This is a genomic window from Alistipes sp., assembly GCF_048465635.1.
Classification (GTDB): domain Bacteria; phylum Bacteroidota; class Bacteroidia; order Bacteroidales; family Rikenellaceae; genus Alistipes.
The window spans coordinates 1-165104 of the sequence record NZ_DBFWLF010000019.1; the positions used below are offsets into that span (position 1 = coordinate 1).

Sequence of the window (165104 nt, forward strand, 5' to 3'; positions counted from 1 at the left end):
GGGAGGACCCCGACCCCGAGCGGGGCGCCTTGCGGGCGATCTACGAAGCTGCGGGCGGCGGAGGCTGGACACACAACGAGAATTGGTGTACGGACAAGCCGCTTGGCGAGTGGTATGGCGTCGAGACCGACGACGAAGGGCATGTGGTGGCACTCAGCCTGTCGCACAACAACCTCTCGGGCACGATCTCGGAGCGGATCGCCCGACTGACCCGCCTGCAACACCTCGATCTGAGCTGGAACGCACTGGAAGACGACGTAGAGCGCATGGATATGCTCAGCGACTTCGTGCCGGAATTGGTGTCGATCGATCTTTCGCACAACAAGCTGTTCGGGGAGATGCCGATGTACTGGTACAAACTGGGCAACCTCACACGTGTGGATTTATCCTCCAATCTGCTTCATGGTGCCGCTATCCCTATTCAGTGGAAACCAATGTTCGTGAACGGCCGAACGGTAGAACTGAACCTGAACGACAACTACCTGCATGGAGATATAACCGTCGTTGTGCAGGATTACCCCGACTGGGACCGCCTTGCGCTCGGGGTGATCCGTCAGAGCCGGGATAACCAGCCAGGCATCGAATACGACAAGGATATCCACCTGCCCGACTTTACGTTCACCGACCTAAGGGATAACTCGCAGCGGAGTATCCGCGAAGTAACTGCGGCCAACAAGCTCACCATGCTCCTCTCGTGGGACCCTACGCAGCCCAAGAGCACGGAGTTTATGCAGACCACCGTGCGGAGGTTCCATACGCTGTTCAAGGCGCAGGGCTTCGCTGTGGTGGCGATTACGCCCGAGGGGGAGCAGTATGCCGAGGCGGCACGAAGCTACCTGGCCGGGCATCCGCTGGCGTGGCCCGTGGTAACGGACTATGCCGACGCGCAGGGCCGCCGGACCATCCTGCCCGCATATCCCTACCCCAGCTACCTGCTGGTGGATGGGGACGGCAAGTTGCTGGAAGATATCTTCACGGGTCAGTACTGCTCCATGCTGAACCTGCCGGAGGAAGGGTATCTGTTCGATCTGGTCGCACGGCCGTTTCAGCATAGCGACTTTCTGGATCGTTTTTTCCAAAATACATTTGGCTGGAGCACCTACCGGAGCACCGACTACTCGAAGGATAAGCAGTACGAAACGCTCCAGACCGCTACGCGCGGCAAGGGGATCGATATCGTGCTGGTCGGCGATGCGTTTACCGACGTGGATATCGAAACGGGCTACTACCGGCAGGTGATGGAGTTTGCCATGGAGTCGTTCTTCGCGCTCGAACCCACGAAATCCTACCGGGAGTATTTCAATATGTATATGGTTTATGCCGTGTCCCGGGATGCTTTTATCGGCAACCGCTACGACAGCGAAACGGCATTAGGATCGTATCTTGCTGATGGAAGAATCAACAATCCGCTGAATACCGTCAAGAATTACAGGAAGCCTAACCCTGACACTCCGGTAATAGCAGCAATTGTCAATGGATTAAGGGGAGGATCGACCTACGTTTACCAAACGGGCACGAATTACGCATTTATCGGTGGTTGGTACGGTTGCCGACCAATTTGGGGTAATACACTTGTACACGAAGCGGTAGGACATGGATTCGGAACACTGGATGATGAATACATAATGCCCGATCCTGGATACAATAGTACAATCCCAGAAGCTGAAAAAAGCAAATTAAGAGAGTATCAAAGTAGAGGACGATTCCTGAATGTTTCAATTACGAATAATCCCACGGAAGTATTTTGGTCGCATCTGATCGGACATCCGCGTTTTCCATATGTAGGAGTACACGAAGGAGGGCATGGATACAGTCACGGAATATGGCACTCGGAGTATTATAGTATGATGCTTTCATCTCAGAAATACTTCAATGCGATCAGCCGCGAATTGATCGTCAAACGCATTCTCGAACTTTCGGGAGAGGGTTTTACTTTCGAAAAATTCCTCGAAAAGGATAGCGACGTCGGTCGGCCTACTTCTGCCGCTACCGTTGACCGATTTACGCACCCAGACAAAATTCCCTACAAACACCATCCGCCTATATTGGTCGATTAACCACCGAACTACCTTATAAGTAGTAAATAACCCATCATTAACCTAAATTAAACCGTTATGAAGAAGCTATTTCTTTTCAGTGCGATGCTGTGCCTCTTCGCTGCTTGCAGCAAGGACGAACCACCCGTTTGTTGAGTTTGTTTCTGCGGATGTAAAACAGCAGGCTAAATGATGATCTTTCCATAAGTACACCGAATAAGGGTTACAAAGTTATTTTCCCAAGCGTCTTACGGTCGAGTGTCAAACGATGTAAAATGGTGACAAATAAAGGATTGCAGCAAATTCGGTGTACTTTTCCGGCTTCCGATCAGGTACACCGAATAAGTAACTACCAACACGCTCCGAACCTCTTTTTCCTGCTGCTGCCTATAAACACAAAACCCGCAAATTGTTGGTTTGCAGGGTTTTAATGTTTGGTTCGTTGTGCTTTTGCGGAGAGAGAGGGATTCGAACCCCCGGTACAGTTACCCGTACACCGCATTTCGAGTGCGGCCCGATCGACCACTCCGGCATCTCTCCCGATGTTCGGCCTTCCATGCTGCTGCATCGTGCGCAGGCAATCTCTTGCCCCCCCCCTCTTGCAGCGTCCGGTAGGCCCGGTCTTCCTTTCGCAACCGTGGAAACGGTTGTTTTGGGACTGCAAATATAGACATAATTTTTATTTTCCCGCATTTTCGGGAGGAAAAAATCGCTTCCGACGGCAAAAACTATTTTCGGCGGGCGTCTTGCGCCTTATCGGAATATTCGTACCTTTGTCGATGAGGGTTCCTCCCTTTGTCGGTAAGGGGGCTGCCGGTGCGGAAGCACTCTTTCCCTGCGCCCGCATGCAGTAATATCCGGGCTGGCCCGTTTATTGGGTAAACGATAATAAACACGGTACGATTTTCGTTTTATAACCAAGGGAACTAACGCAAACATCCTATATGCTATGAAAAAGTCAGGGATAATTTGGGGTGTCGTCCTGCTCGCAGCGGCCTCTTCGGGCTGTTCGTCGGCGTACTATTCGTCGGCGGGGTATGCGGGCGACGATTTATATGCCTTGCACGACAAGGCGCAGATCGCACGCAAACAGCAGGCGGAAGCCGAGGCCAAGAAGGCCGAGGCCGACTCACGCCGTGCCCAGTGGGAGGCGATGGTAGCCGAGGCGAGGGCCAATGCCGCGCAGAACGGTTCGGTCGATTTCGAGGGGACGGATTCCTACGGGGGCGTACTGGCCGACACCTACGAGAGCGCCTATGCACGCCGGCTCCGCGGGTTCGAGTCGCCGACGTACAAGATGCCGTCGAGCTACTTCAATTTCCGCTACGGCAACGCATTCAATTATGTTTCGGCCTACGATCCCGCATTCTACAACATCGTTATTTCGGGCGACGAGGTGTGGGTGGAACCCAAATACATCACCTCCATGTTCGGCACGTGGGGCGGTACGGTCTACCCGGGCGGCTGGAACTTCGGCTGGAGCGTCGGACCCTCCTACTGGTGGGGTTACCCGCGCTACGGCTGGGGCGGCTGGAACTGGGGCATCGGTTACAATCCCTGGTACGGCGGCTGGTACGACCCGTGGTACTACAATCCGTGGTGGAACCACGGTTGGGCCTACCGTCGTCCGCACAACTATCGGTTGGACAGCTACAACAGCGGCGGTTACCGGGGCAACAGCTACCGCGGAGGCAGCTACCGGGGCGGAAGCAGTTACAACAGCGGCCGGGGCAGCAGCTATAATAGCGGCCGCGGAACCGGCTACAACAGCCGGGGAGGCAGTTACAACAACCGGGGCGGCAGCTATAACAGCGGTCGCGGGAGCAGTTACAACAGCGGCCGGGGCAACAGTTACAACAGCAACCGGAACAACTTCAACGGCAACCGCAACGACAGTTACAACCGCAATGACAGCTACAACAGCAACCGCAACGACAGTTACAACAGCGGGCGCAGCGAGAGTTACAACAGCGGCCGCGGCAGCAGCTATAACAGCGGCGGCGGCTTCAGCGGAGGCAGCGGTTACAGCGGCGGCAGTCGTGGTGGAGGTGGCGGCAGCTACAACCGGGGACGTTAGTCGAACTTAAAAGCAAAAAAGCATGAAACGGATAGCGATCATTCTGTCTGCGGCCTGTCTGGCGGCGCTGCCCGCCGGCGCGCAGCAGGCCAATCCGGCCGACCTGCGGTTCGGCGGCCTGGCGCTGAACCACGATGCGATGCTGGCGTGGGATTTTTCGGAGCTTGCGCGGCCCCAGAACTTCGGTACGGCGCGCGCCATGGGCATGGGCGGGGCGTTCGTGTCGCTGGGCGCGGACATGACCTCCATGTCGCTCAACCCCGCCGGGCTGGGCATGTACCGCCGCAGCGAATTTTCCGTCACGCCGCTCGTGTCGCTCTCCCGGGCCGAAACGCCGGGGACGGGCGCGTGGGCAGACAACTCCAAGAACCGCTTTGCGCTCTCCAACGTGGGTGCGGCGCTGAACGTCTACCAGAGCGCCACGGGCTCGCTGACGAGCGTGACGATCGGCCTCGGGCTGAACCGCATGGCCGACTTCAACACGCGTTACTCCTACTCCTCCGAGACGCGCTACGACCCGCAGTCGGGGCGTGCCGTGCCGAGCATCGGCGATGTATATATCGGCATGTTCGAGCGCGGGCAGAACGGGGGACCGATCTTCCCCGATCGCAATGAGGATGGGGGGCCGAACGGACCGCTGGCTTTCCGCGATCCCTACTTCTGGCCCGCCGTGCTGGGGTATAAGACGGCGATGATCCATGTCGCCGAGCGGGACAACGATCCTGCGACCCGCATGTGGGAGCGCGACGCCATCGGGCACAACGCCTCGATCCTGCGTTCGGTCGACGTCATCAACTCGGGATCGATCAACGAGTTCGATCTCTCGTTCGGAGCCAATATCAACAATATCGTCTACGTGGGTGCGTCGCTCGGTATTCAGAGCGTGCACAAACGCTCGGATTTCGTCTACGGCGAGGATTACGGCTATTTCGACAATCCGAACGGCATCGCTACCGACAAGGAGGGCGCGATGCGTCCGGCGCAGCTGGAATATTCCGACCTCTGGCAGCGCGTGGTGGTCGACGGCAGCGGCGTGAACTTCAAGCTGGGCGTGATCGTGCGTCCCGTCGACGGCCTGCGGCTGGGCGTGGCGTTCCATACGCCGACCTTCTACTCGCTCGACCGCTCCTACCGGGCGGGGATGGACTACCTGCTCCTCTCCAACGAGGGGGATGCTCCGCTGGAGGACCGCTGGGAGTCGCCCACGCAGTACGACGAAGGCTCCGACGGCTGGGAGTTCGTCTCGCCCTCGCGGCTGATGTTCGGTGCGTCGTACACCTTCGGCAATTTCGCCATCGTTTCGCTCGATTACGAACGCGACTGGTACAACGGCATCCGCGTGAAGAATACCCCTGCGGGGCTGGACCTGACCAAGAACGACTACAAGGCCGACTTCAAGCAGAACTTCTGCGGCACGAACGCCGTGAGGGTCGGCGTCGAGGTCAAACCCCTGCCGATCTTCGCCCTGCGGCTGGGCGGCGGCTACACCTCGTCGATGCTGCGCGACGAATCGCTGGCCTACGAGTTCCCGCAGACGACGACCAGCTACTACGTCACCGCCGGCGCGGGCGTCAGCCTGTCGCGCAGCGTGTCGCTCGACGTGGCCTACCAATATCTCAGCGAGAGCCAGAGCCAGTACCGGCTGTTTTACAGTTTCGACCGCGCGACGGAGACGTTCACCGCCGCCAGCGACCTTTACCAAACCTCGCTCACGCGTCACTTCATCACCATGACGCTCGGGTTCCACTTCTGACGCCGGTTCAATATGAATATAAGGTCCGTTTTGCGACGGACCTTTGTTTTTTTTATTATATTTGCAGTCCGAAACGAAAGCATAAAACCAAACGATACATGGCAAAGGAACTTAAAGACCTCACCAAGTCGGACGAGAACTACTCGCAGTGGTACAACGACCTAGTCGTGAAGGCCGGGCTGGCGGAAAACTCGGCCGTCCGCGGCTGTATGGTCATCAAACCCTACGGCTACGCCATCTGGGAGAAGATGCAGGCCGCACTTGACAAAATGTTCAAGGATACGGGCCACCAGAACGCTTACTTCCCGCTGTTCATCCCCAAGTCGTTCTTCTCGAAGGAGGCCCACCATGTGGAGGGCTTCGCCAAGGAGTGCGCCGTGGTGACGCACTACCGTCTGAAGAACGACCCCGAGGGCAAGGGGGTGGTCGTGGACCCCGATGCCAAGCTGGAGGAGGAGCTGATCGTGCGCCCCACTTCGGAGACGATCATCTGGAACACCTATAAAAACTGGATCCAGTCGTACCGCGACCTGCCGATCCTTTGCAACCAGTGGGCCAACGTGGTGCGGTGGGAGATGCGTACGCGTCTGTTCCTGCGCACGGCCGAGTTCCTCTGGCAGGAGGGCCACACGGCTCACGCCACGCGCGAGGAGGCCATCGAGGAGGCCGAGCGGATGATCCGCGTCTACCAGCAGTTCGCCGAGCAGTGGATGTCCGTGCCGGTGATCGTGGGGCACAAGTCGCCCAACGAGCGCTTCGCCGGAGCCGAGGACACGCTGACCATCGAGGCGCTGATGCAGGACGGCAAGGCATTGCAGAGCGGGACGTCGCACTTCCTGGGACAGAATTTCGCCAAGGCGTTCGACGTGCAGTACGTCAACAAGGAGGGTAAGCTGGAATACGTCTGGGCTACCTCGTGGGGCGTTTCGACCCGCCTGATGGGCGCGCTGATCATGGCTCACTCGGACAACAACGGCCTGGTGCTGCCGCCGAAACTGGCCCCGATCCAGGTGGTGATGATCCCCATCTACAAGGGCGAGGAGCAGCTTGCCGAGATTCGCACCCGCTTCGAGGCGATTGCCGCCGGGCTGCGCGAAAAGGGCATCTCCGTCAAGATCGACGACCGCGACAACGTTCGCTCGGGCTTCAAGTTCGCCGAATATGAGTTGAAGGGCGTTCCGGTGCGGCTGGCGATGGGTCCCCGCGATCTGGAGAACGGCACGATCGAACTGGTCCGCCGCGACACGCTCGAGAAACAGAGCGTCCCGCAGGAGGGGCTGGTCGGGCGGATCGAGTCGCTGATGACCGAAATCCAGGAAAATATCTTCCGCAAGGCGCTCGCTTTCCGCGACTCGATGATTACGCGGGTCGATACGTGGGACGAGTTCCGCCGCGTGCTCGACGAGAAGGGCGGCTTCGTGCTGGCGCACTGGGACGGCACGGTCGAGACCGAGGTGGCCATTAAGGACGCCACCAAGGCGACCATCCGCTGCATCCCGTTCGATGCGCCCGACGAGGAGGGGACGTGCGTCTTCTCCGGCAAGCCGTCGCATCGCCGGGTGCTCTTCGCCCGAAGCTATTAAGTTTGCAACGGACGGCTCGCCCAAAGGCGGGCCGTTCGCAGCTTAGCGGGAGCGGGGAAGCGGCGGTTTGCCGAAAAGCGGTCGGCTCGCAACCCGGAACGGTGAGATAAGGACCGGCTGGTCCGTGCCGCGGCAGATTACTTTCCCGTGGAACGGGAGGGCTGCTGCCTGCGGAGTGCACGCGCTTTGCAGCCCCTATTTGTAGGTTTGTTCGGGCGGCGGCCTGCGGGTGAATGTTTCCCGCGGACGCAACCTGCGGAGGGACGTGCGAATGTGGGGCTATTCTTGGGAGATGTTTCCGTCCTGATTCAGGCAGCAGCCTGCGGAGAGCAAGCGGTACGCGGGCCTCCGCGCCGGGAGGCTGCGGCCCGCGCGGCTCTTTGAGCCGGACGTTCTTGCCCTTTCTTTGAAAGAAAGGGCGAAAGAGAGGCGCACGCAGAAAACGGCGGGCGTCCTCCTTCTCGCTGAACGGGCACGAAAGCTAACGCATATCGCACGCCTGTTGCGGGCGCTCGGCGTCGGCCAACCGCAAGTCCCGCCGTTTCCAGAAGTGCGCGATGAAAGTGCAAGCTTGTCGCTTTGCTTATTAATAAATTAAGGCGTGTTGCCAGGGACCTCGATTTTGAGACGCAGCCTGCGGAGGACTGCATGTGCGGGCCTCCGCCAGCCGAGGCTGCGGCCCGCCGACCTAAAGGTCGAAAACAAGGATGGTGGTCAGTACGGCTTGACAGCCGGAAACAGGATAATCCGCGCGGCTTCGAGAACCGCAAAGCCGGACAGGAGAAAATTTACAAATCTGGCTGCGGCCCGCTGGTTTCAGAGGTGAAAGTTATGGTTATTGAAATATAATGTAACCTTCGTCAGCACCCTTTCCGCCGCAGGCGGGAGGTAAGTCCCCTCCGAGGAGGGGATTTAGGGGAGGGTCAGATTTGTAAACGCGGCGGTACGCCGCGAGGATTAGGCGGTCGGAATCGGGTAAACGGAGTTCCTCCCACTTCCGACCGGAGTTAAATAACCTTTTCGTATGGACGCACATCGGCTGAAAGCCATCTACCGGGTTACGTTCGTCGGGTTCGCCGTTAACCTCGTGCTGGCGGCGGGAAAACTCGCCGCGGGCCTTGCGGGCCGAAGCGGCGCGATGGTCGCCGACGCGGTGCACTCGTTCTCCGATCTGGCGACCGACGTGGTGGTGGCCGCCTTCGCCAAGCTCTCGGCCAAACCCAAGGACGAGGGGCACGACTACGGCCACGGGAAATACGAGACGCTGGCCACGATTCTGGTGAGCCTGGCGCTGGCGGCGGTCGGCGCGGGCATCCTTGTGAGCAGCATCCGTGGCATCCGCACGGTGGTCGACGGCGGCATACTGCCGCGGCCCGGAGCCGTCGCGCTCGCGGCCGCCGTGGTCTCGATCGTCGCCAAGGAGCTGCTTTACCGCTATACGGTGCGCGAGGGGCGGCGGATCGGCAGCCCGAGCGTGGTGGCCAACGCCTGGCATCACCGCAGCGACGCGCTCTCTTCGCTGGGAACGCTGGTCGGTATCGGCTGTGCCTATTTCCTGGGCGAGAAGTGGCGCATCGCGGACCCCATTGCGGCGCTGGTGGTTGCCGTCTTCATCTTCAAGATCGCCTTCGACCTGATCCGGACGGGACTCGACGAGCTGATGGAGCGTTCGCTGCCGCCCGATCTGGAGCGGGAGATACTCCGGCTCGTCGCGCTCGATCCCGAGGTGCACGACCCCCATAACCTGCGTACGCGCCGCATCGGCGCTTCGATCGCCGTCGAGGTGCATGTGCGCATGGATGGGGCGATGAGCGTCGCCCGTTCGCACGAAATCACCGAGCAGATGGAACGCCGCCTGCGCGACCGCTTCGGCGACGGGACGATGATCGCCATCCATGTCGAACCGCTCCGCGCGCAGTGATCCGGGCCGCGGCCTTTCCAAAATGACGCTTCCTGCGCCGCTTGCGCCGCAGCGGTCGGACGATTCACCCGCCGATCCGGGCGTTTCACCGGTCAGAAGGTTGGTGTCTTCGGCCCCGGAACCGTCGCGCAACCCTTTCTGCGGTACGATTTTTGCATGGTTGCGACCGGAAATAAACAGCCCGGCGCACACCGGAGGAGTAGAAAGAAATTTGGAAATTCCGAAAAAAGTATTTATCTTGCCCACGTAATATCTGCCGGAATTGCGGTCGGAACGGCCAGCCGGAGGAGCATTTTTGAAAACCTTTTTAACGGATTGCCTATCGGGAAAAAATTCTACTCTTAAACTAACAGACTAAGAGTATGAACGTACAGTTAAGTGACCAGGTATTGCTTAATCATTACCTCTCAGGTGACCGGAATGCGATATCCAAGCTCATAGAACGTCACAGTCGCCGCGTGCGCGACTATATCAATATGATGGTCAAGGACCGCGACCTGGCGGAGGACATCTTTCAGGAGACCTTCATCAAGGCCGTTCGGGTGATCGACGAGGGGCGTTACACCGATAACGGAAAATTCCTTTCGTGGGTGCTGCGCATCGCGCACAACCAGGTGATCGACCACTTCCGCGCCCAGCGCCAGAACAAGGCGGTCACCGAGGCCGAGGCGGGCTACGACGTGCTGGGTTCGCTGCGTTTTGCGGAGAGGACCGTCGAGGACGCGATGGTCTGCGACCAGATCGAACGCGACGTGCGCGGGCTGGTCGACCTGCTGCCCGACGAGCAGCGCGAAGTGGTGATGATGCGTTATTTCTCGGGGCTGAGCTTCAAGGATATCGCCGAGCAGACCGATGTGAGCATCAATACGGCGTTGGGGCGCATGCGTTACGCGCTGATCAACCTAAGGAAGATGATCAAGGAAAAAAATATGGTGCTGAGCTGATTTTTTGCGCAATATTCCCCGGAGCGGTGCGTTATCTTTCCAGATGAACAACTAAAAACCGCGCCTATGGAGGATATGGACAAAAACGAAGTTTCGGACAACGGCATCTCCGAGGACGAAGACTTACTGATGCGGGAGGTGATACAAGAAGATGCGGATCTGTTTTACCTGCATCATTACCTCTCGGAGGTCTTCCGAAAAGGGGATAATTTTTAAGGGTTAATTTTTGATGGGGAAGGGAGCCTGGGGAGGCTCCCTTCATTTTTTTGTGCGTATCGGAGAGCGACGGCCCGGACGTCTCTTCCGCTCCGCCCGTCCGTTCCCGGTCCGTTTTTTGTCCCCTGCGGAGGAAAAGGCTTCCATGACGCAAATTCGCATCAAGCGGGTTTACGAACCCGCCTCGCCGGACGACGGCTGCCGCATCCTGGTCGACCGGCTCTGGCCGCGCGGCTTACGTAAGGACACGCTCCGCTACGACATTTGGGCGAAAGAGATCACCCCTTCCGACGATTTGCGCCGCTGGTTCCATGCCGATCCCGAAGCGCGCTGGGAGGAGTTTCGCCGCCGCTATCTGGCGCAGCTCCGGGCGTCGGACGCCGTCGGACGGTTCGTGGAGGATATCTCCCGGGAAAGGACCGTGACATTGCTCTATGCGTCGAAACAGACGACGCGAAATCACGCCCTGGTCTTGCAGGAGTACCTGCAAAAGGCGCTCGGTCAGCTTACTGCGGCCCGATCCGAGTGATTCCCCGGTCGGTTTGCACGGTTGATTCCGGCGATCTGCCGGGCGGTCGATGCGGGCCGGTCGGAGTGTCCCTCCCTCGGCGGTTTGCAGCGGCTCGATCCGGAGGACGGCTTACAATGGCTCGATCCGATGATCTGCCGGAGGATTGATGCGGTGCGGTTCGGGTGCCCCCCCCCTCGGCGGTTTGCAGCGGCTCGATCCGGAGGACGGCTTACAACGGCTCGATGGCGGTGATCCGCGCCTCGCCCTGTCCGGGCAGCGGCTGATAGACGGTGACGGCCACCTGCCGCGCCGCATCCGTTCCGACGGTCGTTTCGCGGCAGACGAACCGGTAGTTGGTTCCCGCCACGACCTGTGTCGCAACGCTTTCGGGGGTGTAGCGCACGCTGTCCTGGATGGCAGTCACTGTGCGCAGAAGCGCCTTTTCCTGCTCGGTCGGGGTACGCTGATCGGTGTAGCCACCACACATTTCCGCTCTTTCTGCGTTATTTTCGGCCCGTTTGGCGGGACCGCCGCAGGCGGTGAACGTAACCGCCAGGAAAGCGATCAGTAACAGTTTAATCATGAATCCGGTGTTTTTGACCACGAAAGGTAGGTTTTTTTGACCAATCGGCAAAATGTCCCCTCCCGCAGGGGTGTCCGACCGAGGAAAGATGCCCGCTTCGGCGTTCGTTCAGCCAACTGGCGTGTAATATATGATACTCTCTTTTTGCCGTTTTGTGGCGATTTTTGTCGCAAAAATTGTCCGTACTGTCGATTAAAATTCCGCTTTGTCTTGTCCGGACGCGTTGTGCAAACGATTGTTATCATGAACAGAAAATTCTTTCTGACGCTTCTTGCCGCTCTTTGCAGCTGGTGGGGCGTTTCCGCGCAGCAGGTGGCCGTAAAAACCAATCTGCTCTACTGGGCGACCACCACGCCCAACATCGGGGTCGAGGTGGCGCTGAGCGACCACTACACGGTGAGTGTCTCTGCCAATTACAATCCCTGGACGGTGAACGATCACGCCATGATCCAGCACTGGTTCGTCCAGCCGGAGATCCGTTACTGGTTCACCGGCAAGTTCACGCGCAGCTTCCTCGGCGCGCACATGATCGCGGGGCAGTATAAGCTCGGGGGCTTCAAACTCCCGTTCAACCTCTTCTCCTCTTTCCGGAGCCACCACTACAAGGGGTGGGCCGTCGGCCTGGGTCTCACCTACGGCTACCAGTTCTACATCAGCCCCCACTGGAATCTGGAGGCTTCGCTAGGCGTCGGGTATGCCCGCACGAAGTACGACTGCTACGATCTGAACGGGAACTACACCTCCACCCGTTCGCGCAACTATTTAGGTCCCACGCATGTAGGGCTTTCGTTCATCTACCTTTTCAATGCCAAAAAATAATCCGGTCGACCTATGAAAAAATATTGCTTACTTCTTATTTTCCTTTTTGCGGCGGTTTCGCTCCGCGCGCAGATCGTAGGCGACGTGGACGTGACGCGCAAGGTGCTGCGCGAACGCGGCGGCATGCTGGAGCTGGAGCTGGAAATCCGCGTGGGCCGCAGGGCCGTGACCCGCTCGCAGAGCTGGACGATCATCCCCGAACTGAGCACGGCCGACCGCCGTTCGGTCAAACTCTTTCCGCACGTGCTGATCAATGGCCGCTATCAGAAGCATATGATGGAGCGCCGCCGCCTGCTCTCGGGCGATTTCTGGGCGGAGCGTCAGCCTTATGCGGTGGTCGACGCGGGCAAGAAGGTCGAACAGACGATCCGCTACCGGATGTCGGTTCCCTACGAGCCGTGGATGGCCGATGCGACCCTCGTGCTGCGGCAGATACAGACCTCGCCGGGTGACGAGCGGCGTGTTTTTACGGTGGATGTGAACGGAGCGGTCGATACCGGTCGTAAATAAAACCGGGGCCCAGCGATGAAACAACGATGGATACTATACGCTGCGACGGGACTTGTCGCGGCAAGTCTCGCGGGCGGGTGCAGCCATCTGCGCAAGCTCACGAAGAGCGAACCCGAGGTGGGGCTTTACCAGCCGGCCCATGCCGGTTCGGGTTATCAGCCTCCCCAGGCGCCCGATACGGCCCGCTCGATGAAGATCATCACCTACCGCAAACAGGACGGCACGGAGCTGACCCTCACGCCGGTCGACGTCGACTCGGTGACGGGCGAGAAGATCATGTCGGTGGCCATCGACGAGGTGGTCATCTCGGCATCGAACCGCCGCAACCTGGTCGAGCGCAACGGCAAGATCAACGTGGAGTTCGTGGTGACGGTTCCCGAGACGTTCCAGCGCCGCAACTGGCAGCTGGTGCTCGACCCGCTGCTGCAGAAGGGGGCGGATACGATGCAGCTCGATCCGCTGGTTTACAGCGGCGACCGTTTCCGTGACATGCAGCAGCGCGAATATGCGCGTTACGGCCGTTACCGCAGCCGCATCGTCGACAGCGCCGACTACTTCAGCCGCTTCGGCAACCGGCGCGCCTACCTGCGTTACATGCGCTATGTCGAGGACAAGCGCGGTGAATACGGCATCATCTGCGACCGGCTGGAGAACCTGCCGCCCCGCGAGGTGATGTATGACGAACAGGCCGGCTGGGTCAAGCCGCGCGTGCAGCGCCGGCAGAACGCCCTGATGCGCAGCTATGTCCGCTCTACGGACCGGAAAGTGGCGCGTTGGGTGACCTATACGCCCCGGGAGGGCGATCGGTTCGACCACCTGAACGACTATTTTACGCCCCGCTACCGTTATGAAGGCGTCGAGGTGCTCCCCGGCGGCGATGTTTACACGCGCGTCGACGGAGAGTACCCGCTGCCCTCCGACCAGCAGCGCGAGGACTACCTCCACGCGCTGGCCTCCAACCGCAGTTCGGTGCGCCGCGAAGTTTCGTCGGCCGGCAGCGAGGATTTGCGCCGCATGGCCGCCGAGCGCGCCGCCTATACCGGCCGCAACCGGAAGATGGTCGACGGACTGCTCCGGGCGACGGGGGACAGCGCTGTGCTGGCCAATTACCGCATCCAGAAGGAGATAGCAGCCGAACGCCTGGCTTATTACAACTCGCTCGACACCGCAGCTATGCGCGGGCAGATGCTCCGCTGGGGCAAGGTCTACCGCAACCGCAAGCTGGACGAGAACAGCAGCCGCGCCTTTGCCCGGCTGGTTCCCCATCCCTATTTCGCCGATGCGCGGCTCGATACGGTGCTCCGCCGTCCCGACGGGAAGATCGACTACCACTACACCGAGCAGATTCAGGCCGACGAGAACACCTCCCGCCTCTACCTCTACCTGGCGGGTGCGGTCACCGACCGCAACGACCGCCGCTACCTGCTCGGGAAGTCGGATACGCTGATTTACAGCGTTGCCTCGATGACCAACTTCATCGACGACGAGCCCCGCTACATGCAGCGCATCGTGCTGCGTGACGCCGAGGCCAACGCCCGCTTCTATTTCACGTTCCCCGCCGGAAAGTCGGAACTGGTCGATACGCTGACCGAGAACCGCAACCAGCTGTACGCCGTGCGGGAGCTGACGCGCTCGCTGATGACCGACCCGGTTTATATCATCGACAGCATCACTCTTCGCGCCACCGCATCGCCCGAGGGAACCTGGAAGGTCAACGAACGGTTGGCTCAGGAGCGTGCCGAGGCGCTGCGCCGCGTGCTGGTGTCGCAGTTCCGGGTGATGTACGATTCGCTGCGGGTGGCTGCGAGCGTGACGCTCGACGATGAGGGGCACGAGGTGCTCATCAAGGGCAACGACGAAACGCTCCCCAACCTCCCGAACCTGCTGCGCACGAAGCACCTGGCCGAGGACTGGGGCGAGCTGCGCCGACTGGTCGAGGCCGATCAGCAGATGCCCGACAAAGAGGAGGTACTGGCCATGATGTCGTGGGACGGCGATCCTGACACGCGGGAGTGGCGGATTCGCGCCAAGTATCCGAAGGCCTACGATCATATGCGCCGCGTGCTCTATCCGCAGATGCGCGCTGTCGACTTCCGCTTCAACCTCCACCGTCGCGGCATGCAGCAGGATACGGTCTACACCACGGAGATCGACTCTTCGTACATGCACGCCGTCGACCTGCTCAAGAAGCGGCGTTACGAGGAGGCGCTGACCATCCTGCGCCCCTATGAGGACCGCAACACGGCGCTGGCCTACATGTCGCTGGGGTACGATGCGGCCGCCTACCGCATCCTCAAGGAACAGCCTAATGCCGACGCGACGGCCGACATCCAGTACATGCTGGCGATTCTGGCCTCCCGCCTGGGCGACGAGGAGCAGGCCGTGCACTACTTCCTGCGCTCGACCGAGCTGCGCGAAAACCTCAAGTTCCGCGGCAATCTCGATCCCGAGATTTCGCGTCTGATCCGCAAGTACGGATTGTTCCGCGAGGACTTCATGTAGGGGGCGGGGATACCTTTGGCCACGAGAAACGGGACGCTTCGAAAGCGTCCCGTTTCTTTTTGCGGCCTTGCGCGAAGGGCGGTCTTTACCCGCGGCGGAAGCCTACTTGTTGTCCAGGCAGTGGTGCGCCTGTCGCAGCTGCATGGCCAGCGAGCAGGCCGCGATTCCCGCGAAGAGCAGCGAGATGCCGACCCAGACCACCACGGCCGCCGTGCCGAATACCAGCGGCTGGAACAAAATCCACAGGGCGCACAGCAGCAGAAGAATGCCCGCGAAGATGGTCCATCCCGAACCGGGAATGTCCATGGCGTTCATGTCGCCGCCAAGTCCGATGGCGCTGAACCCGCGCAGCATCAGCCAGAATCCCAAAAAGATGGGGAGCGTGGCCGCCGAAAGCGCGACGTTGAAGATCAGGATGATGCCCAGGACGATCTCGATGATGCCTCCGGCGAGCATCCAGCCGCGGCCCGTGATGAAGTGCTTGTTGACCGAGGAAAGCACGACCTCCAGCACGCCCGCGAAGAGCATCACCCAGCCGAACAGCACGGCCATTCCGAGGTAGCTCTGCATGGGGAAGATGAAGATCAGGATGCCCACGGCCAGCAGTACGATGCCGACGATCAGCAGCAGCCACCAGTAGCGCACGGCCTGTTTCGAGTTTTCGATCAGCGAAGAGAAACGGTTCATAGTTCTTGCGTTTTCGCACTCGATCGACAATTTGCGTACCAGACCCATGTGCAGCCGCATCCCGCGACTGTTTTCGCGCCGATAATTCTCGGCTGTGTCTTTTACAACGTTTATTGCACGGACTGATTCAAATGATTCGGCCGCTATCATCAGAAAGAAAGCGGCCGATAGTCAACAGGACGTCCCTTATGTCTTGCTTTTTAATACTGTCTATTCGCTGGATGGAGCTATTATTGCAGTGTTCTCAACGACTTATTGTTCAATCTCATCAGGCGCCTTATTATCTTCGTTTTCACACTGTTCGGATGCCTTTCGCAAATCCTCCAGAATATTCCCTTTGTACGAGAAATATTTAGCTCCTTGATAAGCTCCCGATGTATTGCGTCGCTCTTCAGGCATGAAAGTCCCGACGAATGGAGACAGTTTATAAATACGTCCCTCATATTCGACGGTATCGTCGCTGGCGACCTTAACGCTGATATTCCTCGGTGTGAACGTTACGTACTCACCGATATTGATTCCTACCATGCTGAATTTGAAGCGACCACGTCTGGCACATTGCGCGCTTGGCCTGGGAAGTCTATCCGCTTTGTTAGTCGGCAGGTTATTCTCGAACACGGTAACGATCGCATCGTCGATCGTTCTTGCTATATCCTTAAATATGTCCAATGCGACTTGAGGCGGGACGTTGAAAAATTCCCGATTCTGCCGAATGCGCAGGTCGGTCAAGCGGTCGATGGTTTTGTGAACCAACTTTTCAACCTCATTGAACTTCGCCGTCTGCATCGTGGCAAAAATTTCGAAAGGAAGAGGTACGGCCGTATTGTCCAACTCTTTAGATCGAACATCGACGGGACGCGAACTCTTCCCAATTTTCACCCAATCTTCACGGAAACTCGGATTGGTGAGAATGTACACTAAACCAGTATTTGTATTTTCCATAATTAGTAAATTTTATTCCAATCTTATGTTTCGATGATTGCGTAAAGTTTACCGTTAAACCGCTTGGGGATGTTGCGGCGCTCTTTCAGACCGAATTTTGGGTTGTCATGGCAATCGGTGATCGAATATAATATACAAAGATAGAAATTTTATCCGTAATGATGTCCCTTGCGGTTTTTTTAGGAGTGATCACTCTCCTTTTCGCCGAAATGGGCAACAAAAAGGGAGCCTTCCGAAAGGCTCCCAATGTGCGGATAAAGGGACTCGAACCCCCACGCCGTAAGGCATCAGATCCTAAGTCTGACGTGGCTACCAATTACACCATATCCGCTCGTTACGCGCAAAGGTAAGCAAAAAAACACAAATCCCGTTCCCGTCCGCGCCATAATCCGGCATTTTTACGTATTTTTGTCGACGTATAACCACCGATCATGCCGCAGATTATCACCCTCACGCTCACGCCCAGGCAGGCTGCCGATGCGAAACTCTACACGTCGCTGGCCGCCCGGCGGCTCGGTGTCAGGGAGGAAGATGTCGCGCTGATCCGGGTGGTGAAGCGGTCGGTCGATGCGCGGCAGCGGCAGCCGAAGGTCAACCTTTCGCTGGAGGTCTATGCCGACCGGGAGCCGCAGCCGCAGCCCGTCGTTTTCGACTATCCCGACGTGGCGGGCCGCACGGAGGTGCTCATCGTCGGCTCGGGTCCGGCGGGACTTTTCGCGGCATTGCGGCTCATCGAGCTTGGGCTGCGCCCCGTCGTGCTGGAGCGGGGCCGCGACGTGGCGGTCCGCAAGGTCGACATCGCGCGCATCAACCGCAACGGAGCGGTCGATCCCGATTCCAACTATGCGTTCGGTGAGGGAGGTGCGGGCACGTTTTCCGACGGCAAGCTCTTCACGCGCAGCAAGAAGCGCGGCGATTACCACAAGGCGCTGCAAACGCTCGTGTTCCACGGCGCAACGCCCGAAATCCTATACGAGGCCCATCCCCATATCGGGACCGACAAGCTGCCCTACATCATCTCCCGCATCCGCCGGACCATCTGCGACGCGGGCGGGACGTTCCTGTTCGAGAAAAAGGTCACGGATCTGGTCCTGCGCGGCGACCGGCTGGTCGGCGTGTGGTGCGGCGAAGAGGTGATCGAAGGGGCCGCCGTGGTGCTGGCGACGGGCCACTCGGCCCGCGACATCTATGAACTGCTCCACCGGCGGGGCGTGCGCGTCGAAGCCAAACCGTTCGCCATGGGGGTGAGGATCGAGCACCCGCAGGCGCTGATCGATTCGATCCAGTACCATTGCGCCGAGCGGGGCGAATACCTTCCGGCCGCCTCCTATTCGCTCGTGAGCCAGGAGAACGGCCGCGGGGTCTACTCGTTCTGCATGTGTCCGGGCGGCTTCATCGTCCCGGCCATGACCGATGCCGCGCAATCGGTGGTCAACGGCATGTCGCCCAGCGGCCGCACCTCTCCCTGGGCCAATTCGGGCCTGGTGACCGAGGTGCGCCTCTCCGATTTCGAACACCTGCGCGGAGCATGCGGCGAGCTGGCCGGACTGGAGTTCCAGCGGCGGTTCGAGGAGCTGGCCCGCGAGCGGGGCGGAGAGCATCAGATCGCCCCCGCGCAGCGCGTCTCGGACTTCGTGGCCGGGCGGGCGAGCGGAACCCTCCCGGCGACCTCCTACATCCCGGGAATCGTCCCGTCGCGGCTCGATCGGTGGATGCCGCAGTTCATCGCCGACTCCCTGCGGCGGGGCCTTGCGACCTTCGGGCGGAGGATGCGGGGATTCGTCACCGACGAGGCCGTATTGGTGGGCGTCGAATCGCGCACGTCGACCCCCGTGCGCATTCCGCGCGATGCCCAAACGCTCATGCACCCCGAAACGCGGGGGCTTTTCCCCGCGGGCGAAGGGGCCGGCTATGCCGGAGGCATCATTTCCGCTGCGCTCGACGGCCAGCGCGTCGCCGAGGCGGCCCAACGTTACATCCAGCAAGGAACCCGCCCATGAACCCCGTCAAAGTCATCATCCCGATCTATAAGGAGCGGCTCTCCGCCAACGAGGCTCTGTCACTGAGGCACAACATGAAGGTGCTCGGCAACCATCCCCTCGTGCTGCTCGTGCCCGCGAGCTTCTCGATGGAGCGTTTCCTGCAGGCAACCCCCCCCCTCGATGCCTCATACGAAGTGATGCGGGTTCCGGACGAGTGGCTCGGAACGAAGTGCGGCATCGCCGGATACAACCGCATGATGCTCTCGGAGAAGTTCTACGCCCGTTTCTCCGACTGCGAATACATTCTTATCTGCCACGTCGACGCGTGGGTCTTCCGCGACGAGCTGGCGGCGTGGTGCGCGAAGGGGTACGACTGCGTAGGCGGAATCTGGTGGCGCCGGGGCATCTGGGCCTTGCCGATTATCGGCCGCCTCTTTCCGCCCAACCGGCGGTTGTACCACCGTATCGGCAACGGCGGCTTCTCGCTGCGCCGCGTCGCCGCGTTCCGCGACTATTGCGTGCAGGCCCGCGAACGAATCGAGTACTACCTGCGACACGACCACCACATCTACAACGAGGACGTCTTCTGGGCCGTCGAGCCGGCCCATTTCCGCTATCCCTCGCGGGAGGAGGCCAACGCCTTCTCGTTCGACAACCACCCCGACCGCTGCATGACGCTTGCGGGCGGACGGCTGCCCTTCGCCTGCCACGGCTGGCTGAAGGCGGCCCGGATCGGTTTCTGGCGTGCGTACATCCCCCAAAACTAACCCGAATATGAAACAGCGTTACCTTTTTCTGGTCTCTCTGGCCTACGCTTTTCCTATCCTGCGTCCGTTGCAGGAGGCGATCCGCCGACGGGGCGGCGAAGCGGCGTGGTTCTTCGACAACGACGCCGTCCGCGGTCTGCTCCGCGATGACGAGCGGGAGCTGCGCACGGTGCGCGAGGTGCTGGAGTACGATCCCGTGGCGGTGTTCACCTGCGGCAACTCCATGTACGACTTCTTCCCCGGAATCAAGGTGCAGCTTTTCCACGGCTACGCCAACAACAAGCGGGCTGACAAGATCGACGACCACTTCACCATCCGCGGCTGGTTCGACATCTACTGCACGCAGGGACCCAGCAGTACGGGCATGTTCCGCGAACTGGCCCGCAAGCGGGGTTATTTCCGCATCTATGAGACGGGGTGGCCCAAGGCGGACACCTATTTCTCCCCCGAGATGCAAACCCTGCCGAAGAACGAACGTCCTGTGATCCTCTATTCGACCACTTTCACGCGCGGAATCACCTCCACGCCGATCCTCGCGGAGGAGATCGAGCGGCTGGTCGCCTCGCGCGACTGGGAGTGGATCTTCATGTTCCACCCCAAACTCACCGATCCGGAGATTCTGGGGCGCTACGAGGGGATCGCCGCCCGGCACGACAATGCCACCTTCCTGGGCAATACGTTCGATCTGGAGGCCATGCGGCGCGCCGACGTGATGCTATGCGACAGCTCGACGGTCATCATCGAGTTCATGTTCCTCGACAAGCCCGTGGTTACGTTCCGCAATACGCAGCCGGGACCTTTCCTGCTGGATATTCAGCGGACCGAGGAGTTGGAGGGGGCGCTCGAACGGGCGATTTCGCGCCCGGCCGATCTGATGGAAGAGGTGCGCGCCTACACGCTTTTCCACGAGCCGCACCGCGACTGCCGCTGCTCGGAACGGGTGCTGGACGCCGTGGACGACTTCCTCGCCCGCGGCCGCGAGGGGTTGAAGCGCAAGCCGCTCAATCTGGTCCGCAAGTGGAAGGTGCGACGCAAACTGCACTACTACCCGCTGCTCGAACGCTTCCGGCGCTGAGGCAAAAACGCCCGCATCCGAAAAGGATGCGGGCGTTTGTCGTATCGGGCTTCGGTTAGAGATGCAGCCCCTTGATGACCAACTTGGCCCAGAAGCGTGAATTGGGCGCGCAGGCCAGCCAGCCGATGCAGAGCACTTTCATGTCGTAAAACCCGCGCCGGAAACGCGCCTGCGAGTATTGGCGGTAGTACTTCCAGTTGTCCAGAATCCCCTGAGCCAGCGTGTTCGCAATCTCGGTGTTCCACCCCTTGTGGCTGCGCAGCTCGCGCCGCACGCGCGAGAAGAGCGTGCGCACGGTGATGTAGAGCACCTCGTCGTAGTAGCCCAAATCGGCGTACTGACGGCGGATGTACTGCCAGTTCTGCAGGATGGTCAGCGGGTCTTTGGGTTTGTGCAGCAGACTGTTCTGCACGTAGCGGTAGTGGTAGGTGGCGTGGCTGTTGCAGACGATCCGCCTTACGTAGGTGCAGTAGCGCGCCGTGAAGATCTCGTCCTCGGCGTAGTGGATGTTCGGATCGAAGCGCAGCGAGTAACGCTCGATCGTTCGGCGGGAGAACATTTTGTTCCAGCTCCAGCCGAAACAGCGGGCGCGCAGCAGCTGGGCGATCGCCTTCATGCAGTTTTCGTGGTTGTTCTCCACGTCGAAGTCGGGCATGGGCGCGGGACGCCCCTCGCGGCCGTCGGGCCGCTCGCGGAAGAAGTTCGAGAAGACGATGCCCTCTTCGCCGATGCCGCTTCGGAGGAACTGTTCCAGGTGGTCTTCATCCAGCCAGTCGTCGGCGTCGACGAAGACCACGAAGTCGCCCCGGGCTTCGTCCAGGCCGAGGTTGCGGGCCGTGCTCACGCCGCCGTTGGGGCGGTGGAAGACCCGGATGCGATCGTCACGCGCGGCATAGCGGTCGCACAGCGTACCCGACGAATCGGTCGACCCGTCGTCGATGAGCAGCAACTCGAAATCGGATACGGTTTGGCCGAGTACGCTTTCGATACATTCCGAAAGGTACTTTTCGGCGTTGTAAACGGGGATAATGACGGATACGGTCATTTTGATGGGTGGGGGAAACGTTGTTTTTGGGTGGGTTAATGATGCAAATGTAGCGTTTTTCTTATTTATATAAATGTCCGTTTTGGGAAATACTGCGTCGCACAGCCCTGATTTTGTCGTTTTCGGGCCTGGACGTCCCTTGCGGACGGATAAGTGTTCCGTGCGGTTCGGCTATTGCCTGCAAATGAGGAGTATATTAAATATTCTCAAGAAATTTGCAAAATATTTTAATAAAAACTTGCACGGAACAGATTTTCGCCTTATCTTTGCAGTGAAGTTTTAGGTTCATTTAGGTTAGTAGTTTTAGGTTGGTGAGGAAACTGAGGAAGACGGACGATAAGTCCCGATTCCGGTTTCCTTTTTTCATGCTTTTTTCGGGCGTTGCCTCCCGCCCGATCTGTCCTCCCGCACGAGCCTTTGTCCATCCTCCAGTCCGATCCGCCACCTCTCTTCCCTCAATCTCTCTGGCCTGCCTTACCGTTTGACCCGTTCGATCCGCCACCCGTCCGGGCCTCTGTCCACTTGTCCGTTCTGTCCGACCCATCCACTGCGTCCGATCATCTGCCGCCCGTTGCTACCCGTCTGCCTGCCGTCCGGGCCTCTCTTCAGTCCGATCCGACACCTGTCCGCCCGTCTGCTGTTCGGCCGCCACTCTCCCTGCCCTCTCCCTTCCCATGCTGCCCGTCCGGTCCATGCGACCGCTCCGGTCGAACCATTCTTGCATGCATGTGCCTGGCCGGTTTTTTGGCTCAGTTCCTCGTTATCAGGGGTTTTGAGGAGCGGGTCGAATGCGCAACGTTACCAAATTGTTAAATATATTTAATATATTCATAAAATATTTGCATAAATCAAAAACGGCGCTTATCTTTGCAGTGAAGTTTTAAGGTTCATTTAGGTTAGTAGTTTTAGGTTGGTTGAGGAAATCGGCAGGTTGTAACGCAATTTGCGTTACTAAGACTTCGGGGAGCGGTGCTCGCTCCGCCGGGTCGAATACCTCCGATTTAACCTCGTTTTTGGAGGGGGTGGTTCCCCGCCAAAAAAGAAGGTCTTAGTCGTGACGACTCAGACCTTTTTCTTTTTGCTGCCTGCCGCTAAGATTCCCCGTCAGGGTTTGCCAAGTTCGTCCAGCTCCTCTTTCGTCAGCGTCACTTCGACCAGCCCCAGGGCATAGCAGCCGATTTCGTAGGGATTGTAGATAAAGGTGACGCCCTCAGGCGTTACGCAGAAATTGTCCGTTACGGCGATATTCTCCGGAAAGAATCCCTTTCCGGTCAGCTCCTCGTCGTTGGCGGCTTCGTACTGCTCGTAGAGCCGGGCGCGGATTCGCTCGCCCACGCGCGGCAGCCGCTCCGCGCCCAGCAGGTCGGCCGCCGTCAGTTCGTAGCCGCTCTCCAGCGAGTAGGTGTGGCATTCGATCCCGTAGATGCCGTGCGCACCGCCCGTGTAGCTTGCGCGCGTGATCGTATAGGTGATCAGCGTGTCGGTGACACCGCCTTCCGCCTCTACCGAAATTTCATAGTCCGCTCCGACGGAGCCGGCCGGAATGCCCTCGGCGAATTCGGCGGCAATCTCCCGCAGCGTCGCTTCGGCAGCCTCCCGGGCCGTACCGGTGAATCCTTCCAGCTCGAAGAAGTAACCGATATTGGCCTCTTCGACGGCCTGCAGCGCGGGAGATGCGGATGCGTTGAGGATCGGTGCGTAGCGGTAGCCGACCCGGCACATGACCCCGCCCGGTGAGGCGATCAGCGTATCGATGTCGCTCGCCCCGAATTGGGGCTGGATGGGTTTGCGCGAACAGGCGGCGACGGCAAAGGCCGCAAAGGCAAACAGCAGGGCGTATTTCAGGGTTTTCATGCGTGGAAAAGGAGGTTTAGCGTACGGTAAAGATAGTCAAAAAGCCTTTTCAGGCGTAAAGCGGAGAAAAAATTTCAGATATTTTACCGGAAAATTTTGGAGATTCGAAAGAAGGCGTTATCTTTGCACCACAAAACTCAACGGTGGATTCATCTAAGGGTTAGGATACGTGCCTCTCACGCACGACATAGGGGTTCGAATCCCCTATCCACTACGAAAGCAACGGCTGTACATAAGTGCGGCCGTTTTTTGTCGTTTCCGGGGGATGAGAACCCTGAGTTCGGACAAACCGAGCAGCGAGGGCAGAGTCCGCTTGCGGGATTTGCCGAGTCGCAAGGTTTGAAGACAAGCGCAGCGCAGTCAATCTCCTATCCACTACGAAAACAACGCAGCTCACAAGTGCGGCCGTTTTTTGTCGTTTCCGGTGGGATTAAGCACTCACCCGAACGTCAGGTGCAATGCCATCGGCATTGCCGCGTTGTCCGGCTCGCGCCGGATGGCGCGACCCCGCAGCCGGACAACGCGAGTTTCCGCCTTCCGGGTACGCGCGGAAGCTCCCAACAGGAAAGGACGCCACCCCGGAAAGGGCGGCGTCCTTATACTCTTTAAAAGGGCCGGCGCTTCGTCCGCACCCCGAAAGAGCGCTATTCGTCGTAGATCAGTTCGAAATCATCGACCCACATTTCGCTCTTGGTGCTGCCGGTGAAGTAGTCGCCCCAGCGCGAGGCCGTGCAGACGATCATCATGTGCGTCGGCGCGACGTTCTTCACCCGGTAGTCGAGCTTGATGTCCATCATCACCCAGCCGTCCTGGTGGCTGTTCGGGAACGCCTTATCCGTGTCGGTGTCGAAGACGTATTCGCCGTAGGCGATCACGTCCTTACTGTCGTGCTTGAAGAAGGTCGCCACGTCGCGCGTATCGACGCAGATGGGCGAGTCGTCCGTCCCGACCAGGTTGCCCTTGCTGTCACGGCCGTATTCGGCCGCCGTCCACGTGCCCAGCGCAATGTAGATATGTCCGTTGTCTGGGTCGCCCAGCTTGATGTCCGAACCCACAGGAACCGATTTGAGCTTGTCGATGATCCCTTGGTGATATTTCGCCCAGATGCGCAGCCGGGTAGGCCGCAGGGCGAACGGGCGACCGAAGGTCAGCACGCCGTTGGTCCCTTCGTTGCGCACGTAGTGGCCCAGGAAGAGGTTGCCGGCCGCGAACTTGCCCAGTCCGACCAAATTGGCGAACTGCGACTTGAGGTAGGCCCCGTACCGGCCCGACGAACCCGGCCGCGGGTCGCACTTGTCCGTGAGTGTCGCGTTGGCGATCTTCGCGCCCAGATTACCCGTGCTCCAGTAGGGAGCGGCTCCCTCCAGATAGGGATAGACCACGTCGTTGTTCGTGCTCCACTCCTCGAAACTGCCGTTGGCGAGCGCCTGCACGGGGTCGGTCGTGACGCTGACCGGTTCGGTCTCGTCGCTGCCGCAGTAGGCTATGATCGTGTATTGCGTCTCCGGTTCCGCCGCGAGGTGCGCCGTGAAGCTGCCCCCGTCGCTGGTCACGTTTTCCACCTCGTGCCACTCGCTCTGTTCGCCTGCCCGGTAACGGAAACCGGACGTTACGCCCTGAATGCCCGAGCCGTAGAGCCAGATGACCTTGCTCCACGCATAGACACCCTCCAGCTGCACGCTCTTGTCGGTATGCTTCACGTAGAGCATCCACCGCTCCGTGCGATTGTGACAGGTCACGTCGACGAAGCGCACCGTTTGGAAGCTCGTGCCCGAAAGTTCTTCCAGCGTGGGCGAATAGTCGGTGATTCCCGAAGGGCCGAGCTTGAGCGAGGAGACGACGACCTCACTCAGGTCGGCGTCCTTGGCCACATAGGCCGTCACGGTCCGCGTCTCGGGGTCGATCTCGGTTGCGCCGACCTGTCCGTCGACCGCGAAGATCCGCTCGATCTGCTGCCGGGCGCTGATCGTCCAGTCGTAATCCTGATAGAGCGACAGGGTGGTGTAGAGCGGCGTGCGCAGGTCGAACACCCCGGTCAGCGGCTGCGAGGTGCGCACCTGCGGGATAAGCTCCTCAGCCGTGAGGCTCGTGGCGTGGGGCGTGACGCCCAGCGCCGCGTCGATGATCTTGACATGCTGGATGTCGGTCGCCTCGTCGAGGGTCAGCACCACCGTGCGCGTCGAAGCGTCGCTGGCGGCCGTGAAGCCTTCGCCCGTCATCGTATTGATAAAGATTTCGACCTCGGGGTAGGGGATGTCGTTCTCGATGCACGAGACGCCCGCGATCGCCGCGGCCGCGCAAAGTATACGGATCAGGTGTTTCATCGTCATTTCTTTTTCTTGTCCCACATATGGATGGTCATGCCGATGTTGATGGCCGCGATGTTGAGCTTGAACTTCATGTTGGAAGCCTTGCGCGTACCGATCTTGTTTCCGTCGGCGTCCTTCTGCGTGACGGAGGTGTACTGAATACCGCCCAGTCCGAACGAGAGCGTCGCGCAGACGTTGGGGAAGATGTAGACCGCCGCTCCGGGATTAAACGCCAGTTTCACCTGCATATTGTCGCTGTAAACCTCTTTTATCACGTCGCCCGATTCGTAGAGGAACTCCGTCGAGCCGGTCGATACCGACAGCTCGAACTCGGCGAACAGACCGAAGCGCCCCTTGGGATCGAGTCCCGCATAGGAGCGGTGGAAGATGCCGAAGGAGTAGTTGTCGCTCTTCAGGTCGAGGTAGGGAACGTCGAAATTCAGGTCGTTCTCCTCGCCCAGGTCGACATCCAGGTTGTCCACCTTGCCGCCCAGATGGCGGTAGCCGAAGCGCACGCCCAGACAGTTGTTGTCGCGGTAGAAGTAGCCGATGAACGGTTTGACGGTGGCGACGGTTCCCGAGGCATTGATGTTGTCGAGGATGAGCATGATGTCCGAGTCGTCGCTCGACAGCGTGCCGTAGGAGGCTGTCAGACCCATCATCACCTCGCCCTTGTAGGCGAATTTGAGCTTGTCGATCTCGCGGTCAATGCGGCGGCGCGTGGGCAGGAAGCGCTGCCTGCGGCGCAGCTGCACGGCCTGCTCCTCGGCCTTGAGCCGGCTGAGGTGCTCGTGGGCACGGACCATTGTGTCCGCGGGCTGGGAGGGGACGGGCATGACGCGGAAATCCACGGTCCCGTCGGGAGCGAGGGGCGTTTCGGCCACGGCTGCGAGCACGATGCCTGTCGAGAGTATGGAGAGTAGGATTCGTTTCATCTGCGTGCCGTTTTAGAGATAGAAAGCCATGCCGAGGCCGATCGAGAAGATGTTGACCTTGAAGTTCATCATGCTCGACGAGCGCCGCCCCTCTGTCACCTGGTTGTGAACCTGCTTGGTGCTGTTGTAGGTGATGCCCATCACGCCGACGTTCACCTCCACGGCCATGTTGTTCGTGGCGAAGGCAATGATGCCGGGGCTGATGCCGAGCGAGAAGTTGAAGCCCCGCTCGAAGGTCCCCTTTACGGGGGAGTCGTTGGCGAAACGGCCCTGCGTGGCTCCCAGCCCCAGCGACATCTCGTTGAAGAGCGCGAAGCGCTTGTTGCGCCCCAGCGGGATGTACTGCCGCCAGATGATGGCCGCGGTGTAGCTGTGTACGAGCTTGTAGAAGTCCTTCACGACGATGTTCGTCCCCGACTCGTCGTCGCCCAGCTGCATGTCCGCGTCGTCGATGCGCATCAGCGAACGGCCGTAGATGAAGCGCGCGCCGAGGGCCATGTTGTCGCGGAAGGCGTAGGCGATCATCGGGCTGACCTTGACGTTGTAGCCTTTCGAGTTGATGCCCTCGATGACCAGGAATTGGTAACCTTCGTTGGAGTGGGTCGAGTAGGAGGCCGTCCCGCCGAAGATCCACTGTCCTTTGGGAACGAACAGGTTGTGCGTGTCCGTCAGGCCGCGCTGCCGGCGTTTTTCGTTGATCGTCAGCGGGCGTTCCGGCACGGCGGGCGCTTCGTCCGAAACCTCGGCGGCTGCCGGAGCCGAATCGGCCGCCGGAGCGACCCCGGCCGGGATCGCCGTGCCGGATGCGGCGGTCGCGCTCCCTTCGGCGCTTTGGGCGCGCAGCCCCTGCGCAGTGCCGATAAGGCACAGCGCGAGGCATGCGGGAAGTAGTGTGGTGCGTATCACTTGCGGTTATTCTTCGTTAATATACCCATTCGAAATCCTCGACGCAGAGCTGGTTGTTGACACTCCCCGCCACGTAGTCGCCGTAGGCGCTCGACACGCAGGAGATCACCAGCGAGTAGTTGCCCGCGGCAGGCGCTCCCTGCGTATCGTACCAGTTGATCGGCAGCGTAAGGGTGTCCCAGTCGAACGATTCGGTGAAGGTCAGCGACCCATAGCCCAGAATCGGACCCTCGTTGAGCGACGTGCTCTTCACCGGGTCCCAGAACGTGTTCGGGTCGGAACTTGCGCCCGACTTGACGGCGTGGCGCGCGCTCCAGTCGATCACGCAGACGTAGACGCGGGCCGGGTCCATGTCATCGGTGGTAAGTTTGCCTCCGTTACCCTCATGAGTAACCTTGGCGATGGTCGCTTTGACATGCAGGCGAAGCGCTTTCGGACGCGCCGAGAACGCATATTTGACGCCGAACCGTGCGAAGCCGAACGTGTCGAACGCTCCCGTGCCGCAGTCGAAGGTTCCGGTAAAGAGATTGCCCGCGGCGAAGACGCCGAAAACAGCCGCGGGCTGCAACACGGCGCATTTGCCGTTGCTGCCTGCGATCTGGTCGCTTCCCGTGCAGAGCGAATTGGTCTGCTTGTTGTTGCCGCCGACCCAGAACTCCACGCTGCTGCTTTCGTTGGGGTAGGGAACCGTTCCGCCCGTTAATCCACTTCCCGTGACGGTGTAGGTCGACCACAGCTCCATGCCCGCGTTGTAGATCGCATCGCCTTGCGGGGTTGTGAATGTAGCCGCAGTCTGCTCGCCGCCGATCTCGGCCCGGTATTCATAGGTTTTGCCCGCGAAGACGCCCGTGCCCGCAACGGGGGTGCTGACGGTCAGCCCGGCTTCGTTCTGCGACTGCTGCCATTCGACCCGGAACGCGGCCGTGTAAAGGGCGTCTTCGCCCGCCGCGGCGTCCGCTTCCTGCCACGTGCCGTTCGCCTCGCGCAGCGCCAGCCGGACCGCGCCCGCATCGGGATCGAGCACCATAGCCCGCAGCGTAACGGTGTTGTTCCAGAGGTCGTAATCGGCCTCGGTGACGGGCAGAAGCCCCTGCAAGCGGTACTCCGCCCGCTTCTCCAGCGTACCGCCCGCCGTGTCCGTAACGCGGAACGAGAGCGTCTGCGAACCTCCTGCCCGGTCGGCGAAGAACGCGTCGGAGAGCGTTACCCGCAGATTCTTCTCACCCGTCCGTTCCACTTCGATGCCGTCCGTGGCAGCGCGCGACGCGAGCGCCAACAGGTCGTAACGCTCCTCACCCAGCGTAAGCTCCGCCGACTGCATCGGCGACATGGTGCTGATCTTATAGCTCTTCGCCGCGCTCTTGCCCGGGATGAAATCCTGCACCGAGCCGATGTTGAAGCCGTCGCCCTCGACAGTCGGGTCGGGGCTGAAGATGATCGTGTCGTCCTTGTCGTCGGTCGAGGTGTCGACCTTGACGGCGAAGCACTCGATGTAGCCGGGCAGGTCCTTCGAGTAGCGGAACGTCAGCGAGTACCTGCCGCCGGCGACCACCGCCTGTGTACCCTCCTTGACGACGCTCCCGCGCGAAGCGTGCTCGCCCGCAAACCGCCAGGCCAGCGTCGTCGCACCCTCGGGCAGCGTGAAGTAACCCTTGCCGTCGGCCGTGAAGCGCAGCGCCGGAACGGCTCCCGCAGCGGCCTGCTCCTCGTCGACGCTTTCGGCGATGACGGTCCAGGCGTAGAAACTCTCCCCGAAATTCTCCCCGATCGTAGGGTCGAACTTGACCTCGGCAACGGTGTTTTGCAGGCGGCAGGTCACCTCGGCCGTGGTCACGCCGCCCGGCGTGATGGTGAACGTCTCCTCGCCCTTGTAATAGCAGACGCTCTCGGAGGCCGGGACCGCCTCGCCCAGTTCGACCGCCACGCGGTAGTCGCCTGCGAGCAGTTCCAGCCGGTTGTCGTCGGGCAGGTCGTCCTGCGACGTGTATTTGCGAAGCAGGCCCCCGTCGGCGTTGTAGATGCGCACGGTCATATGCTCGGCGGGATCGTAGCCGGTCTGGGTCTCGGTTCCGGTGCGCGAAGCGAGTATGCGCATCTGCAGGACGCCCGTTCCGTTGCCGTCCGCCGCGGCATCGTCTTTCGAGCACCCGGCGCAAAGGGCCGTCAGCAGCGCCCAGACGATATAGATCGTTTTTTTCATTGCACTATCGGGTTACGTGGATTTTGACGCTCTTGGTGATCGTCGTGCCTGCGTTATCCGTCAGGTCGAGCTTGAATTCATGCACGCCCTCGAAAATGGTCAGCAGCTCGACGAACGGCGTGATGCAGAAGGGCACGAGGGTCTGATTCTTCACCTGATCGTTGATCGGGAATCCGAAGCCGTCGGGTGCGCCGAGCGTCTTGGCCAGGTCCGGGTCCTGAATGTCCGCCAAATCGAACGACTGGGGAAGCCCCACATCGGTCACGTCGAGTGTCTCGGAGATGATCGTCACCACCAGCGAGCGGATGCCGGCCGGCGCGGTGAACTCGATGTCGATCTGCATGTCGGGGTCCAACTCGTAAGGCTCTTCGCGGTCGATGTCGTAATCCGTGCCGTCGACATACTGCCCTTTCCAGACGATGTTCGGGGCACCCGATTCGCTGCCGCGGTTCACCACGAGCACCAGCGAAGCCTCGACGGTCTGTCCCTCCGCGTCGGTGATGCGGAAGCCGAAAGTGTGCGTCCCGTCGAATCCCGGACGCTTATAGAGCAGCGGCATGGCTCCCCCGATGTCGAAATTCTTTTCGGTGGCGTTGCGCAGCGCATCGCCCAGCGGGAATCCGAAGGCCGACAGCAGCGTAAAGGCCGGGTGCGTGGGGGCGATCTGACAGAGGTCGAACGTTTCGGGAACATTCGCAAGGCCCAGCGACTCGATGAAGTCGGGGTTGGTCGAGGTGATGTCGACCACGAACGAGGCGACCTTGCCCGGCGCGGTAAGCTCGAAGTCGAAAGGTTCGGTGCACTTGTCGTCCGCATCGAACATCGAGGCTTTGAGCTGGAACGGTTTCGTGAGGTCATGGTCTTTCCAGACGATCGTCGGCGGATCGATGAGCGGGTCTTCCTGATAAATCTCCTCCCACGATCCTTGCGTGCCGTCGACCACCACGGTCTCGTCCTGCACGAAGCTGTCGACCTGTATGTCGAGCCGGATGCCGCCCTTGTCGGCATAGGCGATCACCAGCGTGATCTTGCGCCACTGTCCGGCCTTGACGTTGGCGATGGTCTTGCTGAATGTCACGCTCTCGTCCGGCGTATCGGCGAAGCTGCCCGCCAGCACGAAATCGAGCGTGTTGGTCGGCGCCAGCGGCATGAAGTAACCCGCCTTGCCGCCCACGATGGGGAAGACGAGGCTGTTCGGACCCAGCGACACGGTGGCCTCGGAGTTCTCGGTGAGCTTGCCCGCCAGGTCGACCGAGAGTTTGACCGTGACCTTGATGTTCTGCAGCGTGCAGACCACTTCGCCGATCTGCACGGGATTTTCTTTCGTGTCCGCCTTGGTCACCTGGATGGTTTTCGTGCAGCCGTAGACGGGGTGCTCCCACTCCGCGGCGGGGCTGTCGGCCTCCGAGCGGACGTTGAGCGTGTAGCTGCCCACTTCGAGCGCCATCGGCTCGGCGAGGACGGTTTTCAGCTCGCCGTAGGTGGTCTGGAGCACCGCTTCGCCCCGGGCGTTGAGCAGCTCGATCAGGTAGGCGTCGGTGTCGATCCCGTCGTCTGCCGCGCGGGAGGCGGGACGCTGGGTGTCGCCGCCCGTGTCGTCGTCGCCCGTTTCGGTCTCGGTGTCGAGGATCACCCGCATCGAGAGGTTCGTGGCCGCGAGGTAGCCGTGGCCGTCGGCCGGGACGGGCTTCTCCTTTTCGTCCAGATAAGCCGGGTCTTCGTCCACGCAGCCTGCGGCGAAGAACGCCGCGGCGGCGAGAAGGGTGAGAAATTTGGAGTGGATTTTCATATCGCGTGTGTTTTATTTCGTCTCTTCAATCGCTGCGTCGTTCATTTCCAGGTCGAGCACGATCGTCTCGACGGGTTGGTCATCCAGTTTGATGATCAGAATCGCGCTGCCCGCGTCGGGCGCGTCGAATTGGAAGTTGTAGCGCGTCCGCGGTGCGGTCGCGGCGACGGTCTGCTCGCTGAACTTCACTTCGGGGCCGTCGTCTTTTCCGTCGGGGCTCTGCTTGCGTGCCGTGCCCTCGACCTTGAGCGAGGTCCCGGCCCTGACGTAGACCGGCTCATCGGGCACGGACGCGGCGGGATTGAACCCGAAGACGCTGCCTGCGCCGGTCGTGACGCTGATCTGCGGGTCGTGGAAGTAGCGGAGGAACTGCTCCGTGACCGTTACGGTCACCTCCGAATTGGCGATGCGCGCCTCGATGGTCACCTGCGTCGTGCGTCGCGCGACGATCTGCACCGCGGCTTTCCCTTCGTAGTAGGGCTTGTCGATCCCCTCCGCCTGGGGATCGCCCCAGGTGACGGTGGCGGTGTAGGGGCCCTCCTTGAAGATGGTGTCCTGCCCGGCGAACCGGGCTACCGTGGCCCACTCGCCGTGATAACCCTCCCCGTCGAGGACGAACGCGAACTCCTCGCCCGCGGGGACGCTCGCTGCGCGGCTTGCGAGCGAGAGGTCCGCGCCGCAGCGCACGCTCAGCCGCCCGTAGCCGGGCGTTCCCTCGTCCGCCTTTTCGGAGCACGCAGCCAGCGCAAGGGCCGATGCCAACAGAAATATAAGGTGTTTTTTCATGGCTTCTTTGCGTTTAACGGACGATCGAGACTTGGATGTTGTCGAGGTAAACATCGTCGTAGTTGAACATTGTTCCGTTCTTGCCGGAAGTTTTCCAAGCGATGCTTTGCGTTCCGGTAAAGTTGTCCACCGTTACCGAACGCCGGGTGGGAATATTAGTCGACGAGGCGTTTCCGTTGTCGCTCATCGAAATGGTCGTAGCGTTGTCGATGCTCGAATTGAGGTTGTGTCCCGAGGTGCGTCCCACGATTAGCCCCATCGACGAACTCTTGTTCTTCTTCCAGTCTGCATTGAAGTCGATCCGGACGCTTACCGTTTTACCCGATTTGAGACCGGATAGGGGACAACTGTCCAGTCGGGAGTGGTAGGGACCGCCTATATGGCTGTAGCTTCTCAGCCGGACACTTATTCCGGCCGATCCTTCGGCGCGCGCTCCGGCATACCAGCCCGGTAAACCAGAGCCGGACAATTCGGTTCCGGCAACGCTGCTGCTCGTCTTTTCGGGCCCGCTGAAGCTGCCGCATTCGCTGAAATCCTCCGCCAGCAGGTAGGGAACCGCGAATCCGTCGATCGTATTGCGATCGTCCGCCGTAAGCGGCGGCATGGTGAATCCCTGCGAGAGAAGTGCGTTTTCCGAATCGAACGTGACGGTGAACGGCTGGCCCGAGAGGTTGTCCGTAAACTCTCCTTCGTAGAAAATTTCGTAAAGATTGTCCTCGTTGACCGTAAAGGTGCGCGTGTTCGAACCGTTGCCCAGGTCGACCCCTTCGGGTCCGGTCAGCGTGAAGGCGTTGACCCTCTCGCCCAGCGTCGAGCAGCCGTAGCCGCCCGCAAGGTCTTCCGCAAGGTCGGTCTTGCCGTCGCGGCCCGCCAGCGAGAAGAAGATGCGCGTGACGCGGTACATTTCGGGGATGGTCAGCCGGATCGGCGTGGTGTGGCCCGCCAGGTAGTCCTTGCCGTGCATGATGGCCGGAAACGACTCCTTGCTGTCGGTATAGGCCTTGATCTCGATTTGATCCGCTGCCGTGAGCGCCGTCGGGGCGATCATGGCGTAAACCGTGTCGCCCGCATCTTTCGGGGTGGCGAACGAGAGGGTCACGACGTTGTCGCCCTCGGTCAGCGTCGGCGCAGCCGCCGGATCGGCGGCGTCGATGCTCAAAAGCCCCGTCACCTCCACGGGGAAGGTGAGCGTCAGCCGCGTGATCGGAAGGTTCATCTTGTTGACAGGAATCTCGATCTTCAGCAGGTGAACCTTGTGCGAGAAGGCGAGGGTCACCGCCTCGCTGTTGTCGCCCGGCAGCAGGGCGCCGCCCGCCACGGGCGAGGCGACCATAATGTCGTGCGCTCCGTCGAACGTGCCGTCCTGCACGGCGGGAATCTCAAACGTCGCGTGCGTCCCCGCCACGGCGTCGGGTACGGGCGAGACGGCGTAATAGGTGTAGTTTCCCTCGGGCATCTCGGGGATGTCGGCCGTGAATTTGGCGTCGTTATAGAAATCGTTGTAATGCCAGAGGACGAACGGGTGGGCCGCAAGCCGCGCCGTCCCGGTCTCGTCGACGGCCCAGAGGGCGATCCGGTCGCCCGCGGCCCAGCGGATCGTTTTACCGTCGTCGTCCAGCGCCGTGCGCGAGGCGATATCGAGCCGCGGACCCGTGCCCACCGTGACGCGGATGGTCTTCTCGTCGAGTCGCACGGACTCCTCCGCCCCGGAGCACGAGGCGAGCAGTAGCGGCAGCGCGACGAATGTCCAGCATGTTGTTCGCATAGGGATATGATCTTTTATCGGATGTGTGCAAAAGTACGCATCGGTTACCTATATGGAAAATAAATTCAACGAACGCCCCGATTTTCATCACGAACAGGCCGCTTTTCCCCGCCCGTTTCCGGGCCGTACGACGGAAAAGACCCGCCTTGCGGGCGGGTCTTCCGGCGACTGCGCCGGACGCAATCGTTTGGTGGTCGGACGAATTTATTGCTTTACATAGCGGTCGAGCCAGCCGAAGAATTCGCGGTTCCAAACCAGCGAGTTCTGCGGTTTGAAGACCTGGTGCGCCTCGTCCGGAAATTCGACCAGCCGGGCCGGTATTCCCTGCACGCGCGCGGCGGTGAACGCTTCGAGCGACTGGGTGTAAGGGATGCGGTAGTCCTTTTCGCCCGTGAAAATCAGGATCGGGGTGTCCCACTTGGCGGCCGACTTGTGCGGCGAATTGGCGTAGGAGCGCTGCGCCGTGGCGTTCTTCGCGTCCCAGTAGGCGCCTCCGTAGTCGTTGTTGACAAACCACAGCTCCTCGGTCTCGCCGTACATCGAGTCGAAGTCGAAGATGCCGCAGTGGGCGATAAACGCCTTGAAGCGCCCCTCGTGGCAGCCGGCCAGGTAGTAGACCGAATAGCCGCCGTAGGAGGCTCCCACGCAGCCCATGCGGTCACGGTCGGCCCACGGCTCGCGCGCCACGTCGTCGATGGCCGCGAGGTAGTCGCGGATGTTCTGTCCCGAGTAGTCGCCCGAAATCTGGTCGAGCCACTCCTGTCCGAACGAGGGGAGGCCGCGGCGGTTGGGGGCGACCACCACGTAGCCCTGCGCCGCCATCAGCTGGAAGTTCCAGCGGTAGCTCCAGAACTGCGATACAACGCTCTGCGGGCCGCCCTGGCAGTAGAGCAGCACGGGGTATTTCTTCGCCGGGTCGAAGTCGGGCGGCAGGATCACCCATGTGAGCATCTGTTTGCCGTCGGTGGTCCGCACCCAGCGTTTCTGCACCTCGCCCATCTTCACGGCGTCGTAGACGGGTTTGTTGATGGCCGAAATCTGCGTCAGCTTCCCGTCCGCGGGGTTCACGTCGAAAAATTCGTCGGCCATCGAGATCGTGCACATCTGTGCCACGATCCGGCCGCCGGCCAGCGTGAAGGCGTTGATGTCGTGGTCGCCCGCGGTGAGCACCTCCACCTCGCCCTCCGAGGGTGCGATGCGGCAGATCTGGTGCGTAGCCTCGATCGGGGCGATGAAACAGATCCGATCGTTGCCGTCCCAGACGACGTTCGTGGCGTTGTAGTCGAAGTCTGCCGTCAGATCGGTCATTTCGGCCGTGCGGCAGTCGTAGAGCAGGAGCCGCTCCTTGTCCGACTCGTTGCCCGGACGGCGCATCGAGCGGAAGGCGATGTGCAGGTCGTCGGGCGACCAGACGGGGTATTTGTCGTAGCCGACCATCTCGGCCAGGTCGACCACCGCCTCGCCGGGCCGTGCCGGCTTGCCGGTCAGCGGCTTGCAGATGTTCTGCGTCGCCCCGTTCTCGACGTTCCAGACGAAGATGTCCGAGTCGGTCGAGACGGCGTATTCGGTTCCCGTGAGCGGCTTGCAGGTGTAGGCGAGCATCGTTCCGGCGTGGTTCCACGCGATCTCGGCCATGTCGAAATAGGGGGCCAGCGGAGCGTCCCACTCGGCGTCCGCGCCGATGATGTCCACGCCGGGCTTCATGCCCTCCGCGGTGATGTCGCCCACGAAGATATGGCGGTATTCGCCCTCGTCCCAATAGTTCCAGTGGCGGACCATCAGATCGTCGTAAATGCGCGCATTGGAGCGGGGCATGTCCTTGTGGTAGTCTTTCGAGAGGCGGTCGGCGACCTTCACGGTCTGCACGTACCATGCCTTGTCGCCGCGCGGACTGATGCCGAAGCCCTCCACGTCGCGGTCGAAGGCCGAGAGCTGGCGGGCGCCGCTTCCGTCGGCAGCCATCTCCCAGACCTGCATCAAACCGCTGCGGTCGGAGAGGAAGTGGATCTTCGATCCGTCGGCGCTCCAGCGGGGGTCGGCGTTGTTGGATGCCGTGTCGGTCAGCCGCCGGAGGGTCCCGGAGGCGAGGTCCTGCACCCAGATGGTCGTCACGCCGCGGTTTTCGGCCATGTTGTAGTCGGTCTGCTGGTAGAGGAGCGTCGCCCCGTCGGGCGAGAGCGCGGGTGCGCCCGCACGGCTCATCTTCCACATCACCTCGGGCGTCAACCGCCCGGCGGCGATCTCTTCCGCGGTCAGCGCATTGTCGATCGTAAGCGGTTCGGGGCGTTTGTCGCAGGCTCCGATCCCGATAGCTGCCATAGCCATAAACAGGAGAATTTTTTTCATTTGCGGTCGGGTTTTCTCATTTATTCGTATTTTTGCTCCAAAATTCCGGAACATGGATCGTACTGTCTATTTCGCCGACAAGTCCGTCGTTTTCACCACGGAACTCCCTGCCGGGGAGTGTGTGGCCGTCGCGTCCGCCGACGCGGAGGCCATTACGAGGGCCAAGATACTCAAAATTCTCGAAACGAGCAACTGCGTGGCCGTCCTTTCCGCCGATCCCGATGCGGCCTTCGCCGCCTTCGCGGCCGAGTTCACCCCGGTCGAGGCGGCGGGCGGGGTGGTGGTCAACGAGCGGGGCGAGTGGCTGATGATCTACCGCAGCGGCCGCTGGGACCTGCCCAAGGGGCATGTCGAGCCGGGCGAGGGGTGCGACGCCTGCGCCGTACGCGAGATCGCCGAGGAGACGGGCGTCCGGGCTGCAGTCGTGCGCCCGTTGTGTGACACGCTGCATGCCTATTATTTCAGCCGGACGGCCCGCTGGGAGCTGAAACGCACGCACTGGTTCCTGCTGCGTACGTCGGCTTTCGACAGGCTCCGGCCCCAGCGCGAGGAGGGAATCCAACGCGTGGCGTGGTGCACGCCCGCGGAGGTGGCCCGCAACCTGCACGGGGCGTTCCCCACGATCCGCTGCGTCGCCGCGGCGATGGAGTAGCCGAAAGACCCTATGGAAAGACCGGGACCCGCTCACAGGGTCCCGGCCTTTCTCGTTTCAGGCGTCGGTTCCCGCCAGCCGCTTCTGCACCTCCATCGCCTCGCGGATCAGCTCGGGCGGATAGTCGTACAACTCCAGAATGCGGATGGCGTTGCGCGTGGTCAGCGGACCCGTATGGAGCCGGTAGTCGAAGACGAGTTCGCCGTCGGTCACCTCCTCGCGGAAGTGGTGCAGCTCGTAGCGGTCGTCGTGCAAAAGGAAGGCCAGTTCGACATCGTGCGTCGAGCAGAGCACCACGTGCGGTCCCCGGTTCAAACGCGCCAGCACGGCCTTTCCGGCGGCGATCCGCTCGGTGGTGTTGGTTCCCTTGAACAGTTCGTCGAGGGCGAACAGGCAGGGCGCGGTCTCTTCGGCCGCATCGAGGAACCGCTTGACGATCAGGACCTCCTGGAGGTAGTAGCTCGTCCCCTCCGAAAGATCGTCCGTCACACGGATCGAGGTGAAGAGCTTCATATAGGGCGCCGTGTACGCCTCGGCGAAGCAGGTGTCGATCGTCTCGGCCAGCAGCGCGTTAAGCAAAAGCGTTCGGATGAAGGTCGTCTTGCCCGACATGTTCGATCCGGTCAGCAGCAGCCCCGAGCCGTCGAGCGTCAGCGTGTTGGCCACGCAGCCGTCGATGAGCGGATGGACGGCCTGCGTGACGGCGAGGTACTTGCCCTCGACGAAGCGGGGCCGGCACGTTCCGCCCTCGCTGCGCAGACGCATGACCGCGATCGCCGCGTCGGTGCGGCCGATGAAGCGGAACAGCCCGTGGATGGCTTCGCGGTGATGGACGATGCTGCCGATGAAGCGGTGGAAGAGGATCACCTCGATATTGAAAGCGATCTTGAGAAACTCGACGGCGAGCCACGCAACGGCGAGCAGTTCGTTGCCGCCGTCGCCCTGCGCGGCGACGATGCGGCTGCGCCGTTCTACCGTGGAGGTCAGGCGGATGCTCTCGGCGGCCTCCTCCGTACCGGGAACCTCCTCGGCGGCGAGCCTGCGGGCCGTGCGCAGCGCCTCGGCGAGCTGTTTGACCGCGGCGGCGTAGAGCGTGATGTTGAGCTTGTTGTCGTAGTGGATGTAGAGGTTCGCGGCGAACGTCGCGGCGAAGAGCAGCAGGAAGAGCGGGTGGAAGAAACTGGCCGCGAGCGACGCGACGGCCAGCGCGCTGAACAGGTAGGCCGCCCGGATGCCGCGCACGCGGGCCGGGGTGTCGAAGATCAGGTTTTGCAGGTCGTAGGCCCGCTCGTCGGAGAGCCGTTTCAGATGCGCCGAGCAGCGCGCGGCGAGCGCGGGATCGCCGGCGAACCGCTCCGCATCGCGCCCGAAAGCGGCGGTCTCCTCCTCGCCCCGCAGCGTGCGCAGCCGGGCATAGAGGTATTGCTGTCCCACGCGCGAAGTCGTGCGGTCGATCCGCTCGAAGACGGCGTTGAGGTCCAGATCGGACGTCGTCTCGGCATCGACCGTCTGCAGGCACGCCGTCTCGGGGGCGCTGTTGTAGAAGTAGCTGCCGATCCGCCCGAAATCGTATGCGTTCCGCTCGGCCGGAGGCGTTCCTTTCGGCAGCAGGAGGGCGGCGAACGGATCGGAGATTTTCACGGTGCGCTGTTTTAGCAGGCGGGAGCCTGGTTCATCGCCCGGGCGATCCCCTCGGCGATCTGGTCGAGCGCCCCCTGCAGCTTGCCGCCGATCATCATCTTCATCATCATGTTCAGCTCGATGTGCAGCACCAGCCTCAGCCGGGTGTCCGTCTCGGAGACTTTATGCAGCTGGATCCAGAAGGCGAAGTCCACCGGCACGCCGCCCTCGTCGCCGACGATCTTGACGTGGCGCGGAGCCTCGCGCTCCTCCATGCGGAGGCGGACGGTGAATCCCTTGGCCTTGAACGAACAGGTGTCCTCGGTGGCCTGCCACTCCTCGACCTTGTCCCCGACTGCGGGCGTAAGGTTGTCGAAACGGCTGATGACGGCATAGATCTGCTCGGCGGGGCGCAGCACCTGCTGCTGTTTGGAGATGTATTCCTGCATGGTTACCGGTCGTTTATTGCTTTTGCAGTCCGTTGGCGGGCGCTGCCCAGAAACGGTGGGCGTCCGTGGTCGGGATTTCGTTTCGATTGAAGCTGAAACCACCGTATCCCGCGGGCAGCAGGGCGACGGTGCGGCCCTCGAAGCCGACCTCCTTATCGAAGCCGGTTTGCTCCCAGCACTCGAACCAGTAGAGGTTCTTGGCCCAGTAGGCGCGGTAGTCCCCGAAATCCTCCTCCTCGCCGAGTAGCGCGTGGTATTCGATGGGTTCCCCCGCGATGTAGCGCGAGCGCATTTCCGCCAGCGAAAGCGGCACGCCGTCGGGGGTGGCGGCATAGGCCTGCTGGTCGGAGTCGATCATGGCCCACTTTTCCCGTTCGGGCAGCCAGACGATGTTCACCACGTGGCAGTCCGAATCGAGCGAGTCGGCCGGCAGACACGTCACGAAGCGGTTCACGATGTCCGAGGCGAGCAGCAGCTCATGCAGCAGGATCGCGTGCAAACGGCAGTTGAAGGCGGGTTCGGTGTGGAGGTGGTATTCCCAGAGCGCCGTTGAGTTGCGGGTTTGGGGCTGAACCTGCTGGTTGGCATGGGGGATGTTGCGCGCGACGAACCGAGCCAGCGCGAGGGTGTTTTCCCACGTGGGGGCCGAGGGGTCGAGCAGCGTGTCGAGGCGGAAGTAGGTGCGAATTTCGCGGGCACGGAGCGTATCCTGCGTGTAGGTGAAGCATAGATCGGTGCTGTCGGCACCGTACGATCCTGCCGAGCGCAGCAGCTCGACGCGCTTTTGAAGCGGCGCATTGCTCCGGCCCTCCTCGATACGGGCGCGGAACACCACGCGCACGAGCACGAACAACAGGAGGATGCCCACTACGATCCATCCTGCGATCACAACCGTTTTTTTCATCTTCTTCGGGTTTTGTTTCCCGGCAAAGATAGTGATTTTTGCCGAAAGCCGCTGCTTCCCGGACGCAAATAAGGCACGCTCCCGAAAGCCGTGCCCCGATGGGTGCGCGCTATTCGATTTCGAACGTGCGGGCCGTGTCGCTGTCGACCCGGATGCGCACGGTCACGACGTTCTCCGGGAGCAGCTGTTCGATCTTCTCGGGCCACTCCACCAGGCAGATGTCGCCCGAGTAGAAATACTCCTCATAGCCGAAGTCGTAAGCCTCTCGCACGTCGTTGATGCGGTAGAAGTCGAAGTGGCAGATGCGTCGGTTGCCCGTTCCCTTGTATTGGTTGACGATGGCGAACGTGGGGCTGGTCACCGTGTCGGTGGCCCCTAACTGGGCGACGATCTCGCGGATGAGCGTGGTCTTGCCCGCGCCCATCTCGCCGCGGAAGGCGACCACCGTGCGGCGGCCGATGGCTTCGATCACCGCCCGCGCCACGTCGGGCAGCTCCTCCTGCGAAGTGATATGGATGGTTCTCATGCGATCAGTTTTTCGGTTTGAGTACGATATACGGAACGATCATCTCCTCCATCGAGATACCGCCGTGCTGGAACGTATTGCGGTAGTAGCGGATATGACGGTTGGCGTCGTTGTTGTAGACCAGAAAGTCGGAGTTGTAGGCGAAGATGTAGCTGGACGTGAGGTTGCTCGACGGCAGCTGAATGTCCTCGGGCCGGAGCACCTCGTACACCTCGCGCGGGTTGTATGCCAGGTTGCGGCCCGTCTTGTAGCGCAGGTTGGCCGAGGTTTCGCGGTCGCCGGTCACCTTGACGGGGTTGTCGACGCGGATGGTTCCGTGGTCGGAGGTGATGACCACCGTGTGCCCCCGCTCGGAGAGCATGCGCAGGATGGTCAGCAGGTCCGAATGTTCGAACCATGAGCGCGTGAGCGAGCGGAAAGCCGATTCGTCCTCCGTCAGCTCGCGGATGATGTCCGTCTCGGTGCGGGCGTGGGAGAGGATGTCGAGGAAGTTGTAGATGATCACCGAGAAGTCGGCGTCGTAGACCTTCTGGATGTTGTCCAGCAGGCGGCGGCCCTGCTCGGGGCGCACCAGTTTGTCGAACGAGAATTTCCACGTCTTGCCGTTCTGCGCCATCAGGCGGCGCAGGAACTCCTCCTCGTACTGGTTCTTGCCGCCGTCCTCGTTGTCGTTGAGCCACTTGTTGGGCATCAGCTTGTCGATCGAGAGCGGCATCAGCCCGGCGAAGACCGCGTTGCGGGCGTACTGGGTCGCCGTGGGGAGGATGGCGCAGTAGAAGTCGTCCTGCACCACGTCGTAATATCCGCGCAGCAGCGACGAGATCGCCCGCCACTGGTCGTAACGGAAGTTGTCGATCAACAGCAGCGTGGTCTTCGGATTCTCGTCTGCGACGGGGAAGATATTTGTCCGCATGAGCGTGTGCGACATGACGGGCGTATCGTTCGAGCGGCGGTTGATCCAGTCGTAGTAGTTGCGCCGCACGAACTTGCAGAACTCCTGGTTGGCCTCGGTCTTCTGGTAGGAGAGCACCTCCTTGATGCTCTGGTCGGTCGAGCCTTCCAGCTCGATCTCCCAGCCGGTCAGCCGACGATAGATCGAGCACCAGTCCTGGAAGGTGTCGGCCATCTGCAGCGAGGCCGAGATGCGCCCGAACTCCGAGCGGTAGTCGGCCGTGGTCTGCTCGGTGACCAGCTGCCGCGAATGGACGTTCTTCTTGATGGAGAGCAGCACCTGGTTGGGGTTTACGGGCTTGATGAGGTAGTCGGCGATCTTCGACCCGACGGCCTTGTCCATGATGTTCTCCTCCTCGCTCTTGGTGACCATGATTACGGGCGTGGTGGGCCGCACCTCCTTGATCTTGGGCAGCGTTTCCAGCCCGGTCATGCCGGGCATCATTTCATCGAGGATAATCAGGTCGTAGGACCCTTCGGAAGCCATGTCGATGGCGTCGTAGCCGTTGTTGCAGGTATCCACTTCGTAGCCCTTCCCCTGCAGGAAGAGCACATGCGGCTTGAGAAGTTCCACTTCGTCGTCGACCCAGAGTATTTTGACCATGCGGTTTCGGAAATTAAGATGACAAAATTAACCAATTTATTATCAAACGCAAAAAACCCGCGGTTTATTGGATCGGCGGCCGGGTTTTCTCCCGGACGGTCGGCGGCTGCCGGCGAAGCCGGAATTTTTTCGAATGATGGCCGATCCGCGGTTTTTGCCGGTTATGAATGTAAATTACAGATTAACAACTGATTAACGTCATCTGTCGTTTCTTCGCCTCGCAGGAAATAAATGCCTGATGCAGAATATTTTAATTTTCCATCGACTTTTGCCCGATATTTGTTATCCCCCTCACAGCGTGCAACGTAGAACGTTCACGGAAAAAACGGCGAAAAAAATAAGGGGTTTGTTGTCGGAAATGCAAATAAAACGTATATTTGCAGTCCGAAGTCCGAGCAAATTAGTAATTTTAATACATTATAGACATGACAAAGGCAGATATCGTAAGCGAAATCGCAAAGAGCACCGGCATTGAGAAGGTGCAGGTGCAGGTAATCGTCGAGGCGTTCATGGACAGCATCAAGACGTCGCTCACCAACAAGAACAACGTCTATCTTCGCGGTTTCGGCAGCTTCATCGTCAAGAAGCGCGCCCAGAAGGTCGCCCGCAATATCTCGAAGAATACGACCATCACCATTCCCGAACACGACATTCCTGCATTCAAGCCCGCCAAGAGCTTCGCAGCGAAGGTGAAATAACACGCGATAAACAAAGAACCTCAAAAAAATCAAAACTATGCCAAACGGAAAGAAGCATAAGCGTCACAAGATGGCTACCCACAAGCGCAAAAAACGTCTTCGCAAGAATCGTCACAAGAAAAAGTAGGGTAGCACCTTTGTGCTAAACGATAGGTAAAGCTAAAGGAGCCCGTGGCTCTTTTAGCTTTACCTGTTTTCGGGTTTTTCGCCCGGAAACGCCGTTTTTCGCCGGACGCGACGTCCGGACCGGCCCTGTGCGCATGCCGCACGAATGCCGGTTACGACCTTGGAGTTCGCCGCCACTTCACGCCAACAGGCGGTCCAATACTAATTTCAGCATACCGCGCCTCCCTTTCCGGAGCGCGACACACGATAGATGAACAAAGAATTAATCGTAAACGTCAACCCGACCGAGATATCCATCGCCCTGTGCGAGGACAAGGTCCTCGTCGAGCTTAACAAGGAGCAGTGCCAGACGGGGTTCGCCGTGGGGGATATCTACCTGGGAAAGGTGCGTAAGATCATGCCGGGGCTCAATGCGGCCTTCGTCAACATCGGGCATGAGAAGGACGCCTTCATCCACTACCTCGATCTGGGGAGCCAGTTCCCCTCGCTGCAGAAGCTGGTCGAGTCGCAGCAGCCCAACAAACGCGGCCTGCGCGTCGAGAGCATGAAACTCGAGGAGCCCGTCGAGAAGACGGGCAAGATCGGTAACTACCTGCAGGTGGGACAGACCGTCATGGTGCAGGTGGCCAAGGAGGCCATCTCGACCAAAGGTCCGCGCCTGACGGCCGACATCTCGCTGGCGGGCCGCAACGTGGTGCTGGTCCCCTTCTCCTCGAAGGTCTTCCTCTCGCAGAAAATCCGCTCGACGGACGAGAAAAAGCGCTTGCGCCGCATCGCCGCCGGGGTGCTGCCCAAGAATTTCGGGGTCATCATCCGCACGGCCGCCATGGAGGCCAAGGACGAGGACATCGAGCACGACATCCAGACGCAGATCGACCGCTGGCGCAAGACTGTGCTGGCCATCCGCAAGAACACCGCCCCCGCCCAGCTGATGAGCGAGATGAACCGGGCGAACACGATCATCCGCGACTCGCTCAACGGCGACTTCTCCCAGATCGCCGTCGACGACGAGGCCATGTTCAACGAGATCCGCAACTACATCCGCCAGATCGACCCCTCGAAGGAGAAGATCGTCAAGCTGTACCGCGGCAATGTGCCCATCTTCGACAACTTCGACATTTCGAAGCAGATCAAGTCGCTCTTCGCCAAGTACGTCTCGCTGCGGCGCGGCGCCTACCTGATCATCGAGCGTACCGAGGCGATGAACGTCATCGACGTCAACTCGGGCAACCGCACCAAGGCTGAGGACAACCAGGAGCAGACCGCCATGGACGTGAACCTCGCCGCCGCGAAGGAGATCGCCCGCCAGCTGCGTCTGCGCGATCTGGGGGGCATCGTCATCATCGACTTCATCGACCTGCACAAGGCGCAGAACAAACAGGCTCTCTTCGACGAGATGGTCCGTCTGATGGCCGACGACAAGGCCAAGCACACGGTGCTGCCCCTCACCAAGTTCGGCCTGATGCAGATCACCCGCCAGCGGGTGCGCCCCGTGGCCGTGGAGAACGTTTCGGACGTCTGCCCCACCTGCAACGGTTCGGGCAAGATCGAGCCGACGGTCCTGCTCGACAAGAAGATCGAGAACCAGATTTCGTTCCTCACGCAGGACCGCGGGCACAAGTTTATCAAACTGGTGGTCAGCCCCTACGTGGCCTCCTACCTGCGCAAGGGCTTCTGGTCGCTGCGCCGCCGCTGGGAGTGGAAATACAAGGTGCGCCTGCAGGTGGCCGAGGATCAGAGCGTCGGGATTGTGGAGGTACACTACCACGACAAGAAGGACAGCGACCTGATCAATAAATAATCCGGTTCGCCGGGGCTTTCTGCGCCCGGAGCCGAACGGCGCTATTTGCGGCGTTTCCCGGCGGACGACACAGCGGACACGGGCTGGCGCCGCGGGTTTCGAACGAGGGAGTTCGTACGGTCGCTTGCGGAGGGCGGCTTTGAAGCGGGGTGCTACGGAAATAGTTTCGGACGCAGTTTGCGGAGGGTGGCTTTAAAGCAGGAGTGCCCCGGACATTGTTTCGGGCGGCAGCCTGCGGAGGGACGCGATAAGGGGGCCTCCGCGCCCGAAGGCTGCGGCCCGCCGACCTAAAGGTCGAAAACGAAGACCGGAGGTCCGGCAATCCGACAGTTGAATACAAAGCTGCGGCCCGCCGACCTGACAGCTGAAAACAAGATCGGAGGACCGGCAACTTGACGGTCGAAAACGAATGGCCGAAAACAAGTTGCCGTCATTTCAGGCCGCCGGTTCCGACAGCCGCAACCGTCCGGATCGTATGTCGCGGCGGTACGCCGCGGGATTCGGCGGTCGGAGCCGGCAGCGCGGAACACGTCCCGAAACCGACCGATTCGACAAAACAAGATAAACATTTCATGACTGCCCGAGAGCAGATGGCGCAGTTCGCTGCCGGGTCGAAAGCCCTGCCGAAGCTGTGCCGGGAATACCGGAACGAACGTGCCACCGTCCATCTGAAAGAGTTGGTCGGCGGGGCGCTTTCGTTCTATGCGGCGGCGGCCGTCGCAAAGGTCGGGGGCGTGCATGTCTTCGTGGCCGAGGACCGCGATGCCGCGGCCTACCTGATGAACGACTTCTACAACCTGCTGGACGAGGGACAGGTCAGCTTCTTCCCCTCGGCGTTCAAACGTTCGGCGGCCTACGGAACGGAGGACGCGCAGGGGGTCGTGCAGCGCACGGCGACGATGAACGCCCTGCGGAGTTTTGCGGGCAAGGGCTACCGGGTGGTCTGCACCTATCCCGAGGCGCTTGCCGAGCGGATCGCCGACGCCGAGACCATGCGGCGCGATACGATCGCCGTCGGGGTCGGCGACCGCATCTCGATCGAAGTGCTCGAACAGGCGCTCGTGGCGGCGGCGTTCACGCGCGTCGATTTCGTCTACGAGCCGGGCCAGTACTCCGTGCGCGGCGGCATCGTCGACGTCTTTTCCTACGCCGAAAGCAAACCCTACCGCATCGACTTTTTCGGCGACGAGGTCGATTCGATCCGCCGCTTCAACATCTCCAGCCAGCTCTCCGACGACAAGCTTCCCCGCGTGGAGATCATCCCCGACCTGCACACCGCCGGGGCGAAGGTGTCGCTGGCACATTTTGCGGGGGCGCAGGCCGCGTGGTGGTTCTACGATGCGGATTTCGTGCTGCGCCGCGTGAACGACGTGCGCCGCCGCACGCTCGCCGACATGGAGCATCCCGATGCGGTCGATGCGCTGCTGACCAGCCGCAACGCCCTGCTGGCCGACCTGGCGGACAGCCGCTTGTTCCTGCTGCGAGACAACCTTCCGGAGCGTCCGGCAACCGCCTCCGTCCTCTTCTCGACCGCGCCCCAGCCCAAGTTCAACAAGAATTTCGAACTGCTGGCCGACGATATGATCCGCAACGCGCTGCGCGGGTACGAGACCTACATCCTCTCCGAGAACAAGGTCCAGGTGGAGCGTCTGGAGAACATCTTCCACCAGATCGGTCGCGGACAGGCCGTCGTGCGCCCGCTGTCGCTGACCCAGCACGAGGGGTTCGTGGACAACGACCTGAAACTCTGCCTCTACACCGACCACCAGATCTTCGACCGCTACCAGCGCTACCGCATCAACGGCGAGATCCGCCGCGACGAACAGATGACCGTGGCCGAACTGAACCAGCTGCGCCCGGGCGACTATGTCGTGCACATCGATCACGGCGTGGGCCGCTTCGACGGACTGGTCAAGATCGCCGCGGGCGACGGCCGCATGCAGGAGGCCATCAAGCTGGTTTACAAGGACAACGACGTGCTTTTTGTCAACGTCCACTCGCTCCACCGCATCGCCCGCTACAAGTCGGGCGAGGGCGAGCCGCCGAAGGTCTACAAGCTGGGAAGCGGCGCCTGGCAGAAGCTCAAGAACGCGACCAAAAAGGCCGTCAAGGACATCTCGCGCGAGCTGATCGCCCTCTACGCCCGGCGCAAGGCGTCGAAGGGTTACGCCTTCTCGCCCGACAGCTACCTTCAGCACGAACTGGAGGCGTCGTTCCGCTGGGAGGACACCCCCGACCAGCAGGCAGCCACCGCAGCCGTCAAGAAGGACATGGAGTCGGATCAGCCGATGGACCGCCTCGTCTGCGGCGACGTGGGCTTCGGCAAGACCGAGGTAGCCATCCGCGCCGCGTTCAAGGCTGCCGTCGACGGCAAGCAGGTCGCCGTGCTGGTCCCCACGACCATCCTCGCCCTGCAGCACTACCGCTCTTTCACGGAGCGTCTGCGCGACTTCCCCGTGCGCATCGAGTACCTCAACCGCTCCAAATCGGCCAAAGAGGTGCGGCAGATCGCCGAGGACCTCTCCGCGGGGAAGATCGACATCCTGATCGGCACGCACAAGATGCTCGGCAGGCAGATCGTCTTCCGCGACTTGGGGCTGCTGGTGATCGACGAGGAGCAGAAATTCGGCGTCGCGGCCAAGGAGAAACTCACGCAGATGAGCGTCTCGGTCGACACGCTGACCCTTACGGCGACGCCCATCCCGCGCACGCTGCAATTCTCGCTGATGGGCTCGCGCGACCTGTCGGTCATCTCGACCCCGCCGCCCAACCGGCAGCCCATCGTCACCGAGTCGCACGTCTTTTCGGAGGAGATCATCCGCGACGCCGTCGAGACGGAGCTGGCCCGCGGCGGGCAGGTCTACTTCGTCCACAACCGCGTCGAGGACCTGCAAACCCTCCAGGGACTGATTACTCGCCTATGTCCGAAGGCCCGCGTGGCGGTGGGCCACGGCAAGATGCCCGCCGACAAGCTCGAAAAACTCATCATGGACTTCATTTACGGAGAGTTCGACGTGCTGGTTTCGACGACCATCGTCGAGAACGGCATCGACATTCCCAATGCCAATACGATCATCGTCAACGACGCCCAGCATTTCGGGCTGAGCGACCTGCATCAGCTGCGCGGACGCGTGGGCCGCTCGAACCAGAAGGCCTACTGCTACCTGCTCTCGCCGCCCGACGAACTGCTCTCCCCCGACGCACGCCGCCGCCTGAGAGCCATCGAGGAGTTCTCCGACCTGGGTTCGGGTTTCAACATCGCCATGCAGGACCTCGACATCCGCGGTGCGGGCAACCTGCTGGGCGCGGAGCAGAGCGGCTTCATCGCCGACATCGGCTTCGAAACCTACCAGAAGATCATGAACGAGGCCGTCGCAGAACTGCGGGCCGAGGGGCTGGAGGTGGCCGGGCTGAGTCCCGACGAGCAGCAGGTCGTGGGGCAGATGCGTTATTTGGACGACGCGCATATCGAGATCGAGGTCGAAGCCTCGCTGCCCGACAGCTACGTGGCCCAGCAGGCCGAGCGCCTCAAACTCTACCGCGAGCTGGACGCCACGCAGGACGAGGCGGCCCTGCAGGCTTTCGAAAGCCGTCTGGCGGACCGCTTCGGACCCCTGCCGCGCGCCGCGAAGGAGCTGCTGAACGTCGTGCGTCTGCGCTGGGAGGCGATCCGTCTGGGTATGGAGCGCGTCAAGGTCAAGAACTCGCTGATGATCGTCCACTTCGTCGGCGAGGAAAATTCGCCCTTCTACAAGAGCGACACCTTCATGGAGCTGCTGCGCCGCGTGACGCGCCATCCCGACCGTTTCGTCCTCAAGCAGCACAATAATCGGCTGGCGATGACCGTTAGACAGGTCAAAGACGTGGAAGACGCCTACAAAACCCTGCAACAGCTTTGAACCTGATCGTGGACATAGGCAACACGCTGGTCAAGCTCGCCCTGTTCGACGGCGGGCGGCCGGTGGCCGAGCGCAGCGTCGAGCGGCTGCTGCCCGCGGTGCTGGACGACCTGCTGGCGGGCCGCAGGGCCGAGGGGGCCATCGTGGCCTCGACGCGCGGCGAAGCGGACGAGGTCGTGGAGATGCTCCGTACGCGGGCGCGCCGCGTCGTGGAGTTCACCTCGCAGACCCCCGTGCCGATCGCCAACGCCTACCTCACGCCCGAGACGCTGGGCCGCGACCGGCTGGCCGCCGCCGTCGGCGTGGCTGCGCTCTATCCGGGCCGCAACGTGCTGATCGTCGATTTCGGTACGGCGGTGACCATCGACCTGGTGACGGCCGACAACACCTTCCGCGGCGGCTGCATCTCGCCCGGACTGGGCATGCGCCTGCGTGCGCTGCACGACTATACGGCCCGCCTGCCCCTGTGCGCCCCGACCGAGAAGGAGGAGCTTACGGGCCTTACCACCGAAGAGGCCGTCCGGCACGGGGTGATGAATTCGCTGACGTTCGAGATCGAGGGATATATCGACCGCATGCGGGGGCGAATTGACGATTTATGCGTTATTTTTACCGGCGGAGATGCGAAATTCTTTGTTAAACGGATTAAAAATACGATATTTGCATGTTGTAATCCGGTCTTTTGCGGATTGGATCGAATTTTAGCTTATAATGCACGTGAAGAACACCTTGATTAAACTCCTTGTCGCGCTTGCGGCGCTGCTACCCCTCGCCGCCGGGGCGCAGACAAGCAGTATAAATGCATTCTCCCCCTATACGATGTACGGCATCGGCGAGCTGAACACGCCCGGAACGCTGCCGATGCGGTCGATGGGCGGCGCGGGCGTGGCCATGCGCGGCACGGGCGTTATGAACCTTTTGAATCCCGCTTCGTACAGCTCCGCCCCGCAGAAGAGTTTCCTGTTCAACTTCGGGCTGGAGGGGCAGAACTACTACAACGAGCAGACCGTCGAGGGGCAGTCGAAGCGCTCGGCCTACAACACGTTCAACTTCCACGACGTGGCCTTCCAACTGCCGCTGGCCAAGAAGCTGGGGCTGGGTTTCAGCCTTACGCCCTACAGCTCGGTGGGCTACCGCATGAACTACGACCATCCGTTCGATCCGAACGACCCCGTCTGGGGCAACATCGGACGCGTACAATATAATTACAAGGGCGAGGGCGACGTGACGGAGGTCAAGCTGGGCCTGGGCTGGGAGGTCTTCAAGAACTTCTCGGTGGGGCTGGCCGCCCAGTACTACTGGGGCAACATCGACCGCGACTTCCAGATGAACGTGACGGCGATCCTGCCCGACGGCAACTCGACGTTCGCCTCCACGCTGGGCAACGAGAATTACAGCATTTCGAGCTTCAAGGGGCAGGTGGGCGTGCAGTGGCTCGCCCTGCTGACGGCCAAGCGCGTGCTGACGCTCGGCGCGGCGTTCGACTTCGGCGGCAACCTGAACCCGAAGGTGAAGACCACCATCTACGACAACAACATGAACGGCACGGAGGTGAAGGCCGATTCGACCAACCTGGCGCTTGTGCTGCCCCGGCAGCTCACCGTCGGCGCCTACTACCAGACGGCCAAGTGGGCCTTCGCGCTGGATTACGTCTACCAGAACTGGGGCGGCCGCAACCGCTCCTCCGTGTTCACGGGCGTGAGCGGTGCGGACAAATCCTCCTACGAGGTCTCCTACACCAATACGAGCACCGTCAAATTCGGCGTCGAGTACACCCCCTCCCGTTATGACGTGCGTCACATGCTCAAGCGCTGGTCCTACCGCGCGGGCTTCCGCTACGGCTCGTTCAACCAGACCTACGACGGACACCGGCTGGGCGAATACGCCGTCACGGCCGGCATCGGCATCCCCGTGAAGTTTTTGGCCATATCGGCCGTCGACATCGGTTTCGAGTACGGCCGCCGCGGCTTCAACGTGGCCGAACACCTCGGGCTGGTCCGCCAGCAGTACTTCAAGTTCGCCATCGGCTTCACGCTCTTCGCGGGCAGCGAGAACGGCGAGTACTGGTTCCTGCGTCCCAAGTACGATTAAACGAACGGCAAACAACATTAAAAATTAATCTCATATCCATGAAAAACGTTAAATTCCTGCTCTCTGCGGCTTGCGCACTCTTCGCAGTGGCGACGATGGCCCAGGACTTCAGCGATCCCAAGTACGCGATCTGGGGCGATACGCCCGAAGCGCGCAAGGAAAACATCCTCAACAGCAACTTCCTCAAGGAGTCGCTCGACAACAAGGACTACGATGCCGCCGCGCACTACCTCAAGGAGTTGCTCGACAAGCGTCCGCAGGCGTCTGAGAACACGTTCGTCCGCGGCACGCAGCTCTACAAGAACAAGATCAACCGCGCCAAGAGCCTGGCCGAGAAGAAGATGTTCACCGACTCGCTGCTGCTGATCTACGACCTGCGGCTGGAATACTTCGGCGACCACCCCAAGCGCGGCCGCGCCTATATCCTCGACCGCAAGGCCCGTGAGGTGCTGACCTACCTGCCCAACGACCGTGCGGCCATCCGCAAGGCGTTCCGCGAGGCGATCGCCGAGGCGGGCGACAACGCCGATCCGGAGAGCGTGGTGGCCTACTTCTCGAACCTTTGCGACGACTACAAGAATACCGACGAGGTGATGCCCGACGAACTGTTGGCCGAATACGACCGCCTCACGCCGTTCTTCGAGAAGAATCCCGATGCCGCAGAGTACAAGAAGCAGTTCGACGCCGCATTCGGGCTGAGCGGGGCCGCCAGCTGCGAGAATCTGGAGAACCTCTTCGCCCCGCGCATCGCCGCCGCTCCCGACGACGAGGAGCTGCTCGGACAGGCCTTCATGCTCATGTCGCGCGCCAACTGCGACAGCGATTTCTATTTCACGCTGGCCGAGAAGTATTACGAGATGAAACCCACGTCGGAAAATGCCATGTTCCTGGCACAGTCTTTCCAGAATAAGGGCGACTACAACCGCGCTTCGAAGTATCTCAACGAGGCGCTGGCCGTGGAGCAGGACCCCGCCGAGCGTCAGAAACTCTACGCCCGCATCGGGCTGCTGGAGTTCGTTTCGAACGACATTCAGGGCGCTGCCGCCGCTGCGCGCCAGGCCCGCGATCTGAATCCCGAGGACGGTCTTCCCTACTTCATTCTGGCGCAGTGCTATGCCTCTTCGGCTGCTGCCTGCGGCGGATTCGCCGGGCAGGCTGCGTTTTGGGCCGCCTACGACACGATGGCCAAGGCCGTCGAGCTGTTGAAGGAAGAGAACTATATCCAGACCGCCAAGACTTCGCTGGCCGCTTACCGCAGCCGGTTCCCGACCTCGGAGGAGTGCTTCTTCAACGAGGTGAAGGAGGGGGCGAGCTATAAGGTCACCTGCGGCACGGCCGCCGGCATCGTGACCACGGTACGTCCCCGCTAAAGCCACGAGCCTCTGTTCCGCATGCTGAACAAAGCGGCAAGATACGCACTGGTAGCACTCTCCCTGGCGGGGAGTGCTATCTTGCTATACTCCTGCGCGGAACCCGAAGCGGAGGAAAGTCCCGCCGCCCTGGAGACCCTGCAAACGGAGTACAGCGAGAACCTCTCGATCGTCGAATCGCTCAACGGACGCCGCTCCTACCACTTCGAGACCCCGCTGCTCGAGGGCTACACGCTGGCGCGCGAGCCTTACCGCGAATTCCGCAAGGGCATCAAGATAACCACCTACCAGGACGACTCGCTCTCGACGGTCGACGCCGTGCTCACGGCCAATTACGCCATCAACTACGAGAAGCGCAAGCTGTGGGAGGCCAAGGGCAACGTGGTGGTGGTCAAGTCCGATGGCAAAACGCTCTATACGCAGCAGCTGTTCTGGAACGCGCTGACCAAGAAGATCTACTCGAACGTCGATTCGAAAATCGTGCAGAACGACGGCCGCGACGTCTTCATCGGCGAGGGCTTCGAGTCGGACGAGGAGTTCAAGGACTGGCGGTTCCGCCGCATGAAGGGGCGCATGGAGGTCAACGTCACCCCCACCGAAGGGAGCGATTCCGTCGCAGGGGCGCGCCCGGCTGCGGCCGGAGCTTCCGGGGCAGCCCGGAAGCCCGAGACCCCCGCTCCGAAGCGGGCTGCACCCGCCCGGCCGCCGCAATCGGCCCTGCCTGTGGGCACACCTCCGGCAAACGCCGCTTTGGACGACGCTGCCCTGCTTGCCGTGCCCGATGTGCAGCGGCCGGCCGTACCGATGCGCTCCGACGCGCTGCCCGAAGAGACTGTCCGCCGTGCCGTGCCGGCCCAATCGGTCCGCGACGAACAGCCCGCCCTCAAAACGGACAGGGCGGTCGCCGAACCTGCCCGCGGGACCGGACAAAAGGACGGCGCCGTTACGAAGCCGGACCGAAAAGCCGGACCGAAAAGCGACGCCGTAGCCAAGCCCGCCCGCGAGGCCGTACAAATGGACCGAACTGTTGCGGAACCCGCCCGCGAGGTGCGGCGCGATGCGCTGCGCCCGGAAGAGTCCCTCGCCGAGCCGCGCGGAGCCGTGCGCTCGGACGAAGCCTCGAAATGATAAAGCGTCTGAAGCCATGCTCACCTCGATTGTGCTGATCCTTGCGATGCTGCTCCTCTCGGCCTTCTTCTCCGGGATGGAGATCGCCTTCACGAGCAAGAACCGCCTCAAGCTGGAGATCGACCGCAAGCAGAGCCGGATGTTCGACTTCATCGCCGACATCTTCGCCCGTCACCCGGGGCAGTACATCACCACGATTCTGGTCGGCAACAACATCGCGCTGGTCATCTACTCGCTCTACATGTCGCTGCTGCTGCGCGGCCTGTTCTACGCCGCGGGGTGGGAGAGTGCGGCCCGTGAGGGTTCGGTGGCCGTCGAAACGGCCGTCTCGACGCTCATCATCATCTTCGCCGCCGAGTTCCTGCCCAAGTCGATCTTCCGCAACAACCCCAACTTCTACTACCGGGCTTTCGCTCCGGTGATCTACTTCTTCTATATCGTGCTCTACCCCGTGGCGCGCTTCACGACGATCATCTCCCACGGCATCCTGCGGCTGGTGGGGCGGCGCGTCGAGGCGAAGGATACTGCGCCGGTCTTCAACCGCGAGGACCTGGCGGCGCTGCTGGAGACGAACAGCGCGGAGGCGCACCCCGAGCCGGACAACGAACTGAAGCTCTTTCAGAACGCGCTCGATTTCGCCGATCTGCGCGTGCGCGACTGCATGGTTCCGCGCGTGGACATCGAGGCGGTGGACATCGACGACACCACGATCGAGCAGCTTACCGACCGCTTCGTCGATTCGAAGTATTCGCGCATCTTCGTCTGGCGCAAGTCGATCGACAACATCGTGGGTTATGTCAACTCCAAGAGCCTCTTCCGGCGGCCTGCCACGGTCGCGGAAGCGGTCATGGAGGTCAACTTCGTGCCCGAGACCATGCCCTTGCAGCTGGTGTTGCAGAACTTCATCAAGCACCGCACGAACATCGCCGTGGTGATCGACGAATTCGGCGGCACGGCGGGCGTCATCTCGCTCGAGGACGTGCTGGAGCAGATTTTCGGCGAAATCGAGGACGAGCACGACGTGCCCGACCTGACGGAGAAGCAGGTCGGTCCCGGCGAGTGGGTGCTCTCGTGCCGGCTGGAGGTGAAATACCTCAACGAGAAGTACGGCTTGGGCATCGAGGAGAGCCGCGAATACGACACGCTGGCCGGTTTCATCATCTACCACTACGAGGGAATCCCCTCGGCCGGAGAGACGGTTTTCGTGGGCAGTTTGCAGCTGCGCATCCTGCGTACGACGCGTTCGCGCATCGAGTTGGCCCGCGTGAAAAAATTGTGATTCCGGACCGCTTTTTCCGAATTAATTACTACCTTTGGCTGTTTAAAAGAAACAATACGAACAATTAACAATTCATATGGCAAGTCTCAACACTTTACGAACCAAGTTCGGCATCGTGCTTTCGATCATCATCGCACTGGCCCTCTTGGCATTCATCCTCTCTCTGAAGACCGAAATGGGCTTCTCGGGCAACGACCCCAAGGTGGGCGTGATCGACGGCGAAAAGATCAGCTATTCGGAGTATTACGAGCAGTACGAGCGGATCCGCGAGCAGAACAACGTGCAGGAGAGCGACGAACAGCAGTCGGCCATGCTGGCTAACGCCGCCTGGCAGTCGCTCATCGCCAACCGCGTGATGGCCCCCGGTTTCGAACGGATGGGACTTCGCGTCACCGAGCCGGAGCGGCTGGCCATGATCAGCGGACAGCACCCCTCGCAGACGCTCTACAACGCTTTCGCCGATCCCCGCACGGGCGAGTACAACGTGGCTGCCGTGAGCGAGTTCCTGGCCCAGGCCGAGACCAATCCGCAGGCGCAGCAGGCGTGGGCGCAGCTCAACGAGCAGATCCGCATGGAGCGTGAGGTGCAGAAGTACCTGGGCCTGCTCCGGGGCGGCACGTACGTCAATGCACTCGAGGTCGCCAACGGCGTGGCCGCAGCCAACGACACCTTCTCCGGCAAGTGGGCCGGCAAGAAGTATTCGGCCGTTCCCGACTCGCTCTTCCAGGTTTCGGCGTCCGATCTGAAAGCCTACTACAAGAGCCATAAGAACAGTTTCCGGCAGATTCCCAACCGCACGCTCTCCTACGTAGTATTCGAGGTGAACCCCACGGACGACGACCTGCTCGCGCTGGAGAAGAGCGTGGAGGAGGTGGGCGCTCAGTTCGCCGCTACCGACGAACTGAAGAGCTTCGTGCGCGCCAACCGCAACGGTACGGTCTCCGACCGCTACGTCTCCGCGGCCCAGCTTTCGGCCGATGAAGCCGAGGCGCTGATGGCCGGCAAGACCTACGGTCCCGTGCTGAAGAACAACGAGTGGACGATGTCCCGCGTGGTCGATGCCAAGCTGGTTTCCGACACGCTCGGCATCCGTCATATCGTCCTGCCCTACACTGAGGACCGGCTGGCCGACAGCCTGCTGGGCGTGCTGCGCAAGGGCGGCGACTTCCGCCAGCTGGCCGCACAATACTCGGTTTACGACGCGACGGCCGCCAACGGAGGCGAGGTGGGAGTGATGCCCTTCTCGGCCTTCACGGGCGAGTTCGCCGAGGCGCTGGCCGGGGCGAAGCAGGGCGACGTGGTGAAGATCGCTTCGGGCGACGCCATCCAGCTCATGCAGGTTTACCGCGCCGACAAACCCACCAAGCACGTGCAGGTGGCTTCGATCACCTATCCCGTCGAGGCTTCGGAGGCTACGCGCCGCGAGGCCCACAACCAGGCGGGCGTCTTCTCGGTCAATGCCAAGGGTTCGGTCGAGGCGTTCAACGACGCCGCATCGACGGCTGCCGTGACGCCGCGCATGGCAACCCTCTCGCAGGGCGAACGCACGCTGCGCGGACTGGACGACTCGCGCGAGGTGGCCCGCTGGGCGTTCGGCGCCAAAGAGGGCGACGTATCGGAGATTTTCAACGTCGGCAAGGACTATGTGATCGCCATCCTTACGGGGATCGACGACGAGGAGTACGCTTCGCTGGACAAGGTTTCGGCGCAGGTGCGTGCACAGGTGCTCCGCGATAAGAAATACGATCATATCGTGGCCGGACTCAGCGGTTCGACCCTCGAGGAGCAGGCCGCCAGCCTCGGTTCTGAGGTCGCCGATTTCGATAATGTGACCTATGCTTCGTACTACGTCAACGGACTGGGCGTCGAGCCTCGCGTCGTGGGCGCGATCACCGCTTCGGAGCAGGGCGCCGTCTCGGCTCCCGTCAAGGGCGGTTCGGGCGTCTACGTCTTCCGGGTGGACGAGATCGCCAAGGAGGAGAAGCAGACCCCCGAGGGCGAGAAGGTCCGCGCTCAGGCGATGGCCGAGAACATGGTTCAGCAGTTCGCCATGCCGGCCATCCAGCAGATGGCCAAAATCCAAGACCTCCGCGGCCGCTACTTCTAAGTCGCGCTGCGGATGCGAGAAATCAGGAACGCCGGGCATGTCCCGGCGTTCTTTTTGTTATCTTTGTCTATCCAAACTCTTTTGCCATGAATAATTTCATCTATCACAATCCGACCGAACTCGTCTTCGGCAAGGGACAGATCGCCCGGCTCTCCGAACTTATCCCCGCCGGAAAACGCATAATGATCACCTTCGGCGGCGGCAGCGTGCGCCGCAACGGCGTTTACGATCAGGTCGTGCATGCACTTGAGGGGCGCGAGTGGGTCGAGTTCTGGGGCATCGAACCCAACCCCTCGGTCGAAACCGTCCGCGAGGCGGTCGCCCTGGGACGCGAGCACGGGGTCGACTTCCTGCTGGCCGTGGGCGGCGGTTCGGTGATCGACGGGACGAAGCTGGTGGCCGCTGGACTGCTCTACGACGGCGATCCGTGGGACATCGTACTGCGCGGCAAGGCCGATCGTTCCGTGCCGCTGGCTACGGTGCTCACCATGTCGGCCACGGGTTCCGAGATGAACAACGGCGCGGTGATCTCGCGGCGGGAGACGCGCGAGAAGCTCGCTTTCTACGGGCAGTATCCCGTCTTTTCGATCCTCGACCCCGAAACGACCTTTTCGCTGCCCGCGCGGCAGATCGCCTGCGGGCTGGCCGATACGTTCGTGCATGTGCTCGAGCAGTATATGACCACTCCGAACCAGTCGCGCCTGATGGATCGCTGGGCCGAAGGCATCCTTTTGACCGTCAAGGAGATCGCGCCTCTGATCCGGGCCGACCAGCGTAATTATGACGCCATGTCGGAATATATGCTCGCGGCAACCCTCGCGCTGAACGACATGATCCGCATGGGCGTGACGCAGGACTGGGCCACGCACCGCATCGGCCACGAACTGACCGCGCTGCACGGCCTGACGCACGGCGCGACGCTGGCCATCGTCATCAACGGCACGCTGCGCGTGCTGCGCAAGCAGAAGCGCGGCAAACTGTTGCAATTCGGCGAACGCATCTGGGGCATTGCCGAGGGTTCGGAAGAGGAGCGCATCGACCACACAATCGCGGCCAATGAGGCGTTCTTCCGCTCGCTGGGTCTTTCGACGCGCCTCTCGGAGGAGGGTATCGGCGAAGAGACCATCGCCGAGGTCGAGCGCCGCTTCAACGCCAACGGCTATGCGTTCGGCGAGGCGCAGAACGTCGACGGCGCGATGGCCCGCCGGATTCTCGAGGCGTGCCGGTAAAGAGGTGCGGTCCGGTCGGGATCGGATCAGCGACGGTAGCGGGCCGCAGCCTGAGGAGCGTTTTCCGAGCAAGGTCAGCGCTTCAAGACGGTACTATCCCGGTTTTCGGTCGCGGCCTAAGGTGGACTTTCGTAGTCCAAATGAAAAGCCTTAAATGAGTGAGGATCCGGAAGCGGTTTGCGGAGGGATGCGATAGATGGGTCTCTGCCGCTCAGCGAACATGGTTCGTAATCTCCCTGGGCAGCAGACTGGGGCGTTTCCTACGTGTCTGCACGGCCAGGACTTTTCGGACGCAGCCTGCGGAGGACGCGATGAGCGGGCCTCCGCCGCCGGAGGCTGCGGCCCGCGGTTCTTCGAACCAAACGTTCTTGCCCTTTCTTTAGAAGAAAGGGCGAAAGAACCGCGTACGCAGAAAACAGCGGGCGTCTGTCCTCCGCCTCGCTGAACGGGCACGAAAGCTAAAGCATATCGTACACCCGTTCCGGGCGCTCGGCGTCGGACAACCGCAATTCCCGCCGTTTCCATAAGTGCGCGATGGGGGTGCAAAGCTATCGCTTTGCTTGGATATAATTGAGGCGCGTTGCCGTGGTCCTAGGCTTAGGGACGCAGTCTGTGCCCCGCCGGCCTAACGGCCGATAACAAGGCAACCGGATTGCGGTTTGCGTGTCTTTTCGATCCGTGCCTACAATAAAACACCGCCGCGTATTTCTACGCGGCGGTGTTTTGAAAAGGTCTTTGCAGGTTACTCGGCGAGCAGGATTTCGAGAATCTTGATCGCCGCCGTAGCGATGGGCGTGCCGGGGCCGAAGATGGCGGCGGCGCCGTCCTTGTAGAGCTGGTCGTAGTCCTGGTGGGGGATTACGCCGCCGACGATGACGATGATGTCCTCGCGGCCCAGTTTCTTCAGTTCGCCGATGATCTGCGGCACGAGCGTGAGGTGGCCGGCGGCCAGCGACGAAACGCCCACTACATGCACGTCGTTCTCAACGGCCTGCCGGGCAGCCTCCTCGGGGGTCTGGAACAGCGGGCCCATGTCGACGTCGAAGCCGATGTCGGCGTAACCCGTGGCCACGACCTTCGCGCCGCGGTCGTGTCCGTCCTGACCCAGTTTGGCGATCATCACGCGCGGCTGACGGCCCTCCTTGCGGGCAAATTCGGCGCACAGCTCCTTGGCGTGCTCGAAGGATTTGTCGTTTTTCACTTCTGAACTGTAAACTCCTGAGATGGAACGAATGACTGCCTTGTAACGGCCTACGACAACCTCGCAGGCGTCCGAAATCTCGCCCAGCGTGGCGCGGACCCGGGCGGCCTCGACGGCCAGCTCCAGCAGGTTGCCCTGCTTGGTCTTCACGCACTCGGTGATGGCGGCCAGCGCCTTCTTCACGGCGGCCTCGTCGCGCGCAGCGCGCAGCTCCTTCAAACGCTTGATCTGGCTCTCGCGTACGGCGGTGTTGTCCACGGCGAGAATGTCGATCGGGGCTTCTTTCTCCAGACGGTATTCGTTCAGTCCGATGATCTTCTCCTCGCCCGAATCGATGCGGGCCTGCTTGCGGGCCGACGCCTCCTCGATGCGCATTTTCGGAATGCCGGTCTCGATGGCCTTGGCCATGCCGCCCAGCTTCTCCACCTCCTCGATATGCTCCCAGGCCTTGTGGGCGATTTCGTTGGTGAGCGTCTCGACGTAGTAGGAACCGGCCCACGGATCGACCTCGCGGCAGACGTTGGTCTCCTCCTGAATGTAAATCTGCGTGTTACGGGCAATACGCGCCGAGAAGTCGGTCGGCAGGGCGATCGCCTCGTCCAGCGCGTTGGTGTGCAGCGACTGGGTGTGTCCCAGCGCCGCGCCCATGGCCTCGATGGCCGTGCGGGCCACGTTGTTGAACGGGTCCTGCTCGGTGAGCGACCAGCCGGAGGTCTGCGAGTGGGTACGCAGGGCCAGCGACTTGGGATTCTTGGGATCGAACTGCTTGACGATCTTGGCCCAGAGCATACGTGCCGCGCGCATCTTGGCGATCTCCATGAAGTGATTCATGCCGATGGCCCAGAAGAACGACAGACGCGGTGCGAAGGCGTCGATGGACATGCCGGCGTTGATACCCGCGCGCAGGTACTCCAGACCGTCGGCCAGCGTGTACGCCAGCTCGATGTCGGCCGTGGCGCCCGCCTCCTGCATGTGGTAGCCGGAGATCGAGATCGAGTTGAACTTGGGCATGTTCTTCGAGGTGTACTCGAAGATGTCGGCGATGATACGCATCGAGAACTCGGGCGGATAAATATAGGTGTTGCGCACCATGAACTCCTTGAGGATGTCGTTCTGAATCGTACCCGAAAGCTGGTCGAGCGTGCAGCCCTGCTCCAGTCCGGTGACGATGTAGAACGCCAGGATCGGCAGCACCGCGCCGTTCATGGTCATCGACACCGACATGCGGTCGAGGGGAATGCCGTTGAAGAGCACCTTCATGTCCTCCACCGAGCAGATCGACACGCCGGCCTTGCCCACGTCGCCCACCACGCGCGGGTGGTCGGCGTCGTAGCCGCGGTGCGTCGCCAGGTCGAAAGCCACCGACAGACCCTTCTGTCCGGCGGCCAGGTTGCGGCGGTAGAAGGCGTTCGACTCCTCGGCGGTCGAGAAACCGGCGTACTGACGGATGGTCCACGGACGCATCACGTACATCGTCGAGTAGGGACCGCGCAGGAACGGGGCGATGCCCGCCGCGTAGTTGAGGTGCTCCATGCCCTCGAGGTCTTCGGCCGTATAGGCGCCCTTGACGGGAATGCGTTCGGCCGTCAGCCACGGTTCGACCTTTCCGCAGCCTTTCTTGGCGCAGCAGCTCTGCTGCCCGTCGCCTTCGTATCGGATTTCGTTGAATTTCGCTCTCATGATCAGATTCCCATCTCTTTAAGGTAGAACTTCAGTGTTTCCAGGACGTTCGACTTCACGTTGATGAAGTTCGAGATGCCCTGTGCCTCCAGCTCGGGAGCGCACGCCGGAGCACCGGCAACCACGAGGATCGCACGGCCTGCCAGCAGCTCCTTGACCTTCGGAGCGGCCTCTGCGTAGTCGTCGTCCGAAGCGCAGACCACGACGATCTCGGCTTTCGCCTCCAGCGCGGCCTGGACACCCTCCTCGATTGACTGGAAGAACGTGTTGTCGATCACGCGGATGCCGGCGCAGCCGAAGAAGTTGCACGAGAACTGGGCGCGGGCGCGGGCCATGCCCAGGCTGCCGCAGGTGAGCATGAACGCCTTGGGCTGACGGCCCGAGCGGTCGACGCGCAGGCGCATCTCTTCGAACGCCATCGCACCGCGGTAGGGCACGAGTACGTTGCCCTCGGCTTTCGTGCGGGTCACGGCCTCGGCGGTAATCTCCTTCGGGGCCACCTCCGAGAAGTTGGGGTACTGGTTGGCGCCGAGCAGCGTCTGCCGGCGCGTGGCGATCATCTTGTCCTTAGCGGCGGCCGAAGCATCGACGCGCTCCTTGATGAAGCCCGCCTTGTAAGCCTCGGCGTAGCCGCCCTTCTCTTCGATCTCGAGGAAGAGCTTCCACGCCTCGGCGGCGATCGACTGCGTGAGGTTCTCGATGTAGTACGAACCGCCTGCCGGGTCTACGACCTGGTCGAAGTGGGCTTCGTGCTTGAGCAGCAGCTCGACGTTGCGGGCGATGCGCTTCGAGAACTCGGTCGGGGTCTCGAACGAGCGGTCGAACGGGGTCACCTCCAGCGAGTAGACGCCGCCGATGGCCGCCGACATGGCTTCGGTCGTACCGCGCAACATGTTGACGTAGGGGTCGTAGACGGTCTGGTTCCAGCGCGAGGTCTCGGCGTGGATCTGCATCTTGCTCGGGCAGTTCTTTTCGGGAACGTACCCCTTGACGATGTTGGCCCAAAGCATGCGCGCGGCGCGCAGCTTGGCGATCTCCATGAAGTAGTTCGAGGTGACCGAGAACGAGAAGCGCAGCTTGCGCGCCGCCTGCTCGGCCTCGACGCCCGCGTCGGTCAGGCGCGAGAGGTAGTCGTTACCGGCCGAAAGGGCGAATGCCAGCTCCTCGACGATGGTCGAACCGGCGTTGCCGAAAGTCTGGGCCGATACGGTTACCACGCGGATATGCTTGTACTCGCGCGTCTTCTCGATCAGCGCCGCGATGCGGGCGAAGCACTTCTGCCCGTCGGGCGAGCAGAAGTCGCCGCGTTGGGCAAGTCCCTTGACCAGCGGATCGATCGCAAAGGCGATGCGCACCTCTTCGTTGGCGATGCCCTCCTTTTCGATCTTGGCCAGCACCAGTTCGGCCACGTCGGCGGTGTGCTTGCCGCAGAAGACGATCGCTGCGGCCGGGATCGAGATGCCTGCGAGCAGCACGTCCAGGTCGGCTGCCGTAAACTCCTCCTTCTGGATGCAGAGGCCCAGCGAATCGACGCCGCGGTTGAGGATGTCCAGCGCCTCGGCGTTGGCCGCTGCGGGATCGGAGACCTCGACGGTCTGGTGGATGCGCCAGCGGTTATGCGCGCGCGTACCCCGTACGAAGGGAAACTCGCCTGCCTGCGAGCCCAGGAATCGGATGCCCTCGAGGTTCTCGGCGCGGTAGTAGGGACGGACGTTGAACCCTTCGCCCGTACGCCAGACCAGTTTGCGCTCGTAGTCAGCACCTTTCAGGTCGGCTGTAATCACCTCTTCCCACTTCTCGGTCGGAACCGGCGGGAACTCGGTGAACAGCTTTTCACGTTTGGTATTTGCCATAACTGTTTAGAGATTAGTATGAGTGTTGTTTCTCTTGTTTTCAAATTGCACGTAAAGGTACAAAATAAATATCTAACTGTAACCAAAAATTGTTACCAAAATAACAGTAGCGGCTGCTTTTTGGCGCGCAGCCTGCAAAGGCATTTTCGGACGGACTGCGGCTGAAAAACGGGCGATCGGTTGAATATTGTTCGAAAAATCCGCAATTTTTGGTGGAATTGCAAAATTACGGAAAATCGAAGAAGCGCCCGAAAAACCATCTGTTATCCTAATAACAGCATAAAATTTCACCGATTCCCAAAAAAATAGGGGCTGATTCCCGGAAAAGGCTGAAAAAAACGGGCGATTTCGGAAAAAACAGGAATTGTGAAAAACAACGGCAGGCGAAAAGAATTACCTTTGCCCCCGAAAACGATTTTTCGAAGAAACCCAATCATACAGCTTATGTCCCTGCTCCGTTTCAAAATGGTCGATGCGGCGATCAACCACTCGGCCGTCGAGGTGAAAGCCCCCGAAGGGCGCCCGTCGGATTACTTCGCCGAGAAGGTTTTCAACCGCGCCGCCATGCGCAAGTATCTGGATAAAAAAACTTACTCCATCCTGCTGGAGACGATGGAGAAGCGTGCGCCGCTGCCGTTCGAGGTGGCCGACAGCGTAGCCGCCGGCATGCGGCAGTGGGCGCTCGAGCACGGTGCGGACCACTACACCCACTGGTTCCAGCCCCTGACGGGCGGCACGGCCGAGAAGCACGACGCCTTCGCCGAACCCGACGGCTCGGGCGGCGTGCTGGAGGAGTTCTCGGGCAAGCTGCTCGTGCAGCAGGAGCCGGACGCCTCGTCGTTCCCCAACGGCGGCATCCGCAACACGTTCGAGGCGCGCGGCTACTCGGCATGGGACCCCACCTCGCCGGCGTTCATCGTCGACACGACGCTCTGCATCCCCACCGTCTTCATCGCTTACACGGGTGAGGCGCTCGACTACAAGGTCCCCCTGCTGCGGTCGCTGACGGCCGTCGGACGGGCGGCGACGGAGGTGTGCCACTACTTCGACAAGAATGTGCAGCGCGTGGTCTCCTACCTGGGGTGGGAGCAGGAGTACTTTCTGGTGGACGAGAGCCTGTGGGCCGTGCGCCCCGACCTGATGCTTACGGGCCGCACGCTGATGGGCCATGAGTCGGCCAAGAACCAGCAGCTGGAGGACCACTATTTCGGAGCGATTCCCACGCGCGTCATGTCGTTCATGCGGGACCTCGAATACGAGTGTCTCAAGTTGGGCATTCCCGTCAAAACCCGCCATAACGAGGTGGCGCCCAACCAGTTCGAACTGGCTCCCGTCTACGAGGAGGCCAATCTGGCCAACGATCACAACCAGCTGTTGATGACCATCATGGACAAGATCGCGCGCCGCCACCAGTTCCGCGTGCTGCTGCACGAGAAGCCCTTCAAGGGGATCAACGGCTCGGGCAAGCACAACAACTGGTCGCTGGGGACCGACACGGGCGTCAACCTGCTGGGACCCGGCAAAACGGCGTCGGAGAACCTCCAGTTCATCACCTTTCTGGTGAACGTCATTTCGGCCGTCTGGAAGTACAACGGTCTGATGAAGGCGGCGATCATGAGCGCCACGAACGCCCACCGGCTGGGGGCCAACGAGGCGCCCCCGGCCATCATTTCGGCATTCCTCGGCTCGCAGGTCTCGGCCGTGCTCGACAAACTGGCCGCCAGCCGCGGGGACGGCGATATCCGCTTCGACGCCAAAAACGTCTTCAAGATGAGCGGCATTTCGCACATCCCGACCCTGCTGCTCGACAATACGGACCGCAACCGCACCTCGCCGTTCGCCTTCACGGGTAACCGCTTCGAGTTCCGCGCCGTAGGGTCGTCGGACAACTGCGCCGAGGCGATGATCGTGCTCAATTCGATCGTCGCCGACGAGCTGGTGGCGTTTAAAAAGGCGGTCGATGCCAAAATCGAGGGGGGCATGAAGAAGGAGAAGGCCCTCTACGAGGAGCTGAAGCGGATGATCCACGCATGCAGCGCGATCCGCTTCGACGGCAACGGCTACTCCGACGAGTGGCGGACGGAGGCGGCCCGGCGCGGGCTGGACTGCGAAACCTCGACGCCGCTCATGACCGACCGCTACCTCGACAAAGAGACCGTCGACATGTTCTCGCGCATGGGCGTCTTCACGCGCGTCGAGCTGGAGGCGCGCGCCGAGGTCAAGTGGGAGACCTACACGAAGAAGATCCAGATCGAGGGGCGCGTGCTGGGCGATCTAACGATGAACCACATCGTCCCCATCGCCTCGAAGTACGAAGCGATGCTGCTGGACAAGGTGTATAAAATGTCGCAGATTCCGGGGCTGAACGCTTCGGCGGACATTGCGCTCATCAAGAAGATTCAGGACCATACGGCCTCCATCCAGAAGCTCTCCGACGAGCTGATCGAGGCGCGCAAAAAGGCCAACCGCATCGAGGACCAGCGCGAGAAAGCGATCGCCTACCACGACACCGTGGCGGTCTTCTTCGACGAAATCCGCTACCACATCGACAAGCTCGAAGAGATCGTCGACGACCAGATCTGGCCGCTGCCGAAGTACCGCGAACTGCTCTTCCTGCGCTAAGCAGCGGGGGATTCAACCAAACAGGGACCGTCCTTTCGAAAGGACGGTCCCTGTTTTTTTCGGTCCGGCTCGCTATCGGCCGAAGGGGATGCGCTCTTCGCGCCCGTCGATCGTGACGGTTACGGACTCCATCGGCCGGCTTTCGCAGAACGGATTGGCGACGGTCGTCTTGCCCGCGGCCCGGTCGTGGATCAGCAGACAGGGCTGGTCGACCGTGATCGTTCCCGCGCCCTCGGCCGTGATGCTGCCCGGCTCGTAGAAGGCGGCCATCGTCTTGCCCGAGGCGAGGTCCGCCACGGCCTGCACCTGCGGCGTGTTGCTGAGGATGCGGTAGTCGTCGCCGCGCTTCAGGAACGCCTCCTCGCGGATCGCCGGGTAGACGGCGTAGGCGTAGACGGCCTGCTGCGGGGCGGTCCCGTGGTCGAAGCCGATCCAGAGAATGTCGCCCTTTTTGCCCTTGTACTCCGCGGGATAGGTCCCCTTATAAGTTTCCGCGGTCGGCGTTCCCGTATCGAAGCGGTAGCCCACGTCGTAGTGCCAGAGCCGGTCGAACGGCGCGGTGTTCTTCCCGCCGAGCGCCGCCATCGCGCCGCCGCTGCCGGCGGTCGCCTTGCCCGAGAGCTGGGTCTGGTTGACCGTGGTCACGGCCGGAGCGTCCCTGCGGTCGCTGCGGATACCCGCGCCGAGGGCCACGAAGTAGTCGTCGAAATAGAACCACGCCTTGTGGGCCGTGAGGCTGTCCTTGGCGTAGATGAAGGCGCAGACGCCGTTACGGCCGTCCGAAGCGCCCGAGGCGTACTCGCTGCCGCCCTGACCGCCCTCGCCCCACATCGGAGCGGGCATCGCACGCCGGTCGGCCATGACGGTCGTCCCGGGGATGCGCTTCCAGTTCCACCCGGCGTAGATCGGGTTGTATTCGTCGCCGTGGACCTTGATGTAGTTGGCTCCGTCGCCCGTGTGGTAGTTGTCCATGCCCTCGGCGTTGCCCGCCTCGTTGCCGACCGTACGCACGGAGGTCATGCGCGTGGAGATCATCGCGCCCGCAGGGCGGTGGATCATGTAGTCGGTACGGGGGAACATGCGGTTGCCGTTAAGCTCGCCCGAACCCTTCATCAGCGCGATCATCTTTTTCAGCTCGTCGGCGCGCGGCGTGCCGAACGCGGCCAGCTGCTGCGCCATGTCGAGGAACGAGGGTGCGGTGCTGTTGCGCAGCAGGCCGCGGCCGTACTGGTTGACGTCGATCTCCCCGGCATACCAGGTCCAGACAAGCCCGTCGAGGAACAACCGCTCGAAAATGTCCACCTTTTCGGGGGCGAGCCAGAAGTCGGTCCCGTTGACGAAGTTCAGGAAGAAGAGGATGCCGTTCACGTAGTCGCGGCCGTAGGTGGCCAGGTAGAGCTGCCGCCCGCTGCCGTTGTGCTGCGTGTAGGAGAAGTCGGGCTGGATGCCCTCCTCGCGGTCGCCCTCGGCGATCTTGACGAGCGAATTGACCTTCTCCATCACCTCGCCCAGCAGTTCGCCGTTCTCCGACGAGACCGCCGCGGTGAAGGTCACCTGGCAGATGTCCGTGCCGTTGGCGCCGTCCTGCGCCCGCTGTTCGGGGATCGACCAGGAGTGGGTCATGTAGTCGATGAATTTGGCATACAACTCTTTGTCGTAACGCTTCATGTCGTCGCCCATCAGCACGAGCGTGGGGATCAGATTCTTCGGCCAGCCGATGATGCGATGCCACCAGTTCTGGTCCTCCAGGTTCAGGTCGATCCAGTAGGCGAGCGAACGGGTGATCGCGTCGTAGAGGTCGCGGTCCTTGTAATACGTGCCCGGGGTGGTGGCGTAGGCGCGCGCCAGCTTGCCTAGGTCTACCAGGTGGGGCGTTTTCCGCCCGCCGGTGTTGAACGTTTGGTCGGCGTAGTCGATGTTGGAGAAGGAGCCGTCGGCCTCCATGCGGCCGAGAATCTCCTCGACGGCGGTGTCGCTGGGCTTGCCGCCCTCGTAGTAGCGCAGCATGCGCAGCTTGATCTTCTTGATCTGGCCCGTGCTGCTCTTGGCGGGTTTGGCGGGTTTGGCCGCCGTTGCCGCCGCCGGCAGGAGCAGCGCTCCCGCCAGCAGCGTCAGCAGCGACAGGGTGATGAGTCGTTTCATGGCGATTCGGTTGATTCGGTTCATAACCTGCTAACGGATCATTTCCACTTTCTGTTGCCTCCCCAGCCCTCATTTTGTTCCGACTGCGGGATCAGGCCGTTGCGGCTGATCTCGTCCTGCGGAATGGGCATGATGTAGTGCACTTCGGGGTTGAAGTTGTTGAACGCGCCCATCTTGTCGCGCACCCAGCCCTGCGAGGTCGCGGCCAGCTCGCCGTTGTAGGCCTGCCGGTAGAGCGGTTCGATCTCGGCGAGCTTCTTCTCGTAGAGGCCCCAGCGCACCAGGTCGAAGCGGCGTTTGCCCTCGAAGCAAAGCTCGCGGGCGCGCTCGTCGACCACCAGTTCGAAGACCTTCTCCTGCGAGGGCACGCCCTGCACCTCGGTGGCCTTGGCGCGCCGGCGCACGATGTTGATCTGCTCGACGGCGCCCTGCTGGTCATCCAGCGCATTGAGCGCCTCGGCCAGCATCAGGTGCACCTCGGCGATGCGGTACATCGGCAGGCGTGCCCCGCTGTAACTGCGCGATGCGCATTCGGCGGCCGTGTTGGCGTAGATGGTGCGGTACTTGCCCGGGTAGAACTGGAAAACGTTGACCGGACTGGTCGTCACGGCGGTCGTGTCGGGGGCGTTGTGCTTGGTCTCTTTGGTCATTTTGAACACCGTGCAGTTCCACGTCGCGCGCTGGTCCTTGCCGTCTTTCCAGGTGTCTGCGATGGACTCCGGATCGTAAGACGAAACGTCCTTCTCCGAAATCTTGGCGTAGAGGGGGCGCAGCCCGGCTGATTGGTAGATCCATGCGTCGGCGGCGTATTCCTTGGTGTTCGCGCCGCCGATGCCGTTGTACTTGCCCAGACGGCTGTCGGTGTTGTAGCCGTTGGTGCCACGCAGGTACATGGTCTGCAACTCCCAGATCTGCTCGTTGAGGTTGGGAATCTGCCGCACGGAGTTCATGAATACGGTGATATAGTCGGTCTTGGTGATGTCGTGAACCGGATTCTCCAGCACCTTGCGGCTCCAGTGCGCCGCGCGGCGGTACATGAGATTGTTCTGCATCGAGTCGGCCGGCAGGCGGTCTTTCATCAGGTAGCCCGTCAGGTTGAGGTAGACGTCGGCCAGCGCGGTCTGTGCCGCCGTGTTGGCCACGTGGCCGTACTCCACCTGGTCGGGATTGGGCATCAGGGCCTGAATCTCGTTCAGCTCCTGCACGATGAAGTGATAGATTTCGACGGCCGAGGTGCGGGCGATATCCAGATCGTTCAGGTCCGTGGTGGGTTCGGTGCGGAACGGCACGTCGCCGAACATGCGCACCAGCGTGAAGTAGTAGAAGGCGCGCAGGAAGCGGGCTTCGCAGATCTGCTGGAGGCGCACGGCGGTCTCTTCGGCGGTTTCGTCGTCGGGAATGTAGGTGTCGGCCAGCCGGATGAACTCGTTGGCCGCGTTGATGCCCGCGTATAGCACGCGCCAGGGGTCGTTGAGCGTCGTTGCGGTGTGGGAATTGTTGGCCACTTCGCCCGCCGTGGTCGAACGCGAGATGGCCACGTCGGTGGCGGCTTCCATGCGGATGGAGATGAATGCGCCCCAGGTGGCTTCGTTGTAGAGGTAGGCGTAGACGCCTGCCAGCACCTGTTCGCGGATACTCGGGTTCTTGTAGGCCTTCTCCTTGTCGTTCATCTCGCCGCGGGGTGCGATGTCCAGCTTGCTGCACGAGGCGGCCAACAGCACGGCCATCAATACGGGTATGAGGTATTTTTTCATGTTCGTGTACGTTTAGCGATTAGAATTTGAGGTCCAGACCGAACGTGTAGGTGCGCGAACGCGGATAGGAACAGTAGTCCAGCCCGCGCATCAGGGCCGAGGAGTTGGTGTTCACCTCGGGGTCGTAGCCGGTGTAGTCGGTCCATACGAAGAGGTTGTCGGCCGAGAAGTAAACCCTGAGGGCCGAGAGACCGATCTTGCGCAGGAAGGGGACCTTCTTGGCGTTGAGGTTGTAGCCCAGCGTGATGTTTTGCAGGCGCAGATAGCTGCCGTCCTCCACCGAGCGCGAGGTCACCCAACGCTCGATCTGGCTCTCGGCGCTCGGGATCGCCGGCATGTCGTTGGTCGGGTTGGTCGGGCTCCAGAAGCCGGTGGTCTTCGTGAGGTAGTTGTTGCGCGAGCTGTCGAAGCTGGTCAGCAGCGTCTCGTTGGCGTTGAGGATGTCGTTGCCCGCCACCCACGTGAAGAATACCGACAGGTCGAAATTGTACCACTCGAAGCTGTTGGTGAAGCCGCCGAAGTGCTTCGGATTGGGGTTGCCGATCACGGTTCGGTCGTTGGCGTCGATCTTGCCGTCGCCGTTGATGTCGCGGTACTTCGTGTGGCCGGGTTTGATGTTCGTGAGCGAGCCGATCTGGCCGGGAACGCCCGGTTTGACCACATACTTGCCGTCGGCGTAGTAGAAGTCCTCGTTCTGGTAAACGCCGTCGTAGACGTAGCCGTAGATCATCGACGCAGGCTCCCCGATGCGGGCGATGTACTGGTCCTCGTCGTAGTTCTGATACCAGTTGGGCTTGCTGAGCATGTACGCCTGGCCGCTGTTGAGCGCAAGCACCTTGTTGCGGTTGAACGAGATGTTGAACGAGGTGTACCAGCGGAAGTGCTTGTGGTCGATGTTGGTGGTGTTCAGGGCGAACTCCCAGCCCTGGTTCTGCACCGAACCGATGTTGAGGTAGGCGCTCTGGTAGCCCGACGAGGTGGCCAGGTCGGAGTAGAGCAGCAGGTCCTTCGTCTTCTTGTGATACCAGTCGACCGTGAGGTTGATGCGGTTGCTGAACACGGCGAAGTCGATGCCCACGTCGGCCTGACGCGTGGTCTCCCACTTCAGGTCGCGGTTCTCGACGCGCGAGGGCTGGTAGCCGTAGACCAGACTGCCGTTGAACAGGTAGCCCGTGTTGGCGCTGTTGTAGAGGGCGGCGTAGGCGCTCGAACCGCCGATGCGGTTGTTGCCCGTCAGACCCCACGAGGCGCGCAGCTTGAGGTTCGACAGCCAGGGCACGTCGCGCAGGAAGTTCTCCTGCGACACGCGCCAGGCGAAGGCTCCCGAGGGAAAGTAGCCGAACTGGTTGTCGCCCAGGAATTTCGACGAGCCGTCGGCACGGAACGAAGCCGTGAAGATATACTTGTCGTTGTAGACGTAGTTCACGCGGCCGAGGAACGACATGGTGAAAAACTCCTCGATGGCGGTGACGGCCGGCTGCGCCGTACCCTGGCTGAGGTTGTCCATGCCCAGCACGTCGGTCGGGAACTTGATATAGGTGTTGGCGACGCTCTTGTTCAGGTAGCCCTCCATCGTGTAGCCGCCCATCACGTCGAAGCGGTGGCGGCCCCACGTTTTGGCGTAGGTGAGCGTGTACTCGTTGAACCACGTGTCGCGCACGACCTGCGACTTGTAGGCGTTGATGCCGTTGGTCTGCAGAATCGGGTGGCCGTAGCGGCTGTCGGCGTTGTTATACGAATCCTGCACGGTGGTGTAGTGCGTATATCCGCCGCGGATCATCAGCTTGAGCGGCTTGGCGATCTGGTAGTGGAGCGTTCCGTTGATGGTCAGCTGGTCGATGTAGATTTCGCGGTAGGCGTTGTTCAGGTTGCGGATCGGGTGGTAGGTGAGGTTGCCTGTGTCGGTGTCGACGTCCGCCGGGACGCCCTCCACGCCCAGGTCGCCGTATTTCATCGGGTTGACGGGCTGATACTGGAGAATGTCGCGGATGATCGAGTTGCGGTTGCCCTCGGAGCTTTGCAGACCGTGGCGGCGCGTGGCGTTGTAGTTCACCAGCCCCACGAAGCGGAACTTCTTGCTGATCTGCTGGTCGAGGCTGGCGCGGAAGTTATACTTGTCGATGCCCGTATTGAGCAGCAGGCCGTCCTGCAGGAACACGTCGGTCGAAACGTTGTACTTGGTCGACTTGTTGCCGCCGTTGATGGCCACGCGGTGAGAGTGGGTGATGGCGTTCTTGAACGCCTCGTCCTGCCAGTCGTGCATCGTCCACGGCAGGTCGGCATAGTCCTCGATCGTGAGTTTCTCCCAGTCGGCGGCCTTGGCGTAGGTCAGCTCGATGCGGTTGCCCGAGGCGTCGAGCGTGTAGGGTCCGCCCGGGGAGTCGCGCTTGAAGAGGTCGTTCACCAGATAGCGGTCGGCGAAGGTGGCGAAACCCGTCGAGGAGTAGTTGTCCGCCACGGCCTTGGCCATGTAGAGGTAGTCCAGCCCCTGCAGCATGCGCATCTTGCGCTCCGAGGGGAGGGTGCTCACGGAGAATTTGCCGTTGTACTCCACGTTGACCTGACCGTTGTCCGTACCCTTCTTGGTCTCGATGATGATGACGCCGTTGGCGCCGCGCGCACCGTAGATGGCCGTTGCCGAGGCGTCCTTGAGCACCTGCATCTGCTCGATGTCCTTCGAGTCGATGGAGAAGGTGTTGGGATTCTCTATGGGGAAGCCGTCGATGACCCACAGCGGAGCGTTGCTTCCGGTGAGCGAGTTGCCGCCGCGGATGGTGATGTCGACGCCCGCGCCGGGACCGCCCTCCGAGCTGGTCACCTGCACGCCGGCCATGCGGCCCGCCAGCGCGTCGGAGAAGTTGGCCGAGACCACGCCTTTCTCCAGGTCCGAAGCCTTGACCGTGGAGACCGCGCCCGAAATGTCCTTCTTGGCCATCTGGCCGTAGCCGACCGAGACGACCACCTCTTCGATGGCGTTGGCCGTGGCCTCCATGCGTACCGAGAGGTCGGTCATGTTCTGCGTGACGGGCATCACCTTGTCCGTGTAGCCGATGAAGGAGAAGACGATCTTCTGCCCCTTCTCGGCCGAGAGGTTGAAGTGCCCCTTCGTGTCGGAGGTGGTTCCGCGCGGCGTGCCCTGGATGATGATGGACGTGCCGGGCAGGGGCTGGTTGTTCTCGTCGTAGACCGTACCCGAAACGGGGACCGTCTGGGCATATAGCGACGCCGCACCGATGAGCAGCAGCAGCGTGAAGCCTGTTTTGAGGATATGTTTCATGATTCTTCGATTCTAAGGTTTTACTTGGGCTGTCTGCGGGATCAGTCGGCGAGCGAATCTTCCACGCGGAGCGACTCGATCCGGTAGGTGCGGCTGTTGTTGTTGTTCGCGGTCGGGTTCCAGTAGCGCAGCGCGAAGCGTATCTTCTTGCCCTTCCAGGCCGAAATGTCGAAGCTGCGGGGAGCCGGCGGGAAGTTCTGCAGGTTCTTGCCGCTCTGCACCAGGTTGTACTCGATCTTGGCGGGGATGGCCGCATTGTTCTGGTCGGTGGTGGCCAGCGGCGTCCATTGCAGGCTGCCCGGCACGGCGTCGAGGCCCTTGTCGTCCTGCGCCTCGTCGCCCTTTACATAGATGTTCTGAGCGTCGATCTGGGCGATCCAGACCTCGAGGATGTTCTGCGCGTCGGTTCCGTACTGGTGCAGGAAGTTGAAGCTGATGGCGGGGTTGAAGCTGCCGGCCGGAATCTCGATCTCGGAGGAGACCACCCAGTCGTTGTTCATGTTCGTATTGCCCGCCTCGGTGTTGGCGTTGTTGACGCCCGTGGCGTCGATGCAGGTGATGCCGTTGGCCGAATTGGCCGAAGCCTTGCCCCAGCCGTTCTTCACGGCGATGGTCGTGGCCGTCGACTGGTCGGTCTTGTTGTAGTTGGTCTCCAGCTTGCCCGAGAACGAATAGCGATCCATATTGGCGATGCCGCTGTTGGTCAGCGAATTGTCCTTCGAGTTGGTGACAAAGGCGATCTGCCAGAGCACGGGATCGATGCTGAAATCGCCCAGATAGGTCCGGAACGGGGTCTCCATGCCCTGATTCGTAACCAGCACGGTGAGTTTGTTGTCCTGCGTGAGGAAGGGCATGCGGTGGCCTTGGGCCAGCGTGACGATACCGCTCTTGCGGTCGATGGAAACCCCTTCGGGGGCATTTTCGAGCGACCATTCGATGCCGACCGTCGAGCCGGTGACCGACGGACGCTGCGAGGTCCACGCTTCGCCCGGCCGCAGCGCGACGGGGAACGCGTCGGGGTAGTTGACTTTCGTCACGGGTTCGGCCTTCTTGTCGGGATCGACCGTGACGGTATAAGCCCTCGGGAACGAGGTCGTCCCCTTGGCATTGGTCACGCGCACCTGCAGTTCGAACGTCTTGGCCGACTGGGTTACCAGCGGCGTGTCCTCCGGGAGGGTGATCACGCCGGTCGCAGCGTCGATCGTGAAGACCCCGAAGTCGTCGAGCAGCGCATAGCTCACCTGCGTGCCCTCGGCGGCCGCTGCGGCCCGGACGGTGGGCCGGGGCGAGGTGTGTCCCTCGAGCGGAATGAGCGCGATGGCGTCGGGTTCGTACTTCAGGTCGTAGGGTTTGCTCTCCACCGTCACGGTGAGGACGTCCGCAAAGACGAATCCGTCGGGATTGGTGCGGTTTACCACGCGGATCGAGAGCGGATAGACCCCCGCTTCGGCAGCGGCCGAGACGGTCACGGCGCAGGTCGACTTGTCGACCGAGAAATGCGTGTAGTCGGGGTTGTGGTCGGGCATTACGAGCGTGTAGACCGTACCCGTCTCCTGAACCAGGTAGGCGTGCTGGACCGGGACGGTCAGCTCCTCGCCGCGGGTGGCGGTCACCTCCGGATGCTCGAAGACGATGCCCCGGACCACGACTTTCAGCACGTCGGGATACTCCTCCGCGTAGTCGCCGTCGACCAGACGGATCGAGACGAACCACTCGCCCACGGCCGACGGGTCGCTCGGCGGGGTGAGGTTGATGACGCCGGTGGTCGCGTTGACATCGGCCAGCGACAGGTCGGCCGCCGCGCCGTTGTGCCTGACGGCCGTGACGACGAACTGCGGCGCGGAGGTTGTGCGGAGGGTGGGCGCGGCCGAGGTATAGGTCCCCTCGCCCAGCGTCATTTCGCCTGCCGGATAGCTCAGCGACGTGTTGGCGGCAGGAATGTCGTAATCCTGACACCCTGTCAGGCTCGCAATCAGCATCGCCGATAGCAGGACTGACAACAGATTCTTGCAGGTTTTCATAGGTTGGTGGTTAAAATTGATTCATTCGGTTCGGTTTGTATGGTTCGATTCACGGGTGCTAATTTAGGCCATTCGGCATTCATCGGGGTGGCGGTATCGTCCGTCCGGTTTGCCATATCGTCCATATTTTGGGGGTAGGGCGCTCCGTGACGCTTCCCAATCCGGACGCGGACTGCGGACGCCCGTCCTCCGAGCGGTCAGGCTCCTTTTTCCCGAAACTCCGTTTGCGTCGCATCCTGCCATTCCTATCCCCGAAAATCTGTCTGCGGCGCTCCTTCATGATGTTGCCCCCCCCCGGCCCTTTTTCCGGGTTCCCTTTTGCATCGGCTTTTTTCGGCGCTCCCTTTTCCGGGAGCCGTCCTAACCGTCGGTTCCCGTCGCAGACTCCTGCCCGAGGTTGCGGCGGTAGGAGAGCGGGCTGAGCTTGAACTGCGCCTTGAAGCACTTGCTGAAGTAGTGTGCCGAGCTGAATCCCGTGCGGTCGGCGATGTCCGAGACGTTCAGATCGGGGTTTTCGGCCAGCAGGGCGGCGGCCCGCTTGAGACGGATGGTCGAGATGAACTCGTTGGGCGTGCTGCCCGTGATGGCCTTCAGCTTGGCGAAGAGGTTGGTGCGGGCCATGCCCATCTCCCGCGAGAAGACCCCGACGCTGAACTCGGGATCGTCCAGGTGGCGTTCGATGATGGCCGTCGCCCGTTCGATCAGCTGCTGGTCCTTGGGGTTGGTGGCCAGCATGCGCGCCGAACGCCCGGGCTGGCGGCTGAACTTTTCGCGCAGGACGATGCGGCTGTTGACCAGGTTGTTGCAGCGCGAGAGCAGCAGCGCCGTATTGAAGGGCTTAATGATGTAGTCGTCCGCACCCGTGCGCAGCCCTTCGAGCGTGTGTTCGGGGGCGGTGCGGGCCGTGAGCAGCACGACGGGGATGTGGCAGGTGTTGATGTCGTCCTTGATGCGGCGGCAAAGCTCCGTGCCCGAGAGGCGCGGCATCACCACGTCCGAAAGTACGATCTGCGGCTCCTCGCGCAAGATCTTCTCCCACGCCTCTTCGCCGTCGGCGGCGGTCGAAACCTCGTAGTAAGGCTCGCACAGACGTACGAGCATTTCGCGCAGCGCTTCGTTGTCCTCCACGATGAGCATGCGCGCGCCCCGGATGCGGCGGAAAACCCCCTCGTCCATCTCCTGCTTCTCGCGTGCGAAGGCGCTCTCCGGCAGCGCGGTCTCCCCCGCCTGCGCCGCCTCCTCGGCGGCGTCCCGCACGGCGATCTGCTCTTGCGTGAACGCCTCGCGTCCCAGCGGCAGCGCGACGGTGAAGGTGCTGCCAGCACCGGGCCGGCTTCGGACGGTCAGCGTGCCGTGATGCAGTTCGACGATGCCCTTCGAGAGAGCCAGTCCGATCCCGGTCCCCTGCGCCGCGGCCTGCTCCGTGTCGGGAACCTGGTAGAAACGGTCGAAGATGCGGGCGAGGTCCTCCGCGGCGATTCCCTGCCCCGTGTCGGTCACGCCGAAGAGGGCCTTTCCTGCCTCCCGCCGCACCCAGAGGGTAATGCTTCCGTCGGCGGGAGTATGTTTGAGGGCGTTGGAAAGCAGGTTGTTGACCACCTTCTGCAGCTGCGCGCGGTCGAACCAGACGGGAAGCGTCGGCTCGGCATGGTCGAAAGTCAGCCGCACGCGGCGGTAGTCGGCGTATTCGCGGAAAAGGAGGTAGTTTTCGCAGAGGAACGCCACGAGGTCCTGCTCCCAGACGCGGATTTTCATGTGCCCCTGCTCCTGCTTGCGGAAGTCGAGCAGTTCGCCGATCAGCTCTTTGAGCTGCTGAGCGTTCTTATAGATGCGCAGCACCTTGTTGTAGATGGTCGGGGTGAACGACTGCACCTGCAGCAGCATCTCGACCTGCCCCAAGATAAGGGTCAGCGGCGTGCGAAATTCGTGGGAGATGTTGGTGAAGAAGCGCAGCTTCGATTGGTTGAGCGCCTCCACGTCGCGGATGTGCTGCTGCTCGTAGCGCAGCGACTCCTGCAGGCGGATACGGCTGCGGTAAGCGCGCACCAGCGCCCAGAGGATGCCTCCGGCGGTCAGCAGGTAGAGCAGCCACGCCCAGGTCGAGCGGTAGAAAGGCGGCAGCACCTCGATCTCGAGCCGGGCTTCGGGCGTATCGGGACCTGCCGCGCGGGCGCTGCGGACCACGAGCGTGTAGCGGCCCGGGTTGAGGTTGGTGTAGGTGATCTCGGTCTGCCCGCGCGTCGGGGTCCATGCGTCGGAGAACCCCTCCAGTCGGTAGACCAGCTCTTCCCGGTTCGCGGGGATGAAATTCGAGGTGGCGAACTCCACCGTAAAGACCGAATAGCGCGCCCGCAGCCGGATGCGGGCGGTGTGGCAGAGGGCGTTGCCGAGGATGCCCGTACGGTCGCCCACGGCGACCGTCTCGCCGTTGACGATCAGCCGGCTCGGCACGATGCGGTAGGGCTTGGGCGCGAAGTCGACCGCCTCGGGGTCGAATGAGACCATCCCCTGCGTGCCGCCCAGGAAAAGCCGTCCGTCGTGCGTGTAGCAGATGGCGTTTTCGTTGATGGCCGTCAGCGGGAAGCCGTTCGAAAGGGTGTGGTTGTCGAAGCGGTGGGTGGCGTAGTCGAAGCGTGAGAAACCCTCGTTGGTGATAATTAGCAACTTGCCCGTACCCGAATCGCGGATGTCGTAGATGCAGTCGCTCGAAAGACCGTTGTGCGCGGCGTCGAAGTTCTCGAAATCGTCCGTTTCGTAGCGGTAGCGGTCAAGCCCCGTGCCTGAGGTGGCGATCCACAGGTTGCCCGCACGGTCCTGCACGATGCTGTTGACGTTGTTGCCGCTCAGGCTCGCCGGATCGTCCGGATCATGCCGGTAGCGGGTCAGCGTGCCCGTGTCGAAGCGGTAGGCGTAAAGTCCCTCGCCCGTGGCGGCGACCCAAAGCGTACCCCGGCTGTCGAAGAGCAGCGAGGCCACGGCCTTGATGCGCCGCCCCTGAGCCGTATCACGGAAGAGCTGCCGCGCGCGGCCCGTCGCCGGGTCGAAGACGCAGACGCCCTCCTGCGTGGCCACGACGAGGCTGTCGCCGTAGAGCACCACGTCGCGCACGATGTCCGAGGGGAGGGTGGTTGCATCTCCCGCCTTGGCGCGGTAGTGCGTGAAGCGCTGCGTAGGAAGGTCGAGGCGGTTCAAGCCGCCCAGGTGGGTTCCGATCCACATCGCATGGCGCTTGGGGTCGTAGCGGATCGCCTTCACGTTGTCGTGCGAGATGCTGTTGGCCCCGGGCGTGTGGCGATACCAGCGGAAACGGCCCGTCCTGCGGTCGAGCACGTTGACGCCGCTGCCCTCCGTGCAGATCCAGAGGTTGTGCTCCCTATCCTCGATCATCTTGCCCACGATGGGCGACGAAAGCCCCCGGCCGGGCTTTTCCGCGGCTTTATAGCGGGTGTATATCTCGTATTCGGGGTTGAAGTAGTTGACTCCGCCGAAGTAGGTCCCGGCCCAGATCGTACCCTGATGGTCCTTCATCAGACACCAGATCGAGGAGTGGGTCAGTCCCTCCGCGCTTCCGTCCGCCACATAGGCGCTCATCCGTCCGCTCTTCGGGTCGAGCCGGTTCAGGCCGAGGAAAGTCCCGATCCAGAGGTCGCCCCGGTCATCCTCGACGAAGCAGCGTACGAAGTCGGAGAGCAGTTCGCCGGGCGCGCTGCGGCGGTTGATCCACGTGCCCCCCCCCGCAGGACGGTGGTAGTAACCCTCCTCCCACGTGCCCGCCCAGAGGCCGCGGGCCGAATCCTCGTAGATGCTCGTCACGTTCGAGCGGCCGAACGGGTGCTCCAGCGTCCCGTCCGGGCGCAGGCCGTAGAGACCGCTGCGGTCGGTTCCGATCCAGAGGATTCCCGCCGCGTCGCGCAGCAGGCAGGTGATCTCGCCCGTGATGTCGGCCGGGAGGGCGTAAAAGGGGGCCAGCTCGCCGTTTTCGGTGTTGCAGCGGAAAATTTGCGTGCCGCGGGCGACGTAGAATCCGTCGTCGTAATAGATGGCCGACGCCGTGCCGTTGAGCAGCGTGCGGAACTCGTCGCGGCGGATGTCGAAGCGGGCCACGCCCTCGCTGCAGAGCAGGAAGAGCGAGCCGTCGCCGTCGCCCGTGATGCGCAGCACGGTGTTGCAGAAGAGGCTTGCCGGATCGCCCTTGCGCTGCTTGAACGTCTTGATTCCGTTGCTGTTGTAACGGTTGAGGCCCTCGCGCGTGCCGATCCAGACGAACCCCCGTTCGTCGCGGTAGAGCGCGTTGACAGAGAACTGCGACAGTCCGTTGTCGGTGGTCAGGTGGCTGAACGCGACGTGCTGCGCCGCCGCGGGCACTTCGGAAAGGAGCGCGGCCAGCAGGAGAATCAGCGTGCGTGCGATATGTCGGAAAATCGAAGTCACTGCGGACAGGTTTTCCAACAAATATAATAAATCTTTCCGGTATCGGAAAATAAAATCGGGCGGCAAATCGGCTGCGGATAAATTCTCCGTGCGGACTTTTTCGGGCTGCCCGCTGACTTTCATCGGGGTAGGTGTTCGGGGCGGACCGGCCGGATGGTAGCGGAACGGGGTAATAATCCGGCGGTCGTCGGAGAGGATGCGATTAGGGTTGCGGCCGAGGGGCGATGGAGCCGGTGGAGTTGCGACCGAGGGGCGATGGAGAGGATGCGACGGAGGAGCTTTGGACAGGGATGCGATTGAAAGGGCAATGGAGGGCTGCGGCAGAGGGCGCCGTAGGAAATGTTTCCGAGTGAGTGCGGCATCCGTGCGGGCTTTCACGGACTGCCCGCTGACTTTCATCGGGGTAGGGATTCGGGGCGGACCGGCCGGACGGTAGCGGAACGGGGGTAATAATCCAACGGGCGCCGGAGAGGATGCGACGGCGGGGTGTTTCCGGGTGAATGCGGCATCCGGGCGGGCTTTCTCGGACTGCAGTCGGTAGCCTGCGGCTCCGACACGAGAATGCGAAACGGGCAGGCAACCCGAAAGTTGTCTGCCCGCTGGTCTTGTAAACGCCGACGTTTAGTCCTCGTCGCGGTACATGTGCTCCACGTAAACGGCGTGCTGCATGGCCTCGCGCTTGGCGATCGACGGCTTGGTGAAGTACTGGCGGCGGCGAAGCTCCTTCAGTACGCCCGTGCGCTCGTATTTACGTTTGAATTTCTTCAGGGCGCGTTCGATGTTTTCGCCCTCCTTAACCGGCATGATAATCATGATATACTTGCTTTTTGTTTGTTTTATTCTTTTCGATTTGTTTGTTGGGGGCATCGTGCGGATGCCGCCCGGAAAGGGTTCGTTACTCGTTGTGGGGTTCGCCTTCGGAGCCGAAATGCAGATAGGGAGCCAGTCGTGCTGTCTCCTCGCGGGTCAATATGTCATCTGCAATCAATTCCTCGGTGCTGCTCCAACCTCCTTTCAGCTGTCTTGCTTTCAACAGTTTCCTCAGCGAGCGGGGGGCCAGGTATGGATGGCGCGCCAACTCGTTCGGGGTTGCAAAGTTAACATCAATTTTTCGAATTTTGCAACTGTCGCAGTAAATTTGTTTCAAAATTCTTTCGTAATTGCGCTCCGTAACGCCCGGAACCTCGGCCAGCTGCTCCGCACGGACGAATCCGCCGAGCCGTTCGCGGTAGCGGAGGATCGCTCCGACGGTCTTTTCGCCGATCCCCACCACGGCCCGCAGCTGCATCGAATCGGCCGAGTTCAGCTCCAGGGCGACATCCGCCGGGTGCAGGATCGGATCGGGAAAAATAATGTACGGCTCCAGCGCTGCGGCCACCGAGTCGCTCACCACGTAGCAAGCCCTCAGCTCCTCCATGTCGCGGATGCCGCTCAGGTCGCGCCAGCGGATGAACGCCTCGGCCTGCCGTTTCGACAAGGCTCCGATGGCGCGCAGGTAGCGGGCGCTCACCGTGTCGATGCGAAAGGGCGACGGCGGCAGCGGATCGGCGATCAAGCGCCCGGTGCGGTACTGCTCGGGCGCGATCATGTAGCGCCGTCCGATGCGGATGTAGGGGGCGATGCGGCGGTAGAGCGAGTCGCCGATGCCGTAGCAGAGCGTCACGTCCTCGGGGATGCGGAAGATCTTGCCCGCCGCCCGGAATTTGAGCAGGCTGACCGCTTCGTGCTTCGAAAAACCGAGGGCGAGCAGTTCGTCGAAAGTCACCGTGTTGGGGTCGAACGGTTGCAGTCGGGGTTCGGCCGTGCGCGCCTCCATCTGCTGCTCGGCACGCCGGGCTGCGGCGGTGTCGGCCAGGGGCCGGACGAGTGCGACGGCCAGAATCGCCAGCGCTGCCAGCGGCAGGAAGATCGCCACGGCGCGGATCTCCCGTTCGGAAAAGAGCTTTGCCATATTTCTTGGTGTTCTTATTATTTTTTCGGGTTCACCGGCGGTTCTTTGCCGACCGGCTTTTCGTCGCGCAGCGTGTCCAGCGCCCGCTTGACCGATCCGCACCGCAAGAGCAGCGCGCGCGCCTCGTCGTTCGGAAGCCCCGTTTCGCGGACGATCATGCCGACGCCGCGCGCGACGAGCTTGTCGTTGGTGAGCTGCATGTGGACCATGCGGTTGCCCTCGACCTTGCCCAGGCGGATCATCACGGCGGTAGAGAGCATGTTGAGCATCAGTTTCTGTGCCGTTCCCGCTTTCATGCGCGTCGAACCCGTCACGAATTCGGGACCGACTACCGCTTCGAGCGCATATTCCGCCTCGGCGGCGGCAGGCGAAGAGGGGTTGCAGGTGATGACGGCGGTCAGAAGCCCTTCCCGCCGGGCGCTGCGCACTCCGCCCACCACGTAGGGGGTGGTTCCCGAGGCGGCGATACCTATTAATATGTCTCCGGCCGTCGGGCGGTAGGGCGCCATATCGCGCCAGGCCCCCTCGGGGTCGTCCTCGGCATGCTCCACCGAGCGGCGCAGGGCACGGTCGCCTCCGGCGATCAGACCGATCACGCGGTCGTCGGCCACCCCGTAGGTCGGAGGCAGCTCCGAGGCGTCGGTCACCCCCAGCCGGCCGCTCGTCCCGGCTCCGATGTAGAACATGCGTCCGCCCCGTTGCATGCGTTCGGCGACGCGTTCGACGAGCCGTTCCATGACGGGGATGGTCTGCCGCACGGCTTCGTGTACGCGGGCGTCCTCGCGGTTGATGCCCGTGAGCAGGTCGTGCACCGACATGCGCTGCAGGTCGTCGTAGGGGGAGGGTTGTTCGGTGATTCTATGTTCCATGGTGGTAGCGGATAAGCCCTTCGGCGGGCGATTCTTCGATGCGGCAGAGGGTGAACCCCTCCGCGGCGAGCGCTTCGCGCAGTATCTCCGCGAAGTGGGCCGCTACGCCGCCGATGCAGGCCACGGGAAGTCCGGCGGGGTAGCGCGTGAGGTTGCGGCGGGCGAAGTCGCGGAAACTCTCCGTGACCAGCTGCCGAACCCCGGGCATGGCGAGGTGTGCGTGTACGAACGGAGCCAGCGAGGCGAGAAAGCGGTTGGCGGCGGGCTCGCGGTAGACGCGGCGGATAATCCCCTCGTAATCGAGCCCCGTAGCGGCGAACAGCTCGTCGCGCAGGGGAATATGCCCCTTGAGGACGGCGTTGAGCAGGTTGCGGCCCAGTACCGCGCCGCTCCCCTCGTCGCCCAGCACGTAACCCAGCGGCGGGATGTTTCCGACGATCCCGCCTCCGCGGCAGTGACAGGAGTTGGAACCCGTGCCGAGGATGCAGGCGATGCCTTCGCCGCGTCCGAACAGCGCGCGGGCCGCTGCGAGCAGGTCGGAGTGGACTTCGATGCGGGGCGTACGGAAATGCCTGCGTAGCGCTGCGGTCATCCGTTCGCTCGCTTCCGGAAACTGAGGGCCGCACCCCGCGCCGTAAAACACCACGGAGAGGTCGGCTCCCTCGGTCGGAACACTCCCTGTTGCGGCCTGTATGGGGGCGCAGAAGCCGGTCGGAAGCTCCGCGAGCACGGCGGCGATCCGTTCGACGCTCTGCTGCACGGCGTTGATGCCCCGCGTGCGAACGGTTGCGTGCCGTTCGCCGTCCGTAGCGATCCAGGTGCATTGGGTCGATCCGCTGTCTGCAAGAAGTAACATTATAGTAAGTTACAAAAATATCGATCGGCCGGGCTGTGTCGGCTCATCCGGATTTGCGGCTCCAGGAGCCGTCCGGTTTGTCCTGTTTTGGCTGTAAACCGGAGGATGCAGCCTCGCGGCCCATGGCCGCGTTTGTAAATCTGACCCCACCCCGACCCTCCCTCAGGGAGGGAGAAGAGCCTCAGGTATAAATTTCTTTGGCTCAATTTGCGGCTTCTCGGAGCCGCGCGGGTGTTCGGTTTGTTCTGTCTTCGACCTTTAGGTCGGCGGGCCGCAGCCTCCGGCAGCGGAGGCCCGCTTGTCGCGTGCACTCCGCAGGCTGCTGCCCGATATCTTTCCGCCAGCGCATCCCTTCGCAGACAGCCGCACGAATCAACCACTGCGGCGCATCGCGCCGCACCAGCCCGCGCACTTCTGGAAACGGCGGGAATTACGGTTGTCCGACGCCGAGCGCCCGGAACGGGCGTGCGATATGCTTTAGCTTTCGTGCCCGTTCAGCGAGGAGGAGGGCGGATGGCCGCCGTTTTCTGCGTGCGCCTCTCTTTCGCCCTTTCTTTTGAAGAAAGGGCAAGGAAACCTTCGCAGCAGAGGCCCGCATACCGCGTTCCTCCGCAGGCTGCCGCCCGAAAACTTTTCTCCGATAAGCCCCCTCCGCCCGGATTCCAGACCTTGTCGCCGATCCGTTTTTCAAAAGTAATCATTTCGCCGAAAAACCCGAAATTTCCGATAAACTAATTTTATTAGTTAAAAAACTATGGAAAATAGTTGTGGGTGAAATTTTTTTAGTTACCTTTGTCGAAGAGAACTCCGGATGGGTCCGGCGGCGTCGGAGAGCATCCGGTTAGATTCCCGGCAGCTCACAACCTCTCCGGCCTGCTCGGGATGTCGGACAACAGACAGAGAACGATGAAAAAATGGGTGATTTTACTGGGACTGGCTCTGGCGGCCGGTCATGCGTGCGCTCAGCAGGGCGGGGACGGATGGATCCGGGCGGCCAGCCTGATCGACGGGCACTTCTTCACCGAGCAGCCCGAACCGTATCCCACGGTTCCTATCCGGGCGGGGTTGATCAAGGATTCGCTGGGCGGCAGGGTGGCGGTGACGATCTATCCCAAGGGGACGCACCTTTCGGCCGAGGCCGCTGAGCTGGCCATCCCGGTCGAGCGGGTCTTCTGCGGAAAGGAGCTTCTGGAAGCGGCGCAGCAGACGCGGCTGTTCACCATTACGATGGGGGCGCCCGAACCGCTCCGCCACGGGGTCGGCCAGACGATGCCGCCTTTCACGGAGGTCGACGATGCGGGACGTACCTGGACCGAACGCGATGCGAAGGGCCGTCCGGTGGTGCTCAATTTCTGGTATACCGGCTGCCGGCCCTGCATCCGCGAGATGCCGGAGCTTAATACCTGGATCGAGGCGTGTCCCGATGCGTTATGCCTGGCCGTAACCTGGAACTCGGCCGAGGAGATTCGCCCGATCGTCGAGCGGCAGGGGTTCGCCTTTCACCGGATCGTCGATGCCCGGAAGTTGTGGGACGAATTTGGTGTCGAACAGACCCCCACGACAGTGATCGTCGATCGCAAGGGTGTCATCCGCTGCGTCGAGATCGGATCGAGCACGCTGCAGCGACGCCGTTTGTTGGAGTGTCTCGAAGAGTTGGAAACCGAAAAATAAGGATATGAAAGAGATTCCCGAAAAACTCACGCGCCGCGAAGAGGAGCTGATGCGCTGCTTCTGGGAGCGGGGAGCGCTGTTCGTGCGCGAGCTGGTGGCGCTTTCGCCCGACCCCAAACCCCACTTCAACACCCTCTCGACGATGGTCCGGGCGCTGGAGGCGAAGGGCTACCTGTCGCACGAGGCGTTCGGCAGCACCTACCGCTACTACCCGGTGGTGAGCGAGGAGGAGTTCTCGCGCCGCACGCTGGGCAGCGTCATCAACCGTTATTTCGAAAATTCCTACCTCGGGGCCGTCTCGGCGCTGGTCGAGGAGGAGAAAATCTCGGTCGACGAGCTGCGCGGGCTGATCGACCGGATCGAAAACGCCCATAACCGATAGCCATGTGGTACGATCTGATGCTGTACAGCGCCAAGGCGGGCGTCTGCCTGGCCGTCTTCTACCTCTTTTTCAAATTGTTGCTGAGCCGCGAGACGTTCCACCGCTTCAACCGTATCGTCGTGCTGGCGGCCGTTGCGCTCTCGTTCGTGCTGCCGCTGTGCGTCATTACGGTGGTGCGCGAACTGCCTGCGCTGCCGGAGTTGCCGACGGAAACGGCGGCGGTGCTCCCGGCCGAACCGCAGCCCGAACCCTTTCCGTGGGAGAGGCTGGCGACAGCCGTTTTCCTGATCGGGGCCGCGGTGACGTTGGGCCGGATGCTTCGGTCGATCGGCGGCGTGGTGCGCCTCATTCGCCGGGGTCGCCGCGAGCGGCTCGACGACGGGGCGGTGCTCGTGCGGCTGGACGAGGCGGTAATGCCGTTCAGTTGGGGTCGCTACATCGTCCTCTCCGAGCGGGATTACGCCGAGAGCGGACCGGAGATTCTGATCCATGAACGGGCCCACCTGCGGCTGCGCCACTCGTGGGATCTGCTGCTGACCGATCTGGCCGGATGCCTGCAATGGTTCAATCCGGCCATGTGGCTGCTGCGGCGCGAGCTGCGGGCCATCCACGAATACGAGGCCGACGAGGTGGTGCTCGACAGCGGCGTCGACGCGCGCCACTATCAACTGATGCTCATAAAGAAAGCTGCCGGCGGGAGGTGGTACTCGATAGCCAACAGCTTCAATCACAGTAAACTTAAAAACCGTATTACCATGATGTTACAGAAAAAATCGTCGCGGTGGGCCGCAGCCAAAGCGCTCTTCCTGCTGCCGCTGACCGGGCTTGCGCTGGGAGCTTTCGCCCGAACCGCCTATGTCGCTCCGCAGGACAAAGTTACCAAAGAATCGGTTACCGTCCAAATAACCGATGGAAAAACTGCCGTCGCAGGCATCGACGGCAAGCCGCTCGTGCTGGTCGACGGCAAGCAAGCAGCTTCGACGGACGGGCTGCCTTCGGACCGGATCGCCCAGGTCAAGGTGTATAAAGGTGCGGCAGCCACGGACCGCTACGGCGAAAAGGGGAAAGACGGGGTTATCGAGGTGACGCTTCGCAAGGAGGGGGATGCCGCCGAAGCCGGAGCGGACCTGCCGGAAGAGAAGGTTGTCGTGATCGGTGCGGGCCTGCCGGAAGAGGAGGTCGTCGTGCTCGGTTCGGGCGAGAAGCCGGGGCCGGAGCTTACGGGTGAGGTCGTGCGGGTGAAGTCGGTTGGTGATAACAAGACTTACGTTATCCGGGGCCGGGGTGAGGATGCCGTGCAAGACGATCCATCGGTCTTCATCATCGACGGAAAGATGGTGAACGACCGGAGCAAAGTCGACCTCAAGCCGGAAGATATTCTCCATATGCGGGTGGATAAATCGGGTTCCGAGAGCCTGATCTTCATCACGACCAAGAAAGGAACGGCACAGCGCGCGCAGGAGGGTGTAAAGGCCGCCCGCGAGGGGGTCGTCGCCGCGCGTGAAGGAATAAAAGCCGGCCAGGAGGGGATCGAAGCGGCGCGTGCCGCGCTGGAGAGCAACCGCAAGCAGATGAATAAAAAGGAGTGGAAAGCCGCACTCCGGCAGTTGGACGATGCGAAGAAGCAGATCGAACAGGCGCGCGAGCAGATTCGGGCCGCCGAGCAGGAGATTGCAGATGCGAAGCAGCCGTATATCGGCAAAACTTCCGGACAGGCCGATGTGACCGTGCATACGAGTATCACCACCAACGCCGACGGAGAGAAGGAGAACTCCGTCACATTGAGTGCGGACAAGCTGTCCTACAATACGATCAGCAACGGCATAAAGGGCAATCCGCTCATTATAATTGACGGAAAGAAGGCCGACAAGGCTGCATTGGAGAAGATCGGCTCCGGCCGGATCCATCGGATGAATATCTACAAAGGCGACGTGGCCGTGAAGAAGTACGGCGAGGAGGCCCGGGACGGGGCGATTGAAATCAGCACCCAAAAATAACCATAGGTGACCAATAAAAAGTTCGCAACCCGGAACGGCGTCAGGCTGTTCCGGGTTATTTGTCTATACAAGGGAAGGGAATAAGGAGAAGATGGGGTATACTTGGGAAGAATAGGAATAGGCCCCTCCTCTCTCCGCGGAACTATTCGAACCCGACGATCTCGGGCCGCGCGGGCCGGTAGCGGTACTCCTCGAGCCGCGTGCCGTTCGACATGCGGAAATAGTCGCTTGCGACCAGTCCGTGTTTGCCGAAGGCGATGCCCAGCCGGATCTGCACCCGGCTGAATATCAGACGCTCGTTCTTGATGCGCACGCCGATTCCGAACGAGGTGAAGAAGTCGTTTTTGAACGTGTTGGGCGAGTAGCCGATCAGTCCGAAGTCGGCGAATCCGAAAAAGGCGAACCGGAATCCGAGCGGCTGGAACGGGGCGAAGATGACGGTTTCGGTGTTGAGCACCATGCGGTTGGTTCCCGTGATGTACTCGTCGAGCGCCTGCAGGCCGTTGCGGTCGGTGAAGCGGATGCTTTCGTTGTTGCCCACCTCGCGGTTCCACCCCTGCGTGTAGTTGAACGAGAGAAACTGGCGGATGCGGTTGCGGCGGAAGATGAAGAGGTTCGAAAACCAGCGCAGGTCGATGTCCACGGCGCTGCGGCTCCACATGCCGCTCGTGTGGTCGATGTAACTGCCGAGCGTGAAGCCGCCCATGATGTAGCCGATCGAACGGAAACCGCCCGTCTTGTACCCCATGCCCAGGTAGAGCGCGTCGCTGAACTCGCCCCACGAATAGCCGGTCACCAGCTCGGCCTTGTAACCCGTGGCCAGATACTCCTTGGTTCCGAAGCCGTATACCATATTGGCCGTCAGGAACTTCTCGCGGTAGAGACCCACGCCGGTCAGCAGCGCGTCGCGGTCGTGCAGCGCGGGGTTGTAACCGTACCACACCGCGGGGCGTTCGCTGAAACGGGCGTAGTTGTAGCGGGCCGTGATGAAGAAGCTCGACCGCAGCGGTCGGATGTAGCGCGAGCGGCCCGCCCAGAGGTCGAGGTTGCGGACCTTGACGATCTCGGAGGTGTCCTGCTCGACCATGTAGTGCTTCGACCGCAGATCGTTGTAGGTCACGCCCACTTCGTAGTCCGTGGGTTTGAGAAACTCTTTCTTCAGCCCCAGAGCGAGTGTCTCCTCGTAGAAGCTGCGCCCGGCCTCGATCTTCACGCCGTAGAACGAACCGAACAGGTTGGGAATCTCGTATTGAAACAGGTTTCCGCCGTAAGAGAAGTCGTGACGGCTGAAATTGGTCATGACCTTGAGCCGGTTTCCCGTGCCGAAGATGTTGTCGTCGGAGAGGCCCACCATCGTGCGCCCCTCGGAGCGAAGCCCGGCGTCGACGCTGATGGTCCAGCTGTCGCGCGTGCGCAGGACGAGGTCGACGCGCGTGGTGTCCGTCGAGTCGGGGACTACGGTCACGTCGGCGTCGGAGATGTACGAACGCGAGCGGAGCAGCTGTTCGCTGCGCACGATCTGGTCCGGGTCGAAGCGGTCACCCGTCTTGAACAGCAGGTCGCGGCGGATGACGCGTTCGTGCGTGAGCCAGTGCAGTTTGTTGCCCGCGCGCTCCAGCCAGTTGCCGCCCGGATCGAAGACCTGCTCTCGTTCGATGCGGATCTCTCCGATGGTCTTGCCCGTGTAGGGGGCCAGGAGGCGGGTTTCGTCGAGGACACGTCCGCTGGCCGTGGTGTCGAGGCGGGGCTTGACGAAGAACATCTTGTAGAGCAGGCGCGGCACGGCGCGGCGGCTGGTTTTCGACTCGATGCTGTCGTAGAGCCGCTGGTTGCGCTCCGTGACGCGCGTGTCGAGCGTATCGACGTAGTCGGGAGCGCGCAGACCCGCATCCGGGGCGTGCAGCGCCTCGTTGGGGGTGTGCATGTCGGGACCTGCGACGCGGGCGAACGCCGTCACGGCCGCGAGCAAGGTCAGGAAGAGTATGCAAACCCGGGAGTACATCGTGTCAAAGATAACGCATTTTTGCGGGAAAACGTATGGAGAGGGGGCTGTCTATGCTCCCGGGACACGAAAAAAGGTTCACCCTTGCGGGGAACCTTTCTATCGGTGAATCGCTGCCGCAGCGTTTGCAGCGTGGGGAGCATCGGATCGCGGACGGAGCATCGCCAGCCGGCCCTGCCCGGGTTCGTCTGCGGATATTTCCGGTTCCGGCCTTTCCGGATTCTGCCGGGGATACGGCATTTCGCCGCCTTTTCCGAACCGACGATCCCAAGCATTATGCTCCGCTTGTCAGACCCTTGCGACTACTCGGGGACCGTCGCCTGCCAGAGAGATTGCCTCCCCTTGGGTATTACTGTCTCTCCCGGGACTGTCGCCTGCTTCCAGGTATATCGCTCCCCCCCCCGAATTATCGCCGGCCCTCTTTGGCCTCGATGCACTCCGTGGCGTGGGGAACCTTCATCAGCCGCTCCTTGGGGATGAGCTTGCCGGTGGTCTTGCAGATGCCGTAGGTCTTGTTCTCGATGCGCACGAGCGCCATTTCGAGGTTGCGGATGAACTTCATCTGGTGGGCGGCCAGCCGTCCGCTCTCCTCCTTGGAGAGGGTAGCCGCGCCCTCTTCGAGCACCTTGAACGTGGGGGAGGTGTCCTCCGTGTCGTTGTCGGCCGTGTGGGTTATGGTGGCGCGCAGCAGCTCGTAGTCCGCGCGTGCGTTTTCCAGCTTTTTCAGGATAAGCTGCTTGAACTCCTCGAGTTCGGCATCGCTGTATCTGGTTCGTTCGTCTGCCATGGTCTTGCTCTGCTTTTGGTTTTACGTAAAATTAAAAAAAGATTCCGACAAAACCAAATTTTGCGGTAAAATCGGAACCTATATCCGCGTCACGGCGATGCGCACCGGAGCGTCGTCCACGTCGGAGTCGACGATGACAGCGCCCTGCGGCTCGGCTGCGGAGAGCACCTCGACGGCCAACGTCTGCGAGGCGATGTAGGGGGCGAACTGCGCGACGGCAGCCGTCACCGGCTCCTGCCGTTCGATCTCCACCCGAATCTTGTCGGTCACCTCGAATCCCGCCTCCTTGCGGATATTTTGGATGCGGTTTATCAACTCGCGTGCCACGCCTTCGGCCCGCAGGGCGTCCGTCAGGGTGATGTCGAGCGCCACGGTCAGTTTCCCCTCGGTGGCCACCAGCCAGCCGGGCATATCCTCCGAGGTGATCTCGAAGTCGGCCGGGGTGACGGCGATCCGCTCGCCGCCCACCTCGAGCAGCGTCTCGGGCGCTTGTTCGATGCGGGCGATCTCCTCCTGCGAGAACGAGGCCGTGAGGGCCGCGATCTGCTTCATGTACTTGCCGTATCGGGGCCCGAGCGTCTTGAAGTTGGGCTTGATGCGCTTGGTGATGACGCCCGCGGTCTGGGCGATCAGCTCTACCTGCTTGACATTCACCTCGTTCATCACCAGCCCCTTGATCGCCTCGATGTGGCGTGCCGTCGCGGGGTCGAGCACCGGAATGAGAATCTTCTGCAGCGGCTGGCGCACCTTGATCGAGACCTTGCGGCGCAGGGCGAGCACCATCGACGAGAGCTGCTGGGCCAGCGACATGGTCTGCTCCAGATCGATGTCGATGCGTTTTTCGTCCGCCGTGGGGAACGTGGACAGGTGCACCGACGTCTCGGCGTGGCGGCCGCTCATGGCGTTCAGATCGGTGAAGATGCGGTCCGCGATGAAGGGTGCGAAGGGCGCCGCGAGCATCGCCACGGTCTCCAGACAGGTGTAGAGCGTCTGATAGGCCGCCAGCTTGTCCTCGGTCATGCCGCCGCCCCAGAAGCGCTTGCGGTTCAGGCGCACGTACCAGTTGGAGAGGTTCTCGCACACGAACTCCTGGATGGCGCGGGCTGCGGGCGTGGGGTCGTAATTCTCGAGCGAGTCGATCACGGTGCGGGTCAGGGAGTTCAGCAGCGAGATGATCCAGCGGTCGATTTCGGGGCGCCGCTCGATCGGCACTTCCGCCTCGCGCCCGGTGAAGCCGTCGACATTGGCGTAGAGTGCGAAGAACGAATAGGTGTTGTAGAGCGTGCCGAAGAACTTGCGGCGCACCTCGTCGACCCCCTCGCGGTCGAACTTGAGGTTGTCCCACGGCTGCGAATTGGTAATCATGTACCAGCGCGTGGCGTCGGGTCCGTAGGTGTCCAGCACCTCGAACGGATCGACGGCATTGCCTAACCGTTTCGACATCTTGTTGCCGTTCTTGTCGAGCACCAATCCGTTGGAAATGATGTTCTTGAAAGCCACCGAGTCGAAGAGCATCGAAGCGATGGCGTGCAGCGTGAAGAACCAGCCGCGCGTCTGGTCGACGCCCTCGGCGATGAAGTCCGCGGGGTAGACCGTCCGGAAATAGTCGCCGCCGTGCTCGAACGGGTAGTGGAGCTGGGCGTAGGGCATCGCGCCCGAGTCGAACCAGACGTCGATCAGGTCGGGTTCGCGGCGCATCGTGCGGCCGTCGGACGAGACGAGCACGATCGAATCGACATAGGGTCGGTGCAGGTCGATCCGCTCGGTGGAGTAGTTCTCCTTGGACATGTCACCCACCTTGAACGCCTTGTAGGGGTTCTCCTGCATCACCCCTGCGGCGATGGCGCGGTCGATCTCGGCCATCAGCTCCTCGACGGAGCCGATGCACTTCAGCTCCGAACGGTCCTCCGTGGCCCAGATCGGCAGCGGGGTTCCCCAGAAGCGCGAACGGGAGAGGTTCCAGTCGTTCAGATTTTCGAGCCACTTGCCGAAGCGGCCCGTGCCGGTCGATTCGGGCTTCCAGCGGATGGTCTTGTTCAGCGCAATCATGCGCTCCTTGCAGGCGGTCGTGCGGATGAACCACGAGTCGAGCGGGTAGTACAACACGGGTTTGTCCGTGCGCCAGCAGTGGGGGTAGTTGTGGACGTGCTTCTCGATCCGGAACGCCTTGCCCGCCTCCTTGAGCCGGATGCTCAGGTAGACGTCGAGCGACTCGGCGGCTGCGGCGGCCTCTGCGTCGTAGCGGCCGTCGACCGTGAACTGCGGATCGTAGGCGTTCTTCACCCAGCGGCCCGCATACTCGGCGTAGGCCGGCGATACGCACGCGGCGACGAAACGTTCGTCCAGCTCCTCCACGCGGTAGAATTTACCCGTCAGATCGACCATCGGACGCATTTCGCCCCGCCGGGTGACCATCATCAGTGCCGGGACGCCCGCCGCGCGCGCCACGAAGGCGTCGTCGGCACCGAACGTCGGGGCGATATGGACGATGCCCGTACCGTCCTCGGTGGTCACGTAGTCGCCCGCAATGACGCGGAAAGCCTTGTCCGAAGCGTCGTGCCAGTTGCCCGCGGCGTCGGTTTCGATGGGTTTCACCCACGGCAACAGCTGCTCGTAACGCATGCCGACCAGCTCGGGTCCTTTCAGCACGCCCGGCAGCACCTCGTACTGCCCCTCCATCTTCTTGGTGAAGTAGGCCGGAACGAGTTCCTTGGCCAGGATGACCGTCTGGGGCCGGTCGGTATAGGGGTTGCGGCATTTGACGCGCACGTAGTCGATCTTCGGGCCCACGCAGAGCGCCGTATTCGAGGGCAGGGTCCAGGGGGTGGTGGTCCAGGCCAGGAAGCAGAGTTCGCCGTCGATGCCGTTGAACAGCGGTTCGCTGCGCGCGTCGCGCACCACGCGGAACTGCGCCGTGCAGGTGGTGTCCTTCACGTCGCGGTAACAGCCCGGCTGGTTCAACTCGTGGGTCGAGAGACCCGTACCCGCAGCGGGCGAGTAGGGCTGGATAGTGTAACCCTTGTAGAGCATTCCTTTGTCGAAAAGCTGCTTCAGGAGCCACCACAGCGACTCGATGTATTTGTTGTCGTAGGTGATGTACGGGTCGTCCATGTTGACCCAGTAGCCCATCTTGCGCGTAAGCTCTTCCCACATGCCCGTGAACTCCATCACCGCCTCGCGGCACGCGCGGTTGTACTCTTCGATCGAAATTTTTTTGCCGATGTCCTCCTTGGTGATGCCGAGCTTCTTCTCCACGCCCAGTTCGACGGGCAGTCCGTGCGTGTCCCAGCCCGCCTTGCGGTGCACGCGGAAACCCTGCTGCGTCTTGTAGCGGCAGAAGATGTCCTTGATGGTGCGGGCCATGACGTGGTGGATGCCCGGCATGCCGTTGGCCGACGGGGGACCCTCGTAGAAGACGAACGTGGGGTGGCCTTCCCGGGTGGAGATGCTCTTGTGGAAGGTGTCGTCGGCATCCCATCGCTTCAGCACCTCGGCGGCCAGTCCGGCCAGATCAAGGCCTTTGTACTCGTTGAATTTCATATCGCGCGGTTACTTGTTATCCATGAAACACGCAAAGATAGCGAAAAAGATTGAAAATAGTGCAAATTTCGGTTTTCCCCTTTCGGTGGCGGTGCCAGGAGACTGGACGAAGGGGTGCGACTGCGGTATGGCGGCTCGGATGGGTTGCTGGCTGTATGCTTGGGCCGACCGGGGACGCAGGTGATCGGCAGTGCACCAGCCTGCGGAGACCGATTCGGGACGCAGTCTGCGGAGGACTGCTCCTGCGGGCCTCCGCGCCCGGAGGCTGCGGCCCGCCGACCTAAAGGTCGAGAAGAGATCGGTATGAATTGGGTGCGCAAAATATAAAGGAGCCGCAACCGACCGGATCGTACGCCATCTCCCTCCCTGAGGGAGGGCCGGGGTGGGGTCAGATTTGCATACGCGGCCAATGGCCGCGAGGAATCAACGCTCGGAAGCGTGGTTACGGTGCTTGGAACCGAGACCATCCGAATTGCCAATCTTCCGGGCCTCCGCTGCCCGGAGGCTGCGGCCCGCCGTTTCCAGAAGTGCGCGTGCAGATGCGGCGCGCTGCGCCGCTATGGTTGATTACTGAGTGAATCGAAAAGCCTGCCGGGGACACGCTTGCGGGAAGTTTTCGGGCGCAGCCTGCGGAGGGACGCAGTACGCGGGCCTCCGCTGCCGGAGGCTGCGGCCCGCCGACCTGGCGGTCGAAAATCAGGACCCGCAGCCCGCATGGCTAAAAGCCGCAACCGTTCGGATCACTTACGCTTTTCCTTGCAACAGCCGCTTGACCCGCACGTCCCTTACACCCGGCAGACCCTTACATTCCCACCTACCTTACCCCTCCGCTTCGCCCTTGGGCGAGAGCCTGCGCAGGATGCGGGCCGGGTTGCCGGCGACGACGGTATCGGACGGCACGTCGCGCGTGACGACGGCTCCGGCCCCGACGATCGCGCGGTCGCCGATCGCAACGCCCGGGCAGACGATCGCTCCGCCGCCCAGCCAGCAGCCGTCGCCGATCCGGATCGGCCTGCCCGCTTCGCGCCCCGAGGCGCGCTCGGCCGCGTCGAGCGGATGGTGAGCGGTGAGCAGCTGCACCTTGGGACCGATCAGCGTGTTGCATCCGACGGTGATCGGGGCCAGGTCGAGGAATACGCAGTCGAAGTTGACGAACGATCCTTCGCCGATATGGATGTTGAAACCGTAGTCGCAGTAGAACGGGGCGCGGATGAATCCCCCGATGCCGGGGCACAATTCGCGCAGCGTGGCCTCGTACTCCCCGCCGCGCAGAGGCAGGGAGCTGTTGAGCCGCTGCATCAGCCGGGCGGCACGGTCGCGGGCCGCGGTGAGTTCGGCGTCTTCGGGGTCGAACCACTCGCCCCGGGCCATCTTTTCGCGTTCGGTCATGGCTTGGTGGTTTTAAGAAGTGTTGCAAGGCGGAGCGCTCCGGGCCACTCCCTGTCAGGCGAAGGGTCAGTCGAACGACTGCATTTCGATCAGTTTGGCGTAGATGCCGTTGCGGGCCATCAGCTCGGCGTGCGTACCCTGCTCGGCAACGCGGCCGTGGTCGATGACGATGATCTTGTCGGCGTTGTGGATGGTCGACAGGCGGTGGGCGATGACCACCGACGTGCGGCCCCCTTCTAACAGCCGGTTCAGGGCATCCTGCACGAGCTTCTCGCTCTCGGTGTCGAGCGCCGAGGTGGCCTCGTCGAGGATCAGGATGTCGGGGTTTTTCAGCACGGCGCGGGCGATCGAGAGACGCTGCCGCTGACCGCCGGAGAGTTTCACGCCGCGGTCGCCGATATTCGTGTTGTAGCCCTCGGTGCATTCGCGGATAAATTCGTCGGCGTTGGCGATGCGGGCCGCTTCGACCACCTCTTCGTGCGTGGCTCCCTGCTTGCCCATGGCGATATTGCCCTCGATGGTGTCGTTGAACAGCACGGTGTCCTGCGACACGACGCTCATATGGGCGCGGATGCTGTCCTGCTTGTAGTCGCGCAGCGAAATGCCGTCGATCAGAATGTCGCCCGCCGTGGTGTCGTAGAAGCGGGGCAGCAGCTCGCTCAGCGTCGACTTGCCGCCGCCCGAGGGACCCACCAGCGCCACGGTCTCGCCGCGCCGGATTTCGAACGAAATGCCGTCGATCACCTCGCGCTGGCCGTCGTAGGAGAAGTGCACGTCGCGCAGTTCGATCTTCTCTTTCAGTCCGGTAAGCTCCACGGCATCGGGCCGGTCCTGGACCTCGCTCTGGGTGTCGATAATCGAGAAGATGCGCTCCCCGGCGGCGATACCCTGGTTGATGTTGGCGAACTGGTCGATGAATGTGCGCACGGGGCGCGTAATCTGCGAGAACATGGCGATGAAGGCGATGAAGCCTCCCGGATCGAGCGAACCCTTCATCACCAGCGCGCCGCCGAAGACGAGGATCACGCCCACGGCCGTAATGCCCAGAAATTCGCTCATCGGCGAGGCCAACTGCTGCCGGCGGGCCATCGAGAGGGTCAGGCGCGCCAGGTCGGCGTTGATCTCGTAGTATTTCTTTTTGATGTACTGCGTGGCGTTGTAGCTCTTGATGACCTTGATGCCCGAGAGTGATTCGTCGAGCGTCGAGACCATCTCGCCTAACCGCTTCTGGCTGGTGCGGGCCGGGTGGCGCAGGCGCTTGACGATCGAACCGATAAGCAGCGCCACCACGGGCAGGAACAGGACGGAGAAGAGCGCCAGCTCCCACGAGATGGCCACCATCATCACCAGGTAGCCCACGATCAGGAACGGCTCGCGGAAGGCGACCTGCAGCGTGTTGGTGATGCAGAACTGCACCACGCCCACGTCGGAGGTGATCTTCGAAATGATGTCGCCCTTGCGCTGGTCGCTGAAGTAGCCCACGTGCATGTCCACCACGCGGGAGAACATTTCGTTGCGCATGCGCTGGAGCGTCCGCGTGCGCATGTTCTCCACGGTCCACGAACCCAGGTAGCGGAACAGGTTGCTCAAGAGGCTGATCGTGATGGTCACCAGCGCCAGCAGAATCAACACGTTGCGTGGGTCGTACTGGTTGAACAGGTGGGAGTAGGCGTAGTTGAACAGCACGGCCATGTACTCCTTGTTCATTTCCAGCGGGGGCAGCTTCTCGACGTACTCGAACGTGTAGTTCGCATCGAACATCGTGTTGAGGATCGGGATGATCAGCAGGAACGTGAGCGAGTTGAACAGCGCGTAGAGGAGCGAGTAGATGAAGTAGGGAACGGCGTATTTTCCGACGGGCCGGGCGAAGCCCATCAGCCGCATGTATGTCTTAAACATTCCGGAACGGGGTCAGGTTAGGGTTATGCGAATAATCGGCCCAAAGATACGCATTTAAAGCGAGAAAAGAAAATCCGCAGCGGATATTGGCCGGATCGGCGATTTTGTAGTACCTTTACGACACGAAAAAAACAGTTTCGGTATGAAAAATTTTCGGGAAACAGATCCTGCGCGCATCGATGACAACTTCATCCGCGCGATCGGACAGGAGTGGATGCTCCTAACGGCGGGCGACGCCGAACGGTGCAATACGATGACCGCCAGCTGGGGCTTCGTCGGCGAGATGTGGGGCCGTCCTGCGGCGATGGTCGTGCTGCGGCCCTCGCGTTATACGAAGGAGTTCGTCGACCGTAAAGAGCGGCTGACGCTCTCGTTCTTCGAGGAGAAATACCGCAAGGCGCTTCAATACTGCGGCACGCATTCGGGCCGCGACGGCGACAAGATCGCCGAGGCGGGGCTGACCCGCTGCCTGACCGACGGCGGCACGCCCGCTTTGGCGGAAGCGCGGCTGATTCTGGAGTGCCGTAAAATGTATGTCGATGAGCTGCGTGCGGAACGGTTCCTCGAACCGGAACTGGCCGAAAAGTGGTATCCCAAGCGGGATTTCCACACGTTTTACGTGCTGGAGATCGAGCGGGCCTACGTGCGGCAGGAGTAAGGCGCATCCCGGTCCGGCTGCGGGCAGGGGGTGTGCTTATAAATCAGCCGTTGCGGTGTAGCCCGTGTCCTCGATCAGATGGGCGCTGTCGTTGGCCGCGGCCACGGCCAGAGAGTCGCAGCGGTTGTTCTCCGCGGTCTGGGCATGCCCCTTGACCCACACGAAACGGACCCGGTGGCGGCGGTAGGCCCTTAGAAAGCGCATCCAGAGGTCGGGATTCTTCTTCCCGGCAAACCCCTTTTTCTCCCAGCCGAAGACCCAGCCTTTGGTCACCGCATCGACTACGTACCGCGAATCGGAGTAGATCACCGCCTCCGACCCCTCGAAGCGCAGCGCCTCCAGCGCCACGCAGACCGCCATCAACTCCATGCGGTTGTTGGTCGTCCGGCGGAATCCCTGCGACAGCTCCTTGCGGTGGTGTCCCGCAAGGAGCACAACGCCGTAGCCGCCGGGCCCGGGATTTCCGAGGGCCGAGCCGTCGGTGAAGATGGTGATTGTACTCAATGGAGGTTGTTGTTTCCGTGAAATTACTCAGTTATTGAGGATGCGTTTCTTACTGCTTGGTTTGCGGTTTGGGGAGCACTTGTCCGGCAATTCGTCGTTTCGTTCTGGTTCGACCTTCAGGTCGGCGGGCCGCAGCCTCGGGGTGCGGAGGCCCGCATTCTGCGCCCCTCCGCAGGCTGCGTCCTTTTTCTCAACGTAAGCCGTTTTGCGCTACATATTGTTCGGTTCGAAGAGCCGGCGGCCGCAGCCTCGGGGCGCGGAGGCCCGCTTTCCGCGTGTCCTCGCAGGCTGCGTCCCCGCCCGGGCGAACCTCCGCAGGCTGGCGCTTTGCGAGTGCAAGCGTCAGAATCAACGCACGGCGCCGAAACCTCTTGCCGCCCGCGCCACTCCTCCCGACCAGATAGCCCTACGACAGCGCCTTGAGCTGCGCCTTGAGCGCCGCGATCTTCGCTTCGGCGTCGGCCTGCTTGGCCCGTTCGTTGGCTACGACCTTCTCGGGGGCGGACGAGACGAACCGTTCGTTCGACAGCTTCTTCATCACCGAGGCGAGGAACCCTTCGCAGTAGGCCAGCTCGTCGGCGAGCTTCCGGCGCTCGGCCTCGGCGTCGATCTTCCCGGCCATCGGGACGAAATACTGCGTGGTCTTGACGAGGAACGCAGCGGCCGCCGGGTCCTTCTCCGCCACGGTCTCGATCCCGGTCAGGTTGGCCATCTTCCGCATTACGGGGGCGTACTCGGCGGGGTAGTTCTCGTCCGCTATTACGTGCAGCGTCAGCGCCTCCTTCTGCGGCAGGTTCTTCTGGTTGCGGATGTTGCGCACCGCGGAGACGACCTCCCGCGCCAGCTCGAAGCGGGCCAGCAGCTCGGTGTCCTCCGGCGCGGGTTCGGGCATCGGGGCGACGCAGATCGACTCGCCCTCGGCGCGGGGCGCGAGGTCCTGCCAGATCTCCTCCGTGAGGAACGGCATGAAAGGGTGCAGCAGGCGCATCAGGGCGTCGAAGAAGCGGCGCGTCGCGGCCATCGTGGCCGGGTCGGTGGGTGCGCCGTAAGCGGGTTTGACCATCTCGAGGTACTGGCCGCTGAACTCGTCCCAGAAGAGTTTGTAGACCTTCATGCACGCCTCCGAGATGCGGTAGGCGCGGAAATCCTCGGCGATCAGCCGCAGCGCACGGCCCAGCGCCTGTTCGAACCACGCGACCGCCAGCGCGTCGTTCCCGCTTTGTGCAGCCCCGTCGTCCACCGTCCAGCCGTTCACGAGGCGGTAGGCGTTCCATATCTTGTTGCCGAAGTTGCGGCCCTGCTCGCAGAGCGCCTCGTCGAACATCACGTCGTTGCCCGCCGACGAGGACATGAGCATCGCCATGCGCACGCCGTCGGCCCCGTAGCGGTCGATCAGGTCGAGCGGATCGGGCGAGTTGCCCAGCTGCTTGGACATCTTGCGGCCGATCTTGTCGCGCACGATACCCGTGAAATAGACGTTGGCGAAAGGCTTCTCTCCGCGGTACTCGTACCCGGCCATGATCATGCGGGCCACCCAGAAGAAGATGATGTCGGGACCCGTCACCAAATCATGGGTGGGGTAGTAGTAGCTGATCTGCTCGTTGTCGGGACGGCGGATGCCGTCGAAGACCGAGATAGGCCACAGCCACGACGAGAACCACGTGTCCAGCACGTCCTCGTCCTGCCGCAGATCCGTCAGTTGCAATGTTGCATCGCCGCTTTTCGCGCGGGCCTTCTCGAGCGCCTCTTCGGCGGTCAGAGCCACCACGAAGCCGCCCTTGGGCAGGTAGTAGGCCGGAATGCGCTGCCCCCACCATAGCTGGCGCGAGATGCACCAGTCCTTGATGTTCTCCATCCAGTGGCGGTAGGTGTTCTTGTATTTTTCGGGTACGAAACGGATTTCGTCCTCCATCACCGCGCGCAGCGCCGGGGCGGCCAGCTCCTGCATCGAGAGGAACCACTGCATCGAGAGCTTCGGTTCGATGGCGACGCCCGTGCGCTCGGAGTAGCCCACGTTGTTGGTGTAATCCTCGGTCTTTTCGAGCAGACCCGCAGCCGCCAAGTCTTTTTCGATCTGCCGGCGCACGTCGAAACGGTCCTGACCCGCGTAGAGGCCCACCTTGTCGTTGATCGTGCCGTCGTCGTTGAAGATGTCGATGGTCTCCAGCCCGTACTTCTCGCCGAGCATGTAGTCGTTCACGTCGTGCGCCGGAGTGACTTTCAATGCGCCCGTGCCGAACTCGATATCCACGTAGCCGTCGCGGATTACGGGGATCGAACGGCCCACCAGCGGCACGATGACGCGCGCGTCGGCCGGCAGCCAGCCGTAACGTTCGTCGGCGGGGTTGACGCAGAGCGCCGTATCGCCCAGAATCGTCTCGGGACGGGTCGTGGCGACGATGACCGAGCGGTCCGTGCCTTCGACCCGGTAGCGCAGGTAGTAGAGCTTGCCGTGCGACTCCCGGAAGACGACCTCCTCGTCCGAGAGGGCCGTTTTGGCCGCGGGGTCCCAGTTGACCATCCTTACGCCGCGGTAGATTTTGCCCTTTTCGTAGAGGTCGCAGAAGACCCGCAGCACGCTCTCGGTGCGCGCCTCGTCCATCGTGAAGCACGTGCGGTCCCAGTCGCACGAGGCGCCCAGCCGGCGCAGCTGTTTGAGGATCACACCGCCGTACTTCTCCTTCCACTCCCAGGCGTAGCGCAGGAACTCCTCGCGCGTGAGCGACTGTTTCTCGATCCCTTTTTCGCGGAGCATGGCCACCACCTTGGCCTCCGTGGCGATCGAGGCGTGGTCCATGCCGGGAACCCAGCAGGCGTTGCGCCCCGACATGCGGGCGCGGCGCACCAGCACGTCCTGCAGCGTGTTGTTGAGCATGTGCCCCATGTGGAGCATGCCCGTCACGTTGGGCGGCGGGATGACGATCGTGTAGGGTTCTCGCTGGTCGGGTTCGGAGTGGAAGATGGCGTGCCGCATCCAGTAGTCGTACCATTTCGGTTCGATCTGGGCGGGCGAATATTTGTCTGCGATTTGCATGGCGCGTCGGTTTTGCTTTGACGTTAGGAGCCGCAAAGTTATTAACATTCTGTCAAAGATGAAATAAAAATAGGCGAAAAATCGTTACCTTTGCACCAATATTCAAGTATTCTATGAGCAAAAAAGATAAGATTGCATCCCTCGATCCGGAAGAGATCAGCCTGCTTCCCGAGATGCTCGACGGCAACCACCGCGTCATCCCCATCGTCACGGGCGGGGATGAGCTGACGGAGGAGGTCGAGATCCCGGAGATCATCCCGATTCTCACGCTGCGCTCGTCGGTATTGTTCCCGGGCGCGATCACGCCCATCACCGTCGGCCGCGACAAGAGCATCTCGCTCGTGCGCGCCGTCAATGCCGAAGGCGGCATCCTGGGGGCGGTGCTCCAGCGCGAGAGCGATGTCGAGGACCCTGCGCCCGAAGATATGTACAAGGTGGGCACGGCGGCCCGCATCATCAAGATTCTCGAGATGCCCAACGGCAACCTCACGGTGATTCTGAACGGGTTGGAGAAGATCGAGATCAACCAGTACGTAGCCACCGAGCCTTACTTCAAGGCCCGCGTGACCGCCTTGCGCGATACGACGCCCGATATGAAGAGCATCGAGTTCGAGGCGTTGGTCGACTCGATCCGCGACGTGGCGCTGGGCATCATCAACGTCTCGCCCTCGATGCCCAAGGAGGCCGCGTTTGCCATCAAGAACATCGACTCCAAGCGCGGCATCATCAACTTCATCTGCTCCAACCTCGAACTTTCGGACGAGGACCGGCAGTCGCTGCTGGAGGCGCCCGGCCTGTTGGCCCGTTCGCGCAAGCTGCTCGAAATCCTCATCCGAGAGCAGCAGCTGGTCGAACTGAAGAACCAGATTCAGGAGCGCGTCAAGCAGGAGATCGACAAGCAGCAGCGCGACTATTACCTCCAGCAGCAGATGCGCACCATCCAGGACGAGCTGGGCGATGGCGCCGATGCCGAGCTGGAGAAGCTGCGCGAGCAGGCCGCGAAGAAGAACTGGCCCAAGGAGGTGGCCGAGACCTTCGAGAAGGAGGTGCAGAAGGTCGAGCGGCTGAACCCCGCCGTGGCCGAATACTCGGTGCAGATGACCTACCTCCAGCTATTGCTGGAGCTTCCGTGGAACGAGGTCACGCAGGACAACCTCGACCTTACGTGCGCCCGCGAACAGCTCGACCGCGACCACTTCGGGCTGGACGAGGTGAAGGACCGCCTGCTGGAACACCTGGCCGTGCTGAAGCTCAAGGGCGACCTCAAATCACCCATCCTCTGCCTCTACGGCCCTCCGGGCGTGGGCAAGACCTCGCTGGGCAAGTCGGTGGCCGCAGCGCTGGGCCGCAAGTTCGGCCGCATCTCGCTGGGCGGTCTGCACGACGAGTCGGAGATCCGCGGACACCGTCGCACCTACATCGGAGCCATGCCGGGCCGTATCATCCAGACCATCAAGCGGTGCGGTTCGTCGAACCCGGTCATCATCCTCGACGAGGTGGACAAGGTGACCGTCTCGAACCACGGCGATCCGTCGAGCGCCCTGCTGGAGGTGCTGGACCCCGAGCAGAATACCACTTTCCACGACAACTATATCGACATGGAGTACGACCTGTCGAAGGTGCTCTTCATCGCCACGGCCAACAACGTGGGCAATATCGCCCCGGCACTGCGCGACCGCATGGAGATGATCAACATCCCCGGCTACCTGCTGGAGGAGAAGGTTCGCATCGCGCTGGACCATCTGCTGCCCAAGCAGCGCGAGGCTCACGGGATCAAGGAGCAGGAGCTGACGATGACCCCCGCAATCGTGGAGCAGATCATCGCCGGTTACACCCGCGAGGCGGGCGTCCGTTCGCTGGACAAGCATCTGGCCAAGATCGCCCGCGCCCGCGCCAAGCAGATCGCTTTCGACGAGGTGTTCGCGCCCGAACTGACCCCCAAGGAGGTGGAGAAGATTCTCGGCATGCCCAAGTACCTCCGCGAGGAGTACGAGGTGGGCGGCCTGACGGGCGTGGTGACGGGCCTGGCGTGGACCGAGGTCGGCGGCGACATCCTCTACATCGAATCGGTGCTGACGCCCGGCAAGGGCAAGGTGAGCCTGACGGGCAACCTGGGCGACGTGATGAAGGAGTCGGCCACCATCGCCCACGAGTGGGTGATGGCGCACCATGCGGAGCTGGGTATCGACCCAGCCCTGTTCGAGAAGAACGATATCAACATCCACGTCCCCGAGGGGGCGATCCCCAAGGACGGCCCCTCGGCCGGTATCACGATGGTCACCTCGATCGTCTCGACCTATACGGGGCGCAAGGTGAAGGAGCGCATCGCCATGACGGGCGAAACCACGCTCCGGGGCCGCGTGATGCCCGTGGGCGGCGTGAAGGAGAAGATTCTGGCCGCCAAGCGCGCGGGAATCACCGAACTGATCCTCTCGGAGGAGAACCGCAAGGACATCGCCGAGATCAAACCCGAGTATGTCGAGGGGCTGACGTTCCACTACGTCCGCACCAACGAGGAGGTGCTGAAACTGGCGCTCGAATAAGGTTTGTAACATGGATATCGAAACATTCCGGGCCGACTGCCTCGCTTTGCCGGGGGTGCACGACGACTTTCCGTTCGGCAAGGCGACCTCGGAGTACGACCGCAATATTCTGGTGTTCTACGTCGGCGACAAGTGGTTTTGCTTCGTGAATGCCGTGGAGTTCGATTTTTGCAACCTGCGCTGCGAACCGGAGGCGATCCCCCTGTTGCAGGAGCGCTACGAGGCGGTCGGTCCCGGCTGGCACATGAACAAGAAGCATTGGATCAGCGTGCGTTTTCAAAGCGACGTTTCCGATGCGATGCTGCGGGAGCTGGTGCGGAAATCGTACGACCTGGCGGTGGCGCGGCTGACCCTCAGGCAGCGGGAGGCGCTCGCGGAGCAGGATTAAAAAGGTCCGGCTAAGGCCCTGAGGGCGCAGCCTGCGCAGGGACGCGCTTTCGGAAAGGTCTCTCGGGCAGCGGCCTGCGGAGGGACGCGCAAAGCGGGCCTCCGCGACCGGAGGCTGCGGCCCGCCGGTTCTTCGAACCGAAATTTAATAAGTGCCGCAGAGCGCCGCTAAAAATCCGAATTGATGCCGCAGGCGTTAAACGCAGGACGGACTAAAAGCGCAAGCGGAGGGGACGGTTTGCCTACAAACCTGCGAATAGTCGCCCGGAGCCAGCGTTAGACCGCCCGGAGTAGTCGAGGCATCCGTCGGAGAGTTTTTGGTGCTTTTTGCGGTCAATAAGCACAAAGAGGTTGCAACGCTATGTGTTGTAATAGAAGGTCGCAGCCTGGGGGGCACGCGATTAAGCGGGCCTCCGCTGCCGGAGGCTGCGCCCGCCGACCTAAAGGTCGAAAACAGGACGAAACGAATTGGGCCTACCGGCTTGACAGCCGAAAACAGGACAATCCGGACGGCCCGCACGGCTCCGAGCCGCAAACGAAATAGTTTTGAAAACGGATTTCGCCATGAAATTTCTTGCGATCATTCCCGCGCGTTACGCATCGACGCGCTTTCCGGGCAAGCCGCTGGCGCTGCTGGGCGGCAAACCCGTCATTCGGCGCGTCTACGAGCAGGTCGCGGGCGTTCTGGACGATGTGCTGGTCGCCACCGATGACGAACGTATCTTCGATGCCGTGCGCGCTTTCGGAGGCAGGGTCGTCATGACCTCCCCGGACCACCGCAGCGGCACGGACCGCTGCCGGGAGGCTTACGAGAAGCAGGGCGGGCAGTTCGACGTCGTGGTCAACGTGCAGGGCGACGAACCCTTTATCCGGTCCGAACAGCTGGAACTGCTTAAAAGTTGTTTCGACGATCCGGACACCGACATCGCCACGCTGGTCAAGCCTTTCACCCCGGCCGACGGACTGGCCGCGCTGGAGAATCCCAACTCGCCGAAGGTGGTGCTCGACAGCAGGAAGCGGGCGATCTACTTCTCGCGTTCGGTGATTCCCTACCTGCGGGGCGTAGAACGGGAAGCGTGGCTGGCGCATCATACGTTCTACAAGCATATCGGCCTCTACGCGTTCCGCACGGAGGCGCTGCTGGCCGTGACGTCGCTGCCGCCCTCGCCGCTCGAAAAGGCCGAGTCGCTCGAGCAGCTGCGCTGGCTGGAGAACGGCTGCAGGATCGGCGTGGGCATCACCGATGCCGAGACCGTGGGGATCGACACGCCGGAAGATCTGGTGAAGGCCGAGGTTTTCCTGCGGGAAAATTCCCGATAAACCCGGGCACTGTTCCATGACCGGACAGCTGCCTGCGGAGCACGTCCCAGACGGTTTTCGCGCCCGGAGACAGCGACCCATTCGCCGATGCAGGCGGATTTACGTATAAGATTGCCAAAAATAAGGATATGGAACTGAAATTCATTGCCGGACCCTGCGTCATCGAATCCGCCGAATTGCTCGACGCGGTGGCCGAACGGCTTGTGACCATCAACCGCAAGCTGGGGACGGAGATCATCTTCAAGGCGTCGTTCGACAAGGCCAATCGCACTTCGATCTCTTCGTTCCGCGGTCCGGGACTTGAAAAGGGGTTGCAGATGCTCGCCGACGTGCGGTCGAAGTGGGGCCTGAAGCTCCTGACCGACATTCACGAATCGTGGCAGGCCGCGCCTGCGGGCGAGGTGGTCGACGTGCTGCAGATTCCGGCGTTCCTCTGCCGCCAGACCGATCTGGTGGTCGCCGCGGCCAGAACGGGCAAGACGGTCAACATCAAAAAGGCGCAGTTCCTTTCGGGAGCGGACATGCAATACCCCTACGAAAAGGCGTGCGAGGCCGGGGCGCGCGAGGTGTGGCTCACCGAGCGGGGCAACTCGTTCGGCTACAACAATCTGGTGGTCGATTTCCGCAACATCCCGGACATGCTGCGTATCGCCCGGACGGTGGTGATGGACTGCACGCACTCCGTGCAGCGTCCCGGGGCGGCGGGGGGCAAGACGGGCGGCAACCGCGAGTTCGTGCCCGCCATGGCGCTGGCGGCCCGCGCTTTCGGGGCCAACGGCTTCTTCTTCGAGGTACACCCCTCCCCGGACACGGCGCTCAGCGACGGCCCCAACATGCTGCCGCTTGAGGCGCTGGAGGAGGTGATCCGACGCCTTTTGCAGATGCCCGAACCGCCGCTCGTCCGATAGGAGGGGAGGCTTCGAACAAGTACAACCAAACTTCAAGCAATGACCGATATCACCAAAGAGAGGATCGTCGAGGTGGCCCGCCGGGCCATCCACACCGAAATGCTCGCGCTGCGGCATATGGAAGAGACCTTGGGCGACGACTTCGCCGCCGCCGTCGAACTGATTCTCGCGGGACAGGGAAAATGTATCGTCACGGGGATGGGTAAGTCGGGGCTGGTGGGGCGCAAGATCGCCGCGACGCTCGCCTCGACCGGAACCCCCAGCTTCTTTCTCCACCCCGGCGAAGCGTTCCACGGCGACCTGGGCATGATCTCCAAGGAGGACGTCGTGCTGGCGCTCTCCTATTCGGGCGAGACGGACGAGATTCTCAAGATCGTGCCGTTCATCCACTCCAACGGCAACAGGCTCATTTCGATGACCGGCAACGCCGAATCGGCGCTGGCCAAGAATTCCGACGTGCACCTCGACGTGGGGGTGAAGGAGGAGGCGTGTATTCTGCACCTGGCTCCGACCACCTCGACCACCGCGCAGATCGCCATGGGCGATGCGCTGGCCGTGTCGCTCATGCAGCTGCGCGGCTTCACGAGCGTCGATTTCGCGCGCCTCCACCCGGGCGGCAGTCTGGGCCGCCGGTTGCTGATGACCGTCGGCAACGTGATGCGTTCGAAGGACCTGCCCGTCGTATCGCCCGACTGTCCGGCCGCGGAGATGATCCACGCCATTTCGAAGGGCGGGCTGGGACTGATCATCATCTGTGACGGCGACCGCATCGAGGGGATCGTCACCGACGGCGACGTGCGACGCGCCATGGAGCGCCGCCGTGCGGAGTTCTTCACTATCCGGGCTGCGGACATCGCCACGCCCAACCCCAAGACCATCTCCCCGGACGAGAAGCTGATCGAGGCCGAGAAGATGATGACCCGCAACAAGGTTACCTCCCTCTTGGTCACCGATCCGGCGGGGAAATTGCAGGGCGTGATCCAGATTTACGACATCAAGTTATAGCCTGTCTGGAACTCCGGACCTCGGCAGAGGCTCGAATACTGCCGGCTGCGGAAGCATCATGGCGTGCCGCCGGGTTCTCAAGTCGGACCCACCTCCAAACCCCCGCCTCGGCGGGGGCTTGTTTTATCAAATGTTCGAAGTCTGAAAGCGTGCTGATTGTCTGGGCGTTGCCTGCTGCGAAGTCCTCACGGCGTTCCGCCGTGTTTACAAGTTTGACCCACCCCCCCAAAACCCCCGCCTCGGCGGGGGCTTTGTTTGTGACGAGTGTCGGGAGCCTGAAACGCGGCAGGACTTCAAAACCGGGAGGTGTTCAAAACACCTCCCGGTTCTTTCCTTATTCGCCCTCTTCGAGCTGGAAAACAGCCTCTACGGGTTTTCGGAACTGCCGGGCGATCTTGAGCGCCAGCAGGGTCGAGGGGACGAAGCGGCCGCTCTCGATGGCGTTCACCGTCTGTCGGCTGACGCCGATGGCGTCGGCCAGCTGCTGTTGCGTCATGCGGGCCTCGGCGCGCTCGACACGGATTCTATTCTTCATCGCGCACCTCCTTTCGCAGCCGCCACAGCCGGCCGCGGAACACGGCCAGAAACAGCAGCGGCAGGGTGAACAGGTTGTAGACCATCACGTCGATGAAATCGAGGTCATAGACCAGCAGCGCCGCGAGAATGACGATGGCGAAATTCACGTAGAGCGCCAGCAGCAGCGCGTTGAGGCGTATACGGCCGATCATTTCGTCCTCGATCCGTTCGCGGGAACAGGCGACGAACAGGCTTCCGGCGATGATACCGACGATCAGCACGTTGTTGAGCCACGGCACGACCCCGTTTACGATCCGGGATACGTTTTCCGCGGGAGAGGTCGCGCCTCCGGCGAGCACGCGTCCGATCTTTTCGACCAATTCGGAGGTGTCCCCTCCTTGCAGCAGGACGACAAGCCCTACGAGCAGCGTCGGGACGAGCAGAATCCAGCCGATCTTCTGAAAGGCGTGCGGAAGCAACAGGTTGTTTTTCATAGCGGGTAAGTTTTTGCGGTTTTGGCCGACTGTCGGAGGTGCGCACGGCTCCCGTCGGCACTACAAATGTAAAGTATAATTTACATTTATGCAAGTAAACGCGACAAAAAAAATCGCCGTCCGGCAGAAATTCCGCGATATTCAATAAAATTTCCCCGTCCCGCAGCGGCGGGAACGGTAATTTTGCCGACGTAAAACCAACCCGGAAACGCGTATGAAACGAATGAAACTTTGGATGATTCCCCTTGCCGCGGCACTCTTTGCGGCTTGCAGCAGCAGCGACTCGGACGATCCCGCCCCGCAGCCGAATCCGACGCCGACCCCCAACCCCAATCCATCCGTCGAAAGCTCCTATACCGCCTTGCCCACGGGTGCGGGCGCTTACCGGGACGCCTGCCTGACGCTCGAATTCAAGAGCGCTGCGCCTTCGCTCGGCACGTCGGGAAAGATCCGCATCTACACCGCAGCCGGGAAGCAGGTCGATGAGATCGACCTTAAGGACGTGGCTGCCGAGCGTACGCAGCTGGTGAACACTTCGCTCTACACTACGGCGATGGACGCCATCGGTTCGCGCAAGCTGGGCGCCTACCGCATCGTCAACTACGATCCGGTGCGCATCGAGGGCCGCCGTGTGACGATCAAGCCGCACTATGCCGTGCTGGACTACAACGCCTCCTATTACGTGACCGTCGACAAGGAGGCGATCGTGGCCGAAGCGTTCGACGGCATCGCCGCTTCGGAGTGGACCTTTACGACCAAGGCGGCTCCGTCGGGCACGTCGGTGACGGTGGGCGAGCGCGGCGCGGACTTCCGCACCGTGCAGGCCGCACTCGACTATGCCTACGACTGCGGCCGCGATGCGGCGGTGACCGTCACGGTGAAGAACGGCATCTACGAAGAGCAGCTCTTCATGCGCTATAACAACAACGTCACGCTGCGCGGCGAGAGCCGCACGGGAACCGTCATCCGCTACGACAACTGCGAGGCGCTCGCCACGGGCGTGGGCAGCAGCGTATCAAGCCTGCCCGCGCTCGGGCAGCCGATCCAGAAGTCGGGCGGCCGCGGGGTGATGCTGGTCGAGAACTGCGACCTGCTGCGCATCGAGAACCTCACCCTCGAGAACACGCACGGCTCCGGCTCACAGGCCGAGGCGCTCTACTTCAACGACAATACGGGCACGGGACGCCTCGTCTTCGTCGGCTGCGACATTCTCAGCGCGCAGGATACGTTCAACCTGAAAGGCTACTGCTGGTTCTGCGACTGCCTCGTTGCGGGCGATGTCGACTTCATCTGGGGCGGCGTGGATACGGCGCTGTTCGAAAAGTGCGAGATTCGCTCCGTCAACGGCGGCTATATCGTGCAGGCCCGCTGCGCCGCGGGCAAGAGGGGATTCGTCTTTATCGACTGCTCGCTGACCAAAGCCGCCGGGGCCAATTCGAAGGAGGTCTACCTCGCCCGCACGGGCGGCACGGCCACCTCGGATAATGTGACCTATGTCAACTGCCGGATGGGGACGCACGTCGCCGCCGCAGGCTGGCTCGCGCCCATGTCGCCCGCAGCGGCCGACGCCGTGAACGGCTGGAAGGAGTACGGCTCGACGGATGCCGCAGGGGCGTCGCTCGATCTGTCGAAACGCCTGGCGGGCAGCTATCGCCTGACGCAGGCGGAGTACGAGGCCGGATTCCGGGACCGCGCGACGGTCTTCGCCGCCTGCTCGAAAGGCACGGAGTGGCTGCGCGAATAGCTTCCCGGAGCGGATGAAGAAAGCGGGGACGGAACCGACCGGGTTCCGTCCCCGCTGTTTGTCGGTCGGGCGTCAGCTGCGCACGTAGTGCGGCAGCTGGTCGGGCAGCTCCAGCGAAAATTCGACCAGCCCGCGGATCGTGCCGTCTGCGCGCCACACAGTTTGGTAGATCAGTTTCTTCACGCCCCGCTTTTCGATGGTGTAGACATTCTTTCCGCCCTCCTCCGCGAGGCGGCGGATGATCGCGCGCGAACGCTCGTTGTGGCAGGGAAGCAGCGATCGGCCCTGCACGTCGCCGTTCACTTCGCGCGAGCGGTCGTTCTGATAGAGCACCACGCCCTCGGTGTCGCACACCGTAACGGCGCAGTCGAGTTCATCGGCCCAGGGGAAGGGATTGTCTAAGGTCATATTTGGGAGTAAGATTCGTTGTCCGAAGGATCAGCCCCTCCCGAGGGAGGGGTTGGGGTGGGGTCAGATTTACGGCGCGTCGCTAACGCGACAACCGCGCGCTGTGACTGCTGTGGCGGCTCGGCAATTCGCAAGCGATTGCACTCGCCTGTTGCCCGCAGTTGTAAACGCGGCCAAAGGCCGCGGCCGAAACCGTAGAAAGCGCAGCGACTTTCCGGGTAGGGGAATCCATGGAGCAATTGGTTAAAATCCAACAATCATTGTTGTATTTTTACCAACTGCTCCCGGTACGCATTCAGTATGCGCGACTTGGAGATAAATCCCAGGTAGTGCCCCTGCTTGTCCACCACGGGCAGCATCCACGTATGCTTGTCCTCGAACTTCTCCATCACGCTCTGGATCGACTCGTGTTCGAGAATTTTGTCGGGCGGCGGAATCATGTACTGCGAGATCGGCGTGCCGTACTTTTCGTGCTTGAACATGTCCTCGCGCAGGTCGTCCAGCTGCACCACGCCCAGCAGACGGCCGAAGTTGTCGATCACGGGGAAGATGTTGCGGCGCGCCGTGGAGATGATGTGCACGATGTCGCCCAGCGTCATGTTCTCCTTGATGCGCAGAAAGTCGGTCTCCATCAGGTTCTCCAGCTGCAGAAAGACGAACACCGACTGGTCCTTGTCGTGGGTCAGCAGTTCGCCCCGGCGGCGGAGCTGCTTGGTGTAGATCGAGTCGGGATCGAGGTAGTAGTCCACGGCGAACGCGATGCAGGCCGTGATCATCAGCGGGATGAAAAGTCCGTAGCCGTTCGAGAGTTCGGCGATCAGGAAGATCGACGTGAGGGGGGCGTTCATCACCCCCGACATGACCCCGGCCATGCCCACCAACGTGAACGAGACGATCGACACGTCCCAGTCGAACAGGGCGTTGCAGATCAGCGCCAGGGTCGCTCCGGTGAATGCCCCGACGAACAGCGAGGGGGCGAACGTTCCGCCCACGCCGCCCGCGGCGTTGGTCGAAGCCATGGCGATCACCTTGAAGAACATGGTGGCGATGACGAAGAGGATGACCACCCAGTCGATGTCGCGGAAACGGTAGAAGAGCGAGTTGTCGAACAGCTTTTCGGCCTGTCCGTGCATGAGGGTCATGAACCCCTCGTAACCCTCGCCGTAGAGGGGCGGGAAGATGAAGATCAGAATGCCCAGCACCGCGCCGCCCAGCAGCCACTTGCGGTACTGGCTGTCGACCCGCTTGAAGAGCGCCCCGATGCGCTGGTTCATCGAGGTGAAGTACCACGCCATCAGCCCGCACAGGCAGCCCAAGAGGATGAACAGCGGAATCTGCCACAATTCGAACGCATCCGCCGGCGCCAGCGTGACGGCCAGAATCGGATCGAAGCCGCGCAGCATGAAGGCGATCGTGGTAGCGGTGATTGAGGCGATCAGCAGCGGAATGACCGATCCGGCGGTGATGTCGAGCATCAGAATCTCCAGCACGAAGACCACGCCCGTGATCGGGGCCTTGAAGATGGCCGCCAGCGCGGCGCCGGCGCCGCAGCAGAGCAGCAGGGTGGTGTGCTTGTAGTTGAGCCGCGCCAGCCGTCCGACGTTCGAGCCGATGGCCGCTCCCGTGAGCACGATCGGGGCCTCGGGACCGACCGATCCGCCGAATCCGATGGTCGTCGCGCCGCCCACGATCGAGGTCCAGCAGTTGTGGCGCGCGATGCGCGAATCGCGCCGCGACATAGCGTAAAGCACGCGCGTGACCCCTTCGGAGATGTTGTCGCGCACGATGTATTTGACGAAAAGCGTCGCCAGGATGATACCCACCGCCGGGTAGATCAGGAAGAGGAAGTGGGCGCTGTCGACGGGGAACCAGCTGATCAGCCCCTGCTTGATGAAGTGGAGCAGAATTTCGAACAGCCACGTCCCCAGCCCGGCCAGCACCCCGACCACCACGGCCAGGAGCATCAGCATCTGGCTGTTGCTCATGCGGCGCGTCAGGCGCAGGAACACGCGGTAGATGCGGTCGGTGCGCAGCATGCGGGGTATGGAGTCGGCGGGGAACACGCGGATGCTACTGTTTGGCGGCGTAGGCGCGGGCCTGCTCCTCGATGAGCGCCTCGTCGGTGAAGTAGTTGATCTTCATGGCAGCACGCACCTCGTCGAGCGTTCCGGCGGCGGTTTTGCGGGCCTCTTCCGAGCCGCGGCGCAGAATGTCGTACACCTCGCGGATGCGGCCTTCGTAGTGCTTGCGGCGGGCGCGGATCGGATCGAGCGTCTCGTTCAGCACGGCGATCAGCAGCCGCTTGACCTTCACGTCGCCCAGTCCCCCGCGGCGGTAGTGGGCCTTCAGCTCATCGAGGGAGGCATATTCGGGCAGGTAGGCCGCGAAGTGCTCCGGCCGGCAGAAGGCGTCGAGGTAGGTGAAGACCGTGTTGCCCTCGACCTTGCCCGGGTCCTCGACCCTAAGGTGGTCGGGATCGGTGTACATGCCCATCACCTTCTTCTTCACCTCGTCGGCCGTGTCTGAAAGGTAGATGCAGTTGCCCAGCGACTTGGACATTTTGGCCTTGCCGTCGGTTCCCGGCAGACGCAGGCAGGCCGCGTTGTCGGGAAGCAGGATCTCCGGCTCGACCAGCACCGGGCCGTAGACGGTGTTGAACTTGTGGACGATCTCGCGCGTCTGTTCGATCATCGGCTCCTGATCCTCGCCCGCCGGAACGGTCGTCGCCTTGAACGCCGTGATGTCCGACGCCTGGCTGACAGGGTAGGTGAAGAAGCCGACCGGAATGCCCTGCCGCTGCTGCGTGTCGCCCTCGACGGCACTCTCCGCAAAGCCGCGCAGCGTGATCTCGGCCTTGACCGTCGGGTTGCGCTGGAGGCGCTGAACGGTCACCAGATTCATGTAATAGAAAGCCAGCTCGCACAGCTCGGGAACCTGCGACTGGATGAAGAGCGTCGATTTTTCGGGGTCCAGCCCAGCCGAGAGATAGTCCAGCGCCACCTCGATGATGTTCTGCCGCACCTTCTCGGGGTTGTCGGCGTTGTCGGTGAGCGCCTGCGCATCGGCGATCATGATGAATATGCGTTCGAATGCGCCCGACTCCTGCAATTCGACGCGGCGGCGCAGCGAACCCACGTAGTGGCCCAGATGGAGCCGGCCCGTGGGACGGTCGCCGGTGAGGATGATTTTTCCCATTTCGCGTGTCTGTGGTTTGGTGCGGAGAGCGCGAAGCACCCGCGCGGCGCCGAAGCCGTGCGGCCGAATCCCGCTGAAATCCCCGTAGTTTCGGCAAACATACGAAAATCTGCGACAGCGACCTAAAAAAGTTGCCGGATATAGATTTTTTTTATATTTTTGTTTTGTGAAATAATCCGCTGCTATGACTATAATCCAACTCGAATACCTTCTGTCGGTGGCCAACTGCGGCAGCTTCTCGCTGGCCGCCGAACACTGTTTCGTGACGCAGCCCTCGCTGAGTATGCAGGTCAAGGCGCTCGAAGAGGAGCTGGGAGTGGTGCTGCTCGACCGCTCGAAGAAACCCGTCATCCCCACCGAGGCGGGCGAAGTGGTGTTGGAGCAGGCCCGCGAGACGATCAAGGCGTACAACTACATCAAGGAGGCGGTGGCCGAACTGAAGGGCGAAACCGCGGGCAAGCTGCGGCTGGGGGTCATACCGACCATCGCGCCCTACCTGCTCCACAAGTTCATCCCCTCGTTCGTGCGCGACTTCCCGAAGGTCGAGCTGGAGATTTCGGAGATGATCACCTCCGACATCGTCGAGGCGCTGAAGAAGGACCGCATCGACGCGGCGCTGGTGGCCAGCGGAACGTGCGGCGACGGCATTCTGGAGCAGGAGCTGTTCAACGACCGCTTCTTCGCCTACGTCTCGCCCGAAAATCCGTTGTACGAGCGGCAGAACATCCGCATCGAGGAGATCGACCTGAAGGACCTGGTGATCCTCAGCCCGGGCAACTGCATGCGCGACCAGATCATCGAACTGTGCCAGGCGCGGCGCGGCATGCCGTCGCACTACTCCTTCGAGTCGGGTTCGCTCGACACGCTGATGCGCATCGTCGACTGCACGCAATGCCTGACGATCATCCCCGAGATGGCCGTGGAATATATCCCGCAGGACCGCCGCGACCGCGTAAAGACGCTGGCCAAGGGGGCCACCTCGCGCAAGATCGCCGTGGCCGTGCGCCGCACCTACGTCAAGAATTCGATCATCCGCGCCCTGACCGACACCATCCTCGCCAGTCTGGACGCGGTGAAGCATTGACCTGTAACCGTTAACGGGGTGGTACGGCGGGAGTTCCGCCGGGCCATTGCCGTTTCTTGCTGTTTCCGTCTGGCCGGAGTTGCCGCCCGAGCTTTCCGCCGTGCCGTAATCCTTCCTGTTTTTCTGCCGTCCGTGCCGCTCTCTGCCTCCCGCCCGGCCGCTGCGCAGGCCGCCGACGCCTTTTGCTCCCGTCGGACCGTTGCCGCATCTGCCGTCCGTGCCGTTCTCTGCCTCCCGACCGGCCGCTGCGCGGCCGCTGTCGCATCACCCGATTTTCTCGGGCGGGAGTTACCGCCGGAAATCCGCCGGAGCGCGTGCCGTGCTCCGATTTCGCCTAAAATCTTAAGGCTTAATTTTCAAATCTCATTCTCTTTTCGTACCTTTGCAAGGTTATAGACACGCATTGAAATTTATGGACAAACTGATCGAAACGATCGTCAGCGCGATTGAAGATAAAAAAGGTAAGGATATTGTATCGTTGGACCTCTCGGGATTCGACGGGGCGATCTGCTCGCGGTTCGTGGTGTGCAACGCCGATTCCACCACGCAGGTGGCGGCCATCGCCGCGTCTGTCGAGGAGAAGGTGCTCGAAACGCTGGGCGAGAAGGTGTGGCGCATCGAGGGGCAGCAGAATGCGCTCTGGATCGCCATGGACTACGTCGAGGTGGTGGTGCACATCTTCCAGACCGACCTGCGCGGCTTCTACAAACTGGAGGAGCTGTGGGCCGACGCCCCGATGACGCGTTACGAATACGAAGAATAATATGGCACAGCAAGGCAACAGAAAGAATAACGGTCGGATGAACATGAACATGCCGCGTCCCTCGCTCATGTGGGTGTGGGGGCTGATCGGTGCGATCATCCTGGGCTGGTATATTTTCGGCGATGTCAACGAAGCGCCCGTTCCCAGCGACTGGAACACGGTCGAACGGATGGTCCAGGAGGGCGACGTGGAGAAGATACAGGTGATCCTGCCCAACCAGGCGCAGGTCTTCCTGACGAAGCAGGCCAGCGAGAAGTACCGGCGCGATTCGCTCGAAAAACGGTTCCGCCGCATGCCCGAGACGGGCGTGCAGCTGACGTTCACCATCGGTTCGGTCGACTCGTTCCGCGAGGACCTGCGTGCCGCCGAAGAGCAGTCGGGCCACGACGTTCCGGTAATCTACGAGAACCGGGAGAACGGCTGGGTCAACTGGGTCGGAACGTTGATTCCGTGGGTCCTGCTGCTGGGCGTCTGGTTCTTCGTGATGCGCTCCATGTCGCGCGGCAGCGGCGGCGCGGGCGGCGGCATCATGAACGTGGGCAAGGCCAAGGCGCAGGTATTCGACAAGGACAACGCCAAGCGGATCACCTTCAAGGACGTGGCCGGACTGGAGGAGGCCAAGGTCGAGATCATGGAGATCGTCGACTTCCTCAAAAAGTCGGACAAATACAAGGAACTGGGTGCGAAGATTCCGAAAGGAGCGCTGCTGGTAGGCCCTCCGGGAACGGGTAAGACGCTGCTGGCGAAGGCCGTGGCGGGCGAGGCCAACGTGCCGTTCCTCTCCATTTCGGGTTCCGATTTCGTCGAGATGTTCGTCGGCGTGGGCGCTTCGCGCGTCAGGGACCTCTTCGAGCAGGCCAAGCAGAAGGCGCCCTGCATCGTCTTCATCGACGAGATCGACGCCATCGGCCGCGCCCGCGGCAAGAACGCCGGATTCTCGGGCAACGACGAGCGGGAAAACACGCTCAACCAGCTGCTTACCGAGATGGACGGCTTCCAGACCAATACGGGCGTCATCGTGCTGGCAGCCACCAACCGGGCCGACATCTTGGACAAGGCGCTCATGCGCGCCGGCCGTTTCGACCGGCAGATCGAGGTCGGACTGCCCGACGTGAAGGAGCGCGAGGAGATTTTCGATGTCCATCTGCGGCCGCTGAAGCTCGATCCCCAGCTCGACCGCTCGTTCCTGGCGCGTCAAACCCCCGGATTCTCGGGAGCCGACATCGCCAATGTCTGCAACGAGGCGGCGCTGATCGCAGCGCGCCACAACAAGAAATTCGTTTCGAAGGAGGACTTCCTTTCGGCCATCGACCGCATCATCGGCGGTCTGGAGCGCAAGAACAAGATCATCACCGACGAGGAGAAGCGCGTGATCGCCTTCCACGAGGCGGGGCACGCCACCGTGAGCTGGATTCTGGAGAACGCCAGCCCGCTGATCAAGGTGACGATCATTCCCCGCGGCAAGGCGCTCGGTGCGGCGTGGTATCTGCCCGAGGAGCGCCAGATTACCACGCGCGAGCAGATGATGGACGAGCTGGCCGCTACACTCGGCGGCCGCGTCTCGGAGCAGCTCACGTTCGGACACGTCTCCACCGGGGCGCTCAACGACCTGGAACGGGTCACCAAGCAGGCTTATGCGATGGTGGCCTACTACGGTATGAGCGAAGAGGTGGGTAACCTGAGTTTCTACGACTCGACCGGACAGAGCGACATGGCGCTGACCAAGCCCTATTCGGAGCTGACCGCGCAGCAGATCGATGCCGAGGCCAAGAAGGTCGTCGAGCGGGCCTATGCGATGGCCGAAGAGGTGCTGCGCACGCACGCCGACGGGCTGAAAGAGCTGGCCGAACTGCTGCTCGAACGCGAGGTGGTCTTCACGGAGGATGTCGAGCGTATCTTCGGCAAACGGCAGAAAGACATCGAACGCGAACGCCGCGAGGCCGAAGCGAAGGCCAGAGCCGACGCCGGGGCGGACGTTGCCGCGGACGCCAAACACTCCGCCCAGGAGGCGGAGCATTCCCGCAGCCGGCGGCGCAAATCCGCGGCCGGAAGCGCGAAGAGCGAAAGCGCCGCGCAGTCCGGGGATGACGCTCCCTCCCCGGCGCCGGATGAGAAGAGCGCCGCGGACCGGAACGAACCGGAGGAGAGGGAGGAGAAGCCCGTCGCGGCGGCCTCCGCACCCGAGAAATAGACCTGATGCTTACTAACCCGACTTTGAAAAGTGATGAATGATAAAATGAACAACCTCGCGGTGCGTACCCTGAGCGGCGCGGTGCTCGCGGCGGTGATGCTGGGAGCCATCGCCTGGTCGCAGTGGAGTTTCGGCGTGCTGCTCGCAGCGCTGACCGTGGGCGGCATGCTCGAATTTTACGCGCTGGCCGCGAAGCGGGGCAACGCCCCTCAGCGGGTGATCGGCCTGGTGGCCGGCCTGGTGCTCTTCGCACTGAACTTCGCCTTTATCTCCGACGACATCGAGATACTGGGCGGCGCACGCGGCATCTTCGCCGCCGGGATGGCGTTCCTGCTACTGCTCTTCCCCGTCATGTTCGTCTGCGAACTGTGGCGCAGGCGGGAGAACCCTGCGGCCGACATCGGCGTGACGCTCATGGGCGTCTTCTACGTGGCTTTGCCTTTCTCTTTGATGGCCTATTTTCCCATCATCGCCACCGAGCAGTGGGAGCCGCGGGTCATGTTCGGCTACGTCTTCATCATCTGGGCCAACGACGTTTTCGCCTACCTGGTGGGCATGAGCCTCGGGCGGCACCGCCTCTTCGAGCGCCTCTCGCCCAAGAAGTCGTGGGAGGGATTCTTCGGCGGGCTGGCCGGAGCCGTGGGCATGGGCCTGTTGGCCGGACACCTGCTGGGCGCGAGCCTCTGGGCCTGGGCCGGACTGGCGCTGGTGGCCTCCGTCGCGGGCGTGGCGGGCGATCTGGCGGAATCGATGTTCAAGCGGGCCGCCGGGGTCAAGGACTCCGGGGCGCTGATCCCCGGCCACGGGGGTGTGCTGGACCGTTTCGACGCCATGCTGCTCTCCGCACCGTTCGTCTTCGTCTATATGCTTTTCGTGATGTAACTGCAAACCTAACCGTGTTATGAGAATAAATAAGGAAGGCTACAAGATCATCGGCATCACGGGCGCCGTCTGCCTCTTGATCTGGTGGCTGATCTATCACCTGCTGGTCAGCCATTCGAGCATTTCCCTGATGTGGGTGAGCGCCCTGCTGCTGGTGCTCTTCTGGTTCTTCATCGTGGCGTTCTTCCGCGAGCCGCGCCGCGTGCGCATCCACGACGCCGATCTGGTCTTTTCGCCCTGCGACGGGCGGGTTGTGGTGACCGAGGTGGTTCCCGAAAAGGAGTACCTCGAGGAGGAGATGCTGCAGATTTCGATCTTCATGTCGGTGACCAACGTCCATATGAACTGGGTTCCGGTCGGAGGCGTGGTGGAATACTTCAAGTACCACCCGGGCCGCTTCCTGGTGGCGTGGCATCCCAAATCGTCGACCGAGAACGAACGCACGACCACCGTGGTGAAACTGCCTACGGGGCGCCGGGTGCTCTTCCGGCAGATCGCGGGGCTGATCGCCCGCCGCATCGTGTCGTACATGAAGGTCGGGGAACCCGTCGAGCAGAACAGCGTCTGCGGATTCATCAAGTTCGGGTCGCGCGTCGACGTGCTCGTGCCGAAGGGCAGCGAATTGCTGGTCGAGATCGGCGATCCGGTCGTCGGCTCGCAGACGCCCATCGCCCGGCTTAGGAAATAAGGGGCCTAAGCCATGACGACGACCCCTCAAACCTTTCTCAAATTCATCGCGGGAGCGGCGGTGGCCGCCGCCGTCCTCTTCGTGGTCTGGTACTTCTCGTCGATCGTCGTCTACATACTCGTCTCGGCCGTCTTGGCCGTGGTGGGCAATCCGCTGGTGCGGCGGCTTTCCAAGGTGCATATCCGGGGCTGGCGCGTGCCCCGCTCGCTGGCCGCGCTGGTGACGCTGGCGGCGATCTGGGTGGTCGCCGCCACGCTGTGTTCGCTCTTTGTGCCTTTGGTATTCAACAAGGTCTACCAGCTCTCGACGCTCGACCTGCAGTCGGTCGTCGCTTCGATCGAGCAGCCCGTCGCCCGGGTGCAGGCCTACCTCTACGAGTTTTTCTCCATTCCCGAGAGCGATTATTCGCTCTCCGAATCGCTGGCGGCGGCGCTCCGGCAGCTGATCGACGCCGAGGCGGTCAACAAGGTCTTTTCCTCGATCGTCGGGGTGGTGCTCTCCTCGGTGATCGCCATCCTCTCCATTTCGTTCATCACCTTCTTCTTCCTGCGCGACGAGGGGTTGTTCTATGCGATGGTCGCGGCCATGTTCCCCGACCGCTACCACGACAACATCACCCGTGCGCTCGACTCGATCACGGTGCTGCTGTCGCGCTATTTCTCGGGCATTCTGACCGAGAGCCTGCTGCTGATGATCGCCGTGCTGCTGACGATGATGGCCTTCGGCATGAAGGCGTCGGACGCCTGCTTCATCGGGCTGGTTATGGGCGTGATGAACGTCGTGCCCTACGCCGGGCCCTTTATCGGGGGAGTGATTGCGGTCTTTATGGGCATCGTAACCCCGATCGAGGGGATGACCGTGGGGCATACGGCTTTCGTGATCGCCGGCTCGCTGCTGATCCTCAAGGGGCTGGACGACTTCGTGCTGCAACCGACGCTCTACTCGGAGCGGGTCAAGGCCCATCCGCTCGAAATCTTCCTGGTGATCCTCATCGCCGGGTCGCTGGCGGGCATTCTGGGCATGCTGCTGGCCATCCCCTCCTACACCGTGCTGCGCGTCTTTGCCAAAGAGTTCTTCTCGCAGTTCCGGCTGGTGCGCAAACTCACCGAAAAGATATGACCGCGCCGAGGACGATCGAGGGCGTTGTGGAGCACGGACGCCGGCTGGGCCGCGAACTGGGCTTCCCGACGGCCAACCTGCCCGTGCCGGACGACATGTGCGCCGAGGACGGCGTATACCGCTCGCGGGCCGTGGTGGACGGCGCTGTTTACGAGGGGATGTCCAACCTGGGGCGCAACCCCTCGGTGGGCGGCACGCAGCGGCGGCTGGAGACCCACCTGTTCGGCTTCGAGGGTTCGCTGTACGGGCGCAGGCTAAGGGTCGAACTGCTCGAACGGATCCGCAGCGAGCGCACCTTCCCCTCCGTCGAGGCGCTGCGCGAGCAGATCGCCCGGGACAAGGAACAGATTCTTAAAATGAAATAACCCATGTATTTAGACACAACCATTCCCTACAAGGTCGCCGACATGTCGCTGGCCGAGTGGGGACGCCGGGAGATCGAGGTCTCCGAACATGAAATGCCGGGCCTGATGGCCGTCCGCCGTCAGTACGGCCCGAAGAAACCGCTGCGCGGCGTGCGAGTGATGGGCTCGCTGCACATGACCATCCAGACGGCCGTGCTCATCGAGACGCTCGTCGAGCTGGGCGCGGACGTGCGCTGGTGCTCGTGCAACATCTTCTCCACGCAGGACCACGCCGCCGCGGCCATCGCCGCTGCCGGGGTTCCCGTCTTCGCCTGGAAGGGCGAGACGCTGCCCGAATACTGGTGGTGCACCGCCATGGCGCTCTCGTTTCCCGGCGGCAGGGGCCCGCAGCTGATTGTGGACGACGGCGGCGACGCCACGCTGCTGATCCACAAAGGATTCAAGGCCGAGAACGACGCTTCGGCGCTCGATTACGCCCCCTCGTCCTACGAGGAGGAGGTGATTCTCGACACCTTGAAGCGGATTCTGGCCGAGGACCCCGAAAAGTGGCATCGCACGGTGGCCGAGTGGCGCGGCGTGAGCGAGGAGACCACTACGGGCGTACACCGCCTCTACCAGATGCAGGAGGCGGGCGAACTGCTCGTCCCGGCCATCAACGTCAACGACTCGTGCACCAAGTCGAAGTTCGACAACCTCTACGGCTGCCGCGAGTCGCTGGCCGACGGCATCAAGCGCGCCACCGACGTGATGATCGCCGGCAAGGTGGTGGTCGTCTGCGGCTACGGCGACGTGGGCAAGGGGTGCGCACGCTCCATGCGTTCGTACGGGGCGCGGGTGATCGTCACCGAGATCGACCCCATCTGCGCCCTGCAGGCCGCGATGGAGGGCTTCGAGGTCAAGACCGTCGAGAGCGCCCTTGCCGAGGGCAACATCTACGTGACGTGCACGGGTAACTGCGACATCATCACGCTGGAGCACATGGAGCGGATGCGCGACCAGGCGATCGTCTGCAACATCGGCCACTTCGACAACGAGATTCAGATGGCGCGCCTCGAAAAGTCGGGCGCCGTGAAGACCACCATCAAACCCCAGGTCGACAAATATACCTTCGCCGACGGGCACGCGATCTTCGTGCTGGCCGAGGGGCGTCTGGTCAACCTCGGCTGCGCCACGGGCCATCCGTCGTTCGTCATGTCCAACTCGTTCACCAACCAGTGCCTCGCCCAGCTGGAGCTGTGGCAGAAGAAGCACGCCGTGGGCGTCTACCGCCTGCCGAAGCACCTCGACGAGGAGGTCGCCCGCCTGCACCTCGGAAGCCTCGGCGTGGAACTTACGCAGCTCTCGAAGAAGCAGGCCGACTACATCGGCGTGCCGCAGGAGGGACCCTACAAGGCGGAGCACTACCGCTATTGACCCGTGCGTCCGGACGCGAGACGAAAAAGAGGACCCTTCCGCGGAAGGGTCCTCTTTTTCGTTTGCACGCGTGAAGGGTCAGCGGCGGCGGGGTGCGATCCCCCGTTCGCGGGCGATCCGGTTGGCAGCCGCCACGGCGGCGCGGTAGGCGGCCGGATCGGACGTCTGCGTGATGGCGGGCAGCTCTGCAGGCAGGGTTACCGTATAACAACCCGGAGCGCCGGGGATGATGTCTGTGTCGTAGGCGAGGAAGAGCAGTTCGAACGTTTCGCCGGCCATCGTGGTGTCCCAGAACGTGGCGTCGTAATAATAACCTTCGGTTCCGCCGTCCAGCTCCATGCTGCTCTTCCAGCCGGAGTAGTAGCCGTCGTAACCCTCGCCGTAGGCGTTGGCGATCGACGAGAAGTAGTCGACCCAGTACGACGCTTCCTTTTTGGCGAAGTCGCCCTCGTAGTAACCGTCTTCGTAGCGGAACGAAGCCGCGCCGTCGACCACCTCGAACCGGTAGACGGTCGCGAAGCAGTCGGCGGGGGCGCCTTCGAGCTCCGCGGAGTTGATTACCACATGCTGGATGCGCAGCGTGGCCTGGCTCTGTGTGTCGGGATTTCCGCCTTCGAACTCGCTTTTGGTCGGAATCCGGATCTTCGTCCAGCTGAGCTTTCCGGGATTGCCTTCGGCGTCTACGCCGATTATTGCGATGATGCACTCTCTGCCCCAATAGTTTTGTTCTCTGATTTTATTGTCGGCCACGGGAGCCTGTGCGAGCAGATAGGCTTTTAAATCCTCTTCGGTGTTCGGCTCGAAATCGGGATCGCTCGGATCGTCGTCGAAATAGGTCCCGTTCATCACAGTTGCATAATACTTGTCGGTCAGATCGTTGGCCTTGAACGTGACGTTGATGTAGCAATAGGTGGACATGTAATTGTGTTTCTGGTAGCTTATCTCGTCGATCGTCACCCATGGTCCCGAGAGGTAGGACGGAGCGGAGGTGGTCACGGCGTATTCCCTCCATTCCGCGTCGAGCGTCGTTTTGCCGTCGCCGAGCGCCTTGATGCGGAAGGTGTACTCGGTCGCGGCCTTCAGATCGTTGAAGGAGACGGTGAGCTTTTCGGTCGCGGTCTCCGCAACGATGGGCGTGACGGCGCCGTGCGCATTCCTGTGCTGCAAGGTATAGACATAGGAGGCGGCGCCCTCGACCGCTTCCCACGACACCGTGAACGAGGTTTCGGTGATCTGGGAGGAGATGCAGACGGGCTGCGCCACGGGAACGGGCTGCGCTTCGGGGGTGGGATCGGGATCGGCTGCGGGGTCGTCGTCCGAACAGGAGTAACCGCCCCCGGCTACTGCGAAGAGAAGCAGTAAGGAGAAGATTTTTTTCATGAATTTTGGGTTAAGTGGATATTCGGTCCGGAAAAAGGCTGCATGCGCGCTTCTTCCCGGTCGATAAAGTTAGAATATTTCCGGATGCTTTCCAAATCCGTTCCTATCACCCGAAATGCCTTTTGAAAACAGATTATAAGCTGAAAATGTTATTTTCTGCGCTTTTTTCGCCAAAACCCTCGTGTAGCGTCCGTCTCTCGATCTGAAGCGTATTTGCCGGTTACGGATCGTTTTTTCCATATTTTTTGAAAGGCGGTTCATGACCTGACCCCGCAACGGAACGCGACTGCCTCCCGAGGGATGGCAGTCGCGTTTGCTGACGGATTGTGTGCGGCCTAATAGCCGAACATCTCCTCCTGCGAGATGGTCCGGATCGGGCCGAGCGTCTTGAGGTAGTTGAGGTCGATGTCGTTGATATCGCCCAGGATGCCGTAGACGTATTTGCGATCCTTGACCCACTGCTGCTGGGTGGCCACCACGTCGTCGAGCGTCATCGTCTGCACGGCGTCGAAGACCTGCTTGTTGCGGTCGGTGTCAAGCCCAAGGTCGCGCAGGCTGAGGTAGCTCCACAGCACGCCGTCCTTGGTCGTGCGCTCGGTGCGCAGCCGCGAGAGGATGCCCTCCTTGGCGATGTTGAACGCGGCCTCCGAACGGGGCATGTCGTTGATGATCTCGTCGAACGCCTCGACCGCTTTCTGCAGCTTGTCGTTCTGCGTGGCGATGAAGGCGTAGTAGATATAGCTGCCGTCGGCGTATGCGGGGTCCGAGAGAAGGGTCCACGCCGTGTAGGCCAGCCCGCGCGCCTCGCGCATCTCCTGGAAAACCACCGAATTCATGCCGCCGCCGAAATACTCGTTGTACATCGTCAGCGCCGGGTCGTTCTTCACGTCGAACTTCTCGCCCCGGTTCGAATACTGAACGTAGTAGAGCTGCTTGGCGTCGTACTGAGCCAGAACCACTTCGTTCTTATCGGTAGGCTGCATGACGTTGAACTTCTTCTCCAGCGGCTGGAGGTCGCCGCCGACCTTGTGATGGTCGGCAAGCGCGGTCTTGAGCTGCTGTTCGCTCATCGGACCGTAATAGAGCACCTCGTGCTGCTTCTCCATCAGACCTTTGACCTTCGTGAGCAGCTGCTCGGAGGTCAGCGCCTCCAGCGCGGGGTTCGTGAGCGTGGTGCGCGCGATGAAATCCTGGCCGTAGAAGAGGTAGCGGCGCAGCGCGCCGAAGCACTGCTGCTGGTTGAGCTTGGCGTTGGCGCGGCTCTTGATCAGGTCGGCCTTGACGTTCGCAAGAATCGCCTCGTCGGGCTTTGCGTTCAGAATCAGCGCATCGAGCATGTCGATGGCCTTGCCCATATTCTCGTTAAGACCCGTCAGGGTGACCGAGCACTGGTTGCTGCCGGCGCGCATCGAGAACGAGCAGGCGATGCCGTACATCTCGGAGGCGATCTGCTCGGCGGTCATGGCGTCGGTCCCGAGGTAACCCAGGTAGTCGAACGCCAGGTTGAGCGCCGGATCGTTCTCCGTGCCGGTGTTGAAGACGTAGATGAGCGTGAAGAGGTCGTTGTTCTCGTTTTTCTTGTAGAGTACATTCACCCCCGGCTGCGCCTCGAACTGCGCCATCTCCTTTCGGTAATCCACGAAGACGGGTTCGATGGGCTTCACTGCGCTCTGCTTCACCTCCGCCAGGAACGCGCTCTGGTTGTCGCGGTTGGTGACGATCGGGGTGATCTTCGGGGCGGCGATCTTCTGTTCGTCGGGGTCTTTGCCCTGGCGCTTGTAGATCACGGCGTAGTTCTGCGGACCGAGGTACTTGTTGGCCCAGTCCACCACGTCCTGCTTGGTGATCCGCTCCATGCGTTCGATCTCCGCGACGTCGTCGGCCCAGTCAGCGCCGTTGATGAAGGAGGAGACGTACATGTCGGCCCGGCTGCTGTTCTCCTCGAGCGCGCGCATCAGGTACATCTTCCAGTTGTTGACCGAGGCCTCGACCAGCCGTTCGTCGAAATCGCCCGCACGCAGTTTGGCCACTTCAGCGAGGATCAGTTCGCGCACTTCTTCGAGCGACTGTCCCTGCTTGGCGCGCGCTCCGATGAAGAATGTCCCGTAGTCGGGCTGCGGCGAGGAGTAGGCGTAGCACGAAAGCACCTTCTGCTGCTGGTTCAGGTCGAGGTCGATCAGGCCGGCCTGTTCGTTAAAGAGCACCGAACCGGCGATCTCGGCCACCTCGTGCGGCTGGTTGGCAGCGCCCGGAAGCCGCCAGCCCAGCGTGATGTTCTCGGCTTCGAGACCCCACACCTCCTTGACGACCGGCTCGGTGATCGGCTGCTCCGGCTCGAATTCGAGCTTCGGAAGGTTCGGGTTGGGCTCCATGTCGCCGAAGTACTTCTCGATCGTGGCGACCATCTCGTCCGGGTCGAAGTCGCCCGAGAGGCAGACGGCCATGTTGTTGGGCACGTAGTAGGTCTTGTGGTAGTTCTTGACGTTGGTGATCGAGGGGTTCTTCAGGTGCTCCTGCGTACCCAGCACGGTCTGCGTTCCGTAGGGGTGGTGGGGGAACAGCGCGGCGTCGAGGGCTTCGTACACCTTGCTCGCATCGCGGGTGAGCGACATGTTCTTCTCCTCGTAGATGGTCTCCAGCTCGGTATGGAAGCCGCGGATGACGGGGTGCTTGAAGCGGTCGGCCTGAATCTTCGCCCAGTTGTCGATCTGATTCGAGGGGATGTCCTCCACGTAGACGGTCATGTCCTGCGAGGTGTAGGCGTTGGTCCCGTTGGCCCCGATGGCGGCCATCAGCTTGTCGTACTCGTTGGGGATGGCGATCTTCGACGCTTCGTAGCTCACCGAATCGATGCGGTGGTAGATCGCTGCGCGCTCCTGCGGGTCGGTGGTCTTGCGGTAGACCTCGAAGAGCTGTTCGATCTCATCGAGCATCGGCTTCTCGGCCGCATAGTCCGACGTGCCGAACTGCTGCGTGCCCTTGAACATGAGGTGTTCGAAGTAGTGGGCCAGGCCGGTGGTCTCCGCGGGGTCGTTCTTGCCGCCGACCTTCACGGCGATGTAGGTCTGGATGCGGGGCGTCTCCTTGTTGACGCTCATGTAGACCTTCAGCCCGTTGTCGAGCGTATAGATTCGGGTCTTGAGCGGGTCGTTGGGGACGGTTTCGTACTTGTACTTGCTACAAGCTGCGGTCAGCATCGTTGCGACGATCACCGCCAAAAACAGAAGTCTCTTCATACGCTATCGAGTTTAGAAAACAGTTGCGAACCACTCCCGTACGGCGGGGTAGGTGTCGGCGGCCACGTGGACGATGATGCCCAGCGACACGATGAGTTTGAGTCCCGTGCCGACGATGAAGGCCATGAAGGAGCCGAAACCGACGCGCAGGGCCTTGTCCACGTCCTGCTTGTCGTGGACCAGCTCGCCCAGAACGGCTCCGGCGAAGGGACCCAGGATGATGCCCAGCGGCGGAAAGAGGAAGAATCCGGCGAAGACGCCCACCGTCGCGCCGATCGCCCCGGCCCGCGAGCCGCCGAAGCGGCGTGTCATCCAGGCCGGCAGGAAGTAGTCGGCGGCGCTGACCGCCACGACGATCCCCAGCCACAGCCACAGCGAGCCGGCGCTCATCGTCGAGTAGGAGGTGAAGTAGGCGCACAGAAGCCCGGCGTAGCTCAGCACGACGCCCGGCAGGGCGGGAACGATGCTGCCGACGATCCCGAGGATCGCAAGCAGAAAGGCCGCTATCGAAAGGACAATATCCATCGCAGAGGGATTGTATAGGACAAATATACGAAATATCACCAAAAAATCTCCCTTTTCGGGGAGATTTTATCGGATTGCGTTATGTTCGGGTCGGATTATTCGACGAGCCGGTTGGTCGCCGTGTCGGGGAAGATGACCCACGGCCGGAACCGCTTCGCATCCTCGAAATCCATCAGCGCGTAGGAGGCGATGATAACGATGTCGCCCACCTGCACTTTGCGCGCGGCGGCTCCGTTCAGGCAGATGCAGCCGCTGCCGCGTTCGCCCTTGATGATGTAGGTTTCGAAACGCTCGCCGTTGTCGATGTCCATGATCTGGACCTTCTCGCCCTCGATCATGTTGGCGGCCTCCATCAACGCTTCGTCGATGGTGATGCTCCCCACATAGTTGAGGTTCGCCTGGGTGACCGTCACCCGGTGAATCTTCGATTTGATGACTTCGATCTGGAATTTCATTATCGGATGCGGATGTTATCGATTAAACGGATCTCTCCGGCCTGCACGGCGATGCAGCCCTGAATGTGCGGGGCGTCGCTCCATGCGGCGACCTCCTGCATCGTGCGGGCATGGACCGGCTGGAAGTAGATGACCCGCAGCAGCCCGCCGCGCTCGATCTCGGAGCGAACCCATGCCTTCAACTCGGCGGGCGGGAGCGTGTGCGAGCGTTCGGCGGCGGCTTTCAGCGTGGCGTAGATGCGCGGGGCAGCGGCGCGGTGCTCCTTGTCGAGCAGCGTATTGCGCGAGGAGAGCGCCAGTCCGTCCTCGCCGCGGACGATCGGGCAGTCGACGATCTCGACGGGCAGCGCCAGCTGGCGCACCATCTCGCGGATGACGGCGATCTGCTGGAAGTCCTTTTCGCCGAAGTAGGCGCGCGCCGGACGCACGATGTCGAACAGGCGGCTGACCACCTGCGCCACACCGTTGAAGTGACCGGGACGCGTGGCTCCCTCCATCACCTTGTCGATCGGACCAAAGTCGAAGACGCGGGTGTCCTCCGCGGGGTATATCTCCTCGACCGAAGGCATCAGCACGAAGTCCGCACCTGCCTCTTCGAGCAGCCGTGCGTCGGCTTCCGGGGTGCGGGGGTAGTGCCTCAGATCGTTCTTGTCGTTGAACTGGGTGGGGTTCACGAAGACGCTGACCACGACGGTGGCGTTCTCGCGGCGTGCCCGCTCGACCAGCGACCGGTGGCCCGCATGCAAAGCCCCCATGGTCGGTACGAACCCGATTCCCGGCTGCTCCACCTGGTCCAGTTCGGCGCGAAGCTCCTTGACGCTTGTAAATAGTTTCATCTCTTATCGAACGAATTGCGGGGCAAAGGTAGAAATTCCCCCAGACATAACGAAGGAAAAAAGCAAAAAAAGCGTCCGTTCCGTTCGCTTCCGCAAAAAGCGTCCGGCTGCCGCGGCGGACCCGGAGCGAACGGCTTAACGTCCTGCGCGGTCCCATGGGTCCGCCGCCGGATTCGGTGCTGAAATTCCGCCGGTTCGTTGAAAAGGGGTGCAAATGGTTGGATCGGCAGCGGAAAATATTTATATTTATCCGACGATTAGCCCGGAAATACCCGGAAACGGCCGCGTGCCGCAGGAAGGAGGCTCCGTATTTCCGTCCGACGAATCCGCTCCGCGGAGCCGGGAGCGATCTAAAACAAATGCTATGAAAAAGCTCTTACTTCTGATCGGCCTTGCTGCATTCGGAATGAACGCCTCGGCGCAGAACGAATCCGCGTGGAACGTGCATGTCGGATGGAACCTCGCGAGCGAAAACATCAAGGGCGGCGGAGTGAATCTTTCGACCGATTCGCATTCGCAGTTCCAGGTGGGTTTCTCCTATTCGCTTCCTCTTTCGCAGAACATGCCGCTCTACCTGAGCGCCGGACTCGACTTTACGGGACGCGGCGGTCAGACCAAGGTCGATGGCGTCAAGGCGTCGGACAACCTCTACTACCTGCAGCTGCCCGTCACGGTCGGCTGGCATTTCGACCTGAGCGAGTGGGTGTCGATCCGTCCCGAAGTGGGAGTATGGTATGCGGCCGGCCTGTTCAGCAATTCGAAGGTGGGCGGCGAAGCCATCAAGGACGAATCGGGTGACAACTACGATTTTTTCTCCGAATATACCGATGGGGATGGAAAAATGAAAGCGCTTAAAACTTCCGATTTCGGCCTGCGCTTCGGGGTGGACGTCGCCCTGAAGGAGCATTACAGCATCGGCCTGGGGTACGATCTGGGGCTGATGAACATAAACAAAGATATGTTCGATAGCAGCGTCAAGGTCCGCAACGGCGTATTCTATATCCGTGCGGGTTATAATTTCTGATTCCCTCGGGATCGTCTGCCAAGCGTGCATCCATGAAGGATGCACGCTTTTTTCATGGCGACCTGTTTGTTGAAGAGAGAGGCAAATTTAGCCTCGGCGTAACTGAATTGCTGCTTCTGTTGCTGCAGGCTGCGTCTTACCGGCTCTCCGAGCGCTAAAACACAGGGTTTACATTTTTTTTAATGTTTGATAATAAAGGCACTCTGCCCCTTTCTTGGACGCAGCCTGAGTGCATGCGACAAGCGGACCTCCGCAGGGGGAGGCTGCGGCCCGCTGACCTGAAGGTCAAAAACATGACGCTCTCCGGCTCGACCGTTGAAGAGAAAATCCATTCGCGCACAGCCCTGCCAATACACGCCTTTCAGCATACTTTCCTTCCTCCTTTTGCGTTTTGCGGAAAAATATGTACTTTTGTAAGATTTACAACCGAATCCGGAAACAACAACAAACACTATGGATATAGTTGCCAGTATCATCAAAGCCGTCTTCGGCTCCAAAGCCGACAAGGACCGCAAGCAGATCGAACCCTATCTGGAGAAGATCAAAGCCGTATACCCCTCGATCGAGGCACTCTCGAACGACGAGCTGCGCGCCCGCAGCGAATCGCTCAAACAGCAGATTGCCGACTTCATCGCCGGGGACGAGGCGCGTATCGTCGAGCTGAAAGCCACGCTCGAAAAGCCCGAAACCACCCTCGAGGAGAAGGAGAAGATTTCGAAAGAGATCGACGAGATCACCAAGCGTATCGACGAGAAGATCGAGGAGAAGCTCGACGAACTGCTGCCCGAGGCGTTCGCCATCATGAAGGACACGGCGCGCCGCTTCGCGCAGAACGAAGAGATCGTCGTGACGGCCAACGATTTCGACCGCGATCTGGCGGCTTCGAAGGATTTCGTGCGCATCGAGGGCGACAAGGCTATCTACGCGAACCACTGGATGGCGGGCGGCAACGATGTGAAGTGGGACATGGTCCACTACGACGTGCAGCTCTTCGGCGGCGTGGTTCTGCACAAGGGCAAGATCGCCGAGATGGCCACGGGTGAGGGAAAGACCCTCGTGGCGACGCTCCCGGTGTTCCTCAACGCCCTGGCTAAGAAGGGCGTGCACCTGGTGACGGTCAACAACTACCTGGCCAAGCGCGACTCGGAGTGGATGGGTCCGATGTACGAATTCCACGGACTTTCGGTGGCCTGCATCGACGACACGCAGCCCAACTCCGACGCCCGCCGCAAGGCTTACATGGCCGACATCACGTTCGGTACGAACAACGAGTACGGCTTCGACTACCTGCGCGACAACATGGCTTCGTCGCCCAAGGACCTCGTCCAGCGCAAGCACCACTTCGCCATCGTCGATGAGGTCGACTCCGTGTTGATCGACGACGCCCGGACGCCGCTCATCATTTCAGGTCCCGTGCCCAAGGGCGACGACCAGCTCTTCGAGCAGTACCGCCCGGCCATCGAGCACCTTTACAACCTGCAAAAGAACCTGGTCACCTCGCTGCTCTCCGAGGCGCGCCAGCTGATCGCGGCGGGCAAGAACGACGAGGGCGGCGTGAAGCTCTACCGCACGCACAAGGGCCTTCCCAAGTACAAGCCGCTGATCAAGTTCCTCTCCGAGCAGGGCGTCAAGGCGCTGATGCAGAAGACCGAGAACACCTACATGCAGGACAACAACCGCCGCATGCCGGAGATCACGGACGACCTCTATTTCGTCATCGACGAGAAGCTCAATTCGGTGGAGCTGACCGACAAGGGGCACGAGGTACTGTCGAAATATTTCAACGAGGACGGTTTCTTCGTACTGCCCGACATCGGGGCCGAGGTCGCCGAGCTGGAGAAGAGCAGCCTGTCGGCCGAGGAGCGCGCGCAGAAGCGCGACGAGGTGATCAACGACTACTCGATCAAGTCGGAGCGCGTGCACACGGTGATCCAGCTGCTGAAAGCCTACGCCATGTTCGAAAAGGACATTGAGTACGTGGTGATGGACAACAAGGTGAAGATCGTCGACGAGCAGACGGGCCGTATCCTCGAAGGCCGCCGCTATTCGGACGGCCTGCACCAGGCCATCGAGGCCAAGGAGCACGTGAAGGTCGAGGCCGCGACGCAGACGTTCGCCACCATCACCCTGCAGAACTACTTCCGCATGTACCACAAGCTGGCCGGTATGACCGGTACGGCCGAGACGGAGGCTTCGGAGTTCTGGAGCATCTACAAGTTGGACGTGGTGGTCATCCCGACCAATCGTCCCGTCGTGCGCGACGACCGGCAGGATTTGATCTATAAGACCAAGCGCGAAAAGTACAACGCCGTCATCGACGAGATCGTCAAGCTGGTCGGCGAAGGCCGTCCGGTGCTGGTGGGTACGACGTCGGTCGAGATTTCGGAGCTGCTGAGCCGCATGCTCAAGTTGCGCGGCATCAAGCATAACGTGCTGAACGCCAAACAGCATCAGCTGGAGGCTCAGGTCGTGGCCGAAGCCGGCCGCTCGGGACAGGTGACCATCGCCACCAACATGGCCGGCCGAGGAACCGACATCAAACTCACGCCCGAGGTCAAGACTGCGGGCGGTCTGGCGATCATCGGCACGGAGCGCCACGAAAGCCGCCGCGTCGACCGCCAGCTGCGCGGCCGCGCCGGACGACAGGGCGACCCCGGATCGTCGCAGTTCTTCGTCTCGCTCGAGGACGACCTGATGCGTCTGTTCGGCTCGGGCCGCATCGCCTCGATGATGGACCGCATGGGGCTGAAGGAGGGCGAGGTGATCCAGGCCGGAATGATGACGCGCGCCATCGAACGCGCCCAGAAGAAGGTCGAAGAGAACAACTTCGGAATCCGCAAGCGTCTGTTGGAGTACGACGACGTGATGAACTCGCAGCGCGAGGTGATCTACACGCGCCGCCGCCACGCCCTCTACGGCGAGCGGATCGAGATCGACCTGAACAACATCATGTACGACTTCGCCGAGAACTTCGTCGAGACCAACCGCGGCATCGAGTTCGAGGATTTCCGTTTCGAGCTGATCCGCGAGGTGGCCGTCGAGCCGTCGTTCGACGCCGCGGCCTACGCCGACGCCAAACCCGCCGAGCTGGTCGAGTGGATCGTCAAGGACCTCAAGGACACCTACGCGCGCCGCGCCAAGGCGGTGGCCGACACGGTGCGTCCGGTCATGCAGCGCATCTACGAGGACAAGAAGGAGCAGCTGGATTCGAACATCTACTTCCCGATCACCGACGGCCACCTCGGCTACAACGTGCCGGTCAACCTGCTCAAATGCAAGGAGACGGACGGGGCGGAGATTTACAAGGTCTTCTCCAAGGTGGTCATGTTCACCTCGATCGACGACGCCTGGCGCGAGCATCTGCGCGAGATGGACGACCTGCGCCAGAGCGTGCAGAACGCCACCTACGAGCAGAAAGACCCGCTGCTGATCTACAAGTTCGAATCGTTCGGGCTGTTCTCCAAGATGCTCGTCAAGGTCAACCGCGACGTGCTGGCCATCCTCAACAAAGCCTATATTCCGGTGCGGGATCAGAACGCCGAGGCGGTGCAGCGGCAGCAGCAGCGCGAACGGGCCAAGGTCGACGTCAACAAACTGCAGGCTTCGCGCATGCAGGCCGCGGCGCAGGCCGGGCAGCAGGAGCGCCAGCGGACGATGCCCATCCAGGCTGAGAAGAAGATCGGCCGCAACGACCCCTGCCCCTGCGGCTCGGGCAAGAAGTACAAGAACTGCCACGGGCAGGGGCTTTAAGCCCTTGTCCGGAGCGGGCGATTGTAGCAGGTCGGAAGATTCGCTGGATTCCGCTTCTGCCCGGCATAACGCATCGGAAAGGGCGCAGCCGGTTAGTTTTTTGCGGCTCCCTGAGCCGCGCGGGCCGCAGCCTCCGGCAGCGGAGGCCCGCATTTCGCGTCCCTCCGCAGGCTGCAGCCTTGCCACCACCGCTGACCCGACAGCAGACGCTTGAAAATCAGTTTTGCCAAACCGCGTTAAATAAATATCACACTTCGGACATGACCTACCAGGAAGAAAAGCAACGCCAGCTGGACATGCGCTACATCCGCATGGCACGCATCTGGGCCGAGAACTCCTACTGCGTGCGGCGCAAGGTCGGCGCGCTGATCGTCAAGGACAAGATGATCATCTCCGACGGCTACAACGGCACGCCGTCGGGCTTCGAGAACGTCTGCGAGGACGAACAGGGACGTACCAAAGCCTATGTGCTCCACGCCGAGGCCAACGCCATCACCAAGGTCGCCAAGTCGGCCAACAACTGCGACGGCTCGACGCTCTATATCACCTCCGCCCCCTGCATCGAGTGCTCGAAGCTGATTATCCAGGCCGGCATCCGGCGGGTGGTCTACTGTGACGAGTACCGCTCCGAGGAGGGGTTGGACCTCCTGCGGCGGGTGGGCATCGCGTGCGTGCGCTGCGAACCCGACGAACCGGCGGCAAAATAACAAACCCCTCCACCCGACATTTGCCCTGCCGCGCATCGCTGCCGACCGGCGGATCGAAGCCTCACGCCGCCGCGCTCGCGCCCGCCCGACGCGAAGCCAGAAAAAGGGGATCGAATAACCGGAAAGAGCCTATCAACAGGCTCTTTTCCGTTATCCGGACCCTTGCTTATCCGGGCCGCGGTTCGTATCTTGAGCAGGTAAAAATTTCGCTATGAAACGTATCGTCATCGTCGGAGCCACTTCCGGGCTGGGGCTCGAACTGGCCCGCCAATGTATCCGCAAAGGGTGGTCGGTGGGAGCCGCCGGACGCCGCGCCGAAGCACTCACCGCCTTGCAGGCCGAAGCGCCCGGGCAGGTGGCGATCCAGCCGCTCGACGTCACGCACGACGACGCCCCGCAGCGGTTGGACGCGCTCATCGAACGGCTCGGCGGCATGGACGTCTATTTCCACGCTGCGGGTATCGGCAGCCGCAACACGGAGCTTCGGCCCGACATCGAACTCGCTACATTAAGAACCAACGGCGAGGGATTCGTCCGCCTGGTCACCTCGGCGTTCGGCTACTTCCGTGCGCACGGAGGCGGGCGGATCGCCGCCATCAGCTCCATCGCCGGAACCCGCGGTCTGGGTCCCGCCCCGGCCTACTCGGCGACCAAGCGCATGCAGAGCACCTACCTCGACGCCCTCTCCCAGCTGGCCCGCACCCAACGGCTCGGCATCCGCTTCACGGACATCCGCCCCGGATTCGTCGACACCCCCATGCTGCACGGCGACTACCCCATGCGGATGCGTCCGGAAAAGGTTGCACGCGCCATATTGCAGGCCTTGGAAAGCGGGCGGCGGCGCATCGTCATCGACGACCGCTACGCCGCGCTGGTCTTCCTCTGGCGGCTCATACCCGCCGCCTTGTGGGAGCGGATCCGTCTGCAACCGAAAGCGTAAAACGAACAGCCGCCCCTCGAAAGGTGCGGCTGTATCTTCGATCCGACAAGCCGATCATGCCGCTGCATGCGCAAGCAGCCTGACCAGATAAGGCCGATCCTGCAACCGGCCCTCCAGCGTCAGAACGGCAGGTCGTCGGGGTCTTCGGCCGGAGTGGCCGGAGCCGCTGCGGCGGCAGGCTGCGGGGGTGCGGCGGCGGGACGCGGAGCCGCGGCCTGCGGCGTCCCGTAAGCCGACGCCGGAGCCGACGCTCCGTCCGAGGCGGGATTGTTCGCACGGCGGCCCAGCAGGTTCATCACGTCGGCCAGAATCTCGGTCGTGTACCGCTTGTTGTTGTCCTTGTCCATCCACTCGCGCGTGCGCAGGCGGCCTTCGACGTAGATCTGCGTCCCCTTGCGGACGTAGCGGTCCACCACGTCGGCCAGACCGCGCCACAGCGTGATCGTATGCCATTCGGTGTGTTCCTTGGTCTCGTTGGCCTGCCGGTCGAACAGCCGTTCGGTGGTGGCCAGGCGGATGCGGGCGACCTTCACGCCGCCCTCGGTGGTGCGCACTTCGGGGTCGATGCCCACGTTGCCCACCAGAATCACTTTGTTTACCATATCGCTAAAGTTCTTTGATCATTTCGCGGAAGAGCACCTCCATGCGCGCTCCGGCCCTGCGGCCCTGCAGCTGCACGTCCTCGTGGTCGCCCGCCTCGTCCGACAGGCCGCAGTTGGTGATGACCGACACGCCGAAGACGGGGATCGACATGTGGCGCGCCACGATCACCTCCGGCACCGTCGACATGCCTGCGGCGTCGCCTCCGATCGCCTTGAAATAGCGGTACTCGGCCTGTGTCTCGAAGGTGGGACCCGTGCCGCCGACGTAGACGCCGTACTGGAGCTTGATCCCCTCCCGCTCGGCGATCGCGGTCGCGCGGGCGATCAGCGCCTTGTCGTAGCAGTTGTGCATGTCGGGGAAGCGGGGGCCCAGCTCCTCGATGTTGGGACCGATCAGCGGGTTGGGCATCAGGTTGATGTGGTCGGTGATAATCATCAGGTCGCCCACGCGGAACGAGGTGTTGATGCCGCCCGAGGCGTTCGAGACGAACAGGCAGCGGATGCCCAGCTGCGCCATCACGCGCACGGGCAGCGTCACCTGCGTCATGGCATAGCCTTCGTAGTAGTGGAAGCGGCCCTGCATAGCCACCACGCGGCGTCCTTCGACCTTTCCGAAGATCATGCGGCCGGCATGGCCCTGCACGGTGGAGCGCGGGAAGCCCGGAATATCCTTGTATTCGATTACCTTTTCGGCCTCGATCTTGTCGGCGAAGCCGCCCAGCCCCGTACCGAGGATGATGCCCACTTCGGGTTCGAAATCGCCGATCCTTTGCCGGATGAAGGCGGCAGTGTTTTTAATTTGCTCTAACATCTTCTTCGAGTCTTTGCAGAAAATCCGTTGCCGAATCCTCTATGAATGAAATATTGATCGGTAAATAATACAGTTTGATGCGGATTTGCTCCGGGATTTTGTCCCGGTTGGTCAGTTTTACGGCGTCCTTCTCAGTGGTCACCACCACCGCGTCGGGGTGCTTGGCCAGCAGCGCGCCGATGCGGCTGAGGTCGCGGACGCGGTAGACGTGGTGATCGTCGAGGGTCATTTCGGCCACCAGATCGTACCGCGTGCGGAGCGTGTCGAGGAACGGACGCGGATTTCCGATGCCCGAGAGGGCGATGACCTGCTGCGCGGCGGCCAGCGGCTCGCGCGACGCCTCTTCGGGATAGAGCGGCTGGGGCATGAAACTCTCGAAGCGGGTGAAATAGACCTTTTGATAGGCGACCTGGATCAGCACCTTGCGCAGGATGCGGCGGTCGATGGGGGCCATCCGCTCGGGACACTTGGTGACGATAAAGTAGTGGGCGCGGTGCAGCTCTTCGGGCAGGTCGCGCAGCGTTCCGGCCGGAAGCATGCGGTCGTGCTGGATGGGGCGCGTGGCGTCGATCATCACGATATTGACCTTCGGCTCGACATAGCGGTGCTGAAATCCGTCGTCCAAGACGATCAGATCGACCTCCGGGTGCTCGGCGCAGATGCGGCGGATGCCCTCCGCGCGCTTCTCGCACACGGCCACCACCGTATCGGGGAATTTGAGCTTGATTTGCAGCGGCTCGTCGCCCACGTCGCGGTAGTGCGACGTCTCAATCACCTCGCGGTAACCCTTCGTGCGGCGGCCGTAGCCGCGCGAGAGCAGCGCCACGTTGTGCATCTGCGACATGTAGGCGATCACCATCTCGGCCATCGGGGTCTTGCCCGTGCCGCCGACGGTGATGTTGCCGATGCAGACGACCGGAATGTCGAAACGCTCGCTCTTGAGCACGCCCCAGTCGAACAGGCGGTGACGGAACGTCACCCCCGCCTTATACAGAAATGCTGCCGGCGCGAGCAGGAATCTCAACATCTGGTTGCGGTTTGGTCACACGGATTTTCAAAATTAACGATAAATATCGGTACGACAAAACAAAACCCGACAAATCTCGGGCCGGGCGCACAAAGTGCGGGGAAAATTCCCGTTTTCCGCAATTTTTTCCTATTTTTGCTTCCATCTATGAAAAACCCGAAATTAGCGATTTACGCCTGCCTGCTGCTGGCCGCGACGGCATGCGGAGGCAGCCGCGAGCAGGCCGAGGAGCCTGCGGAGGAGCCGCACGACATACTCTACGGCATCGTTGCCGACGACTACCGCACCGAGACGGGCGAAGTGGCTCCGGGCGAGACGATGGGCGGGATTCTGGGCCGCTACGGCGTTTCGGCCGCGGCGGTCGACCGGCTGGACCGCGCCGCCAGGGAGGTGTTCCCGCTGCGCAACATCCGCGCGGGACACAAGTACACGGCATTCATCCACGAAGATTCGCTCTATGCGCCCCACCTCGACCACCTGGTCTACGAGAGCAGTCTGACCGACTACGTGGTGTTCAGTCTCTGCGACGACTCGGTGGCCGTGCGCCGCGACACGAAGCCCTACACGCTGCGCCGCACGAAGAAGAGCGCCACGATCAACTCCTCGCTCTGGGGCGCGATCATGGAAGAGGAGCTTCCCTATGCGCTGGCGGCCGAACTGGAGGACATCTACCAGTGGACGGTCGACTTCTTCGGCATCCAGAAGGGCGACCGTTTCACGGTGATCTACGACGAGCGCTTCATCGACGACACCGTTTCGGCGGGCATCGGCCGCGTCTGGGGCGCCCGCTTCACGCAGGGGGGCCGGGATTATTATGCCATCCCCTTCCGGCAGGGCGGCAAGGTCCGCTACTGGGAGGCCGACGGGGCGAGCCTCAGAAAACAGATGCTCAAGGCTCCGCTGAAGTATTCGCGCATCAGTTCGCGCTTCACCTATGCCCGCAAACACCCGATCTACAAGGTTTACCGCCCGCATACAGGCGTCGACTACGCCGCACCGAAAGGCACGCCCGTACACGCCGTTGCCGACGGCGTAGTGACCTTCAAGGGGTGGGCCGGAGGCGGCGGCAACACGCTCAAGATCAAGCATGCGGGCAACCTGATGACGGGTTACATGCACATGAGCGGTTACGCCAAGGGAATCGCTAAAGGCTCGCGCGTGTCGCAGGGCCAGCTGATCGGCTACGTCGGCTCGACGGGCGCTTCGACGGGTCCCCACCTCGACTACCGCGTCTGGAAGAACGGCAAGCCGATCGACCCGCTGAAGATTCCGCAGGAACCCGCCGAACCGATCGCCGCGGAGAACCGCGAGCTGTTCGAATTTGTCCGCGGCCGCATCCTGGCCGAACTGAACGGCGAGGTGAAGGAGGAGGAGCGCATCACGCAGCTCGACTCACTGGTATTGCCCGCAACGGTCGCTCAGAACGCAGCCGCAGAATAAATTGCTTATGGAATGGCAGACGGCGGTTATCATCGTGGCGGGAGGCAGCGGACGGCGCTGCGGCGGGGGGCTTCCCAAGCAGTTCCGGCTGCTCGCGGGACAGCCCGTACTGGCGCGCACGATCAACCTTTTCGCCGCGGCGCTGCCCGGCGCGGAGATCGTCGTCGTGCTGCCGGAGCGCTATACCGAATTTTGGAAGAACTTCGCGGCCCGCTTCGACGTGGCTCCGCATGCGATCGCCGCGGGCGGTGCACAACGGTTCCATTCGGTGCGCAGCGGGCTGGCGGCCCTGCGGTCGGAACCGGAGCTGATCGCCGTGCAGGACGGGGTGCGACCGCTGGCATCATCCGAGCTGATCCGCCGCGTGGTGGAGGCCGCCGCCGAGCAGGGGGCGGTCGTCCCGGCGGTGGAACCCGCCGATTCGTTCCGCATGACGGAGGGCGACGGAACGCGGATCGTCGACCGCAGCCGTTTGCGCGCCGTGCAGACCCCGCAGGCGTTCCGCGCCGACTGGCTGCTGAGCGCCTACCGGGCCGAATACGACGAAGCGTTTACCGACGATGCCTCCCTGGTGGAGCGGGCCGGGCACAGGATTTGCCTCGTGGAGGGTGAGCGCACGAACATCAAGCTGACCACCGAGGAGGATTTCATCGTGGCGGAGGCGCTGCTGGCCGCCCGCTGCGCGGAAGAGCTGCTCGAAGAAACGCACGCAGGGATGTCCGAAGCTACCCACGAACAGACGCTCGGAATTATGCCTGAATAGGCGCCCGAAGCTACCCCGGAACAGACGACACCCAAAGAAACAAACGCAAAGCCCCCGAATGGACACCCGGAATTGAGCCGAACAGACAACCTAACCCCTCCGAGAGAAGCCCCGCGATGACGAGCATCTACAAATATCATTTCGACCGCCACACGATCTACTGGACGCTGATCTATCTGGTGATTTTCGTGCTGCTGGGTGTAGGGCTTTACTTCCTCTATGAAGGGGGTTACCTCTCAGCGTGGTTCACCTCGTTCATCGTGGCACTTATCGCCCTCGCGGCGCTGTCGATCCCCCGCCGGATCGTGGTCACGGACGAGAGGGTGGAGATTCGCTGCCTGCTGGATATCACCGAGATTCGCCGCGACGAGATCGCCTCGGTCCGCCGCGTGGAGCCGCGCCGCATGAAGTGGTTCCTGCCCGTGTTCAGCGTCTGCGGATTCTTCGGCTACTACGGCCACTTCCTCGACCTGAAACGGTTCGAGCGGGTCAGGCTCTACGCTTCGGAGTGGAAGAATTTCGTCGAGATCACCGACATCTACGAGGAGCGTCTCTACGTCTCGTGCACCGAAGCCGACCGCCTGGTGGCCGAGCTTACCCCGCCCGGCGGGAACCGGCCCCCGGAGGACGAGGACGAAGAGGAACCCGAAAGCGAAGAGGATCAGCGCCGGGAGACCCAAAGCGAGTGAATCGCAGCACGAAAGCAAGCAAGTATCATCCTATAAAAAAGCAAAACCATGAAAAAGTACCGTTGTACCGTTTGCGGCTGGATCTACGATCCGGCAACCGGCGATCCCGACGGAGGCATCGCCCCCGGAACGCAGTTCGAAGAGATTCCCGACGACTGGACCTGCCCGCTCTGCGGCGTCGGCAAGGAGGACTTCGAGGAGGTCGAGGAGTAGGCCCTGATTGGGAGGGCGATTCGTGAGTTCGCGCCCAGAAGCGGCGGGCAATTCGCAGGACGTCCCGGCTCCGAAGAGCGGGTCAGAAATCCGAAAGCAATTCGGGGCTGCGGAGCAACCGGCACTCGGAACAGACCGACTGTGAGGCCCAATCGTTCGTCTGCAGCCGTCTTATTTCGGACCGGAACCCGTCTCCTCGAACTGACATTTATTGCCTTGGACCGAAACCCGTCTCCCGGGGCCGAAACCGTCTCCCCGAGCTGAAACCTATTTCCTTGGACCGGAACCCGTCTCCTGGGATCAAACCTGTCTCTTCGGACTGAAACTCGTCTCCCCGGATTGACCATCTACCGGACCGGAGCCTGTTTCCCGGGATTGAAAACAAAAAGAGCACCCCGCTACCGGGATGCTCTTTTTTCATGCCTTGCGCCGCGCGTCAGTTGACGTTGGGCAGGTAGGAGTAATTCTTCGAGTAGTTCAGCATCTGCTCGACGTAGTTGGCCGGGTAAGTGATCTTCACATCGACGACCTTGCCGTCCCGCTCCACCAGTTCGAATTCGGGATTGACGAAACCGCCGTAAGGCTCGATCCCCAGCGCATAGTAGCGGTCGCGCACCTCGGCGTGCAGCTCGGGGTCGACCGTAACGGCATACTGTTCCACCAATGCCTTGCCGGCCTCGTAGTCGCCCTCCGACTTGATGCGCTGCACCTCGTGCAGCAGCTCACCGAACAGCCCCCGCAGCTTGTCGAAGTCGTTGACCACCACGTAGGTCTTGCCGTTTTCGGTCACCCACTCGATCACGTTGTCGGCCTTGCCGTGCTCGTAGCACCACTCGCAGATCAGTTTGCGGTTGCGCATGTGCGACTCCTCGACGTTCTTGCCCGGCTCGATGCGCGCCAGCTGGGTCATCATGCCATTGAGAATGTATTTGGCGTAACCGGCCTTCGCCACGTCGAGTGACGGGATCAGGCCCAGCTCCACCAGCTTTTCGTCGCCCAGGTAGTAAAGTCCGAACAGGTCGGCGCGCGCCTCTTCGAGCGTCGAACCGTAGCTCTTCAGCTCGCCGCCCTTCACGCCCGGAGCCAACTGGCCCGAACCGTGGCCCAGACACTCGTGCAGGTCGGTATGCAGGTCGTCGGCCAGCTTGCCGTATCGATCCATCCGCTCGCGGTCCTCGGCGCGCAGCACGAACTCCTCATTGAAGCCGTTGCCGTGGGCCGCCATATCGTAGGCATAGGTGATGTTGTCGATGGTCACCGACTTCGAACCGTACTCCTTGCGGATCCAGTCGGCATTCGGCAGGTTGATGCCGATCGGGGTTGCCGGGTAGCAGTCGCCCCCGAGCATGGCCACCGTGATGACCTTGGCCGAGACGCCCCGCACCTGCTTCTTGCGGTATTCGGGCGCCACGGGCGAGTGGTCCTCGAACCACTGTGCGTTGTCCGAGATCACCTCGGTTCGATGGCACGCCTCCGTGTCCATGAAATTGACGTTGGACTCCCACGACGCCTTGCGGCCCAGCGGATCGCCGTAGTCCTCGATGAAACCGTTTACGAAATCGACGTACGAAACGGTATCCTTCACCCAAAGAATATTGTAGCGGTCGAACTCCTTCAGATCGCCCGTTTTATAGTAGTTCACCAGTGCGGCGATGGTCGAGCGCTGCGGCTCTTCGGCCACAGCCTGCGCCTTTTCCAGCCAATAGACGATGCGCTCGATGGCCGGGGAATACATGCCGCCCACCTTCCATACGCGCTCCTTCAACACGCCGTTCTCCTTGACCAGCTGCGAGTTCAGCCCGTAGGAGATCGGTTCGGGATTGTGCGCATCCGCGGCGGCCATCGCCCCGTAGAACTGCTCGGCTTCGGCCTGCGTAACCCCCTCGTAATAGTTGCTCGACGAGGTGGCGATCAGGTCGTCGCCCGCCCTTTGGTTCAGCCGCGTGCGGTAGAGCGCAGGGTCGAAGATCGCCTTGCACACCTCGCCGCGCAGGGCGTTCAGCTCGCCGAAACGCTCCTCGGGGATGGTCTCGATCACGTCGAGCAGATAGCCCTCCGAAAACTCGGGCACGAACTTGTCGTTGGAGTAGTGGTGGTGGATGCCGTTGGCGAACCAAACCTTCTTGAGGTACTTCTCCAACGCCTGCCACTCGGGCGCGGTGCGGTCGCCCGCATAGTTTTCATAGACGGTCTCCAGCGTGCGGCGGATGGCCAAATTATACTTGAAATTCTGGTCGAAGAGAATGTCGCGGCCGCATTTGGCGGCTTCGGCGAGGTAGTAGATCAGCTCTTTCTGCTCGAGCGGCAGGGCCTCGAAGCCCGGCACTTCGTAGCGAATCACCTTGATGTCGTCGAAACGGTCGACAACCCAGGGCGCTTCGGTTTGCTGCGAGCCGCAACAGGAAGTCATGGCGGTAGTGATCAGACACATGGAAATAGCAATGCTTGTTTTCATAGGTTTGGGTGTTATCTTAGGACAAAGATAGTGCAAGCCGAGCGCAAAATCAAGCGAATGCTTGAATTTTGCCGAGGCGCAGCCTGTCTAAGCGGAACGCAAAGTAGTGCAAGACGAGCGCAAAATCAAGCGAATGCTTGAATTTTGTCGAGGCGCAGCCTGTCTAAGCGGAACGCAAAGTAGTGCAAGGCGAGCGCAAAAATCAAGCGAATGCTTGAATTTTGTCGAGGCGCAGCCTGTCTAAGCGGAACGCAAAGTAGTGTTCGGTCAGAGACCAAACCGCGTTGTTTTGTATTCGACCTTTAGGTCGGTCGAAATGCGCGTTGTCCTTTCTCGACCTTTGGGTCGGCGGGCCGCAGCTTCGGCAGCTGAGGCCCGCTCGATCGCGTGCCCCGCAGGCTGCGCCCCACCTAACCATAATAAAAGAAAAAGCGGAAAGAAAACTCTTTCCGCATGGAATCGCCGGATTACTCTTTCGGGGGATAATTCATTGGAGCAAAAAATTCATCGAGGGTAATTCCGTAAAATTTACAGATGATTGAAATAGTGGTTAGATTTGGAAAATTCGCCCCCGTTTCGAGATTGGCAATATCAATTTCCGTTCCTGCGTTCAAATCTTCCTGAGAGTGGTGGTGCAATTCACGCAATCCTTTAACTCGCAGAATTACATTTCGCAATAAAATTTCATCCCGCCTTTGCTTTTTTCTTGCTTTGCTCATATAACAAAGAAAAGGAGAGGTGAAAAAAAATATAATTGAACATGTTCAAGTATTCGGAAAAATATTATATCTTTGAGCAAGATTAAATGAAAAGTAAAAATTATGCTACCTTTGCATTTGTATAATTCGGCATAGCCGAAAGACATTTAGAGCAAGCAACTCTTTATACCGCACCAGAAAAATTAGGAACTTTTCTTATCAGAGGTATAAATGTTGCCAGCCCTTGTTTTGTTCCGTTCGGAAACGGACGGAACTTGCAAGGGCGCGGTACATTTTCTGATGGGGTCTCCTAATACCTTCTGGTCAATGTTATCCGCGTCCCTTGCTTTTTTTATGCCTTGACGGGACGCTATCCATCACCCCAATCATTCCCGTTATGACCGCAGAACAAAGTATCGACAGGGTTGCCTTAAAAGCCTTTCTGGCAGAAGCCGAGCGGCTCGCGCACCCGATTTACACCCTCCTGTCCGGCCTTCCGAAAGCGAATTTTCACCTGCTTCGTTTCTACGAGGGGGACCGTGCTCCGAAGATTTGGGAGTATGACGAAGAGCGGAACCGATTTACCGTGGCGGAGTTCCTGACGCACTACGACGATTTCCACCCGCACGATTCGTTCGGCATCTGCTTCGCGGTACATCTGGACCGGATCGACAGCAACCGGGCCGACGACTACGCGGATTGTCTCTGCATCGACATGCAGGAGGGAGCGACCGTGCGGATGCTGGAGGAGTATCTGGACCGTTTTCTGGAGAATTATTGCGAGAGGTGCATGCGCGATAACCGTCCGTTCGAACTGACGGAGCAGACAATCGCCGCGTATGGTTTCACAGCGGAGGATGTGGCGATGCTGCAACCGCGGGTAGAGCGGTTCAACGAAGTTCTAAGGCGACGGATTCGGGCCGAGTACGAAGCGCTCGCACAGCTGGATTTTATCCGCGCGGAAACTGCTGTTTGATCCGGGGCGTCCGCCGCGGACGCGGATGTCAGCGCCCGCCCTTCGCCGCTTCGTGCAGGATACGCCGCCCCACGGGGCATTCGTCGCAGCGTCGGCGGGCGCAGTACTCGGTGGAGAGCTGCAAGAGTGCCTGCGACTCGAAGGCATTGACCGGAGCGAGGCCCGACGCATTGTGCCAGGCGCGCATGTAGCGGTTCTGCTCGGGGGCGAGCCGTTCGAGGAGCGTCAGGGCACTGTCGCGCAGCCGCTCGTTGCCCGTATAGCCGCCGTAGGCGAACTGGAGGACGGCGACGAGGTTGATGCCGATCATGTCGGCTTTGAAATTGCCGATCCGCTTGGGTCGCTCGTCGCCCTCGGCGCCCGGGATATAATGCGTATGCCAGTAGCCGGGCGCTTCGATGCGGAAGAGCTGCCGGATGTCTCCCTCCGTGCGGCAGTTCATGGCACGATCCATCACGAACTCGTCCTGCGCGAAGAACTCCGCGGCCTGCGCCAGCCGCAGCACGGGGTGGTTGGCCGGACGGATATTGACCAGATCCCACGCCTCGGCCTCCATCGGTTCGAGGGTGTATTTGGCCGCGAGGTGCTCGAACGCACGCCGCAGATCGAGCGTATAGACGTCGTGCCGGTAGAGCTCCAGCAGCCCCGACGCACCCAGCAGCATCGCCTCGACGGCGTGGGGCGCGAGCCGCTCGCGCAGCACGTGCTTGTAGGGTACGCGGCGGGCGAGCGTGAGGAACGCCTCCTGGTTGCGGCTGTCGCCCAAGGTGCGGAAATAGAGCAGGTAAAAGGTCTGATTCCAGTTGCCGGCGGCCTCCTCATAGAGCGTTTCGACCATGCGCATCTTGCGGCTGAGGCGGTCGAACGCGAGCGCCGTGAAGAGTTCGCTGCGCCGGAGCGGATCCAGCCCGCCGAGGAAGCCCCCGCAGGCGCACTCCCCGGCTCCGGCCCGCAGCCGGTCGAGCATCCGCTTCGACAGCGCGTCGTCCATCTCAGAAGAGGTTGAGTTCCAGCAGCGCCTCTTCGGACATCATGCTCTTGTCCCATACGGGGTCGAACGTCAGAATGACGTTCACCGACTTCACCCCCTTGACCTTGCCGACCTGCTGGTTGACGTCCTCGACGAGCATATCGGCCATCGGGCAGTTGGGCGCCGTAAGGGTCATGCGGATGGTGGCCACGCCGTCGGGCGTATAGTCGATCTCGTAAATGAGGCCCAGGTCGTAGATGTTGACCGGAATTTCCGGATCGTATATGTTTTTGAGCGTCAGGACGATCTCTTTTTCGACCTGCAAAATCTCTTCGGGTGTCATGCTATTGCTTGCTTTTATCCGTGTTGGCGAAGGCCAGCGCATAGAGCCGCATCTGCTTGATCATTGCCAGCAGCCCGTTGGCCCGCGTGGGGGAGAGGTTGGCTCCCAAGCCGATGGCGTCAATGAAGTAAAGCTCCGTATCGAGTATCTCCTGCGGCGTGCGGCCGTTCAGTACGCGTATCAATAACGCGATGATGCCCTTGGTTATTATGGCGTCGCTGTCGGCCGTGTAGTAGACCTTGCCCGCGTCGAGCCGCGCGTCGACCCAGACGCGCGACTGGCAGCCCTGGATCAGGTACTGCTCGGTGCGGTGTGCGGCGTCGATGGGCGGCAGCGTTTCGGCCAGCCCGATCAGGTAGTCGTACTTGTCGAGCCAGTCGTCGAATACGGAGAACTCTTCGATAATCTCCTCTTGTATCTTGTCCATAACGATAGTGTGTTTACAGATCGACGATTTCGGGCAGCGTCTCGCCGTCCGAGGCGGCGGGTTCCGTCACGCCCGCGGCCCGTGCGAGGGTCGGGGCTACCGCGGTCATGTCCACGCGCCGCCCGATGCGCTGCGGACCCACGCCCGTGCCGTAGAAGACGAGGGGAACCTGCGTGTCGTAGCCGTACATCGAACCCGATGCGGAGACGCAGCGGTCGCGCTCCTCGATCCAGCCGGGCATCAGGTTGATCACCACGTCGCCCGAACGGCGGGGATAGAAGCTGTTCTGCATGCGCCGGGCGTAGCCGCTGCCGAAGTAGCTCGTGCGCATGGCCGTGGCCGCCAGCGCGTGCGACACGCCCGTGAACTGCATGGCGAAGATGGCCACCTCGTTCTGCACGTCCGAGAGGTCGAGTCCCCGTTCGTAGATCAGGTTGTGGTTGAGCCACACGCATTTGTCCGCGTAGCCCAGCACCCACTTGCCCACGCCGTAGCGCACGTTGAGAAAGCCGTTGACGATCACCTCGAACTGGCGGCCGTTGAACCGGTCGGCCTCCTGCGGACCGCTGTCGAAAGAGGGGCTGGTCCCGTGGTCGGAGGTGAAGACCACCAGCACTTCGCCGTTGCGCACCTGCGCGAATACGAACGTGAGGAAGTCCGCCAGGTCGCGGTCAAGGCGGTAGAGCGCATCCTCAGCCTCGACCGATTCCGGCCCATACGCCTCGGCGATGCGGCGCGAGGCGTCGAGGCAGACATTCAGCAGGTCCGGTGTGGCATCGTCGCCCAGCCGGTACTGCGCGATCGCCTGCTTGGCGAAGCCCAGCACAGCGGTGTTGCCCGCCGGAGTGTAGAGCATCCGTTCGTAGTCGGAGGCGGGTTTCAGACGGCCTGCGCCCGTCAAGTCTTTTTCCTTGCGGTTCTTGCCCGCCAGAGCGATGTCCCAGTGGCGGGTGTTGCGGTAGCGGTCCCGCTCGAGCAGCGTGCGCCACTCGGCGGCCACGTACGAGAGGTTGTAGCGCTCGCGGTTGCTGCGCGCCACCCATTCGGGCACGTCGGCGGCATACGCCGGCGAGGTGGTCCAGCCGCACCGCTCGTCGAGCCAAAAGCACGCCCCGCCGCGTCCCGCCGTCACGATGGCCGAGACGGACTCGGCGGCGATGGTCACGGCGCGGCTGCCGGGGGCGTGCTGGAGGAGAGTTTCGGCCAGCGTCGGCGCGATCAAATTTGTCGGGGAGGGATTGTCGCCCTCGATCAGTTCGACCGTCCGGTTGGAGGTGTAGTCCATCCAGCGGGAACCGACCACGCCGTGCGTCGAGGGCATGGCCCCCGTCGAGAGGGTCGCCAGCGAGACGGGGGTGGTGGTCTGCTGGTAGTCGTAACGGCTGTCGGTGTAGACCGTGCCGCCCTCCGTGAGGCGGCGCAAACCCCCTTCGCCGAAGTTGTCGGCGTAGCGCGTGAGGTCTTCGGCGCGCATCGAACCGACGACGATCTGCACGATCAGGCGGGGTTCGGCGGCATGGGTTGCAAGGGCCGCCAGAGCGGCTATGGCGAACAGGAGCAGTTTGCGTTTCATGTTGCGAAAAAGCGTAGACCGCAAATTTACGAATTTATTTCGAGACATCGGCGGAAATAGGCGGTTTCGGCCACAAAATCGATGCCCCGCAGGGCGGCGATCCGCTCCAGCTGCCGCCGGCAGAACACCCGGTGGGCCTCGCTCAGCGGGTTGCGGGGGCGGTGTGCGGCGGCCGCCACGATCGCCTCCACCTCGCCCAGCACGGCTCGGGTCTCGTCGGAGAGGAGTGCGTCGGCGAACTTCTCCCAGATGTAGGCGACGGCCTGCGGCGAGGGGTGGACCAGATCGTCGGCATAAAAACGGTAGTCGCGCAGATCGTCGTTGACGATCTCAAAGGCCGGAAAGTAGTGAATGTTCGCGTGCGTTTCTGCCAGCTCCTCGGCTGCGAGCCGCAGCACGGCTTTCGACAGGGCGTTGCCCTCCAGACCGTCGCCCAGGTGGCGGACGGGGCTGACCGAAAGGATGATCTGCTTGTCGGCAAGCGGCCCTGCGAGCAGCGCGGCGAAGGTGTCGACGATCTCCCCGACGCCCAGCCTGCGCCGCCGGAACTCCACCGCGGGCTGCTTATGGCAGTTAGCCACCACCGCACCCTGCCGCTCGAAGGCCCATGCCGTGCCGAAAGTCACCAGAACGCGGTCCGCGGCGGACAGGACATCGGCTCCGGCCTGCCGGGCGGCGTTCATGCGGCGGAGCGCTTCGTCCGGGGTCAGGGCGGAGAAATCGCCGTGGAAGCCGTAGTGGAACCACACCTCCCCGTCCGTGTGCAGTTCATCGCGCCGGACCGGAACGCGCGCGGCGTAGTTGCCGAGCGCTTCGGCGATGGAGAGCGGGTTGAAGAGAATGCCGGTGGGATTCGTTGCGATGCGGAAGCGGGCTGCGGACAGCCGTCCGGCGATATGCTCGGCGAAACACGAGCCGAGCGCCAGCAGGCGGTTCCCGTAACCGATGCGGACATCGAAGGGGGCGATCTGAATTTCGGTGCGGAATTTCATGCCCCAAAAATAGCAAATTCTTCCGGAAGATGGTCGACAAAACAGTATCGGGCGTCGGTTATATTTTTGAAATTCCGCCGGATGGTCGTAATGGACGGTTCGTATCTCTTAAAACCACACGAGCGAAATTCGTATCGCGCTGTTTTCGACCGTTTAGGTCGGCGGACCGAAATTTACGTTGTTCCGTTTCCGGCCGTCATGTCGGAGGCTGAAATCGCGTCGTCCTGTTTTCGACCGTTTAGGTCGGCGGGCCGCAGCCTCTCGGCGGCGGGGGGCCGCTTGGTTGCGTTCCTCTCCAGGCTGCGTCCTCAAGAGGATGGTTACATTCGCGTTCTGCGCAGGCTGCACCCCTTACTCGAATGTTGAACCTACCGGCTGTCCTGCCGGTCGAGCGCCATCACGCGCGGGATGAAGAATCCGGCCAGTCCGAGCAGCACGATCACCGATCCGGAGAGGATGAACGACGTGGTAAGTCCTACCTGCTCGGCCAGAAAGCCCGTCCCCAGCAGACCGATGGCCGAGGGAAGCAGTCCGACGCTGAAGTAGATCGAGAGCACGCGCCCGAGCACCGCCGGGGCGATGCGGGTTTGCACGACCGATAGGAACGAGGCGTTGAAGATTCCGCCTGCGACCCCCTCGGCAGCCGTCAGAACGGTGAACCAGCCGAATGCCGCCGGGGAGAGCAGTCCCGAGAGGGCGAACGAGAGGCCGACGGCGACGTTCATCAGGCAGATCAGTGCGACGCGGTTGACCCGGTAACGGCGCAGGCTCATCACCGCGCCGCCCACCAGCGAACCGCCGCCCCAGACGATCTCAATCAGGCTCATCTCGAACGTGCCGCCCCCGAAGTGCTGCAAGGTCATCAGCGGGAACATCACCCCCACGGGCATGAGGAAGAAGAGCACGAGGATCGAGAGCGTGAACAACCACGCCAGTCCGGGTACGGACCCGATGGCCGACAGCCCTTCGCGGAATTCGCGCCACAGGTCGGGCTTCAGCCCGCTCGGGGCGGGGCGGGGGATATGGACGAAAGCCAGCGTGGTACAGGCGATGGCCGCTCCGGCCACGTCGAGCAGCAGGATGTTGCCGATGGAGGTCCATGCCAGAAGCAGCGCTCCGAGCGCCGGACCGGCGATGTTCGAAAGTGAGGCGATCATCTGGTTGACCCCCGCGATGCGCGTAAGCTGCTCTTCGGGTGCGAGCAGCGGCACGGAGGCCTGCATGGCGGGCATGTGGAACGCCGAGCCCGCCGAGCGGCAGGCCAGCAGGGCATAGATGTGCCACAGTTCCGCCACGCCCAATCGGAACAGGACGGCCAGTAGCAGGGTGCACAGAGCGATAAATGTGTCGGCCAGAATCATGGTCCGCTTGCGGTCCCAGCGGTCGATGTAGACGCCCACGACAAGTCCCAGAAGCGACTGCGGCAGCATGCCCGCGATGGCGGCCACGGCTAGCACCTCGGCCGATCCGGTCTCGATGCTCATCCAGAAGATCACGGCATAGCCGACCACCGAACTGCTCAGGATCGAGGCCAGCTGTCCGCTCCAGATGACGGCAAAGGTATGTTTCCAGCTTTTCATGCGATAGGGGGACGGTGCAACAACGGGACCGCGCGTGCGCCCGAATCGCGCGGATACGGCGGGGCGCAAAGATAGTGAAATTTTGCCGATATTCCAACGCAGGCCCGGGGACCGCTTTTTGGAGCGTATCTCGGGCTTCTTCCTCTCTCCCGGCACGTGCGGCGCAAGCTCCGGGCGGGTCGCATGGTATGTTTTTTGACGTTCCGGAAAGGATGCCGAGCGGCGGTGAAAAGAAGTAAGAGATGGACGGGAAAACGGTGAATATGGATACGATGCCCCTGCGATGGGGCCACTACCGGGTGCTGATCGTCGCTTCGCTGGGGCAGGTGGCCGGCGCGGCGCTGGCGACGCTGGTCGGGGTGATCCTGCCTATGCTGCAAATCGTGCTCCACCCCGAACTTTCGTCGTTGGAGCAGGGATTGATCGCCTGTACGAGCCTGGTCGGCATCATGGTCGGTTCGCTCCTGTTCGGCGCGTGGAGCGACCGGCGGGGTTACCTGCTGTTGTTCCGGCTCTGCCCGCTGCTGGTGCTCGCCGCGGCGCTCTTCGCTTTTCTGACCGATAGCCTTTGGGGGCTTGTCATCGGGCTTTTCGCCATGGGGCTGGGCATCGGCGGCGAATACAGCCTCGATTCGGACTACATCTCCGAGATCATGCCCCGCCGCTGGAAGCTGCTGATGGTGGGCGTGGCCAAAGCCGCCTCCTCGGTGGGGAATATTGCGGCGGCGGCCCTCTGCTTCTTTCTGCTCCGGGCGTGGCACGATCCGCACCGCTGGAACTACCTGCTGCTGATCGTCGCGGCGCTCGCGTTGTTGATGTTCCTGCTGCGCATCCGTTTCGCCCAAAGCCCCGGATGGCTCCTGGCCCACGAAAAGGATAAGGAGGCCGAGCAGGCCGTGCGTCGTTTGCTTGGACCGGACGTTGAGGTGGGCGAAATCCGCAACCGTCCCCGCAAAAAGCAGATGCAGACCGTCGGCTGGCGCGACCTGTTCCGGGGCGAAAATGTCAAACGGGTGCTGTTCAGCGGGATTCCGTGGGCCTGCGAGGGGCTGGGCGTCTATGGCATCGGGGTGTTTCTGCCCGTGCTGGTGCTGGCGCTTGGCCTGGAAACGGCCTCGGAGGGGGCGTTCGAGCGGATCATCGGTTCGGTGGAGACGACCACTTATATCAATCTTTTTATCCTGCCCGGTTTCGTGCTGGGCCTGCTGCTGGTCAACCGCTGGTGGCATGTGCGCACGCAGACTTTGGGGTTCGCCCTCTGTGCCGTCGGGCTGGCGCTGCTGCTGGCAGCCTACCGGCTTCACTGGCCCGTATGGATCGCCGTGGCCGGGTTCATGCTCTTCGAACTGTTCCTAAACGCTGGACCGCACCTGATGACCTTCATCATTCCGCCGCAAATCTACTCCGTGGCCGAGCGCGGCGCGGGCGCGGGGCTGGCCGCGTCGTTCGGCAAACTGGGCGCCGTGCTGGGGGTGCTGTTCGTGCCGATGCTCCTTGCGTGGGGCGGCGCGACGCTCGTGCTGGCGGTGACCATCGCCGTTCACCTGCTGGGTGCGCTCGTCACGGCCGTCGTGGGCCGCGAGGTGCTGCCCGACCGCCGCAAATACGGCAATCCCGAGATTCGCCGCGACTGATCTTATCCCGTCCTCATCCGGCAGGGCTGCTCCAGCCCGCACGCTTCCAGCAGTTCGCGGTCGCGGAACAGGCGCTCGGTGAGTCCGTCGGCGACGATCTCGCCCTCTTTCATAATCAGCATGCGCGGGCATAGCTCCGCCGCCAGCTCCATATCGTGCGTGGCGATCAGGGTCGTGTGGGTGAAGCGACGGATGAGGTCGATCGTCTGCCGCCGGGCGCGGGGGTCGAGGTTGGAGGTGGGTTCGTCCATCACCAGCACCGACGGCTGCATGGCGAGCACCGTGGCGATCGAAACGCTCTTCTTCTGTCCGCCCGAGAGCTGGTAGGGGGCGCATTTGCGCAGGTGCAGCGCGCCGACCGCCCGGAGCGCTTCGGCGACCCGCTCTTCGATCTCCCCGGAGGTAAGGCCCATGTTGGCGGGTCCGAAAGCGACGTCCTCCTCGACCGTGGGCATGAAGAGCTGGTTGTCGGGGTCCTGGAAGACCAGGCCGACGGCCTGCCGGACTATCGGCAGCGTTCGGCGCGTGAGCGTGATGCCGCCCATCACCACCCGTCCGTCGGTCGGCAGGAGCAGTCCGTTGGTGTGGAGCAGGAGGGTCGATTTGCCCGCGCCGTTCATCCCCACCAGCGCGGCCTTCTCGCCGTGGGTCAGCTCGAACGAGATGCCCCGCAGCGCCTCGTACCCGCCGGGGTAGCGGTAACGGACCTGCTCGAAACGGAGGAAATGGTGGCTCATAGGCGGGGTGCGATCAGCGATGCGAGCGATTCGACGGGGTGGTAAAGACGCAGCAGCAGCAATGCCGTGCTGCCCGCCGCAAGGAATGCCGTGTCGCGTGTCCGCCACGCCGTCTGCATGCCCAGCCCCTCGGGAATACGGCCCGTGAAGCCGCGGGCGAGCATCGCCCGGCCGATCAGCTCGGCCCGGTTGAAGGTGCGGACGAGCAGCTGCCCGACGAGCGTCCCCCACGTGCGGAGCGGGTAGGCCCTGCGGCCGAAGCTGCGCGCATCGCGTGCCCGCGTGAGCTGGAGCGCTTCGCGGATCAGCACGTAGGTGTAGCGGTAGACGAATAGCAGCTGCGTGGTGAAGACCGACGGCACGCCGAGGCGCTGCATGCTGCGGCAGAGGCGGTAGTAACCCGTCGTGGCGATCAGCAGCAGGAGCGCCTGTACCGACAGAAGTCCGCGCACGACGATCGAAAGAAAGGTGATCCACCCGCGCGTGAGCACCAGCGGACCGATCCCCAGGGCGGGTTCCCGGTCGTAGAGAAGGTTGAACACCCCGATGAAGGCGACCAGCGGCAGCACGATCAGCGAGCGGCGGAAGAGCGGCCCGTAGCGCAGCCCGCCCGCGGCGCCCCCGACGATGGGAAAAAGGAAGTAGAGCAGCAGCTCGGAGAGGCGGGTGAGCGGCACGGAGAGCATCGTCGTGAGGAAACCCACGGTCAGCAGGAGTTTCGCCCGCGCGTCGATCCGGTGGAGCGGACTTTGCGCCTCGGCGCTCCGTTCGAGGGCGTCCAGCTCCGCGAGCACGTATGCCAGCTTCCCGCTCATGGTTTCTGCCCGGCCCGGAAGAGGCAGGCGGCTCCGAAGACGACAGCCAGGATCGCCCCGCTGCCGATCACCCCTGCCAGGGTGGTGTTGTAGTCGGGCATCAGCGCCGTCCGCTCCTGAAGGGCGGCCGCCATGCGGTGCGCACCGTCCGGCCCCGCTTCCAGTTCGGCCGTTCCTGCGGTTTTGCCGACCGACCATTCCAGCCCGTCGGGGTCCGACGAGGCGAGCCACGTGAACGATGCACCCAGCAGCAGGGCCGCCGCGGCGATCACCGCCAGCGCACGACCCGGCCGGCGGCGGACGGGTTTCGTTTGTTGGCGGACGGCGACGAGCAGCTCGGGCTTGTAGCGACGCACGACGTTGATGACCGCCGCCGTGGCCAGCCCCTCGCCGATGCCGATGAAGAGGTGGATCGGGAGCATGAATCCCAGAAAACGCCCGAGGGGCAGCGCCGTGATGCCCGACGCCTCGGTTTCGAGCGTGACGGCCACGGCTCCCAGCTCCAGCGCCGCGACGCTCGCCAGCAGCGAAGCCGCCGCAATGCGGCCGGGCGTCGCACCCGGCCGCATCAGCGGTCGGAAGATCAGCGGATAGGCCACCAGCGTGGAGAGCACCGCCATGTTGAGGATGTTGCAGCCGAGCGCCATGAAGCCCCCATCGGCGAAGAGCAGGCATTGGATGACCAGCACCGAGGTGAGCGTCAGCAGCGCCGCCCACGGACCCAGCATGGCCGCGAGCAGGATGCCGCCGACCAGGTGGCCGCTCGATCCGGTTCCCGGAATGGCGAAATTGATCATCTGGGCCGCGAAGACGAAAGCGCCCATCACCCCCATCAGGGGGACCAGGTGTTCGTCGGGACCTGCCGGAACGTCATCGACCGTACCCGAGCCTGCCGAGCCGGGTACTCGTTGTCCGCGGCGGAGCTTGCGGACCGCCGTGCCCAGCAGAACGAGCGAGACGGCTCCTGCGGCGAGCGCCACCGGCGGGGAGACCAAAGCGTCGGACATGTGCATGGCGGCGGGTATCAGCGGTTTTTATCCGTAGGCGTTCGCTTCTCCTCGCGCTCGGAGGAGCGGTCGCCCGTTACCGGAATCTCCTGCGCGGGTGCTCCCTTGCCGGAGCGGTCGGCCTTGTCGGCGTGCGGCTTCTGCGTGTCCGACTGCACGAGGGTCGTATCGGGACGGGCCATCGTGGTATCGACCGGCGCGGAGGCGCTCTTTTCGCTTGTGCTCTTTTCGCTTGCCGGCTTGGAGGCGGCGGGACCGTCGCCTGGTTTATCGCTCGGGGAGGGCAGGTCGTCGGGCTGCGGCAGGTGCGTCTTGTTGGCCGGGTCCCAGTTGGAGTGGTCGGGCTTCGGCTCGTCGTCGAAGCGGATCAGCGGCAGCAGGAACAGCCACGTGGTGATGCAGAACGGTCCGGTCAGGGTCGCCAGCCCCACGGGCGCGAGCAGTACGTTCATGCCGGCCTGAATGAAGACCGTCACCGCGATGCCCAGCAAGGCCCATACGGCCGAGCGCTTGTTGGGCTTGTAGAAGACCGTGGCCAGCGCGATGGCCGTCAGCACGGGGCTGAAGCCGTAGAGACCGTTGGCGATGTCGTAACCCGAAGCCCTGAAAATCAGGGCGAGGAACAGCGCCAGCGCCGAGCCGATGGCAGCCCACAATGCCGCCCAGCGGTTGCAGAGGGCCAGTCCGATCAGAAAGAGCAGCCCCGTAACCCACGAATCGATCAGAAACACCTGAGCGATACCCTTGAACCAGTAAACGATCAGATGGCCGAAATGGATGTTCTCGGCCGAGGAGAAGAACTCCGGCAGCGCGGGTGCGGCCATGTGCGTCGGCGGCATGCCGTGCATGGCGCGGGCGGCCAGCAGGAACATCCACGTGCAGAAGACGAACGGGAAGGTGAACGAATTGACCTTCCAGGGGGCCATCACGTTGTTGAAGCCGGTGCGCACCCACGTCGTGAGTGCCGCGCAAAGGATCAGCGCCAGCCACATCCAGACGGTGTTGCCCATAAACGTGGGGAAGGCGCAGCCGACCAGCACGCCGTTGAAGCCCCAAAGCCCCTGCGCGCCGTCGCGGTCGGGGAAGCGGAGCAGATAGCCCGTCAGCGTGGAGACCGCCACACCGACCAGCGCGCCCCACGCCACGATGCCCATGTGCTCGGCGTAGGCGCCCCAGAAGATGCCGATGATGAACAGCAGCCCCGTCCAGGCGCTGTTTTGGAACATCACCTGCCCTGTACCGCGGAGCAGGATTTTGAGGAAGTCGAGCGAGAAGAAGTTCGGCCGCTCGGATGTTGCGAGTGTGTTTGTCATGGTTGCAAAGTTTTTATGATACGTTTTTTCAGCGCCAGGGAAACTCGTCGGGCAGGGGCCGCTGCTTGACCGCGAGGCGCACCGAGGAGCAGAAGCGGCGGACGAGCCGCTTCACCGGCTCCGTCTCTTCGCCCAGCACCTTATAGAGCAGTCCGCAGCCGTTGGGCAGGCGGGTGATGCCCGCCGCCAGCCGTTGTTCAGGGTTGATGAATGCCTCGGTGGCGGCGTAGATGCGCTCGGCGTGCTGCGCAGGGGTCAGGACGATGACGTTGGCGAAAACGTCGTAGCCGTTCATCGCCCCGAGCGTGTCGGGGGTGACCTGGCCGGGTCGGATGATGAACTTTTCGCGGAAAAGCTCCTCACCGTCCGGGCGTTCGGCATGGGTCGAGACCGAGAGAATGTCGTAGCGGAACCGCTCGCCGCAGTCGAAATACTTGCGGCCGCTCATGTAGATCTCCGCATAGAAGAGCGTCGCCGTGGGGTCGATGCGGATGCACGTGTCGCAGATGAATCGCGTGTGGCGGCAGGGGATCGTCGGCTCGGGCAGGAACTCCAGATAGGCGTCGCGCCCCAGGGAGAAGGTCTGCGTGAGGCCCGAGAAGTTGTGGCGCATCTCGGCGAGTTTGGTGGCCGCGCCCGTCGAAAGGTGGGCGTAGGCGTTGTCGCGGACGACGAAGTGCTGCTCGTAGCGGTCACCGTCGACGTTGGGACCGCCCGAAGAGAGGATGTAGACGCACGGCATCTCGGGCATCGCCTCGTCGAAGTAAAGCTCCTGCTGGACGATCAGCGGTACACGCCGCTCCCAGTCGCGCATGATCGACTTGCCGTCGGGGTCGAGTTCGAACCCCAGAAAGAGGTAACCGACCTTGCCGGGACTGCCTACGGGCATGGCCGGCGGTTGGGCCAGATAGGGAGCCATCTCCCGGGCTGCGGAAAAATTCGTCATCGGGCGGCTTGCTGAGCGGTTTGTTTCGTTTCGTCGAGGTCGAAGAGGGCCATGCGGCGGATCAGCGTCACCAGCTCTTCGATGCCCTCGCCGGTCATGCAGTTGGTGAAGACGAACGGTTTGCCCGGCCGCATCACCTCCGAGTCGCAGCGCATGACCTCCAGATCGGCGTGCACGTAGGGGGCCAGGTCGGTCTTGTTGATGACCAGTATGTCCGACTGCGAGATGCCGGGACCGTCCTTGCGCGGAATCTTGTCGCCCGCGGCCACGTCGATCACATAGATGAAGAAGTCGACCAGCGCGGGGCTGAAAGTGAGCGTCAGGTTGTCGCCGCCCGACTCGATCAGCACGATCTCTCCGTCGGGAAAGCGCGCCTCCATCTCCTCGACGGCGGCGATGTTCATCGAGGGGTCCTCGCGCACGGCGGTGTGGGGGCAGGCGCCCGTCTCCACGCCGATGATGCGCTCCTCGACCAGCACGCCCCGCAGCATCTTGCGGACGTGCTTGGCGTCTTCGGTGGTCACCACGTCGTTGGTGATGATCAGCACTTTGTACCCCATCTCCAACAGGCGCGGGGTGATCGCCTCGATCAGGGCGGTTTTGCCGGAGCCGACGGGGCCTCCGATTCCGATTCTACAGGTATTGCTCATGGTTTTGTTCGGTGGTTTGTCTGTTTTCAGGCGCTGCGGACGCCTGCCGGGGCGTCGCGCGCCTCGACGGTCAGTTCATAAAAAGGCGTTTCGACCCCTTCTCGTGCAGCGAGGCGAGGATGTCGGCCTGCGGGGTGAAGGTGTACATCTCCTGAGGAGTCATCTCCCGGGCCTCGCGGTAGAGCGCCTCCACGCTCCCCGCCGCGCGGAAAAGGATGCGCTGCGTGTCGAAGTGGGAGACGCGCACGCACCGCAGCGCGGCGCTGAGGATCATGTTGACCACGCCGTACTGGTGCGAGCAGAAAAGCTCCTCCTCCCCGATGCCGCAGGCGGCGAAGACGATGCCCTGCGCCACGGGGTAGCAGCCGGGCGTTAGGTCGGCGTCGATCTCTTCGAGCCACCGCGCGACGGTTTCGTCCGCGAAGATGTGTTTCGAAAGCTCGGCCAGCTTCTTGCCCATGCGGCGGGTCATCAGCCGCGCCTCGTCGTTCATCTTGCTGCGGAGCAGCTGCCGGTCGGTCTCGCGGACGGCCGGGTAGTCTTCGCGGCGGTAGCTGCGCCAGGCGTTGAGCGCCGCCACGCCGTCGGTGAAGGCGGCCTGTCGGGCGATGTCCTGCGTGTAGGCCTCCAGCGTGGCCGCATCGTGCACCAGCCCCTGTTCGGCAGCGGTTTCGAGGCCGTTGGAGAAGGAGAAGGTCCCGACCGGAAAGGCCGAGTCGGTGAACTCCAGCAGCCGCATCAGCGTGATTGCGTTCCGGGTCATGGGCTAACGGTTGGATGCGTAACGGGGTTCCTGCGCCGGGCGTTCGGGTGAGGACGGGTGCGCGCGCTCCGCTTCGGCGGCGCGCTCCTGATCGTGGCGGTGGTCGCGGTCGTGGACGTGCTCGTGCCCGTCGGAAAGATCGTTTTCGTGGGGGTGCTCGTGTCCGTCGGAAAGATCGTTTTCGTGGGAGTGCTCGTGCTGCCCTGTCGGATGGTCGTGCGTCTGCGGATGATGGTGGTGCACGTCGCTGTCGGGACCCGTGCCGCCGAACAGGCGCCGGATTTCATGGGGCGCGAGGTAGGGGATGATTTGGGAGCCGGGCTGGAACGAGCAGTCGATCTCTTCGAAGCGGTGGGTGCGCATGACGCTCTCCATCACCTTTCGGTCCACTGTGAGCGGTACGTAGACCTTCGTTCCCTTCACTACGGCGGGCCAGTGCTGGTTGCCGATGGCGTGGCCCAGCTCCACCGCCGTGCGAACGATCGTCTCCGGGTCGTGCCGGACGAGCGACCGCAGGTCGATGACCAGCACGTCGTTGAGCCGGATGCGGATAGCCACGATCGTGTTGCGGTCGGGGTCGTTCTCGAGCACGTCGCCGTCGAGCAGCTGCGCATGGCGTTTGAGCGCCACGGCGTATTCGTTGTCGCGGTCGCTGCGCGTTACGAAACGGCTTTTCTGGGCCGTCCACTGGTCGAGATCGAGGTACTCCACGCGGGCCGTCTCGGCCCGCTGCCGCCACTCGGGCGTGCGCAGATTGCCGATGATTTCGGTGTAGATTTTCATTCGTTCGGTATTTTCTACATGCGTTTTCAATACCGGGGGCAGGCCCTTGCGGACATGCCCCCGGATGGAAATGAGGGTTCTCAGCTGAACCAGTAGAGCTGGCTGAGCGGAAATTCCTGGGCGGGCTTGACGTAGGCGCGAACGCCGTCCACCAGCACGTCGAACGTCTCGGGGTTGACCTCGATCTGCGGCAGGCCGCAGTTGCGGACCATGTCGTACTTGGTCAGCTGGCGCGTACGGCGGACGGGAGCGACCATGCGCTGAAGCCCCAGCCGCTCGCGGATACCGCTTTCGTAGGCGGCGTTGGAGACGAACGAAAGGCACGTCTCGGGCAGCGCGCGGCCGAAAGCACCGAACATCGGACGGTAGTAGCAGGGCTGCGGCGTCGGCAGCGAAGCGTTGGGATCGCCCATGTTCGACCAGTTGATCAGACCGCCCTTGATGACCATCTTGGGCTTGGCGCCGAAGAACTGCGGCTCCCAGAGCACCAGGTCGGCGACCTTGCCCTTCTGGATCGAACCGAGGTAGTCCGAAACGCCGTAGGTGACAGCCGGGTTGATCGTGATCTTGGCCAGATAGCGCAGCACGCGGAAGTTGTCGTTGCCTTCGGCGTCCTCTGCCAGCTTGCCCACGGCGTTCTTCATGTAGGAGGCCATCTGGAACGAGCGCATGAACGATTCGCCGATGCGGCCCATGGCCTGCGAGTCGGACGAAACCATCGACAGCACGCCCAGGTCGTGCAGCACGTTCTCGGCAGCCTGCGTTTCGGGACGCACGCGGCTCTCGGCGAACGCCACGTCCGAGGGAATCTTCGGATTGAGGTTGTGGCACACCATGATCATGTCGAACAGCTCGGCCTGCGAGTTGATGCCGAACGGCAGGGTGGGGTTGGTCGACGAGGGGAGCACGTAGGGCATCGACGCCACCTTCAGCAGGTCGGGTGCGTGGCCGCCGCCCGCACCCTCGGTGTGGTAGGTGTGGATGGTGCGTCCGTCCATCGCGGCGATTGTGTCCTCGACATAGCCGCTCTCGTTGAGCGTGTCGGTGTGGATGGCCACCTGCACGTCGTAGCGGTCGGCGACGCCCAGTGCGGCGCGGATCGCGGCCGGGGTCGAGCCCCAGTCCTCGTGGATCTTCAGACCGCAGGCTCCCGCCTCGATCTGCTCCTCGAGCGGCTGGTTGACCGAGCAGTTGCCCTTGCCCAGCAGGCCGACGTTGACGGGAAGCCCCTCCAGCGACTGGAGGATGTGTTCGATGTTCCAGCGCCCCGAAGTGATGGTCGTGCCGTTGCTGCCGTCGGTCGGACCCACGCCGCCGCCGAACAGGGTGGTGATGCCGTTGCTAAGGCAGGCGTAGGCCTGCTGCGGGGAGATCATGTGCACGTGCCCGTCGATGCCGGCGGCCGTCAGAATGAGGTGCTCGCCCGAGATGGCGTCGGTCGCCGTGCTGGTGACCAGATCGGGGTGAACGCCCTTCATGATGTTGGGGTTGCCCGCCTTGCCGATGCCGGCGATCTTGCCGTCCTTGACGCCTACGTCGGCCTTGACCACACCCAGGATGGGGTCGAGGACCGTGACGTTGGTGATGACCAGATCGAGCGAACCCTCCTTCGAGGTCATCGTGTTGGCCAGCCCCATGCCGTCGCGGATGGTCTTGCCGCCGCCGTAGACGACTTCGTCGCCCAGTTCGCGCAGGTCTTTCTCGATTTCGACATAGAGGTCGGTGTTGCCCAGGCGGATCTTGTCGCCCGTGGTGGGACCGAAGAGGTTGTTGTATTCCTGACGTGAAATAGTTGCCATAATTCGCTATTTTTTCGTGTTTTCACTCTGTTTCATAGCGGCCTCGGCATCTTTTTCCGAAATGACCCTGAAGCCTGCGTGCCGGACCTTGCGCAGCGCGCGCAGACGGGCGGGGAAATAGGTCGGAGCATCCTCGTCGCCGGTGTAGCCCATCACCAGCCCGTTGAAGCCGATCACGCGGCGCTTGCCCGAATAGGTCACCAGTTCGACCTGCTTCTGATCGCCCGGCTCGAAGCGTACGGCCGTCGTGGCGGGGATGTTCAGGTGGCAGCCGAAAGCGGCGTCGCGGTCGAATTCGAGGTAGCGGTTCACCTCGAAGAAATGGAAGTGCGAACCCACCTGGATGGGGCGGTCGCCCGTGTTGCGGACCGCAAGGCGGACGGTGCGGCGGCCTTTGTTGTATTCGATCGGATCGCTGCAAAGGATCTCGCCGCCCACGGCAACGCCCTGCTGCGGCGCGAATCCGGGTTTGTTCGGATAAAGACCGGCCCCTTGCTGCTGCGACGGCTGCTGTTGTTGCTGCTGCTGTTGTTGCGACTGCTCGGACGGCTGCTGCGGCTGGTGCTGCTGCGGCTGCCCGGCAGGGGCGGAATTGGTTGTGCTCATAGTGATTGCGTTTTAATGGTTACTTGATGGGATGGTGGATGCTCACCAGGCGCGACCCGTCGGTGAATACGGCTTCGACCTGCAGCAGGTCGATCATGTCGGCCACGCCCTCCATGACGTCGCTCTTCGTGAGCACGCTGGCCGCGCCCTTCATCACCTCCTCCACGGTTTTTCCTTCCCGCGCTCCCTCCAGAGCCGTGGAGGTGATGTAGGCCACGGCTTCGGGATAATTGAGTTTCAGTCCCTTCTTCATGCGACGTTCGGCGATCAGGCCGAGGGAAAGCAACATCAACTTGTCGATCTCTTTCGGTGTCAAATGCATAGTGTGATTGTTTTGATTGGTTACGAGACGGTCGCCGTTTGCGGAAGATGGTCCCGAAGCGCTTCCGTAAACGACCGCTTCTCGCTTCCATAGCGGCAAAGAATATGCCACGGAAGCGAAACGCACGGGTCGATCCATAGCGGATGCGGGTGGCATCATATTTGGAAAAATCCTTTTCCGTTCCAAAACCTTAAATTCGGATAGCTTATGTTCAAAGCGATGATCATTGCGGGCCTCGGCGGCTTCATCGGCACGTGCCTGCGCTTCCTCACGGGGAAGTTCGCCCACTTCGTATGCGCTTCGGCCTTTCCCTGGGGGACCTTTGCGGTCAACGTCATCGGCAGTTTCGTGATCGGCATCTTCTTCGGCATGGCCGAGAAGACCCACCTGATCTCACCCTCGATGAACGTCTTTCTGATCACGGGATTCTGCGGCGGTTTCACCACCTTCTCCTCCTTCGCCGACGACATGTACCTGCTCCTGCAGCAGAAACACTGGCTCTACTTCGGCCTCTACGTGGGGCTGAGCTTCGTGCTGGGGCTGCTGCTCGTCTGGCTGGGACGCTCGCTGGTCAAGACGGCCTGACCGCGCTCCGCAAGGGGTACAAAAAGAACAGGCGGGGTTCTTCTGTTGAAGAACCCCGCCTGGAGTGCGGTCGCAGCTGCCGGTTTCCCGGGCGTCACGACCTGACGGCCGCCGGAGCGGCCGCCGGCTATTTAACTGCGTTGACGATTGCCTCGAATGCCTTCGGCTCGTTCATCGCCAGGTCGGCCAGAACCTTGCGGTTCAGGGCGATACCCTTCGAATTGAGCTTGCCGATGAATTGCGAATAGGTCATTCCCTGCGCGCGGACGGCGGCATTGATACGCGTGATCCAAAGCGAACGGAACGTCCTCTTCTTGAGCTGGCGGTGTGCATAGGCGTAGCACAGGCCCTTTTCGACCGTATTTTTCGCAACGGTCCAAACGTTTCCCCTTGAACCAAAGTTACCTTTGGCAAGTTTCAAAACTTTCTTCCTTCTTGCGCGTGACGCAACAGCATTGACTGAACGTGGCATAATGGTAAGTTTTTGAGCGCGCAGCGACGCGGTTCTCCCGCGTTCTTCGGGGCTGCTCTGCCCTGATTAATGATTTTCCGCGGGTCGGCTATTTGACCAGCAGGTTCTTGATTTTGGCCTCATCGGCCGCCGAAACGGTTCCCGAATAGCAGAGGTTGCGTTTCTGTTTAGTCGTCTTTTTGGTCAGGATGTGACTGTGATAAGCGTGTTTGCGCTTGATCTTTCCTGTGCCGGTGAAGGTAAAACGCTTCTTCGCAGCGGCATTGGTTTTCATTTTCGGCATTGTCGTAAACAGTTAATTAGTTAAACATAGCCCGCAAAGATATGAAAAATTCCGGACAGTGCAATCGTTCGGGGCATATTTTGTGTTATCTTTACCTTCGGAAAACAAAACGGACGAGATGGAGTGGAACCTGATCCTGCGATTGTGCGTGGCCGGACTGTGCGGAACGGTCATCGGGCTGGACCGCGAGTACCGCGTCAAGGACGCCGGATTCCGCACGCACTTTCTGGTGGCGCTGGGCAGCGCCCTGATTATGACCGTATCGCAGTACGGTTTCGCCGACATTCTGACGCACCCCGGCGTGGGGCTGGACCCCAGCCGTATTGCCGCGCAGGTGGTGAGCGGCATCGGCTTCATCGGAGCCGGTACGATCATCATCCACCGGCAGCTGGTGCGGGGCCTGACCACCGCCGCGAGCTTGTGGGCCACGGCGGGCATCGGTCTGGCCGCGGGGGCGCACATGTTCATCGTGGCGGGAGCCGCGACGCTGCTGACGCTCTTCGGGCTGGAGGCGCTTTCGCTCGTCTTCGGCAAGCTGGGACGGCGCCGCACGCTGATTGTCTTCTCGGCCCCCAACAAGAAGCTGATCGACCGCATGTTCAGCAGTCTGCAAACCAAGGATTACTCGGTGCTCTCCTACGAGGTCGAGACCCAGCGCGGAGCCGGAGGCGTGCTCTACCGCGCCACGCTGGTCATCAGCGCCCGGGGATCGGCCGACGTGGAGGCTTACGTCGCCCTGCTGCGCGAGGAGCCGGACATCACCGTCGAGCGCATCGTCTAAAACCAGCGGCCGACCTCTTCGAGGCACGCCTCGCACGCCATATCGTTGGGGTTGGTCCCCGGCACGTCCTGCGGGACGGGTTCGCCCAGCCTTTCGAACAGCTCCGTCCAGTAGGCCGGCATCGTACCGTCCGCAGCGCGGAAATTCATCGGACGCGCGGTAAAACGGGGCGAACCGTCCGGTGCGAGGTAATTCGCGTGGACCAGTTCGCTGCAATAGTACTTCCCGTTGTCGGGACGGAAGGAGTAGTCGTAGGGCAGCCCCACGCAGCGGCGCGCCCGCTCGACGGCCGCAGCGACGCCCGCGGTGTCCCGCAGCCGCATCGCCACCACGGCCGGACGCCCGCCGATCCGCTCCGCGCTCGCCAGAAATTGCTCCAGCGCACATAGCCGCACGCCGCCCTGCGCGGTGGCCTCCAGCACCGAATCAGCGCCCCGGCCGGCAATTGCGATGGCGACGTGCGTATAATTCAACGCCCCTTGCTCACCGGTGGCTGCCGCAATCGCCCCGGCCATCTCCGACCTGCCGCCCGCCTCGAAGAGCAGATCGCCCGTCCTCAGACGGGGCGTATTCCGGCCGCAGGAGAGGACCGAAAAGAGAATACCTATATATAATAAAGCGCGCATCGTTTCGTTAATTACCCGACGCTGCAAAGATAGTCCATGCCCCACGCCGATGCAAGCGTTGGAAGGGATAAGAGATTTTAAAATTTTTTCACAACTAAGTCGCTGACTGCGAACGGGGTGCGAAAAGCGGGTCGGAAACGGCAAAAAAAAGTCCGGAAAATATTTGGAAATATCGCGCCGTTGCCCTTATCTTTGCATCCGCTTCGAGAGAGAAACACGCCTCGAAACACAATAAAAACGGTTCTGAAAAAGTTTTGAAAAAAGTTCTCTGAATCTTTTGGAGATTCCGAAATTTGACTTACCTTTGCACCCGCTTCGAATGGGAAATACGGTTCGAAACGGTAACAAAATAGGTTCTGAAAAATTTTTGAAAAGATTCTTTCGAAAAGATTTGGTGGTTCGAAAAATTTGTTTTACCTTTGCACCACTTTCCGCTGAAAAACAGCGGGATAGAACCGGGGGAAGGCCGCAGGCCCGATCCGCAGAAATTAAGAAAGTGTTCTTTATAGCAATATAACTGAACAGCGTTCTTTGAAGTATTTGAGCAGCTAAAGTTTTTTATCCACTCTCGCAAGAGGGTGATTTCAAACAATACCTTTGAGATTTGAGCGAAAGATTTATAACAAAACATTTTATACAATGGAGAGTTTGATCCTGGCTCAGGATGAACGCTAGCGGCAGGCTTAACACATGCAAGTCGAGGGGCAGCACGAAGTAGCAATACTTTGGTGGCGACCGGCGCACGGGT

General features: G+C 61.9%; 128 protein-coding genes, 3 tRNA genes, 1 rRNA gene and 1 pseudogene. 59 read left to right on the plus strand and 74 right to left on the minus strand.

Annotation, left to right across the window (positions count from 1 at the left end):
- A partial coding sequence (locus tag ACMO9O_RS07440) for a M64 family metallopeptidase (protein WP_418983220.1) occupies positions 1 to 2057 on the plus strand: 2057 nt, incomplete at its 5' end.
- Between the two features lie 432 nt (positions 2058 to 2489).
- Here the strand turns inward: ACMO9O_RS07440 and ACMO9O_RS07445 are convergent.
- Positions 2490 to 2576 (minus strand) — tRNA-Ser (locus ACMO9O_RS07445).
- Between the two features lie 409 nt (positions 2577 to 2985).
- Here ACMO9O_RS07445 and ACMO9O_RS07450 point away from each other — a divergent pair.
- From ACMO9O_RS07450 to ACMO9O_RS07480, 7 genes are all read left to right on the plus strand, one after another.
- Positions 2986 to 4113 (plus strand): hypothetical protein, encoded by a 1128-nt coding sequence (locus tag ACMO9O_RS07450; RefSeq protein ID WP_418983221.1) that lies wholly within the window; start codon positions 2986 to 2988, stop codon positions 4111 to 4113.
- A gap of 22 nt (positions 4114 to 4135) precedes the next feature.
- Positions 4136 to 5866, plus strand: coding sequence for an OmpP1/FadL family transporter (locus ACMO9O_RS07455; RefSeq protein ID WP_418983222.1), 1731 nt, complete (start codon positions 4136 to 4138; stop codon positions 5864 to 5866).
- Between the two features lie 98 nt (positions 5867 to 5964).
- Positions 5965 to 7449: a proline--tRNA ligase gene (proS, locus tag ACMO9O_RS07460; RefSeq protein ID WP_418983223.1), complete on the plus strand. Its 1485-nt coding sequence runs from the start codon at positions 5965 to 5967 to the stop codon at positions 7447 to 7449.
- Positions 7450 to 8473: 1024 nt separating this feature from the next.
- Positions 8474 to 9370, plus strand: coding sequence for a cation diffusion facilitator family transporter (locus tag ACMO9O_RS07465; RefSeq protein WP_418983224.1), 897 nt, complete (start codon positions 8474 to 8476; stop codon positions 9368 to 9370).
- A 362-nt stretch (positions 9371 to 9732) separates the two neighbouring features.
- Complete coding sequence (locus tag ACMO9O_RS07470; RefSeq protein ID WP_418983226.1) at positions 9733 to 10314, plus strand: RNA polymerase sigma factor; 582 nt, start codon at positions 9733 to 9735, stop codon at positions 10312 to 10314.
- Between the two features lie 66 nt (positions 10315 to 10380).
- The gene (locus tag ACMO9O_RS07475) at positions 10381 to 10530 is read left to right on the plus strand and encodes a hypothetical protein (protein ID WP_418983228.1); all 150 of its coding nucleotides are present in this window, start codon (positions 10381 to 10383) and stop codon (positions 10528 to 10530) included.
- Between the two features lie 145 nt (positions 10531 to 10675).
- Positions 10676 to 11059, plus strand: a complete 384-nt coding sequence (locus ACMO9O_RS07480; protein WP_418983229.1) for a DUF488 domain-containing protein — start codon at positions 10676 to 10678, stop codon at positions 11057 to 11059.
- A gap of 211 nt (positions 11060 to 11270) precedes the next feature.
- On the opposite strand, the gene ACMO9O_RS07485 is transcribed toward ACMO9O_RS07480, so the two are convergent.
- On the minus strand, positions 11271 to 11624 hold the full coding sequence (locus tag ACMO9O_RS07485) for a hypothetical protein (protein ID WP_418983230.1): 354 nt from the start codon (positions 11622 to 11624) through the stop codon (positions 11271 to 11273).
- Between the two features lie 243 nt (positions 11625 to 11867).
- On the opposite strand from ACMO9O_RS07485, the gene ACMO9O_RS07490 reads away from it, so the two are divergent.
- From ACMO9O_RS07490 to ACMO9O_RS07500, 3 genes are read left to right on the plus strand one after another with little or no spacing between them, the layout of a single operon-like run.
- Positions 11868 to 12443 (plus strand): DUF3575 domain-containing protein, encoded by a 576-nt coding sequence (locus ACMO9O_RS07490; RefSeq protein WP_418983232.1) that lies wholly within the window; start codon positions 11868 to 11870, stop codon positions 12441 to 12443.
- Between the two features lie 12 nt (positions 12444 to 12455).
- Positions 12456 to 12953, plus strand: coding sequence for a DUF3868 domain-containing protein (locus ACMO9O_RS07495; RefSeq protein WP_418983233.1), 498 nt, complete (start codon positions 12456 to 12458; stop codon positions 12951 to 12953).
- Between the two features lie 15 nt (positions 12954 to 12968).
- The gene (locus ACMO9O_RS07500) at positions 12969 to 15455 is read left to right on the plus strand and encodes a tetratricopeptide repeat protein (RefSeq protein ID WP_418983235.1); all 2487 of its coding nucleotides are present in this window, start codon (positions 12969 to 12971) and stop codon (positions 15453 to 15455) included.
- Between the two features lie 102 nt (positions 15456 to 15557).
- Here ACMO9O_RS07500 and ACMO9O_RS07505 read toward each other — a convergent pair whose 3' ends face one another.
- The 3 genes from ACMO9O_RS07505 to ACMO9O_RS07515 form a co-directional block, all read right to left on the minus strand.
- Entirely contained in the window at positions 15558 to 16142 is a 585-nt protein-coding gene (locus tag ACMO9O_RS07505; RefSeq protein WP_418983236.1) for an HdeD family acid-resistance protein, read from the minus strand.
- A 252-nt stretch (positions 16143 to 16394) separates the two neighbouring features.
- On the minus strand, positions 16395 to 17084 hold the full coding sequence (locus ACMO9O_RS07510) for a GIY-YIG nuclease family protein (protein ID WP_418983237.1): 690 nt from the start codon (positions 17082 to 17084) through the stop codon (positions 16395 to 16397).
- A 249-nt stretch (positions 17085 to 17333) separates the two neighbouring features.
- Positions 17334 to 17415, minus strand: a tRNA-Leu gene (locus ACMO9O_RS07515).
- Positions 17416 to 17515: 100 nt separating this feature from the next.
- Here ACMO9O_RS07515 and ACMO9O_RS07520 point away from each other — a divergent pair.
- From ACMO9O_RS07520 to ACMO9O_RS07530, 3 genes are read left to right on the plus strand one after another with little or no spacing between them, the layout of a single operon-like run.
- The gene (locus tag ACMO9O_RS07520; protein ID WP_418983239.1) at positions 17516 to 19084 is read left to right on the plus strand and encodes an NAD(P)/FAD-dependent oxidoreductase; all 1569 of its coding nucleotides are present in this window, start codon (positions 17516 to 17518) and stop codon (positions 19082 to 19084) included.
- Entirely contained in the window at positions 19081 to 19833 is a 753-nt protein-coding gene (locus ACMO9O_RS07525; protein ID WP_418983240.1) for a DUF5672 family protein, read from the plus strand. Before ACMO9O_RS07520 ends, ACMO9O_RS07525 begins: the two co-directional genes overlap by 4 nt.
- A gap of 7 nt (positions 19834 to 19840) precedes the next feature.
- On the plus strand, positions 19841 to 20908 hold the full coding sequence (locus tag ACMO9O_RS07530; protein WP_418983241.1) for a CDP-glycerol glycerophosphotransferase family protein: 1068 nt from the start codon (positions 19841 to 19843) through the stop codon (positions 20906 to 20908).
- A 55-nt stretch (positions 20909 to 20963) separates the two neighbouring features.
- Here ACMO9O_RS07530 and ACMO9O_RS07535 read toward each other — a convergent pair whose 3' ends face one another.
- Both ACMO9O_RS07535 and ACMO9O_RS07540 read right to left on the minus strand, forming a co-directional pair.
- On the minus strand, positions 20964 to 21953 hold the full coding sequence (locus ACMO9O_RS07535) for a glycosyltransferase family 2 protein (protein ID WP_418983243.1): 990 nt from the start codon (positions 21951 to 21953) through the stop codon (positions 20964 to 20966).
- Positions 21954 to 23057: 1104 nt separating this feature from the next.
- Positions 23058 to 23807, minus strand: a complete 750-nt coding sequence (locus tag ACMO9O_RS07540) for an RsiV family protein (RefSeq protein ID WP_418983245.1) — start codon at positions 23805 to 23807, stop codon at positions 23058 to 23060.
- 142 nt (positions 23808 to 23949) lie between these two features.
- On the opposite strand from ACMO9O_RS07540, the gene ACMO9O_RS07545 reads away from it, so the two are divergent.
- Positions 23950 to 24021 (plus strand) — tRNA-Glu (locus ACMO9O_RS07545).
- 430 nt (positions 24022 to 24451) lie between these two features.
- On the opposite strand, the gene ACMO9O_RS07550 is transcribed toward ACMO9O_RS07545, so the two are convergent.
- From ACMO9O_RS07550 to ACMO9O_RS07585, 8 genes are all read right to left on the minus strand, one after another.
- Positions 24452 to 26131 carry a PCMD domain-containing protein gene (locus ACMO9O_RS07550; protein ID WP_418983246.1) on the minus strand — a complete coding sequence of 560 codons (1680 nt, stop codon included), beginning with the start codon at positions 26129 to 26131 and terminating at the stop codon, positions 24452 to 24454.
- 2 nt (positions 26132 to 26133) lie between these two features.
- Entirely contained in the window at positions 26134 to 27051 is a 918-nt protein-coding gene (locus ACMO9O_RS07555) for a hypothetical protein (RefSeq protein WP_418983247.1), read from the minus strand.
- 12 nt (positions 27052 to 27063) lie between these two features.
- Positions 27064 to 27957: a hypothetical protein gene (locus ACMO9O_RS07560; RefSeq protein WP_418983248.1), complete on the minus strand. Its 894-nt coding sequence runs from the start codon at positions 27955 to 27957 to the stop codon at positions 27064 to 27066.
- 16 nt (positions 27958 to 27973) lie between these two features.
- Positions 27974 to 30157 carry a DUF4493 domain-containing protein gene (locus ACMO9O_RS07565; RefSeq protein WP_418983249.1) on the minus strand — a complete coding sequence of 728 codons (2184 nt, stop codon included), beginning with the start codon at positions 30155 to 30157 and terminating at the stop codon, positions 27974 to 27976.
- 4 nt (positions 30158 to 30161) lie between these two features.
- Positions 30162 to 31946: a DUF4493 domain-containing protein gene (locus ACMO9O_RS07570; RefSeq protein ID WP_418983251.1), complete on the minus strand. Its 1785-nt coding sequence runs from the start codon at positions 31944 to 31946 to the stop codon at positions 30162 to 30164.
- A 12-nt stretch (positions 31947 to 31958) separates the two neighbouring features.
- Positions 31959 to 32732 carry a DUF4493 domain-containing protein gene (locus tag ACMO9O_RS07575; RefSeq protein ID WP_418983253.1) on the minus strand — a complete coding sequence of 258 codons (774 nt, stop codon included), beginning with the start codon at positions 32730 to 32732 and terminating at the stop codon, positions 31959 to 31961.
- Between the two features lie 13 nt (positions 32733 to 32745).
- Positions 32746 to 34497: a fimbrillin family protein gene (locus ACMO9O_RS07580; RefSeq protein ID WP_418983254.1), complete on the minus strand. Its 1752-nt coding sequence runs from the start codon at positions 34495 to 34497 to the stop codon at positions 32746 to 32748.
- A gap of 204 nt (positions 34498 to 34701) precedes the next feature.
- The gene (locus tag ACMO9O_RS07585; RefSeq protein WP_418983256.1) at positions 34702 to 36822 is read right to left on the minus strand and encodes a S9 family peptidase; all 2121 of its coding nucleotides are present in this window, start codon (positions 36820 to 36822) and stop codon (positions 34702 to 34704) included.
- Positions 36823 to 36895: 73 nt separating this feature from the next.
- Between ACMO9O_RS07585 and ACMO9O_RS07590 the strand changes: the two genes are divergently transcribed.
- Positions 36896 to 37495, plus strand: a complete 600-nt coding sequence (locus tag ACMO9O_RS07590; RefSeq protein WP_418983258.1) for an NUDIX hydrolase — start codon at positions 36896 to 36898, stop codon at positions 37493 to 37495.
- A gap of 57 nt (positions 37496 to 37552) precedes the next feature.
- Here the strand turns inward: ACMO9O_RS07590 and ACMO9O_RS07595 are convergent, their stop codons facing one another.
- The 5 genes from ACMO9O_RS07595 to ACMO9O_RS07615 form a co-directional block, all read right to left on the minus strand.
- Complete coding sequence (locus tag ACMO9O_RS07595; RefSeq protein WP_418983259.1) at positions 37553 to 39136, minus strand: MutS-related protein; 1584 nt, start codon at positions 39134 to 39136, stop codon at positions 37553 to 37555.
- Between the two features lie 11 nt (positions 39137 to 39147).
- Entirely contained in the window at positions 39148 to 39564 is a 417-nt protein-coding gene (locus ACMO9O_RS07600; protein ID WP_418983261.1) for an SRPBCC domain-containing protein, read from the minus strand.
- A gap of 13 nt (positions 39565 to 39577) precedes the next feature.
- Entirely contained in the window at positions 39578 to 40468 is an 891-nt protein-coding gene (locus ACMO9O_RS07605; RefSeq protein ID WP_418983263.1) for a transglutaminase domain-containing protein, read from the minus strand.
- 109 nt (positions 40469 to 40577) lie between these two features.
- Positions 40578 to 40994 carry a tRNA (adenosine(37)-N6)-threonylcarbamoyltransferase complex ATPase subunit type 1 TsaE gene (gene tsaE / locus ACMO9O_RS07610; protein WP_418983264.1) on the minus strand — a complete coding sequence of 139 codons (417 nt, stop codon included), beginning with the start codon at positions 40992 to 40994 and terminating at the stop codon, positions 40578 to 40580.
- 4 nt (positions 40995 to 40998) lie between these two features.
- Positions 40999 to 42549, minus strand: coding sequence for a response regulator (locus ACMO9O_RS07615; RefSeq protein ID WP_418983265.1), 1551 nt, complete (start codon positions 42547 to 42549; stop codon positions 40999 to 41001).
- 425 nt (positions 42550 to 42974) lie between these two features.
- Between ACMO9O_RS07615 and ACMO9O_RS07620 the strand changes: the two genes are divergently transcribed.
- The 10 genes from ACMO9O_RS07620 to ACMO9O_RS07665 all read left to right on the plus strand — a co-directional run bounded on the left by ACMO9O_RS07620 (position 42975) and on the right by ACMO9O_RS07665 (position 58277).
- Positions 42975 to 43247, plus strand: a complete 273-nt coding sequence (locus ACMO9O_RS07620) for an HU family DNA-binding protein (RefSeq protein WP_418983267.1) — start codon at positions 42975 to 42977, stop codon at positions 43245 to 43247.
- Between the two features lie 376 nt (positions 43248 to 43623).
- A complete protein-coding gene (locus ACMO9O_RS07625) occupies positions 43624 to 45174 on the plus strand; it encodes an Rne/Rng family ribonuclease (RefSeq protein WP_418983268.1) in 1551 nt (516 codons plus the stop codon).
- Positions 45175 to 45746: 572 nt separating this feature from the next.
- Positions 45747 to 49073 (plus strand): transcription-repair coupling factor, encoded by a 3327-nt coding sequence (gene mfd / locus ACMO9O_RS07630; RefSeq protein ID WP_418983269.1) that lies wholly within the window; start codon positions 45747 to 45749, stop codon positions 49071 to 49073.
- Positions 49070 to 49810, plus strand: coding sequence for a type III pantothenate kinase (locus ACMO9O_RS07635; RefSeq protein ID WP_418983270.1), 741 nt, complete (start codon positions 49070 to 49072; stop codon positions 49808 to 49810). The genes mfd and ACMO9O_RS07635 overlap by 4 nt, the downstream gene beginning before the upstream one ends.
- Entirely contained in the window at positions 49785 to 51164 is a 1380-nt protein-coding gene (locus tag ACMO9O_RS07640) for an OmpP1/FadL family transporter (protein WP_418983271.1), read from the plus strand. The genes ACMO9O_RS07635 and ACMO9O_RS07640 overlap by 26 nt, the downstream gene beginning before the upstream one ends.
- Before the next feature lie 38 nt (positions 51165 to 51202).
- Complete coding sequence (locus ACMO9O_RS07645; RefSeq protein WP_418983272.1) at positions 51203 to 52534, plus strand: enzyme of heme biosynthesis; 1332 nt, start codon at positions 51203 to 51205, stop codon at positions 52532 to 52534.
- Between the two features lie 21 nt (positions 52535 to 52555).
- Positions 52556 to 53662, plus strand: a complete 1107-nt coding sequence (locus ACMO9O_RS07650) for a hypothetical protein (RefSeq protein WP_418983273.1) — start codon at positions 52556 to 52558, stop codon at positions 53660 to 53662.
- Between the two features lie 16 nt (positions 53663 to 53678).
- Positions 53679 to 54941 carry a hemolysin family protein gene (locus ACMO9O_RS07655; protein ID WP_418983274.1) on the plus strand — a complete coding sequence of 421 codons (1263 nt, stop codon included), beginning with the start codon at positions 53679 to 53681 and terminating at the stop codon, positions 54939 to 54941.
- Between the two features lie 76 nt (positions 54942 to 55017).
- Positions 55018 to 57048 carry a peptidylprolyl isomerase gene (locus ACMO9O_RS07660; protein WP_418983276.1) on the plus strand — a complete coding sequence of 677 codons (2031 nt, stop codon included), beginning with the start codon at positions 55018 to 55020 and terminating at the stop codon, positions 57046 to 57048.
- Positions 57049 to 57134: 86 nt separating this feature from the next.
- Positions 57135 to 58277, plus strand: a complete 1143-nt coding sequence (locus ACMO9O_RS07665; RefSeq protein ID WP_418983278.1) for an iron-containing alcohol dehydrogenase — start codon at positions 57135 to 57137, stop codon at positions 58275 to 58277.
- Positions 58278 to 59019: 742 nt separating this feature from the next.
- Here the strand turns inward: ACMO9O_RS07665 and scpA are convergent.
- The 3 genes from scpA to ACMO9O_RS07680 form a co-directional block, all read right to left on the minus strand.
- Positions 59020 to 61158, minus strand: a complete 2139-nt coding sequence (gene scpA, locus ACMO9O_RS07670) for a methylmalonyl-CoA mutase (protein WP_418983280.1) — start codon at positions 61156 to 61158, stop codon at positions 59020 to 59022.
- 2 nt (positions 61159 to 61160) lie between these two features.
- Positions 61161 to 63011, minus strand: a complete 1851-nt coding sequence (locus ACMO9O_RS07675) for a methylmalonyl-CoA mutase family protein (RefSeq protein WP_418983281.1) — start codon at positions 63009 to 63011, stop codon at positions 61161 to 61163.
- A 72-nt stretch (positions 63012 to 63083) separates the two neighbouring features.
- Positions 63084 to 63302 carry a hypothetical protein gene (locus tag ACMO9O_RS07680; RefSeq protein ID WP_418983282.1) on the minus strand — a complete coding sequence of 73 codons (219 nt, stop codon included), beginning with the start codon at positions 63300 to 63302 and terminating at the stop codon, positions 63084 to 63086.
- 153 nt (positions 63303 to 63455) lie between these two features.
- Here ACMO9O_RS07680 and ACMO9O_RS07685 point away from each other — a divergent pair, with 153 nt between their 5' ends.
- Entirely contained in the window at positions 63456 to 65633 is a 2178-nt protein-coding gene (locus ACMO9O_RS07685) for a glutamine synthetase III (protein WP_418983283.1), read from the plus strand.
- A 72-nt stretch (positions 65634 to 65705) separates the two neighbouring features.
- Here ACMO9O_RS07685 and ACMO9O_RS07690 read toward each other — a convergent pair whose 3' ends face one another.
- The 9 genes from ACMO9O_RS07690 to ACMO9O_RS07730 form a co-directional block, all read right to left on the minus strand.
- A complete protein-coding gene (locus ACMO9O_RS07690; RefSeq protein WP_418983284.1) occupies positions 65706 to 67775 on the minus strand; it encodes a polysaccharide lyase family 8 super-sandwich domain-containing protein in 2070 nt (689 codons plus the stop codon).
- A gap of 38 nt (positions 67776 to 67813) precedes the next feature.
- A complete protein-coding gene (locus ACMO9O_RS07695) occupies positions 67814 to 69529 on the minus strand; it encodes a RagB/SusD family nutrient uptake outer membrane protein (protein WP_418983285.1) in 1716 nt (571 codons plus the stop codon).
- Between the two features lie 19 nt (positions 69530 to 69548).
- Complete coding sequence (locus tag ACMO9O_RS07700) at positions 69549 to 72806, minus strand: SusC/RagA family TonB-linked outer membrane protein (RefSeq protein WP_418983286.1); 3258 nt, start codon at positions 72804 to 72806, stop codon at positions 69549 to 69551.
- A 41-nt stretch (positions 72807 to 72847) separates the two neighbouring features.
- Entirely contained in the window at positions 72848 to 74827 is a 1980-nt protein-coding gene (locus tag ACMO9O_RS07705) for a surface glycan-binding family protein (protein ID WP_418983287.1), read from the minus strand.
- Positions 74828 to 75187: 360 nt separating this feature from the next.
- A complete protein-coding gene (locus ACMO9O_RS07710) occupies positions 75188 to 79249 on the minus strand; it encodes a two-component regulator propeller domain-containing protein (protein ID WP_418983358.1) in 4062 nt (1353 codons plus the stop codon).
- A gap of 630 nt (positions 79250 to 79879) precedes the next feature.
- Positions 79880 to 80071 (minus strand): 30S ribosomal protein S21, encoded by a 192-nt coding sequence (gene rpsU, locus ACMO9O_RS07715; protein ID WP_018695187.1) that lies wholly within the window; start codon positions 80069 to 80071, stop codon positions 79880 to 79882.
- An 82-nt stretch (positions 80072 to 80153) separates the two neighbouring features.
- Positions 80154 to 81209 carry a helix-hairpin-helix domain-containing protein gene (locus ACMO9O_RS07720; protein WP_418983288.1) on the minus strand — a complete coding sequence of 352 codons (1056 nt, stop codon included), beginning with the start codon at positions 81207 to 81209 and terminating at the stop codon, positions 80154 to 80156.
- Positions 81210 to 81226: 17 nt separating this feature from the next.
- Positions 81227 to 82078 carry an N-acetylmuramic acid 6-phosphate etherase gene (locus ACMO9O_RS07725; protein WP_418983289.1) on the minus strand — a complete coding sequence of 284 codons (852 nt, stop codon included), beginning with the start codon at positions 82076 to 82078 and terminating at the stop codon, positions 81227 to 81229.
- Positions 82068 to 82934: an ATPase gene (locus ACMO9O_RS07730; protein WP_418983290.1), complete on the minus strand. Its 867-nt coding sequence runs from the start codon at positions 82932 to 82934 to the stop codon at positions 82068 to 82070. Before ACMO9O_RS07730 ends, ACMO9O_RS07725 begins: the two co-directional genes overlap by 11 nt.
- A 906-nt stretch (positions 82935 to 83840) precedes the next feature.
- On the opposite strand from ACMO9O_RS07730, the gene ACMO9O_RS07735 reads away from it, so the two are divergent.
- From ACMO9O_RS07735 to ACMO9O_RS07745, 3 genes are read left to right on the plus strand one after another with little or no spacing between them, the layout of a single operon-like run.
- Entirely contained in the window at positions 83841 to 84605 is a 765-nt protein-coding gene (locus ACMO9O_RS07735; RefSeq protein ID WP_418983291.1) for a TlpA family protein disulfide reductase, read from the plus strand.
- 4 nt (positions 84606 to 84609) lie between these two features.
- The gene (locus ACMO9O_RS07740) at positions 84610 to 84987 is read left to right on the plus strand and encodes a BlaI/MecI/CopY family transcriptional regulator (RefSeq protein ID WP_418983292.1); all 378 of its coding nucleotides are present in this window, start codon (positions 84610 to 84612) and stop codon (positions 84985 to 84987) included.
- A gap of 2 nt (positions 84988 to 84989) precedes the next feature.
- Entirely contained in the window at positions 84990 to 86984 is a 1995-nt protein-coding gene (locus ACMO9O_RS07745) for a M56 family metallopeptidase (protein WP_418983293.1), read from the plus strand.
- A 142-nt stretch (positions 86985 to 87126) separates the two neighbouring features.
- Here ACMO9O_RS07745 and ACMO9O_RS07750 read toward each other — a convergent pair whose 3' ends face one another.
- From ACMO9O_RS07750 to ACMO9O_RS07770, 5 genes are all read right to left on the minus strand, one after another.
- The gene (locus ACMO9O_RS07750; protein ID WP_418983294.1) at positions 87127 to 88986 is read right to left on the minus strand and encodes a POTRA domain-containing protein; all 1860 of its coding nucleotides are present in this window, start codon (positions 88984 to 88986) and stop codon (positions 87127 to 87129) included.
- A gap of 406 nt (positions 88987 to 89392) precedes the next feature.
- The gene (locus tag ACMO9O_RS07755) at positions 89393 to 89773 is read right to left on the minus strand and encodes a TraR/DksA family transcriptional regulator (protein WP_009598700.1); all 381 of its coding nucleotides are present in this window, start codon (positions 89771 to 89773) and stop codon (positions 89393 to 89395) included.
- A gap of 78 nt (positions 89774 to 89851) precedes the next feature.
- On the minus strand, positions 89852 to 93313 hold the full coding sequence (gene ileS, locus ACMO9O_RS07760) for an isoleucine--tRNA ligase (protein WP_418983295.1): 3462 nt from the start codon (positions 93311 to 93313) through the stop codon (positions 89852 to 89854).
- Between the two features lie 819 nt (positions 93314 to 94132).
- The gene (locus tag ACMO9O_RS07765; RefSeq protein ID WP_418983296.1) at positions 94133 to 94702 is read right to left on the minus strand and encodes a sugar O-acetyltransferase; all 570 of its coding nucleotides are present in this window, start codon (positions 94700 to 94702) and stop codon (positions 94133 to 94135) included.
- Between the two features lie 66 nt (positions 94703 to 94768).
- Entirely contained in the window at positions 94769 to 96601 is a 1833-nt protein-coding gene (locus ACMO9O_RS07770; RefSeq protein ID WP_418983297.1) for an ABC transporter ATP-binding protein, read from the minus strand.
- 142 nt (positions 96602 to 96743) lie between these two features.
- Here ACMO9O_RS07770 and ACMO9O_RS07775 point away from each other — a divergent pair, with 142 nt between their 5' ends.
- Positions 96744 to 97259, plus strand: coding sequence for a flavin reductase family protein (locus ACMO9O_RS07775; RefSeq protein ID WP_418983298.1), 516 nt, complete (start codon positions 96744 to 96746; stop codon positions 97257 to 97259).
- 36 nt (positions 97260 to 97295) lie between these two features.
- Here ACMO9O_RS07775 and rnhA read toward each other — a convergent pair whose 3' ends face one another.
- Positions 97296 to 97763, minus strand: a complete 468-nt coding sequence (gene rnhA, locus ACMO9O_RS07780; protein WP_418983299.1) for a ribonuclease HI — start codon at positions 97761 to 97763, stop codon at positions 97296 to 97298.
- A gap of 406 nt (positions 97764 to 98169) precedes the next feature.
- Positions 98170 to 100797 carry a valine--tRNA ligase gene (locus ACMO9O_RS07785; protein ID WP_418983300.1) on the minus strand — a complete coding sequence of 876 codons (2628 nt, stop codon included), beginning with the start codon at positions 100795 to 100797 and terminating at the stop codon, positions 98170 to 98172.
- Between the two features lie 113 nt (positions 100798 to 100910).
- On the opposite strand from ACMO9O_RS07785, the gene lon reads away from it, so the two are divergent.
- The 5 genes from lon (at position 100911) to ACMO9O_RS07810 (ending at position 106960) form a co-directional block, all read left to right on the plus strand.
- Entirely contained in the window at positions 100911 to 103340 is a 2430-nt protein-coding gene (gene lon, locus ACMO9O_RS07790; RefSeq protein ID WP_418983301.1) for an endopeptidase La, read from the plus strand.
- A gap of 10 nt (positions 103341 to 103350) precedes the next feature.
- On the plus strand, positions 103351 to 103728 hold the full coding sequence (locus ACMO9O_RS07795) for an MmcQ/YjbR family DNA-binding protein (protein WP_418983302.1): 378 nt from the start codon (positions 103351 to 103353) through the stop codon (positions 103726 to 103728).
- Between the two features lie 563 nt (positions 103729 to 104291).
- Positions 104292 to 105047, plus strand: coding sequence for a 3-deoxy-manno-octulosonate cytidylyltransferase (gene kdsB, locus ACMO9O_RS07800; RefSeq protein WP_418983303.1), 756 nt, complete (start codon positions 104292 to 104294; stop codon positions 105045 to 105047).
- Positions 105048 to 105157: 110 nt separating this feature from the next.
- Positions 105158 to 105955 (plus strand): 3-deoxy-8-phosphooctulonate synthase, encoded by a 798-nt coding sequence (gene kdsA, locus ACMO9O_RS07805; RefSeq protein ID WP_418983359.1) that lies wholly within the window; start codon positions 105158 to 105160, stop codon positions 105953 to 105955.
- Between the two features lie 39 nt (positions 105956 to 105994).
- A complete protein-coding gene (locus tag ACMO9O_RS07810) occupies positions 105995 to 106960 on the plus strand; it encodes a KpsF/GutQ family sugar-phosphate isomerase (protein ID WP_418983304.1) in 966 nt (321 codons plus the stop codon).
- A gap of 334 nt (positions 106961 to 107294) precedes the next feature.
- On the opposite strand, the gene ACMO9O_RS07815 is transcribed toward ACMO9O_RS07810, so the two are convergent.
- Positions 107295 to 107495 (minus strand): helix-turn-helix transcriptional regulator, encoded by a 201-nt coding sequence (locus ACMO9O_RS07815; protein WP_418983305.1) that lies wholly within the window; start codon positions 107493 to 107495, stop codon positions 107295 to 107297.
- Positions 107485 to 107970, minus strand: coding sequence for a hypothetical protein (locus ACMO9O_RS07820; protein WP_418983306.1), 486 nt, complete (start codon positions 107968 to 107970; stop codon positions 107485 to 107487). The genes ACMO9O_RS07815 and ACMO9O_RS07820 overlap by 11 nt, the downstream gene beginning before the upstream one ends.
- A 214-nt stretch (positions 107971 to 108184) precedes the next feature.
- Here ACMO9O_RS07820 and ACMO9O_RS07825 point away from each other — a divergent pair, with 214 nt between their 5' ends.
- Positions 108185 to 109714: a pectinesterase family protein gene (locus tag ACMO9O_RS07825; protein ID WP_418983307.1), complete on the plus strand. Its 1530-nt coding sequence runs from the start codon at positions 108185 to 108187 to the stop codon at positions 109712 to 109714.
- 72 nt (positions 109715 to 109786) lie between these two features.
- On the opposite strand, the gene ACMO9O_RS07830 is transcribed toward ACMO9O_RS07825, so the two are convergent.
- From ACMO9O_RS07830 to trpS, 3 genes are all read right to left on the minus strand, one after another.
- On the minus strand, positions 109787 to 110122 hold the full coding sequence (locus tag ACMO9O_RS07830) for a PAS sensor protein (RefSeq protein ID WP_418983308.1): 336 nt from the start codon (positions 110120 to 110122) through the stop codon (positions 109787 to 109789).
- Between the two features lie 257 nt (positions 110123 to 110379).
- Positions 110380 to 112158, minus strand: a complete 1779-nt coding sequence (locus tag ACMO9O_RS07835; RefSeq protein WP_418983360.1) for a chloride channel protein — start codon at positions 112156 to 112158, stop codon at positions 110380 to 110382.
- 34 nt (positions 112159 to 112192) lie between these two features.
- Entirely contained in the window at positions 112193 to 113317 is a 1125-nt protein-coding gene (gene trpS / locus ACMO9O_RS07840; RefSeq protein ID WP_418983309.1) for a tryptophan--tRNA ligase, read from the minus strand.
- Between the two features lie 184 nt (positions 113318 to 113501).
- On the opposite strand from trpS, the gene ACMO9O_RS07845 reads away from it, so the two are divergent.
- The 8 genes from ACMO9O_RS07845 (at position 113502) to ahcY (ending at position 121822) form a co-directional block, all read left to right on the plus strand.
- Positions 113502 to 114401 carry a hydrogen peroxide-inducible genes activator gene (locus tag ACMO9O_RS07845; RefSeq protein ID WP_418983310.1) on the plus strand — a complete coding sequence of 300 codons (900 nt, stop codon included), beginning with the start codon at positions 113502 to 113504 and terminating at the stop codon, positions 114399 to 114401.
- 412 nt (positions 114402 to 114813) lie between these two features.
- Positions 114814 to 115164 carry a ribosome silencing factor gene (gene rsfS / locus ACMO9O_RS07850; protein ID WP_418983311.1) on the plus strand — a complete coding sequence of 117 codons (351 nt, stop codon included), beginning with the start codon at positions 114814 to 114816 and terminating at the stop codon, positions 115162 to 115164.
- Between the two features lies 1 nt (position 115165).
- Positions 115166 to 117355, plus strand: coding sequence for an ATP-dependent zinc metalloprotease FtsH (ftsH, locus tag ACMO9O_RS07855; RefSeq protein WP_418983312.1), 2190 nt, complete (start codon positions 115166 to 115168; stop codon positions 117353 to 117355).
- A gap of 33 nt (positions 117356 to 117388) precedes the next feature.
- Positions 117389 to 118237, plus strand: a complete 849-nt coding sequence (locus ACMO9O_RS07860; protein WP_418983361.1) for a phosphatidate cytidylyltransferase — start codon at positions 117389 to 117391, stop codon at positions 118235 to 118237.
- A 19-nt stretch (positions 118238 to 118256) separates the two neighbouring features.
- Entirely contained in the window at positions 118257 to 118925 is a 669-nt protein-coding gene (locus tag ACMO9O_RS07865) for a phosphatidylserine decarboxylase family protein (RefSeq protein WP_418983313.1), read from the plus strand.
- A gap of 12 nt (positions 118926 to 118937) precedes the next feature.
- Positions 118938 to 120044, plus strand: coding sequence for an AI-2E family transporter (locus ACMO9O_RS07870; RefSeq protein WP_418983314.1), 1107 nt, complete (start codon positions 118938 to 118940; stop codon positions 120042 to 120044).
- Positions 120041 to 120409 carry a riboflavin kinase gene (locus ACMO9O_RS07875; RefSeq protein ID WP_418983315.1) on the plus strand — a complete coding sequence of 123 codons (369 nt, stop codon included), beginning with the start codon at positions 120041 to 120043 and terminating at the stop codon, positions 120407 to 120409. Before ACMO9O_RS07870 ends, ACMO9O_RS07875 begins: the two co-directional genes overlap by 4 nt.
- Before the next feature lie 3 nt (positions 120410 to 120412).
- Positions 120413 to 121822, plus strand: coding sequence for an adenosylhomocysteinase (ahcY, locus tag ACMO9O_RS07880; RefSeq protein ID WP_418983316.1), 1410 nt, complete (start codon positions 120413 to 120415; stop codon positions 121820 to 121822).
- 78 nt (positions 121823 to 121900) lie between these two features.
- Here ahcY and ACMO9O_RS07885 read toward each other — a convergent pair whose 3' ends face one another.
- From ACMO9O_RS07885 to panC, 5 genes are all read right to left on the minus strand, one after another.
- Positions 121901 to 123202, minus strand: coding sequence for a fibronectin type III domain-containing protein (locus tag ACMO9O_RS07885; protein ID WP_418983317.1), 1302 nt, complete (start codon positions 123200 to 123202; stop codon positions 121901 to 121903).
- Between the two features lie 335 nt (positions 123203 to 123537).
- Positions 123538 to 126438 (minus strand): M16 family metallopeptidase, encoded by a 2901-nt coding sequence (locus ACMO9O_RS07890; RefSeq protein ID WP_418983318.1) that lies wholly within the window; start codon positions 126436 to 126438, stop codon positions 123538 to 123540.
- A 12-nt stretch (positions 126439 to 126450) separates the two neighbouring features.
- Entirely contained in the window at positions 126451 to 126963 is a 513-nt protein-coding gene (locus ACMO9O_RS07895; RefSeq protein ID WP_418983319.1) for a DUF456 domain-containing protein, read from the minus strand.
- Positions 126964 to 127058: 95 nt separating this feature from the next.
- A complete protein-coding gene (panD, locus tag ACMO9O_RS07900) occupies positions 127059 to 127418 on the minus strand; it encodes an aspartate 1-decarboxylase (RefSeq protein ID WP_418983320.1) in 360 nt (119 codons plus the stop codon).
- Positions 127418 to 128254, minus strand: coding sequence for a pantoate--beta-alanine ligase (gene panC / locus ACMO9O_RS07905; protein WP_418983321.1), 837 nt, complete (start codon positions 128252 to 128254; stop codon positions 127418 to 127420). Before panC ends, panD begins: the two co-directional genes overlap by 1 nt.
- A gap of 364 nt (positions 128255 to 128618) precedes the next feature.
- Here panC and ACMO9O_RS07910 point away from each other — a divergent pair, with 364 nt between their 5' ends.
- The 5 genes from ACMO9O_RS07910 (at position 128619) to ACMO9O_RS07930 (ending at position 134675) form a co-directional block, all read left to right on the plus strand.
- Positions 128619 to 129278: an outer membrane beta-barrel protein gene (locus tag ACMO9O_RS07910; protein WP_418983322.1), complete on the plus strand. Its 660-nt coding sequence runs from the start codon at positions 128619 to 128621 to the stop codon at positions 129276 to 129278.
- A 32-nt stretch (positions 129279 to 129310) separates the two neighbouring features.
- Entirely contained in the window at positions 129311 to 129436 is a 126-nt protein-coding gene (locus ACMO9O_RS07915) for a hypothetical protein (protein ID WP_418983323.1), read from the plus strand.
- A 295-nt stretch (positions 129437 to 129731) separates the two neighbouring features.
- Positions 129732 to 133028 (plus strand): preprotein translocase subunit SecA, encoded by a 3297-nt coding sequence (gene secA / locus ACMO9O_RS07920; RefSeq protein WP_418983324.1) that lies wholly within the window; start codon positions 129732 to 129734, stop codon positions 133026 to 133028.
- Positions 133029 to 133288: 260 nt separating this feature from the next.
- Positions 133289 to 133735, plus strand: coding sequence for a deoxycytidylate deaminase (locus ACMO9O_RS07925; protein ID WP_418983325.1), 447 nt, complete (start codon positions 133289 to 133291; stop codon positions 133733 to 133735).
- Between the two features lie 211 nt (positions 133736 to 133946).
- Positions 133947 to 134675, plus strand: a complete 729-nt coding sequence (locus ACMO9O_RS07930) for an SDR family NAD(P)-dependent oxidoreductase (RefSeq protein WP_418983326.1) — start codon at positions 133947 to 133949, stop codon at positions 134673 to 134675.
- 119 nt (positions 134676 to 134794) lie between these two features.
- On the opposite strand, the gene ACMO9O_RS07935 is transcribed toward ACMO9O_RS07930, so the two are convergent.
- From ACMO9O_RS07935 to lpxK, 3 genes are read right to left on the minus strand one after another with little or no spacing between them, the layout of a single operon-like run.
- On the minus strand, positions 134795 to 135277 hold the full coding sequence (locus ACMO9O_RS07935; RefSeq protein ID WP_418983327.1) for a single-stranded DNA-binding protein: 483 nt from the start codon (positions 135275 to 135277) through the stop codon (positions 134795 to 134797).
- A gap of 4 nt (positions 135278 to 135281) precedes the next feature.
- A complete protein-coding gene (locus tag ACMO9O_RS07940) occupies positions 135282 to 136088 on the minus strand; it encodes a purine-nucleoside phosphorylase (RefSeq protein WP_418983328.1) in 807 nt (268 codons plus the stop codon).
- Complete coding sequence (gene lpxK / locus ACMO9O_RS07945) at positions 136072 to 137115, minus strand: tetraacyldisaccharide 4'-kinase (RefSeq protein WP_418983329.1); 1044 nt, start codon at positions 137113 to 137115, stop codon at positions 136072 to 136074. Before lpxK ends, ACMO9O_RS07940 begins: the two co-directional genes overlap by 17 nt.
- Before the next feature lie 147 nt (positions 137116 to 137262).
- Here lpxK and ACMO9O_RS07950 point away from each other — a divergent pair, with 147 nt between their 5' ends.
- The 4 genes from ACMO9O_RS07950 to rd all read left to right on the plus strand — a co-directional run bounded on the left by ACMO9O_RS07950 (position 137263) and on the right by rd (position 140220).
- Complete coding sequence (locus tag ACMO9O_RS07950; RefSeq protein ID WP_418983330.1) at positions 137263 to 138555, plus strand: M23 family metallopeptidase; 1293 nt, start codon at positions 137263 to 137265, stop codon at positions 138553 to 138555.
- Between the two features lie 7 nt (positions 138556 to 138562).
- Complete coding sequence (gene ispD, locus ACMO9O_RS07955) at positions 138563 to 139318, plus strand: 2-C-methyl-D-erythritol 4-phosphate cytidylyltransferase (protein WP_418983331.1); 756 nt, start codon at positions 138563 to 138565, stop codon at positions 139316 to 139318.
- A gap of 116 nt (positions 139319 to 139434) precedes the next feature.
- Positions 139435 to 140007: a PH domain-containing protein gene (locus tag ACMO9O_RS07960; protein ID WP_418983332.1), complete on the plus strand. Its 573-nt coding sequence runs from the start codon at positions 139435 to 139437 to the stop codon at positions 140005 to 140007.
- A gap of 48 nt (positions 140008 to 140055) precedes the next feature.
- A complete protein-coding gene (gene rd / locus ACMO9O_RS07965; protein ID WP_418983333.1) occupies positions 140056 to 140220 on the plus strand; it encodes a rubredoxin in 165 nt (54 codons plus the stop codon).
- 436 nt (positions 140221 to 140656) lie between these two features.
- Here the strand turns inward: rd and ACMO9O_RS07970 are convergent, their stop codons facing one another.
- Positions 140657 to 142675 (minus strand): dipeptidyl-peptidase 3 family protein, encoded by a 2019-nt coding sequence (locus ACMO9O_RS07970; protein ID WP_418983334.1) that lies wholly within the window; start codon positions 142673 to 142675, stop codon positions 140657 to 140659.
- Between the two features lie 467 nt (positions 142676 to 143142).
- The gene (locus tag ACMO9O_RS07975; protein ID WP_418983335.1) at positions 143143 to 143394 is read right to left on the minus strand and encodes a helix-turn-helix transcriptional regulator; all 252 of its coding nucleotides are present in this window, start codon (positions 143392 to 143394) and stop codon (positions 143143 to 143145) included.
- A 376-nt stretch (positions 143395 to 143770) separates the two neighbouring features.
- Between ACMO9O_RS07975 and ACMO9O_RS07980 the strand changes: the two genes are divergently transcribed.
- Positions 143771 to 144349, plus strand: coding sequence for a hypothetical protein (locus ACMO9O_RS07980; protein WP_418983336.1), 579 nt, complete (start codon positions 143771 to 143773; stop codon positions 144347 to 144349).
- Positions 144350 to 144377: 28 nt separating this feature from the next.
- Here ACMO9O_RS07980 and ACMO9O_RS07985 read toward each other — a convergent pair whose 3' ends face one another.
- From ACMO9O_RS07985 to ACMO9O_RS08010, 6 genes are all read right to left on the minus strand, one after another.
- The gene (locus ACMO9O_RS07985) at positions 144378 to 145340 is read right to left on the minus strand and encodes a DUF2851 family protein (RefSeq protein ID WP_418983337.1); all 963 of its coding nucleotides are present in this window, start codon (positions 145338 to 145340) and stop codon (positions 144378 to 144380) included.
- Between the two features lies 1 nt (position 145341).
- Positions 145342 to 145662 (minus strand): metal-sulfur cluster assembly factor, encoded by a 321-nt coding sequence (locus ACMO9O_RS07990; protein WP_418983338.1) that lies wholly within the window; start codon positions 145660 to 145662, stop codon positions 145342 to 145344.
- Between the two features lies 1 nt (position 145663).
- Positions 145664 to 146089 (minus strand): SufE family protein, encoded by a 426-nt coding sequence (locus tag ACMO9O_RS07995; RefSeq protein ID WP_418983339.1) that lies wholly within the window; start codon positions 146087 to 146089, stop codon positions 145664 to 145666.
- Positions 146090 to 146102: 13 nt separating this feature from the next.
- Positions 146103 to 147662, minus strand: a complete 1560-nt coding sequence (locus tag ACMO9O_RS08000; protein ID WP_418983340.1) for an alkaline phosphatase family protein — start codon at positions 147660 to 147662, stop codon at positions 146103 to 146105.
- A gap of 26 nt (positions 147663 to 147688) precedes the next feature.
- On the minus strand, positions 147689 to 148654 hold the full coding sequence (locus ACMO9O_RS08005) for a GSCFA domain-containing protein (protein WP_418983341.1): 966 nt from the start codon (positions 148652 to 148654) through the stop codon (positions 147689 to 147691).
- Between the two features lie 368 nt (positions 148655 to 149022).
- On the minus strand, positions 149023 to 150234 hold the full coding sequence (locus ACMO9O_RS08010; RefSeq protein ID WP_418983342.1) for an MFS transporter: 1212 nt from the start codon (positions 150232 to 150234) through the stop codon (positions 149023 to 149025).
- A gap of 242 nt (positions 150235 to 150476) precedes the next feature.
- Here ACMO9O_RS08010 and ACMO9O_RS08015 point away from each other — a divergent pair, with 242 nt between their 5' ends.
- Positions 150477 to 151868: an MFS transporter gene (locus tag ACMO9O_RS08015; RefSeq protein WP_418983343.1), complete on the plus strand. Its 1392-nt coding sequence runs from the start codon at positions 150477 to 150479 to the stop codon at positions 151866 to 151868.
- Between the two features lie 2 nt (positions 151869 to 151870).
- Here ACMO9O_RS08015 and ACMO9O_RS08020 read toward each other — a convergent pair whose 3' ends face one another.
- The 11 genes and pseudogenes from ACMO9O_RS08020 to ACMO9O_RS08070 form a co-directional block, all read right to left on the minus strand.
- On the minus strand, positions 151871 to 152605 hold the full coding sequence (locus ACMO9O_RS08020) for an energy-coupling factor ABC transporter ATP-binding protein (protein WP_418983344.1): 735 nt from the start codon (positions 152603 to 152605) through the stop codon (positions 151871 to 151873).
- Entirely contained in the window at positions 152602 to 153420 is an 819-nt protein-coding gene (gene cbiQ, locus ACMO9O_RS08025; protein ID WP_418983345.1) for a cobalt ECF transporter T component CbiQ, read from the minus strand. The genes ACMO9O_RS08020 and cbiQ overlap by 4 nt, the downstream gene beginning before the upstream one ends.
- Complete coding sequence (locus ACMO9O_RS08030) at positions 153417 to 154427, minus strand: energy-coupling factor ABC transporter permease (RefSeq protein WP_418983346.1); 1011 nt, start codon at positions 154425 to 154427, stop codon at positions 153417 to 153419. Before ACMO9O_RS08030 ends, cbiQ begins: the two co-directional genes overlap by 4 nt.
- Before the next feature lie 17 nt (positions 154428 to 154444).
- Positions 154445 to 155740: an urea transporter gene (gene yut / locus ACMO9O_RS08035; RefSeq protein ID WP_418983347.1), complete on the minus strand. Its 1296-nt coding sequence runs from the start codon at positions 155738 to 155740 to the stop codon at positions 154445 to 154447.
- A gap of 28 nt (positions 155741 to 155768) precedes the next feature.
- Positions 155769 to 156686 (minus strand): urease accessory protein UreD, encoded by a 918-nt coding sequence (locus ACMO9O_RS08040; RefSeq protein ID WP_418983348.1) that lies wholly within the window; start codon positions 156684 to 156686, stop codon positions 155769 to 155771.
- Positions 156683 to 157336 (minus strand): urease accessory protein UreG, encoded by a 654-nt coding sequence (ureG, locus tag ACMO9O_RS08045; RefSeq protein WP_418983349.1) that lies wholly within the window; start codon positions 157334 to 157336, stop codon positions 156683 to 156685. The genes ACMO9O_RS08040 and ureG overlap by 4 nt, the downstream gene beginning before the upstream one ends.
- Before the next feature lie 70 nt (positions 157337 to 157406).
- On the minus strand, positions 157407 to 158099 hold the full coding sequence (locus ACMO9O_RS08050) for an urease accessory protein UreF (RefSeq protein WP_418983350.1): 693 nt from the start codon (positions 158097 to 158099) through the stop codon (positions 157407 to 157409).
- A 3-nt stretch (positions 158100 to 158102) separates the two neighbouring features.
- The gene (gene ureE, locus ACMO9O_RS08055; RefSeq protein ID WP_418983351.1) at positions 158103 to 158882 is read right to left on the minus strand and encodes an urease accessory protein UreE; all 780 of its coding nucleotides are present in this window, start codon (positions 158880 to 158882) and stop codon (positions 158103 to 158105) included.
- A gap of 80 nt (positions 158883 to 158962) precedes the next feature.
- Positions 158963 to 160681: an urease subunit alpha gene (locus ACMO9O_RS08060; protein ID WP_418983352.1), complete on the minus strand. Its 1719-nt coding sequence runs from the start codon at positions 160679 to 160681 to the stop codon at positions 158963 to 158965.
- Between the two features lie 147 nt (positions 160682 to 160828).
- Positions 160829 to 161119 (minus strand): annotated as a pseudogene (locus tag ACMO9O_RS08065) (urease subunit beta); the annotation flags it as partial.
- A 187-nt stretch (positions 161120 to 161306) separates the two neighbouring features.
- Positions 161307 to 161609, minus strand: coding sequence for an urease subunit gamma (locus ACMO9O_RS08070; protein ID WP_418983353.1), 303 nt, complete (start codon positions 161607 to 161609; stop codon positions 161307 to 161309).
- A 207-nt stretch (positions 161610 to 161816) separates the two neighbouring features.
- Here ACMO9O_RS08070 and crcB point away from each other — a divergent pair, with 207 nt between their 5' ends.
- Positions 161817 to 162194 carry a fluoride efflux transporter CrcB gene (gene crcB / locus ACMO9O_RS08075; protein WP_418983354.1) on the plus strand — a complete coding sequence of 126 codons (378 nt, stop codon included), beginning with the start codon at positions 161817 to 161819 and terminating at the stop codon, positions 162192 to 162194.
- 127 nt (positions 162195 to 162321) lie between these two features.
- On the opposite strand, the gene rplT is transcribed toward crcB, so the two are convergent.
- Both rplT and rpmI read right to left on the minus strand, forming a co-directional pair.
- Positions 162322 to 162666, minus strand: a complete 345-nt coding sequence (rplT, locus tag ACMO9O_RS08080; protein WP_418983355.1) for a 50S ribosomal protein L20 — start codon at positions 162664 to 162666, stop codon at positions 162322 to 162324.
- A gap of 88 nt (positions 162667 to 162754) precedes the next feature.
- Positions 162755 to 162949 carry a 50S ribosomal protein L35 gene (gene rpmI, locus ACMO9O_RS08085; RefSeq protein ID WP_009598828.1) on the minus strand — a complete coding sequence of 65 codons (195 nt, stop codon included), beginning with the start codon at positions 162947 to 162949 and terminating at the stop codon, positions 162755 to 162757.
- A gap of 118 nt (positions 162950 to 163067) precedes the next feature.
- Here rpmI and ACMO9O_RS08090 point away from each other — a divergent pair, with 118 nt between their 5' ends.
- The gene (locus ACMO9O_RS08090; protein WP_418983356.1) at positions 163068 to 163730 is read left to right on the plus strand and encodes an MgtC/SapB family protein; all 663 of its coding nucleotides are present in this window, start codon (positions 163068 to 163070) and stop codon (positions 163728 to 163730) included.
- Here the strand turns inward: ACMO9O_RS08090 and ACMO9O_RS08095 are convergent.
- Entirely contained in the window at positions 163727 to 164356 is a 630-nt protein-coding gene (locus tag ACMO9O_RS08095; RefSeq protein WP_418983357.1) for a YiiX/YebB-like N1pC/P60 family cysteine hydrolase, read from the minus strand. The genes ACMO9O_RS08090 and ACMO9O_RS08095 overlap by 4 nt on opposite strands.
- Positions 164357 to 164992: 636 nt before the next feature.
- On the opposite strand from ACMO9O_RS08095, the gene ACMO9O_RS08100 reads away from it, so the two are divergent.
- Positions 164993 to 165104: ribosomal RNA gene (locus tag ACMO9O_RS08100) — 16S ribosomal RNA — on the plus strand; the annotation flags it as partial.

Coding starts and splice junctions, on each gene's coding strand:
- panD (WP_418983320.1), bottom strand. CDS start 127,418: ATGAAATTCCAGATCGAAGTCATCAAATCGAAGATTCACCGGGTGACG.
- ACMO9O_RS07755 (WP_009598700.1), bottom strand. CDS start 89,773: ATGGCAGACGAACGAACCAGATACAGCGATGCCGAACTCGAGGAGTTC.
- rd (WP_418983333.1), top strand. CDS start 140,056: ATGAAAAAGTACCGTTGTACCGTTTGCGGCTGGATCTACGATCCGGCA.
- ACMO9O_RS07835 (WP_418983360.1), bottom strand. CDS start 112,158: ATGCTGCGCACCGACCGCATCTACCGCGTGTTCCTGCGCCTGACGCGC.
- ACMO9O_RS07625 (WP_418983268.1), top strand. CDS start 43,624: ATGAACAAAGAATTAATCGTAAACGTCAACCCGACCGAGATATCCATC.
- ACMO9O_RS07535 (WP_418983243.1), bottom strand. CDS start 21,953: ATGACCGTATCCGTCATTATCCCCGTTTACAACGCCGAAAAGTACCTT.
- lon (WP_418983301.1), top strand. CDS start 100,911: ATGAGCAAAAAAGATAAGATTGCATCCCTCGATCCGGAAGAGATCAGC.
- ACMO9O_RS08095 (WP_418983357.1), bottom strand. CDS start 164,356: ATGCGCGCTTTATTATATATAGGTATTCTCTTTTCGGTCCTCTCCTGC.
- ACMO9O_RS07830 (WP_418983308.1), bottom strand. CDS start 110,122: ATGACCTTAGACAATCCCTTCCCCTGGGCCGATGAACTCGACTGCGCC.
- ureE (WP_418983351.1), bottom strand. CDS start 158,882: ATGAAAATCTACACCGAAATCATCGGCAATCTGCGCACGCCCGAGTGG.
- ACMO9O_RS07465 (WP_418983224.1), top strand. CDS start 8,474: ATGGACGCACATCGGCTGAAAGCCATCTACCGGGTTACGTTCGTCGGG.
- ureG (WP_418983349.1), bottom strand. CDS start 157,336: ATGAGCAATACCTGTAGAATCGGAATCGGAGGCCCCGTCGGCTCCGGC.
- ACMO9O_RS07505 (WP_418983236.1), bottom strand. CDS start 16,142: ATGAACCGTTTCTCTTCGCTGATCGAAAACTCGAAACAGGCCGTGCGC.
- ftsH (WP_418983312.1), top strand. CDS start 115,166: ATGGCACAGCAAGGCAACAGAAAGAATAACGGTCGGATGAACATGAAC.
- ACMO9O_RS07480 (WP_418983229.1), top strand. CDS start 10,676: ATGACGCAAATTCGCATCAAGCGGGTTTACGAACCCGCCTCGCCGGAC.
- ACMO9O_RS07575 (WP_418983253.1), bottom strand. CDS start 32,732: ATGAAAAAACACCTTATATTTCTGTTGGCATCGGCCCTTGCGCTGGCT.
- ACMO9O_RS07580 (WP_418983254.1), bottom strand. CDS start 34,497: ATGCGAACAACATGCTGGACATTCGTCGCGCTGCCGCTACTGCTCGCC.
- ACMO9O_RS07825 (WP_418983307.1), top strand. CDS start 108,185: ATGAAACGAATGAAACTTTGGATGATTCCCCTTGCCGCGGCACTCTTT.
- ACMO9O_RS07695 (WP_418983285.1), bottom strand. CDS start 69,529: ATGAAAAAATACCTCATACCCGTATTGATGGCCGTGCTGTTGGCCGCC.
- ACMO9O_RS07520 (WP_418983239.1), top strand. CDS start 17,516: ATGCCGCAGATTATCACCCTCACGCTCACGCCCAGGCAGGCTGCCGAT.
- rpsU (WP_018695187.1), bottom strand. CDS start 80,071: ATGATTATCATGCCGGTTAAGGAGGGCGAAAACATCGAACGCGCCCTG.
- ACMO9O_RS07570 (WP_418983251.1), bottom strand. CDS start 31,946: ATGAAAATCCACTCCAAATTTCTCACCCTTCTCGCCGCCGCGGCGTTC.
- lpxK (WP_418983329.1), bottom strand. CDS start 137,115: ATGTTGAGATTCCTGCTCGCGCCGGCAGCATTTCTGTATAAGGCGGGG.
- ACMO9O_RS07875 (WP_418983315.1), top strand. CDS start 120,041: ATGACCGCGCCGAGGACGATCGAGGGCGTTGTGGAGCACGGACGCCGG.
- ACMO9O_RS07550 (WP_418983246.1), bottom strand. CDS start 26,131: ATGAAACACCTGATCCGTATACTTTGCGCGGCCGCGGCGATCGCGGGC.
- trpS (WP_418983309.1), bottom strand. CDS start 113,317: ATGGGAAAAATCATCCTCACCGGCGACCGTCCCACGGGCCGGCTCCAT.
- ACMO9O_RS07925 (WP_418983325.1), top strand. CDS start 133,289: ATGACCTACCAGGAAGAAAAGCAACGCCAGCTGGACATGCGCTACATC.
- ACMO9O_RS08005 (WP_418983341.1), bottom strand. CDS start 148,654: ATGAAATTCCGCACCGAAATTCAGATCGCCCCCTTCGATGTCCGCATC.
- ACMO9O_RS07620 (WP_418983267.1), top strand. CDS start 42,975: ATGACAAAGGCAGATATCGTAAGCGAAATCGCAAAGAGCACCGGCATT.
- ispD (WP_418983331.1), top strand. CDS start 138,563: ATGGAATGGCAGACGGCGGTTATCATCGTGGCGGGAGGCAGCGGACGG.
- ACMO9O_RS08015 (WP_418983343.1), top strand. CDS start 150,477: ATGGACGGGAAAACGGTGAATATGGATACGATGCCCCTGCGATGGGGC.
- ACMO9O_RS07970 (WP_418983334.1), bottom strand. CDS start 142,675: ATGAAAACAAGCATTGCTATTTCCATGTGTCTGATCACTACCGCCATG.
- ACMO9O_RS08090 (WP_418983356.1), top strand. CDS start 163,068: ATGGAGTGGAACCTGATCCTGCGATTGTGCGTGGCCGGACTGTGCGGA.
- ACMO9O_RS07490 (WP_418983232.1), top strand. CDS start 11,868: ATGAACAGAAAATTCTTTCTGACGCTTCTTGCCGCTCTTTGCAGCTGG.
- ACMO9O_RS08070 (WP_418983353.1), bottom strand. CDS start 161,609: ATGCATTTGACACCGAAAGAGATCGACAAGTTGATGTTGCTTTCCCTC.
- cbiQ (WP_418983345.1), bottom strand. CDS start 153,420: ATGAGCGGGAAGCTGGCATACGTGCTCGCGGAGCTGGACGCCCTCGAA.
- tsaE (WP_418983264.1), bottom strand. CDS start 40,994: ATGAGAACCATCCATATCACTTCGCAGGAGGAGCTGCCCGACGTGGCG.
- ACMO9O_RS07740 (WP_418983292.1), top strand. CDS start 84,610: ATGAAAGAGATTCCCGAAAAACTCACGCGCCGCGAAGAGGAGCTGATG.
- ACMO9O_RS07665 (WP_418983278.1), top strand. CDS start 57,135: ATGAATAATTTCATCTATCACAATCCGACCGAACTCGTCTTCGGCAAG.
- ACMO9O_RS07725 (WP_418983289.1), bottom strand. CDS start 82,078: ATGGAACATAGAATCACCGAACAACCCTCCCCCTACGACGACCTGCAG.
- ACMO9O_RS07865 (WP_418983313.1), top strand. CDS start 118,257: ATGAGAATAAATAAGGAAGGCTACAAGATCATCGGCATCACGGGCGCC.
- ACMO9O_RS07815 (WP_418983305.1), bottom strand. CDS start 107,495: ATGAAGAATAGAATCCGTGTCGAGCGCGCCGAGGCCCGCATGACGCAA.
- ACMO9O_RS07730 (WP_418983290.1), bottom strand. CDS start 82,934: ATGTTACTTCTTGCAGACAGCGGATCGACCCAATGCACCTGGATCGCT.
- ileS (WP_418983295.1), bottom strand. CDS start 93,313: ATGAAATTCAACGAGTACAAAGGCCTTGATCTGGCCGGACTGGCCGCC.
- ACMO9O_RS07600 (WP_418983261.1), bottom strand. CDS start 39,564: ATGCAGGAATACATCTCCAAACAGCAGCAGGTGCTGCGCCCCGCCGAG.
- ACMO9O_RS07585 (WP_418983256.1), bottom strand. CDS start 36,822: ATGGCTATGGCAGCTATCGGGATCGGAGCCTGCGACAAACGCCCCGAA.
- ACMO9O_RS08050 (WP_418983350.1), bottom strand. CDS start 158,099: ATGACCCGGAACGCAATCACGCTGATGCGGCTGCTGGAGTTCACCGAC.
- ACMO9O_RS07450 (WP_418983221.1), top strand. CDS start 2,986: ATGAAAAAGTCAGGGATAATTTGGGGTGTCGTCCTGCTCGCAGCGGCC.
- ACMO9O_RS07645 (WP_418983272.1), top strand. CDS start 51,203: ATGAAAAACGTTAAATTCCTGCTCTCTGCGGCTTGCGCACTCTTCGCA.
- ACMO9O_RS07975 (WP_418983335.1), bottom strand. CDS start 143,394: ATGAGCAAAGCAAGAAAAAAGCAAAGGCGGGATGAAATTTTATTGCGA.
- ACMO9O_RS07660 (WP_418983276.1), top strand. CDS start 55,018: ATGGCAAGTCTCAACACTTTACGAACCAAGTTCGGCATCGTGCTTTCG.
- ACMO9O_RS07525 (WP_418983240.1), top strand. CDS start 19,081: ATGAACCCCGTCAAAGTCATCATCCCGATCTATAAGGAGCGGCTCTCC.
- ACMO9O_RS07885 (WP_418983317.1), bottom strand. CDS start 123,202: ATGAAAAAAATCTTCTCCTTACTGCTTCTCTTCGCAGTAGCCGGGGGC.
- ACMO9O_RS07750 (WP_418983294.1), bottom strand. CDS start 88,986: ATGTACTCCCGGGTTTGCATACTCTTCCTGACCTTGCTCGCGGCCGTG.
- ACMO9O_RS07990 (WP_418983338.1), bottom strand. CDS start 145,662: ATGACACCCGAAGAGATTTTGCAGGTCGAAAAAGAGATCGTCCTGACG.
- ACMO9O_RS07485 (WP_418983230.1), bottom strand. CDS start 11,624: ATGATTAAACTGTTACTGATCGCTTTCCTGGCGGTTACGTTCACCGCC.
- ACMO9O_RS07495 (WP_418983233.1), top strand. CDS start 12,456: ATGAAAAAATATTGCTTACTTCTTATTTTCCTTTTTGCGGCGGTTTCG.
- ACMO9O_RS07915 (WP_418983323.1), top strand. CDS start 129,311: ATGAAGGATGCACGCTTTTTTCATGGCGACCTGTTTGTTGAAGAGAGA.
- proS (WP_418983223.1), top strand. CDS start 5,965: ATGGCAAAGGAACTTAAAGACCTCACCAAGTCGGACGAGAACTACTCG.
- scpA (WP_418983280.1), bottom strand. CDS start 61,158: ATGAGAGCGAAATTCAACGAAATCCGATACGAAGGCGACGGGCAGCAG.
- ACMO9O_RS07775 (WP_418983298.1), top strand. CDS start 96,744: ATGAAAAATTTTCGGGAAACAGATCCTGCGCGCATCGATGACAACTTC.
- ACMO9O_RS07510 (WP_418983237.1), bottom strand. CDS start 17,084: ATGGAAAATACAAATACTGGTTTAGTGTACATTCTCACCAATCCGAGT.
- ACMO9O_RS07700 (WP_418983286.1), bottom strand. CDS start 72,806: ATGAAACATATCCTCAAAACAGGCTTCACGCTGCTGCTGCTCATCGGT.
- ACMO9O_RS07930 (WP_418983326.1), top strand. CDS start 133,947: ATGAAACGTATCGTCATCGTCGGAGCCACTTCCGGGCTGGGGCTCGAA.
- yut (WP_418983347.1), bottom strand. CDS start 155,740: ATGACAAACACACTCGCAACATCCGAGCGGCCGAACTTCTTCTCGCTC.
- ACMO9O_RS07605 (WP_418983263.1), bottom strand. CDS start 40,468: ATGAAAAAAACGGTTGTGATCGCAGGATGGATCGTAGTGGGCATCCTC.
- ACMO9O_RS07745 (WP_418983293.1), top strand. CDS start 84,990: ATGTGGTACGATCTGATGCTGTACAGCGCCAAGGCGGGCGTCTGCCTG.
- ACMO9O_RS07910 (WP_418983322.1), top strand. CDS start 128,619: ATGAAAAAGCTCTTACTTCTGATCGGCCTTGCTGCATTCGGAATGAAC.
- ACMO9O_RS07960 (WP_418983332.1), top strand. CDS start 139,435: ATGACGAGCATCTACAAATATCATTTCGACCGCCACACGATCTACTGG.
- ACMO9O_RS07765 (WP_418983296.1), bottom strand. CDS start 94,702: ATGACCGAACGCGAAAAGATGGCCCGGGGCGAGTGGTTCGACCCCGAA.
- ACMO9O_RS07705 (WP_418983287.1), bottom strand. CDS start 74,827: ATGAAAACCTGCAAGAATCTGTTGTCAGTCCTGCTATCGGCGATGCTG.
- ACMO9O_RS07895 (WP_418983319.1), bottom strand. CDS start 126,963: ATGGATATTGTCCTTTCGATAGCGGCCTTTCTGCTTGCGATCCTCGGG.
- ACMO9O_RS07935 (WP_418983327.1), bottom strand. CDS start 135,277: ATGGTAAACAAAGTGATTCTGGTGGGCAACGTGGGCATCGACCCCGAA.
- ACMO9O_RS07940 (WP_418983328.1), bottom strand. CDS start 136,088: ATGTTAGAGCAAATTAAAAACACTGCCGCCTTCATCCGGCAAAGGATC.
- ACMO9O_RS07555 (WP_418983247.1), bottom strand. CDS start 27,051: ATGAAACGAATCCTACTCTCCATACTCTCGACAGGCATCGTGCTCGCA.
- ahcY (WP_418983316.1), top strand. CDS start 120,413: ATGTATTTAGACACAACCATTCCCTACAAGGTCGCCGACATGTCGCTG.
- crcB (WP_418983354.1), top strand. CDS start 161,817: ATGTTCAAAGCGATGATCATTGCGGGCCTCGGCGGCTTCATCGGCACG.
- rplT (WP_418983355.1), bottom strand. CDS start 162,666: ATGCCACGTTCAGTCAATGCTGTTGCGTCACGCGCAAGAAGGAAGAAA.
- ACMO9O_RS08000 (WP_418983340.1), bottom strand. CDS start 147,662: ATGAAACGCAAACTGCTCCTGTTCGCCATAGCCGCTCTGGCGGCCCTT.
- ACMO9O_RS07690 (WP_418983284.1), bottom strand. CDS start 67,775: ATGAAACGACTCATCACCCTGTCGCTGCTGACGCTGCTGGCGGGAGCG.
- ACMO9O_RS07540 (WP_418983245.1), bottom strand. CDS start 23,807: ATGAAAACCCTGAAATACGCCCTGCTGTTTGCCTTTGCGGCCTTTGCC.
- secA (WP_418983324.1), top strand. CDS start 129,732: ATGGATATAGTTGCCAGTATCATCAAAGCCGTCTTCGGCTCCAAAGCC.
- ACMO9O_RS07980 (WP_418983336.1), top strand. CDS start 143,771: ATGACCGCAGAACAAAGTATCGACAGGGTTGCCTTAAAAGCCTTTCTG.
- ACMO9O_RS07810 (WP_418983304.1), top strand. CDS start 105,995: ATGACCGATATCACCAAAGAGAGGATCGTCGAGGTGGCCCGCCGGGCC.
- ACMO9O_RS07685 (WP_418983283.1), top strand. CDS start 63,456: ATGTCCCTGCTCCGTTTCAAAATGGTCGATGCGGCGATCAACCACTCG.
- ACMO9O_RS07500 (WP_418983235.1), top strand. CDS start 12,969: ATGAAACAACGATGGATACTATACGCTGCGACGGGACTTGTCGCGGCA.
- ACMO9O_RS07995 (WP_418983339.1), bottom strand. CDS start 146,089: ATGGACAAGATACAAGAGGAGATTATCGAAGAGTTCTCCGTATTCGAC.
- ACMO9O_RS07565 (WP_418983249.1), bottom strand. CDS start 30,157: ATGAAAAAAACGATCTATATCGTCTGGGCGCTGCTGACGGCCCTTTGC.
- ACMO9O_RS08020 (WP_418983344.1), bottom strand. CDS start 152,605: ATGAGCCACCATTTCCTCCGTTTCGAGCAGGTCCGTTACCGCTACCCC.
- ACMO9O_RS07475 (WP_418983228.1), top strand. CDS start 10,381: ATGGAGGATATGGACAAAAACGAAGTTTCGGACAACGGCATCTCCGAG.
- ACMO9O_RS07845 (WP_418983310.1), top strand. CDS start 113,502: ATGACTATAATCCAACTCGAATACCTTCTGTCGGTGGCCAACTGCGGC.
- ACMO9O_RS07950 (WP_418983330.1), top strand. CDS start 137,263: ATGAAAAACCCGAAATTAGCGATTTACGCCTGCCTGCTGCTGGCCGCG.
- mfd (WP_418983269.1), top strand. CDS start 45,747: ATGACTGCCCGAGAGCAGATGGCGCAGTTCGCTGCCGGGTCGAAAGCC.
- ACMO9O_RS07590 (WP_418983258.1), top strand. CDS start 36,896: ATGGATCGTACTGTCTATTTCGCCGACAAGTCCGTCGTTTTCACCACG.
- ACMO9O_RS07655 (WP_418983274.1), top strand. CDS start 53,679: ATGCTCACCTCGATTGTGCTGATCCTTGCGATGCTGCTCCTCTCGGCC.
- ACMO9O_RS07870 (WP_418983314.1), top strand. CDS start 118,938: ATGACGACGACCCCTCAAACCTTTCTCAAATTCATCGCGGGAGCGGCG.
- ACMO9O_RS07820 (WP_418983306.1), bottom strand. CDS start 107,970: ATGAAAAACAACCTGTTGCTTCCGCACGCCTTTCAGAAGATCGGCTGG.
- ACMO9O_RS07795 (WP_418983302.1), top strand. CDS start 103,351: ATGGATATCGAAACATTCCGGGCCGACTGCCTCGCTTTGCCGGGGGTG.
- ACMO9O_RS07650 (WP_418983273.1), top strand. CDS start 52,556: ATGCTGAACAAAGCGGCAAGATACGCACTGGTAGCACTCTCCCTGGCG.
- ACMO9O_RS07785 (WP_418983300.1), bottom strand. CDS start 100,797: ATGCAAATCGCAGACAAATATTCGCCCGCCCAGATCGAACCGAAATGG.
- ACMO9O_RS08030 (WP_418983346.1), bottom strand. CDS start 154,427: ATGTCCGACGCTTTGGTCTCCCCGCCGGTGGCGCTCGCCGCAGGAGCC.
- kdsB (WP_418983303.1), top strand. CDS start 104,292: ATGAAATTTCTTGCGATCATTCCCGCGCGTTACGCATCGACGCGCTTT.
- ACMO9O_RS07530 (WP_418983241.1), top strand. CDS start 19,841: ATGAAACAGCGTTACCTTTTTCTGGTCTCTCTGGCCTACGCTTTTCCT.
- rpmI (WP_009598828.1), bottom strand. CDS start 162,949: ATGCCGAAAATGAAAACCAATGCCGCTGCGAAGAAGCGTTTTACCTTC.
- ACMO9O_RS08040 (WP_418983348.1), bottom strand. CDS start 156,686: ATGACGAATTTTTCCGCAGCCCGGGAGATGGCTCCCTATCTGGCCCAA.
- ACMO9O_RS07770 (WP_418983297.1), bottom strand. CDS start 96,601: ATGTTTAAGACATACATGCGGCTGATGGGCTTCGCCCGGCCCGTCGGA.
- ACMO9O_RS07615 (WP_418983265.1), bottom strand. CDS start 42,549: ATGGTCAAAATACTCTGGGTCGACGACGAAGTGGAACTTCTCAAGCCG.
- panC (WP_418983321.1), bottom strand. CDS start 128,254: ATGAAACTATTTACAAGCGTCAAGGAGCTTCGCGCCGAACTGGACCAG.
- ACMO9O_RS07860 (WP_418983361.1), top strand. CDS start 117,389: ATGAATGATAAAATGAACAACCTCGCGGTGCGTACCCTGAGCGGCGCG.
- ACMO9O_RS07720 (WP_418983288.1), bottom strand. CDS start 81,209: ATGGCAAAGCTCTTTTCCGAACGGGAGATCCGCGCCGTGGCGATCTTC.
- ACMO9O_RS07470 (WP_418983226.1), top strand. CDS start 9,733: ATGAACGTACAGTTAAGTGACCAGGTATTGCTTAATCATTACCTCTCA.
- ACMO9O_RS07890 (WP_418983318.1), bottom strand. CDS start 126,438: ATGAAGAGACTTCTGTTTTTGGCGGTGATCGTCGCAACGATGCTGACC.
- ACMO9O_RS08060 (WP_418983352.1), bottom strand. CDS start 160,681: ATGGCAACTATTTCACGTCAGGAATACAACAACCTCTTCGGTCCCACC.
- ACMO9O_RS07455 (WP_418983222.1), top strand. CDS start 4,136: ATGAAACGGATAGCGATCATTCTGTCTGCGGCCTGTCTGGCGGCGCTG.
- rsfS (WP_418983311.1), top strand. CDS start 114,814: ATGGACAAACTGATCGAAACGATCGTCAGCGCGATTGAAGATAAAAAA.
- ACMO9O_RS08010 (WP_418983342.1), bottom strand. CDS start 150,234: ATGAAAAGCTGGAAACATACCTTTGCCGTCATCTGGAGCGGACAGCTG.
- ACMO9O_RS07735 (WP_418983291.1), top strand. CDS start 83,841: ATGAAAAAATGGGTGATTTTACTGGGACTGGCTCTGGCGGCCGGTCAT.
- ACMO9O_RS07985 (WP_418983337.1), bottom strand. CDS start 145,340: ATGGACGACGCGCTGTCGAAGCGGATGCTCGACCGGCTGCGGGCCGGA.
- ACMO9O_RS07640 (WP_418983271.1), top strand. CDS start 49,785: ATGCACGTGAAGAACACCTTGATTAAACTCCTTGTCGCGCTTGCGGCG.
- ACMO9O_RS07675 (WP_418983281.1), bottom strand. CDS start 63,011: ATGGCAAATACCAAACGTGAAAAGCTGTTCACCGAGTTCCCGCCGGTT.